At 61.6% G+C, this 228,659-nt stretch carries 205 protein-coding genes and 5 tRNA genes (1 of these 210 running past the window's edge); 112 read left to right on the forward strand and 98 right to left on the reverse strand.

Going from position 1 to position 228,659, the window contains the following annotated elements; translation table 11 throughout:
* A partial coding sequence (locus ACT6QH_RS05455) for an IS3 family transposase (RefSeq protein WP_444972855.1) occupies positions 1-108 on the forward strand: 108 nt, incomplete at its 5' end.
* Here ACT6QH_RS05455 and ACT6QH_RS05460 read toward each other — a convergent pair.
* On the reverse strand, positions 68-676 hold the full coding sequence (locus ACT6QH_RS05460) for a hypothetical protein (RefSeq protein ID WP_444973802.1): 609 nt from the start codon (positions 674-676) through the stop codon (positions 68-70). The two genes, ACT6QH_RS05455 and ACT6QH_RS05460, sit on opposite strands and share 41 nt — an antisense overlap.
* 161 nt (positions 677-837) lie before the next feature.
* Between ACT6QH_RS05460 and ACT6QH_RS05465 the strand changes: the two genes are divergently transcribed.
* The 8 genes from ACT6QH_RS05465 to ACT6QH_RS05500 all read left to right on the forward strand — a co-directional run bounded on the left by ACT6QH_RS05465 (position 838) and on the right by ACT6QH_RS05500 (position 7,658).
* Positions 838-1,158: a helix-turn-helix domain-containing protein gene (locus ACT6QH_RS05465; protein ID WP_164612609.1), complete on the forward strand. Its 321-nt coding sequence runs from the start codon at positions 838-840 to the stop codon at positions 1,156-1,158.
* Positions 1,155-2,075, forward strand: a complete 921-nt coding sequence (locus tag ACT6QH_RS05470; protein ID WP_444973803.1) for an ImmA/IrrE family metallo-endopeptidase — start codon at positions 1,155-1,157, stop codon at positions 2,073-2,075. Before ACT6QH_RS05465 ends, ACT6QH_RS05470 begins: the two co-directional genes overlap by 4 nt.
* A gap of 397 nt (positions 2,076-2,472) precedes the next feature.
* Positions 2,473-2,970 (forward strand): DUF2924 domain-containing protein, encoded by a 498-nt coding sequence (locus tag ACT6QH_RS05475; RefSeq protein ID WP_444973804.1) that lies wholly within the window; start codon positions 2,473-2,475, stop codon positions 2,968-2,970.
* A gap of 2 nt (positions 2,971-2,972) precedes the next feature.
* Positions 2,973-4,304 (forward strand): recombinase family protein, encoded by a 1,332-nt coding sequence (locus ACT6QH_RS05480; protein WP_444973805.1) that lies wholly within the window; start codon positions 2,973-2,975, stop codon positions 4,302-4,304.
* The gene (locus ACT6QH_RS05485) at positions 4,301-4,699 is read left to right on the forward strand and encodes a ParB/RepB/Spo0J family partition protein (protein WP_444973806.1); all 399 of its coding nucleotides are present in this window, start codon (positions 4,301-4,303) and stop codon (positions 4,697-4,699) included. Before ACT6QH_RS05480 ends, ACT6QH_RS05485 begins: the two co-directional genes overlap by 4 nt.
* A gap of 249 nt (positions 4,700-4,948) precedes the next feature.
* Positions 4,949-5,692 (forward strand): HNH endonuclease, encoded by a 744-nt coding sequence (locus tag ACT6QH_RS05490; protein WP_444973807.1) that lies wholly within the window; start codon positions 4,949-4,951, stop codon positions 5,690-5,692.
* Positions 5,689-5,916 (forward strand): ABC-three component system middle component 6, encoded by a 228-nt coding sequence (locus tag ACT6QH_RS05495; protein ID WP_444973808.1) that lies wholly within the window; start codon positions 5,689-5,691, stop codon positions 5,914-5,916. The genes ACT6QH_RS05490 and ACT6QH_RS05495 overlap by 4 nt, the downstream gene beginning before the upstream one ends.
* On the forward strand, positions 5,913-7,658 hold the full coding sequence (locus tag ACT6QH_RS05500) for a DUF2326 domain-containing protein (protein ID WP_444973809.1): 1,746 nt from the start codon (positions 5,913-5,915) through the stop codon (positions 7,656-7,658). The genes ACT6QH_RS05495 and ACT6QH_RS05500 overlap by 4 nt, the downstream gene beginning before the upstream one ends.
* Positions 7,659-7,715: 57 nt before the next feature.
* On the opposite strand, the gene ACT6QH_RS05505 is transcribed toward ACT6QH_RS05500, so the two are convergent.
* From ACT6QH_RS05505 to ACT6QH_RS05535, 7 genes are all read right to left on the reverse strand, one after another.
* The gene (locus tag ACT6QH_RS05505; RefSeq protein WP_444973810.1) at positions 7,716-8,492 is read right to left on the reverse strand and encodes a protein NO VEIN domain-containing protein; all 777 of its coding nucleotides are present in this window, start codon (positions 8,490-8,492) and stop codon (positions 7,716-7,718) included.
* A 409-nt stretch (positions 8,493-8,901) separates the two neighbouring features.
* A tRNA-Ser gene (locus ACT6QH_RS05510) sits at positions 8,902-8,991 on the reverse strand.
* A 253-nt stretch (positions 8,992-9,244) separates the two neighbouring features.
* Positions 9,245-10,651 (reverse strand): glutamate decarboxylase, encoded by a 1,407-nt coding sequence (gene gad, locus ACT6QH_RS05515; RefSeq protein ID WP_444973811.1) that lies wholly within the window; start codon positions 10,649-10,651, stop codon positions 9,245-9,247.
* A 151-nt stretch (positions 10,652-10,802) separates the two neighbouring features.
* A complete protein-coding gene (locus ACT6QH_RS05520; protein WP_444973812.1) occupies positions 10,803-11,873 on the reverse strand; it encodes an esterase-like activity of phytase family protein in 1,071 nt (356 codons plus the stop codon).
* Positions 11,873-13,762, reverse strand: a complete 1,890-nt coding sequence (gene cobT / locus ACT6QH_RS05525; RefSeq protein ID WP_444973813.1) for a cobaltochelatase subunit CobT — start codon at positions 13,760-13,762, stop codon at positions 11,873-11,875. Before cobT (ACT6QH_RS05525) ends, ACT6QH_RS05520 begins: the two co-directional genes overlap by 1 nt.
* A gap of 134 nt (positions 13,763-13,896) precedes the next feature.
* Positions 13,897-14,880, reverse strand: coding sequence for a cobaltochelatase subunit CobS (gene cobS / locus ACT6QH_RS05530; RefSeq protein WP_444973814.1), 984 nt, complete (start codon positions 14,878-14,880; stop codon positions 13,897-13,899).
* A 106-nt stretch (positions 14,881-14,986) separates the two neighbouring features.
* A complete protein-coding gene (locus ACT6QH_RS05535; protein ID WP_444973815.1) occupies positions 14,987-15,622 on the reverse strand; it encodes a J domain-containing protein in 636 nt (211 codons plus the stop codon).
* A 262-nt stretch (positions 15,623-15,884) separates the two neighbouring features.
* Here ACT6QH_RS05535 and ACT6QH_RS05540 point away from each other — a divergent pair, with 262 nt between their 5' ends.
* The 4 genes from ACT6QH_RS05540 to ACT6QH_RS05555 are packed head-to-tail and all read left to right on the forward strand — an operon-like array spanning position 15,885 to position 18,144.
* Positions 15,885-16,202, forward strand: a complete 318-nt coding sequence (locus tag ACT6QH_RS05540; RefSeq protein WP_444973816.1) for a BolA family protein — start codon at positions 15,885-15,887, stop codon at positions 16,200-16,202.
* Positions 16,203-16,255: 53 nt separating this feature from the next.
* Entirely contained in the window at positions 16,256-16,993 is a 738-nt protein-coding gene (gene queC, locus ACT6QH_RS05545; RefSeq protein ID WP_444974014.1) for a 7-cyano-7-deazaguanine synthase QueC, read from the forward strand.
* Positions 16,993-17,385, forward strand: coding sequence for a lysozyme inhibitor LprI family protein (locus ACT6QH_RS05550; RefSeq protein WP_444973817.1), 393 nt, complete (start codon positions 16,993-16,995; stop codon positions 17,383-17,385). The genes queC and ACT6QH_RS05550 overlap by 1 nt, the downstream gene beginning before the upstream one ends.
* Positions 17,386-17,445: 60 nt before the next feature.
* Positions 17,446-18,144, forward strand: a complete 699-nt coding sequence (locus ACT6QH_RS05555) for a pyrimidine 5'-nucleotidase (RefSeq protein ID WP_444973818.1) — start codon at positions 17,446-17,448, stop codon at positions 18,142-18,144.
* A 350-nt stretch (positions 18,145-18,494) separates the two neighbouring features.
* Here the strand turns inward: ACT6QH_RS05555 and ACT6QH_RS05560 are convergent, their stop codons facing one another.
* The 7 genes from ACT6QH_RS05560 to ACT6QH_RS05590 all read right to left on the reverse strand — a co-directional run bounded on the left by ACT6QH_RS05560 (position 18,495) and on the right by ACT6QH_RS05590 (position 26,622).
* Positions 18,495-19,199 carry a Crp/Fnr family transcriptional regulator gene (locus ACT6QH_RS05560; protein ID WP_444973819.1) on the reverse strand — a complete coding sequence of 235 codons (705 nt, stop codon included), beginning with the start codon at positions 19,197-19,199 and terminating at the stop codon, positions 18,495-18,497.
* Positions 19,196-20,926 carry a thiol reductant ABC exporter subunit CydC gene (gene cydC, locus ACT6QH_RS05565; RefSeq protein ID WP_444973820.1) on the reverse strand — a complete coding sequence of 577 codons (1,731 nt, stop codon included), beginning with the start codon at positions 20,924-20,926 and terminating at the stop codon, positions 19,196-19,198. The genes ACT6QH_RS05560 and cydC overlap by 4 nt, the downstream gene beginning before the upstream one ends.
* Positions 20,923-22,659 (reverse strand): thiol reductant ABC exporter subunit CydD, encoded by a 1,737-nt coding sequence (gene cydD / locus ACT6QH_RS05570; RefSeq protein WP_444973821.1) that lies wholly within the window; start codon positions 22,657-22,659, stop codon positions 20,923-20,925. Before cydD ends, cydC begins: the two co-directional genes overlap by 4 nt.
* 74 nt (positions 22,660-22,733) lie before the next feature.
* The gene (gene cydX, locus ACT6QH_RS05575; protein ID WP_444973822.1) at positions 22,734-22,856 is read right to left on the reverse strand and encodes a cytochrome bd-I oxidase subunit CydX; all 123 of its coding nucleotides are present in this window, start codon (positions 22,854-22,856) and stop codon (positions 22,734-22,736) included.
* Between the two features lie 151 nt (positions 22,857-23,007).
* Positions 23,008-24,159, reverse strand: coding sequence for a cytochrome d ubiquinol oxidase subunit II (cydB, locus tag ACT6QH_RS05580; protein WP_444973823.1), 1,152 nt, complete (start codon positions 24,157-24,159; stop codon positions 23,008-23,010).
* A gap of 26 nt (positions 24,160-24,185) precedes the next feature.
* Positions 24,186-25,763 (reverse strand): cytochrome ubiquinol oxidase subunit I, encoded by a 1,578-nt coding sequence (locus ACT6QH_RS05585; protein ID WP_444973824.1) that lies wholly within the window; start codon positions 25,761-25,763, stop codon positions 24,186-24,188.
* A gap of 571 nt (positions 25,764-26,334) precedes the next feature.
* Complete coding sequence (locus ACT6QH_RS05590; RefSeq protein ID WP_444973825.1) at positions 26,335-26,622, reverse strand: YARHG domain-containing protein; 288 nt, start codon at positions 26,620-26,622, stop codon at positions 26,335-26,337.
* Between the two features lie 292 nt (positions 26,623-26,914).
* Between ACT6QH_RS05590 and ACT6QH_RS05595 the strand changes: the two genes are divergently transcribed.
* Positions 26,915-28,621, forward strand: coding sequence for a formate--tetrahydrofolate ligase (locus tag ACT6QH_RS05595; RefSeq protein ID WP_444973826.1), 1,707 nt, complete (start codon positions 26,915-26,917; stop codon positions 28,619-28,621).
* 41 nt (positions 28,622-28,662) lie between these two features.
* Here the strand turns inward: ACT6QH_RS05595 and ACT6QH_RS05600 are convergent, their stop codons facing one another.
* Positions 28,663-29,034, reverse strand: coding sequence for a gamma-butyrobetaine hydroxylase family protein (locus tag ACT6QH_RS05600; protein WP_444973827.1), 372 nt, complete (start codon positions 29,032-29,034; stop codon positions 28,663-28,665).
* Positions 29,035-29,270: 236 nt separating this feature from the next.
* Here ACT6QH_RS05600 and moaA point away from each other — a divergent pair, with 236 nt between their 5' ends.
* From moaA to cobT (ACT6QH_RS05615), 3 genes are all read left to right on the forward strand, one after another.
* The gene (gene moaA / locus ACT6QH_RS05605) at positions 29,271-30,284 is read left to right on the forward strand and encodes a GTP 3',8-cyclase MoaA (RefSeq protein WP_444974015.1); all 1,014 of its coding nucleotides are present in this window, start codon (positions 29,271-29,273) and stop codon (positions 30,282-30,284) included.
* A gap of 530 nt (positions 30,285-30,814) precedes the next feature.
* Positions 30,815-31,846 carry a DMT family transporter gene (locus tag ACT6QH_RS05610; RefSeq protein WP_444973828.1) on the forward strand — a complete coding sequence of 344 codons (1,032 nt, stop codon included), beginning with the start codon at positions 30,815-30,817 and terminating at the stop codon, positions 31,844-31,846.
* Between the two features lie 208 nt (positions 31,847-32,054).
* Positions 32,055-33,080, forward strand: coding sequence for a nicotinate-nucleotide--dimethylbenzimidazole phosphoribosyltransferase (gene cobT, locus ACT6QH_RS05615; protein WP_444973829.1), 1,026 nt, complete (start codon positions 32,055-32,057; stop codon positions 33,078-33,080).
* Positions 33,081-33,128: 48 nt separating this feature from the next.
* Here the strand turns inward: cobT (ACT6QH_RS05615) and ACT6QH_RS05620 are convergent, their stop codons facing one another.
* The 14 genes from ACT6QH_RS05620 to ACT6QH_RS05685 all read right to left on the reverse strand — a co-directional run bounded on the left by ACT6QH_RS05620 (position 33,129) and on the right by ACT6QH_RS05685 (position 48,110).
* Positions 33,129-34,274, reverse strand: a complete 1,146-nt coding sequence (locus ACT6QH_RS05620; RefSeq protein ID WP_444973830.1) for a sensor histidine kinase — start codon at positions 34,272-34,274, stop codon at positions 33,129-33,131.
* A 261-nt stretch (positions 34,275-34,535) separates the two neighbouring features.
* Positions 34,536-35,975 (reverse strand): pyruvate kinase, encoded by a 1,440-nt coding sequence (gene pyk / locus ACT6QH_RS05625; protein WP_444973831.1) that lies wholly within the window; start codon positions 35,973-35,975, stop codon positions 34,536-34,538.
* A 123-nt stretch (positions 35,976-36,098) separates the two neighbouring features.
* Positions 36,099-36,749 carry a phosphoglycolate phosphatase gene (gene gph, locus ACT6QH_RS05630; RefSeq protein WP_444973832.1) on the reverse strand — a complete coding sequence of 217 codons (651 nt, stop codon included), beginning with the start codon at positions 36,747-36,749 and terminating at the stop codon, positions 36,099-36,101.
* Positions 36,746-37,429 carry an HAD-IA family hydrolase gene (locus ACT6QH_RS05635; protein ID WP_444973833.1) on the reverse strand — a complete coding sequence of 228 codons (684 nt, stop codon included), beginning with the start codon at positions 37,427-37,429 and terminating at the stop codon, positions 36,746-36,748. Before ACT6QH_RS05635 ends, gph begins: the two co-directional genes overlap by 4 nt.
* The gene (gene rpe, locus ACT6QH_RS05640) at positions 37,426-38,121 is read right to left on the reverse strand and encodes a ribulose-phosphate 3-epimerase (protein ID WP_444973834.1); all 696 of its coding nucleotides are present in this window, start codon (positions 38,119-38,121) and stop codon (positions 37,426-37,428) included. The genes ACT6QH_RS05635 and rpe overlap by 4 nt, the downstream gene beginning before the upstream one ends.
* Positions 38,118-39,020, reverse strand: coding sequence for a CbbX protein (cbbX, locus tag ACT6QH_RS05645; protein ID WP_444973835.1), 903 nt, complete (start codon positions 39,018-39,020; stop codon positions 38,118-38,120). Before cbbX ends, rpe begins: the two co-directional genes overlap by 4 nt.
* Before the next feature lie 70 nt (positions 39,021-39,090).
* On the reverse strand, positions 39,091-39,480 hold the full coding sequence (locus ACT6QH_RS05650) for a ribulose bisphosphate carboxylase small subunit (RefSeq protein WP_444973836.1): 390 nt from the start codon (positions 39,478-39,480) through the stop codon (positions 39,091-39,093).
* A gap of 11 nt (positions 39,481-39,491) precedes the next feature.
* Positions 39,492-40,946 carry a form I ribulose bisphosphate carboxylase large subunit gene (locus ACT6QH_RS05655; protein ID WP_444973837.1) on the reverse strand — a complete coding sequence of 485 codons (1,455 nt, stop codon included), beginning with the start codon at positions 40,944-40,946 and terminating at the stop codon, positions 39,492-39,494.
* Between the two features lie 14 nt (positions 40,947-40,960).
* Complete coding sequence (gene fba / locus ACT6QH_RS05660) at positions 40,961-42,040, reverse strand: class II fructose-bisphosphate aldolase (RefSeq protein WP_444973838.1); 1,080 nt, start codon at positions 42,038-42,040, stop codon at positions 40,961-40,963.
* 1 nt (position 42,041) lies between these two features.
* Positions 42,042-43,235, reverse strand: a complete 1,194-nt coding sequence (locus ACT6QH_RS05665; RefSeq protein WP_444973839.1) for a phosphoglycerate kinase — start codon at positions 43,233-43,235, stop codon at positions 42,042-42,044.
* Positions 43,232-44,233, reverse strand: a complete 1,002-nt coding sequence (gene gap, locus ACT6QH_RS05670; RefSeq protein WP_444973840.1) for a type I glyceraldehyde-3-phosphate dehydrogenase — start codon at positions 44,231-44,233, stop codon at positions 43,232-43,234. Before gap ends, ACT6QH_RS05665 begins: the two co-directional genes overlap by 4 nt.
* Entirely contained in the window at positions 44,230-46,206 is a 1,977-nt protein-coding gene (gene tkt, locus ACT6QH_RS05675; protein WP_444973841.1) for a transketolase, read from the reverse strand. The genes gap and tkt overlap by 4 nt, the downstream gene beginning before the upstream one ends.
* An 11-nt stretch (positions 46,207-46,217) precedes the next feature.
* A complete protein-coding gene (locus tag ACT6QH_RS05680; RefSeq protein ID WP_444973842.1) occupies positions 46,218-47,090 on the reverse strand; it encodes a phosphoribulokinase in 873 nt (290 codons plus the stop codon).
* Positions 47,091-47,099: 9 nt separating this feature from the next.
* Positions 47,100-48,110 carry a class 1 fructose-bisphosphatase gene (locus tag ACT6QH_RS05685; protein ID WP_444973843.1) on the reverse strand — a complete coding sequence of 337 codons (1,011 nt, stop codon included), beginning with the start codon at positions 48,108-48,110 and terminating at the stop codon, positions 47,100-47,102.
* Positions 48,111-48,208: 98 nt separating this feature from the next.
* Here ACT6QH_RS05685 and ACT6QH_RS05690 point away from each other — a divergent pair, with 98 nt between their 5' ends.
* Positions 48,209-49,162, forward strand: a complete 954-nt coding sequence (locus tag ACT6QH_RS05690; RefSeq protein ID WP_444973844.1) for a LysR family transcriptional regulator — start codon at positions 48,209-48,211, stop codon at positions 49,160-49,162.
* Positions 49,163-49,224: 62 nt separating this feature from the next.
* On the opposite strand, the gene ACT6QH_RS05695 is transcribed toward ACT6QH_RS05690, so the two are convergent.
* Genes ACT6QH_RS05695 through ACT6QH_RS05720 form a run of 6 tightly spaced genes read right to left on the reverse strand, consistent with a single transcriptional unit; the run spans position 49,225 to position 56,242 of the window.
* Positions 49,225-50,841 (reverse strand): formylmethanofuran dehydrogenase subunit A, encoded by a 1,617-nt coding sequence (locus ACT6QH_RS05695; protein WP_444973845.1) that lies wholly within the window; start codon positions 50,839-50,841, stop codon positions 49,225-49,227.
* Entirely contained in the window at positions 50,825-51,565 is a 741-nt protein-coding gene (locus tag ACT6QH_RS05700; RefSeq protein WP_444973846.1) for a (5-formylfuran-3-yl)methyl phosphate synthase, read from the reverse strand. The genes ACT6QH_RS05695 and ACT6QH_RS05700 overlap by 17 nt, the downstream gene beginning before the upstream one ends.
* On the reverse strand, positions 51,562-52,152 hold the full coding sequence (locus ACT6QH_RS05705; RefSeq protein WP_444973847.1) for a DUF447 domain-containing protein: 591 nt from the start codon (positions 52,150-52,152) through the stop codon (positions 51,562-51,564). Before ACT6QH_RS05705 ends, ACT6QH_RS05700 begins: the two co-directional genes overlap by 4 nt.
* A complete protein-coding gene (locus tag ACT6QH_RS05710) occupies positions 52,142-53,578 on the reverse strand; it encodes a DUF6513 domain-containing protein (protein ID WP_444973848.1) in 1,437 nt (478 codons plus the stop codon). Before ACT6QH_RS05710 ends, ACT6QH_RS05705 begins: the two co-directional genes overlap by 11 nt.
* Positions 53,557-54,162: a flavoprotein gene (locus ACT6QH_RS05715; RefSeq protein WP_444973849.1), complete on the reverse strand. Its 606-nt coding sequence runs from the start codon at positions 54,160-54,162 to the stop codon at positions 53,557-53,559. Before ACT6QH_RS05715 ends, ACT6QH_RS05710 begins: the two co-directional genes overlap by 22 nt.
* On the reverse strand, positions 54,143-56,242 hold the full coding sequence (locus ACT6QH_RS05720; RefSeq protein ID WP_444973850.1) for a sigma-54-dependent Fis family transcriptional regulator: 2,100 nt from the start codon (positions 56,240-56,242) through the stop codon (positions 54,143-54,145). The genes ACT6QH_RS05715 and ACT6QH_RS05720 overlap by 20 nt, the downstream gene beginning before the upstream one ends.
* A 187-nt stretch (positions 56,243-56,429) precedes the next feature.
* Here ACT6QH_RS05720 and ACT6QH_RS05725 point away from each other — a divergent pair, with 187 nt between their 5' ends.
* The 7 genes from ACT6QH_RS05725 to fae all read left to right on the forward strand — a co-directional run bounded on the left by ACT6QH_RS05725 (position 56,430) and on the right by fae (position 65,787).
* Entirely contained in the window at positions 56,430-56,894 is a 465-nt protein-coding gene (locus ACT6QH_RS05725; protein ID WP_444973851.1) for a dihydroneopterin aldolase, read from the forward strand.
* A gap of 615 nt (positions 56,895-57,509) precedes the next feature.
* On the forward strand, positions 57,510-59,696 hold the full coding sequence (locus ACT6QH_RS05730) for an oxidoreductase (RefSeq protein ID WP_444973852.1): 2,187 nt from the start codon (positions 57,510-57,512) through the stop codon (positions 59,694-59,696).
* A gap of 90 nt (positions 59,697-59,786) precedes the next feature.
* Positions 59,787-61,931, forward strand: coding sequence for a heterodisulfide reductase-related iron-sulfur binding cluster (locus tag ACT6QH_RS05735; RefSeq protein WP_444973853.1), 2,145 nt, complete (start codon positions 59,787-59,789; stop codon positions 61,929-61,931).
* A 6-nt stretch (positions 61,932-61,937) separates the two neighbouring features.
* A complete protein-coding gene (locus tag ACT6QH_RS05740) occupies positions 61,938-63,299 on the forward strand; it encodes a hypothetical protein (protein WP_444973854.1) in 1,362 nt (453 codons plus the stop codon).
* 71 nt (positions 63,300-63,370) lie between these two features.
* A complete protein-coding gene (locus ACT6QH_RS05745; protein ID WP_444973855.1) occupies positions 63,371-64,165 on the forward strand; it encodes an electron transfer flavoprotein subunit beta/FixA family protein in 795 nt (264 codons plus the stop codon).
* Positions 64,166-64,168: 3 nt separating this feature from the next.
* Positions 64,169-65,131 (forward strand): electron transfer flavoprotein subunit alpha/FixB family protein, encoded by a 963-nt coding sequence (locus ACT6QH_RS05750; protein WP_444973856.1) that lies wholly within the window; start codon positions 64,169-64,171, stop codon positions 65,129-65,131.
* A gap of 116 nt (positions 65,132-65,247) precedes the next feature.
* Positions 65,248-65,787 carry a formaldehyde-activating enzyme gene (gene fae / locus ACT6QH_RS05755; RefSeq protein WP_444973857.1) on the forward strand — a complete coding sequence of 180 codons (540 nt, stop codon included), beginning with the start codon at positions 65,248-65,250 and terminating at the stop codon, positions 65,785-65,787.
* A 222-nt stretch (positions 65,788-66,009) separates the two neighbouring features.
* Here fae and ACT6QH_RS05760 read toward each other — a convergent pair whose 3' ends face one another.
* On the reverse strand, positions 66,010-67,407 hold the full coding sequence (locus tag ACT6QH_RS05760; protein WP_444973858.1) for an ammonium transporter family protein: 1,398 nt from the start codon (positions 67,405-67,407) through the stop codon (positions 66,010-66,012).
* A gap of 560 nt (positions 67,408-67,967) precedes the next feature.
* On the reverse strand, positions 67,968-70,178 hold the full coding sequence (locus ACT6QH_RS05765) for an oxidoreductase (RefSeq protein ID WP_444973859.1): 2,211 nt from the start codon (positions 70,176-70,178) through the stop codon (positions 67,968-67,970).
* 573 nt (positions 70,179-70,751) lie between these two features.
* Between ACT6QH_RS05765 and ACT6QH_RS05770 the strand changes: the two genes are divergently transcribed.
* From ACT6QH_RS05770 to ACT6QH_RS05780, 3 genes are read left to right on the forward strand one after another with little or no spacing between them, the layout of a single operon-like run.
* Positions 70,752-72,608 carry a histidine kinase gene (locus tag ACT6QH_RS05770; protein ID WP_444973860.1) on the forward strand — a complete coding sequence of 619 codons (1,857 nt, stop codon included), beginning with the start codon at positions 70,752-70,754 and terminating at the stop codon, positions 72,606-72,608.
* Positions 72,609-72,627: 19 nt separating this feature from the next.
* Complete coding sequence (gene narL, locus ACT6QH_RS05775; protein WP_444973861.1) at positions 72,628-73,347, forward strand: two-component system response regulator NarL; 720 nt, start codon at positions 72,628-72,630, stop codon at positions 73,345-73,347.
* Between the two features lie 27 nt (positions 73,348-73,374).
* On the forward strand, positions 73,375-74,841 hold the full coding sequence (locus ACT6QH_RS05780) for a PAS domain-containing protein (protein WP_444973862.1): 1,467 nt from the start codon (positions 73,375-73,377) through the stop codon (positions 74,839-74,841).
* A gap of 34 nt (positions 74,842-74,875) precedes the next feature.
* Here the strand turns inward: ACT6QH_RS05780 and folK are convergent, their stop codons facing one another.
* From folK to ACT6QH_RS05800, 4 genes are read right to left on the reverse strand one after another with little or no spacing between them, the layout of a single operon-like run.
* Positions 74,876-75,514, reverse strand: coding sequence for a 2-amino-4-hydroxy-6-hydroxymethyldihydropteridine diphosphokinase (gene folK / locus ACT6QH_RS05785; RefSeq protein ID WP_444973863.1), 639 nt, complete (start codon positions 75,512-75,514; stop codon positions 74,876-74,878).
* A gap of 5 nt (positions 75,515-75,519) precedes the next feature.
* Complete coding sequence (locus ACT6QH_RS05790; RefSeq protein WP_444973864.1) at positions 75,520-76,215, reverse strand: amino acid kinase family protein; 696 nt, start codon at positions 76,213-76,215, stop codon at positions 75,520-75,522.
* Positions 76,185-77,303 carry a hydantoinase/oxoprolinase family protein gene (locus tag ACT6QH_RS05795; RefSeq protein ID WP_444973865.1) on the reverse strand — a complete coding sequence of 373 codons (1,119 nt, stop codon included), beginning with the start codon at positions 77,301-77,303 and terminating at the stop codon, positions 76,185-76,187. The genes ACT6QH_RS05790 and ACT6QH_RS05795 overlap by 31 nt, the downstream gene beginning before the upstream one ends.
* Positions 77,296-78,318 carry an ATP-grasp domain-containing protein gene (locus ACT6QH_RS05800; protein WP_444973866.1) on the reverse strand — a complete coding sequence of 341 codons (1,023 nt, stop codon included), beginning with the start codon at positions 78,316-78,318 and terminating at the stop codon, positions 77,296-77,298. The genes ACT6QH_RS05795 and ACT6QH_RS05800 overlap by 8 nt, the downstream gene beginning before the upstream one ends.
* On the opposite strand from ACT6QH_RS05800, the gene ACT6QH_RS05805 reads away from it, so the two are divergent.
* The 10 genes from ACT6QH_RS05805 to ACT6QH_RS05850 all read left to right on the forward strand — a co-directional run bounded on the left by ACT6QH_RS05805 (position 78,317) and on the right by ACT6QH_RS05850 (position 88,556).
* Positions 78,317-79,045, forward strand: coding sequence for a HisA/HisF-related TIM barrel protein (locus tag ACT6QH_RS05805; RefSeq protein WP_444973867.1), 729 nt, complete (start codon positions 78,317-78,319; stop codon positions 79,043-79,045). The two genes, ACT6QH_RS05800 and ACT6QH_RS05805, sit on opposite strands and share 2 nt — an antisense overlap.
* Before the next feature lie 394 nt (positions 79,046-79,439).
* A complete protein-coding gene (locus ACT6QH_RS05810; RefSeq protein ID WP_444973868.1) occupies positions 79,440-80,735 on the forward strand; it encodes a hypothetical protein in 1,296 nt (431 codons plus the stop codon).
* Between the two features lie 11 nt (positions 80,736-80,746).
* Positions 80,747-81,694 carry a formylmethanofuran--tetrahydromethanopterin N-formyltransferase gene (fhcD, locus tag ACT6QH_RS05815; protein ID WP_444973869.1) on the forward strand — a complete coding sequence of 316 codons (948 nt, stop codon included), beginning with the start codon at positions 80,747-80,749 and terminating at the stop codon, positions 81,692-81,694.
* A 5-nt stretch (positions 81,695-81,699) separates the two neighbouring features.
* Positions 81,700-82,551 carry a formylmethanofuran dehydrogenase subunit C gene (locus tag ACT6QH_RS05820; protein WP_444973870.1) on the forward strand — a complete coding sequence of 284 codons (852 nt, stop codon included), beginning with the start codon at positions 81,700-81,702 and terminating at the stop codon, positions 82,549-82,551.
* A gap of 7 nt (positions 82,552-82,558) precedes the next feature.
* The gene (locus ACT6QH_RS05825; protein ID WP_444973871.1) at positions 82,559-83,623 is read left to right on the forward strand and encodes a beta-ribofuranosylaminobenzene 5'-phosphate synthase family protein; all 1,065 of its coding nucleotides are present in this window, start codon (positions 82,559-82,561) and stop codon (positions 83,621-83,623) included.
* A 24-nt stretch (positions 83,624-83,647) separates the two neighbouring features.
* Positions 83,648-84,565: an NAD(P)-dependent methylenetetrahydromethanopterin dehydrogenase gene (locus tag ACT6QH_RS05830; RefSeq protein ID WP_444973872.1), complete on the forward strand. Its 918-nt coding sequence runs from the start codon at positions 83,648-83,650 to the stop codon at positions 84,563-84,565.
* On the forward strand, positions 84,562-85,689 hold the full coding sequence (locus ACT6QH_RS05835; RefSeq protein WP_444973873.1) for an ATP-grasp domain-containing protein: 1,128 nt from the start codon (positions 84,562-84,564) through the stop codon (positions 85,687-85,689). Before ACT6QH_RS05830 ends, ACT6QH_RS05835 begins: the two co-directional genes overlap by 4 nt.
* Positions 85,686-86,693 (forward strand): methenyltetrahydromethanopterin cyclohydrolase, encoded by a 1,008-nt coding sequence (gene mch, locus ACT6QH_RS05840; RefSeq protein WP_444973874.1) that lies wholly within the window; start codon positions 85,686-85,688, stop codon positions 86,691-86,693. Before ACT6QH_RS05835 ends, mch begins: the two co-directional genes overlap by 4 nt.
* The gene (locus ACT6QH_RS05845) at positions 86,690-87,634 is read left to right on the forward strand and encodes an ATP-grasp domain-containing protein (RefSeq protein WP_444973875.1); all 945 of its coding nucleotides are present in this window, start codon (positions 86,690-86,692) and stop codon (positions 87,632-87,634) included. Before mch ends, ACT6QH_RS05845 begins: the two co-directional genes overlap by 4 nt.
* A gap of 10 nt (positions 87,635-87,644) precedes the next feature.
* A complete protein-coding gene (locus ACT6QH_RS05850; protein WP_444973876.1) occupies positions 87,645-88,556 on the forward strand; it encodes a triphosphoribosyl-dephospho-CoA synthase in 912 nt (303 codons plus the stop codon).
* A gap of 76 nt (positions 88,557-88,632) precedes the next feature.
* Here ACT6QH_RS05850 and ACT6QH_RS05855 read toward each other — a convergent pair whose 3' ends face one another.
* Together ACT6QH_RS05855 and ACT6QH_RS05860 are read right to left on the reverse strand one after the other, a co-directional pair.
* Positions 88,633-89,187: a TetR/AcrR family transcriptional regulator gene (locus ACT6QH_RS05855; RefSeq protein ID WP_444973877.1), complete on the reverse strand. Its 555-nt coding sequence runs from the start codon at positions 89,185-89,187 to the stop codon at positions 88,633-88,635.
* Between the two features lie 436 nt (positions 89,188-89,623).
* A complete protein-coding gene (locus tag ACT6QH_RS05860) occupies positions 89,624-90,034 on the reverse strand; it encodes a rhodanese-like domain-containing protein (protein ID WP_444973878.1) in 411 nt (136 codons plus the stop codon).
* A 345-nt stretch (positions 90,035-90,379) separates the two neighbouring features.
* Here ACT6QH_RS05860 and ACT6QH_RS05865 point away from each other — a divergent pair, with 345 nt between their 5' ends.
* The 7 genes from ACT6QH_RS05865 (at position 90,380) to glyS (ending at position 98,656) form a co-directional block, all read left to right on the forward strand.
* Positions 90,380-90,973 carry a flavin reductase family protein gene (locus ACT6QH_RS05865; RefSeq protein WP_444973879.1) on the forward strand — a complete coding sequence of 198 codons (594 nt, stop codon included), beginning with the start codon at positions 90,380-90,382 and terminating at the stop codon, positions 90,971-90,973.
* 99 nt (positions 90,974-91,072) lie between these two features.
* Positions 91,073-91,684 carry a glutathione S-transferase family protein gene (locus tag ACT6QH_RS05870; RefSeq protein ID WP_444973880.1) on the forward strand — a complete coding sequence of 204 codons (612 nt, stop codon included), beginning with the start codon at positions 91,073-91,075 and terminating at the stop codon, positions 91,682-91,684.
* Positions 91,685-91,833: 149 nt separating this feature from the next.
* The gene (locus tag ACT6QH_RS05875; RefSeq protein WP_444974016.1) at positions 91,834-92,460 is read left to right on the forward strand and encodes a uracil-DNA glycosylase family protein; all 627 of its coding nucleotides are present in this window, start codon (positions 91,834-91,836) and stop codon (positions 92,458-92,460) included.
* Between the two features lie 344 nt (positions 92,461-92,804).
* On the forward strand, positions 92,805-93,947 hold the full coding sequence (locus ACT6QH_RS05880) for an Mrp/NBP35 family ATP-binding protein (RefSeq protein WP_444974017.1): 1,143 nt from the start codon (positions 92,805-92,807) through the stop codon (positions 93,945-93,947).
* Between the two features lie 249 nt (positions 93,948-94,196).
* Positions 94,197-95,288: a TRAP transporter substrate-binding protein gene (locus ACT6QH_RS05885; RefSeq protein WP_444973881.1), complete on the forward strand. Its 1,092-nt coding sequence runs from the start codon at positions 94,197-94,199 to the stop codon at positions 95,286-95,288.
* Between the two features lie 287 nt (positions 95,289-95,575).
* Positions 95,576-96,484, forward strand: a complete 909-nt coding sequence (locus ACT6QH_RS05890; protein ID WP_444974018.1) for a glycine--tRNA ligase subunit alpha — start codon at positions 95,576-95,578, stop codon at positions 96,482-96,484.
* Between the two features lie 84 nt (positions 96,485-96,568).
* On the forward strand, positions 96,569-98,656 hold the full coding sequence (glyS, locus tag ACT6QH_RS05895) for a glycine--tRNA ligase subunit beta (protein WP_444973882.1): 2,088 nt from the start codon (positions 96,569-96,571) through the stop codon (positions 98,654-98,656).
* 117 nt (positions 98,657-98,773) lie between these two features.
* Here the strand turns inward: glyS and ACT6QH_RS05900 are convergent, their stop codons facing one another.
* Both ACT6QH_RS05900 and ACT6QH_RS05905 read right to left on the reverse strand, forming a co-directional pair.
* On the reverse strand, positions 98,774-99,523 hold the full coding sequence (locus tag ACT6QH_RS05900; protein ID WP_444973883.1) for a M48 family metallopeptidase: 750 nt from the start codon (positions 99,521-99,523) through the stop codon (positions 98,774-98,776).
* A 123-nt stretch (positions 99,524-99,646) separates the two neighbouring features.
* On the reverse strand, positions 99,647-101,071 hold the full coding sequence (locus ACT6QH_RS05905) for a polyhydroxyalkanoate depolymerase (RefSeq protein ID WP_444973884.1): 1,425 nt from the start codon (positions 101,069-101,071) through the stop codon (positions 99,647-99,649).
* A 172-nt stretch (positions 101,072-101,243) separates the two neighbouring features.
* Here ACT6QH_RS05905 and ACT6QH_RS05910 point away from each other — a divergent pair, with 172 nt between their 5' ends.
* Both ACT6QH_RS05910 and ACT6QH_RS05915 read left to right on the forward strand, forming a co-directional pair.
* Positions 101,244-102,599 (forward strand): ActS/PrrB/RegB family redox-sensitive histidine kinase, encoded by a 1,356-nt coding sequence (locus ACT6QH_RS05910; protein WP_444973885.1) that lies wholly within the window; start codon positions 101,244-101,246, stop codon positions 102,597-102,599.
* A gap of 61 nt (positions 102,600-102,660) precedes the next feature.
* On the forward strand, positions 102,661-103,215 hold the full coding sequence (locus ACT6QH_RS05915) for an ActR/PrrA/RegA family redox response regulator transcription factor (protein WP_444973886.1): 555 nt from the start codon (positions 102,661-102,663) through the stop codon (positions 103,213-103,215).
* Positions 103,216-103,233: 18 nt separating this feature from the next.
* On the opposite strand, the gene ACT6QH_RS05920 is transcribed toward ACT6QH_RS05915, so the two are convergent.
* Both ACT6QH_RS05920 and ACT6QH_RS05925 read right to left on the reverse strand, forming a co-directional pair.
* Positions 103,234-104,343: an AbrB family transcriptional regulator gene (locus tag ACT6QH_RS05920; RefSeq protein ID WP_444973887.1), complete on the reverse strand. Its 1,110-nt coding sequence runs from the start codon at positions 104,341-104,343 to the stop codon at positions 103,234-103,236.
* A gap of 12 nt (positions 104,344-104,355) precedes the next feature.
* The gene (locus ACT6QH_RS05925) at positions 104,356-105,585 is read right to left on the reverse strand and encodes a pyridoxal phosphate-dependent aminotransferase (protein ID WP_444974019.1); all 1,230 of its coding nucleotides are present in this window, start codon (positions 105,583-105,585) and stop codon (positions 104,356-104,358) included.
* A 223-nt stretch (positions 105,586-105,808) separates the two neighbouring features.
* Here ACT6QH_RS05925 and ACT6QH_RS05930 point away from each other — a divergent pair, with 223 nt between their 5' ends.
* A complete protein-coding gene (locus ACT6QH_RS05930) occupies positions 105,809-106,399 on the forward strand; it encodes a malonic semialdehyde reductase (protein ID WP_444973888.1) in 591 nt (196 codons plus the stop codon).
* Positions 106,400-106,461: 62 nt separating this feature from the next.
* Here ACT6QH_RS05930 and ACT6QH_RS05935 read toward each other — a convergent pair whose 3' ends face one another.
* Positions 106,462-106,899 carry a GlcG/HbpS family heme-binding protein gene (locus ACT6QH_RS05935; RefSeq protein WP_444974020.1) on the reverse strand — a complete coding sequence of 146 codons (438 nt, stop codon included), beginning with the start codon at positions 106,897-106,899 and terminating at the stop codon, positions 106,462-106,464.
* A 235-nt stretch (positions 106,900-107,134) separates the two neighbouring features.
* Here ACT6QH_RS05935 and ACT6QH_RS05940 point away from each other — a divergent pair, with 235 nt between their 5' ends.
* Both ACT6QH_RS05940 and ACT6QH_RS05945 read left to right on the forward strand, forming a co-directional pair.
* The gene (locus tag ACT6QH_RS05940; RefSeq protein WP_444973889.1) at positions 107,135-107,632 is read left to right on the forward strand and encodes a universal stress protein; all 498 of its coding nucleotides are present in this window, start codon (positions 107,135-107,137) and stop codon (positions 107,630-107,632) included.
* A 60-nt stretch (positions 107,633-107,692) separates the two neighbouring features.
* Positions 107,693-108,673 (forward strand): glucokinase, encoded by a 981-nt coding sequence (locus tag ACT6QH_RS05945; protein WP_444973890.1) that lies wholly within the window; start codon positions 107,693-107,695, stop codon positions 108,671-108,673.
* Between the two features lie 33 nt (positions 108,674-108,706).
* On the opposite strand, the gene ACT6QH_RS05950 is transcribed toward ACT6QH_RS05945, so the two are convergent.
* Complete coding sequence (locus tag ACT6QH_RS05950; protein ID WP_444973891.1) at positions 108,707-109,591, reverse strand: hypothetical protein; 885 nt, start codon at positions 109,589-109,591, stop codon at positions 108,707-108,709.
* A 225-nt stretch (positions 109,592-109,816) separates the two neighbouring features.
* On the opposite strand from ACT6QH_RS05950, the gene ACT6QH_RS05955 reads away from it, so the two are divergent.
* Positions 109,817-110,605: a Bax inhibitor-1/YccA family protein gene (locus ACT6QH_RS05955; RefSeq protein ID WP_444973892.1), complete on the forward strand. Its 789-nt coding sequence runs from the start codon at positions 109,817-109,819 to the stop codon at positions 110,603-110,605.
* 151 nt (positions 110,606-110,756) lie between these two features.
* On the forward strand, positions 110,757-111,350 hold the full coding sequence (locus tag ACT6QH_RS05960) for a GNAT family N-acetyltransferase (protein ID WP_444974021.1): 594 nt from the start codon (positions 110,757-110,759) through the stop codon (positions 111,348-111,350).
* Between the two features lie 153 nt (positions 111,351-111,503).
* Here the strand turns inward: ACT6QH_RS05960 and argB are convergent, their stop codons facing one another.
* Both argB and ACT6QH_RS05970 read right to left on the reverse strand, forming a co-directional pair.
* Complete coding sequence (argB, locus tag ACT6QH_RS05965; protein WP_444973893.1) at positions 111,504-112,409, reverse strand: acetylglutamate kinase; 906 nt, start codon at positions 112,407-112,409, stop codon at positions 111,504-111,506.
* A 191-nt stretch (positions 112,410-112,600) separates the two neighbouring features.
* Positions 112,601-113,689 carry a DUF2125 domain-containing protein gene (locus ACT6QH_RS05970; RefSeq protein ID WP_444973894.1) on the reverse strand — a complete coding sequence of 363 codons (1,089 nt, stop codon included), beginning with the start codon at positions 113,687-113,689 and terminating at the stop codon, positions 112,601-112,603.
* Between the two features lie 162 nt (positions 113,690-113,851).
* Between ACT6QH_RS05970 and ACT6QH_RS05975 the strand changes: the two genes are divergently transcribed.
* Complete coding sequence (locus ACT6QH_RS05975; RefSeq protein WP_444973895.1) at positions 113,852-114,445, forward strand: gamma-glutamylcyclotransferase; 594 nt, start codon at positions 113,852-113,854, stop codon at positions 114,443-114,445.
* 9 nt (positions 114,446-114,454) lie between these two features.
* Here the strand turns inward: ACT6QH_RS05975 and ACT6QH_RS05980 are convergent, their stop codons facing one another.
* The 5 genes from ACT6QH_RS05980 to ftsE form a co-directional block, all read right to left on the reverse strand.
* On the reverse strand, positions 114,455-114,949 hold the full coding sequence (locus tag ACT6QH_RS05980) for a hypothetical protein (RefSeq protein WP_444973896.1): 495 nt from the start codon (positions 114,947-114,949) through the stop codon (positions 114,455-114,457).
* Positions 114,950-115,030: 81 nt separating this feature from the next.
* The gene (locus ACT6QH_RS05985; RefSeq protein WP_444973897.1) at positions 115,031-115,804 is read right to left on the reverse strand and encodes a lysophospholipid acyltransferase family protein; all 774 of its coding nucleotides are present in this window, start codon (positions 115,802-115,804) and stop codon (positions 115,031-115,033) included.
* A gap of 97 nt (positions 115,805-115,901) precedes the next feature.
* Entirely contained in the window at positions 115,902-116,696 is a 795-nt protein-coding gene (locus tag ACT6QH_RS05990) for a YdcF family protein (protein WP_444973898.1), read from the reverse strand.
* A gap of 64 nt (positions 116,697-116,760) precedes the next feature.
* Positions 116,761-117,993, reverse strand: a complete 1,233-nt coding sequence (locus ACT6QH_RS05995; protein ID WP_444973899.1) for a cell division protein FtsX — start codon at positions 117,991-117,993, stop codon at positions 116,761-116,763.
* Between the two features lies 1 nt (position 117,994).
* Positions 117,995-118,654 carry a cell division ATP-binding protein FtsE gene (gene ftsE / locus ACT6QH_RS06000; RefSeq protein WP_444973900.1) on the reverse strand — a complete coding sequence of 220 codons (660 nt, stop codon included), beginning with the start codon at positions 118,652-118,654 and terminating at the stop codon, positions 117,995-117,997.
* Positions 118,655-119,188: 534 nt separating this feature from the next.
* Here ftsE and ACT6QH_RS06005 point away from each other — a divergent pair.
* The 3 genes from ACT6QH_RS06005 to ACT6QH_RS06015 all read left to right on the forward strand — a co-directional run bounded on the left by ACT6QH_RS06005 (position 119,189) and on the right by ACT6QH_RS06015 (position 122,168).
* Positions 119,189-119,935 carry a Tim44/TimA family putative adaptor protein gene (locus ACT6QH_RS06005; protein WP_444973901.1) on the forward strand — a complete coding sequence of 249 codons (747 nt, stop codon included), beginning with the start codon at positions 119,189-119,191 and terminating at the stop codon, positions 119,933-119,935.
* Positions 119,936-120,417: 482 nt separating this feature from the next.
* Entirely contained in the window at positions 120,418-121,563 is a 1,146-nt protein-coding gene (mltA, locus tag ACT6QH_RS06010) for a murein transglycosylase A (protein WP_444973902.1), read from the forward strand.
* The gene (locus ACT6QH_RS06015) at positions 121,560-122,168 is read left to right on the forward strand and encodes a Smr/MutS family protein (protein ID WP_444973903.1); all 609 of its coding nucleotides are present in this window, start codon (positions 121,560-121,562) and stop codon (positions 122,166-122,168) included. The genes mltA and ACT6QH_RS06015 overlap by 4 nt, the downstream gene beginning before the upstream one ends.
* Positions 122,169-122,195: 27 nt before the next feature.
* Here ACT6QH_RS06015 and pdeM read toward each other — a convergent pair whose 3' ends face one another.
* Complete coding sequence (gene pdeM / locus ACT6QH_RS06020) at positions 122,196-122,927, reverse strand: ligase-associated DNA damage response endonuclease PdeM (protein ID WP_444973904.1); 732 nt, start codon at positions 122,925-122,927, stop codon at positions 122,196-122,198.
* Positions 122,928-123,194: 267 nt separating this feature from the next.
* Between pdeM and ACT6QH_RS06025 the strand changes: the two genes are divergently transcribed.
* The gene (locus ACT6QH_RS06025; protein ID WP_444973905.1) at positions 123,195-123,947 is read left to right on the forward strand and encodes a YebC/PmpR family DNA-binding transcriptional regulator; all 753 of its coding nucleotides are present in this window, start codon (positions 123,195-123,197) and stop codon (positions 123,945-123,947) included.
* Positions 123,948-124,058: 111 nt separating this feature from the next.
* Here ACT6QH_RS06025 and ACT6QH_RS06030 read toward each other — a convergent pair whose 3' ends face one another.
* The gene (locus ACT6QH_RS06030) at positions 124,059-124,454 is read right to left on the reverse strand and encodes a MerR family transcriptional regulator (RefSeq protein ID WP_444973906.1); all 396 of its coding nucleotides are present in this window, start codon (positions 124,452-124,454) and stop codon (positions 124,059-124,061) included.
* Positions 124,455-125,250: 796 nt separating this feature from the next.
* Between ACT6QH_RS06030 and ACT6QH_RS06035 the strand changes: the two genes are divergently transcribed.
* The 14 genes from ACT6QH_RS06035 (at position 125,251) to cobD (ending at position 141,946) form a co-directional block, all read left to right on the forward strand.
* Positions 125,251-127,974 carry a tetratricopeptide repeat protein gene (locus ACT6QH_RS06035; RefSeq protein WP_444973907.1) on the forward strand — a complete coding sequence of 908 codons (2,724 nt, stop codon included), beginning with the start codon at positions 125,251-125,253 and terminating at the stop codon, positions 127,972-127,974.
* Positions 127,975-128,035: 61 nt separating this feature from the next.
* The gene (ruvC, locus tag ACT6QH_RS06040) at positions 128,036-128,545 is read left to right on the forward strand and encodes a crossover junction endodeoxyribonuclease RuvC (protein ID WP_444973908.1); all 510 of its coding nucleotides are present in this window, start codon (positions 128,036-128,038) and stop codon (positions 128,543-128,545) included.
* A gap of 84 nt (positions 128,546-128,629) precedes the next feature.
* Positions 128,630-129,250, forward strand: a complete 621-nt coding sequence (gene ruvA / locus ACT6QH_RS06045; protein ID WP_444973909.1) for a Holliday junction branch migration protein RuvA — start codon at positions 128,630-128,632, stop codon at positions 129,248-129,250.
* Between the two features lie 147 nt (positions 129,251-129,397).
* Positions 129,398-130,444: a Holliday junction branch migration DNA helicase RuvB gene (gene ruvB / locus ACT6QH_RS06050; RefSeq protein WP_444973910.1), complete on the forward strand. Its 1,047-nt coding sequence runs from the start codon at positions 129,398-129,400 to the stop codon at positions 130,442-130,444.
* Between the two features lie 75 nt (positions 130,445-130,519).
* On the forward strand, positions 130,520-131,047 hold the full coding sequence (ybgC, locus tag ACT6QH_RS06055; protein WP_444973911.1) for a tol-pal system-associated acyl-CoA thioesterase: 528 nt from the start codon (positions 130,520-130,522) through the stop codon (positions 131,045-131,047).
* A 374-nt stretch (positions 131,048-131,421) separates the two neighbouring features.
* Complete coding sequence (tolQ, locus tag ACT6QH_RS06060; RefSeq protein ID WP_444974022.1) at positions 131,422-132,195, forward strand: protein TolQ; 774 nt, start codon at positions 131,422-131,424, stop codon at positions 132,193-132,195.
* A 3-nt stretch (positions 132,196-132,198) separates the two neighbouring features.
* Positions 132,199-132,660: a protein TolR gene (tolR, locus tag ACT6QH_RS06065; protein ID WP_444973912.1), complete on the forward strand. Its 462-nt coding sequence runs from the start codon at positions 132,199-132,201 to the stop codon at positions 132,658-132,660.
* A gap of 7 nt (positions 132,661-132,667) precedes the next feature.
* The gene (tolA, locus tag ACT6QH_RS06070; protein ID WP_444973913.1) at positions 132,668-133,660 is read left to right on the forward strand and encodes a cell envelope integrity protein TolA; all 993 of its coding nucleotides are present in this window, start codon (positions 132,668-132,670) and stop codon (positions 133,658-133,660) included.
* A 178-nt stretch (positions 133,661-133,838) separates the two neighbouring features.
* Positions 133,839-135,173: a Tol-Pal system beta propeller repeat protein TolB gene (tolB, locus tag ACT6QH_RS06075; protein WP_444974023.1), complete on the forward strand. Its 1,335-nt coding sequence runs from the start codon at positions 133,839-133,841 to the stop codon at positions 135,171-135,173.
* 498 nt (positions 135,174-135,671) lie between these two features.
* On the forward strand, positions 135,672-136,163 hold the full coding sequence (pal, locus tag ACT6QH_RS06080; protein ID WP_444973914.1) for a peptidoglycan-associated lipoprotein Pal: 492 nt from the start codon (positions 135,672-135,674) through the stop codon (positions 136,161-136,163).
* Positions 136,164-136,449: 286 nt separating this feature from the next.
* Complete coding sequence (gene ybgF, locus ACT6QH_RS06085; RefSeq protein WP_444973915.1) at positions 136,450-137,397, forward strand: tol-pal system protein YbgF; 948 nt, start codon at positions 136,450-136,452, stop codon at positions 137,395-137,397.
* A gap of 54 nt (positions 137,398-137,451) precedes the next feature.
* Positions 137,452-138,621: a tRNA lysidine(34) synthetase TilS gene (tilS, locus tag ACT6QH_RS06090; RefSeq protein ID WP_444973916.1), complete on the forward strand. Its 1,170-nt coding sequence runs from the start codon at positions 137,452-137,454 to the stop codon at positions 138,619-138,621.
* Between the two features lie 189 nt (positions 138,622-138,810).
* Positions 138,811-140,733, forward strand: a complete 1,923-nt coding sequence (ftsH, locus tag ACT6QH_RS06095; protein WP_444973917.1) for an ATP-dependent zinc metalloprotease FtsH — start codon at positions 138,811-138,813, stop codon at positions 140,731-140,733.
* Between the two features lie 199 nt (positions 140,734-140,932).
* The gene (cobD, locus tag ACT6QH_RS06100) at positions 140,933-141,946 is read left to right on the forward strand and encodes a threonine-phosphate decarboxylase CobD (RefSeq protein ID WP_444973918.1); all 1,014 of its coding nucleotides are present in this window, start codon (positions 140,933-140,935) and stop codon (positions 141,944-141,946) included.
* A gap of 91 nt (positions 141,947-142,037) precedes the next feature.
* Here cobD and ACT6QH_RS06105 read toward each other — a convergent pair whose 3' ends face one another.
* From ACT6QH_RS06105 to ACT6QH_RS06150, 10 genes are all read right to left on the reverse strand, one after another.
* Complete coding sequence (locus ACT6QH_RS06105; RefSeq protein ID WP_444973919.1) at positions 142,038-142,226, reverse strand: hypothetical protein; 189 nt, start codon at positions 142,224-142,226, stop codon at positions 142,038-142,040.
* Between the two features lie 150 nt (positions 142,227-142,376).
* On the reverse strand, positions 142,377-143,429 hold the full coding sequence (locus ACT6QH_RS06110) for a sulfate/molybdate ABC transporter ATP-binding protein (protein ID WP_444973920.1): 1,053 nt from the start codon (positions 143,427-143,429) through the stop codon (positions 142,377-142,379).
* On the reverse strand, positions 143,429-144,331 hold the full coding sequence (gene cysW, locus ACT6QH_RS06115) for a sulfate ABC transporter permease subunit CysW (RefSeq protein WP_444973921.1): 903 nt from the start codon (positions 144,329-144,331) through the stop codon (positions 143,429-143,431). The genes ACT6QH_RS06110 and cysW overlap by 1 nt, the downstream gene beginning before the upstream one ends.
* A gap of 1 nt (position 144,332) precedes the next feature.
* Positions 144,333-145,181, reverse strand: coding sequence for a sulfate ABC transporter permease subunit CysT (gene cysT, locus ACT6QH_RS06120; RefSeq protein ID WP_444973922.1), 849 nt, complete (start codon positions 145,179-145,181; stop codon positions 144,333-144,335).
* A 187-nt stretch (positions 145,182-145,368) separates the two neighbouring features.
* Positions 145,369-146,430 carry a sulfate ABC transporter substrate-binding protein gene (locus ACT6QH_RS06125; protein ID WP_444973923.1) on the reverse strand — a complete coding sequence of 354 codons (1,062 nt, stop codon included), beginning with the start codon at positions 146,428-146,430 and terminating at the stop codon, positions 145,369-145,371.
* 118 nt (positions 146,431-146,548) lie between these two features.
* Positions 146,549-147,298, reverse strand: a complete 750-nt coding sequence (locus ACT6QH_RS06130) for a phosphoadenylyl-sulfate reductase (RefSeq protein WP_444973924.1) — start codon at positions 147,296-147,298, stop codon at positions 146,549-146,551.
* Positions 147,295-147,804 carry a DUF934 domain-containing protein gene (locus ACT6QH_RS06135; protein WP_444973925.1) on the reverse strand — a complete coding sequence of 170 codons (510 nt, stop codon included), beginning with the start codon at positions 147,802-147,804 and terminating at the stop codon, positions 147,295-147,297. The genes ACT6QH_RS06130 and ACT6QH_RS06135 overlap by 4 nt, the downstream gene beginning before the upstream one ends.
* A complete protein-coding gene (locus tag ACT6QH_RS06140) occupies positions 147,791-149,440 on the reverse strand; it encodes a nitrite/sulfite reductase (RefSeq protein ID WP_444973926.1) in 1,650 nt (549 codons plus the stop codon). Before ACT6QH_RS06140 ends, ACT6QH_RS06135 begins: the two co-directional genes overlap by 14 nt.
* A 95-nt stretch (positions 149,441-149,535) precedes the next feature.
* The gene (locus ACT6QH_RS06145) at positions 149,536-149,880 is read right to left on the reverse strand and encodes a DUF2849 domain-containing protein (RefSeq protein ID WP_444973927.1); all 345 of its coding nucleotides are present in this window, start codon (positions 149,878-149,880) and stop codon (positions 149,536-149,538) included.
* Between the two features lie 462 nt (positions 149,881-150,342).
* Positions 150,343-150,987 carry a protease inhibitor Inh/omp19 family protein gene (locus ACT6QH_RS06150; RefSeq protein WP_444973928.1) on the reverse strand — a complete coding sequence of 215 codons (645 nt, stop codon included), beginning with the start codon at positions 150,985-150,987 and terminating at the stop codon, positions 150,343-150,345.
* 370 nt (positions 150,988-151,357) lie between these two features.
* Here ACT6QH_RS06150 and ACT6QH_RS06155 point away from each other — a divergent pair, with 370 nt between their 5' ends.
* From ACT6QH_RS06155 to serA, 14 genes are all read left to right on the forward strand, one after another.
* On the forward strand, positions 151,358-152,146 hold the full coding sequence (locus tag ACT6QH_RS06155; RefSeq protein ID WP_444974024.1) for an SDR family NAD(P)-dependent oxidoreductase: 789 nt from the start codon (positions 151,358-151,360) through the stop codon (positions 152,144-152,146).
* 314 nt (positions 152,147-152,460) lie between these two features.
* Positions 152,461-153,030 carry a CDP-alcohol phosphatidyltransferase family protein gene (locus ACT6QH_RS06160; RefSeq protein WP_444973929.1) on the forward strand — a complete coding sequence of 190 codons (570 nt, stop codon included), beginning with the start codon at positions 152,461-152,463 and terminating at the stop codon, positions 153,028-153,030.
* Between the two features lie 104 nt (positions 153,031-153,134).
* Positions 153,135-154,238 carry an AI-2E family transporter gene (locus ACT6QH_RS06165; protein ID WP_444973930.1) on the forward strand — a complete coding sequence of 368 codons (1,104 nt, stop codon included), beginning with the start codon at positions 153,135-153,137 and terminating at the stop codon, positions 154,236-154,238.
* A gap of 9 nt (positions 154,239-154,247) precedes the next feature.
* Positions 154,248-154,997 carry a P-loop NTPase family protein gene (locus ACT6QH_RS06170; RefSeq protein WP_444973931.1) on the forward strand — a complete coding sequence of 250 codons (750 nt, stop codon included), beginning with the start codon at positions 154,248-154,250 and terminating at the stop codon, positions 154,995-154,997.
* A gap of 165 nt (positions 154,998-155,162) precedes the next feature.
* Entirely contained in the window at positions 155,163-157,409 is a 2,247-nt protein-coding gene (locus ACT6QH_RS06175) for an RNA degradosome polyphosphate kinase (protein WP_444973932.1), read from the forward strand.
* Positions 157,396-158,934 carry an exopolyphosphatase gene (gene ppx, locus ACT6QH_RS06180; protein WP_444973933.1) on the forward strand — a complete coding sequence of 513 codons (1,539 nt, stop codon included), beginning with the start codon at positions 157,396-157,398 and terminating at the stop codon, positions 158,932-158,934. Before ACT6QH_RS06175 ends, ppx begins: the two co-directional genes overlap by 14 nt.
* A 190-nt stretch (positions 158,935-159,124) precedes the next feature.
* Positions 159,125-159,730, forward strand: a complete 606-nt coding sequence (leuD, locus tag ACT6QH_RS06185) for a 3-isopropylmalate dehydratase small subunit (RefSeq protein ID WP_444973934.1) — start codon at positions 159,125-159,127, stop codon at positions 159,728-159,730.
* A gap of 284 nt (positions 159,731-160,014) precedes the next feature.
* Positions 160,015-161,880 carry a YbaL family putative K(+) efflux transporter gene (ybaL, locus tag ACT6QH_RS06190; RefSeq protein ID WP_444973935.1) on the forward strand — a complete coding sequence of 622 codons (1,866 nt, stop codon included), beginning with the start codon at positions 160,015-160,017 and terminating at the stop codon, positions 161,878-161,880.
* Positions 161,881-162,001: 121 nt separating this feature from the next.
* A complete protein-coding gene (locus ACT6QH_RS06195) occupies positions 162,002-162,970 on the forward strand; it encodes a metal ABC transporter substrate-binding protein (RefSeq protein WP_444974025.1) in 969 nt (322 codons plus the stop codon).
* The gene (locus ACT6QH_RS06200; protein ID WP_444973936.1) at positions 162,967-163,881 is read left to right on the forward strand and encodes a manganese/iron ABC transporter ATP-binding protein; all 915 of its coding nucleotides are present in this window, start codon (positions 162,967-162,969) and stop codon (positions 163,879-163,881) included. The genes ACT6QH_RS06195 and ACT6QH_RS06200 overlap by 4 nt, the downstream gene beginning before the upstream one ends.
* A gap of 32 nt (positions 163,882-163,913) precedes the next feature.
* Complete coding sequence (locus tag ACT6QH_RS06205) at positions 163,914-164,750, forward strand: metal ABC transporter permease (RefSeq protein WP_444974026.1); 837 nt, start codon at positions 163,914-163,916, stop codon at positions 164,748-164,750.
* A complete protein-coding gene (locus ACT6QH_RS06210; RefSeq protein WP_444973937.1) occupies positions 164,747-165,604 on the forward strand; it encodes a metal ABC transporter permease in 858 nt (285 codons plus the stop codon). Before ACT6QH_RS06205 ends, ACT6QH_RS06210 begins: the two co-directional genes overlap by 4 nt.
* A gap of 79 nt (positions 165,605-165,683) precedes the next feature.
* Positions 165,684-166,853 (forward strand): phosphoserine transaminase, encoded by a 1,170-nt coding sequence (locus tag ACT6QH_RS06215; protein ID WP_444973938.1) that lies wholly within the window; start codon positions 165,684-165,686, stop codon positions 166,851-166,853.
* 210 nt (positions 166,854-167,063) lie between these two features.
* Positions 167,064-168,653, forward strand: a complete 1,590-nt coding sequence (gene serA, locus ACT6QH_RS06220) for a phosphoglycerate dehydrogenase (RefSeq protein WP_444974027.1) — start codon at positions 167,064-167,066, stop codon at positions 168,651-168,653.
* A 124-nt stretch (positions 168,654-168,777) separates the two neighbouring features.
* Here serA and ACT6QH_RS06225 read toward each other — a convergent pair whose 3' ends face one another.
* From ACT6QH_RS06225 to ACT6QH_RS06235, 3 genes are all read right to left on the reverse strand, one after another.
* Complete coding sequence (locus ACT6QH_RS06225) at positions 168,778-169,719, reverse strand: DMT family transporter (protein WP_444973939.1); 942 nt, start codon at positions 169,717-169,719, stop codon at positions 168,778-168,780.
* A 339-nt stretch (positions 169,720-170,058) separates the two neighbouring features.
* Positions 170,059-172,032, reverse strand: coding sequence for a methylmalonyl-CoA mutase family protein (locus ACT6QH_RS06230; RefSeq protein ID WP_444973940.1), 1,974 nt, complete (start codon positions 172,030-172,032; stop codon positions 170,059-170,061).
* Between the two features lie 238 nt (positions 172,033-172,270).
* Positions 172,271-172,513: a GlsB/YeaQ/YmgE family stress response membrane protein gene (locus tag ACT6QH_RS06235; protein WP_444973941.1), complete on the reverse strand. Its 243-nt coding sequence runs from the start codon at positions 172,511-172,513 to the stop codon at positions 172,271-172,273.
* A gap of 219 nt (positions 172,514-172,732) precedes the next feature.
* On the opposite strand from ACT6QH_RS06235, the gene ccrA reads away from it, so the two are divergent.
* Positions 172,733-174,010 carry a crotonyl-CoA carboxylase/reductase gene (gene ccrA, locus ACT6QH_RS06240; protein WP_444973942.1) on the forward strand — a complete coding sequence of 426 codons (1,278 nt, stop codon included), beginning with the start codon at positions 172,733-172,735 and terminating at the stop codon, positions 174,008-174,010.
* Positions 174,011-174,250: 240 nt separating this feature from the next.
* On the opposite strand, the gene ribB is transcribed toward ccrA, so the two are convergent.
* The gene (ribB, locus tag ACT6QH_RS06245) at positions 174,251-175,564 is read right to left on the reverse strand and encodes a 3,4-dihydroxy-2-butanone-4-phosphate synthase (protein WP_444973943.1); all 1,314 of its coding nucleotides are present in this window, start codon (positions 175,562-175,564) and stop codon (positions 174,251-174,253) included.
* A gap of 77 nt (positions 175,565-175,641) precedes the next feature.
* Positions 175,642-176,754 (reverse strand): chorismate synthase, encoded by a 1,113-nt coding sequence (gene aroC, locus ACT6QH_RS06250; protein WP_444973944.1) that lies wholly within the window; start codon positions 176,752-176,754, stop codon positions 175,642-175,644.
* Between the two features lie 174 nt (positions 176,755-176,928).
* On the opposite strand from aroC, the gene ACT6QH_RS06255 reads away from it, so the two are divergent.
* On the forward strand, positions 176,929-178,242 hold the full coding sequence (locus ACT6QH_RS06255) for a hemolysin family protein (RefSeq protein ID WP_444973945.1): 1,314 nt from the start codon (positions 176,929-176,931) through the stop codon (positions 178,240-178,242).
* A 56-nt stretch (positions 178,243-178,298) separates the two neighbouring features.
* Here ACT6QH_RS06255 and ACT6QH_RS06260 read toward each other — a convergent pair whose 3' ends face one another.
* A complete protein-coding gene (locus ACT6QH_RS06260; protein WP_444973946.1) occupies positions 178,299-178,703 on the reverse strand; it encodes a DUF2794 domain-containing protein in 405 nt (134 codons plus the stop codon).
* A 327-nt stretch (positions 178,704-179,030) separates the two neighbouring features.
* On the opposite strand from ACT6QH_RS06260, the gene ACT6QH_RS06265 reads away from it, so the two are divergent.
* Positions 179,031-179,162 (forward strand): hypothetical protein, encoded by a 132-nt coding sequence (locus ACT6QH_RS06265; RefSeq protein WP_444973947.1) that lies wholly within the window; start codon positions 179,031-179,033, stop codon positions 179,160-179,162.
* Positions 179,163-179,167: 5 nt separating this feature from the next.
* Here the strand turns inward: ACT6QH_RS06265 and ACT6QH_RS06270 are convergent, their stop codons facing one another.
* Entirely contained in the window at positions 179,168-180,067 is a 900-nt protein-coding gene (locus tag ACT6QH_RS06270) for a DUF1223 domain-containing protein (RefSeq protein WP_444973948.1), read from the reverse strand.
* Positions 180,068-180,416: 349 nt separating this feature from the next.
* Entirely contained in the window at positions 180,417-183,113 is a 2,697-nt protein-coding gene (gene acnA / locus ACT6QH_RS06275; RefSeq protein ID WP_444973949.1) for an aconitate hydratase AcnA, read from the reverse strand.
* A gap of 166 nt (positions 183,114-183,279) precedes the next feature.
* On the opposite strand from acnA, the gene ccmA reads away from it, so the two are divergent.
* The 8 genes from ccmA (at position 183,280) to ACT6QH_RS06315 (ending at position 188,623) form a co-directional block, all read left to right on the forward strand.
* Entirely contained in the window at positions 183,280-183,903 is a 624-nt protein-coding gene (ccmA, locus tag ACT6QH_RS06280; protein WP_444973950.1) for a heme ABC exporter ATP-binding protein CcmA, read from the forward strand.
* Positions 183,903-184,571 (forward strand): heme exporter protein CcmB, encoded by a 669-nt coding sequence (gene ccmB / locus ACT6QH_RS06285; RefSeq protein ID WP_444974028.1) that lies wholly within the window; start codon positions 183,903-183,905, stop codon positions 184,569-184,571. Before ccmA ends, ccmB begins: the two co-directional genes overlap by 1 nt.
* A gap of 137 nt (positions 184,572-184,708) precedes the next feature.
* Positions 184,709-185,440, forward strand: a complete 732-nt coding sequence (locus ACT6QH_RS06290) for a heme ABC transporter permease (RefSeq protein WP_444973951.1) — start codon at positions 184,709-184,711, stop codon at positions 185,438-185,440.
* A gap of 69 nt (positions 185,441-185,509) precedes the next feature.
* The gene (gene ccmD / locus ACT6QH_RS06295) at positions 185,510-185,716 is read left to right on the forward strand and encodes a heme exporter protein CcmD (RefSeq protein ID WP_444973952.1); all 207 of its coding nucleotides are present in this window, start codon (positions 185,510-185,512) and stop codon (positions 185,714-185,716) included.
* 43 nt (positions 185,717-185,759) lie between these two features.
* A complete protein-coding gene (locus tag ACT6QH_RS06300) occupies positions 185,760-186,389 on the forward strand; it encodes a DsbE family thiol:disulfide interchange protein (RefSeq protein ID WP_444974029.1) in 630 nt (209 codons plus the stop codon).
* 57 nt (positions 186,390-186,446) lie between these two features.
* Positions 186,447-187,259 carry a HesA/MoeB/ThiF family protein gene (locus ACT6QH_RS06305; protein WP_444973953.1) on the forward strand — a complete coding sequence of 271 codons (813 nt, stop codon included), beginning with the start codon at positions 186,447-186,449 and terminating at the stop codon, positions 187,257-187,259.
* A gap of 118 nt (positions 187,260-187,377) precedes the next feature.
* On the forward strand, positions 187,378-187,893 hold the full coding sequence (locus ACT6QH_RS06310; RefSeq protein WP_444973954.1) for a tellurite resistance TerB family protein: 516 nt from the start codon (positions 187,378-187,380) through the stop codon (positions 187,891-187,893).
* Complete coding sequence (locus ACT6QH_RS06315) at positions 187,874-188,623, forward strand: glutamine amidotransferase (protein ID WP_444974030.1); 750 nt, start codon at positions 187,874-187,876, stop codon at positions 188,621-188,623. Before ACT6QH_RS06310 ends, ACT6QH_RS06315 begins: the two co-directional genes overlap by 20 nt.
* 261 nt (positions 188,624-188,884) lie before the next feature.
* Here the strand turns inward: ACT6QH_RS06315 and ACT6QH_RS06320 are convergent, their stop codons facing one another.
* Complete coding sequence (locus tag ACT6QH_RS06320; RefSeq protein ID WP_444973955.1) at positions 188,885-191,263, reverse strand: mechanosensitive ion channel family protein; 2,379 nt, start codon at positions 191,261-191,263, stop codon at positions 188,885-188,887.
* Positions 191,264-191,646: 383 nt separating this feature from the next.
* On the opposite strand from ACT6QH_RS06320, the gene ACT6QH_RS06325 reads away from it, so the two are divergent.
* A complete protein-coding gene (locus ACT6QH_RS06325) occupies positions 191,647-192,075 on the forward strand; it encodes an Hsp20 family protein (protein ID WP_444973956.1) in 429 nt (142 codons plus the stop codon).
* A gap of 46 nt (positions 192,076-192,121) precedes the next feature.
* Positions 192,122-192,379, forward strand: a complete 258-nt coding sequence (locus tag ACT6QH_RS06330; RefSeq protein WP_444973957.1) for a BQ00720 family protein — start codon at positions 192,122-192,124, stop codon at positions 192,377-192,379.
* A gap of 215 nt (positions 192,380-192,594) precedes the next feature.
* Here the strand turns inward: ACT6QH_RS06330 and ptsN are convergent, their stop codons facing one another.
* The 8 genes from ptsN to ACT6QH_RS06370 form a co-directional block, all read right to left on the reverse strand.
* Positions 192,595-193,059 carry a PTS IIA-like nitrogen regulatory protein PtsN gene (ptsN, locus tag ACT6QH_RS06335; protein ID WP_444973958.1) on the reverse strand — a complete coding sequence of 155 codons (465 nt, stop codon included), beginning with the start codon at positions 193,057-193,059 and terminating at the stop codon, positions 192,595-192,597.
* A gap of 84 nt (positions 193,060-193,143) precedes the next feature.
* Entirely contained in the window at positions 193,144-193,722 is a 579-nt protein-coding gene (gene hpf / locus ACT6QH_RS06340; RefSeq protein ID WP_444973959.1) for a ribosome hibernation-promoting factor, HPF/YfiA family, read from the reverse strand.
* An 844-nt stretch (positions 193,723-194,566) separates the two neighbouring features.
* A complete protein-coding gene (gene ggpS, locus ACT6QH_RS06345; protein WP_444973960.1) occupies positions 194,567-196,090 on the reverse strand; it encodes a glucosylglycerol-phosphate synthase in 1,524 nt (507 codons plus the stop codon).
* Entirely contained in the window at positions 196,087-196,911 is an 825-nt protein-coding gene (locus tag ACT6QH_RS06350) for an HAD family hydrolase (protein WP_444973961.1), read from the reverse strand. The genes ggpS and ACT6QH_RS06350 overlap by 4 nt, the downstream gene beginning before the upstream one ends.
* Positions 196,908-198,080, reverse strand: a complete 1,173-nt coding sequence (locus ACT6QH_RS06355; protein WP_444973962.1) for an NAD(P)H-dependent glycerol-3-phosphate dehydrogenase — start codon at positions 198,078-198,080, stop codon at positions 196,908-196,910. The genes ACT6QH_RS06350 and ACT6QH_RS06355 overlap by 4 nt, the downstream gene beginning before the upstream one ends.
* 581 nt (positions 198,081-198,661) lie before the next feature.
* Positions 198,662-199,093 (reverse strand): DUF3775 domain-containing protein, encoded by a 432-nt coding sequence (locus tag ACT6QH_RS06360; protein ID WP_444973963.1) that lies wholly within the window; start codon positions 199,091-199,093, stop codon positions 198,662-198,664.
* Positions 199,094-199,267: 174 nt separating this feature from the next.
* Entirely contained in the window at positions 199,268-202,735 is a 3,468-nt protein-coding gene (locus ACT6QH_RS06365; RefSeq protein WP_444973964.1) for an ATP-binding protein, read from the reverse strand.
* Complete coding sequence (locus ACT6QH_RS06370; protein WP_444973965.1) at positions 202,732-204,042, reverse strand: metallophosphoesterase family protein; 1,311 nt, start codon at positions 204,040-204,042, stop codon at positions 202,732-202,734. Before ACT6QH_RS06370 ends, ACT6QH_RS06365 begins: the two co-directional genes overlap by 4 nt.
* Before the next feature lie 227 nt (positions 204,043-204,269).
* Here ACT6QH_RS06370 and ACT6QH_RS06375 point away from each other — a divergent pair, with 227 nt between their 5' ends.
* Positions 204,270-205,553: a GGDEF domain-containing protein gene (locus tag ACT6QH_RS06375; RefSeq protein WP_444973966.1), complete on the forward strand. Its 1,284-nt coding sequence runs from the start codon at positions 204,270-204,272 to the stop codon at positions 205,551-205,553.
* Between the two features lie 136 nt (positions 205,554-205,689).
* A complete protein-coding gene (locus ACT6QH_RS06380) occupies positions 205,690-206,379 on the forward strand; it encodes a TetR/AcrR family transcriptional regulator (protein ID WP_444973967.1) in 690 nt (229 codons plus the stop codon).
* A 105-nt stretch (positions 206,380-206,484) separates the two neighbouring features.
* On the opposite strand, the gene cmk is transcribed toward ACT6QH_RS06380, so the two are convergent.
* Complete coding sequence (gene cmk / locus ACT6QH_RS06385) at positions 206,485-207,135, reverse strand: (d)CMP kinase (protein WP_444973968.1); 651 nt, start codon at positions 207,133-207,135, stop codon at positions 206,485-206,487.
* Positions 207,132-208,478, reverse strand: a complete 1,347-nt coding sequence (gene aroA, locus ACT6QH_RS06390) for a 3-phosphoshikimate 1-carboxyvinyltransferase (RefSeq protein ID WP_444974031.1) — start codon at positions 208,476-208,478, stop codon at positions 207,132-207,134. Before aroA ends, cmk begins: the two co-directional genes overlap by 4 nt.
* 189 nt (positions 208,479-208,667) lie before the next feature.
* On the opposite strand from aroA, the gene ACT6QH_RS06395 reads away from it, so the two are divergent.
* The 6 genes from ACT6QH_RS06395 (at position 208,668) to ACT6QH_RS06420 (ending at position 213,034) form a co-directional block, all read left to right on the forward strand.
* Positions 208,668-209,066: a TIGR02300 family protein gene (locus tag ACT6QH_RS06395; protein WP_444973969.1), complete on the forward strand. Its 399-nt coding sequence runs from the start codon at positions 208,668-208,670 to the stop codon at positions 209,064-209,066.
* Positions 209,067-209,211: 145 nt separating this feature from the next.
* Positions 209,212-209,287, forward strand: a tRNA-Ala gene (locus ACT6QH_RS06400).
* A 304-nt stretch (positions 209,288-209,591) separates the two neighbouring features.
* Positions 209,592-209,667, forward strand: a tRNA-Ala gene (locus ACT6QH_RS06405).
* A gap of 185 nt (positions 209,668-209,852) precedes the next feature.
* Entirely contained in the window at positions 209,853-210,143 is a 291-nt protein-coding gene (locus ACT6QH_RS06410; RefSeq protein WP_444973970.1) for a metal/formaldehyde-sensitive transcriptional repressor, read from the forward strand.
* Between the two features lie 88 nt (positions 210,144-210,231).
* Complete coding sequence (gene dmeF / locus ACT6QH_RS06415; RefSeq protein ID WP_444973971.1) at positions 210,232-211,263, forward strand: CDF family Co(II)/Ni(II) efflux transporter DmeF; 1,032 nt, start codon at positions 210,232-210,234, stop codon at positions 211,261-211,263.
* Positions 211,264-211,690: 427 nt separating this feature from the next.
* Entirely contained in the window at positions 211,691-213,034 is a 1,344-nt protein-coding gene (locus ACT6QH_RS06420) for a GGDEF domain-containing protein (protein ID WP_444973972.1), read from the forward strand.
* Positions 213,035-213,125: 91 nt separating this feature from the next.
* On the opposite strand, the gene ettA is transcribed toward ACT6QH_RS06420, so the two are convergent.
* Complete coding sequence (gene ettA / locus ACT6QH_RS06425; RefSeq protein WP_444973973.1) at positions 213,126-214,781, reverse strand: energy-dependent translational throttle protein EttA; 1,656 nt, start codon at positions 214,779-214,781, stop codon at positions 213,126-213,128.
* Positions 214,782-215,046: 265 nt separating this feature from the next.
* Here ettA and ACT6QH_RS06430 point away from each other — a divergent pair.
* Both ACT6QH_RS06430 and ACT6QH_RS06435 read left to right on the forward strand, forming a co-directional pair.
* Positions 215,047-215,121 (forward strand) — tRNA-Gly (locus ACT6QH_RS06430).
* Between the two features lie 136 nt (positions 215,122-215,257).
* Positions 215,258-215,332 (forward strand) — tRNA-Gly (locus ACT6QH_RS06435).
* Between the two features lie 394 nt (positions 215,333-215,726).
* Here the strand turns inward: ACT6QH_RS06435 and ACT6QH_RS06440 are convergent.
* Genes ACT6QH_RS06440 through ACT6QH_RS06455 form a run of 4 tightly spaced genes read right to left on the reverse strand, consistent with a single transcriptional unit; the run spans position 215,727 to position 219,554 of the window.
* Positions 215,727-216,497: a FadR/GntR family transcriptional regulator gene (locus ACT6QH_RS06440; RefSeq protein WP_444973974.1), complete on the reverse strand. Its 771-nt coding sequence runs from the start codon at positions 216,495-216,497 to the stop codon at positions 215,727-215,729.
* Positions 216,498-216,555: 58 nt separating this feature from the next.
* Complete coding sequence (locus ACT6QH_RS06445) at positions 216,556-217,581, reverse strand: phosphotransferase family protein (RefSeq protein ID WP_444973975.1); 1,026 nt, start codon at positions 217,579-217,581, stop codon at positions 216,556-216,558.
* The gene (locus ACT6QH_RS06450; protein ID WP_444973976.1) at positions 217,578-218,807 is read right to left on the reverse strand and encodes an acyl-CoA dehydrogenase family protein; all 1,230 of its coding nucleotides are present in this window, start codon (positions 218,805-218,807) and stop codon (positions 217,578-217,580) included. Before ACT6QH_RS06450 ends, ACT6QH_RS06445 begins: the two co-directional genes overlap by 4 nt.
* Before the next feature lie 9 nt (positions 218,808-218,816).
* Positions 218,817-219,554: an SDR family NAD(P)-dependent oxidoreductase gene (locus ACT6QH_RS06455; protein WP_444973977.1), complete on the reverse strand. Its 738-nt coding sequence runs from the start codon at positions 219,552-219,554 to the stop codon at positions 218,817-218,819.
* Positions 219,555-219,820: 266 nt separating this feature from the next.
* Here ACT6QH_RS06455 and ACT6QH_RS06460 point away from each other — a divergent pair, with 266 nt between their 5' ends.
* From ACT6QH_RS06460 to ACT6QH_RS06470, 3 genes are all read left to right on the forward strand, one after another.
* The gene (locus ACT6QH_RS06460; protein WP_444973978.1) at positions 219,821-220,516 is read left to right on the forward strand and encodes a CoA transferase subunit A; all 696 of its coding nucleotides are present in this window, start codon (positions 219,821-219,823) and stop codon (positions 220,514-220,516) included.
* Positions 220,517-220,539: 23 nt separating this feature from the next.
* The gene (locus tag ACT6QH_RS06465; protein ID WP_444973979.1) at positions 220,540-221,169 is read left to right on the forward strand and encodes a 3-oxoacid CoA-transferase subunit B; all 630 of its coding nucleotides are present in this window, start codon (positions 220,540-220,542) and stop codon (positions 221,167-221,169) included.
* A gap of 88 nt (positions 221,170-221,257) precedes the next feature.
* Positions 221,258-222,625, forward strand: a complete 1,368-nt coding sequence (locus tag ACT6QH_RS06470; RefSeq protein ID WP_444973980.1) for a short-chain fatty acid transporter — start codon at positions 221,258-221,260, stop codon at positions 222,623-222,625.
* A gap of 134 nt (positions 222,626-222,759) precedes the next feature.
* Here ACT6QH_RS06470 and ACT6QH_RS06475 read toward each other — a convergent pair whose 3' ends face one another.
* Positions 222,760-223,131, reverse strand: coding sequence for a DsrE family protein (locus ACT6QH_RS06475; protein WP_444973981.1), 372 nt, complete (start codon positions 223,129-223,131; stop codon positions 222,760-222,762).
* Positions 223,132-223,400: 269 nt separating this feature from the next.
* On the opposite strand from ACT6QH_RS06475, the gene blaOXA reads away from it, so the two are divergent.
* A complete protein-coding gene (gene blaOXA, locus ACT6QH_RS06480) occupies positions 223,401-224,228 on the forward strand; it encodes a class D beta-lactamase (RefSeq protein ID WP_444973982.1) in 828 nt (275 codons plus the stop codon).
* Between the two features lie 183 nt (positions 224,229-224,411).
* Here the strand turns inward: blaOXA and prpB are convergent, their stop codons facing one another.
* From prpB to ACT6QH_RS06500, 4 genes are all read right to left on the reverse strand, one after another.
* Positions 224,412-225,329 carry a methylisocitrate lyase gene (gene prpB, locus ACT6QH_RS06485; RefSeq protein WP_444973983.1) on the reverse strand — a complete coding sequence of 306 codons (918 nt, stop codon included), beginning with the start codon at positions 225,327-225,329 and terminating at the stop codon, positions 224,412-224,414.
* 227 nt (positions 225,330-225,556) lie between these two features.
* Positions 225,557-226,765: a bifunctional 2-methylcitrate synthase/citrate synthase gene (gene prpC / locus ACT6QH_RS06490; RefSeq protein ID WP_444973984.1), complete on the reverse strand. Its 1,209-nt coding sequence runs from the start codon at positions 226,763-226,765 to the stop codon at positions 225,557-225,559.
* 112 nt (positions 226,766-226,877) lie between these two features.
* Positions 226,878-228,404, reverse strand: coding sequence for an MmgE/PrpD family protein (locus ACT6QH_RS06495; RefSeq protein WP_444973985.1), 1,527 nt, complete (start codon positions 228,402-228,404; stop codon positions 226,878-226,880).
* A protein-coding gene (locus ACT6QH_RS06500; protein ID WP_444974032.1) for an acyl-CoA thioesterase crosses the window boundary here: on the reverse strand, positions 228,401-228,659 show its 3' portion. It continues 191 nt past the right edge of the window; the window shows 259 of its 450 coding nt (coding positions 192-450); its start codon lies off the right edge, out of view — the gene reads right to left on this strand; its stop codon occupies positions 228,401-228,403. Before ACT6QH_RS06500 ends, ACT6QH_RS06495 begins: the two co-directional genes overlap by 4 nt.

A 228,659-nucleotide genomic window follows, 5' to 3' on the forward strand; every position in this document is an offset into this window, starting at 1 on the left:
TCTGATGTGTTTGATTATATAGAGCGCTTTTACAATCCCCATCGCAGACACTCGAAACTGGGCTATATCAGCCCAATGGAGTTCGAAGAACGCGACAAGCAGGCTTAACCAACTGTCCACCAAACCGGCAGCAGCTCAGGGCGCATTCTTCACCCTTAAGGATCACCCGGTGGCGGTCGAAGATGTCGACATGGACGTTGGGCGTTTCGAACCGTTCGCGGATCGCGGCCGTGAATGCTGCGAGCGAGACCGGGTCTTTCTTCACCGCGAGATCGGGATCGACGCCGAACCCGCTCCACGACCGCCCCCGGCGGCGCTCATCATTGTAGCGCACCTCTTCGGCCAGGCGGAACCGGTCGTTCTCGTTGAGGAAAACCCAGAGTGAGCGGTTGTTGGCCCCCTCGAGCGTATCGAAGACCGCGCGGTTCACGACGACGTTCTGCAACGCGTTCTGGCCGGGCTCATCCGCCAGCGCCGCCACGCGGGCCGCATCGAGGACGACGCGCTGCTTTTCGTCATCGGACATGGCGTCGACGGCCTTGATCAGCGACTCTACCACCTCGGGCTCGGGCTTCGGCCAGTCGATGGGCGCAAGCGAGGTAAACCCGCCAGCAGTGAAGTAATCCTGCAGACGGATCACGGGGGTCTTGCGGAGGAACGCGGCGATGGCGGTCATGAGAGCCCTTTCTTTGGTCGGGGAGGAGGACGGAATCGCGAAAATGCGATACGATGTTGTTCGATATATACCGAACAAATCGCCACGTCTACTTGCGCGGCACAATTTTGTTCGGCATAGCGAACAAGCGTCCTGCAACCAAGGAAACCAAGGATGATACGATGACCACGTCCCTCGGCGCGAAGATCAAGCGCCACCGTCAGGAAAAGGGATATTCCCTCGACAAGCTCGCCGAGCTGACCGACTCCAGCAAGAGCTACCTCTGGGAACTCGAAAACCGCGATACGCGAAAACCGTCGGGCGAGAAGCTGACGAAGATCGCAGGAGCGCTGTCGGTCACTACAGATTACTTGCTCGACGACAACACCGAACCCGAAGAAGAGGTCTTCAAGGAGGCGTTCTACCGAAGCTTCAAAAAGCTCGACTTGGATGACCAAGAGAAAATCAAGCAGATGATCGACATGTGGGGAAAGAAGGATTGAGTCTGCCGACGACGCCTCAGAGCTGGGCCAACCGCCTGACGAAAATCCTGTCCGTGCATCAGGCGGTGCACGGGCTGCCGCGTTTCCCTATCGATGTTGCCGCGCTCGCGCAGGACTTCTCGCGTCAGGTCTTTCCGGACGCGCCAATCACGATGGTGCAAGGGCTGAAACTCTCTAAGGGCGTCGAAGGCATGCTGCTACCAAATCCGCATCGCGCGGGCGAGTGGGGCATCGTCTACAACGAGACCATCCGGTCGCCGGGGCGGCGCAACTTCACGCTGGCGCATGAGCTGGGGCACTACCTCCTGCACCGACAGGCCAACCCGGGCGGGCTGGAATGCACCAGCCGCAACATGGCCGACTGGGACGAGGCCCGGAACAGGATCGAGGCGGAGGCGAACACCTTCGCTTCCTACCTGCTGATGCCGCTGGACGATTTCCGCGAGCAGATCAAAGGTCGGATCATCGATATCGACGTGATGACCGAACTCGCGGATCGCTATGCCGTCTCGCTGACGGCCGCGATCCTGAAATGGATGACCATCACCGACAAACGCGCGATGATCGTGGTCGGCAAGGAAGGCTTCATCGATTGGGCCTGGTCCAGCGAACCGCTGTTGAAGTCCGGGGTTTTCTACCGGGCGCGGCAAGAGGTGATCGAATTGCCGCCCGCCTCGCTTGCGGCCCAAGAGGTGGACGGGGATGAAGGGCGCTACGGTTGCCAACATCCGGCCGGTATCTGGCTCGGCTCCGAGCCGGTGCACGAAATGACCGTGTTCTCGCCCAGCAATGACCAGATGACGATCTCGCTTCTGCTTTACCCCGACCGCGCCCCTTCGCGATGGGAGATGGCCGATCTGGAGGAAGAGCCGGTCTTCGACAGCTTCGACAAGTTCATGGACGGCCGGACGGGTTGATTCGGCGCAGCCGCCCGACCGAAAGTTCGGCGCGAGGACATTTCAGCTACGCAGATTTTCGCCACGGCGCGAAGCGACCGCATAAGGCCGTAACAAACTGATTTGCTTGATATTTTTCTGATTTCGCGACACATTTTGCCTATCACAACAGTCGCGAAACCCGCCATGTCCATTCCCCCCGAAGACCCGGTTTCCGGGCCCAATCCTCTTTGCCCTGAACGCATGTCCCCCGATGCCCGGCTTGCCGAGTTGGGCCGCATCCTCGCCGCGGGCGTCGTTCGCCTGAACGCCGGGAAGTCCAGTTCTTTATCGCCCACCGAAGGAGACAGTTCCGTGGACTACCCGCCCCGAAAGAGCGGTGGTCGTCGCAGGAAACGCATCCGCATCGGAGGAATTGATGAAGCATCACAGTAAGATAACGCCGCCCAGACCCGGGCAGGACGCGCGCCTGGACCAAAGCGTCCTGTCGCGCATCGCCGCGCTCAAGACCATGTCGGTGAAAGAGCTGAAGACCGAATGGGAACGGCTCCTCGGCCGCGCCGCACCGAACAACAGCCGCGCCTTTCTCGAGGCCCGCATCGCCTATCGCCTGCAGGAACTGACCTATGGCGGGCCCGACCACGAGACCCGCCGCATGCTGGACCTGCTTGCCGACGAGGTCGAGGGCGTCTCCCGCCGCAAGAACCAGATCGCGGATCCCCGCAATCCGGTGGCAGGCACACGGCTGATCCGGGAATGGAACGGGGTCGAGCACATCATCACCGTGCTGAAGGACGGTTTTGAGTGGCAGGGCCGCAAGTACAAATCGCTCTCCGGCATCGCGCGGGAAATCACCGGCGTGCGTTGGAACGGCTACCGATTCTTCGGGCTGCAGGTCCGATCGCGGGAGGTTTGACCATGGACATGAACACGCGCCCCGGCCGCCGCCTGCGCTGCGCCATCTATACCCGCAAGTCGAGCGAGGAAGGGCTCGACATGGAATTCAACAGCCTCGACGCCCAACGGGAGGCCTGCGAGGCCTATATCGCCAGCCAGAAATCCGAAGGCTGGGTTGCAACCCGCGACCGCTACGACGACGGCGGCTTTTCGGGCGGCAATCTGGACCGGCCGGGGCTTAAGCAGCTGCTGGCCGACATCGACGACGGGCTGATCGACGTGGTGGTGGTCTACAAGATCGACCGGCTCAGCCGCGCCCTGATGGACTTCTCGAAGCTGGTCGAGGTGTTCGACCGCAACGGCGTCACCTTCGTCTCGGTCACGCAGTCGTTCAACACGACCACCTCGATGGGACGGCTGACGCTGAACATCCTGCTCAGCTTCGCCCAGTTCGAACGCGAGGTCATCGGCGAACGCATCCGCGACAAGGTGGCCGCCTCGCGCAAGCGCGGGATCTGGATGGGGGGCTACGTGCCGCTCGGCTACGATGTGCAGGACCGCAAGCTGGTGATCAATGAGGTCGAGGCCGCCTCGGTGCGCCGGATCTTCGACCGGTTCGTCGAGCTCGGCTCGGCCACGATGCTGGCGAAGGAACTGCGACGGGAGGGGTTTCGCAGCAAGCAGGGCACATTGATCGACAAGGGCTATCTCTATCGGGTGCTCCGCAATCGCGTCTATCGCGGCGAGGCCGTCCACAAGGGCAAGGCCTATCCGGGCGAGCACGACGCCATTGTCACCGACAAGGTCTGGGATCAGGTCGACGCCATCCTGCAGGGCAACCGCCACGCCCGGTCCAGCAACAGCCGCATGCAGACGCCTGCGCCGCTGAAGGGCCTGATCTTCACCGATACCGGCGCGGCCATGACCCCGACCGCGACCAAGAAACGCGGCAAGCTCTACCGCTATTACGTGTCGATGGACGTGATCAAGAACCGCACGCCGGAGGACGACAGCGGTAGCGATCAAGCACCGGTCCGCCTGCCTGCGGGCATGGTCGAGGACGCCATCGTCACCGAGGTCCGGCGCATTCTGCAAACGCCCGAGGTGGTCACGCAGGTGCTGGCGGCGCTGAAGCGCGATCAGGTGTCCGAGGCCGAGGCCATCGCGGCGCTGCATGATTTCAACACGCTCTGGGCGCAGCTGTTCCCGCTCGAACAGGCGCGGATCATCCAGCTGCTGGTCCGGCGCGTCACCGTCACCGCCGCCGGGCTCGAGGTCGACATCCGGCGCGAAGGCGTCGCGGGGGTCATCCGCGAGATGATCGCGCCGCGCGACATGGAGGCCGCCGAATGACCCGAAGCAATGACACGATCCGCGTGCTGATCCCCCTGAAGCTGCGCAAGAAGAACGGTCGGCCCAAGATCATGCCGCCCGCCGATTACAGCCCGAGCGAGGATCAGGCGCAGGACCCGCACATCCTGCGCGCCATCGGCCGGGCATGGGGTTGGCGGCGTCGCATGGAGGCAGGTGAGCTCGCCACGATCCAGGAACTGGCCGAGGCCGTCGGTCTCGCCGAGCGCCATGTCAGCCGCCAGCTGCGCCTCGCCTATCTGGCGCCCGAGGTGCTCAAACGCCTGACCTGCGGCCGCGAACCATCAGCGGTCAGCCTCTACGACCTGTGCTTTCTGGCAGGGGAGACATGGCAGGAGCAGGCTGAGCGGGCGTTCGACTATAGCAAGGCGAATTGATCAGCAACGAAACTATGCTCAATGTCTAGCCACCCCAGTCTGACGGCGCCTCGAGCCGGAAACGTTCAGGAGCAGACGGCACGCTTGTTCCAGACTGGAACAGCTGACGGCTTTCCAGTTTGCTTTGCGCGGAGCCCCGCGCTACCAAGGCTGCAAAAAGTGAGGAACCTCCGGGCTGCATCCGAATGCTGACACCACACTGTCTGTGTTCATGAAAGCATTGCTCGCATTCAGTGAACGGACGTCATCATGGGCGCTAGTTACCCAACAAAGATCATATTGGCGTTTCGCAGCGGAGGCGTTTGCGCAATCCCGAAGTGCGGCAAGCATCTGACTTATGATGCAAAATCCGGTGATGATACATATGTTGGCGAAGCTGCTCATATCCGAGGCGAGAAGCCTGGGGCAGCTCGTTATGACGCGTCAATGACGGACGCTGAACGCGATCATGTCGACAACCTCCTTTACCTGTGCACTGACGACCACACGATTATTGACAAGGTACCTGCTGACTGGCCGACACAGACACTGATGGATCTGAAAGCCAGCCACGAAAGGCAAGTCCGTCAGGCAATGGAGGCTGCTTTTGCCGATGTCACTTTTCCTGAGCTTCAGAACGCTGTTTCCTGGGTTGCAAATCAGGCTCCCGTACCAAGCGGATCATTTGACATCACAGCCCCAGAGGAAAAAATCAAAAAGAATGCGCTTTCAAATGGATCACGTCACATAATTGCTGCAGGATTGATGTCGCGTGAGACAGTTGCCGACTATGTCGAAGCAGAAGCTCAGTTAGACCCTGATTTCCCTGAGAGGCTTAAGGCAGGATTCCTCGAGGAATATTTCGGGAAGCGCAAAGAAGGGCACAAAGGCGATGATCTTTTTGAGCTGATGTGTGCATTTGCGCAACGTGGCTTGCGCAAACAGGCCGACAAAACCGCTGGGATTGCTGTTTTGGTATATCTTTTTGAAATCTGTGATGTGTTTGAAAAATGATCCTCCCAACAAAGCACATACCACAACATGAGGCTCTTCTCGGCGTGGGAGCTACAACCCTCGCTCACTTGCGTGAACCTATAACCGTATCAGGCCTTTGGGAACGCCTCCGTTCGGAGCCCAATGTCGGTACTTTCGAACGCTTTGTCCTCGCATTGAACCTCCTGTATTTGATCGGCGCCATCGATATTGAGCACGGCCTGCTCGTGAGGGTCGCAGCATGATTCGCTCCATTAGCGCCAACAAGAAGGGCTTCCACCGGGTCACATTCGAACCTGGCGCAAACCTTATTCTCGCGGATAGGTCTAAATCGGCCGGCAATAAGGACACGACAAACGCGCTTGGCAAATCGACCCTGATTGAGATTATCGACTTTTGCCTTGGAAACAATGCCGCACCAAACAAGGGGCTCCGTGTCGAAGCCCTGGAAGACTGGGCGTTTACGCTTGAATTAACGATTGCAGGCAAGGATGTCTCCGTCACACGATCAACAGGTAGTCCGGGGTTCTTTGCGATAGAGGGAGAAACAGATCATTGGCCAACCCGGCCATTACCGAACAAAGAGGGCATCCCCGGTCTTGACGCCAAAAAGTGGCGCGCAGTTTTAGGTTGGGCGCTCTTTGGCTTTAGTGAACTGCCGTCCGAGGAAGGCTACAAGCCATCCGCACGCGCCTTGCTCTCTTATTTCGTTCGAAATCAATCGGCTGCATATAACACGCCCTTTAAATATTTCGACAATCAGAAAACCTGGGATATTCAGGTGCATAACGCTTTCATGCTCGGTTTGAGCTGGGAGAAAGCTGCTGTTTGGCAACAGCTGAAGGATCAGAAGAACGCGTTGGATGCCCTCAAACAGGCGATCAAAACTGGCGCAGTAGATGGCGAACTCGCTTCGCTTGGTGAGTTGGAAGCAGAGCGACTTCGTCTTTCGAACCAGCTCGAACGTGAACGAGAGGCCCTCTCAAGCTTCCGCGTCTTACCGCAGTATCGCGAGATCGAAGCACAGGCGAATATCCTTACTTCCGCGATCCATGAGATGGTCAATGCCAATATTTTCGACAAGCGTCGAGTTAATAAGTACCGGGAATCTCTTTCCGACGAAGATGCCCCAGCAGATTCCCACCTTGAGGCTCTTTACAAGGAAGCTGGTGTGGCGTTGCCTGGCGCCGTGATAAAGACCCTTTCCGACGCTAGGAATTTCAATGCCAGGATCGTGAGCAATAGGCGCGACTTCATTGCAAGCGAAGTCAACGCATTGGAAACTGCGATCTCGGAACGAGAGGCGCAAGTCGCTGATCTTACGGACAGGCGAGCAGCATATTTAAATACTCTTGCTGGGCAGGGCGCTCTTGACGAGCTTACTCGATTACAAGACCTGCACGCAGCGACAAGGCTCCAGGTCGACGAGCTGACCAACCGCATCAGCCAGTTGCGACAAATGACTTCGAAGGCAGATACCATCAAGGTTGAAACCGTCGAACTGAAGCGATCGACAACACTTGACTACGAGGAGCGCCGAGCGATCTGGTCAAAAGCGCTAAGCCTGTTTTCTGAGTTCTCAGAAAGCCTTTACAGATCGCCAGGCCGACTGGTTATTGATATTGGCGACACCGGATACAAATTCGACGTCGAGATTGCTGGTAGCCCTAGTGAAGGCATCAGCAAGATGAAGATCTTTTGTTATGATCTTACGCTGATCTGTTTTGCACGCGAGCGTGGTTTGGGTATCGACTTCCTGATCCATGACAGCACAATCTTTGACGGGGTGGACCCCCGTCAGCGTGCGCACGCTCTTGAGCTTGCGGCGGCGATGGCAACAAAATATGGATTCCAGTATATTTGCACACTCAACACCGACATGGTTCCGCTCAACGATTTCTCAACTGATTTTGACTTCAATTCACTAGTTCGAATGAGGTTGACGGACACCGATCCCAGCGGAAGCTTGCTTGGCTTCCGCTATTAATACAGCGTTAGCTATCTCCAGATGGAAAATAAGCCCAATTATTCACAAGTCCGGCACTTAATGAAAATTCGCCTGAAAGGACGTCGCAGTCAAAGAGACATGTGCGTCCAGCGGCGGGTGCAGTTCGAACGCCTTCGGTTCGCGCGCGAAGTTCCAGAGCCGGAACAGGGACCATTCCGAACGCCGCTCCTTAGCCACGGCCAGCTCGTTGCGGCTAATGTGGAAGGGGGTGCGTTCCCAGCCATTCGTCGTTTTCACCTCGATCAGGCGCGGGCGGCCGTCCGTCGCGAAGCTGGCGATATCGTAGCCGGCACCATCGCCATCCTCCTCCGACACCCACCTGACCTTGCGCGCAAGATCGTCGCGGCCCGCTGATTTCAGGGCGGCTCGTTCGTGCGCCAGGACGCGCTCCTCACCGGCACGGCCGAGGGCGCGGTTTCGCTCGTCTCTCGCCGCGACATCGAATTTGCGGGCGATGTGCAGCATCTGCTCCAGCTCCTGCGGCGGCGGCTGGTTCGACAGCGTGGGCGGCGGCCCAATCCAGATCGGCCGCGCCTCCGCGAGGCCGGTCGTCACTCTGGTACCTGAATGGCGGCCGAGCCAAGCCGGGTTCAGCGCCAGCCAGCGCGCCACGGCATCCACCAGCGTCATCTGGAAATTGAAGGCGGGCTTGTAGCCCGGGATCCAGTCCTCACCCAGCCCCTTCAGCACGGCGCTGATGTTCTGGTGCTTGAACTCGGCCGATCCCTCGGAGCGACCGTTCAACAGCGGCAGAAGCCCGCGCCGGTGCTCGGCCTTATTGTAGGGGCGACCAGAGACGTCGTCAGCCAGCATCGCGAAATAATCCGCGACGATCAGGTCGTTCTCTTGATCTGTCCAAGGCCCGTTTGACATCGCGCCAGGCTAAGGGCGGAAACTGCGTTTGTCATCAGCGACTTCGCGCAAGACTCCCAAGACATACCAACGACCACGCCGCCCGTGTCGTCGCTCCGTCTCCATCGAAACAAGCCAGAACCAGCGAAACACGGGCGCAACGCGCTCCGGTCAGTTCGTTGAAACATATGGCGATTTTGAACCCGTCTCGCCGAGAGCGAGGGGCGGGTGGAAAGAGACGCTGGGCGCTCGGAGACCGATCTCGCGCGGCTGGGCCGTCTCCGAAGGGCGGATGGTCCCTGCAAGCCCCTTTGGCACATAAAGAAAAAGGCCCCGCGAGGGACCTGTTTTCGGGTTTGCGATGTGCAAGTGGCGGAGAGGGGGGGATTCGAACCCCCGATACGGTTGCCCGTATGCCGCATTTCGAGTGCGGTGCATTCGACCACTCTGCCACCTCTCCTGAAGGGCCATGCTGCACGAGTCAGCTAGTGGTTCTGCGCTTCTAGCGGAGGTGAGGCTCAACGACAAGGCATTGTGTGCCAAAGGCTGCAAACATTTCCGGTTTCGTGGGGGAAAACGCAGTTCTCTTGTCGTCTCGTTCTGGTTGGTCATGAGCCGGGATCAAGCCAACCCATGCCGCGCTTGTTGTCGCTGCTGAAACAGGCGCGGGGCTGATCTGCGCAAGGCAGGGCAGGCCCCGTGCCTGAATGGTGTCAGTTGTGATTGAAGCCGGTGGCTTCAGCTGCGGTCAGCGGCTTGGAAACCGGGTGTTTCTCGAAATAGGCGATGGCGCGTTTCATATCATCCAGAAGCAGGCTGGCCAGATCATGGCTTACACCATGGCGGACCAGAATGCGCTGGATGACCAGATCCTCGCGATGCGCCGGCATGGAATAGGCAGGGACCTGCCAGCCGCGGCTGCGCAGCCGGTCGGCGAGGTCATAAAGCGTGTAGCCGCCAATGGCCTCTTCATCTTTCAGCTTCCACGCCAGGGCGGGAATGCCTGCCTTGCGGTCACCATCAAACAGCATTTCGAACGGGCCGATCCTGGCGATCTCGCGGGCGAGATATTCCGCCGTATCGTAGCAGGCGTTCTGGATCTTGGCGTAGCCTTCGCGGCCAAGGCGGATGAAGTTGTAGTATTGGGTAATGATCTGCCCGCCGGGGCGTGAGAAGTTCAGCGCGAAGGTGGGCATGTTGCCGCCCAGATAGTTCACGTTGAACACCAGTTCTTCCGGCAGATCAGATTTCTCACGCCAGACGACCCAGCCCACGCCCAGCGGGGCAAGGCCGAACTTGTGGCCCGAAGAGTTGATGGACTTCACGCGCGGCAGGCGGAAATCCCATTCCAGCTCGGGTGCGCAGAAGGGGGCGAGGAAGCCGCCAGATGCGCCATCCACATGAATGGGAATATCAAGGCCGGTTTCCTGTTGCAGCTTGTCGAGCGCATCATTCACGGCCTTCACCGGCTCATACTGGCAGGTGAAGGTCACACCGAGGGTCGGCACCACGCCGATGGTGTTTTCATCAACGCGCTTGAGAACCTCTTCGGGGTTCATGATGAGGCGGTCACCCTCAAGTGGGATCTCACGCAGTTCCACATCAAAATAGCGCGCAAACTTGTGCCAGCAGATCTGCACCGGGCCGCAGATAAGGTTCGGCTTGTCGGTGGGCTTGCCAGCCGCCTGCATCTTCTTGCGCCACTGCCATTTCAGCGCGAGGCCACCCAGCATCGCCGCTTCAGATGAGCCGACAGTGGAGCACCCCAGCGTGGTGTGGGGGGAGGGCGAGTTCCACAGATCCGCGAGCATATGCACGCAACGCGCTTCAATCTCTGCGGTCTGGGGGTATTCATCCTTGTCGATCATGTTCTTGTCGATCGACAGATCCATCAGCTGGCGGATCTCGTCTTCAACCCATGTCTGGCAGAAGGTGGCGAGGTTCTGGCGTGAGTTGCCATCCAGCATCAGTTCATCGCGTACAGCCGCGAAGACATGGCGCGCATCACCTTCAGCTGTCGGGAATTTGTATTTGGGCAGGCTTCCGTGCAGCTCGGAGGATGAATACACATCGTCAAGGACTTCATCGTGCAGATTTGTCCGGGAGGAAACTGTGGTCAAAGCATGGCCTCCTTCACAAGCATAAAACTGTTGCACCCCATAACGACATCTGTGCCGCATGCGCGAAACAGATCACGTTTGCAGTCAAATATCCATGGGCTACAGCAATTGTATGCGTTCTGAATTGATTTTGAGGCGGTCTTTGTGGGGTTCAGTTTGAAGAAAAGGCAAAGCGCAAAAGCAAAGTGCGTTGCATCATGCTGAAATTATCGTCGGCAATCAGGGTCAGAAGGGTGTCTCCCGCATCATTCATGGTGACGGAGAGCCCTTCCATATTGTCGATTTCATAGCTGAAATCGAAGCTGCCCAGCACATCCCCCGTCAGCACGGCACCCGGCTTCACATCTGCCAGATCAAACCGGCGGATCTGCATGAGCACGCCAGTCATCAGCGAGAAGTGACGTTCCAGCAGAAACAGTTCGCCCCTGGGAGAAAGGGCCACATCGGTCGCATTGTAATATCCGCTTTTGCGAATGGTGAAACGCCCTGGATGGGCTCCGCCAATGATAAAGCCGGGCAGGTCACCGCCCTTGCGGATGGCATCTTCGCCAATGGCGAGAAGAGCCCCTTCCAGCGGGCCGGAAGGCACATAAAGCAGGCTTTCGAGGCCGCGATTATAGGGCAGGGCCCGAAGCCCCTTCACAGGCACCCGCTTGCCCTTGTGGGCGCGTGTGGCATCAAAAGGCGGGCGGGGGAAGCGCCAGATCTCGTTCTTGCGCTCCAGCCCCACATAAATGGCATGGGGCGCGAGTGCGAGAGATTCCGCATCTCCCCGTTTGTGGTGGGCCATGATGCGGCCCCTGTCATCCTTCAGGGGCGCCGCGCGAACATCGGAGAGGCCGATGGGGCGTTCGCCATCCAGATCCAGCCGTCCATCCAGCCACATGCCGGCATCTGTCAGCGCCAGAAAGCGGTTGTTTCCTTCAAGGTGGAAGGCGGAAATGCCTCCAAAAACCGGGTCTGATGACACAAGCTCCAGCCCGCCCAGAAAAGTGAGCCGGCCAAAGCGGCTTTGGTCAGAGCCGGGATGGAAATGGGTGATGGGGGTGGCATAGACGGCAATGGGAACAGGCCGCGCGGCCTGCACGGCAGGTTTGGCCTGTGCGGACACGACCGGCAGCGGGCCGGAAGGCAGGCCCGCAACCAGGCTCAGGGCAAGCGGCAGGCCCAGCAGCAGGCGGCTGAAACGAGATGTCCGCCGCCCGGATGTCTGGTGGGCCATCAAGAGGCGCGTCGCCCACGACGGGGGGCGGCAGCCTTTTCATCGAAGAGTTCCGCGAGCTTCTCCGTCATCACGCCACCCAGCTCTTCGGCGTCTACAATCGTCACCGCGCGCTTGTAGTAGCGGGTGACATCATGGCCGATGCCAATGGCCATGAGTTCCACAGGCGAGCGGTTCTCGATCTCCGAGATAATGAAGCGCAGATGGCGTTCCAGATAGTTGCCGGGGTTCACCGAGAGGGTGGAATCATCCACCGGCGCACCATCGGAAATCATCATGAGAATGCGCCGGGCCTCGGGCCGCGCCAGAAGGCGCTTGTGCGCCCAATCCAGCGCTTCGCCATCAATATTTTCCTTCAGCAGCCCTTCACGCATCATCAGGCCCAGAGAGCGGCGGGCACGCCGCCATGGGGCATCCGCCGCCTTGTAGATGATGTGGCGCAGATCATTGAGGCGTCCGGGCGCTGGCGGCTTGCCTGCCGCCAGCCATGCCTCGCGTGACTGGCCGCCCTTCCAGGCGCGGGTGGTGAAGCCCAGCACTTCCACCTTCACGCCACAGCGCTCCAGCGTGCGGGCCAGAATATCCGCACAGGTCGCAGCTACCGTAATGGGGCGCCCGCGCATGGAGCCGGAATTGTCGATCAGCAGCGTCACCACCGTATCGCGAAAATCCGTATCCCGCTCGCGCTTGAAGGAGAGGGCGGCGGTCGGGTCTGTCACCACGCGGGAGAGGCGAGCCGGGTCCAGTACACCTTCCTCGAGGTCAAATTCCCAGGCCCGGTTCTGCTGCGCCATCAGGCGGCGTTGCAGGCGATTGGCCAGCCGCGCCACCACGCCCTGAAGGTGGGAAAGCTGCTTGTCGAGATGCGCGCGCAGACGGGTCAGTTCTTCCGTATCGCACAGCTCCTCGGCATGAATCTCTTCATCAAAGGCGGTGGTGAAGGCGTGATATTCCGGCCCGCGATTATCCTGCTGCGCCGGCGGGCGCGGCAGCATGCTCTCACCGGGTTCATCCAGATCAACGGCCTCATCATCATCCGGGGAGAGATCGGAAGGCGCGCTTTCCTGCTCCATCTCGCCTTCGGGCATTTCTTCGTCCGAGGCTTCGCTGTCCACTTCCGTGGAGCTGGACTGATCTTCCTTTTCGTCGGACTGGCTGTCCTGCCCGCCCTGTTCCTCGGCGCCGCCTTCGCTCTCGTCTTCGCCCTCATCCTGCTCGGAGGAACTGCCGGAATCCTCGCCCATGTCGAGAGCGGTGAGAATATCACGGGTGAGCTGGCTGAACGCTTTCTGGTCTTCCAGCCTGGAGGCCAGAAGCTCAAGGCTCTTGCCGGCCTTGGCCTCGATTTCGCCGCGCCACAGATTGACGAAGGCGCGGGCCTCGCGCGGGGGCGCTTCGCCTGTCAGGCGTTCGCGAACCAGAAGGGCGATGGCATCGGCCAGCGGGGCATCGCCCTTCTGGGTGATGTCGGCAAAGCGGGCATTGCGGTAACGCTCCGTCAACATGGCGGCCAGATTGGTGCGGGTGCCGGGCATGCGATTGGCGCCGATGGCCTCGACGCGCGCCTGTTCCACCGCTTCAAAAATACCGCGGGCTGCGTCTCCCGTGGGGGACATGCGGCGATGGGTGGCTGGATCATGACAGGCCAGCCGCAGGGCCAGGGCATCTGATTGCCCCCGCACAATGGCGGCGTCCTGCCGGGTGAAGCGGCGCGGCGGTTCTGTCAGCCGCACACGGCCGGGCGCAAGGCCGGGTTGCTCGGGGCCAAAGCTCACCTCAATCTCGGCCTGGCCCGAAATGGCCTTGAAGCAGCCGGCAAGGGCCTTCTTGAAAGGCTCGGCTGGCGCTTCTGCGGGCGCTTTTCCGGTCGTGCGGTTGCTGGGGGCCATGACGGGTCTCTTGCTGCTGGCGGTGTGTTTGCCGGCGGGGAAAGACCTCGCCGGACTGAGGGGGCGTACAGTGCCCCCGGTTCAGGGCCGGCCTATGGGCCGGGCTCAGTTCATGACCTTCAGGCGCCTGTCCCTCAGGACATGGCGACATTCACGGTGCTTTCGACAAGTTCCTTGCCGAAGCAGCGCTGGAAGAACTCCGCCACCAGCGGGCGTTCCAGCTCGTCGCACTTGTTGAGGAAGGTCACGCGCAGGGCGAAGGCGAGATCCTTGAAGATATCGGCATTCTCGGCCCAGGTGATGACCGTGCGCGGGCTCATCACGGTGGACAGGTCACCATTGATGAAGGCCTGCCGGGTCAGGTCGGCCAGACGCACCATGCGGCTCACCGTGTCGCGGCCCTCTTCGTTCTGGAAGTGCTTGGCCTTCGCCAGAACAATGCCGACTTCATGATCGTGCGGCAGATAGTTCAGCGTGGTGACGATGGACCAGCGGTCCATCTGCGCCTGATTGATCTGCTGGGTACCGTGATACAGGCCTGTCGTGTCCCCAAGGCCGATGGTGTTGGCGGTGGCGAACAGGCGGAAGGCCGGGTGCGGACGCAGCACGCGGCTCTGGTCCAGCAGGGTAAGGCGGCCGGAGGATTCCAGCACGCGCTGGATCACAAACATCACATCCGGGCGGCCGGCGTCATATTCGTCGAACACCAAAGCGATGTTGTTCTGATAGGCCCAGGGCAGAATGCCATCGCGGAATTCTGTCACCTGCATCCCGTCCTTCACCACGATGGCGTCCTTGCCGATCAGGTCGATACGGGAGATGTGGCTGTCGAGGTTCACGCGCACGCACGGCCAGTTGAGGCGCGCGGCCACCTGTTCCACATGGGTGGATTTGCCGGTGCCGTGATAGCCGGTGACCATCACACGCCGATTGCGGGCAAAGCCTGCCAGAATGGCCATGGTGGTGGGGCGATCGAACAGATAATCGGGGTCGAGATCCGGCACATGCTCATTGGGCTCGGAGAAGGCGGGCACGTCCATGTCCAGATCAATGCCGAATGTCTCGCGCACCGAAACGGTCACGTCAGGGGTGGGGGCCAGAATTTCGGTGCCGCTCATACTTCCTCCGCGGGCGCGCCCGGCGCCCTTCTGCTGCTCTGTAACCTGCCTGGGCCCCCCGGTTGCGGGTGCGCCGGAGGCAGGCTGTGATGAATGGAACAGGGGGTCAAACCATGCCCGCCTGTTTCAGTGTGGTGTAAGCCTGAATGACGCTGCGCAGCCGGTCTTCCGAGGAGCGGTCGCCACCATTGGCATCCGGGTGGTGCAGCTTCACCAGTTCCTTGTAACGGGCCTTGATGTCGTCCGACGAGACGGAAATGTCGAGCCCCATGATTTCCAGCGCCTGGCGCTCGGCATTGCGAATGGTGGCGCGGCGGGTATCCGTGCGGCTGTTGTCCTGCCGGAAGGTGCGCCCCATCTCGCTGGCGAAGCCGAAGGGATCATCCATGTCGGCGTCGAAACCTTCCTGCGCGCCAGCGCCGCCGGCGGCGGCCTCCTCACGCGTGCCCTTGCGCGCGCCCATACGCCATGTGGGGCGGTGCCCGGTGAGGGCATCCTTCTGATAGGCGTGCATGGCATCGTCGCTCATGCCTGCGAAATAATTGTAGGACTGGTTGTACTGCTTCACATGCTCGAAGCAGTAGTTCCAGTATTGGCCCTCCCTGTCGCGGCCTTTGGGCGCGCGGTGCGTCGCCGGCGCAGCGCAGCCGGGCCACTGGCAGCAATTCTCCACCGGCCGCTGGGAGCGGTCGTCTTCAGGCTTCACGCGGATGCGGTCGAAAAGTGGAGAGTCCAGTTTCATGGTGCGCGAATTATGTGTCTCACGGTGCGACGCGGTACGGTCGGGCGGGCCGGGCAGGATAGCGAAAATAGCGGATGTGAACAGCAGGAAACGGAGGAAAGCGCCCGCCCGTTTGCTTTCCTTTCTGTTTCCGGCTTTCCCTGCGCCGGAATGGCGGCGCGAGGATGGCACCTTGCGGCGCACTCCATATAATGCCTCTTTCATGTTCCCGCCACGGCGTACGGCCATGATGTCACGCCCTGGTTTCCAGCACAGGTCCGCCATGCCCGAAATTGTTCAGTCCGCCCCCGCTCTTGTCGCTATTCGCCAGCTTCTTCAGGACAAACTCTCCCCGCAACTGCTGGAGCTGGAGGATGAGAGCCACAAGCATGCCGGCCATGCCGGTGTGACGCATGATCTGAAGGGGGCGAAGCGCCGGGCTGATGGAGGCATCACCCATCTGCGCGTGCGGGTGGTGGCCGATGCCTTTACCGGCAAAAGCCGGCTGGAGCGCCATCGCATGGTGAACGCCCTGTTGCAGGGGGAAATCGACGGTGGCCTTCATGCTCTGGCCATTGAGGCGAAGGCGCCGGGCGAATGAGCGTTTATCGCGAGACACAAGGCGGCCGACTCACGAGACGGACGGATTATTCCATGAAGGCTGAAGATGCCGCCGCCGATGACAGCGCCCTTGTGCTGTTCTCCGCCGGGCAGGATTCCACCACCTGTCTGGCTTATGCGCTGGATCGGTTCCACCGGGTGGAGACCCTGGGGTTTGAGTATGGCCAGCGCCACAGCGTGGAGCTGGAATGCCGCCCGCGTGTGCGCGAGGCGATTGCCGCCCTGCGTTCTGGCTGGGCGGCCCGGCTGGGGGAAGATCACATGGTCACGCTGGAGGCGCTGGGCCAGATCTCCGATACCGCACTGACCCGCGCCACCACCATCGAGATGGAAGAAAACGGCCTGCCCAACACCTTCGTGCCGGGGCGCAATCTGGTGTTTCTCACCTTTGCGGCGGCGTTGGCCTATCGGCGGGGCATCCGCCACATCATCGGCGGCATGTGCGAGACGGATTTTTCCGGTTATCCCGATTGCCGGGATGACAGCATCAAGGCCATGCAGGTGGCGCTGAATCTGGGCATGGACAAGCGCTTCGTGCTGCATACTCCGCTGATGTGGCTGGACAAGGCGCAGACTTGGCGGCTGGCACAATCCATAGGCGGGCCACGGCTGGTGGATGTCATCGTGGAAGACACCCACACCTGTTATATGGGCGAGCGCGGCCAGCGGCATGAATGGGGCTATGGCTGCGGCGAATGCCCGGCCTGCAAGCTGCGTGCGGATGGATTCGCGCGTTTTCGTCGTGGAGATGCTCCAGTGGGAGGGGTGTGATGCGTGTGTCTGACATACTGAAAAATTCGCCCCTGCGTTTTGCGCAGCATGCGCCGGCCATGCTGCTGGGCATGGTTCTGCTTGTGCTGGCGAATGGCGGCGCACATGCCGCCAGCTTCAATTGCGCCGCCAATACAGCGCCGGATGAACGCACGATCTGCAATACCCGCGCCCTGAACGATCAGGATGTGAGAATGGCCACCCTCTATGAGGTGCTGACGCATCTGGTGGGTATGGGCCAGCGTGGAGAGTTGCTGGACACGCAGCGCGCCTGGCTGGTGGAGCGGGCCCGGTGCGGCGTGGATGTGGCTTGCCTGAAGGCGGCTTATGCCGGGCGCATCGCTGTGCTGGAAAGGGATCTTCAGGTCATTTACAGCAACGGCCCTTATTGAGGCCGGCGCAAGACAGGGCAAGGCAAGACAGGGCAAGACAAGACAGGATCGGTGATGGACATGAGAGTGTCGCGCGGCTTCGACAAGGTCGAAACCTGGGTGTTCGATCTGGATAATACGCTCTACCCCGCGCGGCATGAGCTGTGGCAGCAGATCGATCGGCGCATGAAGAGCTATATCTCTGGTTTGCTGGGCATTCCGCCGGATGAAGCCTTCACCATCCAGAAAGAGTATTACCGGCGCTACGGTACATCTCTGCGCGGGCTGATGATTGAGCATGGCATTGATGCCGACGCCTTTCTTCATCATGTGCATGATGTGGATCTCTCCGGCCTTGATGAGGAGCCGCGTCTGGCCGCCGCCATTCGTGCCTTGCCGGGGCGCAAGCTGGTTTACACCAACGGTTCAGCCAGCCATGCCCGCAATGTGCTCGCCCGGCTGGGGCTGCAGGCACAGTTTGACGGGGTGCATGATATCGTGGCCGGTGATTTTCACCCCAAGCCGACCGCGCAGGCCTATCAGCTGTTTCTGGAAGCCCATGAGGTCGAGGCTCCACGCGCCGCCATGTTCGAAGATCTGGCGCGCAATCTGGAAGTGCCGCATGAGCTGGGCATGACCACCATTCTGGTCGCGCCGCCGGAAGAATCTCACCATGCGCGGGAAAGCTGGGAGCTGGAAGGGCGCGAAGCTCGTTATGTGGATCATGTCACCGAGGATCTGGCCGCATTTCTGGAGCATCTGCTCTCCGCGACAGCCTGAGTGCGGGCGTGCCTCTCTCCGCAAGGTGCATGCCCTTTGCGCCGCCCAAGGGCATGCGCAAGGCTTGATCCGGTCCACAAAGTGGAGCTCATCATATATGTTGGAGGGAAGGGGCAGGTCAGCCTGACGACCTGCGGGGGAAGATCGTCAGGCTGACACATGGCTGGATAACCAGTTATCCACGCCCCTCTTTTATCTCCCAAAGAGGGGGTGAAGACAACTCTTCCTTTGCCTTAAGTGCTTATTGTTACAAATAAATTATAATATTCGCCGAGGTTTTGGCGGGTGTTTCTGGCTGCCATGTCTGCTGGGTGGTTCGGCTGGTTATTCGGCCTGCGGTCTTTTCCGCTTCACCCCTCCAGCAGATGTTGCAGACGGGGAATGTCGCATTCAAACTGGTTGGTGCGTGTTTCTCGAATGAAATTCTGGCGTTTCAGTTCGGCCATGGTGCGGCTGGCCGTTTCCGTGGTGAGCCCCAGAAGCGCACCCAGATCCTCCCGGCTGAACAGAGTGCAGCGGGCGTGCTCTTCCGGCTCGCACAGCCACAGAAGCAGGCGCACCACCCGATCTCGCGCAGAGCCGGTGGAAAATTCGGTGATCCAGCGGTCGGCGCTGGAGAGGGCCTTGTGCCAGCGGGTCATCAGTTCCTGATACAGTACGCCATTGGTGCGCGAGAGATCCCGCACCACATCCACCGGCAGCCGGCACAGCTCTGTTTCATGCAGGGCAGTGGCGGTGTGGGGATATTCCGGCTGCACCAGGGCATCCAGCCCGAACAGGTCGGTCTTGCGTAGCAGACGCACGATGCGTTGCGTGCCATCAGGCAGATATTGCGTCAGCTTCACCAGCCCGCTGCGCACGGTGAAGAGCGTGCGGGCTTCATCCCCGGCGGCATAGATCTGCATCCCCGGCGTATAGACGAACTGGTCTATGGGCCGGTGCAGGGCGTCGAAATCGCTTTCCTTCAGGCCGGAGAAGAGAACGGCATTGCGGATCGTGCAGTTCTTGCAGTCCGCAACGCCGGTCCAGGCCTCTGTCAGGGGCACATGCTTCACGCGGGGTCCCCTTCAGCCTCAGGGGTGGCGGGGCCCATATGGTGCATCATCTGCGCCGGGGCACCGCGGGCGATGATGTGCCCATTCTCCATCACCACCACTTCATCCATCTGTTCCAGCCCGGCGTGGCGATGGGTGATGAGCAGCACGCTCTTTTCACCCGTATCGGCCAGAAGGGCATCCAGAACGCGGCGCTCCGTATCCGTATCGAGCCCTTCGGTCGGCTCATCCAGAATCAGCAGCGGGGCATCCTTCAGCAGAGTGCGGGCCAGCCCGAGGCGGCGGGCCTCACCACCGGAAACCTTGGCCCCATGCACGCCCACAAAGGTATCCAGCCCCTGGGGCTGGGCCTTGATGAAGGGCAGAATGCCGGCCTTCTCGCAGGCGGCCTCAAGGGCGGCGTCATCCGCCTGCGGAGCGGCAATGCGCAGATTGTCCCGGATGGTGGCGGAGAAGAGATGATCGTGCTGCGAGAGCACGGTCATCCGTTTGCGCAGGGCATCCGGGTCATAGGCATCCACGCTGTTGTCACCGAAGCGGATGTCGCCCTTGTCCGGCGCACGGAAGCGCAGCGCCAGAGACACGATGGACGACTTGCCCGAGCCGGAGGGCCCGATAATGCCGATGCGCTTGCCGGGAGACAGAGTCAGGTCCAGATCGCGCAGGGCCGGAGCCTTCGCACCCGGATAGGTGAGGCCGGCATGGGCGAAGACCAGATCTCCCTGGGTGGGAACCGGCTTCGGGTTGTTTGCGGCAGGCACGGGGGCCGGCCGGTCCACCATGCCGAAGATGCGCCGGGCCGAGGCCAGGGTGCCCGGCAGGGTTTGGAAGGCCAGAGGCAGCGGGGCCACGGCCTCAAACAGGGCCAGGCTCAGCAGGGCCAGCATGGGCAGGTTGGGCCCGGCCATGGTGCCGGCCAGCACATGGGGCGCGCCCATCACCAGCACCAGCAGCAGCGAAAGCTGCGCTGCCAGCCCCACACCGGCGGTGGAAAAGGCGGAAAGGCCGGCAAGTCGCGCATCTTCGCGGATCAGCGTATCGCTGGTTTCATCCACCAGCGCGCGATGGAGGCCCGCCGGATCATAGATATCCAGTTCCGCACGGGCCTGGATATGGTCCACCAGATGGGCGTTCAGCTCGGCTGAACGGGCCGTGACCTGCCGGGCCGCCGGCGCGCCGAGGCGATAGATGAGAAGCGGCAGTCCGGCCCCGGCGGCAAAGGTGGTGATGAGCAGCATGAGGGCGATGGCCCCGTCATGCCCGGCCACGAACAAAAGGCCGACAATCAGCACCAGAAGCCCCGCTACACCCGGAGAGATGATGCGCAGGAAGGCGAATTCCAGCCGGTCAATATCCCCTTTCAGGCGGGTGAGAAGGTCTCCGCTGCGCTGGTCCTCAATGGCGGCGGGGGCCAGCGGGGTGAGGCGCTCGAAGAACCAGGGCCGCAGGCTGGCGACGAATTTCAGCGTCGCTTCATGGCCCACAATGCGTTCCACATAACGCCCGCCGGTGCGGGCCATGGCGAAGCCGCGAATAAGGGCTGCGGGCGTGAAATAATTGATGGTCACGCCCGTGAGGCCCGCCAGCCCCATGGCGGTGATGAACCAGCCGGATGTGGCCATGAGCGCAATATGGGAGAGAGTGGCGAGGGCCGAGACAACAATGGCCAGCACCATCCACCACCCATGGGGGCGCATCAGGCGCAGAAGGCGCATCAGGTCTTTCATTGTGCGACCTCCCATTCCGGTGCCGCGCCGGTATGCACAAGGCGGGCATAGAGCCCGTTGGCGGCCATCAGGCTGTCATGGTCGCCGTTTTCGGCGATCAGCCCTTCATTCAGAACCACAATCTGCCCGGCATGGGTAATGCTGGCCAGACGATGGGCGGCTACAAGCCCGGTGCGGCCCGGCAGAAGTTGAGACAATGCGGCGTGAACCCGCGCTTCGCTCTCATGGTCGAGATGGGCGGTGGGTTCGTCGAGAACGATCATCGGCGCATCGCGGTAGAAGGCGCGGGCCACGGCGAGACGGTGACCTTCGCCACCGGAAAGCCCGGCGCCGGCTTCACCCAGCGCGCCATCCAGCCCGCCGGGCACGCGCGCCACCACATCGGCCAGCCCTGCCTTCGCCACGGCATCTTCCAGCCGGGCGCGGTCGGGCCTTTCTTCGCCAGGGGCGAGATTGGTGGCCAGCGTACCCACAATCAGGCGCGGGCGCTGTGACACATAGCCCATATGAGCGCGCCATGCCTTGATGTCCAGCTCGCTCATGGGCACGCCATTCACCAGAACCCGCCCGGATGTGGGCTTCACGAAGCCCAGAACCAGATTGAGGATGGAAGATTTGCCCGCGCCGGAAGGGCCCACCAGCGCCACGGTCATGCCCGCCGGAACGGTGAGGTTGATGCCGTTCAGCGCGGTGCGGCCATCGGGGAATGTGAGGTGCACATCCTCGAAGCGAATCTCGATCCTGTCCGGTGAGGGCAGGGGGGTGTCGCCGCCTGCTTCGGCATAATGGGGGGCATCCTCCAGCACCACCATGCGCTCGGCCGCGCCAATCGCTTCCATGCGGGCGTGATAGGCCGTGCCCATGGCGCGCAGCGGCGCGTAGAATTCCGGGGCCAGCAGCAGAATGAACAGGCCGTCAAAATAGGTCATCTCCCCCCACATCAGCCGGAAGCCGATGAAGACAGCCACCATGGCGATGGAGACGGTGGCGAAGAATTCCAGCACCAGCGAGGAAAGAAAGGCCACGCGCAGCACGCGCATGGTGTCTCGCCGGTAGCCATCAGCCGCGCGGGCGACGTCCTTCGCCATGCGGTTGGCGGCGTTGAAGGCCTTCAGCGTGGCCAGCCCCTGCACCGCATCCAGAAGATGGCCGGACATGCGGGCCATGCGTCGCCACTGCTTCTGGTTCAGCGCTTCGGCCCCCTTGCCGATGATAATCATGAACAGGGGAATGAGCGGGGCGGTGACAAGGAAGGTGAGGCCGGAAATCCAGTCAAGCGGGAACACCACGATGAGAATGGCGACCGGCAGCACCACAGCCAGAACCGAGGCGGGAATATATTTGGAATAATAGGGCTCTACCGCCCGCACACCATCGGAAAGCGCGGCGACGGTTTCGCCGGTGCGGGTTTCGGCCAGGCCCACGGGGCCGATTTTTTCCACCTGGTCCAGAAGCTGGGCGCGCATGGCGCGCATCACCCGCGTGGCGGCGGAAAAGCCGAAACGGTCTGTTGCCCACACTGAGCCGAAGCGCAGTGCAATCGCGCCGACAAGGCCGGAGAGTTCCAGCGTGAAGGCGGAAAGCGGCTGCTGGTTGAACACCACCCCGTTGAGGATGCGCGCCACCAGCAGCGCCTGGACGATGATGAGAAGCCCGGTGACCATGGAAAAGGTCATGGTCATGCGCAGGTCGCGTTGCGCCGACTTGCGAAACCGGGACAGGAAGGCCGACAAACGCTTGCGATCAGGCCTTGGATCAGGCTCACGGTCGGTTGTGATGGTCTTGCCTCCCCGGGGTCAGAACGGGATCAGGGGGCAGGGCTGCTCCCGTCTTCCGCGTCGAATTCATTCTGGAATTCAAACCACATGACATTGATGATGCCCAGGGAAAGGGCTGCCGCCACACCCAGGACCCATGCGAAATACCACATGTTTCCGTCTCCTTCACTGTGGTCAAGAGCCCGATGCGATAAGCTGTGCGTCATTCGGGCGCGGTGCTGGCCGCCGCACCATGCGGCAGGCCATGTGACGCCCCGCGGGCAAAAGGCGCGCGGGGCCGGGTTTGTACAGGTCAGGCCGGGCTCAGTAAGCCTGATGCTTGCGGCTCTCGATGTCTTCTACCGTCACCTTTCCCCACATCTTGTAGTAGCACCACAGGGTGTAGAGCAGCACGATGGGAAGGAAGATCACCACCGCACCCAGCATCACCTTCAGCGTCAGAGCGCTGGAGGCGGCATCCCAGATGGTGAGGCTGGAATTCAGGCTGGTGGTGGAGGGCATGATGAAGGGGAACATGGAGAGCCCCGCCGTGCCGATGATGCCCACCAGCGTCAGTGCGCTGAACACATAGGCCAGCCCCGGCAGGCGCGCCCGCGTCAGCAGCCACACCACAAGCGGAGCGCCAAGGCCGATGGCCGGCACCAGCATGGAGATGGGCATGGTGCGGTAGATCTCCAGCCATGCGCCCGGCTCGCGCACCACTTCCTTGGCCAGCGGATTGGGCAGCGCGGTCAGCGGTGGCTGGGAGACGATGCGGTAGCCATCAATGCCCATCCACACCCACACGCCGGCCAGCGCGAACAGAAGGGTGAGCAGCGGGGCGAACCAGCTTGTCACCGTGCGGGCGCGGGCGGCAATCTGGCCTTCCGTGCGCAACTGAATCCAGGTCGCACCATGGATCACCAGCATGATGACGCTGATGATGCCGGCCAGCAGCGCGAACGGGTTCAGCAGCCCGATGAGCGCCCAGAAGAAGTTGGCCCCGTAATGCGGCTTCAGGAAGCTGTCGAGATGGAAGGGCACGCCTTGCAGGATGTTGCCGAAGGCCACGCCGAAAATCAGCGCCGGCACAAGGCCACCTGCAAACAGGCCCCAGTCCCACGCATTGCGCCAGCGCGGGTCTTCGATCTTGGAGCGGTAATCGAAGCCCACCGGCCGCAGGAACAGCGCCATCAGCACCACCAGCATGGCCAGATAGAAGCCGGAGAAGGCCGCCGCATACACAGCCGGCCATGCGGCGAAAATGGCGCCGCCGGCGGTGATGAGCCACACCTGGTTGCCATCCCAGTGCGGGCCCACCGTATTGATGATGACCCGCCGCTCGGTGTCATTCTTGCCGAGGAAGGGCAGCAGCGTGCCCACCCCCATATCCATGCCATCGGCGATGGCGAAGCCGATGAGGAGCGTGCCAACCAGCACCCACCACACCAGTCTCAAGGTTTCGTAATCGAGCATGGCTCGGTCCTTTCAGGTGTTCGGGTTCATTCGGCGGGCTGAGAGGCAAGCTGCGCCTGCTTCTCGTGGTGGTAGCGGCCCGTATGCAGAGAGCTGGGCCCCAGACGGGCGAAGCGGAACATGAGGAAGATCTCGATCACCAGCAGAACGGAATAGAAGATGAGATAGCCCGCCATGGAGGTGATGATGGCCTCGCTGGTGAGCGCGGATGTCGCCAGGAAGGTCGGCAGCACTTCACCGATAGCCCAGGGTTGACGGCCGAACTCGGCCACGAACCAGCCCATTTCCGCCGCGATCCAGGGCAGGGGGATGGACCACACCAGAATGCGCAGCAGCCAGCGCTGACGGTCCAGCGTGCCCTTGGCCAGGAAGTAGAAGGAGGCCAGGAAGTAGCCCAGCATCAGGAAGCCAAGGCCGACCATGATGCGGAAGCTCCAGAACAGATAGGGCACCTGCGGAATGGAGTCCTTCGCGGCCAGCACCACCTGTTCGGGCGTGGCGTTGACAGGGTTCTCCACATAGCGCTTCAGCAGCAGGCCATAGCCAAGATCCTTCTTGTGCGCCTCGAAGGTGGCGCGGGTCTCGGGGGAGGCGTCGCCACTGCGAATAGCCTCCAGTGCGCCATAAGCCGTCATGCCGGAGCGAATGCGCACTTCATGTTGCTGAATGAGGTCTTCAAGGCCCGTCACCTGCTTGTCGAGCGAACGAGTGGCGATCAGACCCATGGCCCACGGAATGCGGATGGCATAATCCGTCTCCATATCGTCCTGGTCGGGCATGCCGAACAGGGTGAAGGCGGCGGGGGCGTGCTCGGTCTTCCACTCGGCCTCAATGGCGGCGAGCTTCACCTTCTGCACATCACCCAGTTCATAGCCGCTTTCATCGCCCAGCACGATGACGGCCAGCGCCGCCGCCACGCCAAAGCCGGCAGCCACCGCGAAGGACCGCTTGGCGAAGGCCAGATCCCGCCCCTTCAGGATGTACCAGGAGGAAATGCCGATGACGAACATGGAGGCAGTGACATAACCGGCCGCGGTGGTGTGAATGAATTTCACCTGCGCTACAGGGTTGAACACCACGGCGAAGAAGTCCGTCATCTCCATGCGCATGGTTTCGGCTGAGAATTCAGCACCCACCGGGTTCTGCATCCAGGCATTGGCGACCAGAATCCACAGTGCGGAAAGATTGGTGCCCAAAGCCGTGAGGAAGACAACACCCAGATAGGCTTGCTTGCTCATCCTGTCTCGCCCCAGCAAAAGCAGGCCGACAAAGGTGGATTCAAGGAAGAAGGCCATCAGGCCCTCAATGGCCAGCGGGGCGCCAAACACATCGCCCACATAGTGCGAGTAATAGGCCCAGTTGGTGCCGAACTGGAACTCCATCGTCAGGCCGGTCGTGACGCCCAGCGCAAAGTTGATGGCGAACAGCTTGGTCCAGAACCGCGACATGTCGCGGTAAATCTCCTTGCCGGTCATCACATAGACCGACTCCATGATGAAGAGGATCCAGATCAGGCCAAGTGTCAGTGGCACGAAGATGAAGTGGTACATCGCGACGGCAGCAAACTGCCATCGTGAAAGCTCGACGAAGGTTTCATCGATCATCAAATCTCTCCTTCGATGCCTCGGGGCATCGTGCGTCGGCGCGCGGGCGCGGAAAACCGTCCAGACACACGCAACTCGGTTTGCCTCATGCGCCGCAGATGACGCGGCTTCATTGAAAAGTCGCAATTGGCCGGGAAGGCTGTGGGGCCGGGCGCGCCAACTCTGGCGCAAGGCATAACGCCGGAAGCCCTGCCTATGCTTGGTGACTTTCAGACGCATGTGACAGAATGCGCCACAAATGCTTGGCCTCAGGCTGGATTTACTGCGTCATCCGGGCGCAGTTGCAAGCAGTGGGCTGTACCTGCTTTTGCCTGTGTCAATATGTCTGGTGCGACACTTTGGAAGACATGCAAAAGAGCCGGCACACAACAGTTTGAAGCATCGTTTCGCCCGCCGCCACATGCATAAATCTGGCGGAAGGGAACGATGTGGAGGTGTTTTGATACCGTGATGGGGGTGGCTAAGATGAATGGTCCCGCATGAGCCATGCGGGACCACATGTCGCGGGCAGGTTGGGCTGAGAACTTGCCCTCACGCCCGACTTTTTTAGAATCAGGCCCGCTGCGCGGGGCTATCGGCAGCCTTTGCGGGCTTCCCAATAGCGCACCTGTTCCACATAGCGCTGTTCTTCGCGGGTCAGCTTGCCATAGGGCGGAAAACAGCAGGGGCCAAAGGTGGCGATGGCGTCTGCTGTCTTGAAGCAGTATCCGCGCTGGGCATAGATGGCGTTGCGCTGATACCACAAGGCCCGGCAGGAGAGCTGGCTCAGTTCCTGTGCTTCGGCCGGTTGTGAAAGAGGGCCGGAAAGGGCGAGCAGCCCGCCGGCCAGAGCCACTGCCGCCAGAAGGCCGCGTGGCAATCTTCTCCTGATCAAATGCGAATCGCAGATGCGCATGGTGCATTCCCCCTGTGTCCGCAGACAGATAGGGCCGGAAAGCGCGCGGGGCAGCTCGTGCACTCCAGACCGCAAGGAGAGTTTAATCGCATACGGCCCTCCGGTCATGGCCTGTTTGGCCGGTTCTTTGGTGCGCGTCGTCTGAATTTCGGGCATTTGCCACTTCCAAGGTTTCATCTCTCTGAGGCGGGCACTAAGTCGTGCAGGAACGAATACCAGTGGAACCTCCAGAGGGCCCTCCAGGGGAATGTGCCGCATGAGCCAGAAGACCGCCCGCCCGATTGATCCAAACTCTGACGTGGCCATTGCCGCACGGGTGACGCCCCGGCCCATTGAGGAGGTGGCGGCGCGGCTCTCCATTCCGGCGCAGGCGCTCTATCGGCATGGGCCCTGCAAGGCCAAGCTGGCACTGGAATATGTGAATGCCCTGGCCGGAGCGGCGGACCGCGAGGCGGGCAAGCTGGTTCTGGTCACAGCCATCAGCCCCACGCCGGCGGGCGAGGGCAAGACCACCACCACCATCGGCCTGGGCGATGCGCTGTCGCGGCTGGGCGCGCGCACGGCCATATGCCTGCGTGAGCCTTCCCTCGGCCCGGTGTTCGGTGCAAAGGGCGGGGCGACCGGCGGAGGACATGCGCAGATCATTCCCATGCAGGATATCAACCTGCATTTCACCGGCGATATTCACGCCATCTCCACCGCCCATAACCTGCTCTCGGCGCTGATCGACAATCACATTAACTGGGGCAACAGGCTGGATCTGGATGCGCGGCGCATTGCCTGGCGGCGGGTGATGGATCTGAATGATCGCGCTCTGCGGTCCATCACGGTGGGGCTGGGCGGGCCAGCCAATGGTTTCCCGCGGGAGGACGGGTTCGATATCACGGTGGCCAGCGAGGTCATGGCCATTTTTTGCCTGGCGGAAAATCTGGCTAATCTGGAAGCCCGCCTGTCGCGCATGGTGGTGGGCCTTACCCGCGGCAAGCGCATGGTGCAGGCGCAGGAACTGGAAGCTATCGGCGCGATGGTGGCGCTGCTGCGCGATGCCTTCCAGCCCAATATCGTGCAGACTCTGGAAGGTACGCCGGCTCTGGTGCATGGCGGGCCTTTCGCTAATATCGCCCATGGCTGCAACAGCGTGGTGGCGACGAAAAGCGCTCTCGCCATGGCTGATTATGTGGTGACCGAGGCCGGTTTCGGCGCGGATCTGGGCGCCGAGAAGTTTCTGGATATCAAATGCAGGCAGGCCGGGCTTGCGCCCTCCGCCGCCGTGGTGGTGGCCACTATCCGCGCGCTGAAGATGCACGGCGGGGTGGGCCTGAAGGAACTGGTGGAGGAAGATGTGGCGGCGGTTGTCGCCGGCACGCAGAATCTCAAGCGCCATGTGGAGAATATGGGCAAGTTCGGCCTGCCGGTGGTGGTGGCGCTGAACCGTTTCCTCTCCGATACTGATGATGAGATCGAAGCCGTGCGTGCCGAGATGGCGTCTCTTGGCGTGGATGTGGAATTGTGCACCCATTGGGCCGATGGTGGCGCAGGGGCGGAAGGGCTCGCCCACAAGGTGATGGCGCTGACGCAAAAGCCCTCGGCCTTCCACACCCTCTATGCCGATGAACTGCCCCTGACGCAGAAGATCGAAACCATTGCCCGCGAGATATATCATGCCGGGCAGGTGGATTTTTCCGCCACCGCACTGACAAAGCTGCGCGATTATGAGGCCGAAGGTTTCGGCCATTTGCCGGTCTGCATCGCCAAGACGCAATATTCCTTCTCGGCTGATCCAAAGGTGCGCAACGCGCCCAGCGGCCATGTGCTGCCGGTGCGCGATGTACGGCTTTCCGCCGGTGCAGGCTTCGTGGTGGCGTTGACGGGAAACATCATGACCATGCCGGGCCTGCCTTCCGTGCCCGCCGCGCACAATATTTTCGTGACGGAGGACGGTTTTATCGGCGGGCTGAGCTGAAGGCCCTCCAGCCTTGGTGGAGGGCCTTCAGGTGCGGTCTTTCATTCGCGTGAGAGGCCGCGCTCTTCCAGCGCCTTCAGATAGGCCGCGAATTTCTTATCCTGCTCCAGACCATAGCTGTGCAGCGTGTCCCAGGGGTAGATGCCGGTATTGTGGCCATCATCAAAAACAATGCGCAGGGCGTAATTGCCCACCGGCTCTACGGCGGAAATGCGCACATGGCGCTTGCCGGGCACAATCTTCTTCTCGTGCGGGGCGTGACCCTGCACCTCGGCTGAGGGGCTTTCCACCCGTAGATATTCGGCCGGCAATTCAAACCGTGCGCCATTTTCAAAGCTGATGATGAGTGCGTCGCGGCCTTCCGGCAAACGCACCTCGGTGGGCCACAGATCGGTTGAGGTCTGCTCCGGCATATCTGGCTCCTGTGCGACAGGCGGGCTGGCCTGTTCATGGCTTATAGTCTTAAAGTATAAAGCACAGGGCTTGAAGATCGCGCAGGGCCGCTGGGGCATCAAGCGCGGCGCCGGTACGGAAGGCGAATCTGGGGAAACGCCAGAGGCAAGAGGTGAGCAAGGTGGTGAGGAACATTGTGCCCACTCTGGAAGCTGCGGCTGGCCGCGTGGCGGATCTGGCCGACCGGCCCGGCGCAATGGCTGCCCGTGCGGCAGGCCCGCTGGTGGATGGCTTCATGCGCCATGTCACTTATTTGCGCGTCTCCCTGACGGATCGCTGCGATTTTCGTTGTAGCTATTGCATGTCCGAGCACATGACCTTCCTGCCCCGGCAGGAGTTGCTGACCCTTGAGGAGCTGGACAGGCTATGCAGCGCCTTTGTGCTGCGCGGGGTGCGCAAGCTGCGGCTGACGGGCGGAGAACCGCTGGTGCGCCGCAATGTCATGAGCCTGTTTCGCAATCTCTCCCGGCATCTCGACAGCGGCAAGCTGGAAGAACTGACGCTGACCACCAATGGCTCACGTCTGGCCCTGTTCGCCGATGAGCTGGCCGATTGCGGCGTGCGCCGGGTGAATGTCTCGCTCGATACGCTGGACGCCGACAAGTTCCGTGCGCTCACCCGCAGGGGTGATCTGGAAAAGGTGCTGGAAGGCATCGCGGCGGCGCGTGCGGCAGGCATCCAGGTCAAGATCAACGCCGTCGCCCTGAAGGGGATCAATGAGGATGAGCTGGGCTCCCTCATGGAATGGGCCCATGGCGAAGGGCATGATCTGTGCCTGATTGAGGTGATGCCGCTGGGCGATGTGGAAGAGGAGCGGCTGGATCAGTATTTGCCGCTGTCCCAGGTGCGCGACAGGCTGGCGCAGCGTTACACGCTAAGCCCCAGCAGCCATGTTACGGGTGGGCCGGCGCGCTATATGGATGTGGCCGAAACCGGCGGACGGCTGGGTTTCATCACACCGCTCACCCATAATTTCTGCGAAAGCTGCAACCGTGTGCGCGTCACCTGCACCGGCACGCTCTATCTGTGCCTCGGGCAGGAGGATGCGGTGGACCTGCGCGCGCCGTTGCGGGCCAGCGCGGATGATACCTTGCTGCATCAGGCGCTGGATGAGGGCATGCGCATCAAGCCAAAAGGGCACGATTTCGTCATCAACCGACTGGGGCAGGCCCCGGCGGTGAAGCGGCATATGAGCACCACGGGCGGCTGAGGGATGGCAAGGCAGGGGCCATGCGGGTGGCAAGCATCTGTTCACCATGCCCGCAGGTCCACATTCCCGATTTCGCCATATTGTTTCGCCGCAAAGCCTGATGGCTGCGTGCATTGTGGCGGCATGGTGGCCGGGCTATGCACGCCATGCATTCTTCGCTGACGAGCTCTCCATTTTCCGCGTTCCAGCTTTCTGAAAAGATGGGCTATGAGCAGCGCCGATGCAGCCATCGCGGCTGCCGGCAATATGTGTCTGGGCCAAGGCTCCGGCCGTGCTGCCGGGTCCAATCCCGCGACGCGACATCGAACATCCCTGATCTGTGATGAATGCCCGCTTCTGCGGCGTATTCCTTTTTCACGAGGCTGACGTGACGAGTTCTGCGCGCGGGAGCGCGTTTGCATCCGTTTTGCTGCCTGCAACGGCGCTGCGGCGCCTGTGGGCATGCGGGGCTGAAGGCGCTGCTATGGCTCTTATCCATGAGGCTGGTGTCCGTGTGGCCGGGTTCCGGCAGACATGCGGGGAGGTGTGAGATGATTCCTGTTCTCAACCGCATGTTGGCTTCAATCATGGCGGTGCGTGGCATTGCCGCCATGGTGCTGGCCATGGGCCTGTTCATCACCAATGACACACTGCTGAAGCTGACCGTGCAGGAATTGCCGATTGGCGAGGCGATGGCCATGCGCTCGTTCCTGTCCGCCTTGTTGATTCTGGCGGTGATTGTGCATGCGGGTCATGCCCGTGTGCTGTTCCATGCTTTCCGTCCGCGGGTGTTCTCGCGCTCCATGCTCGATTCCCTCACCAGCGTGAGCTATGTGGCCGCCCTTGCGGTGATGCCCATTGCCGCCACCACAACCATTTATCTGGCGGCTCCTCTCATCACCACGGCGCTGGCGGTGCCGCTTCTGGGCGAGAAGGTGAGTTGGAAGGGCTGGTGCGCCGTTCTGGTGGGGTTCGCCGGGGCGGTGGTGGTGATGCGGCCAGACCCGGCCAGCTTCTCCATCATGGCCCTTCTGCCGCTGTTGGCTGCGGCGCTGGGCTCCATGCGGGATATCACCACCCGTGGCATCGGTATGGAAATTCCCGGCACGGTGGTGACGTTCTCGGCAGCGATTACGCTTACCCTTACGGGCATTGGCATGGGGGCGTGGGAAGAGTGGCAAATGCCTTCGGCCTCGACTCTGGCTTATATTGTGGGGGCGGCTTTTACCTTTGCCAGCGGCACGCTGGCGCTGGTCTATGCTTTCCGCAACGCGCCTGTGGTGGCGGTTTCGCCGTTGCGTTACCTGCTGGTGTTCGGTGCCCTGGTCTCGGGCTTTTTCGTGTTTGGTGAAACGCTGGATCAGTGGACCGCCGTGGGTATGACGCTTGTGGTGAGTTCCGGCCTCTATGCCATTCAGAGTGAACGTCTGCGCAGCCGGGAAGAACGGCGACAAGGTGCGGATGCCCTGGTGGAAGGTGGTGCAGCTGGTGGCGCACTTGGTGGCGCACTTGGTGGCGCACCTGGCGTAACGCTTGGCCATACGCTGACGCAGGCCGCAGTGGCTCAGCCTCCGAAGGACTGATTTTCTTCACTGGCCGGATCTTCTCCGGCTGGCCATTTCGACGGGCGCCGGGCTATGGGTGAACCATGAGGCCGTGGCGCCCGTTCTGTCTTCAGGAGCGCGTTGCGGCTGATGCGGGCTGGAAAGGTTTCACCCCGGCGCTAAAAGGTCTATGCAGCGCAGCATAATCCTGAGCCGGTTGCTCTGCCCGGTTGCCCCGGAGACCCACATGTTCCCTCCTGAAAACAGTGCGCCTTTTGATGATATCCGCCAGCTTGTCGCCACCATGCCCGGCCCCAGCGAGGGGGCGGCAGAGGCCGTGCGGGCGCGACAGGAAAAGCTGGTGAAGCCGCTGGGCGCGCTGGGCCGGCTGGAAACCATAGCCGAGCATCTGGCCGCATGGCAGGGCAATTCCATGCCCACCATCAACCGGCCCATGGTGGCGGTGTTCGCCGGAACCCATGGCGTTGCCGCACGTGGTGTTTCGCCCTATCCGGGCGAGGTGACGCACCAGATGATGGCCACCTTCACCGCTGGCAAGGCCGCCGTAAACCAGATCTGCGCCACCTTCGATGCCGGTTTGCGGGTGTTTGATCTGGCGCTGGATCATCCCACGCCGGATATCACCCAGGAGCCGGCCATGGATGAAAAGGCTTGCGCCGCCACCATGGCCTTCGGCATGGAGGCCATTGCCGGTGGATCGGATCTTTTGTGCCTGGGTGAAATGGGCATTGGCAATACCACCATCGCCGCAGCCATCTGCCATGGACTTTATGGTGGCAAGGCTGAAGACTGGGTGGGGCCGGGTACGGGTTCCACCGGGCCATCGCTGGAGCGCAAGATTGCCGCCGTGCGCGATGCCGTGGCGCTGAATGCCGGCCATCTGGATGATCCGCTGGAGGTGCTGCGCCGGGTGGGTGGGCGCGAACTGGCCGCCATTGCCGGGGCGATTCTGGCTGCGCGCCATGAGAAGGTGCCGGTGGTGCTGGACGGCTATGTGGTGACAGCCGCAGCCGCCGTGCTGCACGCAATGGATTCATCCGCTCTCGACCATTGTCTGGCCGGGCATGTCTCGTCCGAGCCAGCTCATCGCGGCCTGTTGCAGCGGCTGGGGCTGGAGCCGATTCTGGATCTTGGCATGCGTCTGGGTGAAGGTTCTGGTGCGGCGGTGGCCATTGGTGTCATCAAGGCGGCTCTGGCCTGCCATCGCGGCATGGCGACCTTTGCCGAGGCGGGCGTTTCGGAAGAAGGCTGAAAAAGCAGCTACGCAGGGCGGGGGAGCCTCCTTCGCCCTGTTTTGCCGTCAGGCGATGGCTCTGGAGGCCATCATCTGTTTTTCAGAACGGGTGCTGAAAGCTGGAGCCAGCGGCATCACCCGGCTGGCGGGCAGGCGCACGCGCGCCCGTGTGCCGCCGCCCATGCGGCGTAGCAGCGCAAAATCTCCACCATGAAGCTGGGCCAGACCTCGCACAATGGCCAGCCCCAGCCCGGCCCCGCGACCGGTGGTGACATCCAGCCGGCTGTCGCGGTGGTGGGCGGTTTCCAGCGGTAATTCTCCGGTGCTGATGCCCGGCCCGGTATCGGCCACTGCCAGGTGCGGCACGCCATCCGGCCCAATGCCGGCTTCCAGCCGCACTTCACCTCCACTTGGGGTGAATTTCACCGCATTGGCCAGAAGGTTGAGCGCAATCTGTCGCAGGGCGCGCTCATCCCCCCAGATCTGCACCGCTTCCAGCGCCGGCGCGAGGTGAAGCTGGCGACGGCTGGCTTCGGGCTGCATCATGGTCAGGCAATCCTGCCCCAGATGATCCAGCCGCACCGGCGTTTCCAGCAAAATGCGATGGCCGCTTTCGATGCGCGCCAGATCCAGCAGATCGTCTGCCAGTGACAACAAATGACGGCCGGAGGCGTGAATATCCCGCGCATAACCCGCATAGGCCGGCATGCTGTGGGGGCCGAGCACTTCTTGCGCCATCATCTCGGAAAAGCCCATCACCGTGTTGAGCGGGGTGCGCAACTCATGGCTCATCTCCGCCAGAAAACGGGATTTGCTCTGGCTTTCAGCCGTGGCCTGCAAATGTGCGGCCTGTGCGGCGCGGGCCTGTTCTTCCACCTGCTGAAGTGCGCGGGCCAATTGCCGGTTGCGCACCACCAACCCGGCAAGCGTCAGCAGCAGAGCGGTGAACCCGCCTATGGTCGCTGCCGGAAAGAGCGCCATGCCGAACCCTTCCACCAACAGCAGAATGAGCGCAGATGGCGCCAGAACCAGCGGCAACAGGCGGATCAGCCCGGAGGGCGCTGTGCGGGGGGGCTGATCCGGGGCAGGGTTTGAGGGGGCAGGGTTCAGGATGGAGTCCGCCCCCTGTCTGCCACCGCCATGCGGATGGGCAGAGCCGGAGGGGGATGCCACGGCTGTGGGCATCCCGTCTGGGCGGGCGGAAGAGACCATGCGGTCGCATCCTTTGGCGGCGTTCTTCATTTACCTTCCACATGGCCACCGGAAGCGGGAAGGCACAGGCCATGCCAGAGGGCAGGCGCGAATGTGACTCCTCCCGCACCGCAGTTAATGGAAGGTTAACGGGGTAGCGGAAAGTATAGGGTGCATCCCTTTGGCCACACTCCGGCCGGTCATGTCGCTCAGTCCATGGAGCCGGCCCTTGCGCCTGCTCCATGGGGTTCTGTTCCCTGCGCTCATTCCGCCGCAAGCCTGTCAGGCCGGCCGGATCTTGATGACTCTGAGATTGTTGGTGTTCCCGGATGCCCCGAAGGGAATGCCGGAAACTGCCACCACATGATCCCCAACCGTTGCCAGTCCGGTTGTCACAACGGCGGAGCGGGCGGCTGCGATTGCCTGGTCATAACTGCCGGCATCGGGTGAAGGCAGGCTGATGGCCCCCCAGAGCAGGCAGAGTTTGCGGGCGACAAGCTTTGAATGCGTCATGGCGAGGATCGGTACGGGCGGGCGTTTGCGCGCGATACGCGAGGCCGTGGCCCCGCTTGCCGTATAGGCCACGATGGCCGCCGCCCCGATGGAGCAGGCCACATCGGCCGCCGCATTGGCGACAGCATGAGGGGGCGTTTCAACGCTGTCGGGCTCGGTGGCCGCCAGAATGAGGCGATAATGGCTGTGATGCTCGGTTTTTTCGATGATCCTGTCCATCATCTGCACGGCTTCGACGGGATATTGGCCGGCGGCCGATTCCGCCGAAAGCATCACGGCGTCGGCTCCATCATAGATGGCACCGGCAACGTCCGAGGCTTCCGCTCGCGTGGGAGAGGGCGAGCTTATCATCGAATCCAGCATCTGGGTGGCGACAATCACGGGTTTGACAGCCAAACGACAGGCACGGATGATCTCCTTCTGCCGGCCGGGCACATCTTCGGGCGGGATTTCCACGCCCAGATCGCCACGGGCAACCATCACCGCATCCGAGAGGCGGATGATGTCGTGGATATGTTGCAGCGCGGAGGGCTTTTCGATCTTGGCCACAAGCCCGGCATGATCCCCGATCAGGGCACGCGCCTCCAGCATGTCTGCGGGCTTCTGCACGAAGGAGAGGGCGATCCAGTCCACGCCCAGTTCCAGACCGAAGGCAAGATCCTCCCTGTCCTTGGCTGTCAGGGGGGAGATGTTGAGGACAGCGCCGGGCACATTGACGCCCTTGCGGTTGGAGATGACGCCTGCGGTCATCACTTCTGCCTCGATCTCACGGCTGGTGACGGCGCGCACGGTGACGCGCACGCGTCCATCATCAATCAGCAGGTCATCACCGGGAGAGACAGCCGCGAATATTTCCGGGTGGGGCAGGGGAATCCGGTCTTTTCCGGCCCCTGCCTGTCCGGGCTCATCGGGCTGCACGAAGCGGATACGCTCGCCTGTTTCCAGATGAAGGGAGCCTTCTGCAAGAAGGCCAATGCGGATTTTTGGCCCTTGCAGATCCTGCAAAATGCCGATGGGGGCATTCATCTCCTGCTCAAGCGCACGGATGTGACGCACAATTTCGGCGTGGCCCTCATGGGTGCCGTGGCTGAAATTGAGGCGGAATGTATCAACGCCGGCGAGAAACAGCGCTTTCAACATATCCGGCGCGGCGGAGGCGGGGCCGACCGTGGCGACGATCTTCGCCCTGCGATTGCGGTGGATGACCATGGCGTTCTTTCCCAGATGGCCGGGTCGGCACAGATGTTCCGAATATTGGAAGGGGAAAATCCTCTTCTCTGCGTGGCGTTCCGGTGCGGGCACCGGCTGTTCATCCGGCCGGATGTTTGTTTCTCAGGCCGGAAGCCGAGCTTCAACCAGATGGGGAAGCGCGGAAAAATGGTCGAATGCGGCCTGGTGGGGCAGCGCTTCCAGTGGCGACTTGCGGTAGCCTTGGGTGAACAGCAAAAGAGGAATGCCGGCAGCGTGTGCCGCGGCGGCGTCAATTTCACTGTCACCGACGAAAAATACCGGCCCGTCGCCAAGCAGGGATCTGGCGTGGAAAACAGGTTCTGGCGAAGGTTTGCGCTGCGCCAGCGTATCCCCGCCCACCACGCCATCAAACAGCGGCGCAAGCCCGGTTGCGGACAGTATGGCCCGCGCCGGCCGCTCCGGCTTGTTGGTGCAGATGACCATGCGCGCCTGATGGCTTCTCAGGGTTTTCAGCGCATCCATTACACCGGGATAGGGGCTGGTTTCATCCAGCATGACCGCCTCATAATGCCGGATGAAGGACCGGTGCCAGTGTTCCAGCGCATGTTCGTCTGCATTGACGGCGGCGATGACGCGGCGGATCAGCGTTTGTGTGCCCTCGCCGATGAAGCTGCGGACCTGCGGTAATTCCAGCCCTTGATATCCGGCATCCGCCAGCACCATGTTCACGGCCGTGCGAATGTCGCTGGCGCTGTCCACCAGTGTGCCATCAAGATCAAAGATGAGATTCATGCCAGTGCCTCCAGCCGTGATGTCAGGCCGTCCAGTCCGCCAAGCTCGGAGAAGCAGTCTACACAGAGGCTTGCTTCGCCAATGGGTTCCTGGAGCGTATAGAAGCCGCGTGACAGGATGACAGCCAGACCGGCCTCCCGTGCCGACCTGACCCCGTTGGCGGAATCCTCGAAGGCGATGGCCTCATGCGGGGCCAGCCCCAGCAGGTCGAGCGCCAGCATGTAGACATCCGGCGCGGGTTTCTTGGCAGCCACCATGTCGCCGGCTGCAATGACATCAAAGACCTGCGAGGCCGGCAGATTGAAGGCTGCGTGGCAGAGCGCCTCGACATTTTCCGGGCTGGTTGTCGTGGCGGCGGCGAGGCGCAGTCCCGCCGCGCGCGCATCCTGCATCAATGTCCCGATGCCCGGCCGCAGCGTGATGCCCTCATCAATCAGGCGGGTGAACAGGCGGGTTTTCTCCGCATGAAGAGCTGCAACGGGAACCGCGCCTGCGCCTGTCTCATTGGCATGACGAAAGATGCGTTCCTTGCCGCCGGTGGTGGTGAGAAGCGAGCGATAGGTTTCCCTGTCCCAGTGCCAGTTCAGGTCAAAGGCCGGAAAGGCGGCGTTGAAGGCGGCGCGATGCAGCTCTTCGGTTTCAGCCACCGTGCCATCAATATCGAAGATCAGCGCCTTCATGTCATGCACCTCACTCTTTCAAAGGAGGTGCGAATGGCGCGAATATTGTCTCCATATACGGAGGGGTTGGTGATGGAGCCGCCGCGAAACACCGCCGAACCCGCCACCAGAACATCGGCCCCGGCCTCGACGACAAGAGGGGCGGTTTCCGGGGTGACGCCGCCATCGACCTGAATATGCACGGGCCGGTCGCCAATGAAATCCCGCAGATGTCGCACTTTTTCCACCTGCGCATGGATGAATGATTGCCCGCCAAAGCCGGGATTAACCGTCATGATGCAGACGAGATCCACCATATCGAGCAGATACACCACATCATCCAGGCTGGTGCCGGGATTGATGGCGAGCCCGGCCTTGCAGCCTGCGCCGCGAATGGCCTGAAGCGTGCGGTGAATATGCGGGCCGGCTTCCAGATGGGCGGTGATGATATCGGCGCCGGCGCGTGCGAAATCCTCGATATAGGCATCTACCGGGGCGATCATCAGATGGACATCCATCACCCCGGAGATATGCGGGCGGATGGCGGCGCAGGTCGCGGGGCCAAAGGTGATGTTGGGCACATAGTGGCCATCCATCACATCGACATGAATCCAATCCGCACCCTGGGCTTCCACGGCGGCGCACTCTGCGCCCAGCGCGGCAAAATCCGCAGCGAGGATGGAGGGCGCGATCAGGATCTTGCGCTCATTCATGCCGGTTCTCCAATCTTCAGCCCGCCCGAAAAGACGCGGCTTGTTGCAATGTCTTCAGCCTCAATGGTGGACAGCATGTCTGCGTTCACCGGCCCCTTGTGGTTGAACAGGCGGCTGGCCTGCCGCAGGCGTGCACGATCCAGCGCATTGCGGATGGAGCGCGCATTGGCGAAATGGGGCTGGTCACGTCGTGCCTCGATATACTGGCCCATCACCTCTTCTGCCTGGGATGAGAGGTGGTACCCCTGCGTGGACAGCATGGTGCCGGCGATGCGCTGGAGCTCATCATTGGTGTAATCGGGAAAGTCGATGTGGTGCGCAATACGTGAGCGGAAGCCGGGGTTGGACTGGAAGAAACGGTCCATCCGGTCGGCATATCCCGCGAGGATCACGACCAGATCATCGCGCATGTTTTCCATGACCTGTAGCAGAATCTCGATGGCTTCCTGCCCGTAATCGCGCTCATTGTCGGGGCGGTAGAGATAGTAGGCTTCATCAATGAACAGCACGCCGCCCATGGCTTTCTTCAGTACTTCTTTCGTCTTGGGTGCAGTGTGGCCAATATATTGTCCAACCAGGTCATCCCGCGTGACGCTGACAAGATGGCCCTTGCGCACATAGCCCAGCCGGTGCAGCAGACCCGCCATTTTCAGCGCGACAGTGGTTTTGCCTGTTCCCGGATTGCCGGTGAAAGACATGTGCAGGGTTGGTGTGTCCTGTGTCAGGCCCAGCTGACGCCGGGTCCGGTCAACCAGCAGGAAGGCGGCCGTGTCGCGAATACGCGCCTTTACAGGCGCAAGCCCGATCAATTCCCGGTCAAGCTCGTCAAGCACCTCGCGCACACCGGCATTTTCAAATTCGGCGTGCAGGTCAACGGTGGTGGAGATGTCCCCGTCCATGTGCTCATTCCTTCCCTGCGGCAAGGCGCGGTTGCTCCCCGGAGGCGGTGAGGCCTCCGGGGAAGGTTTGTCAGCGCTGGAGTTCGTGGGTGTAGTGCATGGACCGACCCTGAACTTCCGTCCGGATTGTACGGATGTCGGGTTCGACCTCCGGGCGGTTCACGATGAAGCTCATCGTCACGGTCTCGAACCCGCGAATGGAATCGAAGGCGTTGAAGCGGATATAGGCTTGCGGATGCGCCTTGCGGCACTCTTCCAGCTCCATCATCACGCCCTTGGCGTCCTTCAGGTCGAACATGGGGTTGCCCCACATTTCCCAATAGGTGTTGCGAGGGTGCGGGTCATAGGTCCACTCGACGCCCACGGCCCAGTCGCGGCCGAGGCAATATTCAACCTGGGCCCGGATCTGCTCGTCGGTCAGATCCGGGAGGAAGGAGAAGCAACCTTGAGTTATGCGCATGTCGGTCATCCTCAGCTGACGGCGGCCGTCGGCACGAAGTCCGACGTGTCGGTGGAAGTGTAGTTGAAGGTGATGTTGCCCCAGGTATCGAGGGCGGCTTCCAGCGGCTTGCACCACTTTGCCGCGGCCCGCAGAATTTCGGGCCCTTCAGCCTTGATGTCGCGGCCTTCATTGCGGGCCAGAACCATGGCTTCCAGGGCCACGCGGTTTGCCGTGGCGCCGGCCTGGATGCCCATGGGGTGGCCGATGGTGCCGCCGCCGAACTGAAGCACCACGTCATCGCCGAACAGGTCCAGAAGCTGGTGCATCTGCCCGGCATGAATGCCGCCAGAGGCCACGGGCATCACTTTCTTCAGGTCTGCCCAATCCTGTTCGAAGAAGATGCCGCGCGGCAGGTCCACTTCGTTGTGCAGTTCACGGCAGACATTGTAGTAGCCCTGCACGGTCAGCGGGTCGCCCTCAAGCTTGCCCACTGCGGTGCCGGCATGGAGGTGATCGACACCGGCAAGGCGCAGCCACTTGGCGATAACGCGGAAGCTGACGCCATGGTTCTTCTGGCGCGTATAGGTGCCATGGCCGGCGCGGTGCATGTGCAGAAGCATGTCATTGGCGCGGCACCATTCACTGATGGACTGGATCGCGGTCCAGCCGACGATCAGATCCACCATCACGATGACCGAGCCCAGCTCCTTGGCGAATTCTGCGCGCCGGTACATTTCCTCCATCGTGCCGGCGGTGATGTTGAGATAGTGCCCCTTCACCTCGCCGCTTTCGGCGCTGGCCTTGTTCACGGCTTCCATGCAGTAGAGGAAGCGGTCACGCCAGTGCATGAAGGGCTGAGAGTTGATGTTCTCATCGTCCTTCATGAAGTCGAGGCCGCCCTTGAGGCCCTCATACACCACACGCCCATAGTTCTTGCCGGAAAGGCCGAGCTTGGGTTTGGTGGTGGCGCCCAGAAGCGGCCGGCCGAACTTGTCCAGGCGCTCACGTTCCACCACAATACCCGTGGGCGGGCCCTTGAAGGTCTTCACATAGGCCACCGGCATCCGCATGTCTTCCAGACGCGCGGCCTTCAGCGGCTTGAAGCTGAACACATTGCCGATGATGGAGGCGGTGAGGTTCGCGATCGAGCCTTCTTCAAACAAAATGAGGTCATAGGCGACATAGCAGAAATATTCGCCGGGGCGGCCGGGCACCGGGTCCACCCGATAAGCCTTGGCGCGGTACTGGTCACAGGCGGTCAGGCGATCAGTCCACACCACCGTCCAGGTGGCTGTGGAGCTTTCACCCGCCACAGCCGCCGCAGCTTCGATGGGGTCCACCCCATCTTGCGGCGTGATGCGGAACAGGGCGAGCAGGTCCGTATCCTTGGGCACATAATCGCCGTTCCAGTAGCCCATTTCGGCGTATTTCAGCACGCCGGCCTGGTAACGTTCCTTGCCCTTGATTTCCTTGGTCGCAGTCATGGTACTGGCTCCTTTCAGGCGGCCTTTGCGTTGGATGAAGTGGGCCCAAGGGCACCGGATGCGTAGCGCTTCGCCATCTCGTCGAGCGGGATGGGCTTGATTTTCGAGGCGTTTCCGGCCGTGCCAAAGGCTTCGAAGCGTTCGCGGCAGAGCTGCGCCATGGCATCCATCGCGGGCTTGAGGAATTTGCGCGGATCGAATTCGCGCGGGTTGTCCGTCGCCATGCGGCGGAATTCGGCGGTCATGGCCATGCGGCAGTCGGTGTCGATATTCACCTTGCGCACGCCATGGCGAATGCCGCGGACGATTTCCTCGACAGGCACGCCGAAGGTCTGGGGCATTTCGCCACCATGGGCGTTGATGATGTCCTGCAATTCCTGCGGCACGCTGGAAGAGCCGTGCATCACCAGATGCGTGTTCGGGAGCCGGCGGTGGATTTCCTCGATCACCGACATGGCCAGAATTTCGCCATCGGGCTTGCGCGAGAATTTGTAGGCGCCATGGGAGGTGCCGCAGGCAATGGCGAGAGCATCCACACCCGTGCGGGCCACGAAATCCTCAGCCTGGGCGGGGTCGGTCAGAAGCTGCGAGAGTTCCAGCTTGCCTTCCGCGCCGTGGCCGTCTTCGGCCTCGCCTTCGCCGGTTTCCAGCGAGCCGAGTACGCCCAGCTCACCTTCCACGGAAGCGCCAACCCAATGGGCCGCCCGCACCACGCGCTCGGAAATGGCGACATTGTATTCATAAGAGGCCGGGGTCTTCATGTCGGCCTCAAGGGAGCCGTCCATCATGACAGACGTGAACCCGGCCTGGATTGCAGTGAGACAGGTGGCCTCACTGTTCCCATGGTCCTGATGCAGGCAGATGGGAATATCGGGATAGGTCTCGGCCATCGCCTCGACCATGCGCCGCAGCATCAGGTCTCCGGCATAGGCGCGCGCGCCCCTGCTGGCTTGCAGAATGACCGGCGCATCGCAGGCGCTGGCCGCTTTCATGATGGCCAGGCCCTGTTCCATATTGTTGATGTTGAAGGCAGGGACGCCATAACCATACTCTGCCGCATGGTCGAGCAGCTGCCGCAAGGTGATAAGTGCCATGTCAAACCCTTTCACTGTGGCGCTTCAGCGCCGCTATGCCGGGGAGTTCTCGTCCCTCCAGCCATTCCAGAAACGCGCCTCCAGCCGTTGAGACATAGGTGAAATCATCGGTGACGCCGGCCGTGTTCAGGGCCGCGACAGTGTCTCCTCCGCCGGCAACAGCGACGGCATTTCCTGCGCGGACCCGTTCGGCGGCATGTTGGGCAAGCGACACCGTGCCCAGATGGAAGGGCGGGGTCTCAAATGCACCGAGCGGGCCGTTCCAGAGGATCGTTTCTGCCTCATCCAGCACCTGCCGGAAGGCCGCGACAGAATCCGGCCCGGCATCCAGAATCATGGCGTCGGCAGGACATTCCGTGACCGGCAGATTCTGTGTGGGGACATCGGCGCGGAACTCGCGTGCCACGACGATATCCGTGGGCAGGTGAATGGTGCAGCCGGAGACGCGGGCGAGGCGGATAATATCCCGCACGGTTTCGGCCTGATCCTTCTCGTGCAGGGATTTGCCCACCGGCAGCCCCTGTGCGTAGAGGAAGGTGTTGGCCATGCCGCCACCAATGATGAGATGGTCCACCTTGCTCACAAGGTGGCGCAGCACCGCGATCTTGGTGGAGATCTTGGAGCCTCCGACAATGGCGGCCGAGGGGCGCGCCGGTGCATCCAGGGCGGCGCGCAGGGCGGCGATTTCTTCTGCCATCAGCGGGCCGGCCGCTGAGGGCAGAATGCGGGCGAGCGCCTCCGTGGAGGCATGGGCCCGGTGGGCGCATGAGAAGGCATCATTCACATAGATGTCGCCCAGAGCCGCGAGACGATGGGCAAGTTGCAGGCAGTTCGCCTCCTCGCCGGGGTCGAAGCGCAGATTTTCCACCAGCAGGGCGGAACCCGGACGCAAATGTGTGGCCGCCTCTTTCGCGTCTTCCAGGCGCGTGAAGGTCACGGGTACTCCCAGCGCATTCTCAAGCGACTCCCGCAGGGGCGACAGGCTGAAGGCCGTATCGGCCTGCCCGTTCGGGCGCCCGAAATGCGAGAGGATCACCAGAGCCGCACCATTGGCCAGCAAGGCTTTCATGCCGGTGGCGAAACGGTCGATCCGGGTGCTGTCGGAGACCTGCCCATCCTGCATGGGAACGTTCAGATCTGCCCGCACGACCAGTCGGCGGCCCGCGACATCAAGATCACAGACGGAGGGGATCATGTCAGCCTCCCCATCACAACTGCGGTGTCGAGCATCCGGTTGGCGAAGCCCCACTCATTGTCGTACCAGGACATGACCCGGCACAGGCCCCCGTCAATCACCTTGGTCTGGTCCATATGGAAGACCGAGGAATGGGGATCGTGGTTGAAATCGCAGGAGACGTTGGGCCGGTCGGTGAAGCCGAGAACGCCGCGCAACCGGCCTTCCGCTGCCTTGCGGATCGCGCCATTGATCTCCTCTGCGGTGGTGTCTCGGGCGGCTTCAAAAACCAGATCGACAACCGAGACATTGGGGGTGGGCACGCGAATGGCGAAGCCATCGAGCCGGCCTTTCAGCTCCGGCAACACCAGCCCCACCGCCTTGGCCGCGCCGGTGGATGTCGGGATCATCGACAGCGCCGCCGCACGGGCGCGATACAGATCCTTGTGGACCTGATCGAGCGAAGGCTGATCGTTGGTGTAGGAGTGGATCGTCGTCATGATCCCGCGTGTGATGCCAATGGTCTGGTGCAGCACCTGCGCCACCGGGCTGAGGCAATTGGTGGTGCAGGAACCGTTCGAAACCACCATGTCTTCAGCGGTCAGCGTGTCATGGTTGACGCCATAGACCACCGTCTTGTCGGCTCCATTGGCCGGGGCGGAGACCAGCACGCGCCGGGAGCCATTCTGAAGGTGCCGGGCAGCCTTTTCCCGGTCCGTGAACAGGCCGGTGCATTCCAGCGCGATATCCACGTCCGCCCAGGGCAGTTCTTCGGGGTTGCGGATCGCGGTGACCTTGATGCGGCCGCGTCCGGCGTCGATCCAGTCCGGGCCGGTGGTGACCTCATGGGGGAAACGCCCGGCCACAGAATCGAACCGCAGAAGATGCGCGTTGGTTTCCACCGATCCCAGATCGTTGATGGCCACGATCTCCACATCGTCGCGACCAGATTCCACGATGGCGCGCAGCACGTTGCGCCCGATACGACCGAAACCGTTGATGCCAAGTCTGATGGTCATTTTCTTTTCGCTTCCTTTGCCGCGAGGACGATGGCATCCGTGGTGATGCCGAATTTCCGGTAGAGTTCAGGTGCGGGGGCGGAGGCGCCGAAGCCCGTCATGCCGATGAAGGTGTCGTCAGGGCGCAACACCATTTCCCAGCCGATACGCAGCGCGGCCTCGATGCCGATGCGGGGCGCGTGGCCAAGTACGGCTTCCCGATAGTCCGCATCCTGAGCCGCGAAGAGCTCGAAGGAGGGCAGGGAGACAATGGCGGCCATGATGCCTTGTTGCGCCAACTGGTCGGCGGCCATATGGGCCAGCTCCACCTCGGAGCCGGTGGCGATCAGCGTCACGTCGCGCTTGTCGGCGGGCCGCAGGAGATAGCCGCCGCGTGCGGTCTGGTTCTCATCCGCGAATTGCCGCAGGGTGGGCAGGTTCTGCCGCGACAATACCAGCATGACGGGCCGGTCATGCGTCGCCAGTGCAATCTCCCAGGCCTCTGCCGTTTCCACCGCATCACAGGGGCGCAGAACGGTGAGGTTGGGAATGGCGCGCAGGCTGGCCAGATGTTCCACGGGCTGATGGGTGGGGCCATCTTCCCCGAGGCCGATCGAGTCATGGGTCATGACAAGGATTGTGGGCGCGCCCATCAGTGCGGCGAGGCGGATCGAGGGCCGGCAATAATCGGCAAAAGCCAGGAAGGTGCCGCCATAAGGGCGGAACAGGCCGTGCAGCGCGATGCCGTTCATGGCGGCTGTCATGCCATGTTCGCGGATTCCCCAATGGATGTAGCGGCCATTGAAATCATCCGCCGAGACAGCCGTCATGTCGCGGGTGCGGGTCAGGTTCGAGCCCGTCAGGTCCGCCGACCCGCCAATGGTGAAGGGCAGGGCGTCATTCACCACGCCGAGCGCCATTTCACTGGCCTTGCGGGTGGCCACCTTGGGTTTTTCCGCAATGAGCCGGGCCTTGTATTGCGCCATGGGTGCATGCAGGGCCTGCGGATCACAGGCTTGCTGGGCCAGAAAGGCAGCGCGATGCGGCGAACTGGCCAGGCGTTCTTTCCATGCCTTGTGCGCGGCGGCCCCGCGAGAGGCGATGCGTGCGAAGGTGGAATAGATTTCCGACGGTATCTCGAAGGGCGGCGCATCCCAGCCCAGTTGCGCACGGGTCGCGGCGATTTCTTCCGCGCCCAGCGGTGCGCCATGCACCTCAGACCCGCCCTGCCGGTTCGGCGCGCCGAAACCGATAATGGTGCGACATGCAATCAGGGTCGGCCGATCTGATGTCCGGGCCTGAGCGATGGCGCTGGCGATATTGTCCGGGTCGTGTCCATCACAGGACAGGACATCCCAGCCCGATGCCCGGAAGCGCGCCGCCTGATCCACCGAGGTTGAAAGGGCTGTATCGCCATCAATGGTGATGCGGTTGTCATCCCACAGGACAATCATGCGCGACAACCTGAGATGGCCGGCAATGTCGATTGCCTCCTGACTCACGCCTTCCATCAGGCAGCCATCGCCCGCCATCACATAGGTGTAGTGCTCCACCAGATCGGGGAAGCGGGCCGCTCCCATCCGCTCTGCCAGCGCCATGCCGACGGCGGTGGCGATACCCTGACCGAGTGGGCCGGTGGTGACCTCCACACCCAGCGTATGGCCATATTCCGGGTGCCCGGCCGTGCGGCTGCCCCATTGGCGGAAGGCGCGCAGCTGGTCCATGTCCATATCGGCATAACCCAGCAGGTGATGCAGCGCGTAAAGCAGCATCGAGCCATGGCCGGCCGAAAGAATGAAGCGGTCCCGGTCCGCCCAATCCGGGGCGGTGGGATCAAGCTTGATGAAGCGGTTGAACAGAACCGCCGCGACATCCGCCATTCCCATGGGCATGCCGGGGTGGCCGGATTTGGCCTGTTCCACCGCATCCATGGTGAGGACGCGCAAGGCGTGCGCCATCGTCCGCTCGTCGGCGGTTGGCAAAGCATGATTCATGATATTGCCTTTCAGGCCTGCTTCTTGCGCTCGACCAGTCGCATGATGAGAGGGGTAAGGATCAGCTGCATGGCCAGATCCATCTTGTTTCCGGGGATGACGATGGAATTCGCCCGTGTCATCCAGGAGCCCTGAATCATTGTTGTCAGATACGGGAAGTCGATCCCGCGCGGGCTCTTGAAGCGGATAACGACAAGACTTTCATCCGCCGTGGGAATCCATCGGGCGACGAAGGGGTTTGAAGTATCCACCACCGGAACACGCTGGAAGTTGATGTCGGTTTCAGTAAATTGTGGGCAGATACAGTGCACATATGCGTGCATCCGGCGGAGGATCACATCCGTCACGGCTTCGGTGGAATAGCCGCGCATGGCGCGATCACGATGGATCTTCTGGATCCATTCAAGATTGATAACCGGCACGACGCCAATCTTGAGATCAGCCCAGCGGGCAATATTGACCTCGTCATTGGCGACTGCGCCATGCAGACCCTCATAGAACAGCAGGTCTGAATTTTCCTCGAAGGGTGCCCAGTCGGTAAAGGTGCCGGGCTGCGCGCCGTAGCGCTCTGCTTCGGCGTCATCATGAACATAATGGCGGGTGCGGCCGGCACCGGTTTCCCCATATGTGCGGAATGTCTGTTCAAGCTCGGCCAGCTCGTTGGCTTCATAGGAGAAGTGCGAGAAGGTGAGATCACCAGCTTCGGTGCGGCGCGCCAGCTCGCTCTTCATGGCGGCGCGATCAAAGCGATGGAACGCATCGCCTTCAATCGAAACGGCATTAATCCCTTCACGACGGAAGATCTGGTCAAAAGTGTGCTTGACCATGGTTGTGCCGGCGCCTGACGAACCGGTGACCGAGATGATCGGATGACGGGTGCTCATGGGCTGTCCTCACATGCGAAACAGGCTGCGATTGCTGAAGAGCGCGGTCGTTTCCGCCTCAGGCAAATCGTGATAGGCGGCCACGCGCGCCACATTGTCGGCAGAGCCGAAGACGAAGGGGCTGCGTTCGTGCAGGCTCCTGGGGGTGTGGTCGAGTGTGCGGTTCAGGGCGTCCGTCGCCTGTCCACCCGCCTGTTCAATGATGAAAGCGATGGGGGCGCATTCGTAGAGGTAGCGCAGCCGCCCGCGTTCATAGCCACGTCGTGAATCCGCAGGGTAGAGAAACACCCCGCCACGGGTGAGGATGCGGTGGGTTTCGCCAACCAGAGAGGCGAGCCATCGCATGTTGAAGTTTTTCTCGCGCGGCCCTGTCGCCCCCGCCGTGCAATCATCCACCCACACCCGGATGGGCCGGGACCAGTGGCGATAGTTGGAGGCATTTATGGCAAATTCCCAGGATTTGCGCGTAATGCTCAAATTCTGTTCCACAAGGTGGAAGCAACGGGTTTCCGGGTCCAGCAAATATTTCTGAACGCCCTCACCAAATGTCAGAATAAGGAAGCATTGCGGTCCATAAACTGCGTATCCAGCCCCGCACATTTCAAATCCGGGACGTAGAAAGCTGTCCTCCGGGCTCTCTTCGGCCGGATATAGCGCGAAGATTGAGCCGATTGGTGCGTTGACATCAATATTGGATGACCCATCAAGCGGGTCGATGGCGAGCGCAAGGTTGCCTTGCGGGTTCAGTGTCAGCGCCTCTTCCTGCTCTTCTGAAGCCAGGAATTTCACCTGCGAGCCGGCGAGGGCGGCGCAGAAGGCTTCATCCGCGATGACATCCAGCGCTTTTTGCACATCGCCGCCGCCACGGTCGCTGTTGGCGGACTCATGGCGTGGATCTCTGGTATCGTTTTTGGCGATGCGGAGCGAAAGCTCTGCAACGACATCCGCTATTCTGTCGATAACATCCCGATACTGTGGCGGGATTATATTATCCGGCACAGCCAGCCTGCTTTCGCCCACGGCGTACCCTCCCGATATGTTTTTCTTTGATGAAAACTTGCCGTACTTTGAAGTTTTAGGATATTTAAAAAAATCCATTTGCCATTCAGGAAAATCTAATGCCTCGTCCTGATGCCATCACCCTCCGTCAATTGCGGGCCCTTGTTGCTGTGACGCAAACGGGTTCCATCGCTGCTGCTGCGGAAAAAATGGGGCTTACCCCTCCTGCCGTGCATGCCCAGATCCGCGGGCTGGAAACGGCCCTCACCGTGCCGCTTCTCCAGCGGGCGGAACATGGCAATGGCTCTGCCCCCACGGCGGAGGCCGCACCGGTTCTGGAAGCTGCACGGCGTATTGATATTGCGCTTGCGGCCTGCGTGACCCAGGTGAGTGCGCTCAAGGCCGGCCATGCCGGGCATGTCACGCTGGGCATGGTGTCAACGGCGAAATACTTCGTGCCGGGCCTTGTGGCCCAGTTGAAACAATCTCTGCCGGGCATTGAGGTTGCCCTGGTTGAAGCCAATCGAGGGGGCATCATTGCAGACCTCCAACGCCAGGCCATGGATCTTGCCATTATGGGGAGGCCTCCCCGTCAACCGCTGGTTGCATCGACAGTGATCGGTCCTCATCCACATGGCTTCATTGCGCCGCCAGATCACCCGCTGGCAGGGCGAAAGCTGACGGTGGCGGATTTGTTCAATTACCCCCTCGTCACGCGTGAGGAGGGGTCCGGTACGCGCATTCTGATGACGCGTTATCTGGAATCTCAGGCGGAGGGACGCCCCTATGCGCTCACGGTTCTGGGCTCGAACGAAACGATCAAACAGGCCGTGATGGCGGGGCTGGGGCTGGCCTTCCTCTCCTTGCATACGGTGACTGACGAATTGCAATCAGGCCGCCTGGTGGCTCTGGATGTTCCAGGTATGCCATTGATACGTCAGTGGTTTCTTGTTAATCCGGCGGCAGCACGGCTGTCGGCGGCGGCCATCATGGTGCAGGCGCAGATCGAGAAAATGGGCGGCTCTTTTTTGCCCGAACTGCCAGCCGGCATTTTGTTGCGGCCCGGCCGCTGAAGGCCGGGCCGCAACAGCCCTGTCATGTCGCGGATATGACAGGGCTGCCGGGAAGATGCGGTTTACTGGTGTGCCGCAAGGGTGAACTGCCTGGGGGTACCCCGGCTGAGCAGGGCCGGATCAATGGACATATGTCGCAGGGGGATGGGAAGATCCTGCAAATACGTGTCGCAGGCCATGCGCATGCTGCCATCATAATGCGGCTGGGCACGGATTGTGCGGCCGGAAGGCGAGGCGACAACCTCTCCATCGCGCACCACAAGTTGGCCATCCTTGAACACACGGGTGGCGCGGGCAAACATGCGGGCCTTGTTGGCCTGGGGCGTGTAGGTCGCAATATCTGCAATCCGCCCCGGCGCCAGGCTGCCCCGGTCTGAAAGGCCCAGCAGGCGCGCTGCGGCAGAGCGCGTCATGATGGCGATTTCGTAGAGCGTGTATTCGCGCTTGATCTCTGGCAGCAGGGTCAGCTTGAGCGTTTCATCATCGAATGCAGACATGGCCTCGGCCCTGTAATCGGCATCCATGAGCAGGCGGAACAGCTCGGGATAAAGGGTGAAGGGCGCGCCATTGGGATGATCCGTGGTCAGGAACAGCCGTGAGGGATCATGCGCCAGCAGGAACAGTTCCAGCCCGATGGCCCATTGCATCACATTGACAAAGCTGCGCCCGCGATAGGTGAAGGGGACGACGCCACCACCGCCTTCATTCTCGACTTCCGACAATGTCCATTTGCGCGGATTGGCATTGGCACTGTTGCCATATTGCGCAATCAGATCCCCGGAGATGGTTACTGTCGGCCCGAACAGAACCTGGCCGACATCAATGGTGATGTTCTTGTGCTGGTTCCATGCCTCAATAAGTTGCGCCGCCCCGGATGAGAAACCCTTCTTGCCATCCGTGCCATAGCCATAAAACTGGACATGGGCCAGATGCATGGGCAGGCCCTCGGCTGCCTCCATGGTGCGCAAGATGCTGTCAATGCTGCCGGGTACGCCGAGATTGTTGCAGTGCACATGCACGGGGTGAGCCACGCCGATCTGTAGGGTGGCGTGTTGCAGCGTCTGGAGGATGCGCCGGGAGCTGATCCCATATTCAGGCACTTCGTCATCAAGTGCGAAAGTGCGGGCATTGCGCGTGAAGGCCGCGGCGCCGCCAGCATTGATGACCTTGATGCCAAGGCAATGCGTGCTGTTCAGCACCTGCGCGACATAATCGTTGATTTCCGTTTGCGGTGCGTTCCGGTGCAGCATGTTCAGCAGTGGCACGCCATTGCCGAGAACCGCAAGGCCGGCTGTATCCGCGATGGGAATATCAGCCATTTCAAGGTGCGCATGCCAGGCATTGGCTGGCATCACGGCCGGTTCCACCAGCGTGGTGAAGCCCATGAGAGCATAGAGATGGCCGGTTTCCGTGGTGGAGCGTACAGGGGCCGTTCCCCCGGCCACCCTCTCCGGCAGCAGAAGGCGGGCATTATTGACGTTGCCCCCGGCGATATGAGTGTGAATGTCGATCGCGCCGGCCATGACGATCTGGCCTGAAACGTCATGCACTTCATCAATCCGCGCGCCGGGGCCGGGATTTTCGACAATCACCCCGTCACGCATGAAAATATCGCGCACTTCGCCGTCGATCCCCTGATCCGGATCATAGACAGTGCCACTCTTAAGCTGGATCAACATGAAAAACGTTCCCTGTCTGAAGAAGAGCCTGTGAAGGCTGATGGAGGGCCGCCATGTGCAGTTGGCGGATGCGTTCGGGGTCCAGTGGTCCGGCCCGGCCCGCAGGGGAGGGCGCGCATACGGCGGTGCGGAACCCGGCAAAATCAGGGGCGAGGGCGAGAAGATGCGGCAGATCCTCAAGGCGCAATGCGCCAGCCAGCCCCGCCATCGCCCCCGCGTGTCGGACGGTGGTGATGAAGGCGTGCAAGTCGTCATCCGTCACGAAATCAAGCAGCGGCCCTGTCTGCTTGTCCGCGGTGTCAAGCATGATGGCGGGAAAGCCACGCGCCGCAGCGGCGCGGACAAGTTTCATATCTATCCCGTCATCCGCGATCAGAACCGGGATGAGCGGAAGATTGAGCCGGGCGAGCGTGTCAATAAGGCCCGCAGCATGCGGCCCGCGTTCAATGCCGACCTTGACGTGATCCACGCCGCATTCGTGCACGGCCTGAACACGCGACAGAATGGCCTCAACCGCATCCGCCGGAAAATCGCCGATGGTGGCGCTGACGGGGGCATGGAGGCCGGGTCTCTCACGCAGTTGGGCCAGAATGGCGCGGATGGTGCTGAGCGGCAGCCCGCCCAGAGCCCCAGCGGCAGGTTCCTTCAAATCTATGAAATCCGCACCTGCGCTTGCTGCGGCGAGGGCCTCTACGGGAGATCGCACGCTGACGAGCAGTTTCATGTCGATCGCTCCTCCTGTTTGAATGCCGCGATTTTGTCGTTGATCCAGCCCCATGCCTCGCGTTCGCTGTCTCCGGCGGTGCGGTCGATGGCGATCTGGAGATAGGCCATCTCCTGGGTGATCTTTTCGGGGGGCAGAAGATGCAGCCGGCTGGCCAGAACGGCGGCTTCGATCACGGCAGCCTGGGCCCGGTTCAGGCCGGTAAAACGGCCATGGCGGCCTTCATGAATACGGCGGAGCGTCAGCAGGGGGCGCTGTGTGTCCCCGTCATCCTCAATGAGGTTCAGCTCCATATGGTGAAGGGCTGCGGCAAGGCGCACGCCCGGCAGCTTTTCTGCCGGAACCACAGGCCATATGCGCTGCCGCCCAGTGACGCAGCCGGCGAAAATCCGGCTGTCAGTTACCGCGTTGAGCACCGCGTGGCCGCTTGCGCGGATATTGTCCAACGTGCTGGAAGGCGCGAAGGGCCACAAGAAAACATGTTCTTCATCCCCCCCCCGAAAACGCACGCCCATGGGGGCCACATGGGGCGCGCCATCCGGCCCGAGAGTGGTGATGATGACTTCATGGATGGCTTCAGCTGTCACGGCTGGCCTCCCGCTTTTTCTGTAATGTGGTGCCGGGGGCGCAGTATTCGCCGGCGTCTTCCGGCGGGCGTTCATAGGCTGCGCCCCATTTCAGGGGCTGGTCCTGATAGTAACGCTTGCCCAGTTGTGCCGCGATTTCAGCTCTTCCAATCTCCACGCCCATATAGAAAGCATGAGAGCCATCATGTTCGAGCCCCAGATGAGGCCAGAGCTGGAAGGCATCTCGCGTGGGCGCGCGCAGGCCATCGCGATTATAAACATGGATGCCTTGCGTGGAGACCTGAATGCGGAAGCTCGGATCACGCACCAAGGCGGCATTGGCGGCGATTTCTTCCGGTGTATCCGGGAAGGGCTGCTTGTCATGCGTGGTCATGAGCATGTCTGTCATGCCCTTGGGCAGCATCTGATGATGGCGAGCAGCGTGCATCACGCGCCGGGCAATATCGGCCTCGCGAATGGCGCGACGGGCATGCTGGCTGACTTGTGTGGTGAGCACTGCGGCAATATCGAGTTCGGCGCAGATGCCGAACAGCAGGGCATTGATGCCGCTGGTGTCGGCCTCTGTCAGCTCGGTGACATTGCCCACCCCCATCATGATGGGGGCGACAGGGAAGCGCTCCCGCAATCTGTGATAGCGCAGGATGGAGGCGGTGAAGCCGAATGGGATCGGGTCGAGAATGGGGTCGGCCAGATAGGGCAGGCCGCGCCGTTCCATCTCTTCGATCGCCGAGAACAGAGAGGCTTCGTCGCTCGGCTCCCGTGCGATCAGCACAGGGGTGGAGGGCACTTCATCCGCCAGCCACAGCGTGTCGATATTGAGGCTGAGCAGATAATCCGCACCGGCTTTTCCGGCACGCAGCAATTCATCTGTCGCGAGGGAGTCCACGCTGACACTGACGCCATCGGCCTTCAGCGCCTGTACAGCTTCTTCAAGATGGGGAAAAGGTGTGGCGGGCAGGCAGCCAAGGTCGATCACATCGGCACCATCGGCAAGGTGCTGGTGCGCCCGTGCCAGAATGGCCGTCACATCAAGACGCGGGGCATCCACGATTTCAGCGAAGATGGCGACCTGATACTCACTCAGATCTATCGGCTTGGCCTGCCGGTTGAAGAAGCGGGGCAGGTCTTTCAGCTCCTCCGGGCCGCGCTGTACCGGAATGCCATAATGCGTGCTGAGGCTCTCCAGATCACCCCGGCAGCGGCCGGGCACAATCACCCTGTCCGCAATGATGTCGTCGCCTTCTTCGCGGCGCGTGGCCACGGGTGCGGGCACGCGCCTGCGGATGAGGTCTGCTGTCATCAGCGCCGCCACCTGTAGCCCGATGACGCGCACTTCCCAAGTGAAAGCCGGTGGGTCTATGGATGCGAGGACACGCTCCAGCGAGGCGCGGGCCATGCGTCCTGTCAAGAAGACGATGTGTTCCACGTGCGCTCCAGTTCGGCGAGGCGACGATCCAGAAGATCCTTGAGTTCATCAATGGAGCGCGCGACCTGACAATGGTCGATCTGGCTCAGTCGCTCGACATTCTCGAGTTCGATGCGGCGCGGACGGAGGGTGATCCAGTCATGCGGCGAGCGGGTGATGACGACAGGCTCGGTGTCGCAGGCGAAGATGATGGAGGGAATGGCGAGCTTGCCCGCCTGCGCCACCATGTTGGTCGGTAACGTATCGGAGATGCCACAGGCGATCTTGGCAACCGTATTGCTCGTGGCCGGGGCGACGATGACGGTGTGATAAATATCCTCATACAGCCGGCCGACAGGCACGCCGCTCGCGCTTTTATCGCGCATCACGACAAAATCCTGCCGGAGCTGCTCCAGTGGCATGCGATATTGCCCCAGCACCTCTTCTCCCGCAGCAGACAGCATCAGCTCACAGCCGGGCAGGCGACGCGCCAGATCCATGGATTCCACGAGGCCATGGCCTGATCCGGTTACAGCCCATGCAAACCGGCCCTTGCCTTTCCTGCGCTGCTGCGCGGCCTGCCAGTCATCGTGATTTCTGGGCAAGTGGGATGCGCAGTTTGTGGAATCTGCGGTACAGACTGTTGCGGCTGAGGTTGAGGGATCGGGCGACATAACTGACATTCCAGCGGTTCTGCTCCAGCAGCATGAGAATGGCCTGTCTTTCCCCGCGTTCTATGACCGTCAGGCCGTCTTCTTCGGGGCATGGGCCGGTTGCTTCCCCCGCGGGCGCCGGAAGATTGGCAGCCGCGGGCATCTCTTCCTCTGGACGTAGCAAGTTCGATGCCAGCGAAGGCAGATGCCCGATGGTGATCGTTGCGCCATCCGCCAGTGCGGCTGCTGCGCGCAAGACGTGTCGTAACTGGCGCACATTGCCCGGCCAGGGGTGACGCATCAGCAGGCTGGTGGCTTCCGGTGCCACATTGTTCGGGTCATGCTGTTCTTCGAGCAGAATGGATGAGATCAGTTCTCCCAGATCCTGACGCTCAGCCAGGGCGGGCAGGCGCAGTTCAATGCCGTTGAGACGGTAATAAAGATCTTCACGAAAGCGCCCCTGGGCGACCAGGCTGGGCAAATCGCGGTGGGTGGCGGACAGAAGCTGGAATTCAACCGGCACACTTTCCTCGGAGCCCAGGGGCGAGATTCGACGTTCATCCAGAACGCGGAGCAGGCGGGTTTGAAGATCCAGCGCCATGTCTCCGATTTCATCGAGGAACAGCGTGCCGCCGTGAGCCTGAACGATCTTGCCGCGATAGCCGGTGCGGTGGGCCCCCGTGAAGGCTCCGGCGCGATAGCCGAACAGCTCGGATTCAATCAGGCTTTCAGGGATGCTGGCGCAGTTGACCGCAACGAAATTGCGTTGGGCGCAGGGGCTGAGCTGGTGCAGGGTGCGGGCGAAAACCTCCTTGCCGGCGCCGGTGGGGCCGCGCAGCATGATGGGGGTGCCCCGCGCGATGACACGCTGCGCGATTTCAAGATGAGAGGCCAGGGTGGGGTCGGAGAAGCCGCGAATATCCGCTTCTCCCTGCCCGGCGGGTGTCTGGCCGGTTTTTGGGGGCGTCGTTCGGCCGGTTGTCGTGTCTCTTGTCGTTTCTTTCGGGCGTCCGGGCGTGGGGAAGGCTTGTCGTTGCCCGCCGGCGGCAGGCCCGCGAATAACGGAGAAGAAAAAGCGGTGCGTGCCTCCCGCACGATAATTGACGACCGGATGAAAGTGCGCCGCTCGGATGCGCTCTACCAGATCCGGCAGTGATGTTTGGAACACATCCGAGATATTGCCTTCCCGCAAGGTATCCAGTGACTGAGAATCAAGCTGAAACAGCGCACTGCGGTTGGCGCCCAGAATGCGGCCGTCTTCGGCGACGGCCAGCCGTCCCTCGTGCAGGGTGGAGAGAAATTCGGGCCGGCTGTGAAAATTCACCAGATAGGCATTTTGTGAGCGCACATCGAGGAGGCGGTTCTCGATCATCCGTGCTGTCATGCCCAGCAGCACCAGCACATGTTGCTGGGCCTTGCTGGACAGGCTGGTGACATCCAGCACGCCGATCATGCGGTTATCGGGATCATGCAGCGGCACGGCGGAACAGGTGAGTTCCGTCAGATTGGAGAAGAAGTGCTCTTCGCGCTGCACGGAGACAGGCTGGGCCTCGACAAGGCAGGTGCCCATGCCATTGGTGCCGGCCCGTGCCTCACTCCAGGTGCTGCCGATGACAAAGCCGGCCTTTTCCAGCATAGGCTTGAAATCGGGAGCGGTGGTGAGATGCAGAATGACGCCATCCAGATCCGTCAGCACCACGGCGGTGCAGGGTTCTCCCAATTGTTGAAACAGGGTGTTCATCTCTGATCGGGCGCAATCAAGCACATCCTTCATGCGCTCGCGTCGGCGTGACAGGTCTGTGGGAGAGGTGACTGGCGGCAGTTCATGGCGATCCGGGTGCAGTCGGTGGGTCTTCACGCAGCGCGCCCATGAGCGCCGGATGGGGGTATCCCGCTGGCTTCCGTCTTCATCTTGCAGGGCATTCAGAACGCGTGTGGCGTGGGGGATGACGGGCATGTGGGACATGGAGCCGGCATTCATGCCCGCCATGGCGTAATTGGGCGTGTTCTGTGCGGTGTTGAGCTCGGACATGGCGTTTCCCGTTTTTGATTATTGGCGTTTGTTCTTGTTTCCGGTGTCACGGCTCTCTCATGGAGCATTGGTGTGGCCCGGATTTTGCTTTGTGTGCTGGCGTGAAATGGATCAATGGCACGCGCGGCGTGCGCCGAAACGCTGGAGCTGGCCGGGAGCCAGCCATGCCGCATCAGGGGGAGCAAGCATGATGACAAGCCTCGATATGCCTCGGAAGGGCGAGCGCGCTTCTGTGCAGCAGGGCCGCTGGAGCGGGGTGCGCGCGAATCTCGACATGGTGTTTATCGAGGGCTTTGCCGGACAGACTGTCATCGGCATTGACGATGATGAGCAGGATGTGGCGCAACCTGTCATGATTGATCTTTGCATCGGGGTGTCGCGCATTGATGCCTGTGTCAGCGACAGCATTGATGACACCATCAATTACGCCAGCATTCATACCCGCCTGGGGCGCCTCATGGAGGAGCATGGCCTCAAGCTTCTGGAGGGGCTTGCGGGGGAGATTGCGCGCATCATCATTTGCGAGTTCAGGGCCGAATGGGTGCGGGTGCGGGCTGCCAAGCCAGCCAAATTCACCAATGTGGCGCGTGTTGGCGTGGAGATTGAGCGGTGCCGTGACGATTTCAGCGCGCCGGATATGGCTGAGCGTTGAATGACTGAATGCGGGTTTCACGTTTTTTCGATGACCGCAATCAAACTTTTGTCGCACCGCGGGGGCTTTGCGGCGCAGTGCGATGCAAGGGGGCGGAGGGTATGCCTTCTGCGCCGTCCATTCAGGCAATGCATTGATGGTGTTCATCATTTTCTTGAAGCCCGCTCTTGAGGTGGAAAATGCTGAAGGCTGAACTTTTTGTGGCAAGGCACGAAAACAGAAAAATACAGCTCTATTCTTTTGCGGTGCAGCGACGGATGAAGTTTAACTCGGCCTGACTCCTGTTGACATATATTGGTCTAATGACCTAATTTTGAATCCTAATAAAGCACAAAATCGGGAGGAAATCATATGCCACGCGAGTCGCTTTTGTAGGTTTGTTTCTAACCTTCTGAAAAACAGATGATCGCCATAGGTTGCGCCTCTATTGATTCTGGAGGCTGCGATTGCGGGCGCATTTTGCCGCGCAGTGCATGTATTTCATGTGCTGAATGCTGGCGCATTCCCAAAAATACTTCGCTCTTCCCGGCGCTGTCGGGCGGTGTGGGCTGTGTCTGCGCGTGCGGAACAGCGCAATAAAAACTTTATAATAAAGATCAGAACGGAAGAAACGCCATGGACGATAAGTATAGCATTCTGTTCGAGCCTATTCAGATCGGCCCCAAAACCCTGAAGAACCGTTTCTACCAGGTGCCGCATTGTATCGGCGCCGGGAGTGACCGGCCCGGTTTCCAGGCCGCGCATCGTTCCATGAAGGCGCAGGGCGGCTGGGGTGGCCTCAATACCGAATATTGCTCCATTCACCCGGAATCAGACGACACCAACCGTGTTTCCGCGCGCATCTGGGATGAGGGTGACGTTCGCAATCTTCGCGCAATGACGGAAGAGGTGCATAAGTACGACGCGCTTGTGGGTGTTGAGCTGTGGTATGGCGGCCCGCATGCGCCTTGTCTTGAAAGTCGTCAGACGCCGCGTGGTCCGAGCCAGTATGCCTCGGATTTCGAGATCCAGTCCTATTGTAAGGAAATGGACCTTGATGACATCAATATGGTGCAGCAATTCTATGTGGATGCTGCCCTGCGCGCGCGCGATGCCGGCTTTGACATCATCTATGTCTATGGCGCTCATGCCTATTTGCCTTTGCAGTTCCTTTCGCCCTTCTACAACAAGCGGACTGACGGCTACGGTGGCTCGCTTGAGAACCGGGCGCGCTTCTGGCTGGAAACGCTGGAAAAGGTGCGCCGGGCCGTGGGGCAGGACTGTGCAATCGCAACGCGTTTCGCGGTGGATTCCCTGAGTGGTCAGGATGGCGTTCAGGTTGAGGATGACGGCATTCGTTTCGTTGAAATGGCGGACCCCCTGGTTGATGTCTGGGATGTGAATGTCGGCGTGATCGCCGAATGGGGTGAAGATGCCGGCCCCTCCCGTTTCCATCGGCAGGGCCATCAGTTGCCTTGGCAGCGCTTCATCAAGCTGACTTCCAAGAAGCCGGTGCTGGGTGTGGGACGTTTTACAGACCCGGAAAAGATGGTGGAAGTCATTCGTTCCGGCCAGCTCGATATTATTGGCGCGGCGCGTCCATCTATTGCCGATCCTTACTTGCCGACCAAGATCAAGGAAGGTCGTATCGACGATATTCGTACCTGCATCGGCTGTAATGTGTGTATTTCCCGTTGGGAAATTGGTGGGCCGCCCATGGTGTGTACGCAAAATGCGACTGCCGGTGAAGAATATCGTCGCGGCTGGCACCCTGAAAAGTTCGAGAAGAAGGGTTCGGATCAGACCATTCTGGTTGTTGGCGCAGGACCGGCAGGTTCTGAGTGCTCTCGCGTGCTGATGGAGCGTGGATATACTGTCCATCTGGTGGACAAGGCCGACAAGATTGGCGGTTATGTCAATAATGTCGCGACCTTGCCCGGTCTCGGAGAGTGGGGCTATCACCGCGATTATCGCGAAACGCAGCTCAACAAGCTCGTCAAGAAAAACCGGGATTCCCAGATTGCTCTCGGGGCCAAGCCGTTGAGCGCGGACGATGTGCTTGAGTATGGCGCCGACAAGGTGGTGATCGCCACGGGTGCATATTGGAATGTGGATGGCAACAACGCCCTGACGCATGCGCCCATTCCTGGTGTGAGCGCGGATCTGCCTTACATGGTGACACCGGAGCAGGTTTTTGCCGGCACGAAGCCGATCGGCAAGCGTGTGCTCATCCTGAATGCGGATGGCTACTATATGGCTCCGAGCCTGGCGCAGCTGCTGGCTGAGCGGGGGCATGAGGTTAAGGTGGCGACGGGCGTGGATATTGCGCGCTACATGCACTTCACCCTTGAGTATCCCAATATCCGGCGTCTGTTCAACGAGCTGAACATTGAAATCATCAGCGATGTTTGGGCGTCTCGCGCAGAAGAGGGCCGTATTGAGCTCTATGATGTGTGGGGTGACGGGCACAAGATCCAGTATAACGGGATTGGCAACAGCCCGCGCACGGAGAACCGGTCTCACAAATGGCATGAGTACGACACGCTCGTGCTGGTGACGGGGCGTTCTTCCAATGTCTCGCTCTTCCGGGAGTTGAAGGCGCGTCAGGAGGAATGGGCCGGCCATGACATCAAGGGCATCTATCTGATCGGTGATGCGCTTGCGCCAAAGCTGATTGCGGACGCAACCTTTGATGGGCATCGTCTGGCGCGGGAGATTGAGGAAAAGGACCCGCAATATCCTCAGCCCTATCGACGGGAAGTTGCCGTGTGGGGTGTGCCTCACATGCCGGGTGGCTCGCACGAGATCGCCTATCGCGTCTGAGGAAAGCAACTCGCCTTTCTTTTCAAGAGTAACGGATCACGTACCGACGGCACCTCTGGTGTCGTCGGGCGGGATGGGGTGTCATGCGCCATGATCGTGCAAAATCATAACCCTGAAGAGGTCACGCGCACGCTCTTCGAAAGCTTTCCAGGATGGGCTGTCGGCCTGTTCTATGTGGTTGGTTTCAGTGCGATAGCGATTTTTATTTACGGATGCTTCATCCAGTATAGAAAATATTCTCGTGGCCAGCCGCTCAAGAAGACGCTTCCGCTTCTTGCCCAGCGGGTTCGCGAGATGGTGACGGCTGTTGGCACGCATCGCACCTTGCGGCGGCGTGACAAGGCGGCCGGCATTGCTCATGCCTTCATCTTTTTTGGCTTTGCGCTGCTGTTTATCGGCACATCAACCATTACTCTCGAATACGATATTCTTGATCCGATTACCGGAATGAAGTTCTGGTATGGCGATTTCTATCTTGTTTTTTCTTTGATTCTGGATCTTGCCGGTCTGGGGCTCATCGTCGCGCTGCTGTACATGATGGTGCGGCGTGGATGGATCAAGCCGCCCAAGCTTGATTACAAACGCCCTGATCGCGCACCGGATGCGCCAGATGCGGATCGTTCCTTTTACCGCATCGAAGACTGGGCCTTCTTGTGGCTGCTGCTCATCATCGGTGTCACGGGGTTTCTGCTGGAAGCCGCGCGTGAAGTCTGGCTGATGAATGATCCGGTGGTGTGGGACTATCGCTGGTGGTCGCCCATCGGCACGCTTGTGGCGTATGCCTATATCGGCCTGGGCCTGACCCCGGAGGCTGCCGCGACCTTGCGTGCGGGCTTGTGGTGGTTCCACGGCATCCTGTCTCTCAGCTTTGTGGCGCTCGTGCCCTTCACCAAGGCCAAGCATATTTTCACGGCCATGGGCTCTCTGGCGATGCGTGATCCGCAGCCAGTGCAGAAGCTTGCGCCTGTGGACATGGCGGCAGACAGTGTTGGCGCAACGCGCATTACGGATTTCACCTGGAAGCAGTTGCTGCATTTTGATGCGTGCACCAAATGCGGGCGCTGCCATGAGGCCTGTCCGGCCAATGCCAGTGGCGCCCCGCTTTCCCCGCGTGACCTGATCCTCACCCTGCGGGAGCTTTCCGAGGCGACGCTTTCGGGCCTGAAAATGCCGGAACCCGAGCGCCTGATCGCGCAGGGAGATGGACTGTTCCAGGTGCCGACAGAAACCTTGTGGGCCTGCCGGACATGCGCCGCCTGTGTCGAAATCTGCCCGGTTGGCATTGAGCATGTGCCGGTCATTGTCGAGATGCGTCGTGCGCTCGTGGAGCAGGGTGAGATGGACCCGATGGTTCAGAAATCTCTCCAGAACATCCAGAAGCGCGGAAACTCGTTTGGTGAAACCAAGAAGAAGCGCCAAGCCTGGACCAAGCGTCTTGATTTCGAAATCAAGGATGCGCGGGCTGAAGCTGTGGATGTGCTGTGGTTTGTGGGTGACTTTGCCTCCTTTGATCCGCGCTACCAACGTGTTTCGGCAGATTTCGCCCGGATCATGCGCGCCGCCGGCATAGATTTTGGCATTCTCTATGAGGATGAAAGCAATGCGGGCAATGATGTGCGCCGCGTGGGCGAGGAAGGTCTCTACCAGCATCTTGCCGAGAACAATATCGAGGTGCTGTCGGGCTGCGAGTTCAAGCGCATCGTCACAACGGACCCGCATTCCTACAACACGCTCAAGAATGAGTATCCCGAGTTTGGCGGAACGTATGAGGTTGAACATGCGAGCGCGTTCATTGCGCGTCTTCTCAATGAGAACCGCATTCCGCTGAACAAGAAGCTCGATGGTCAGCGCGTGACCTTCCATGATCCGTGCCATCTGGGCCGCTACAACAAGGGGTATGACGGCCCGCGTGAAGCCATCAAGAGCCTGGGTGTGGATCTGGTGGAACTGAAGCGCAGTCGCGACAACTCCTTCTGTTGTGGCGCCGGCGGTGGGCGGATCTGGACGCCGGACCCTGTGGGGCTTGAAAAGCCATCCGAAAACCGGGTGCGTGAAGCGGCCACCATCGAAGGCCTCGAGACCCTCGTCGTGAGCTGTCCGAAGTGCATGAACATGCTGGAGGATGCGCGCAAGACGACAAACAATGAGGACAATTTTGAAATCCGTGAAGTGATTGAACTCGTTGCTGAATGTCTCGACGAAAGCGCGTTCGTCCGCGAGCTGGAAACGGTGTGAGGCGACATGCACCGGGCTTCGGATAGTTTCAGCTCCTGGTGGTCCCGTCATGCGGACAGTTGCGATGCCTATATCGCAGCGGCAGTTCACGGCTGCGTTGACGAGGCCCGCCAGGAGCGTCTGGAGACTATTCTGTTCGCGTCATCGCGAGACAGGATGCGTTGGGCGGGGGCCTCTTTTGCGCCGCCCAGCATTCTGGCTGCACTGGCGCAACGTGGAGACGCCGGTCTCAACCGGCGTCTGGCCCGGCATGAACATACGCCGTCTGCGGCGTTGGAATGCATCCGGCAGGTTGAGCCGGATGTACGGGTCATGACATCGCTGGCGGCACATCTCAATGCTTCTGCCAGCCTGCTGCGCAGCCTTCCTCATGTGGGACAGGTTGGCAGGGGGCTGGCCGGAAATCCGGTGTGTCCTTCCGATCTTCTGGAAGCGCTGCTGCCATCGGCGACAATGGAAGAACGCAAATTGATGGCGGCCAATCCGGCCGCCTCTGGCCGGCTGTTGAGCATATTATGGGAGGGGGGCGCTGATGACATTTATCTGGCTGGCGAAGTCGTCGCCAATGGAGCGTGTCCGCAGGCCCTGCATGCGCAGGCGCTGAAGCATCGCGAACCTATCGTGCGCCGTAAACTTGCGGCGAACCCCACAATCAGGACCGAGGATCTGATCGCCCTGTTGGCAGACCCGGTGGCCGAGGTGCGTGCGGAAGCCGCGCGTCATGCTCCGGCTCAGGCCATCGAGGAGTCTGAGGATGACCCTGCACGGGTTGTGCGCAGAACAACGGCCCGACGGCATGATCTGCCGGCCGCGCTTGTGGCCCAGCTGGCATGTGATGAGGACATATGGGTGCGCTGCTGGATTGCGCGCAATCCGGGGGTGGATGCGCAGACGCTGCATCAGTTGGCGCGCGATGAGGACCACGCCGTGCGGCGGGGTGTGGCGCGTAATCCGAAATGTCCGCGCGCCTTGCTGTTCGCCCTGGCTGGAGACGAGCATCCATGGGTGCGCGCAGGGGTGAGCTTCCGCACGGATCTCGATTCCGGCGTCATCGCCCTGTTCGAGCAGGAGGATGACATTGATGTGCTTAGCGGGCTTGGGCGCAATCGGCTGACGCCCCATGCCTGGCTGGAGCGTATCGCCGCCAGTTCCAATGCGGATCTGCGACGCTCCGTCATTCAGAACCCGTTCGCCCCGCCGGCGCTTCTGCGCCAGCTGGCGGAAGATCCATACGCTTTCAACCGGGCGTGTCTCGTGAAGAACCCGGCGCTTCCGACCGACGTGCTTCTGGAGTTTCTCGCCGACCCCGAGCCTCAGTTGCGGTTCATGTCTGCCGCGCGGCTTGTGGCCGAAAATGGCCTGAATTGAATTGTGATCCGCAAGAAAGGGCGGTCATTTTATTCGTGAGAAAGCAATAAATAACAGGAGGAAACGTGACAATGAAAATCATAGTTCCTGTAAAGCAGGTGGAAGTTCTCGATGAGGATTTCGAGATACGTGAAGATGGTCGGGGTGTTGACCCGGACAACATCGAACATGAGCTGAATGAGTGGGACGATTTCTCCTGGGAAGCCGCCCTCCAGCTGATGGAAAAGCATAGCGGTGAGATTGAGGCCATCCCCATGACCGTGGGGCCGGAGGAGGCTGACGAAGGGCTGCGCAAGTGTCTGGCGAAGGGCGGTGAGCGCGCCATTCAGGTGTGGGACGATGCGGTTGAGGGGTCGGACCCGATTGCCATTGCGCGCATCATTGCGGCTGTGGCGAAGCGTGAGGATGCAAAGCTGGTCTTTGCGGGCACGCAGTCAACCGATCACGCGCATGGTGAGACGGGCATCGCCACGGCCGCCATTCTCGGCTGGCCGCATGTCGCCGTGGTTTCCGGCCTCAGCTACACGCCGGGGGCGGACAAGGCGATTGTGCGTCGTGAGCTGGAAGGGGGCGTTGAGGAAGAAATCGAAGTGTCTCTTCCTGCCGTGCTGACCATCCAGCTGGGCATCAACGAGCCGCGCTACGCCTCGCTGCGTGGCATCAAGCAGGCCAAGACGAAGCCCATCGAAGAAGTGACGCCGGAAGATCTTGGCATCCCCGCAGAGCAGATCGGCGAGGCCGGTTCAGCTTCGCGTGTGCGGCGCATGTATGTGCCCGAGAAGGGCAAGGCCGAACTCATCACCGGCACGCCTGCGGAGCAGGCCAAGCGTCTTGTCGAGATCGTCAACGAACTGAACGGAGCCTGAGAGATGTCTGACATTCTCGTTATCAGCGAGCAGCGTCGCGGCACGCTCAATCCTATTGTCGGTGAGACCGTCACCGTGGCGCGTGAACTGGCCAATGCCAATGGCGGCAAGGTTCTGGTGGCCGTTCTGGCCAGCACGCCTTCGGATTTCACCTCCGAGGTTTCGCTGGCGGGGGTGGATGAGGTCATCGAGGTGGCCCTCTCCATTCCCGAATTCCAGAGCGATGTGTTTGAGGCCGCCGTTCTGGCGCTCATCAATGAGCGCAAGCCTGCCGTGGTTCTCATGCCGCACAGCATTGACAGCCTGGGCTATGCGCCTTCTGTGGCTGTGAAGGGCGAGCATGGTTTCGCCACGGACGTCTTCGGGCTGCGTTATGAGGATGGCGGTCTTGTCGCCGTGCGTCAGGCCTATCAGGAAAAGGCTCATGTGGAGCTGGAATTCCCCGGCAAGTCCACGGTTGTGCTGACGGTCCGCGGCGGCTCTTTCAAGGCGCCTGAGGAGACCTCCTCTCCGGCGGTTACAAGCTTCTCGGCACCTGCCGTCGAAAGCCAGACCCGCCACATCGCCTTCCATGACCCGGAAGCCAGCGATGGTGAGGATATCACTGCGGCGAGCTGCATCCTGTCCATCGGGCGTGGTGTGTCCGATGAGGACAATGTGGCCCAGTTCGAGGAACTGGCCGGCGTGCTGAACTTCACGCTCGGTTGCTCGCGCCCCATCGCGGACAATGGCTGGCTGCCGAAATATCGCCAGGTGGGTCAGTCCGGGAAAACCGTCAGCGCCTGCAAGATCTATATCGCAATGGGCATTTCCGGCTCGGTTCAGCACCTGGCCGGCATGAAGCATGTGCCGAACATCATCGCCATCAACAAGGACCCGGAGGCGTCGATCTTCAGCACGGCGCGCTACGGCATTGTGGGCGACATGTTCGAAATTGCCGAAGAGCTGAAGGCTCAAGTGGGTTGAGGTGGCGCGGGGCGGCCCGGTGCGCGCCCCGCACACCCTTAAGGCTGCGTGGTTCAGCAGGGCGGATGTCCGCCGCACAGAACCGAACCTGGTGAACAGAAAAACGTGAGGAAGACATGTCTGAGATTTGGTTCAGGACTGGCGAAGCAACCGTGTTCGCATCCGAAGGTCAGGCGACTGACGCGATGCCGGAGGTCGTGATCGGCTCGGTCAAGGGGCCGGTGGGCACGGCTTTCGCGTCGATGCTTGGCCAGACGGTGGGGCATACCCGTATGTTCATTCTGCGGGACTGCAACCAGCAGGTTCGTCCGGCGGCGATCATGACCTCCAAGGCCACGATCACCAATTCGGCCTATGTTGGCCTTCTGGGTGGCGTGGTGCAGGCGGCTCTTGCCGACGCCATCGTGGATGCCGTGGCCAATGGCGTGATTCCGAAGGATATCGTCAACGACATCGCGATGATCGTGACGGTCTGGCTGGACCCGCGCACGGCCAAGGATGAGAACCTCGACCAGAAGGAACTCTACAAGAACAATTACGAGGCCATGACCACGGCGCTGACCCGCGCCATGAACCAGGAGCCGACGATCGACGAACTTATTGCCAACCGCAAGACCATTCGTCACTACTCCCTGGAAGGTCTCGATATCGAGTGAGTATATGAACGCAGGTCCGATGTCTCTTGCTTGTGGGGACTGAGGGTTTCGAACATATATTTTGAGCGCGCAGTGGTCGCCAGTCGGATCTGTTCCGGCTGGCGATTTTTTTGCAGGCACGGGCGCTATGCTGGAGGGAGCCGGAAGAGAAAACCGGCCCGCCTCCTGTGATGCAGGTGGCGGGCCGGTTCGGGAACCTACAGGCTGGCGTGCAGTTTGTGGTTACACCACTGCGGGGTCCAGTCGAGCCTGTGTCTCAACCTTCTGGGTTGCATCGACATTGTCGTCGCTGTCGAGGCTCCAGTACAGCTTGTCGAGGCCCTCAGCCTGCTCGCTCTCCGGCACCCGCAAACCAATGGTGGCCTTGAACACCATGGACAGCACCAGCCCTGTGACAAGGCCTGTGCCAAGGCAGAGGATGAGGCCGGAAAGCTGCATCAGGAAGCTGATATGGCCATGCTGATAGGCATAGATCCCTTCCGTAATGCCGAAATACCCCCCGCGCGGCACCCCGGCCTTGACCAGGCCAAGAATAAGCAGGCCATAACTGCCCGCACCAATGAACAGGGGGAACAACTTGTGCTCGTCAATTTCACGACGCAGCGTGAATTCATAAACAGCCCAGCTGGCCAGTGGCGCGCCCAAGGCGATCAGGAACATCTGCCAGGGCATATAGACATCAAAGCCCGGTGCGCCGGACACATAACCTGCGAGTGGACCAAACAGCAGATAGATGTAGTTCTTGGTTCGATACGAGATGATGGCGCCTGTAATCGCACCGCCAGCCCAGGCCAGCCCATAATTGTTGAAGGCGATACCCACACTGGTTTGCGCCATGGTGACAGATATGGCGTAAGCCTCGGGCGCAACAAAGAACAGGCAGGAGAGAATAACCATGGGCAGCCCGGCGAAGATGGTGATAAGTCCGGTTGCCGCGAGGCCAATACTGGGGGCCGTGTAGCTTTGCACCTTGGGGTGCGGCGAGAACATGCCGGGCCGCTTGCCGAGTTGCGGAACCAGCGCCATGGCGATCCCCGTCGGGAATAGATACACGAAGCCGACACCGAAGAAATCATGGAAGCCGGCATTCGTCAGCGGGCCGACAGACCCCCAGACCGCCCAGCTCAATATGGATGAGACTACGGTCGCCACGATGCAGGTGATATAAAAGGCGGATGCCTTCATGCGTTCTGACACTGCAAAATGCAGCAGAACATTGATGATGCCAGCAAAGCAGGCCAGAAAGAAGATGAAGATCTGAAATGTATTCAGCCCTGGAAAGATAGCAGGGTCAAGCGCATGGGCATAGCTGTTGGAGAGCCGGCCAAACAGCCACCAGTCATGCAGGGCATCGGCCATGGTGCCGCCTTCCATGATGGTGTATTGAGCCGCCCAGAAGCCAAAGCCGATGACGAAATAGGTGGCAAAACCAATAAAGAAGCCAACCATTTTTTCAATCGTGGAATTATAGACATTTCCGCGACGTGTGGTGCCGGCATCAATCATGAGCAGGCCGGCAACCACGAAGATGGCTCCGACCGCACCGGATGCATAGACCAGATTTTGTACCAGTGAGTTCAGGCTCACCTGATCTGCAAATATCGTTATGGTTTCCGTCATTGTTTCCTCCCTCTGCGTCATGGGACCGGGCGGCCCCATGACGGTTCTCGTCTCACGCCTCTTCTGCGGGGTGAGGACAAGCTCGTGTTGGCCAACATGCTCTGCCGCTTGGTGAGGGCCGGGAACAAGGCGCTTTCGCCATCGTGTTCCGGCACGGGCGGGGCATATCGGTCTGTGTCTTTACGGCTGGCGGGCAGGGGGCGAAGACGATGAAATCTGGGGGGTCCTCTAGCCACGATGTCGGAAACAAGCCGTTATTCTGGAATGGGCCGCATTGTGCGGCGCCGGACTGTGGGCCCCTGGATCGGCAGGAGCGAACGGCCCGGAACTGAATTCTGTGCATCGGCCGGCCATGACGCGCCGGAGACCCTTTTGTTCTCCGGGGAGGAGGGCCCGATGCGGGTGGAGCGAAGGCGGCATTCGCATGTTCGCCGCCTTCCTCCCATGTTTGCCCCAATGGAAAATGGGGGGTCAGAAGCATTGTCCGCATATCGCCATGCAGGCTGGCGCTGTGGTGGTTTTCACCATTGTGCAGGGCCTGCATGGCGGGTTTCATGGCTTTATACGCGCCATTCCAGACCCGGCTCCTCGCCGGGATTATAGGCCACGCCCCATGCCCGCTGCTCGCGCTTGTAGGGCTTCTGGTGCTGCGGATCTTCGTCCTCGATCTCGCGCGCCAGACGGTGCCCATCGAATGTGACATCCGCGATGATGCGCGGGGCCTCGGCGTCACCGATCACAAAGACATCGGTAATGCCATTGTCTTCCCATTCATCCTTGCGGGCCTTGAGCTGACGGTAGAGCGTATCATCCGATTGGCGGGATGTGACCAGAATGACGGTGTCACACTCATGCCAGGTGTGGGAGTTGTTCTCCTCTCGCGGCAGCTTGCCCGTGCCCTTGTACTCGCGCTTGTAGCCATCTCCCCAGATATTGAAGAGTTGGACCCGCCCTTCTTCCACGCGGGCGCATCCGGTGCTGTGCAGCATATTGATGCCCAGCCCATGGATAAGGCGCTGCATATTGGGCCCTTCCAGGGTGTAATCCATATAAGCGCCAGGGGCCGTGACTGTAGCCAGGGTAACCTCATGGCCGGCGCGGGCGAATTTTTCGGCAAGGCTGGGGGCCATGTAATAGGGGTCGTAATTGACGATCACTACGCGTTTGCCAACCGTCTTCTTGCCTTCAAACACCTGTTCCGGCGTCAGCACGTGGGGCAGCTTCGCATCCGCGCCGGGAATGGGCGCATGGGTCATGTGGTTGATACCGACAGGGCTCCAGTGCGCGCCCGTGGCAATGATGACGCGGGAGGCACCATATTCGAGAATGTCATCCACCGTCAGGGGCTTGCGGCCCAGAACGATCTGACATTGCTTGTTCTTCTTGACCAGCTTTTGCAGTTGCGTTTCACGATAATCCCGATGGAAGCTCCACTCGGCCAGGCCGGGCAGCGTCGCGACATCATTGACATAGCCGCCAATCTTGTCTCGGGCATCGACGAGATGCACGGTGTAGCCACGCTCCATCAGAACACGGGCGCATTCCGAACCGGCGGGGCCAGCGCCCACAATCAGCACATCATGCTCGGATTTGGCCGGCTCGAACTTTTCAGGATGCCAGCCCCGGCGATACTCTTCGCCAGCGGTCGCATTCTGGGTGCAGATGAAGGGCACGCCGCCCATCTCCCAGCGGGAAATGCACACATTGCAGCCGATGCAGGTGCGAATATCCTCAATGCGGCCCTCATCAATCTTGCGGGGCAGCCAGGGGTCAGCGATGGAGGGGCGCGCCGCGCCGATAATATCCACGATCCCGCCGGAAACCACTTGCAGCATCTTTTCCGGGTCATAATAGCGGCCAACGCCGACGACAGGCTTGGTGGTGGCCTGCTTGACGTAGCGGATCCAGTCATTCTCATGCGCGATCTGGTAGAAGCGCGAGGGGCCGGCATCTTCGCCCCATTCGGCGATGTCGCCGATATTCACGTCCCACAGATCAATATAGGGAGAGGCCAGTTCAACGAATTTGAGCCCGTCATCGCCCACTTCAACGCCGGTATTGCCGTAAAGCGTATCAACCGAGCAACGCGTCACCAATGCAATGTCGTCATTCACCGCACGCCGGATCTTTTCCAGAATCTCGATCCAGAAACGCGCCCGGTTCTCAAGGCTGCCGCCATATTCATCGGTTCGGCGGTTGTAATAGGGGTTGAGCCACTGCATTGGGCCATAGGCGTGAGCGCCATAGACATTGACCAGATCGAAGCCGGTATCGCGCGCGCGCAGGGCAGCATCCACATAGTGCTGTTGCAGGCGGCGCAATTCGTCCTTGTCCGCTTCATGGTTATAAGTGAAGCCGGCGCAGCCGGGGATGGTGTGCAGTTCGGAATTATACTGGCTGGGCCCGCGTGAAATGGTGCGCGCTTCCAGGCCGGGCGCGTGGGGGCCGCCATAGAAAAGTTCGCAACCGGCCAGAGAGTCATGGCTGTGAATATGGTCAACCATGGCGCTCAGATTGCGCATGTCGCCTTCGTCCCAGATCCGCGCCGTGATCCGCAAGGTATCATCGCATTCCGGGTGAATGGAGCATTGTTCAGTATTTACAGCACCCCAGCCGCCTTCGGCCTTGATGCCACGGTGCGCCATATTCATGCCGGGGGCGTTGGTGCCGGCCCCGTTGCAGTGAGGAACTTGGTAGAAACGATTCCGGATGGTTTTCGGCCCGATCTTGATGGGGGTAAACAGAATGTCGAACCGGCTATCTCTTGCCATTACATGTTCCTCCCAGAACAATCGCATAAGATCTGTTGTTATTTTTATTGTCATTCAAATCTTACAAGGCGCGAGAAGGCTGTCCATAACCCCGAGCGACTACTCCATTTTAGGTAGGTCGTATGAACAGGGAGCAGGCCCCGCGCGGGGGCTTGGTGTGCAGCTTGAGAAGGATATGAAATATATCAGCTTCATATGCGCGTGAAGTGCCCTGATTGTCACGCTGCTTCTTGTGCAATGCAAGAATATTGTGTGCTTTGCAAGATGTGCAAACAAGATGTGTGGCGAGGTAATATTTTTTCAAGCCGGACGATTGATCTGCATGGCCAGAGTGCCGTCTTCATCCGTTTGAAAATGAAGGTGATTTGGACTTCCCGGCAGGTTGGCTCTGGCCCGTGCCATTCGGCATCTCGCGCCTGAAGCTGGTGGGAAGGGCGTAGCGGCGTTGACAGGGATTAGCGGTGTTGGATAATATTATTACAAGTAAAACATAGTTCAAATTTTGGTCGGTGTGCCAGATCGGCGACTCCTTCGGGGCCGTTCTGAGCATGTGGAGCGAGACCTGGATATGACATGCAGGATGTTTCAAACACGACCAATTCACGCCGCCTCTCTCTGCATTTTTTCGCGCTTCTGGGCCTGTTCAGGCTGCCAGATGTGCGGGTGAGGCTGTTGTCCTGTCTGCTCTGTATTTGTATCTCTATTCTTCTTTTATTTCTTTCTGCCTTGGTGATGCGTGATTATGAGCGGATGAATCAGGCGGCCTCTGACCGTGTTCAGCGGGTTGAATACTATTGGGCAGATCTGATTCATCTGGTGCAGGCTGAGGCTGTTGACCTGACCCGATTGCCGGAGGGGGCGGGTCGTATCCGGCTCAATCCGAATGATCGCGAATGGCTCTGGCTGGTACAGCACGGTTTTACAGATCTGGGTCCAGCCTTTCAGGCGATCGTGCATACGGAGCGGATCTTTCGTGACATCGCGCCGGAGCCCCTTTCTCGCTCAGGCTGGCTATATCATGCACAGAAGATGCTTGCGCATCATGTAGAAATACAAAATATTCTGATGCGTGAACTTAAGAATATTCAGCGCATTGTTCAGATATTCCAGGTATTCATTCTGGCCACTCTGGTCTGTTGTCTTGTAAAGCTTGCTGGGGACATCCAATCTCTGTTTGGGCGGTTGGAGCAGATTCTGTCAGCGCTTCCGGGTGGGATGAAACCGGGGCTCTTGTCTGCATCCGCAGATATAGATGGGGTGACACGGCTGGAACAAGCTGTGCCGGCTCTCGTGGCGCGGTTTGAAAAGCATACGGCGGAAGCAGCCTGGAGTCACAGGGCCCGTCAGCAGATCCGGCATATTGTGGATGCGCAGGTTTTCTTTCTTCGGTTTGTTGAACTCATCAATGAACACCCTCTGAACGAACCGATGCTGCGCAAGATGTTGCACGCCCTGGAAAGTGCACTCAATGTGCAGAATGCAGCCATCATCTATACGCAGGAAAAGCCGCCAACATCTTCAGGTCGTTCCATCTATTCCAGTTATGCACCAGTTGTATTGAGTGACACTTTGTTCAGTGAGCTGCATTTGTCTGGCCATTCACTCCATATTGGCCCGAATGCCGAGGGGCGAGAAACACGGTGTGTCGCGGTGGCTTTTGTGGAGCCTTCTGGTGAAAAAGCCGCGTTGCTGGTGGAGGTGGAGATGCCGCGCCAGCTTGAGCATGGCGATATGCGGGTGCTGGAAATTGCAGCGGGGCTGTTGTCCATCACATCAAAATTTCAGAATCACGATCAGGAAGGCCGCCGCATTGCCATCTTGGAGGAGCGGGCGGCCATTGCGCGTGAATTGCATGATTCAATCGCGCAATCCCTGTCATTCATGAAAATCCAGCTGGCGCGTGTGCAATCCAGCACCAATATCACTGCCGAGAGCAGCCAGATCATGATCCGCGATCTGCGTACGGGGCTGGATGCGGCGTATCGTGAATTGCGGGAGTTGCTCACCACTTTCCGTGTGCATATGGATGGCAGAGGTTTGGCTCATGCCATTGATGCCGCCATACTGGAGTTTTCGCAGCGCTCAAACCTTGAAATCACGTTTGAGAACAGGCTTGAAAACTGCCATCTCACAGTGAATGAAGAGTTCCATATTCTTCAGGTTGTGAGGGAATCTCTATCAAATATTGTGAACCATGCCGCTGCACGGACAGCCTTTATTGAGCTGACGCAGCTGGCCTCCGGTGCGGTTGTGGTCACGATAGACGATGATGGCGTGGGTTGCAGCCCGGTCCGGGAAAGCTACGGGCATCACGGGCAGGCCATCATGAAGGAGCGGGCCGGCAGCCTTGGAGGCACCATAAAAGTCACGCCGAAACGACATGGCGGTACGCGGGTTCGCCTGCTGTTCACGCCTCAATCGGCTCAATAAAAAGACTGGGGTGGAGGAAATGATAAGGGTGCTGTTGATTGAGGATCACGCCCTGTTCCGAAAAGGGGTGAGGGACATGATTTCGGATCATGCAGATTTCGAGGTGGTTGGCGAGGCGTCATCCGGGCAGGAGGGGCTGGAATGCGCAGTTCAGCTCCAGCCGGATATGGTGCTGATCGACCTCAACATGAAAGGCATGAATGGGCTGGAAACCTTGCGCCGCCTTAAAAATGCCGGGCTGAATGCCCGCTGCATCGTGCTGACGGTTTCTGATGCCCGCGAAGACCTGCTGGAAGCGTTGCGGGCGGGGGCTGATGGTTATTTGCTGAAAGATATGGAGCCGGAAGATCTGTGCCCCAGCTTGCTCAAGGCGTTTGCAGGCACCACGGTGCTACAGGAAAGTTTGACCAGCATTTTGAAGGAAGCGGCTCTGGAACCTCTCTCCAGCCCGAGATCCGCAGGTGAGAGCGAACTGACCGATCGTGAAAGGCAGGTGCTTCAGTGTCTGGCCGAGGGGCTGAACAATAAGGCCATCGCGCGGGATCTTGGCATCAGCAGCATGACGGTGAAGGTTCATGTCAAGAATGTCCTGCGCAAGCTGAACCTGACCAGTCGCCTGGAAGCCGCTGTCTGGAAACACAGAAGCGATCAGGAACGCCGGTTTCCAGGGGCAGGCCCTGTGGCGGGGGAGCACGATGCACCGGATTTTGAAAAGGCGCGATACGCCTTGCCGAACTGAAGGCCGCATCTGCCGCAGGATAATGACATGCGTCTTGAATATTTCTGTGTGGCGGTGCTGGGTATTGTCCTGATGATCGTGCTGGGCATGTTCTGGAATGAAAATGCCTTGCTGAATCTGGAGCTTGTGGCCATTCCTCTGGGTCTGGTCTGCCTTGCGGGCCTGGTGCTGCTGGTGGGCAGGGTGTTCCATGCCGGCGGTTCTGTCGCCGGGTGGAGGCATTTTCAGGCCCCGACACACGCCCATACACATGCCCACGCCCACGCCCACGCCGATGAAGCGGAAACCCTTGCGTGGGCGCAGACGCTTCTGGGGCGGCTTTCCACGCCCGCCGCCATTCTTGATCCGCGCGCCCGGCTGCATAGCGCCAACCGCATGTTTCTCGCAGAGCTGGGGATCTACGGAACCGGAGAACAGGTACGCGGGGCCCCCATCTCCAGTTTTGTGCATCCGAACGATCACGGCACTCTGGATGGGCTCATCGCAATGGCGGCCGGGCGGGGGCTGAATGATGCTGAAGTGGCGTTGAACATGGTCTGCGCCGATGGTTCAAGCCTGCCGGTTCACATGTCATTTTCGTCCCTGAAGCCCGGCGGGGGCGTGGGAAGCGGCCTGTTGCAACTCACCGTGCGCCCGGCGCATCAGGATGCTGCGGCAGATGTGGCGGATGAACATGATTTCCATATGCTCATTGAGCGGCTGGCGCAGGTTGTTTTCCAGATCAACCCTGAAGGGGAACTACTTTTTCTCAATTCCTCCTGGGCGGCGCTGCTGGATCATCCGGTGCAGGAGAGTCTGGGCAAGCCGCTGGTTTCATTCATCCACCCCGAGGATCGACCTTTGGTGGAGGCGCATATCAACGTGCTGGCGCGGGGCAAGCGCAATGAGTGCCATCTGGAAGCACGGCTCATCGCCCGCAATGGCACCTCTTACTGGACGGAATTGCGCGCCCGTTCCGTGTCGCTGGTTATGGGTGAACGTACAAACATTATCGGGACACTGACGGATGTGAGCCAGATGAAGCGCACAGAAGCCAGCTTGCGCGCCAATCGCCGTTCCCTGAGCATGTTGCTCGCCAATATTCCGGGCATGGTCTACCGCTGCAAGAATGACCGGCATTGGAGTTTCGAGTTCACCAGCGATGGGTGCGTGGATGTGACGGGGTATGAACCCTACGAAATTGTCGGAGATCCCAATTTTTCCTATGTGGAGATCATGCATCCAGATGATCGGATGTGCGCCTGGCACTCCGTGCGCCAGCAGGTGATGCTGAAACGGGAATTCCAGATCATGTATCGCATCACCAATCGCGCCGGTAATGTTGTGTGGGTATGGGAGAAGGGCAAGGGGGTTTTCTCCAGCACCGGAGAACTGCTGGCGCTGGAGGGCTTTATTGCCGATATCGCCAGTGAAGACGATCACGATCTTGTTCTGGCTTTCCAGCATATTCTGGCGCAGCGCCATGCGGCTGAAGGGGCGCAGCCGCAAGGCTGAATGGCCGGGAGGCTGACCCGGAGAGGGGCGGGTATCAGGCGCGGACGAGCGAGGTATCGGTAATGCGCCCGGCCAGCTCCCCAATATTCCGGCCGCTGATACGCAGCTCTCCTGCGATTTCGGCAAGAGGGAGCAGCACAAAATCCCGCTCCAGCAAGAAGGGGTGGGGCAGGGTCAGTCTGTCTGTATTGATGGATTGGCCTCCATGGTCCAGCAGGTCGATATCAATATTGCGCGGGCCCCATTTGCGCAGGCGGGTTCGGCCCATGGCCTTTTCAGTTGTGAGGCATACTTCCAGCAGGTCGAAGGGGGAGAGCGTGGTGTCGATAGCCACGCAGGCATTGACGAACCAGTCCTGATCCGTGTCGCCCCATGGCGGTGTGTGATAATCGCTGGAACAGGCGATAATCGTAATGCCGGGCGTGGCGTCCAGCCGCCGGATCGCCTGGGCGATCATGGCGCTCTTGTCTCCCATATTGCTGCCAAGCCCAAGATAGGCACGCACCGGCTGCGCCATATCGGCCTGTCTGGCGCAGGGGCGTTGTGAGCGCAGGGGCGCTGTGAGGGTGGGGAAGTGATATTGCAGCCCACGCGCGACATCCCGCTTGCCTGCGGCAAGGGAGGAGGCCAGTGCGGAAGCCTGCGTGGCGGATGAAACCGGGGCTTTTGACACGTTTGTCATTCTCCTTCACCGGCCAGTCGAAACATGCCGTTTGCAGCGGGCTGGTCATTCCAGCCCGTCAGGGGCATGTCCAGCGGGGCGCTTTCCGGCATCCATGCAGGAGGCGCGCAGGGCAGGCCTTGCAGGAATGCGTCCATCTCTTCCAGATCGGTTTTGTTGACGACACGAATATTGAATGGCGCATCCCGCGCGAGTTCGGGAAAGCTCCGGTCCAGAATGCCGTTCGCAGACATGTCGGTGATCGACCAGCCCGGATCAATGGGGCATGACTTGACCACAACCAATTGCTCCGCACACAAGATCCACGCCAGATGTGCGGCAAGGCTGTCGGACGTGACATCCCAGGAGGTGAGCGCGCCGTGCCGCTCTTGCAGCAGATCAAACGGGAGCCAGATGCCGGTTTCTCCGCCGCGCACAATATCCCGCAATTCCCGCCAGTTGGAGGCGGTTTTCAGGGCAGGGCATTGGGCGCGCAGGGCCATGCCTGTCTGCGCCATGGCGAGAACAGCCATATTATGTGCAGAAACATCATCAACACGGCAATGCGCTTGCACGCGGCGCGCTTCATCGGCAAACCCACCCCCACCGGGAACAATGGCCACACGGCCCCGCCCGGCCGTACCCAGCAGCGCGAGCCATTCCGGCAGAAGCGGGTCCAGCGTTAGGCTGCCTCCGATCTTGACGACCCACATGTCACCCTCTTTTCTGCTGAATGCGCCAGAAGAGCCACCGCGACGGCCGGTGCGCAGACCGCCGCCCAGCACGGCTCATCTGCTTGCGGCGTGGCGCTCTTCTCCGGCTCGCCCGTCATCAGTTCCTCGATCCCGATGACAGGCAGGTTGAAGCGCTCCCCCAGTGCTTTTCCAAGAAACGCCCCGCAACCGGCCGCAACCAGCGGCGTGTTCGGGGGCATATGTGTATCCCGCAGGATTTTTGCCAGTTCACCGGCGATCAGATCCATCTGTCGGCTACGCCACATGGCGGCGAATGCGTCCCAGTCTTCGGGTGTGGCATCTTGCATGTCATGCCCGATCATGCGCGCCAGACGCTGCCTTGAGCCTGTCAGGGATTTGGGGCCGTTATCTGCGGCCGGGTGGAGATCGTGCCGTTCGTCGAGTTCTCCTGTCAGGCGATAGACATCGGATGAGGTGGCGAACCACTCATTCATGACATTGAACGCTGCATCCCGGAAGGGAACATGCTGTGCCAGCGCGCAAAGGGGGGTGCGCACCACGCCTTGATAAACCAGCGCGCCCATGGCCAGGCGTGCGGCATCGCCGGCATCATCATGGATGTTCAGGGCGATCTTCCCATCGCGAACAGGGATCAGATCCGTCGTGGTGCTGCCAATATCGACCAGCACCGCCTGTGGCAGGGACTGCGCCAGCCATTGAGCCGTGGCGCGCCAGTTGGCGGATGCGAGATGGCGCCAGTATTCAGCCGCTGTTGCAGGTGTGACCCAGCTGCGGGCACCGGCAAAGATGAGGGTTTCCTCCCCCAATATTGCGGCGATAACACGGGTGATCGCCTCCACGCCCTCCTGTCGATCCGGGAAATGGTCCACCATCTCGCCGGTCATGGTCACGGCATGGCGGGCGGATGCCAGCTCCGGCCAGCGTATGAGCGCGGCCTGAAGGCTTTCCTCCAGATAGGAGGTGCCTTTCCAGAGTGGACAGAGCCATTCGGCGATATCGGTGATCCGCCCGTTGCGCAGCAGGCAGGCTTTGACATGGGCGCCGCCAATATCCCATCCAATTATGGAAGGGGAGGTTTCAGACATGCTGCGTCTCCTGCTGTGTGGATGAAGAGGTGGGTGCAAACAGGGCCAGTATGTCTTGCGCCAGCGGCCGGCCCCGGCGGGCGGCAAACAGCCGGTGCCCCTCATAGGCGCAGGTGGCGCGGGGATTGACCTCTATCAGCACAAGGCCGGCTGTGGGATGTGCGATGACATCAAGACCCGCAAATCCGCGCAGGCCCGGCATGGCGTGCGCCACCTGCCGGGCAAGCCTTTCGCAAGCGGCACGGAGGCGCGCATCACCTTCTGCTGCGCCAACCTGCACGGCACCCTGGGAGATGTTCCCGGAAAGGTCCATCTGCATTTCCAGCCGGTTGATGCTGAGAAGTTCCGCCTGCCCATGGTCGCACAGCAAGGACAGGCTCATGATGTCCCCCTCAATCCAGGGCTCCATGATATGGGTGCGCCCCGCACCCGGCATGTTCTGGCGGGCTGCAATATCAGCTTGTGCCGAGGCGCGGGCTCCATGGCGACGGGTCTCCATGGAGCCCGCGCCGTCATCAGGCTTCACAATCCAGTGCGTGATGGCGGGGTCATCCATGAAGGCGAGAGGGGTTTGTATGCCCAGGGCCGCCAGATAGCGCAGCGTGTGATGCTTGCTCGTGGCCAGACGAATGCTGTCGCTGTTGCAGCCAACCCATTTTTGTGGCCCAAGCGCGACACAAAATGTGGTGAGCAGCCCGTCTGTTTCCGGCAGGATGGCCCAAACAAGATCATGCCGGCCCGCCTCGCGAAGCACGAAATCCTGCGCCGTTTCCCCGGCATGGGGAGATACGAGGCTGAGCGCGTTTGCATGGGCCCGCTCCGCTGCGGAAAGGTCTGGAGGCGGGGCCTGAGGAACGGAGGCGCAGGAGATGTTCACATGCCCGCAAGCCAGAAGATCGCACACAATGGCGTCGCGGATGCGCGCGCCCTCGTGCATCATCAGCGTGTCGGAGCTGCCAGCCCACGATCCGGTATGATACTCGAAAACAAACAGGTTCAGCTTGGCGGGCATCATGGACATCATTCCGGTTATTGATTTGTTGAATGGCGCGGTCGTGCGGGCTGTTCGCGGGGAGCGGAGCAATTATGCGCCCATGGTTTCCGGCCTGTGTTCGGGCCATGACCCTGTCGTGATGGCGCGGGCCCTGCTGGATGCCAGCCGGGATGTGCATCTGCCCCACGCCGGGCAGACGACCGGCGGCAAGCAAAAGCTGTATGTGGCGGATCTGGATTCCATTCTGGGACGACCGGCGCAGCTGGAGACCTTGCGCCGGATGGTGCAGGCGCTGCCCGATATTTCCTTCTGGCTGGATGCCGGTTTTACAGATCGCGCCATGGCGGATGAGTTGCTGCAAGCCGTGGAGGGTGACATTACGCCGGTTTTCGGCAGTGAAACGCTGGCTTCACCCTCAGCCCTCCGCCGGGCCTTCACGGCCCCTGGCATATTGTCCCTCGACAGAAGGGGCGAGCAGGTGCTGGATACGGCAGGTTGCTGGGCCATGCCGGCCCATTGGCCGGACAGGGTGATCGCCATGACGCTGGAGCGTGTTGGCGCGCACCAGGGGCCTGACCTTGAAGTGATTGCCGCATTGCGGGCAGCTGCGCCGCAGGCCCGGATCATCGGGGCCGGTGGGGTGCGGCATGTGGCGGATCTGCTGGCGGCCAGTGCGGCCGGGGCCGCGGCATGGCTTGTCGCCAGCGCCTTGCATGACGGGCGTCTGGAGCGGGGCCGGACGGGTTGAATGAAAGGGGCCATCAAGCAGGAACCATGGATGAGGGGCACTGAAAACCCGAAGGTCAGAACCACCTCTGGCAAGTTTCGCGCCAATTCTGCGCCAGAACTGTTCGCCGGGTGATATTCTCATGATCGGGAGAAGGCGGGCCGGGCTTCAGGCCGGCTCTGTGGTGCGACTTCAGACAGACTGTCCTGTTTCCGTTGCATTGTTGCGAGACAGTGTGGTGCGCATGCGGTGGCCCTGAGCCGGCCTGCGTTTTTTCTGAAGTGTTCTGGCACCATGAATTGTCATGGGGCTGAAGCCATGCGGCGCGTTGTACGCCATCTGCTTTGCGCCGTTTCCCAAGGCGCTGTGTGATGGGCCGGAATTTCGCTGGCATGCCCCTTGCTAGTCATGGGGCATGAGCACGACCCTTTCTTCCGATCCCGGCAAGGCCGAACGGCACGACTTCTGGACAAGCCCGTTCAACAGCCTGTTGCCCACCTCCCGCCTGCCATCGGTGGTCGATGGCGCGTGGGTTTGCGCGTCCGAAGGCGACGCCCGCACTATTGCCGCCCTGCGCCATTTCGGGGTTGAGCCGTCCATGGCTCAGCCTCTTGTCAATGGCGCCGGCGCAGATCTTGAAGAGGCGCTTTCCACGGCGGCTCAGTGGCTGGCGCACAGCGCCGCGCCTCTTGTCGGGAGGGTGGCCACGGATGTTGCCGGGCTGCGCGTCGTTCATGGCCTGGCCCGGCGGGCAGGAGCCATTCTGGACCATGCAGACGGCCGCGCGCATGGCTTGCGCGCCCGGCAGGACAGGGGGCTGGTGAGCGCCTCTCTGAACCAGCTGGAGCGGGCGGATCTTGTCCTGTTCATTGATGCGGACCCGGAACGCGCCGCGCCCGGTTTTATTGAACTGAGCGGTTTGGACAAACCGCATCCGGGCGGGGTTGCACGCCAGTTTATCGCTCTTGGCGCGGCCCCTGAGGCAATGGCACACGAGGGCGCGCCTCTGGCCATCGAGCACGTGCCGGTTGAGCCGGATGGGATGTTTGAGGCGCTGGCCGTGCTTTCCGCCTGTGTTGGCGGGCGTCATGTTCCGGGAGCGGCGTCTGCCCTTGTGGATCTGGCACAGCGCTTGCTGGCCGCCCGCTATGCGGTCCTGATCTGGGATAATGAGCGGTTGCCGGCGCATGGCGCACTTGTCATTGAAATCATCCGTCGGATTATTGAAACCCTGAACCGCAAGACGCGGGCCACGACATTCTCCCTTTCCGCCGCGGATGGAAAGGCGGGGGCCGAGCAGGTGCTGGCCTGGCTTTCCGGCCTGCCGCCGCCTTTGTCTTTCGGCCCTGCCGGCGTGATCCATGATCCTGTGCGGCATGCGACGGGCAAGCTGCTTGAAGAGCAGGCCGTGGATACCCTGTTGTGGATCAGCAGCTTCTCGCCTGAAACGCCGCCGCCATCCTGTGCGGGTGTGAAGCGCATCGTACTGGGGCATCCCGGCCATGCGGAGCTGTTCAGCGGGGCGGGGGGCGAAGACACCATCTTCATTCCCGTATCGACCCCCGGCATCGGTTCCGCCGGCATTCTGTTCCGCTGTGATGGCGTCGCCCTGCCGGTGCGCCCCCTCTACACCGACACGCTGCCGACCGTCGCCGACATGCTGGCTGAGCTGACCGCGCGCCTGCCGGAACTGCCGGGAGAGCGGACATGACAGGAGCATCCATGACAGAGACGTCGATGACGGAAACGTCTGAACCCGGCCGTGTGCTCAATGGCGTTCTCATTGATGAGACTTTCGCTGAAGCCTTTCCCATGCGGGGAACGCGCCTCATCATCACCGCAGCGAACCCCACATGGGTGCGCCATGCCGCGCAGGCGGCCACCGGCTTCGCCACCTCGGTGATCGGCTGCGGGTGCGAGGCCGGGATCGAGCGGGAGCTGGCGGCGGATGAGACACCGGATGGCCGCCCCGGCGCGGCCCTGCTGTTTTTTGCCATGTCCGGCAAGGAACTGGCCAAGCAGATCGAGCGACGTGTAGGCCAGTGTATCCTGACCTCGCCGACAAGTGCGCTCTATGCCGGCATTCGCGAGGGAGAGGCGATCCCCCTGGGCAAGAATCTGCGCTTCTTCGGCGATGGCTGGCAGATGAGCAAGGTGATTGATGGGGTGCGTTACTGGCGCATTCCGGTGATGGAGGGTGAGTTCGTCGCCGAGGAGACGACAGGCGTCACCAAGGAGGCAGTGGGGGGTGGCAATCTGCTGCTTCTGGCCCGTGATGTCGCCTCTGCCCTGGAGGGGGCGGAAGCGGCTGTCGAGGCGATGAAGAAGGTGCCCGGCGTGGTCATGCCCTTCCCCGGTGGGGTGGTGCGATCCGGCTCCAAGGTGGGCAGCAAATACAAGTCGATGTTCGCATCGACCAACGATCTGTTCTGCCCGTCCATCGCCAATCTTGTTCCCCGGACTGAAATGGTCGGAGAGGCACGCGCGACGCTGGAGATCGTCATTGATGGTCTGACAGAACAGGCCGTGGCCGATGCCATGCGCGCCGGCCTTGACGCCATCATTGCGCGCGGCCGTGAGGCCGGCGTGCTGCGGGTTTCCGCTGGCAATTATGGCGGCAAGCTCGGTCCCTTCCATTTCCATTTGCACAAACTGCTGGGCGAGGCGTGAAATATATGACCGCATCATCCCCATTTCAGCCCGCAACCGCTCCGCGCTGGCGTTTGAGCCTGAAGCAGAAGCCCGAGCTGCGGGTTGACCTGCGCGGCCTGCTGCCTGCCACGCTTGCCAATCTGTCTCTCGGGCAGGTGCAGGCGCTGCCCGTTGCTCATGGCCGGCACATGCTGGAGCTTGGCGAGCTTTTTACCATTCACGAGGATTCCTCCGGCGATGCCGGGCACCTGCTTCTGGAAGGAGAGCTAGCGCGGGCGGATCATATTGGCGCAGGGCTGACAGAAGGTCACATCACCATTCATGGCGATGTCGGAGATTATCTGGGTGCGGATCTGGCTGGCGGGTCGATCCTTGTCACAGGTCATGCGCGTGATCTGGTCGCCTGTGAGATGAATGGCGGGCGAATTCAGATTGACGGAAATGTTGGCGATTTCGTCGCCAGCGCCCGGCCGGGCAGCATGGATGGCATGCGCGGCGGCACGCTGGTGATTGGCGGAGCCGCCGGCGCGCGTCTGGGAGACCGGATGCGGCGGGGAACCGTTGCGGTTTCAGGCCCGGTCGGGGATTTCGCCGCATCACGGCTTGTGGCCGGCACGCTGGCTTTCGGCTCGACGGTGGGGCTGCACCCTGCCTATGCCATGCGGCGCGGCAGCCTCATCTTTGCCGGCGAGGCGCCGCGGCTCTCGCCCACTTTCGTACCTTCATATGCAGAGCTGGATGTCGGCTGGGGCTTGCTCGCGCGCAGCCTGGCCCGTCTTGGCGGGCCGTTTTCCGGCCTGGTGGAGGCCCGGCCGTCACGCTTTCTCGGCGATATCGCTGTCGATGGGCAAGGTGAACTCTGGATCGTGACCTGAGAATGCCATGAACAAACCAATGACATATCGCAGCGGTCCATCCTACAGGGCTTTTCATGCGGGCCAGAGGGCCGGCGTGAGCGTGGCGACGGCTGCACGCCTGCATTTCGGGTTTCTGGATCCGGCGGCGACATTGGGGCGCAGTTTTGGCAGCCTTGGCCTCATGATTGATGGCTTCGCCACCCGGCTCAGCCTGCGGCGTGGTACGGGCCCGGCTGGGGCGATTGAGGTCTCCCATGCGCCTCAGGTGCCGGCGGCAGAGGCGCAGCGCGCGCTTGCCCATCTGCGCACCTTGCAGAAGGTCACCCGGATAACCCAGCCTCTGGCCCTGCATATCGGGCAGGCCTTGCCTGTCCATGCCGGGCTTGGGTCTGGCACGCAGCTGGCTCTTGCCTGTGGCCGGGCCTTCGCGGAACTGCATCAGATCGGCGCAGATACGCGAACCCTCGCCTCCTGGCTGGGACGGGGGCGGCGTTCGGCCATCGGCATTGCCGGTTTCGATCAGGGCGGTTTGCTGCTGGATGGTGGCGTGGCCGCTGCATCTGGTGACACGCGCAAAATGGCCAGCGGACCGCTGCTGATGCGCCGCACATTGCCACTGAAATGGAGCATTCTGCTGGCGCTGGACCCCGGCCATGCCGGGCTGACAAGCACGCAGGAAGCCGCGCATATGGCCGCCCTTCCGCCGTTTCCGCGCGAGATGGCCGCCGATATTTGCCACCAGGTGCTGATGCGCGTGCTGATTGGCATCGTTGAAGATGAGTTTGAGGTCTTCGCGGAAGGTCTCACTCATATCCAGCGTTTGCTGGGCCGTCATTTTGCCCCGGCCCAGGGCGGGGTGTTCACAAGCCCGGCGGTTGGTACGCTGATTGAGTGGCTGGGTGAAAAGGCCGGCGCCGGGGTTGGGCAGAGCTCCTGGGGGCCAACGGGTTTTGCGGTCTTTCCCACACAGGGGGCGGCTGTGACCGCGCTTGATGCCGCGCGCAAGGCCGGCATTCTGGCCCCCCATCTCGAAACACGCATCGTGCATCCGTTCAATCATGGCGCTGCCGTGGATGTGACACTGCCCTGAGACGGCAAGAACAGGAGCCCTTCAATGGCCCATTCGCTCATTCTCCACCTGTTCACTTCCAGTCCGAATGCAAGTCCATTCGATGTCAATATGGCGATTGATGCGGGATATCAGCATGTTATCCCTTATACGGGTGTCGAGTCGTCTGCCCTGGCTACGCTGACGCAAGATGCCATTTTCTCCCGCAGCCCCAAGGATGCGGTGCGGACGGGTATCTTCATTGGCGGGCGGGATGCTCTTGAGGCATCGGATTTTATCGAGCTGGTGCGCGGCGCGATGGTGCCGCCCTTTATCGTTTCCGTCATGGCGGACCCGAGTGGCGCTTACACGACGGCGGCGGCCCAGGTTGCGGCTGTCGAACATCATCTGAAGGTGGTGCACGGGCTGGGACTGGCTGGGCGCCGTGTTCTCATTCTCAGCGGCACCGGGCCGGTGGGCCGTATTGCAGCTGTGCTGGCGGCGCAGGCGGGCGCGGATGTCACCATTACCAGTTATCGCGGGCTGGAATCGGCAAAAAAGGCTGCGGAGGAGACGGGCGGGCGTTTCGGCGTCACGCTCAAGGGGGCCTCTGGCAAACGGGCCGAGGATGTGCGCGTTGCGCTTGATGGGGCTGAAATCGTTCTGGCGACAGCCGCCGCCGGCGTGGAGGTGCTGAGCCGTGAGCTTTTGCAGGGCGCGGCGGACCATCTGCTTGTCGCGGCAGACATCAATGCCGTGCCCCCTGCCGGTATCGCTGATGTGGGCGTGTTCGACGACGGTAAACCCATTGAGGGAATGAAGGCAGTGGGCATTGGCGCGCTGGCCATCGGCAATGTCAAATATCAGACCCAGCATCGGTTGCTGGCGCGCATGTGCACGGAAGGGCAGCCGCTGACATTGAGCTTCGCCGAAGCTTTCGCCATGGCGCGGAATGTTCTGGCCGAGAGTGCGGCAAAGCCATGAGAAGCATTGCCGTCGCGGCTCTTTCTGCTCGTCTTCTGGCCGAAGCCGCCCGGCAGGATGGCTTCGGGGTGATTGCGCTTGATCTTTTCGGAGATGTCGATACGCGCAGGGCCGCAGATGACTGGCACGATATTGGAACCGCAGATGGCAGCCTGCGACTGAACCCGCACGCCCTGCTGGATGCGCTGGAAAATGCGCGTCGTGCCGGGGCGGAGGGCTGGGTTGCCGGCGGAGGGTTTGAGGCGCAGCCAGACCTTCTGGCTGAGGCCGCCACTGTGCTGCCGCTGATTGGCGCATCTGTGGAGACTGTTCGTCTGCTTGGGAACCCTCTGGAGTTCGCCCGGAGCCTTCAGAAGCTCAATATGCGCCACCCTGAGACACGCGCGGACCGGCCGGATGATCTGGCTGGCTGGCTGGTGAAGGAGCGGGGCGGAACTGGAGGGCGGCACATCACCATGGCGGCGCATGCCGCGCATGGAAGGGTTGCCTGTTACCAGCGTCGTCTGGTGGGGCGTCCCATGTCTGCCCTTTTCGTTGCGAATGCGGAGCGCGCCCATATCTGGGGGTGGCAGGCGCAGCGTGTGCAGGCCATGGACCATCATCCTTATCTCTATGCTGGCGCTATTGGCCCTCTTGATCTGCCCTTGTCCGTGACAGGGCCCTTGGCTGAGGCGCTGAACCGGCTGGTGCGCCATTTCGGCCTTGTGGGGCTGGGCAGCATGGATTTTCTGCTGGCGGACGAAGCGGGGGAAGCCGTTTGCCACTTGCTTGAAATCAATCCCCGCCCGCCGGCGACGATGGCGCTGTATGGGCCGGGCCTGATCCGTGCCCATATTGAAGCCTGCCTGAAAGGCTGCTTGCCACAGCAGGGTACGGAAAGCATGCCAATGGCGATGCGCGGCCATGGAATTGTCTATGCAAACAATGCCTTTACGTTGAGTTCTGCTGGAGCCGAATGGCTCGCGAACACCTGCTGGGTGCATGACGTGCCCCGGAGCGGAACCCGTTTTGAAAGCGGCCTGCCCATATGCAGCGTAAGCGCGCAGGGCTGTGATGAACCCGGCATTGAGGCCGAGCTGACCCAACAGATCAAAACTCTTTTCCTGCAAGTGGAGACACCATGACGACCGCGCCGGAACTCACCCTTTCTGCTCATGCGATGCCCAGCGTGAACCGCCTTGCGGGCCCTCTTGTGCGGGATATCATCGCGCGTGCTTCCAGCCTGCGCCTGCACATTTCGCAGGATGAGAGTGGCGTGACGCTGGTGGATGCTGGCATTGCCTGCGAAGGCGGTGTTGAGGCTGGCCTGGCCATCGCTGAAATTTGCATGGCGGGTTTGGGGCGCGTGCAGCTTTCCGCCCATCCCAGAGAGGGGTGGCCGCGCTGGGTTGAGGTTTCCTCCTCGCAGCCGGTTCTGGCGTGTCTGGGCAGCCAGTATGCGGGCTGGAGTCTTTCTGCCAGCAAGGAAGAGACGCAGGGGAAATCCTTCTTTGCGCTGGGGTCTGGCCCTGCGCGGGCGCTGGCCGTGAAGGAGGAGTTGTATGGCGAGCTTGGTTATCGCGATACGGCCGGAGAGGGCGTGCTCGTGCTTGAGGCTGATCGTCTTCCGCCGCGCCCGGTGCTGAACAAGGTGCTGAATGATTGTGGCCTGACCGCAAGGAATCTGACGGTCATCGTCACCCCTACACGCAGTTCGGCGGGCACGACGCAGGTTGTTGCGCGCGTGCTGGAAGTGGCCTTGCACAAGGCGCATGAAATCGGCTTTGACCTGCGCTATATCGTTGATGGAAGCGCCTGCGCCCCCTTGCCAGCGCCTGCGGATGATGGGCTGGAGGCCATGGGGCGCACCAATGATGCCATTCTTTATGGCGGGAGCGTGCATCTCTCCGTGCGGGGTTCTGATGAGGAGGCGGAACGCCTCGCGCGTGAGCTGCCATCAGGAACGTCCCGTGATTATGGCAAGTCCTTCAAGGCGCTCTTCGAGGCGGCAGGCTATGATTTCTACAAGCTGGATGGCGCCTTGTTTGCCCCCGCAGAGGTTTGGGTGAGCAATCTCGATACCGGGCGGACATGGCATCGGGGCGCTACGGATCTTGGTTTCCTGCGTGGATTGTGGGTGACGGAATGATGCGTGTCGCCATTATCTCAGATGAAAGCGGCTGGCATGTGCGTCGCTTGCAAGCCGCCCTGCGGGCGCGGGGGGCTGTGGGGCGGGTGCTGGACCTTGCTGATTGCCGGGTGGACACCACGGCTTCCCGGCATGGTCTTGTCTTGCCGGGGTTTGGCCGGGCCTTGCCGGATGCTGCGATTGTGCGGGGCATAGCGGGGGGCAGTTTCGAGCAGGTGACGCGGCGTCTGGGGACGCTGCACATGCTGCGAGATCTGGGCATACCCGTGTATAATGATGCCCGCGCCATTGAGCGCAGCGTGGACAAGGCGATGACAAGCCTGCTCCTTCATGCGGCGGGCATTCCCATGCCGGCCACATGGGCGGTGGAATCTCAGGCGCAGGCACAGCGTATTGTCATGCGCGAGAGCGCAGCGGGCCACGCATTGGTGCTCAAGCCATTATTCGGTTCGCAGGGCAAGGGCTTGCAGCTTGTTGGCCAAGTGGAAGGCCAGCATGTGCCACTGCCTTCACTTGCGAAAGGCTTTGGCGGGCTGGCATATCTCCAGCGCTACATTCCTCCGCGCACGACGCCCGGTTTTGATTGGCGCGTATTGGTGATTGGCGGGCGGGCCGTTGCGGCCATGCGCCGGACAAGTGCGGACTGGGTACATAATGCGGCGTGCGGAGCAGCGTGCGAGAAGGAAGAGCTGAACCCTGCACTCACCAAGCTGGCCGAGGCTGCAGCGCAGGCACTGGATATGGATTATGCCGGTGTTGACCTTCTGCCGACAGGGCCGGGGCAGGATGATATTCAGGTTATTGAAGTAAATGGTGTCGCAGCCTGGCGTTCTCTCCAGAAAACGACCCGGATGGATCTTGCACAGGCCATGGTGGATGATCTTCTGCATCGTAAATGTGCGGGCCTTTTGACGGCCGCGGCCCGGAATATATCGGGTTAGGGAAATGACAATGGCAGCCTTCTGTGTGCACCAGCAGGCGTTTGAAAGCGCCTGCTGGCTGGATATTGCGACGCGCAAGCCGGGGAATGTCAGCCTGCATTCCCATGGCCATAATATGGAGGCGCAACAGTTTCTGGTGAGCGCCAGCGTTTCAGCGCCGGCTTTGTGTGCACTGGGGCGTACGGTTGGTAAAAGAATTGAGGCAGCTGTTTCTGCCACATGGCAGGCTGTTGGATGTAATACCAACTTGGGTATATTGTTGTTGTGTGCCCCTCTTCTGCACGCATGGGGCGCTTTGCCGCGCGGCGCGGGTTTGTGCGAGCTAAGAGAAGGGCTGAATACGACATTGGCAGGACTAACGGTTGCGGACGCCGAGGCAACCTACAGGGCCATCACTATGGCGACGCCTGCCGGGCTAGGTGAGATGGCGGAGCAGGATGTTCATGGCGCATCCCCTACAATCAATTTGAGGGACGCCATGAGGCTGGCTGAAAATCGTGATGAAATTGCACGCCAGTATGTCAATGGTTTTGAACAGGTTCTGTCGTTTGGGCTGCCCGTTTTTCTGGCGCGGCTGGATGAGCTGGAGGGCCACGAAAGGGCTGCTCGTCTGGCCATGCGTCGCACTTTTCTGCATATGCTGGCGCATCTGCCGGATACGCATATCATCCGCAAATACGGGCGGGAGCTCGCTCAAGGTGTGATGATTGAGGCGCGGGCCTGGTTGCAGCGTGATGAGGCGGGTGAAAAGCTGGATGCAGCTGAAGAGTTTCACGCCTGGGATGAGGCTTTGAAAAAACGCGCGATCAACCCTGGTACGACTGCGGATTTCTGCGTTGCCATTGCTTTGGCTGCGCAGATCGCAAGGCCGGGCACAGCGGTTCAGCTTCGTCTTGAACAAGGGGGATTGTCACTCGCCTGATGGAGATGAAGATAAGGGTTCGCCTTTTCTTGGAGTATTTGAGTGTCTTCAGGGTGGAGGCTGTATTTTCTGGCCCCTAATGAGCCAGATATTGAACCAGCTCGACACATTCCTTGTCGATTGCAGACAAATCCTTGTCGCTGGCCTGGTTGATATTGATGTGCACCATGATCCCTTCAATCAGGAAGGCGGCAAGAATAGCCCGGTTTTTACGTTTGGCGGCGGGCATCTCGGGTGAGATGTTGGCGATCAGATCATCGAGCAAGTCGCAATAATTGTCATACATATCGGACAGCATTTCCGAGACATAAGAATTGTGCTGCGAGAGTGTCCAGAGTTCAAAAAAGACCTTGTTGACCGCCTTGTCCCGAATATCTTTCAGAAGATACTCGGTGAGGGCGGTCAGTTTTTCCTCTGGGGTCAGGTTTTTGTCGAGCGAAATCTGATTGTATCTGTGATAGTAGACGGAAAATATGAATGTCAGCAGATCCTCAACAAGGTTATCCTTGCTGGGGTAATAATATTGCAGATTGCTGAGGCGGATGCCTGCGACGCTTGCGATATTGCGCAATGTCAGGCCTGCATATCCTTCGGTTAGCAGAACATTCCGGGCGGATTCGAGAATGTTCAATATGGTTTCCATGCCCTTCTTCGTGGCATTTTTTTGAGACAGATATGTCTGGCAGAAATATTCAAGGTTTGAGCGGCTTGTTATATTTTCATTTAGCATATGTTCTGTCTTCTGCAATCGTCAGAGTTGGGCATTGTCACAGGGGCGGTTTCCGTGAAGGGTCATTCCGTCCGCATAATAATGCATGGCCATGGTGGAAGATGACCTCTCCCCTCCTGCTTTCTTATTGAGCACGATCATGCCACGGCCCGTAGATTGGCAGAAGATTTCATGTCGTGCCATACCACCTGAGGATGAGACGTGCTTGTGCATGTTCCTGCGTGGAAGCTGAAATGGCGCGTCACCATCTGTGAATACGGGTTCGAATACGTCGGCCTGTTGCAGGAGGCATCTTCACAGGGCGGCGTCTGTCATTTTTGGCTTCTGTGCCGGCAGATCATATCAGCCAGGCCAGGGTCAAGCCCGCCGCCAGAGCAATGGCAATTGCAATATAGCGTGTTGATTGTGTGGTTGCTGCGCCGGGGGCGGTGTTGATGGCCAGGCCCGCCGCCTTCCAGCCAGCCATGCCGCCAGCCACGATCACAACCTTGCGAAAGCCGGCCTTCTCAAAATGTGTGGCAGCCATGCCAGAGCGCCCCTGCGTCTGGCACATCAGATACAACGTCTTCTTGCGATTGACGGTGCCAAGCTGTTCAAGCGCTGCCGGGTCGAGCGAGGTGAGCGGTGCGTTGATGGCCTGCGGCACATGGGCGCGCGCAAACTCTCCCGGTGAGCGAACATCAAGCAGGGTGAGCGCACCCTGTTCGAGTTTCCTGTGCAGGTCCTGAGCGGAAATCAGCGTCGCCATCGCAGCCTCGTTGCAACTTTGTGCGGGCGTTGTCCAGACACTGCGGCAAGCCTCATATCAAGCCTTGGCGTGCGGATGCCCGCGCTTGAGCCTTGTGACGATGGGGAAGGGCTGAGGCAACCCCTTTGCACGCGGAAAGAGGATGTGTCGCAGGGCTCGCCTCCAGATATGGAGGTCGCAGGCTGTTTTTCCCACATGAATATCCTCGAAACACAATGAGGAGCCGGAATGTGATTGGATCAAACAAAACTAAATCAATCAAATAAATTGACTGTTGGTTTGTCGCAGATTTATCGTGTCTGCCGGTTTCAGAAATGCCGAGACGTGTTGGTCAGGAGTTCCACTATGAAGGCCCATTCATTCCCCGTTTTCGGCCGGAAGGCCGCGCCTTCACAGGCCGGGGCGGCAGGTGCGGAGCTGACGCCCACGGAACTGACGCCCACGGCGCTGGCTTACCGGATGGCGACGCGCAAGCTGGCCGGTGCTGTCAGCGTGCTGACCTTTGAGCCGGGTGAGGGGCATATGGGTGTGCCGGTTGTTTCGGTTGCCCCTCTGTCTCTTCATCCGCCAATGCTGCTTTGCATTGTGAGGCAATCGGCCCGGCTTTCGGGTTGGGTGGAAACGGGGCAGGCATTTGCCATCAATGTGCTGCGGGCGCATCATCAGGCTCTGGCCACCCAATTGGCGGCAGACCATGGCGCGGAGATCCGGCTTTCTCCTTCCGTCGCCTGGACACGCCTGGATACTGGCGCGCCCGTGCTGGCGGATGCTCTTGTGAGCTTCGATTGCGTTCTGGATGAAGTGATGGCGCGGCGCGATCATCTCATCTTGCTGGGGCGTGTGGTGGCCACCCGTCTCACGGAGGGGGATGGGCCGCTGTTGCAGTGGGGCGGAGGCTATCGCCAGCTTTCGGGTTGCTCCGGCGCGGCCAGTTCATAGCATTTTCGGGCTCTATTCGCGCGCAGAGCCATGCCGGGCGCTTGCGCCTGCTCTCTGGGCGTGTTCTGTGTTGGCATAAAGTCGTAGGAGCCCCGATCCATGAAGCTTTATGATGCCGATTTTGCCCCCAATCCGCGTCGCGTGCGGATCTTTCTGGCCGAGAAGGGCATTTCCATACCGCATGTGCCGGTTGATTTGCGCACATTGGAGCATAAGGGGGAGGCTTTTCGGTCTCTCAATCCGCAATGCCAGGTGCCCGCGCTGGAGCTGGATGATGGCACGGTAATTTGCGAGAGCACGGCTATTTGTCGCTATTTTGAAGCCGTGCAGCCAGAGCCGAACCTGTTTGGACATGATGCGCTGGAACAGGCGCAGGTGGAAATGTGGACCCGGCGGATCGAGTTTGGCCTGTATGCCGCCGTGGCGGCGGTGCTGCGGCATCTGCACCCCGGCATGGCGCAGGTTGAAGTGCCGCAGGTGGGGGAATGGGGCGAGGCCAACAAGCCCAAGGTTCAGGCTGCGCTTGAGTTTCTGGATGCGCAACTGGCGGAACGTGCCTTCATCGCTGGCGCGCGTTTCAGCTATGCCGATATCGTGGCCATCACCACCATTGATTTCATGAAGATGGCGCGGGTGGACATGCCGGACAAGCTGGAACATCTGGCGCGCTGGCGTGCCGTGGTTTCCGCCCGGCCGAGCATGTCAGCCTGAGAATGGCGGGTTTTGAAAGGCAGCGCACCACTTGCGGGCCTGATGTGCAGCTTGGTGGAGCGCCTGAAGAATATGCGGCTCCGCTGGAGCCGGACAGTGCGGTGGCCAGGCTTCTTGCGCGGGTTCGCGCCTGCCGGGTCTGTGTGGAGATGCCATCGGGCACGCCCTTGCCGCATGCACCCCGCCCGGTGTTGCGGGTGGCCTCCACTGCCCGCATCCTGGTGGCCGGTCAGGCACCGGGCACGCGGGTGCATGCCTCGGGCCTGCCTTTCACGGACCCGTCTGGAGACAGGTTGCGCAACTGGATGGGAGTGGACAAGACCACTTTCTATGATGTGCGCCGCATCGCCATTATTCCCATGGGCTTCTGCTTTCCGGGGCTGGATGCCAAAGGGGCGGATTTGCCGCCCCGGCGCGAATGTGTGCGCACATGGCATGATGCGCTGTTCGCCACCCTGCCGCCATTCCGGCTGGTGCTGGCCGTAGGCCGGCCGGCGCAGGCCTATCATCTCAGGCGGCTGGGCCTTGGGGCTTATCTCGGCTCCAGCCTGACGGAGACGGTGCAGAACTGGCGGGCGGTGCGTGCAGCCGGGCTGCGACCGCGTCAAAATGGGGCGATGCAAGAAGTGGTGAAGGGCGGGCCGGTCTGTGTCTATCCCCTGCCGCATCCCTCATGGCGCAACAGTGGCTGGCTGAAGCGCAATCCCTTCTTCGAGACGGAGGTGCTGCCGCAGTTGCAGGCGGATATTCAGGCTCTTCTCGGGCCGGATCTGTGACGGGTAGTGCCGTTTTGAGCGTCTCGATCCAAACGGTCTGCGGGGTGGTGCCATCCCTCTGACGAGAGTTGGCTGACTTCTCTTTGCCGGCAAGGTTGCCGCACAGAGGGGTGAGCCCCATATGAGCGTGATCTGAAGGGCTTGCTCCTGATGCTGGCCCTCGTCATTGCCCCCCTTGCTCCCCGCTTTCTCCGGGTTTGCCGGAGCGGCATATCATGTGAAGCAGAAACATGTTGGACAAGTTCCGGAATGTCACCAGCCGCCTGATGGGACGAAATGGTGAAAAGCCAGACAATGCCTCACACAGCGGGATGGCTGTGCATGAGAAGAAGAAGGATGACGGCATGGCCGAGGTGCGCGAAGATCAGGTGCGGGGCGCTCTCGCAACCGTGAAAACTCCAGAAGGCGTGGTGCTGTCTCTGGCCTCCGCCCTTTCAGGCATCGCGATCAATCATGGCAAGGTTTATCTGTCCATCACGGTGGACCCGGCAAAGGCGCGGGCATGGGATGCCGTGCGGGTAGAAGCCGAGGATGCGGTGAAGGCGCTGCCCGGCGTGGTTTCCGCCCTTGTCACTCTCACGGCAGAGCGCAAGCCCGGCGGGGCGGGGCAGGGACAGCAGGGGGCTGGCCCTTCTGCCGCACCTGCGCGGGGGGCTGGCGCAGGTGGCCCGGCCCAGCGCACCATTTCAGTGCCGGGGGTTAAATCCATCATCGCCGTGGCGTCCGGCAAAGGCGGGGTGGGCAAGTCCACCACCTCCATCAATCTGGCTCTGGGCCTTCGGGATCAGGGGCTGAAGGTGGGGCTGCTGGATGCCGATATTTACGGCCCCTCCGTGCCACGCCTCACGGGTCTTTCGCAAAAGCCGGAAATGGGCGAGGGCAAGACCCTGCTGCCGCTGGATGCGTTCGGCCTCAAGGTCATGTCCATCGGGTTTCTGGTGGAGGAAGACCAGGCCATGATCTGGCGCGGCCCCATGGTGATGTCGGCGTTGACCCAGATGCTGCGCGATGTGAACTGGGGCCCGCTGGATGTGCTGGTGGTGGATATGCCGCCCGGCACCGGCGATGCCCAGCTCACCATGGCCCAGCAGGTGAAGCTGGCCGGCGCTGTCATTGTCTCCACCCCGCAGGATCTGGCGCTGATTGATGCGCGCCGGGGCATTGCCATGTTCGAGAAGGTGAATGTACCCCTGCTCGGCGTGGTGGAGAATATGGCCTATTTTGTCTGTCCGCATTGCGGGGAGCGTTCGGATATTTTCGGCCATGGTGGCGCCCGCGCCGAGGCTGAAAAAGTGGGGGTGCCCTTCCTGGGGGAAATTCCCCTGCATATGAGCATTCGCGAGCTTTCCGATGCGGGCCGCCCGGTGGTGGAGGCCGAGCCGCAGAGCCCGCAGGCGGAAGCCTATCGCCGTGTGGCGGCGGGGGTGAAGGCCGCGCTGGATAAGGCCGAGGGCGGCCGTGCCGCACCGCGCATTGTGGTGGAGTGACATATCTCCGCGCGCCCCGAAACAGGTTGTTTGGGGCGCGCTTTGGGGCCGGTCGCAGGCGCGGAAACCTGAAAGTCTCCGGTGAAGGCGCACGGAAGCGTGATATGGGAGCCATGACAGGGGAGCCATGTGCGCAGCGGTTTGCCGGCCATGCGTCTTCCCCCCTGTGCTTTTGCGCAAAAACTGCATAAAACCGGGGCAGAATGATCGGGCGCGCAGTGCGGGCCTGTCTGCTCAAGGGAGAGTTTCATGAAACGCCGCGACTTTCTCACCGCCGCAGGGGCTGGTGTCGCCGCTTCTGCTTCGGTCGCCATGCCGGCCATCGCCCAGACCCTGCCGCAGGTGAAGTGGCGGTGCGCCACCTCCTTCCAGAAGACGCAGGATACGCTGCACAGTACGGCCGTGAATTTCGCCAGGCGTATGGAGGAAATGAGCGAAGGCCGTTTCCAGATCCAGATCTTCACGGCCGGGGAGATCGTGCCGGCGCTACAGGTGGTGGATGCCACGCAGAACCACACCGTGGAGATGTGTTACACCGCCTCTTATTATTATGTGGGCAAGGATCCGACCTTTGCCTTCGGCAGCACCATTCCCTTTGGCCTGAATACGCGGCAGATGAATGCCTGGCTCTATTATCAGGGCGGTATTGAGCTGCTGAATGATTTCTACAAGGCGTATAATGTTTATATGCTGCCGGGCGGTAATACCGGCGCGCAGATGGGCGGCTGGTTCCGCACGGAAATCAAGTCTCTGGATGATCTGAAGGGGCTGAAAATGCGCATCGCCGGCCTTGGCGGGCAGGTGCTCTCCCGCCTTGGCGTGGTGCCGCAGCAGCTTCCCGGCGGCGACATCTACCCCTCTTTGGAGCGTGGCACCATTGATGCCGCCGAATGGGTGGGCCCCTATGATGATGAGAAGCTCGGCCTCTACAAGGTTGCGCCCTATTATTATTATCCCGGCTGGTGGGAAGGTTGCGCGGGCCTGAACTTCTTCTTCAATCAGGAAGAATGGGCCAAGCTGCCGGACGTTTACAAAACCATGGCGCGCACGGCGGCCGGTGAGGCCAATAACAACCTCATCGCTCATTATGATGCGGTGAACCCCACCGCCATCCAGAACCTTGTGAAGCAGGGTGCGCTTCTGCGTCGTTTCCCCAATGATATGCTGGAGGCCGCCTACAAGGCCGCCAACACCATGTATGAGGAAATTTCCGCAGACAATGCCGAGTTCCGCAAGGTGTGGACGCAGATCAAGGCTTTGCGCAATGCGGACTATCTGTGGTGGCAGGTGGGCGAATTCTCCTATGATGATTTCATGGTGCGCGCCCGCGCCAGAGGCTGAGCGAGGCTGGGCCTTCTGAATATGAAAAAGCCCGTGCAGCAGGGTTGTGCGGGCTTTTTCTTGTTTTTGTCCCCGTGGCAGATGGTTTGTTCGTTGATCTTCTTGATCTCACAGGGGTGAAAAACTACTGTCCGCAAGCCCGTTCCGGGCACTGTCCGTTCTGCCGGCCTGTGGCTGCGGGGGCGCGGGTTTTTGGCCTTCCTGCCGGGAAGGGAAAGCGCGCGACACCGGCCATGGCAGGCTCATCGCCGCGAGTTTCCATGATCGACCCCGCTTTGCCCGCTCACATGCGGCCCGACCGTTCCTTTCAGGCCCTGCTGCTGACCCTTCAGCGTTTCTGGGCCGATCAGGGCTGTGTCATTCTTCAGCCTTACGACATGGAAGTGGGCGCGGGTACATTCCACCCCGCCACCACGCTGCGGGCGCTGGGGCCGAAGCACTGGAAGGCAGCCTATGTGCAGCCTTCACGCCGGCCGAAGGATGGGCGCTATGGCGAGAACCCCAATCGTCTGCAACATTATTATCAGTTCCAGGTCATCCTGAAGCCCTCGCCGGAGAACCTTCAGGAGCTGTATCTCAAGTCTCTGGAAGCCATCGGCGTGGATCTGGCGCTGCATGATGTGCGCTTCGTGGAAGATGACTGGGAAAGCCCGACACTGGGGGCCTGGGGGCTGGGCTGGGAATGCTGGTGCGATGGCATGGAGGTCTCGCAGTTCACCTATTTCCAGCAGGTGGCGGGCTTTGAATGCGCCCCGGTGGCCGGCGAGCTGACCTACGGCCTTGAGCGCCTCGCCATGTATGTGCAGGGCGTGGAAAATGTGTACGACCTGAACTTCAACGGTCGCGAGGGGGCTGAAAAGACCACCTATGGCGATGTATTCCTTCAGGCCGAGCAGGAATATTCCCGCCATAATTTTGAACATGCGGATACGGACATGCTGTTCGAGCAGTTCCGCATGGCCGAGGCAGCCTGCAAGCGCTACATTGAAGCCGGTGATGCTGGCGAGAAGCACCTGATGGTGCTGCCCGCCTACGATCAGTGCATCAAGGCCTCTCATGTCTTCAATCTGCTGGATGCGCGGGGCGTGATCTCCGTCACCGAGCGGCAAAGCTACATTCTGCGCGTGCGCGAACTGGCGAAAGCCTGCGGCGCGGCATGGCTGAAGACGGATGCAGGCGGCGTGAACGTCGCCTGAACGGGTTCCGATGCCCCGCCTTTCCCTTTCTTGCCGGCCTGCTGCCCTTGCAGCTCTGGCCGCCAGCGCCTGAAATAGAAACCGATGCCTGATCTTCTGCTTGAACTCTTCTCCGAGGAAATTCCCGCCCGCATGCAGGCGCAGGCGGCTGAAACCCTGAAGAAGCTGGTGACCGATGCGCTGGTGGAGCGCGGCCTGCTTTATGAGGGGGCGAAAGCCTTCGTCACCCCGCGTCGTCTGGCGCTGGCGGTGCATGGCCTGCCCGGCAAACAGGCCGACCAGCACGAGGAAAAGAAGGGCCCCCGTGTGGGCGCGCCCGACGCCGCGCTGGCCGGCTTTCTGAAAGCGGCCGGCCTCTCCTCCATCGAAGAGGCGAAGGTTCAGTCTGATCCGAAGAAGGGTGATTTCTATGTCGCCCATATCCACCGGGCCGGGCGTTCCACGCCGGAGGTGATTGCGGAGATCATGCCGCAGATCATCCGTCATTTCCCGTGGCCGAAATCCATGCGCTGGGGCACGGGCAGCCTGCGCTGGGTGCGACCGCTGCATTCCATCGTCTGCACCTTCGGGGCCGAGGGCGATGAGCCGGAAGTGGTATCCTTCGAGGTGGAGGGCATCGTCTCCTCCAATGTCACCTATGGCCACCGCTTCATGGCGCCGCAGGCGATCACCGTGAAGCGGCTGGATGACTGGATGGCCCAGCTTGAGGCCGCCCGCGTGGTGGTGGATCGGGATCGTCGCAAGGACATCATCCTGAATGACGCCAAGGATCTGGCGCTGGCCGCCGGTCTGGAGCTGGTGGAGGATGCCGGCCTGCTGGAAGAGGTGGCCGGCCTTGTGGAATGGCCCGTGGTGCTGATGGGGGAATTCGAGGAGCGCTTCCTCGATATTCCCGATGAAGTCATCCGCGCTACCATCCGCGCCAACCAGAAGTGCTTCGTGCTGAACGACCCGAAGACGGGCCGCCTTGCCAACCGCTTCATTCTCATTTCCAATCTGTTGGCGCATGATGGTGGCAAGGCCATTGTGGACGGCAATGGAAGGGTGATCCGCGCGCGCCTTTCCGATGCGAAATTCTTCTGGGATACGGACCGGGCCAATGGGCTTGAGAAGCATCTGCCGAAATTCGCGCACATCACCTTCCACGAGAAGCTGGGTAGCCAGCAGGCGCGGATTGAGCGGATCCGTCAGCTCGCCGTTGCGCTGGCGCCGCAGGTCGGGGCCAGCCCCGCACTGGCGGAAGAGGCAGCGCTGATCTGCAAGGCTGACCTTCTCACCGAAGTGGTGGGTGAGTTCCCTGAATTGCAGGGCCTGATGGGCCGCTATTATGCGGCGGGCGAGGGCATGGCCGCTGAGGTCGCCGCCGCCTGCGAGGAACATTACAAGCCGCAGGGCCCCACCGATATCGTGCCTGCTGCGCCGGTTTCCATCTCCGTGGCGCTGGCCGACAAGATCGACACGCTGGTGGGCTTCTGGGCCATTGATGAAAAGCCCACTGGCTCGAAAGACCCCTACGCCCTGCGCCGCGCTGCGCTGGGTGTCATCCGCATCATTCTGGAAAATGGGCTGCGGGTGCGGCTGGGCGAGGTGATTGCCGCCGCCGCCAAGAGCGAGGCCATTCCGGCTTCTGCGCCAGAAGGCTGGCAGGATGATCTGCTCTCCTTCTTCGCTGATCGCCTGAAGGGCCATCTGCGTGAGCGCGGGGCGCGGCATGATCTGGTGGATGCCGTCTTCGCGCTGGAGGGGCAGGATGATCTGCTGCTCGTGGTGCGCCGGGTGGAAGCGCTGGCGGCGTTCCTGTCGTCGGAAGATGGCAAGAACCTGCTGGCGGGCTATCGCCGCGCGGTGAACATTCTGCGCATCGAGGAAAAGAAGGACGGTAAGCCCTATGCCGGCCCCACCAATGCCACGCTTCTGAAGCTGGCGGAGGAGGAAAAGCTCGCCTCCGCCATCGAGGATGTGAAGGCCCGTGTGGCCCGCGCCGTGGCTGCGGAAGATTTCGCGGCGGCCATGACGGCGCTGGCGGATCTGCGCGCGCCGGTGGACGCCTTCTTCGAGGCGGTGACGGTGAATGCGCCGGAACCGGAACTGCGTGAGAACCGCCTGAAGCTGCTGGATGAAATCCGCGCCGCCACCCGCGGCATTGCCGATTTCGACCGGATCGAAGGCTGAAAATCTGAGGCCGAGGGGGACGGCCGTTCCCCTGCCTTTTCAAATGCAAAACCCTTCAAGCTGAAAGCCGGGTGCTTATCAGCCTGAAGGGTTTTTCGTGCTGGAGGCAAGTGCCGTTCAGCCCCCATAACGGTGCAGGCTGGCGCCGTGCACCCGCAGCCAGGCTTCGGCCTCTTCGCGTGCAGGGAAAATCTGCTCCACCAGCCGCCAGAAATGCGGGCTATGGTTCAGCTCCAGCCGGTGCGCCACCTCATGGGCGGCCAGATAATCCAGCACTGAGGGGGGCGCGAGGATCAGCCGCCAGGAGAAGGAGAGGTCCCCGCGCGAGGAGCAGGAGCCCCAGCGGCTGGCAGTGTCGCGCAAGGTGATGCGGCCAATCTTCACCTCCAGGGCGGCAGCGTGGCGGCCAACCGCCTCGACAAGATCCTGCCGGGCCTCGCGCTTGAGGAAATCTCCTATCCGCCGGGCAATATGCGGCTCTTCCCCCGCCACATGCAGGGTGGGGCCATTCATCTCGCCCCGCCACACTGTGCCGCGTTTGTCCGGCTCATGAATGATGCGGTGCGGCACGCCTCGCAGCGGCACCATGGCCCCGGCAACAAAAGGCACGACATCCGGCAGGCGACTGAGGCGCGTGCGCACCCATTCCCGGTTCCGGTTGGCAAAATCGGTGATGAAGGCCAGGGAGACATGGGGCGGGGCGGTGAGCATCACATCGCGCGTGGCGGCGCGCACCCGCAGGGTGAGCTTGCGCGCCTGCCCATTACGACGGATGCGCACGGGCACATTTTCCCCGCCGAGATCCAGCTCAAGGCTTTCACTCAAACTGGCAGGTTGCGAAGCATCCAGACGTCGGAACAGCGACATGACTCACGCATAAGGCCACATGCAATGGCGGGCAAGTGGCAGCAGGAGGGGCAGGGCGATGATGGACCACACAACGCAAAAGCGCCCCTTCCGGGGCGCTTTCACATTCAGCTCGCTCTGGCCTCAGCCCACATCCGTGCGGGGGTACTGCTCGGAAATGTGCTTGGGCAGGGAGAACACGTCAGGCTCTTCCGCCTCGCGCGTGGGGGCAACCTCATCCACCTTCACCGTTTCGCGGGCGGCCCCTTTGGGCAGCTCTTGAGAGAGGATGAAGTTGGAAATGCGCGGTGCGATTTCTGAGCGGAAGCGGGAGCCGTTGAACACACCATAATGGCCCACACCCGGCTGTTCCCAATGGGCGCGCTTGTCCTCGGGAATGAGGGGGCACAGCTTGTGGGCTGCCTTGGTCTGGCCGATACCGGAGATATCGTCCTTCTCACCTTCCACCGTCATCAGGCCCACCCGCTTCACGGCCTGGGTCTTCACCCGCTTGTCGTGATGCATGATCTCGCCCTTGGGGAGGGAGTGGGTCATGAACACGTTCTCGACGGTCTCAAGGTAGAATTCCGCCGTCAGATCCATCACTGCGAGATATTCGTCATAGAAGTCGCGGTGCTTTTCGGCGGAATCGCCATCGCCATCCACCAGATGGCGGAACAGATCCCAGTGGGCCTGCACATGGCGGTCCAGATTCATGCTCATGAAGCCGTTGAGCTGGAGGAAGCCGGGATAGACCTCCCGCAGCGCACCGGCATGCGGCCACGGCACGCGGGTGATGACATTGCGCTTGAACCAGTCAATGTCATTCTTCTTCGCCATGTCGTTCACGGCGGTGGGGGATTCACGCGTGTCGATCGGCCCACCCATGAGGATCATGGATTTGGGCACGAAGGGATCTTCCTCTTCCTCCATGCGGGAGACAGCCATCAGCACGGGCACGGCCGGCTGGCACACGGCCATGACGTGGCAATCCCCCCCGAGGCGATGGAAGATGGAGATCAGATAGTCCACATAATCGGACAGGTTGAACTGGCCCTGATCGAGCCGCACCATTTTTGCGTCCACCCAATCTGTCACATAGACATCATGGTTGGGCAGCATGGCTTCCACCGTGCCGCGCAGCAGCGTGGCATAGTGGCCGGAAACCGGGGCCACAACGAGCAGTTTGGGCTGGGGCTGCTCCGGCGGGCGCTCGAAGGCGCGCTCGAAATGCAGCAGATTGCAGAAGGGGCGGCTCCACACCGTATTGACATGCACCGGCACGCGCTGGCCGTTGCTCTCGGTATGTGTGATGCCCCATTCCGGCTTGCCATAACGGCGGGTCGTGCGCTCAAAAAGCTCACAGGCCGCAGCCATGGATTTGCCAATAGTGGTATGAGAAACCGGATTGATCGGATTCTTCAGCATCAGGCGGCTGGCATCCGCCATGGCTCTGGAGGGGTTGAGGGCAGCGCTGCCCATCTCATAGAACCAGTAGAGGGGCGAGTTGGTGCCCACGCCAGCCTGAGGCGGAAACTGAGCCGGACCGGTAAATTCTCCAATGGCCATTTTTCGCACCTCGCGCTTTGTTCTGTGCCACAGGGCCGATTGGAGAAGGCACCGTGGCAATTTGTACAAAGGTTAAAAAAGAGACACACGCGCGACAAGATCTTAGTTGTCACATTGTCGCGCTTTTAGGCAGAAGCCTAGCGTCAAGAACCTTGCCTGAAGGTGAATTTTGATGAATCCGGCCCTTTCCACCCCTCTTCATGGCCGTTCTCTGGGCTTGCGGCTCGATACTTTGATTCGCCTGCGCTGGCTGGCCATAGTGGGGCAGCTTGCCGCACTTGTGGTGGTAAATCTGGTGCTGGGCTACGCTTTGCCCATTGTGCCCTGTGTGGTGCTGGTGGCGCTTTCAGCATTGGTGAATGTTGCGCTTCGCCTCAAATACCCGGTGGCGCGCAGGCTGGGAAATGGCCCGGCGGGCACTCTTCTTGCTTATGATGTGCTCCAGCTTACCGCATTGATTTATCTGACGGGCGGGCTGAAGAACCCCTTTGTTTTCCTGTATCTGGCCCCGGTCATGATCTCGGCCACGGGGCTATCCTGGCGCACCACTGTTCTGCTGGGTGTGCTGGCTGCGATGTGCGCGGGGCTTGTGGGGCTGTGGGCGCAGCCCCTGCCTTGGTCCGATGGAGTGCCGCCGGTGTTGCCGGATCTGTATCTGGCGGGGGTTTGGGTCTCCCTTGTCGTCGCCATCGGCTTTATCGGCATGTATTCATGGCGGGTTACCGAAGAGGCACGGGAGCTGGGCGATGCATTGGCAGCGGCTGAGCTGGTTTTAGCCAGAGAGCAACATCTTTCGGCACTGGATGGACTTGCGGCAGCCGCCGCCCATGAACTGGGCACGCCTTTGTCCACAATCGCGCTTGTGGTGAAAGAAATGCAGCGGTCAATGGACGCAGCTGACCCGCATGCGGAGGATGTCGCGCTGCTGCGCGATCAGGTCAATCGTTGCCGGGATATCCTTCAGACGCTCACCTCCTTGCAATCCGGCGATGCTCCATTTGATCGCATGCCGCTGCGTCTGCTGCTGGAAGAGGTGGTGGCGCCGCACCGTAATTTCGGCATTTCCATTGCCATTCATGTCAAGGAAAGCGGCAATACGCCGGTTATAGCCCGCAATCCGGGGTTGCTGTATGGGCTTGGGAACCTTGTTGAAAATGCAGTGGATTTTGCATTATCCGAGGTCGAGATCAGCGCGGAATGGACCCCGAACGCACTGGTGGTTGTGGTGCAGGATGATGGCCCTGGCTTCTCCCCGGAGGTGAGCGGGCGCATTGGCCAGCCCTATGTCACCTCGCGCTCACGCGGGCGTCAGGCTCCCGATGAGGAAAGCGGGCTGGGGCTGGGTTTCTTCATCGCCAAAACCCTGCTGGAGCGCACCGGGGCCAGTCTTGCCATAGAGAACCGTCCGCCGCCATATTCCGGCGCGCGGATCAAGATTACTTGGCCCCGCGCAGCATTGGCCATAGAAATGGCCAATCATACGGAACCGGGTCAGGCGCCCGGCCATTCCATTTCGGGGAAGGCCTAAAATTGTCCGTGCCAGCGGGCGGGGCCGGCCCTGTGGCTTGAGACCTTTGAGGGCGAGGACAATGACAGAAACAATGCCGCTCGAAGTGGGGGAAGATCGTTCGGTTCTGATCGTCGATGATGATCGTTCCTTCCTGCAACGCCTGGCACGGGCGCTGGAAACGCGCGGCTTTGAGGTCACGACGGCTGAAAGCGTGGCCGATGGCCTGACGCGGGTGGAGGAAGCCGCACCGGCCTTCGCCGTGGTGGATATGCGCCTGGGTGACGGCAGTGGCCTGGATGTGATCTCCACCCTCAAGAGAAAGCGCCCCGGCGCGCGGGCCATTATCCTCACCGGCTATGGCAATATCACTACGGCGGTGACAGCGGTGAAGCTGGGCGCAGTGGATTATCTGGCAAAGCCGGCCGATGCCGATGATGTGGTGGCCGCGCTCATGGCCAGCAGCGACCACAAGCCCAGCCCGCCGGAAAACCCGATGTCTGCGGACCGGGTGCGGTGGGAGCATATCCAGCGCGTATATGAGCTGTGCGGCCGCAATGTTTCGGAAACGGCGCGCCGCCTTTCCATGCATCGCCGCACGCTTCAGCGCATTCTGGCCAAACGCGCGCCGCGCTGATGTGAAGGGTCGGTGTGCTCAGCCGGCCCTGTCCGTTTCCGCGCTTTTCTTTTCCATGCTGAACAGCAGGCGCGCAGCCACCGGCAGCAGGACGGAGAGGCTGGCGAAGCGGAAGACATGATGCGCGCTCATGAAAGCCGGGTCATACCCCAGTGCGAAGCCCAGCGCTGTCATCGCCTCCAGTGCGCCGGGGGCGAAGGCAGCCAGCATCTTGCCGAAATCATCTCCCGTCAGCATGCTGGCCAACAGGGCGAAGCCGGCTGAGATGAGGATGGACACCACAAAGGCCGCCATCGCCGTGCGGATGAAGGTGACGATGGTGGATAGCCGGGTGCCGACAAAGCGCACTCCCACATTGATACCCAGAAGGGTAAAGGCGGGCAGCAGCAGGGCCGGTGGCACCGCCACATCAGTCCATTCCCTCAGATGCAGCGCTCCACTGGCCAGAAGCGCCCCCAGAATAAGCCCGCCCGGCACGCGTAGCCGCTCGGCCACAAGCCCCACGACAAGGGCCGCCAAGAGTAGCACGGACAGATCCCGCAGGCCGGACAGGCTGGTGAGGGTGGCCGCATGCAGGCCATCGACCTGAGCCGTCATGGCTGCGGGGTCTGTGGCCTGGGTCAGGTGCAGGGCGCTGAGCAGGCTGGGCAGGGCCGCCACCAGCAGAAACAGCCGCACCGCCTGTGCAAAGGCTACCCGGCGCAGATCCGCCCCGCTGTCCGCCGCCATGGCGATGATGGTGGAGAGTGCTCCGGGGGCGGAGGCGAAGAAGGCGGTGGCCTTGTCCCATCCCGCCACACGGTTGAGAAACAGGATGCTGCCGGCCATGGTGGCGACAATGCTGACGGCCAGCACCACCATGCTGATGGGCCATGCGCTGGCTCGGGCCATCATCTGCGGGGTCAGGACGCTGCCCATGGATGCGCCGAGAATGACGAAGGCGGCCTGACGCAGCACATGCGGCAGATGCAGCCGCACGCCGGCCATGGCCAGCACCATGATGGCGAGCATGGAACCGGAAATCCAGGCCGCCGGCAGGCCCAGCATGGCGAAGAGCAATCCGCCGCCGCCGCCCGCCACCAGTGTGGTGCCGATGGCCCGGAGGCGGGGTGAGTCAGTGGCGTGCATCAGTGGCGTGCATCAGCGGTGTGCATGAGATGTGTGAGGTGTTTCCAGCCAGCGCACCAGCCGGCGGCTGGCTTCTTCAAGCTGCGCGGGGCTGCGGGCGAAACACAGGCGCATAAAGCCTTCCCCGCCGGGGCCGAAGGCGGTGCCGGGAGCGATGCCCACATTGGCTTCATCCACCAGTTGCAGCCCCAGCCGGCGAACATCATCCTGTCCTTCAATGCCGAAGAACATGTAGAAGGCCCCCTGCGGCTTTACCAGCCGCACCCGATCGGTGGCCAGCAGGGCGTTGCCCATTATATCCCGGCCCAGCCGGGCGCGGGCGATCTGCGCGGCGAGGAAATCCTCTCCCTGTTCCAGCGCGGCAATAGCCCCGCGCTGCATGAAGGCGGCCACGCCGGAAGTGGAATACTGGATGAGATTTTCCACCACCTGACCCAGCCACACCGGAGCTTCCAGCCAGCCGATACGCCAGCCTGTCATGGCCCAGTTCTTGGAGAAGGTCTGGACGAAGAGAATGAGATCTTCCGGCTCCATCACATCATGCATGGAAGGCGCGCGGGTGCCTTCGCCATAGTGAAAGCGGCCATAAATCTCGTCAGCGATGATCCACAGGCCATGGCGGCGGGCCAGATCCAGCACGGCGCGCAACTCCTCCAGAGTGGCAACGAAGCCGGTAGGGTTGGCCGGTGTGTTGAGGAAGATGGCCCGCGTGCGCGGTGTCACGGCCTGTTCCATGCGCGCCATATCCAGCCGGAACCCATCCGGCCCGTAGCTGAAGGGCACGAAGACCGGATGCGCGCCAATGCGCTGCGCAGCCGCCGGTGCATTGGGCCAGACAGGCGAGGGCACGAGAATTTCATCCCCCGCGGCCAGCGCAATGGAAAAGGCGGTGGTGATGGCCTGCATGCCTGAGCCGGTAACGAAATAACGCTCCGGCTCTTCATCCACGCCATAGAGCTGGCTCATGTATCGGGCGATGGCGGCGCGCAGTTCTGGCAGGCCGCGTTGCCAGGTGTAGAAGGTTTCGCCCGCCTCAAGGGCGATGGCGGCGGCCTCGCAGATAAAGGCAGGGGTGGGTACATCACCTTCGCCAGCCCACAGCGGAATCATGCCCTCCCGCTGCTGTCCATATTTCATCACTTCCACGATGCCGCTTTCCGGCAGGGCGCGAATATGGGCCTGAACCCGCTCCATCAGGGCGGTTTCGGAGGGGCGGGGCGTGGAGGGCGTGCGCGGGGACATATCGAACTCGCTTGAGCTGGAGCACAGGGCGCAGGTGGGGGCCAGAGCCTGCCGGGCGCTTGGATGTGACGTTGCGGCAGGGCTGGGGCGGATCATGGGCCTGCCTTTGCAGATGCCCCGGCCCTTGCATTCATGCAATAGGGATTTGCATGGGAGGGTATTGAGGTGCCTTCCGTGCTGGGCCTAGACAAGGGCTGTTATTGCCTTTTCCCGGATGGTTTTGATGTCCTACAAGATTGATGCAGCCGCCCTTGATCTGCTGTTTCGCGAAGCACGCTCCCACAATGGCTGGACCAGCACGCCGGTGACGGATGAAGAGCTGCGCGAGGTCTATGATCTGGTGAAGTTTGGCCCTACCTCGGCCAATACGCAGCCGGCCCGCTTCGTGTTTGTGCGCAGTGCGGAGGCGAAGGAGCGTTTGCGCCCGGCGCTCGCCCCCGGCAATCTGAAGGCCATGGATGCGCCGGTCATTGCCATTATCGGTTATGACACCCGTTTTTATGATCGGATTCCCCAGCTCTTCCCGCACAATCCAGGCTTTCGGGATCTGTTCGTGAATGCACCGCAAAGCGTGGAACCACATGCGCTGCGCAATTCCTCGCTACAGGGGGCCTATCTTATTCTGGCTGCCCGTACAGTGGGGCTGGATGTGGGGGCGATGTCCGGTTTCGACGCTGCGAAGGTGGAGGCCGAATTTTTCCCCGGTGGCACGGTCAAGGCCAATTTCCTGGCCGCGCTGGGCCATGGCGATCATTCCAGGGTGTTCGAGCGTCTGCCGCGCCTCGATTTTGAGGATGCGGCACAGATTCTCTGATGGGTCCGTCCATTCAGGGCGCGCAGGGCCGGGCTCCGCGCGCCCATTTCCGGGCGGCCGGCTCAGTCCATGCCCGGATCGGCGACAAGGCCAGCAGCCTGAATGCCCGCCAGAGCACAGGCTTCATCATGGTCTGAGCTGTCGCCGGAAACCCCGATCGCGCCGAGAAGCCGCCCCTCCGCAGAGCGGATGAGCACGCCGCCCGGTGCGGGAATCATCGTGCCGCCAACGGATTGTCCGGCTGCGGTGATGAAATAGGGCTGGTCGCGGATACAGCTCAGCAAGGTGCGAGAGCCCACACCAAAGGCCAGCGCGCCGGTCGCCTTGGCTTCGGCAATCTCACCCCGGCGCAGGCTGGTGCCATCTTCGGCAAGGCCGGCCTTCAGCACGCCGCGCGCATCCAGCACGCGCATGGCCAGCGGGTTGAGATGCTGCGCGCGGGCATGGGCCAGCGCCGCAGAAAGAATGATCTGCGCCATCTCCAGCGTGAGATCTATGATGGGGGAGGGGGAAACGCCCACGCCATTCTCCTTGTCGCACCGGAATGCGCCGCCGGGGCGCGATCCGTGAGGGGGCAGATTGAAACAGCTTCTGGGCCATATCCAGTCCATCCGGCCGGATAATGGCGGGGCAAATGCCGTAGGGTGCATTTTTCTCTCCCCCCATCCGGCTCCGGCATGTCACCATGTCGCCAATCAATCCATGAATCGGCGCAGGCAGGGGCAGCAGGCACCCATGACTTCGACGCGACAAAGCTACGAACCCGGCCACCGCCGGAAATTTCTGGTGGTGGTGGATGAAACACCGGAATGTGACCGGGCGGTCTATTATGCCGGCCGGCGGGCGGCGCGCACACAGGGCGGGCTGGTGCTGCTGGGTGTGCTGAAGCTGGAGGAGGCCAACCAGCAATGGCTGGGCGTGGCGGATCTGATGCGCGCCGAGGCGGAGGATGAAACCCGCGCCCGGCTGGAGAAGTATGCCGTGCGGGCGCGTCAGGTGGCGAATGTTTCGGCCGAATGTGTGGTGCGCGAAGGCAGCACCGCCGACGCCATCGCACAACTGATTGCTGAAGATCTCGATATTGCCATTCTGGTGCTGGCTGCCGGCACCGGAAAGGAAGGGCCAGGGCCGCTGGTATCTTCACTGGCGGGGCCGCATTCGGGCGGTTTTCCCGTGCCCATCACCATTGTGCCCGGTGCGCTGAGTGATAAGGAACTGGACGCGGTCGCCTGAGGGCGAGCCGATCTTGCCCTCACCCTTCCCGTGATTGCCCCCTGCCATATGGTGCAGAACATGGCCTCCAGGCTTTCCTTTCCATCGCGTGCATCCGGCGCGCAAACTGTTTTGCTGGCCGATATTGGCGGCACTACCACACGTGTGGCGCGGGCCGGGCGGGATGGTGCGCTTTTTGATATTCGCCTGGAATCCAATGATTCCTATGGCCATCTTTCAGAATTGCTTCTGGATTATCTGGCCCAGACCGGGGGTGAGAGGCCGCGCATGGCCGTGCTGGCGGTGGCCGCTCCGGTGGATGGTGAGGAGGTGCGCCTCGTCAACCGGGCCTGGAGTTTTTCCCGCGGGCAACTGGCGGAAGAGCTGGGGCTGGACAGGCTGGATGTGGAGAATGATTTCGTGGCGCTGGGCCATGGCATTCCCTGTCTGAAACGGGAGGATCTGCTGTCTCTGGGCGCATGGCGCACGCCAGTGCAGGGTGTGCGGCTTGTTTGTGGGCCGGGCACCGGGCTGGGCGCGGCGCTTCTGGCGCCTCGGGGCGATGGATATGAAGTGCTGGCCAGCGAGGCCGGCCATATGCGCTTTGGTGCTGTCACCACGGATGAGGCGCGGTTGTTGGCGCATATGGTGCGTGATCTGGGCCCGGTGGCGGTGGAGCATGTGCTCTCCGGGCCGGGGCTGGAGCGGTTGCACCGCATTCTTTCCGGCGAGGAACTGTCCTCGCGCGCCATCATCAAGGCGGCGGTCAGCGGGCAGACCAGCGAACGGGAAAGCTGCCATGTGTTTCTGCGAGTGCTGGGGCGAGTGCTGGGAGATCTGGCGCTGGCCTTCGAGGCGCGCGGCGGAGTGTATGTGGCCGGTGGCATCGGTCGGGCGCTGGCTCCGCTGATGATGGAAAGCCCGCTGCGAGAGGCATTCGAGGATCACCCCCCCTTCAATGAGCGGCTGGCGCAGGTGCCATTGCATATTATCACCCATGCCACCCCCGGCCTGCTGGGCGTGGGTGAAATCGGCCGGCGCCTGTTGTTGGCGCAGGCATGAGGCGCGGGTAAAAAACTGCTGCGCCGCAGCGTTTCAGAACTGATAGGCCGCGCTTAGCACCAGACCGTTTTCCTGCGGGGCGTTGCGGGCATAGGCGGTGCCCACCATGGCGGCTTGCAGGGTCAGGTTCGGCCGCCACTGCCAGGCCAGGCCGAACTGCAATTTGTAATATTCATGGGAGACGCCGTACCAGGGGCCCTTGCCCGCGCCTTCAGAAACCACATTGAAGGATTGGATCAGCATTTGCCAGCGCGGCGCGGTACGAATGCCCAGCGTTATATCCAGATGCACTTCATCTGGCGGATCATCAAAGCGGAAGCGCTGGGCCAGCTGCACATCCAGAAATGAGGGGCGCCCCCACAGGCTGAAGGAGAGGCCCCCCAGAAGGCGCAGGTCGATTTCCGTATTCTCATAACCTGCGGCGGCCGCGCTGCTGGCATTTCCGGTGCCGGAAAGGCGCAATATGCCCTGTGCGGAAACCACCCGGTTTTCATCCTGCCATAGCCGGGTGCGGACACCGGCATCCACATAGCCAAGGCCGGTATAGCTGGCGGAATCCGGCGCGCCCAATTTGACATGGATGAATTGCGGCGCGGCGATGAGAGTGAGCCAGTCTCGCGCCCCATATTCAAACAACAGGCTGATTTCTGTCTTGTCGAAGGGGCGGCTGGAATAGAGGCGGGAATCCGGGCCGTATTCCTGATTGGAATGGAGAAGGCTGGTCTGGAGAATGGCTTGCCCGGCGCCTTCCTTCAGGGTCCAGGCTCCGGCATGGGCGTGGTGCGGTGCGGCAAGAATGGGGCTGAGGCCCAAAATGGACGCAAGCAGAAAAAGGGGTCGGCCAAGCGCAAAACCCGCCAGCCCTGACGCATAAGGGGGGCGCTTCCAGCTTGGCCTGCGCGCAACCAATGCGCGCATTTTTGGAAATTTCCCCTTGTGATTCAATCGCTTTCCCCAGTGTCGGCAGTCTCCATATCTTAGCGCCAGATCTGTTGGAATGGGCTGCCCTACCGTTACCTTGCGTAAATTTCATGTGGGATTGTCTTGTGGCGCTGCACGTTACCCACCATATTGCGGTGTGAACCAGCAGGCCCGGTGCGGGCCTCGCCGACGGTTCGTTTGAGTTCTGAAAAGGGAACGACGATGTCCGATTATGATCGCCACGTCGCCGGCCGCTGGAATCCGTCGGTGGCGCGCTCGCAGGCCGAGATCGACCAGGGTCTGCGCTCCTACATGCTGAGTGTGTACAATTACATGGCGCTTGGCTTGGCCATTACCGGCCTGTTCGCGCTGGGTGTGTACATGCTCTCCGTCACCAGCGATCCGTCGCAGGCTGTGGCGCGTGTCTCCGGCGGCATCATGCTGACGCAGGTGGGGTACACGCTGTTCATCAGCCCGCTGAAATGGGTGGTGATGCTGGCCCCGCTGGCTGCCGTATTTTTTCTCAGCTTCCGCGTGGAGCGCATGAGCGTTTCCGCCGCGCAGCTGACCTTCTGGGTTTATGCAGGTCTGGTGGGCATTTCGCTTTCCACGATCTTCCTCGTCTACACCCATGAAAGCATTGTGCGGGTGTTCTTCATCACCGCAGCCTCGTTTGGCGCGCTGAGCCTCTATGGTTACACCACCCAGCGGGATCTTTCCGGCATGGGCTCTTTCCTGATGATGGGCCTGTTCGGCATCATCATTGCCTCGCTGGTGAATATTTTCCTCGGCTCCTCGCTGCTGCAATTTGTGGTGTCCGTGGTGGGCGTTCTGGTGTTCGCGGGCCTCACCGCCTACGATACCCAGCGCATCAAGGAAATGTATTTCGTGGGCGACGATGCGGCTGTGATGGGCAAGAAGGCCATCATGGGGGCGTTGACCCTGTATCTGGACTTCATCAACCTGTTCATGATGCTGCTCCAGCTTTTCGGTGGTCGCTCCAACGACTGATGGAAGGGCTTGACCTTCTGCGGAATGATCGAAGCCCCGGCCATGCGCCGGGGCTTTTTGTTTGGCCGGGCATGGTGTTGAAGGCTGGGCCGGCGGGTGTAATGGCTGTTCGGCCATAGGGTGGGCCGGCTCTGAAGAGGACGTGACGCGGATGGCAGGCCAGTTGGACAAGGGCTATCGCGATGCCGGCATTGTGAAGATCCGCCCTGCCGTGATGGCGGATATGCCGGCGATTGCGGCCATCTATGATGAGGCTGTGCGTACAGGGACTGGCAGCTTTGAGGTTGATCCGCCCGGCGTGGAGAATATGGCGCGCCGGCAAAACGCCCTTCTTGTGGCGGGCTTTCCCTGCCTTGTGGCGGAAAGGGCCGTGCTGGAAGGGGGCGGGCATGGCGGCAAGATGGAGATTCTCGGCTATGCCTATGCCAGTAGCCTGCGCCCGCGCGCGGCCTTTGGCTTTACGGTGGAAGATTCCATTTATGTGAATGCGCCGGCTCGTGGAATGGGCGTGGGACGGCAGCTTCTGGAGGCGCTGGTCGAGGCGTGTACGGCCCGCGGCTTTCGTCAGATGGTGGCGTTGATCGGCGACAGCGCCAATCTGGGCTCCATCGCGCTTCACCGGGCCTGTGGCTTTCAGCATCAGGGTGTGTTGCCGGCCTGTGGCTTCAAATTCGGCCGCTGGCTGGATGTGGTGTTGATGCAGCGGCCTCTGGGCGAAGGGGCGCAAACCCTGCCGCCGGAATGAGAGTGAGAGCGGTAGGCTGCCGATGCGCAGCTTGCGCCACCTTTTAAGAAAGGGGCCTGCCGCCGTTCTGAACCGTTGCATCAGGGACGTTGGCTGGCCGGCATAAAAAGAGGCCCTTGCGGGCCTCTTTCATCAGGTTTCGGGCTGGCTTTCTCAGCGGGTTATCAGTGTGCCGGCGCCATGGTCTGTCAGCAACTCCAGAAGAACGGCGTGGGGCACCTTGCCATCCACGATCACCACACCTTCCACGCCCTTTTCCAGCGCATAGATGCAGGTTTCCACCTTGGGGATCATGCCGCCGGAAATGGTGCCATCGGCGATAAGCGCATGGGCTTCGGAGATGGTGAGGCGGGGGATAAGCTGCTTGTTCTTGTCCAGCACGCCGGGCACATCGGTCAGCAGCAGCAGGCGCTTGGCCTTCAGCGCCCCGGCAATGGCCCCGGCGAAGGTATCGGCATTCACATTATAGGTGCCGCCATCACGGGCCGACGCCACGGGCGCAAGCACGGGGACGATCTCCCGACGCAGGATCTGGTCGAGAACCGTGGTGTCGACCTCTTCCGGCTCACCCACAAAGCCGAGATCCACCACCTGCTCGATCTTGCTGTCCGGGTCCACCAGGGTGCGGCTGGCCTTGCGGGCGCGCACCATGTTGCCATCCTTGCCGCACAGGCCCACCGCCTTGCCGCCGGCCTCATTGATGAAGCCCACAATCTGCTTGTTGATGGCCCCGGCCAGAACCATCTCCACGATTTCCACCGTGGCCTTGTCCGTCACGCGCAAACCTGCGGCGAACTGGGATTTGATGCCCAGCTTTTCCAGCATGGCACCAATCTGCGGGCCACCGCCATGCACCACCACGGGGTTGACGCCGGCCTGTTCCAGCAACACCACATCACGCGCAAAGTGGCGGGCGACATCCTCATTGCCCATGGCGTGCCCGCCATATTTCACCACGACGATGGCGTCGTCATAGCGCTGCATGTGCGGCAGGGCGCGGGCCAGAACATGGGCCTGCAACTGCGCTTCTTCGGTGGGGGTGATGGAGGATGTGCTCATGACAGGCTCATTGGAAAAAGGCGACCCAAAGGGGGCGTGTGGCGGCAACTCGGGGCCCGGCGGGTCCGGTCCTCACGGAGGAGGGCAGCGCCTGCGGGCCGCGTGATATGCTCTAGCCCGTTCGCAGGCAGGAAGAAAGGGCCGCGCAAGGCCGGAAGGCATATTGCTCCTGATTTGCGCGGCCCTGTGCTTCAGAAGGCTGCGGGCACCCGGCCCACGGGCAGGCCGCTGAGGCGCAGGCTGCCATCCTTGAAACTGAGTGGGAAGGTGACGGCCTTGCGGCCTTCAATCTGTGTGGGCCGGCCAACCATTGTTATCGCGCCCACAATGGGGGCGAGCTGGGGCGGAATGACACCAGCCTGCCCCAGTTGCTGCATCAGTTTTTGCACGCCGGCGAAGGAGAGGTCCACCGCGCCATTGAGCTGGCCCTGGGGGTTGAGCGAGACAACGCCTGTCGCTGCCGCGAGAATATCGGGCGAGATGATAGTGAGCTGCTCAAGCCGCAGCAGGCCTTTCGCCTCTGCCCAGGCGCGCAGGCGCTGTTCCAGCGGCATGGGGCGCAGATTGGCGGCTGCGGTGACAACCCCCTTCATCGAGGCGTCAATCGGCCCGGTATTGCCAAACTGCGCGAGCAGGGGAATCTGAGCGCCGGAAAGGGTGAGAGCATAGGCCACATCCTCCAGTGCGCCGGAGGCGTTCGGCCCGGCTCCGGGCTGGGTGTTGGCGCTGACCATGAGAGAGGCGGCGGAGAAGAGGGCGGACGGCGTGGCCCCTTCGTCCTGCGCCGGATCTTCAAGCAAGGTCAGCTCTGGCTTGTCCGCCATGATGGAGAAGCTCTCCGGGCGGCCGGATGTCATGCCCGCGCCCATCACTTGCAGATGCTGCCAGGTGAGGCCCAGAACTTCGCCGGTTTCCTTGTTTTCGATACGGGCGGGCTGCTGGATTTCCGTGATGATCTGGTTGGGAGACCACACCTGTGAAATGGCGCGGGCGGAGGTGGCGGTCATACGCAGGGGTTCGCCGGATTTCATATCGAGCGAGGGGGTGGCGCAGTTCAGCTCCAGCCGGAAGGGGAAGCCGGAAAGGCCACGTTCTGCACAATTCCAGATACGGCCGGCCTTGGCTTCGCGGGTTATCCAGGCGTCCAGTTCCTTTTCCACCCGGTTGGCGGCATAGATCCACGCCCCCGCCCAGCCAAGACACACCAGCACCACAAGCGCGATGACGGTGAGAACCGCCCAGTTGCGGCTGCGCGATGAAGAGGTTTCGGTCGTGCTCATGCGGTTCCTCTACGGCTCATCAGGGGCCGAAAGACAGGGATCTGGCTGGGCGCTGCGAGCTTTGCGGGGCTTGAGCCGCGGGACAAGCTTGCAGCGAAAGGTAACGCCTGTTAGGCGACAGGGTAGCTTAACTGTCAATGCAACACATCAACCAGATTGACCATGCCCGATCAGACCACGCCGCGCCATGATTCGCCCGAGGCGAATGCCACCAAGGCAGATGCAACGGAACAGAAAGAGGGCCACTGGGTGTTCGCCTATGGCTCGTTGATCTGGAACCCCGGCTTTGCTTTTGTGGAACGGTGTGAGGCCCGGCTGATTGGGGCGCATCGTGCGCTGTGCGTCTATTCCTACCATCATCGCGGCACACCGGAAGCGCCGGGCCTGGTGCTGGGGCTGGAGCAGGGCGGCTCATGCCATGGCGTCGCCTATCGCGTGGCGGCGGAGAACTGGACAGAGATTTACGCCTATCTCACGGAGCGGGAGCAGATCTCCGGCGTGTATGTGGAGAACAGTCTGGAAGTGGAGCTTCTGGACGGTTCACAGCGCCAGGCACCGGCGCTGGCCTATCTCGCCAACCGGACACATGAGCAATATGCCGGCAGTCTCACCCGCGCTGAGCAATTGCATCTGGTGCGACGGTCTCACGGCCGGGCCGGGCCCAATGCGGATTATGTGAGCTCCACCGTCGAGGCCCTGCACAAGCTGGGCATTGATGATGACGATTTGAACTGGATTGTGCGCAATCTGGGCTGAAAAGACGCGTCAGGCCGCGCGACGGCCCTGATAGGGAGGCACACACGCATAGCCGGGCACAGGCAGGTTGTGATGGGAGGCGATCACGGCCGGTAGGGCGGCTGTGTGTTCTGCCTTCAGATGCTCCGCTGCCGGGGCTTCGCTCTTCACCTGCGTGGCCTTTTGCAGAAGACGGCGCAGGGCCGGGGCCGGACGGGCCCCGAAAACATGGATGTGGATTTCATCCCCTTCGAGCCGCCGCGCCGCATGTTGCGCATCTTCTCCCGGCTGTCCGGCCCACATGGCGATGGAGCCTGCCGGAGTGCGCCGGGTGACGATGGCGATGGCCTCGGGATAATCGGGCGCGGCATCGGCCGGATAGACGGAGAACACATGGCGTTGACCGTCTTCATCCCGCCAGAAGCGGTAACGGGCACCCAGTGTCTCGGCAAAGCTGTCAACCTGCCGACCATTGAGGCATCCGGCATCCGACAGGGGGATCAGAAGCGAATCAAGTGTGTTCATGCGAACGAAACTAGAACACTTGTTCTCCCCAGGCAATAGTTTTCCACAGTGGTGGAAAATGGGAATACACCCAATATCCGGCTACCGTTCCACGTTGGCGGCAGGGTCGGCAGCAGGCGGGGTTTCCCCCAATTCCTTGAGGCCGATCTGTAACAGGCGGTTGCTGGCGCTTTCGATATCGTTTTCCAGCCTTGTGGAAAACGCGGTGCGTGACAGGCCGGGTGGAATTGCCGGCAGCACATCCACACGGATGGTGCCAGGCCGCCGCCTGAGCGCCCGGCGTGGCCAGTAGAGGCCGGAATTGAGCGCGATGGGCAGGCAGGGGGCTTTCAGGCTGGCATAAAGATAGGCCGCCCCCGGCTTGTAATCCGGCGGCGCGCCGGGCGGGCGTCGAGTACCCTCGGGAAAGATGAAGATCTGCCGGCCTTCCTCAGCGGCCGCACGGGCGCGTTTCGCCATATCCCGAAGGGCGGAGGGCCCGGCGCTGCGATCCACCGGGATCATGCCCATCTTCTTGAGATACCAGCCGAAGATCGGAATTTGCATCAGTTCCCGCTTAAGGATGAAGGCCGGGTCGCTGAACAGTTTCAGCAGGGCGATGGTTTCCCAGGCTGATTGATGCTTGGAGGCGATCAGCAGCGGCCCTTCGGGCATGTTTTCCAGCCCGCTAATCTCCTCGCGCACGCCGCACAGCACCCGCAGCAGAAAGGCCGTGGTGTTCAGCCACAGCCGCACTCCGCTGCGATGTAGCGCCTGCCGCGAGAGGAAGGGCAGAAGCGGCAGAAACAGCAGCATGTAAAAGAGGGTCGCCAGATAAAAGGCGATCTGGAAAAGCAGCGAACGCAGGACCGTCACCAGGAGGTTCCCTTCCGGGGGGGTGGCATTGAGACAGACGGTCTGGCCCATGCGCGCCGGCAGGGCAAGGTTCTTGTGCGGTTTCACAAGGCCGGAATTATTCGGAGACCATGGCCGGAAGCGCGCTTTCGCCCCGCATGCGGACTGTGGCCGGCTGGGTACTATAGTGTGGGGGCGGAATATCCTCGGCCTTGGCGACGGCTTGCGCCGGGCGGATCTTCACCCGCGCCATCACATATTTCAGATATTCCTTGAACAGAAGCTGGAGAATGGCCGGGTCCCGCCACCAGCGCTGTGCATCCATCCGCGAGGTGACAACGGGATAGGCGATCAGCTCCACATCCGGCAGAGAGCGGTTCAGCTCCACCAGCGCGCGGGGCATGTGCCATGTGGAGGTGACAACCACAAGAGAATGAAAGTTCTTCGCCCGTGTCCATTCCGCGGCCTCAATGGCGTTGCCACGGGTGTTGAGCGCCTTGTGGCCCAGATCAATGCAGCAGGCCAGAAGCCTTTCGCCATCCGGCCAGTCATCTTCGGAGAGGGCGCGGCGCAGTTCGCCGGGCGAGGTGGTCGGGTTCACCCCGGTAATGAGCAGGCGCTGGCCATAGCCCCTGGCCAGAAGCGAGACGGCATCAATCACGCGCCCCTCGCCGCCGGTGAGCACCACAATGGCGTCCACCGATTTCAACAGCTTGGGCTCGCGCGTGGCGATCTGCGTGGTGAAGGCGAGAAAGCCGGCCATAACAGCAACCGCGCTGAAGCCCATGGCCAGGACCAGCCCAAGCAGAAACCTGCGCCACAGGCTGTGTCGCCGGGGCTTGCGGGTGGAATCGGATGGGCCGCCTCCCGTCTCCTGCGGGGGGGCGTCATTGCTGGGCGCGTTTTGCGTCATGGGCGGAAGAATGTCGTGGGAATGCGGCAGTGTCGAGGACGAGGCCAGCCGTTTGCGCGGGGGCTCATTGAATGTTTCTCAGCGTGCGATAAACCGTGAAACGGGACGTGAGCGCCGTGGCGCAGGCCACCAGAACCACAACAAGGGCGATGCCGATAAAGCCGGCAAGTCCCGGATCTAGCCATGTCAGCAGGCTGGCATCTTCCGGGTTGCCGGAAAGGCCAAAGCGGGGCAGCAGCACCAGAAGGCCAAAAAGGGCCACCGCCGCCAGCCCTCCCAACAGCCCGCCCTGCGCGCCGATCTTCAGAAAGTGGCGCTGAAACTGGGCGGCGATAAAGCCATCACGCGCACCCACAAAATGCAGAACCTCCACCACCGTGCGGTTGGTAGCCACTGCGGCGCGAGTGGCGAACACCACGCTGAGCACGGTGGCGATGCCCACCAGAACCAGAAGGCCAAGGCCGGCCAGGGTAACGCCTTCCGCCGTGGCACTGAGCCGACGGGACCATGTGCGGTGGTCATCCAGAGAGGCCGTGGGGATGCGGTCCCCCAATGTGCGCCGCAGAGCGGGGATATCGGCCTGGCCTGAATTGTCCAGCCGCACCACCACCACCCGTGGCACGGGCAGGTCATCCAGTTCCAGCCCCGCGCCCAGCCAAGGCTCCAGCAGGCCGGCTGTTTCCGCCGCGCTGAGCACATGAACGTCGGCGACGCCGGGGGCCTTGCTGGCGATTTCGGTGGCCAGCTTCACTTCTGCATTGGTGGTGGCCGGTTCGCCGGCGCGGATCTGGATGGTGATTTCACGCGTGACATCGCTGCGCCACTGGCTGGCGGTTGCGCGCACGCCAAAGGCCGCGCCCACGGTGAGGCTGGCCAGAAAGGTCATGATGGCGACCACAGCCACCAGAGCCCGGCCGGAAATGGTGGAGCGGGGCACGATGGAGGCTTGCGGCCGCTCTTTCGCGGTGGGGCGGGCGGCAGGGGTAATGTCACCCTGTGCCCCGGCGCCGGCCTTGTCGTTTGGCCCATCCTGTCCTGCATGCGCAGCTTCATCTTCGCTTTTGAGGCGGCCGGACGAAGCCTTGTGCTCGGAAGCGGGAAGAGGGGTTTCCTCCTGGCTGGCAGGCAGAGGGCGCGGCGTGGCCTGGGTGCGGAAAACACCGGCACGCGAGGGTGTCGCATTTGGCAAGTGTTGAGACTGACCATGCGGGCGCACATCATGGCCCGGCGCCGCCATGCCAGGGGCTCGTCCATCGTGGCTTTCGCCATTGGGGTTTTTGGCGTCGGTTCCGGCCATGTCAGTCATAAATATAGAGGCGTCCGTCGGCGATCACGAGCCGGCGGGCGTCATATTGATCCATCAGGGCGATATCATGGGTGGCCAGCAGCACCGAGGTGCCGGTGCGGTTCAGCTCTATGAACAGGCGCAACAGGCGGCGGGCCAGGGTGGGGTCCACATTGCCGGTGGGCTCATCGGCCAGCAGAAATTCCGGCCGGCTGATGAGCGCGCGGGCAATGGCGACACGCTGCTTCTCGCCGCCCGAGAGCACCGGGGGCAGCACATCCTTGCGCTCACCCAGGCCAACCCAGTGCAGGAGCTCTGTCACCTCGGCGCGATAGCTGGCTTCCTCCTTGCCCAGCACCCGCAGCGGCAACGCCACATTCTCATAAGTGGTGAGATGGTCGAGCAGGCGAAAATCCTGAAACACGAAGCCAATGCGCCGGCGCATGGCGGCCACTTCATCCGGCGTGAGGGAGGAGACATCCCGCCCGAACAGGGTGATGAGCCCGCGCGTGGGGCGCAGGGAGAGAAACAGCAGGCGCAGCAATGTGGTCTTCCCCGCGCCCGAGGGCCCGGTGAGGAACTGGAACGAGCGGGGCTCAATGCCGAAGGTCACATCCTTCAGCACTTCCTGCCCCATTCCATATCTCAGGCCGACATTCTCGAACCGGACCAATGGCACCCCCGTTGCCGAATCACATCATGCGCGCAGCATGCGAGCATAAACCAGGCCAGCCTTGCCCGACCACGCCAGACATCCGCAACGCAGATTTTGCGTGCGGTTACCAGGTTTGAACAGCCTTCATGCCCCCGGCCTGCGGGTATCCGGCACTTGTCCCGGATATTCTGCATGAGGCGCCATGACGGGTTAACGCACCTTTTCAGCACAACCGTTTTTGTGTTGGCCGTGCTTTTCTCGTGCCGCAGCGTCCGGGCAAAAACACGGCATGGTGCAGATTTTCCAGCCTTTTGTTGCTGATTTTGGCAGAGGCCAGGGCGTTCCGCCACTTTGGACGAGGTGGTTTTGTTGCTTCCCCTGACGTAAGCTGGTGCAGAAAATTATGCATTCCTTTCCCGGCCAGCACTGGCAGACAGACGGGGACGGCGTACATAAGAGGCAAGGGAGGCCCCGCCTGCGCAAGCCGACGACAGGTCTCCAACCCATATAACTGGCGCGCGGCCTGCCGCGGGCCCAAGGCATGGCGAAGCAGTGTTCGATCTTACCACGATCATCTTTCTGGCTCTTGCGGTGTTCATCTTCATCCGTCTGCGCAGCGTGCTTGGCCAGCGCACGGGTCGCGAGCGGCCGCCTTTTGATCCCTTCTCGGGCGACAAGGCGAACAAGCCCAATGGCAACGGCCCCAAGGATGACAATGTGGTGCAGTTGCCCAACCGTGGGCCGACTCCGCCGCCCGTCCAGCCTCAGCCGGCCTCTGCGGCGGAAGATGAGGAAGAGGCCCGGCCGGCCGTCTGGCGCTGGGAGGGCATCGCCCCTGAAGGCAGCGCGAATGCCGCCGCTCTGGATGCAATCGCCCGCGCCGAGCCGGATTTCAACGGCCCCTATTTCCTTGAAGGCGCGAAAGCTGCCTATGAGATGATCGTCACCGCCTATGCCAATGGTGACCGGAGCATGTTGAAGGATATGCTGGCGAAAGATGTCTATGACAATTTCGTTGCTGCCATCAAGGACCGCGAAGGGCGGGGCGAGACGATGGAAACCCGCTTCGTCGCCATTGAAAAGGCGGATGTGGAGGAGGTGGCCGTGGAGGGACGCAAGGCGCGCATCACGGTGCGTTTCCTCTCCCAGCTCATTTCCGTCACCCGCAGCAAGGATGGTGCGGTGGTGGATGGCAGCGCCGATACGGTGGGTGATGTGGTGGATGTATGGACCTTCGCCCGCGAACTGGGCGCGCGCGATCCGAACTGGAAACTGGTGGCGACCGAAGCCGGCCAGTGAGCCACCCTTCCGGGAACAGCTTTTCAAAGGGCGTGGAAGCTACCTTCCACGCCCTTTGTGCTGTGAAAGGCTCGACAAGCGCGCGGGAAGCTTCCACAAAAGGGCGGAGTCCGCCGGCCTGCATTTCCGGCAGACATGATGACAAGCCCCGAGAAGATCAGGTGTTTCACACGCATGTTTCCCGTCTGCCCCGGTGGCCCGTGCACGGCTTCGCCCGGCGCTTGCCGGCGGATGCCCGGTCGGCTGAGCCGCGCCTTCTGGCCCATGTCTGTGGGGTGGAGCGGCCGTGGCTGGCGGCAGAACGGGTGAAAGAGGCATGCGTGCGTGGGGCCTTTCGGATGCGTTGGGGAACCGCAGAACCACGCATGCAGAGCTCTCCTGTTTCTGGATCAGGGGGACATGGCCGCTTCGGACTTTTTGTGAGCCTTGTAATGGCCGGGCTCATGCTTTTGGCCGGTGCGGAGAGGTCGGGAGCGCGGGCCATGCCTGTCACAGCGGTGGCCGCAGCAGAGGCTTTGGGTGGTTTGTCACCACTTCCCGGTGCGCAGCTTGTGCCTCTGCCTTATGAGGCGCTCGCGGGCTGGCGTGCTGATGACCACGCCGCAGCTTTCCAGACATTCCGGGCCAGTTGCGCCCATATCCAGCCTCCCGTCTGTGGAGAGGGCAATGCGCGCCAATATGCGCTTCAGGCCGGGTTGGCGAGGGCCTGCAAGGCGGCGCGCGCTCTGGGGTGGGTGCCGAATGCCCGGCTGGCGCGCCTGTTCTTCGAGGCGCATTTCGAGCCGGTGCGCATCGTGGCGTCGGATACAGGCCGGGGCGGGTTTTTCACGGGCTATTATGAGCCGGAAGTAGCTGGCGCGCTCACGCAGGATGAGACCTATAACGTGCCGGTTCTCGCCCGGCCCACCGATCTGGTGGAAACGCCGGAAGGCGTCCGCCGGCAAGTGGCGGATGCAGCGCTGCCTGCCTATTTCACCCGTGCCGAAATCGAGGATGGGGCTCTGGCCGGGCGCGGGCTGGAAATTGCCTATCTGAAAGATCCGGTGGATCTGTTCTTCATGCAGATTCAGGGGTCGGCGCGTTTGCGCCTGCCGGATGGCCGGGTGATGCGCCTGAATTATGCCGGCAAGAATGGTCATCCTTATGTGGCGGTTGGCCGGGAACTGATCGCGAAGGGGCTGGTGCCACGCGAGGAGATGTCCATGGCGCGCATCCGCGCCTATATGACGGCGCATCCCCAGGCCGGGCGCGCTCTGCGGCGGCTCAACCCGTCTTATGTGTTCTTTCAGGCGGTGGACCTCAAGCCGGGTGAAGGGCCCATGGGGGCGCAGGGTGTGCCGCTAACGGCGGGGCGTTCTCTGGCGGTGGACCGGCGCCTGCATGTTTATGGCAGCCCGGTTTATGTGGATGCGGAACTACCCCTGTCTGCGCCGGGTAAAAGCTCACCTTTCCAGCGGCTGATGATTGCGCAGGATACCGGCTCGGCCATCATTGGCCCGGCGCGGGGCGATATCTATTTCGGGGCCGGCCCGAAAGCCGCCACACAGGCCGGGCGCATGCGCCATGGCGGAAATTTCACGCTGCTCGTACCCCGTTTTCTCCCGGCTGAAGGGGAGTGCCAGCCATGAGCCGGCGGAGCCGTAAACGGGAACTGAAAGCCGAAGAGCGAGCCTTGTGGGCGCATGTGGTGCAGCACATCACACCTCTGCATCCCCGGACAGAGACAGCGCCCGCCTCTCCACCGGCTCCCCCTCCCGCAGAACAGCCCTCGACGCCGGAGCCACCAGCCTCTCAAAAAGCCGGCCCCTCATCTGCCTCACGGAAACGCCCTCCCGCACCGCCTGCGCCACCCCCACTCACGACGCTGGAGCCGAAGGCGCGCCGGCGTCTGGGCCGGGGTGCGGAGGTGGATGCCCGCCTTGATTTGCATGGGCTGACACAGACAGCCGCGCATTACCGCCTGCGCATGTTTCTGATGGACGCGCAGGCCAGCGGCCATTCCGTGGTGCTCGTCATCACCGGAAAGGGCGGGGGAGATCGGCTCGCGCAGGAGCGTGAAAGCGCCCGCCAGATGGCGGCGGTGTTTGGAGAAGAGCGTGGCGTGTTGCGCCGTGCCGTGCCGCACTGGCTGGCCGCGCCGGATTTGCGCGGTGTGGTGCTGGGTTTTGAATCGGCCGGGCGTCGCCATGGCGGGGAGGGGGCGCTTTATGTGCGCATCCGTCGCCGCCGCTGACCTGTTCCGGGAAGAGGTCAGCGGATTTCAGCCGGAACGCAGAGGCGGGCCCGGCAGACGATAGGTGCGGCCTGCCCCCAGCAGATGCAATTCATGAGGGCGCAGCGGAAACAGGCCCGCTATGGCCGGGTCGCTCACATCCAGCCCTCCGGTGAAGGCCCCGAAGGCGGGCAGCACCATGCGCATGCCATCCGTAACGAAACAGCGGCGGCGCACGCTGCGTCCGCGTGTCGCCACACGCGCAACCGGGTGCAAATGGCCGCACAGCTCTCCAGCGGGCTCTCCCCCAGTTGGGGGGCTTCCAGTTGGCATGCTTCCAGTTGGTTCATGGCGAAAGGTGAGAGGGCCGTGCTTCAGTTCTGCCAGCCCTTCTCCGCCAAATCCATGGGGCAGGGGGTCATGATTGCCGGCGATCCAGATGAAGTTGAGGCCTTGCTGGAGTGCGAGAAGGCTGTCACGCGCCTGTTGCGGTAGACGCTCTTCGGCCCAGCGATCATGCAGGCTGTCACCCAGTGCAATGACTGTGCGGGGCTGATGTCGACGGATTTGGAGAGCGAGGCGGTTCAGCGTCTCCTGCGTATCATAAGGGGGCAGCATCTGGCCGCGCCGGGCAAAGGATGAGCCCTTTTCCAGATGCATGTCGGCCACCAGAAGGGCGCGCTCCTCCACCCAGAACACCGCGCCGGAGGGGTCGAGCAACAGTTCCGCGCCATTCAGATCCAGAAGGGTGAGGGCTGCTGTGGTGTTCGATTCGGGCATGAGAGGAGAGGCGGGTGGCATGGCGTGATTGCGCCTTACCTCTGGCGGGGCACAAGCGGAATGCGCAAACCAACAAGGCCAGGCTGACGCAGGGGCATGGTGAAAAGGGCTCCCATTTTGACGCTGTGGCGCATTTTCCGCCAGTGCTTTTCTTGCCCTTTGCGTTGCTGGCCCCCTATAAGTCGCGTGAAGTCAAACAGCATCGGCCCGTGCAGCGCCGTTTCCAGCGGGGCGCGGGGCCGATCCTCAGAACATGGTGACGCCGTCATGGCCGGACATTCACAATTCAAGAACATCATGCACCGCAAGGGGCGGCAGGATGCGATGCGCTCCAAGCTGTTCTCCAAGCTGGCGCGCGAAATTACCGTTTCGGCCAAGCTGGGCATGCCCGATCCGAACATGAACCCGCGCCTGCGCGCAGCCATTCTGGCCGCCCGCGCCGAAAACATGCCGAAGGATAATATCGAGCGCGCCATCAAGAAGGCCGCCGGTGGCGATGGCGATAATTATGATGAGATTCGCTATGAGGGCTACGGTCCCGGTGGCGTGGCTGTCATCGTTGAGGCGCTGACCGATAACCGCAACCGCACGGCCTCGGAAGTGCGCTCCTATTTCACCAAATCCGGCGGTAATCTGGCCGAAACGGGCGCGGTGTCCTTCATGTTCGATCGCGTGGGTGCGATCGAGTTCGAGGCCGGGAAGGCCGATGGCGACGCCATGATGGAAGCCGCCATTGAAGCTGGTGCGGAAGATGTGTCTTCCGATGAAGATGGCCATGAGGTCATCTGTGCGGCTGAAAATCTGGCCGAAGTGCAGCGGGCTCTGGAAGCCCGGTTTGGCGAGCCGCGCAAGGCCGGGCTGATCTGGCGTCCGCAGAACACGGTCGCCGTGGATGATGAAACGGCTGAAAAGCTGCTGCGCCTCGTGGAAAATCTCGAAGACAATGACGACGTGCAGAATGTGACCGGCAATTTTGAATTGTCGGATACCATGATGGCCAAGCTGAGCGGCGAGGACTGAGCAGCTTCGGAAATATGGGTTCGCCTTCTGCCCGCAGGTTCCTGGTGGAAGGCGCAATCAAAAATGGCGGGCACCGGGCCCGCCATTTTCATATGTGTATATGTGAACCGCTCAGGCCGGAAGGCTCTCGGCGATGGCCTGCAATTCGAGAATGGCGGAATCAATTTCGCTGCGCTGCTGTTCCAGCTGCGCCAGCTGCTTCAGGCAGCGCTCACGGGTCAGGGCCAGGCCGGTTTCATTCTTGTGTTCCGCGCTTTCCGGCAGGGCCTGTTCCGGCAGGCGGGCGGCGACGAGTGCGCGGATTTCGGCAAGGGTAAAGCCCAGATGCTTGCCCTTGAGGATGACGGCGAGGCGCTCGCGGTCTGCTGCCGTATAAAGGCGGGTCATGCCATCGCGCCGCGGGTTCAGCAGGCCCTTATCTTCATAAAAGCGCAGGGCGCGAAGGGTGGTGCCGAATTCGCGGGCCAGTTCCCCAATGGTGAAAAGCTCTTCGCTCTCCGGTGCCATGGAAGGCTGCGGAACGGCAGTGTGGGGCCGGGCACTTAGGGGAAAGGCGTTCGCGTTCATCACTCATTATCTCCGGGACACATGGGTGCGACGTGTCGTTTCAGGGGTGCAGCTTGCTGCGCAGGGCGCGGCTTCCTCAGCGCGCATACCCCAAGGCGATCAAGCCTGCTGCGCGCTGAATGTCCGGCGAGCCATCTTGAAGCACCACATTTCTTCTGATGGCGGATGAGAACCGGCCACCGGAAAGAAGGGCAAAACCCGGCGCAGCACCTGCCTGATGCCGCGCTGCGGGGCGGCCCATCATGCGTTTTTGCGCTGCGGAAAAACGCGAAACGGAGTGGGGCCTAAAGCATCGCCTGCTGCATCATTCCTAGCCCGGCGGTGGTGCGGCTGGCAGGTTCAGCCGGGTGCCCCAAGGGAAAGTAACTGTTACATGTGGATGATAACATACTGAAAAACAATATATTAACACTGCGTTTACCATATGTGGCAAATGCTGGGGGAGACGAATCACCGCAACGCCGCGCGGTTCGGCCCTCCACCTTCCGGGGGGCTCGCGACTGGCACGAAGGTGGGGATGGAGCGGATGGAGCGGTTTCAGCCAGCCAGACAAGAGGGCGACGCACAACTTGCAGAGCTCTGCGGCAAGACATCCGGGCGTGATGCGCCTGGCCGGAAACTGCCGCCTCCTGTTTTTCCGGCATTCACCGGCCACACTTCACAGCAGACGCCCGGTGCGGGGCGCATGCAGGCGGGCCACGAGCATCAGCCCCCACAGCAGGAGGAGGCCGAGGGCATGGCCATGCAGCGGATGAAGGAAGAGCTGGCCCGGTTACAGGCGCAGTTGAGCCAGGCTGCCCCCCGCCGCGTGGTGGCGGAGTTGGACCATGCCATGACATTGCTGAGCCGTCGTCTGGATGATCTGCACAGGGCGCAGAAGCAGGCAAGCGCCTCTTCTGGTGAACAGGCCGGTCCGGGGCAGGCTGAGATGGGCCTGCTGGCCAGCGAACTGGCAGTGCTGCGCGAGACTTTGGAAGACATGCGCGCGCCGGAGCGTTTCCAGGCCCTGAGCTCGGGGGTGGAGATGCTCTCCCGCAAGCTACAGATGATGGATGCCAAGGCCGTAAGCCCGGTGGAGGTCGCCCGCCTTCAGGCGCGGGTCACAGAGCTTTCCAGCCTGGTGCAGCGTGTGCTTTCCGGTTCGGGCCTTCAGGAGCTGGCGGGCCGTTTGGAAACATGCGCCGCGCAGGTGGCGCGCGCCGGAAATGAGGCCGCCCGGCAGATGGCGACCGCGACGCGTAGTTTTGAGGATCATGCCCAGGCGCTGCTGAACCGTGTGGAACATACAGGCCGCGAGGTGCGTGAGGCGCAGGCGGCATCCACGCAGGCTATGCGGCAAGGGGTGAAGGAAGAGGTTTCGGGCCTGTATGCCCGGCTGGATGCTGTCGCAGCGCGGATCGAGACGCTTGCCCCCGGCGCGGCCTCTTCCGCTGTGAGCGCAGAACTGGAAGAACGGCTCTCCGTGCTTGTCGATCGGCTGGGGCAGCTTGAGCAGGAGCAGAATGCCCCCTCGGCCGCTCTGGTTCCTGTGGTTGAACGCCATCTCGTGACGTTGACCCAGCGTTTCCAGGAAACACAGGCGCATTTTGGCCGCCTGAATGATCTGGAGCTGGCTCTGGAGCGGGTCATTGGTGAGTTGCAACAGGTGCGTGAGGCTTCGGCCGAAGCGACGGCCGAGGCGGTGCAATCCGTGGCGCTCAAGGTTTCGGATGCGGAAGGCGGCCCGGCCGTGCTGGGCCTGAAGCGCGGGCTGGCTGCGCTGGAGGCGCGGCAGGATGAAGTGGAGCGGCAGGCCAGCGCATGGCTGGGCGAGCCCTTTCATGAAACCTCCCTCATTCTGGATCGCACCGAAGATGGCGTGTGGGCCCCGCAAATGGCGGAGGGGCAACCCGGCGAACAAGGTGAGGCCGCCGGGGCTCCGGTTCCGCCCCGCATGTCGGCATATGATCGGGATGGGGCGCCTGTCTTTGCAGATGAGCATGATGAATTTTTTGCCCGGCGGGCGCGCCCTGTCCCGGAGCAGACTGATGCAGGGCACGAGGGGGATGCCTCTTGCGATCTGACGGATCAGTCGGTTCCAGACGAGGGCGGGACTGAGGAGCCTCAATCTTTTTCTCCTCATATTGATTCCGCTTCTCCAACCCAGGGCGGAGCAAGGGTTTCCAGTGATCTGCGCGCCCGGCTGGAGCCGGATTTCGGGCGCATGGGGCCGGATATGGCCTCCGCACAGCAGAGCGCTTCTCATATGGATAGCTCTGCGGCTGAAGCGCAGGTTATTGCACAGACGGATATGGCCTCTTCTGTCCGGCCTCCGCGCAAGGTGGATTGGAGCGGGCGCAAGAAGCTTGAGCAGCCTCAGGCCAAGCGTGGCGGGTTGCTGAATGGCGTTCTGGGGGGCTGGGCCGTGCGCCGTGCGAGCCGGCAGGCCCTGATGGGTCGCCGGCGCGGCGGGGCTGTGCGCTGGGGCGGTGTTGCTGCTTCCGTACTGGTGGTGGCGCTGGCCTCAACCGCGAGCTTCGCCTGGCTGCATCGTGATGCGCTTCAGGCGCGGATGCAGGCCGTGGCAAGCGGGGCTGCAAATGGTGGCGCAAGTGGTCGCGCAAGTGATGGCGCAAGTGAGGTTGCGGCGCTGGCTGGCCAGGACAAGAAGACCAGCCTGATACAGCAGGCTTCCGCCATCCCACTTGAAGCTCTGCCGGCGCCTCTTGGCTCTGCGGTCCTGCGGGCGGATGCGCGCGACGGTGACCTTGCCGCCGCCTATGAGGTGGGTGTGCGTTATGCCGATGGCGTGGGCGTGAAGGCCGATGCGGAAGCGGCCACCCATTGGTTGCGCTATGCGGCAGAGCGTGGGCTGGTGCCAGCGGCTTATCGTCTGGGTACGGTTTATGAAAAGAGCTTTGGCAATGAGAAAGAGGCTGCCCGTTTCTACAAATGGGCGGCGGAGCGTGGCAATGTGCAGGCCATGCACAGCCTTGCGGTGCTGATGACGCAGGGGCTCTCCGGCAATGGGCCGGATTGGGCTCAGGCTATCCAGTGGTTCCGCGGCGCGGCCGAGCATGGCGTGCAGAATGCTCAATATAATCTGGGTATCATTTTCGCACGCGGTCTTTCCGGGCACAGTGATTTGCAACATGCGCTGATGTGGTTCGCCATTGCGGCCAATCAGGGCGATGAGGACAGTGCCGACAAGCGTGATCTGCTGGCCCGGCAGGCGGAGCCCCAGGTGCGGGAGGCCGCCTTGCAGCTTGCCGATGCCTTCCAGCCCCGCCCGCTGAATGAAACCGCGAATGTGGTGCAGCAGAAATCGGAATGGAATGCGCCCGAGCCTGCGAAGGGCCGCCTCGCCAGCACGGCGCACAGCATCCGCGATGAGGGGGAGCTCTTCTTCGCGCAGGACATTCCCTCGGGGGCATTCTCCAGCCAGCCTTTCACGACACATCTGGTGGCCAGCCGCCAGTGAGCCTGAACGGGGCCGGTGGCCACATCTTTCTTCAGGCGCAGGAATGGAGCACCTTGCCGGGATGAGTGGATGTTCGATTCGCATTATCGGTCTGGATCCGGGCCTGCGGCGCACGGGTTGGGGCGTGATCGAGCAGGCCGGAACGCGCCTGTCCTATGTGGCCAGCGGTACGGTTCTGCCGCCTGAAAAAGCGCCGATGGGTGCGCGTCTGGCCGCTTTGCATCAGATGCTGGCGGATGTGCTGGCCCGCTATGTGCCGGATGAGGCTGCGGTTGAGGAAACCTTCGTCAACATGAATCCGGCCTCCACCCTCAAGCTGGGGCAGGCGCGCGGCGTGGTGTTGCTGGCCCCGGCGCAACTGGGCCTGAGCGTGGCCGAATATGCGCCTCTTCTGGTGAAGAAAAGTGTGGTGGGCGCGGGCCGTGCTGAAAAGGCGCAGGTGCGCATGATGGTAAGCGTGCTGCTGCCCCGTGCCGCGCCTGAAAGTGAGGATGCGGCCGATGCTCTGGCCGTCGCTATCACCCATGCCCACCATCGGGGCACGGCGGCCCGTCTGGCCGGGCAGGGTTAGGGTCTCCCTCACTCTCGCGAGACAGCATGATGGCGCACCGCCCCGCGCCCCGTTATCAGGGCGCGGCAGGCAGGAAAGATTGAGATGATCGGCAAGCTGAAGGGCGTGGTGGATCTGGTCCGTGAGGATCATCTGATCCTGGATGTGCAGGGCGTGGGCTATCTGGTGCATTGCTCGGCGCGCACGCTGGAGAGCTTGCCGCGCGGCGGGGAGAAGGTGGCGCTGTTCATCGAAACCCATGTGCGTGAAGACATGATCCGCCTGTATGGCTTTGCCTCCGAGGCCGAGCAGGAATGGTTTCGCCTGTTGCAGGGCGTGCAGGGCGTGGGGGCGAAGACCGCGCTGGCCGTGCTCTCTACCCTGCGTCCGGCGGATCTGTCTCAGGCGGTGGCGCTGGGCGACAAGGCGGCCATTGCCCGTGCGCCGGGCATAGGCCCGCGCAGCGCCACGCGCATCATCACCGAGCTGAAGGATAAGGCCCCGGCTGCGGCCATGGGCTCTTTCGCGCCGGCTGCAATTTCCTCTGGCGTAGGCGCTGGTGCGGGGGAAAGCGGGGCGATCGCCGACGCCATTTCTGCTCTCACCAATCTGGGGTACGGGTTGGCGCAGGCCCATGCGGCCGTCGCTGTCGCCTCGCGTGAGGCAGGAGAGGAGGCCAAGGCCGAAACCCTCATTCGGCTAGGCCTGAAGGAACTGGCAAAATAGGCGCGCCCCACTGGTTTTTGGGGGCAGCCTCTGCGATGTTCCGCTTTCGTACACTTTTGCGCGGCATGTTCGGCGTGCTTTGCGAAACATATTTGAAGCGGGGCGGGGCCATGGGCCCTCTTCGTGCAGGACAGGCAGCTTGATTCGATGAATACCCGTCTCATCTCGGGCGAGAAGCGCGGCGAGGATGAAGCCGATTCCACCCTGCGCCCCCAGCTTCTGGGGGAGTTTGTGGGGCAGGCGCAGGCGCGCGCCAATCTGGAAGTATTCATCAAGGCCGCCCGTGCGCGGGGCGAGGCGCTGGACCATGTGCTGTTTGTCGGCCCGCCGGGCCTTGGCAAAACCACGCTGGCGCAGATCATGGCGCGTGAGATGGGAGTGGGTTTCCGCTCCACCTCCGGCCCGGTCATCGCCAAGGCGGGGGATCTGGCGGCTATTCTCACCAATCTGGAAGAGCGCGATGTGCTCTTCATTGACGAAATTCACCGGCTTTCCCCGGCAGTGGAGGAAATTCTCTACCCCGCCATGGAGGATTATGAGCTGGATCTGATGATTGGCGAGGGGCCGGCCGCGCGCTCGGTGAAAATCTCTTTGCCAAAATTCACGCTGGTGGGGGCCACCACCCGTTCCGGCCTGCTCACCACGCCACTGCGTGATCGTTTCGGCATTCCGGTGCGCCTTCAGTTCTACACGGTGGAAGAGTTGGAAAAGATCGTGACCCGCGGCGCGCGGGTCATGGGCGTGGGCATTGCGCCGGATGGTGCGACGGAGATTGCCCGTCGCGCCCGTGGTACGCCGCGCATTGCAGGCCGTCTCTTGCGCCGGGTGCGGGATTTCGCGCTGGTAGCCGGGGCTGAGGCGATTGACCGCGCCATTGCCGACAGGGCCTTGCGGGCGCTGGAGGTGGATTCGCTGGGGCTGGATGCCATGGACCGGCGGTATCTCACCGTGATCGCGGAATTCTACAATGGCGGCCCGGTAGGTGTGGATACCATCGCCGCCGCCCTTTCCGAGCCGCGTGACGCCATTGAGGAAATCGTGGAGCCCTATCTGGTGCAGCAGGGCTTCATCCAGCGCACCCCGCGCGGGCGCATGCTCACCGCGCTGGCTTTTCGCCATATGGGCCTGCCCGAGCCGAAACGTGATGGCCCTGTTGCAGGCATGGCCTTGCCATTGTTCGATGATGAAGGCTAGTTGTGCGCCTGAAACGAAGCCCTGCGTGCAGCACAGCGCGTCACGGTACATCAACAGGACACACGGGGTCTCGGCATGAATTTGGATGTGGCAGGCGAACGGGCCGTGGCGCAGGGTGAGCTGGAGGCTTATCCCAATCTGGCCGGACGACTGGTGCCGGGCGGGCATTGCCTGGCGCTGCGGGTCTATTATGAAGACACCGATTTTTCAGGTATCGTCTATCACGCCAACTATTTGAAATTCATGGAGCGCGGCCGCTCGGATTACATGCGGCTGCTGGGCGTGGTGCAGGGCGAATTGTTCGCACAGGCGGCGGAGGAGGCCCCCGGTTTCCATTTCGTCGTGCGCGGCATGCAGATTGATTTTCTGCGCCCGGCCCGCATTGATGATGTGCTGGAGGTCTACACTCTCTCGCGCGAGGTGGCCGGGGCCTCCATCACCCTGTTGCAGCAGGTGCGCCGGGGCGATGAGCTGCTGGTGAGCGCGACGGTGCGGGTGGCTTTCGTCTCTCAGGGCAAGGCCAAGCGCATTCCTGATGCGCTGCGGCAGGTGACCGCCGAACATGCCCGCGAAACCGAGCAGCTGAACATTCCCCGTCGTTGAGCCGGATGGGCTTCAATCTCTGCATCTGGTGTGAAGCTGCTGTTATTTTTATGCATGTCGGCCTTTATTCATCCGCCATTAAGCCTGTTTATGCCTAGATTTGCATGAAGTTGCGGTATTGTGCTGCGCCGCAACGCAAAGCAGAGCCTCCGTCAAAGTTTGGACAGACTCCCCGGTGAAACACACGGGCTATCTGGACAGAAGCGGTGGGGGCTGTCCTGCGCGGCCCCTATGCCGCGCCAGCGGAGCCGGGAATGGACTTTTTCACTGGAAATACTGGCAAGCAACCGGCGCGCATGGCCGGGCAGCCAAGCTCATCTGATGCCGGCCTTGCGGCCAGCCCTGCGCGTCAGTCCCGCCTGAAGGGTGCTGCCATGGGGGCGGGTGCGCTGGCGTTGCTGGGCACATTGCTCGTGGCCGGTGCCAGCCCGGCCCTGGCCCAGGGCGTGGAGGCTGTCGGCGCGGCGCCGGCGCCAGCGGCGGATATTTCCTTTCTTGGCCTCTTCCTTCAGGCTCACTTCGTGGTGAAGTTGGTGATGATCGGCCTGATCGTCGCCTCCATCTGGGTGTGGGCCATCATCATCGACAAGACTCTCCTCTATGGCCGCAACAAGCGCGAGATGGATCAGTTCGAGCAGGTGTTCTGGTCTGGCCAGAGCCTTGAGGAGCTATATCGTTCGCTTTCCGGTCGCAACAATCACGGCATGGCCGCCATTTTCATTGCCGCCATGCGGGAGTGGAAGCGCACCTATGAGGGCGGCGCGCGTTCGCTGACGGGTCTGAATCAGCGGTTGGACAAGGTGATGAATGTCACCATCACCCGTGAGGTGGAGCGGCTGGAGAGCCGCCTTCTGGTGCTGGCCACCGTGGGTTCCGCGGGCCCCTTTATCGGCCTGTTCGGCACGGTGTGGGGAATCATGACCTCGTTCCAGTCCATCGCAGCCTCCAAGAATACCTCTCTTGCCGTTGTGGCGCCGGGTATTGCAGAAGCCCTGTTCGCGACTGCAATGGGCCTTATTGCCGCCATTCCCGCGACGATTTTCTATAACAAGTTCATCTCCCAGGTGGGGCGTCAGGCCCAGCGCCTTGAGGGTTTTGCGGATGAGTTCTCCGCCATTCTCTCCCGGCAGATCGACGAGCGGGGCTGAGATATGGGCATGTCCGCAGGAGGGGGAGGAGGCTGGCAGAGCCGTCGCTCGCGCCGGCGTGGCGCGCCCGTCATGTCCGAAATCAATGTGACGCCCATGGTGGACGTCATGCTGGTGCTGCTCATCATCTTCATGGTGGCCGCGCCCATGCTCTCGGTGGGTGTGCCCATCGACCTGCCGCAAACGCAGGCTTCGGGCGTGAACCAGGACAATGACAAAGAGCCGATTACCCTCACGGTGAATGATAAGGGCCAGATTTTCGTGGGCGAAAGCGAGATGTCCTATGAGGAGCTCGTGCCCAAGCTGGAGGCCATCACCAAGGCGCGCGGCGGCATGGAAGAACGCATCTTCGTGCGCGGCGACAAGAAGGTGGATTACGGCACAGTGATGCGCGTGATGGGCAAGCTCTCCGGGGCTGGCTTCAAGCGTGTGGCGCTGGTGACCGAAGTGGAACAGGGAGAGTGATGCGGCCATGAAGGTTGGCCTGACGGCATCAACCGCTATTCATGCGGCGGTTCTCGTTGTTGCCCTGGTGTCTTTCACCGGGGCGGAGCCGTTTGAGCCTGTGCCCGAATCCATGCCGGTGGATGTGATCTCGGCTTCCGATTTCACCAAGCTGTCCATGGGCTCCAAAACCTCGCCCAAGGCGGACAAGCCCAAGCAGATCGCGGAAAAGGTGGGAGAGCCGACGCCGGTGGAAGACGCGCGCCTGAAGGTGAGCGAAAAAGCGCCGGTGGAGGCCACAGCCCCGCCTCCGCCCCCTCCGCCTGCGCCGAAGGTGGAGGCCAAGCCCGATCCCAAGCCTGAGGCAAAACCGGCCAAGCCCAAGCCTGCACCGAAGGCGGCTGAACCAGCGCCGGCTCCGCCCAAACCGGCAGAGCAGCAGGCGGCTGAAGCGCTGAAGAGCGAGCCCAAAAAGCCTGAGCCCCCCAAGCCTGAGCAGGCTCAGCAGCAGGCCGCGGCCCAGCCCATGCCCATGCCGCCCAAGCGCCCGCACGTGCCCCGCACTCCGCCGCGCCCGGTGGAGAGCGAAGCGCCATCCCGCGATTTCAATACGGATGAGATCAAGGAGCTGATCGACAAGCGTATTCCCACGCGGCAGATGGCCAGCGGCAGCGAGTTGTCCTCCGAATCCTCTCTCGGTTCGCCGCGCGGGGAAGGGGCGACACTCAGCATGAGCGAGATCGACGCTTTCCGTGCCCGCATGCGCCAGTGCTGGAACACCACCGGAATCCCGAATGACCAGCCGGTGTTCGTGGATATCCGGGTTGATCTGAAGCCCGATGGCAGCTTGCAGGGTGAACCGCAGGTGACGCGGGGCACAGCCCCACCCTATGGGCCGGTGCTGGCCCGCACGGCCATTGCCGCCCTGGTGCGGTGTCAACCTTTCACCATGTTCCGTCGGGAAACCTATAATCAGTGGAAAAGCATGGACCTGACCTTCCGCCCGCAGGAATTTGACTGAGCCGGATGCTTCGGCCACAGATCCATTCTGCAAGAAAGATGCGGCCTGCCTGAGGTTCGGCCGATGTTGGACACGTCTTTTCCTTAGAATCGTCATCCTGCTGGTCTGTATGGGGCCGCAGAAGATGCGCTGCGCACATGATCTGTCGCAGCATTTGGCCAGGGGGCTTTGAACCGTGATGCAGCTTTCCAACCGCTCGGGACTTGTGTTGAGCCGCCGCCATCTTCTGGCCGCTGGCGGCGCGCTGGCCGCCGGTGCGGCGCTGCACGCTTCGCCAGCCGCCGCCGCGCTGAAGCTGGACATTACATCCGGGACGCCGCAGCCGATTCCGATCGCCATCACCGATATGGTGGGCGACAGCGAGCAGGGCCGCGCGATGTCCGAGGTGATCTCGGCAGATCTGAAGCGTTCCGGCCTGTTCGCGCCCATCGACCCGCAGGCTTTTGTCGAGAAGATCTCCAATCCTGATACACCGCGCTTTCAGGATTGGCGCATCATCAATGCTCAGGCGCTGATGACAGGCCGCGTGGAGCGGCAGGCCGATGGTCGCTTCCAGGTGATGTTCCGCCTGTGGGATGTGTTTGCGGGCCAACAGTTGACCGGCCAGCAGTTTGTGGCCCAACCCGATAACTGGCGGCGCATCGCCCATATCATTGCCGATGCCATTTATGAGCGGCTGACAGGCGAGAAGGGCTATTTCGATACACGTATCGTGTTCGTGGATGAGAGCGGGCCCAAGCAGCAGCGCGTCAAGCGGCTCGCCATCATGGATCAGGACGGGTTCAATGTGGGTTATCTGACCCGTGGCGACTCGCTGGTGATGACCCCGCGCTTCTCGCCCACGAGCCAGGAAATCACCTACATGTCCTATTCGGGCAATGAACCACGGGTGTATCTGCTCAATATCGAAACCGGCCAGCGCGAGGTTGTGGGCAACTTCCCCGGCATGAGCTTCGCCCCGCGTTTTGCGCCCGATGGCCAGCGCATCATCATGAGCCTGGAGCAGAACGGTAATGCCAATCTGTTCGTCATGGATCTGCGTTCCAAGGCCACCACGCGCCTGACGGATACGCCGGCCATTGATACCGCGCCGTGCTATTCGCCGGACGGGCGGCAGATCTGCTTTGAAAGCGATCGCGGCGGGTCTTCACAGATTTATGTGATGAATGCGGATGGCAGCAACCAGAACCGCATCTCCTTCGGTAATGCGCGCTATTCCACGCCGGTGTGGTCACCTCGCGGGGACTGGATCTCCTTCACCCGTCAAGCGGAAGGGCGCTTTGCCATTGGCGTGATGCGGCCGGATGGCTCGGGCGAGCGCGTGCTCACAGAGGGCTACCATAATGAAGGGCCGACCTTCGCGCCGAATGGCCGTGCGCTGATGTTCTTCCGTGATCCGGGCGGTGGGTCTGGCCCGGCGCTCTATACGGTGAATGTTACGGGCTATAATGAGCAGCGCGTGCCCACGCCAAGCTATGCTTCAGACCCGGCCTGGTCGCCCCTGCGCTCATGAGCCTGACGCGATAACCAGCCTGAGAAAGTATGACGAGAGGGCGTCCCGACGGGGCGCCTTTTTCGTCTTACTGAAGGCAATCTACGTTACAGGATGTGCATTGCCGGGTGTGTCTTGGCTGCAATAACTGTTGCATAAAAAGCGCATTCATCATGCGTATCAGGGTGTGGCCTTCTCTGCCTTGCTGCCTGCACAGGCTTGCCATGATGCCGCCATGTGACCGCGCGAGTGAAGACCTCACGCAAGACAGGGCACTATGCAAGGTTCCATTCTGCTGGGGCAGGTTGCGAGCAAGCATTGGCGGGATGAGGCCCCAACCGAGCCCCGCCTGTGACCTGTCTTCAGAATGAGTTTGAAACCGCTTGGAAACCATGTCTTGCGCTTTCGGGTCTGCAAGCCACAGTTTTCGTTTCGGGCGGGAATGCGGAACGAACGTTTAACCAGCGTCTTGCTAATGCGAGACAGATCCGGTCTGCATAGATGATGGGAGACTCCGGAATGGGTTTCAATGGGCAAGCTCGCGGCTTCCGTTTCGCGGCGCTCCTCGGCATGGCTCTGGCTTTGGGAGCCTGCGCCAATACACAGAACAAGGGTGATGGTTTCGGCACGGCCGGTGGCCCCCCCGGCTCGCCGCAGCAATTCGTTGTGGCTGTGGGTGATCGCGTCTTCTTCGACAGCGACAGCACGGACCTGAACCCGCAGGCTCAGGAAACACTGAACCGGCAGGCTCAGTGGTTGCAGCAGTATAATCGCTACACCTTCACCATTGAAGGCCATGCGGATGAGCGCGGCACGCGTGAATACAATATTGCTCTCGGCGCCAAGCGCGCCCAGTCGGTGCGGAACTATCTGGTGGCGCGCGGTATCAACCCGCAGCGCATGCGCACCATCTCCTATGGCAAGGAACGGCCTGTGGCGGTGTGCAATGATATTTCCTGCTGGTCGCAGAACCGTCGCGCTGTGACGGTGCTGAACGCTGGCGGTTCCTGATTTTATCAGGCCGGATGGAATGCAAAAGCCGGTGCCTGCTGGGCATCGGCTTTTTGCGTTTGGCTCCACGCCTGGAGGCGCAGCATATCGCAGTGCAGTGCAAATGCGGCGGAGGGCCTTACTTTGGTCGTCTTCCATTCGCTATTCTGGCTCACCTCAGGCAGGCTTCGGCAGGCCATTCGTCTCCGGCCCTGTCGCCACTGGCGGGCAGGGCTGCATAGGCGGAAGGTGTGCGGCCTGTGTTTTCCATGCTGGCCCTTCAGTTCATTTGAGCATCAAGCCAACGATGATGAAGCTCCATTTGTCGCCTGCCGGCGCTCTGGCACCGGTTCTGGCCCTTTCCGTCGCATTGAGCCTGCCGGCCACGCCTGCTTTCGCCCAGCAGGATGGAGGGCTGTTTGGCAATCTGTTCAAGCCGCCGGGGTCTGTTCCCGCCGCCCAGCAGCAGGAGGCGGATGAAAGCGCGGGCCTCGTGGTGCGGCTGGAGCAGATGGAAAATGCCCTGCGTCGCCTGACCGGGCAGGTGGAAGAGTTGCAGTATCGCAATGCCCAGCTTGAGGCGCAGTTGCGCATGGTGCAGGAGAAGCTGGGGCTCAAGCCCGCCACGCCTTCCGCTTCCGGCATGGTGGGGGGCGAGGCCGTTGTGCCGGCGGCGTCTGCCGCAGGGGGAGGCAACACCGGGGCCGCAGCCCGGCGTTCGGATGCGTTTGATCCGCAGGGCAGCCGGGTGGCGCCCGGAGCGCCGCACCCTCTGGGCTCTCCCGCAAGCAGTTCCGAAGGGCTGGCCGCGCCTGGCGCCCATGCGGAAGTGGGAGCTGTACCGGCAGACGGGCGAAATGTCGCCGGTGCCGGTTCAGCCCGCGAGCTTTACGATGCCGGCGTCAAGGCGCTTCAGGATGGCCGGCTGGAGGAGGCGGAGGCGCTCTTCAGGCAAATCCTCACCAGCAATGCCGATGACCGGTTGGTGCCGGATGCGCTTTTCATGGTGGGAGAAAGCCTGTTCCTGCGGAAGCATTATTCCGATGCGGCGGCGTCTTTCCTTGATGTCTCCACCAAATATCCCAATTCCACCCGTGCGCCAGAGGCGTTGTTGCGATTAGGTCAGTCTCTTGCGGGCATGGGCGAAAAAGAAACAGCCTGCGCGACCTTTCAGGAAGTGGGGCGTAAATATCCACGCGCTCCGTCTTCCGTGCGGCAGGCGGTGGAGCGTGAGCAAAAGCGCGTAGGGTGCTAGGTTTCACCATGCGGGCAGGCCGGGGCCGGGCCGTTGTGGTGTGGGGTGAGAATCATGAACCGCCAATCTGCCGAACCTGACGGGTCGGCTGAGGACGCAGCGCCATTGGGGGTGCAGGAGCGTGATGCGCTTCTGGCCCCTTTGGTGGCCTATAAAAAAGTGTTGATCGGTATTTCCGGCGGGCCGGATTCCACGGCTCTGGCCTGGCTGGCTATGGGCTGGCGGCAAGCTGTGGGGGGCGGTGCCGGGGCGTCCTTGTGCGCGGCCACGGTCGATCATGGCCTCAGGGCGGATTCTCGTGCCGAGGCGGAAGAGGTCTCCCGTTTTTGTGCCGGGCTGGGCCTGCCACATCATGTGCTGACATGGCGCGGTGAAAAGCCGGTGCGAGGCATTCAGGCCGCAGCGCGCACAGCCCGCTATGGCTTGCTGCTGGATCTGGCGCGGCAGATCGGGGCGGATGCGCTTGCTGTGGCCCATACGGCGGACGATCAGGCCGAGACAGTCCTGTTTCGTCTCTCCCGCGGGTCCGGCCTTGCCGGGCTGGGGGCCATGCGCCCGAAGGCCGAGCGGCAGGGCGTGGCATTGCTGCGCCCGCTTCTGAGTGTGCCCAAGGCCCGGCTGGTGGCGACCTTGCAAGCAGGGCAGATCGGCTTTGTGCAGGACCCGGCCAATTCCAATCCACGTTTTACCCGCGCCCGGCTGCGGGCTCTGGCTCCGGCTCTGGCGGAGGAGGGGCTGGATGCACGGCGTCTTGGCCAGTTCGCCCGGCGCATGGCGCGGGCGGATGCGGCTCTGGAAGCGGCCGTGGATGTTGCTGAAGCCCATTTGTCGCAACCTGTCACGCGGGAGAGGAGCGGGGCGGAAAGGGCGGGTTTTCGTCTGCCGGCCGTTGCCTTCGCTGCCCTGCCGGATGAGATTGGCCTGCGCCTTCTAGGGCGCATCATCGACAGGGCCGGGCATGAGGGGCCGGTGGAGCTGGGCAAGTTGGAATCGCTTGTGGCAGCGCTGCACGCCCGGTTGCGCCTCCGGGGCCAGGCTGATGAAAAAACGGGTGCAGATCATCACCCGGCGTCTTTCCGTCGCACGCTTGCAGGCGCCTTTCTGGAGATAAAAGGGGAAGATATGTGGATTTTTCCCGCTCCTGCACGACGTAACGGCACGATGCCGCCGGATTCTGCGCGCATATTGGGGGATGTCCTTGGCAATGCCGGGGTGGATACCTAGATTATGTGGCAGATGGTAGAGGCGCATGACCGAGAGGGGTCGCGTGCGGAAGTTGCGCTTCCGTATGGGAAGACGAACGGGAAGAGCGTTGCTAGCTGCCCTGAATTTTGAGTGTGCCGCAAGGTGGGCTCATGAATGTGACAACGCCAGTAGGATCGTGCCCGACATGATCGCGCCCACGAGGGTTTTATGAACGCCAATTTACGAAATTTCGCCCTGTGGGTGATCATCGTTCTGCTGCTTCTGGCGCTGTTCTCCCTGTTCCAGAGTCCGGGGCAGCGTACCAGCGCGAACGATATCTCCTTCTCCCAGCTGCTGGCAGATGTGGATACAGGCCGCGTGCGCGACGTGGTGATTGAGGGGCCGAATATCTCCGGTACCTTCACCGATGGTCGCCAGTTCCAGACCTATGCCCCCAATGATCCGTCTCTGGTGGAGCGCCTGTATGGCAAGGGCGTGCAGATCACCGCGCGTCCGCCTTCGGACAATATGCCGTGGTTTGTAAGCCTGCTGCTCTCCTGGCTGCCCTTCATCGTGCTGATCGGCGTGTGGATTTTCCTCTCGCGCCAGATGCAGGGGGCCGGTGGCAAGGCTATGGGCTTTGGCAAGAGCCGCGCCAAGATGCTGACGGAAGCGCATGGCCGCGTGACCTTCGAGGATGTGGCCGGCATTGACGAAGCCAAGAGCGACCTGACCGAGATTGTCGACTTCCTGCGGGACCCGCAGAAGTTTCAGCGCCTTGGTGGCCGCATCCCGCGCGGCGTGCTGCTCGTTGGCCCGCCCGGTACGGGTAAAACCCTGCTGGCCCGCGCTATTGCGGGTGAGGCGAATGTGCCCTTCTTCACCATCTCCGGTTCGGATTTCGTGGAGATGTTCGTGGGCGTGGGTGCAAGCCGCGTGCGCGACATGTTCGAGCAGGCCAAGAAGAATGCGCCCTGCATCATCTTTATCGACGAGATCGACGCGGTGGGTCGCCATCGTGGTGCCGGCCTCGGCGGCGGCAATGATGAGCGCGAGCAGACCCTGAACCAGCTTCTGGTGGAGATGGATGGCTTCGAGGCCAATGAGGGTATTATCCTTATCGCCGCCACCAACCGCCCGGATGTTCTGGACCCGGCGCTGCTGCGTCCCGGCCGCTTTGACCGTCAGGTCATCGTGCCGAACCCGGATGTGGTGGGCCGTGAGCAGATCCTGAAGGTGCATGCCCGCAAGATCCCGGTGGCCCCCGACGTGAACCTGAAGGTGATCGCCCGTGGCACGCCCGGCTTCTCCGGTGCGGATCTCGCGAACCTGTGCAACGAGGCGGCGCTGATGGCGGCCCGGCGCAACAAGCGCATGGTGACCATGAGCGATTTCGAGGATGCCAAGGACAAGGTGATGATGGGGGCGGAACGTCGCTCGCTCGTCATGACCGAGGACGAGAAGGCCCTCACCGCCTATCATGAGGGTGGCCATGCCCTGGTGGCGCTGAATGTGCCGGCTACCGACCCGGTGCACAAGGCCACCATCATTCCGCGTGGCCGGGCCCTCGGCATGGTGATGCAACTGCCGGAGCGCGACAAGCTCTCCATGAGCTATGAGCAGATGACCTCCCGCCTCGCCATCATGATGGGTGGGCGTGTGGCTGAAGAATTGATCTTCGGCGATGACAAGGTCACCTCCGGTGCGGCCTCCGATATCGAGCAGGCCACCCGTCTGGCCCGCATGATGGTGACGCGCTGGGGCTTCTCGCCCAAGCTGGGTGCCGTGGCCTATGGCGAGAACCAGGACGAGGTGTTCCTTGGCATGTCCATGGGCCGCCAGCAGAATGTTTCTGAAGCGACCGCTCAGACCATCGACAGCGAAGTGCGCCGTCTGGTGGAAGAGGGTTATGCCGAAGCCAAGCGCATTCTGACGGAGAAGCACGATTCCCTCGAAATTCTCGCCAGGGGCCTCATCGAATATGAGACGCTGAGCGGTGAGGAGATTGTGGATCTTCTGAATGGCAAGGCACCGAACCGTGAGAGCACGGTAGAGCCCACCAATCCGCGTGGTTCCGCCATTCCCACCTCGCGCAACCGTCCGAGTGCGGATGGTGCGGGTGGCTCTGTGGAGCCCCAGCCGCAGGCTTGAGGCTGAGGCCATCCGGCCCTGAATCTTGAAAAAGGCGTCAGCTTCGCGGCTGACGCCTTTTTTGTTGTCTCGATAGACAAGTGGAAATGCGGGGCGCGTGTGCAGGCCCTTTGAAGTGGGGCGGGCAAATCTGTTAATCAGCGGCAGAGGATATGGCCCGCAGCCATGTCCGGGATGCAGGGGCCAGAGAGTAGGCGCAATGGAAACAGGGGAAACAGTTGCTCCGATTTGGCATGGGGGCGATATCGGGACAGCGCGCAGGCTCTTTCCACAGGCTCCCACGCCGTGGGTGGATTTGTCCACGGGTATCAACCCCGTGCCCTATCCGGTGGGGCCCTTGCCAAGTGCCGCCTTCCGCCAACTGCCCGACCCGGAAGATGTGCTGGCGCTGGAGGAAACCGCCGCGCGGGCCTATGGCGCGGCGGACCCTTCTCAGGTGGTCGCGGCACCCGGCACACAGGTGCTTATCAGCCTGCTGCCCTATCTGTTTCCCGCAGGCCGGGTTGCCGTGCTGGGGCCGACCTATGCCGAACATGCTTTGTGCTGGGGCCATGCCGGGCATGAGGTCACGGTTGTGCAACAGCCGGAAAAGCTGCTCGGAGCGGATGTCGCCCTTGTGGTGAATCCCAATAATCCGGATGGCCGAAGGCTGAAACCAGAGGTGCTTCAAGCCATGGCGAAGGCATTGGCAGCGCACCAGGGCTGGCTGGTGGTGGATGAAGCCTTTGTGGATTTCGAGCCGGAACTCAGCCTTGTTCCGCACCTGCCGGAAAATGCCGTGGTGTTGCGCTCTTTCGGCAAGACATATGGGTTGGCCGGAGTGCGGCTGGGCTTTGCTGTCACCCATGGAGCGGCGCTGGCTCATCGCATCCGCACACGCCTTGGGCCATGGGCCATTTCAGGGCCGGCTCTGGCTGTGGGGCAACTGGCCTTGGCGGACCTGCCTTGGCGAACCCATGCCGCCGGGGCCCGCATGGAAGAGGCTCTGCGTCTGGATGCGCTGATGGTCCCTCTGCTGGGCGCGCCTGTGGGTGGCACGGCCTTGTTCCGCACCTTCTCATCACCACGGGCGGCGGAGGTCTTCAACCTTCTGGGGGAGGCTGGAATTTTTGTGCGCCGCTTTGCGGATGATCCGCTCATGCTGCGGCTGGGGCTACCGGGAACCGAGCAGAAATGGGGCCGGCTGGAGGAAGCGGTGCGGGCGGCAGGCTGACAGCAGCTTCATGCCTGATGAGGGGGAAGAGGAAGCGGGAGCCTCAGGGGGCTGTCCCGCTTCGCAGGGCAGGGAGAGGAGGTCTGGAGCTTTAGTTTGAGCCCGGTCGGTATTCCCCGGTTTTCGGGTCGCGCACGAGGGGCACGGTTTTGATCTCCCCTGCATCAGCCGCGCGCTGACGCTTCAGCGATTCATTGATGCGCCGGCTTTCCGAGGCGAGCATTTTCACAAGGGCGGCAGCGCCAACGGCGCCGAGAGCCGCAATGACGATCGGGCGCAACGGAACCTCCTTCATTGTCCGCATAACCCGGCATATCGATATGCGCGAGCCATGCCACGGTACAATCCCATTGAGCATGAAGCCATGGCGAAAAATAGTCCGCCATGGCATTTACGTGTGATGCCAGAAGGGCCAGCCCCGGAAAGGCGGTTAGGCCTTGGCTGCGGAAAAGACCTTGTAGCGGCGCGGCAGAAGGCCCACCTGCTCGCCCACCTGCAAGGTGCGGTCTAGCGGAACGGCGGCTTCAACCACGATATTTCCGTTTTCTCCGGCAATTTCCACATCTGCCCGCCGGGTGGGGCCGAAGGTGCGCACAGCCAGCACCTTGCCATGGAAGGGCGTTTCATCTGGTGCGCGCAGCTCCACATCATGCGGGCGGGCCAGAATGTGGGCCGGGCCATCGGAAAGGCCCTGTGCATCCAGTTCCAGCGCACGATCTTTCTGATACAGGCCGCCATTGCGCACCTCACCCGGAAGGGTGATGGTTTCACCAATGAAATCATGCACAAAGGCTGTGGCGGGGTTGTCATACACCTCACCGGGCGTGCCCACCTGCTCGATGCGGCCGCGGCCCATCACCACCACGCGGTCCGCCAGTTCCAGCGCCTCTTCCTGATCGTGCGTGACGAGCACGGAAGTGACGGGCAGTTCCTCATGAAGCTGGCGCAGCCAGCGGCGCAGTTCCTTGCGCACCTTGGCATCCAGCGCGCCAAAGGGCTCATCCAGCAGCAGAACCTGCGGCGAGATGGCGAGCGCGCGCGCCAGGGCCACACGCTGGCGCTGGCCGCCGGAAAGCTGGGCGGGGTAACGATCCGCCAGCCAGTCAATCTGCACCAGGGTGAGCAGTTCCTTCACCTTGGCCTGAATGGTGGCTTCCGGCACCTTGTTCCTGCCCTTCCGCACGCGCAGGCCGAAGGCCACATTCTCGAACACCGTCATGTGGCGGAACAGGGCATAATGCTGGAATACGAAGCCCACATTGCGCTCCCGCACGGAACGTGAGAGCGCATCCTCGCCATTGAAGTGCACTTCACCACTGTCGGGCCATTCGAGCCCGGCGATAATGCGCAGAAGCGTGGTCTTGCCCGAGCCGGAAGGGCCCAGCAGCGCAATCAGCTCACCGCTATTGATGGTGAGGCTCACATTGTCGAGCGCGGTGAAATTCTTGAAGCGCTTGGTAACGCCGATGACCTCGATACTCATCAGTCTTCCTCTGCGAGGCGGTGTTCCAGAATGGTCTTGGCGATCAGTGTCACAAGGGCGAGCAGCGCCAGAAGCGAAGCCACCGCGAAGGAGGCGACGAACTGATATTCATTGTACAGAATCTCGATATGCAGCGGCATGGTATTGGTGAGGCCGCGAATATGGCCGGAGACGACCGAAACCGCGCCAAACTCCCCCATGGCCCGCGCATTGCACAGCAGTACGCCATAGAGCAGCGCCCATTTGATATTGGGCAGGGTGACGCGCAAAAAGGTGGAAAAGCCCCCCGCGCCCAGTGAGATGGCTGCCTCTTCCTCCGCCGTGCCCTGCTGCTGCATCAGCGGAATCAGCTCGCGCGCGACAAAGGGGAAGGTCACGAAAATGGTGGCCAGCACAATGCCCGGCAGGGCAAAGATGATTTGCAGGTTCCAGGCATCCATCTGCGCGGCGAAAAGCCCCTGCGCGCCAAACAGCAGCACGAACACCAGGCCCGCCACCACGGGCGAAACCGAGAAGGGCAGGTCAATCAGGGTGATAAGCAGGCTGCGACCGGGAAATTCAAATTTGGCGATCGCCCATGCCGCCACCAGCCCGAACAGCAGATTGGCCACCACTGAAATGGCCGCCACGATCAGGGTGAGGCGAATGGCCTCCAGTGCATCCGGGTCCAGCAGGGCGGCAAAATAGGCATCCCAGCCGCGCTTGAGCGCTTCCACGAAGACCACGATCAGCGGGAGACCGATGAACAGGGTGAGAAAGCCCAGCGCAAGCAGGGTCAGCAGCACCCGCACGGTCACAGGTTCTGTGCGTACGGGGCGCGGGGCGCGCTCATAGGTGCGGGCTTCCGTCACACCGGTGGGCAGCCCTTCAGTGGCGGGCGCATGTTCGGCCTTCAGGCTCATGTCAGCGCGCTCCCCGGCTTTCGGCCCAGTGTTGCAGCCGGTTGATGATAAAAAGCATGATGAAGGCGGCCACCAGCATCACTGCGGCAATGGCTGTGGCATCCGCATAGCGGAACTCCTCCAGCCGGATCACGATGAGCAAGGGGGCAATTTCGGAAATGCCGGGCAAATTGCCGGCAATGAAGATGACCGAGCCATATTCGCCCACGGCCCGCGCAAAGGCGAGGGCGAAGCCGGTGAGCAGGGCCGGCCACACCGCAGGCAGAATGACCCGGCGAATGGTTTGCCAGCGATCCGCCCCCAGGCTGGCGGCGGCATCTTCCAGTTCCTTGTCGAGATCGGCCAGAACCGGCTGTACGGTGCGCACCACGAAAGGCACGCCGATAAACACCAGCGCCACCAATATGCCCAGCGGGGTGAAGGCCACTTTGATGCCCAGCGGCGCGAGCAGGCTGCCAATCCACCCATTCTCGGCATAAAGCGCTGTAAGCGCGATGCCAGCCACCGCCGTGGGCAAGGCGAAGGGAATGTCGATCAGTGCATCCACCGCCCGTTTCAGCGGAAAATCATAGCGCACCAGCACCCACACCACGAGTGCGCCGAACACCATGTTGATTACCGCTGCCACCAGCGACAGGCCGAACGAGATTTGCAACGCATGCAGGGTGCGTTCGCTGGTGACGATATCCACGAAACGCGCAAAGCTGATTTCGCTGGTCTTGATGAAGAGCGCCGAGAGCGGCAGCAGGACGATCAGCGACAGCCATGTGAGGGTGAGCCCCAGCGTGAGGCCAAAGCCGGGCATTATGGTGCGGCGCTGCGGAAACAGGCGATTGGCGAGTGTGCTCATGAGAAAAGTATAGCGCCCTGAACCGCTGTTTCTGAACCCGCAACTGGCGGTGATGAACGGGAAAAAAGATGCAATGCACCATCCGGGCCCGCCTTGTCCGCAGGCCGGGGCAGGGCGAAGAGCCGGCAGGGTGGCCCCGCCGGCTCTTCAGGTGTCATGCCGACAGCAGGTATGCGCCAGTGGCGGATCAGTCGCTGTAGATCTGGTCGAATACGCCACCATCGGCGAAATGGTCTTTCTGGGCCTTGCGCCAGCCACCAAAAATCTCATCCACGGTGAAGGTGCTCACCGGGGTGAAGGTGTCCTTGTAACGGGCCGCCACTTCGGCATTGCGCGGGCGGTAATAATGTTTGGCGGCCAGATCCTGCCCTTGCGGCGTGTAGAGGAAGTTGAGATAGGCCTCCGCCACTTCACGGGTGCCCTTGCGGTCCACCACCTTGTCCACCACTGAAACCGGCGGTTCCGCCAGAATCGAAACGGAAGGGGTGACGATATCGAACTTGTCCGGCCCAAGCTCGTTTACGGCCAGATAGGCTTCGTTTTCCCAAGCGATCAGCACATCGCCGATGCCCCGCTCCACAAAGGTAACGGTGGAGCCGCGCGCGCCGGTATCCAGCACAGGGGTGTTCTTGTAGAGGGCCGTGACAAATGCGCGGGCCTTGGCTTCATCCCCGCCGGTGGCCTTGAGCGCCTGTCCCCATGCTGCCAGATAATTCCAGCGTGCGCCACCGGAGGTCTTGGGATTGGGCGTCACCACCTGAATGCCGGGACGGATGAGATCATCCCAGTTCCGGATGTTCTTGGGGTTTCCCTTGCGTACCAGAAACACGATGGTGGATGTGTAGGGGGTGGCGTTATCCGGCAAGCGCTTTTGCCAATCCGGGCTGATGAGGCCACGATCGGAAATGGCGTCAATGTCATAGGCCAGCGCCAGCGTCACCACATCGGCAGGCAGGCCATCCATCACCGAACGCGCCTGCTTGCCGGAGCCGCCATGGGACTGGCGCACCGTGACCTTTTCTCCCGGATGGCTCTTGGCCCATTCAGCGCTGAAGGCCTTGTTCACATCCGTATAAAGCTCACGGGTGGGGTCATAGGAGGCATTCAGCAGGGTGGTGCTGGCGGCCAGGCTGGCACCGGTGGAGAGCAGCAGCGCCAGCAGGGCACCGCCGATACGTGTGGAGACACGACGTGTAGCCGCGGGCTGGGTTGAGCGGAGGAGGGGCTGAAGCATGACATTCTGGCGCATGGGTGGACCTTCCGGTGAGAGGAGGCCCGCATGGCGCGCCTCACCTGTCATGAGAGGATGGTGACACTGCCCGCGTCAGGGGTCAAGACTTAAATCAACCAAATCTATAGAAATAAGGTTAGATACCTTCGCCGCAATGAATGCCGCATTCTGTCTTGGCGCGGCCGCGCCAGCGCCCGGCGCGAGGGTCTTCGCCCGGCTTCACGCGGCTGGTGCAGGGCATGCAGCCAATGGAGGCGAAGCCGTGTCTTTCCAGTGGGTGCCGGGGCAGGTCGTGGGCGTCCATATAGGCCAGAAGATCTTCCCGCCCCATATCGGCCAGCGGGTTGAACTTCACACGGTTGCCATCCTTCTCCACGAACGGAATTTCGGCCCGCGTGGCGGCCTGATAGCGCTTGCGCCCATTGATCCAGGCATGGAAGGGGTGCAGGGCGCTGGCCAGCGGCTGCACCTTGCGGACATTACAGCAGGCGTCCGGGTCCAGGGACCACAGGTCGGTTTCCGGGTCGCGCGCGGCCAGAGCGGCGCTGTCCGGGTGGAAGGTGCGCACATCCTTCAGCCCCAGCCGGGCGGTGAGTTCATCGCGATAGGCCAGCGTCTCGGGAAAGAGATGGCCGGTATCCAGAAACAGCACGGGGGTTGTTGGGGCGACCTGCGCCAGAACATGCAGCAGCACCACGGATTCCGTCCCGAAGGAGGACACCGCCGCAATATGTCCGGGAAAGGCGGCCAGCCCTGCGGCGATAATCTCCTGAGGGGCGGCGTGGCGCAGGCTGTTATTCAGGCGGGCGATATCCGGCGGACTGTTGTCCTGCGCTGCGGAGAGGGGGGAAGAGACCTCTCCGGCCACGCTTGTGCTGGCAGTCATGAGAGCTTCTCCTGTAAGGCTCGGGCCGCACGCAGATCACGCACAGTGCTCCGGCCTTCTCCAGTGGGCTGGTAGAACAGCGAATATGTCTGCAAGGCTTCGTTGAAGGTCGCAGCATCCGCCTCCTTCTCAATATCGAAGGCGTCGAACCCGGCGCGCACCATCATCAGAAGCTGATCGCGCAGCACATTTCCGCAGGCGCGCAACTGGCCCTTGAAGCCAAGGCGCTCGCGCAGAAGGCGGGCCTGGCTGAAAGCCCGGCCATCGCGGAATTTCGGAAAGTCCAGCGCCACCAGCGTGAGGCGGGAGAGATGGGGGGCAAGTTCCGCCACATCCCTGTCATTCGGCCAGGCGACGCCAAGGTCGCCATTACGGGCGCGCAGGCTTTCACCTTCGGCCAGAAGTCGTTCCGCCGAAACAATCACCGCGCCTTCCGGCAGTGCCTCGTCATCAGCAACACGGATATAGGCGGCGGGAGAGGGGAGGCCGGTTTCAACGAGGGGCATAGACGCTCTCCTTGAAGGGTTCTGTACCAAGGCGCTCCACCGTGGCGATGAAGCTTTCTTCGGGTGAGGTGCGCAGGGTGAGATAGGACTCCACCATGCGTTCCACGGCATCCACCACTTCGGTTTCCGTCATGGCCGGGCCCAGCAACGTGCCGATGCGCGCATGGGAGTTGCCCTTGCCGCCCAACGTGATCTGGAAGAACTCCTCATCCTTCTTGTCCACGCCCAGAATGCCGATATGCCCCACATGGTGGTGGCCGCAGGCATTGATGCAGCCCGAAATGTTGAGATGCAGCAGGCCCACCTGCTTCTGGCGGTCCAGATCGGCGAAGCGTTGGGAAATGCGCTGCGCCACCGGGATGGAGCGGGTATTGGCCAGCGCGCAATAATCCAGCCCCGGGCAGGCGATGATGTCCGTCACCAGCCCCACATTGGGGGTGGCGAGGCCTGCGGCCTTGAGGATCTTCCAGATGGTGGGCAGATCCTTCTGGCGCACATGTGGCAGGGTCAGATTCTGCTCATGGGCCACCCGCACCTCGCCATAGCCGAAGCGCTCGGAAATATCGGCCACCACCTCCATCTGTTCGGCCGTGGCATCCCCCGGCGGCTTGCCGATAGGCTTGAGCGACACGGTGAGAATGGCGTGGCCCGGCACCTTGTGTGGTGCGATGGAATTGGCACGCCAGCGCAGGAATTCAGGGTTCTGCTCGGCCAGAAGTTCGGGCGGATTATCGGCGAGGGTCTCGAAATCTGGCGTGCGAAAGCGTGAGCGGATATCGGCTATGAGCGTCTCGTCAAGATGAAGCGCGCCATCGCGGGTGGCCTCCCACTCCTCCTCCACCCGGCGGGCGAGTTCCTCAGTGCCCATCTCATGCACCATAATCTTGATGCGGGCCTTGTAGATATTGTCGCGTCGGCCATTGAGATTGTAGGTGCGAAGGATCGCCTCCAGATAGGAGAGCAGATGCTCCGCCGGCAGGAAGTCGCGAAGGGTCTTGCCCACATAGGGGGTGCGGCCCAGCCCGCCGCCCACAATCACCTCAAAGCCGCGCTGGCCATCGCGCTCATGCAGGCGCAGGCCGATATCGTGCACGCGGATGGCGGCGCGATCCTTCTTTGCGGCGGTGATCGCGATTTTGAATTTGCGCGGGAGATAGGTGAATTCCGGGTGGTTGGTGGACCACTGGCGGATGATTTCCGCATACAGGCGCGGGTCTTCCAGCTCTTCCGGCGTGGCGCCCGCCCACGGATCTGTCGTGGTGTTGCGAATGCAGTTTCCGGAGGTCTGAAGGCCGTGCAGGCCCACCTTCGCCATCTCTTCCATGGCGTCGGGCAGTTCGGAGAGCTTGATCCAGTTGAACTGGATGTTCTGCCGGGTGGTGAAATGGCCGTAGCCGCGGTCATAACGCCGGGCGACATGGGCCAGCGTGCGCAGTTGCCGGGCCGAAAGCGTGCCATAGGGAATGCACACCCGCAGCATATAGGCGTGAAGCTGGAGATAGACGCCGTTCATCAGCCGCAGGGGCTTGAACTCTTCTTCTGTCAGCGCGCCATCCACGCGGCGCTGGACCTGATCGCGAAATTCGGCGACGCGCTCCTGTAGGAAGGTCCGGTCGAACTCGTCATAGATATACATGGTCAAACCCTTGGGTAATGCCGTCTCAAGCGCGCCGCCGGGGCGCGAAAGGGGCCGCAGGGCCGGGAGGATGCTGCGGCAGGGCTCACAGATGTTCAGCGTGCGGCTGCGATATCCTGCGGGGCGTGGTCGCCCAGCACGGGGCCAGCCGTGGGGCCCTTCAGACGGATGCGCTCACGCAATGTGCCGGGCTGGGGGCAGCCCTTCTCATCCAGTGTGACACGGGCGGAATAGGCCCCCACCGCGACGCTTTCATCGCCATTGGCCAGATCCAGAAGATCCAGCACAGCTTCGGCGGTGTCGCGCACCACGGCGTCGGCCAGTTTCTCACTCCAGCTGCCATTTGCCGTCAGCCACACCACGGCACCATCTGTCAGCCGGTTGGCCGTCACCACGGTGGGGCCGGAGATTTTCAGCTTGCGTTGCAGGGGAGAGGCCATGGGTGCTTCCGACTGTTCTGCTTTGCCCGCATTCCACGAGAGGGGAATGTTAATGGGCGTGAATTGAATGCATAAAATGTAAAATAACGAATAAAAATGCGCAATAAGAAAATATGAACGTATAAATAGTGTAAAATATGTGCGCTGCCTCTGCCTGCCGCTGTCCGGCGGGCATATGGGCATTGATTATACGCATAAAATTTGTTGTATAAATAATTATCCATTCAATCCATAATGACCATGGATAATGTGGAGTTATAGATATGACGACTCAGCGCAGCCGCTTCGTGCGGGACAGTCTGCTCTTTGCGCTCTCTTATGGCGTGATTGTCGCCGCCGTGCTGTTTGGGTGATGGCGGCTTCTGGAGCCACAACCCGTCAGGTCGCATCCATCTTCATGGTGCGGCTGTCTGATCGGCAGGGCTGGGGTGTTTCTGGATGAGGGCTCTCAGGTGAAGGCGCTCAGCGCGCCAGAACGATCTTCTGCCCGGAATCCGTCATCTCGCCGATGAAGCGGTTTGCGCCATCCGGGCTGAGGCGGGCGGTAACCTTGCCCTGATGGTTCTGTAGAACGAGATCCGGCCCCATCATGCTCCAGCCTTTGGTCATGAAGATTTCGCCGGGGCAGGAAATATCGGCCTGCGCGGCAAGGCCGCTCAGCCCACGATCCGTTGAAAGTTTCAGCGGGCAGCTGTTTTTTCCATCATCCCAATTGAAGGTCCATGCGCCGGCAAGCTGGTCTTGCGCTGTGGAGGGGGCATAGGCCGTTGCGCCGGGATTTGCAGCGGGAGGGGTCAGCGGCACATTGTTTGCGGTGCTGCGTGGAGTGATGGCCCCTGTGGCGCCGTCATTCACATTGGCGACATTGCCGGATGTGCGGCCGGGCAGGGTGGTTGTCTGGCTTGTGTTCTGGCTGGCCGCAGCGGGGGGCGGAGGGGGCAGGGCTGCTGTTTCCACCACACCTGTTGGGGCGCTGAACACCTGATTGGATTCGATGGCCGAAGAGCGGGTGCCGAAGCCGTTCAGTTCCGTGCTGCAAGCTGTCAGACCAAGCCCCGTCAGGGTGAGGGCCAGGGGGAGAACTGCGGAACGGAAGGCCACCTGCATCAAGTCTCTCCACATGCCGCTTTGCCATCCACGCATCGCGGCCATTCAACAAGAGCTTCAGACCCATCTGGAAGGGGTGATTCCGTACCGTTCTGATGCTTCATTCATATTATCCGCCAGAGGGGTTGCGCCGCAAGCACACGCATGGTCGCAAAAGCCCCCTGCCGAACCGGCAGGATTTGAGCAGAAGATGGCAGCAGAATGGCTGTTCGCAATATGTTTGCCGGTGGAGGGGCTTGGCGCGTGGTCATCTGCCGGTATTGGAGGATATGCTGTTCAACAGGTGGCCTCTTAATGCCGCCATTTCATAATCTTCTGGAGGTCGCCCATGTCGTCGCCCATGTCGTCGTCGCCCCATCCGCAAAACACAATGTCGGACGCTGCCGCCCCCATGCTGAACCCGGAAACCCTGACGGTACTGATAACCGGGGCATCCTCCGGCATTGGTGCGGCTGTTGCCCGCCGTTTTGCACAGGCTGGCGCGAAGGTCATCGCCACGGCCCGCCGGGAAGATCGGCTTCAGGCGCTGAAGGATGAGTTTGGCGCGCGCATTCATATTGCGGCGCTGGATGTGCGGGATTTTGCGGCCATGAAGGCGCTGGTGGCCGATTTGCCCGAGCCTTTCCGCAATTACAATGTGGTGTTCGCCAATGCCGGCCTCGCTTGTGGGCTGGACCCGGCCTATGAGGCGAAGGTGGAGGACTGGGACGCCATGGTTTCCACCAATGTCAGCGGCCTGATGTATACGGTGCTGGCCACCTTGCCCGGCATGGTGGCACGGGGCGAGGGGCACGTTTTGCTCACCGGTTCCATCGCGGGGGATTATCCTTATCCCGGAGGCCATGTGTATGGGGCCACCAAGGCTTTCGCCAAGCAGTTCTCGCTGGGTCTGTGGGCCGATCTTGCCGGAACCGGCGTGCGGGTCACCAATCTCGAGCCGGGTATGGTGGAGACCGAGTTTTCCGTGGTGCGCTTCCGTGGAGACAAGGGCAGGGCCGATGCGGTTTATAGCGATATGGAGCCGATGACGGCGGTGGATATCGCCGAGCAGATCTTCTTTTGCTGTACCCGTCCGCGACATGTGAATATCAACCGGTTGCAGGTCATGGCTTCACAACAGAGCTTTGCGCCTTATGCGGTGAAGCGTCGCCCGCGCTGAGAGATGCCGGCCTGAACCCCTGCGCGCCCGGTGCGCCGGCACCTGTCGTGTCTGGCATATATGGTCGGCCCGGTGTCGGGCTGGCCAGCAGGGCCGAGAAGGGTTACCCATCAGGGCGATTAGGGGGCAAGGTGCAGCTGTGTTGGGGCAGGAGGTGAAGATCGTGGTCGTGGACAGGCGTGGAACATGGGGACATCCCCTCCTGTTTCGCGGATGGGAACAGGAGGTTCTGATGCGGGAAAAGACGGGCGGTGCTCAACGGTCCGGGCGTCCTGACGCATCTTTTTCAGCCTCCGTCTTTCAGGTCAGACCCCATGAATGAGCTGAGCCCGCCTTCCGGGTCCGGCTCGGGGGTGAACGTGCCCAATCTCATCACCCTGTTTCGCATCGTGCTGGTGCCGGCCATCGTGTGGGCTATCGCTGCGCATGAGGTGGAACTGGCCTTCGGGCTGTTCGTGGTGGCCGGTGTTTCCGATGCGCTGGATGGCTTCATCGCCAAGCGTTTCAACATGCAGACGGAGTTGGGGGCCTATCTCGACCCCGTGGCTGACAAGGCGCTTCTGGTCTCCATTTATGTGGCGCTGGCCGTGGCTGAGCTGATCCCGCGATGGGTGGCGATTGTGGTCGTTTCCCGCGATGTGATGATTGTGGGGGCGGTGGTGCTGGCGCTGGTCATGGCGCGTCCGGTGCGAATTCGTCCGTTGCTGGTCTCGAAGATCAACACTGCTGTGCAGATCGCCTTTGCCGCCTTTGTGCTGGCAGTTTCCGGCTTCGGGCTGGATTTGCCGGGCGCTCTGGGGATCGGGCTGGTTCTTGTGGGGGGCTTGACGGGACTTTCCGCCGCTGCCTATCTCGCGGAATGGATACGCCACATGGCGAACTGAAAGGCCGGGCGCACCGGCCCCCCGTGCGGCGGGGCAGAAAGCCGCCATCACCGGCCGTACTGCGGGCGGCTGTTTTTGATTCCCGACGCAATGGAGCGCAGCCCATGCGCATTGAGTGGCGCTTCTGGGTCGGTGCACTGGTCGTGGTGGCGCTCGGTCTATGGTTGCTGAGCGGCATCCTGCTGCCCTTCGTCATGGGCATTGTTCTGGCCTATTTCCTCAACCCTGTCGTGGTGCGGATGGAGCGCATCGGCATCCGGCGCATGCTGGCCGCCCTTGTGGTGGTCATCATCATGCTGCTGGTTGTGGTGCTGGTTCTGCTGGTTCTGCTGCCGCTTCTGGCCAGCCAGCTTCTGGAATTCATGAACAGGCTGCCCTCCTATGTGGTGCGCCTGCAAGGGCTGTTTACGGAAGAAAACCGCGAATGGCTGAGCCATATTGTGGGCGATCGCCTGCCGGACATGCAGCGCACGATTTCCGAGCTGATGACGCAGGGCGTCTCCTATTTGCTGGGCCTGCTCTCCTCGGTGTGGACAGGCGGCCGGGCGCTGGTTTCGGTCTTTTCGCTCATCGTGGTGACCCCGGTCGTGATGTTCTACATCCTGTGTGACTGGGACAATATGGTGAAGTTCGTGGACCGTCTGGTTCCGCTGCCGCATCGCCCGGTGGTGCGTGGCCTTGCTGTCGCGATGGATGGGGCGGTGGCCGGTTTCGTGCGTGGCCAGGCCATGGTGTGCCTGTTGCTGGGCAGCTTCTATGCGGTCTCGCTCACCCTCTCGGGGCTGAATTTTGCTCTCTTGATCGGTCTTATCACCGGGGCCATCACCTTCATTCCCTATGTGGGCACGCTCACCGGCTTTGTGCTGGCCATGGGGGTGGCGATTGTGCAGTTCTTCCCGGACTGGTCGATGATCGGCCTGATCTTCGGGATTTTTGTGATCGGGCAGGTTCTGGAAAGCTATGTGCTTTATCCCAAGCTGGTGGGCAACAGCATTGGTGTGCATCCGGTATGGCTGATGTTCGCCCTGTTTGCCTTCGGCTATCTGTTTGGTTTTGTGGGCCTGCTGCTGGCGGTGCCCTTGACGGCCATAGCCGGCGTGCTGGTGAGTTTCGCCATTACCCGTTACCGTGCCTCTATTCTGTATACCGGCCATACGGATCAGGCGAAATCGCCATCCGAGCCGGAGCAGTGCCAGGAAGGGCGCTGAAAGGTTCTCATGGCTGCTGCCCGCGCTCCCTCCCGCCAGCTTGCGCTGCATCTGCCAGCCACGCCCGCCCTGCGGCGCGAGGATTTTCTCGCGGCCCCCGGCAATATGGCGGCGCTGGCGCTGATTGATGCCTTTCCGCAATGGCCGGCTCGTGTGGTCTGCATTGCCGGGCCGGAAGGGGCGGGCAAGAGCCATCTGGCGAGCATCTTTACCGAGGAGGCCGATGCGTTGGTGCTGCCCGCGTGCGAACTGACGCGGGAGAATGTGCCCGCCGCACTGGAGACGGGTGCTCTGGTGCTGGAGGATCTGGCCGCAGGAGGGTTTGATGAAGCCGCCCTGTTTCATCTGCTGAACCTGGCGCGTGAGCAGCAGGCTTATGTTCTGCTGACATCACGCACGCCGCCATCCGGTTTCACGCTGGCTACAGCGGATCTGGCCTCGCGGCTGCGGGCGGTGCCTCTGTTCACTATTGCCCCGGCGGATGACGCTCTGCTGGGAGCCCTGCTGGTGAAGCTTTTCGCGGACAGGCAACTGGCTGTGGATGAAGCCACGGTAAATTATATTTTGTTGCGCATGCAACGTTCTGTGGCCGGGGCGCGACGCATTGTGGAGGCGGTGGATCAGGCCGCCCTTGCCGCCCGTCGTCCTGTTACCCGTACCCTTGCCGCACAGGTGCTGCGCGAGCAGCCCGCCCTTGCCGTTCATGAAGATGAGGGCGAAGATGATGAGCCCGCACGGGAATATGACCAGGAAATATGACATGGCGGCAAAGTTTTTTGCGCCCATGTTCTTCCGTTGCGGTATTTCATGTTGCGACATGTGGGCTATGCTGCGGGATAACCCCTTTCGTCATAGAGTGGTCATCTAACAAGGTCATGGTCGCGCCCGCTGAAGCGGGGGCCGGTTGATGAACCGTGCCGCGACATGATCGATGGAAGCGAGGCGAATGTGAGCACGGCGGATCTGGGCAGGAACGAGCTTGCACTGCGCGAGTTCGGTACGGGAGAGGCAGCCGGTTTCGTGAATGACGAGACCCGCTCGGCTCTTGAACTGGCGCGTTCTCCAGAACGCTTCATCAACCGGGAAATTTCCTGGCTGCACTTCAACCGGCGGGTGTTGGAAGAGGCTTCCAACAGAAACCACCCGCTGCTGGAGCAGCTGCGCTTTCTCTCCATCTCGGCCAATAATCTGGACGAGTTCTTCATGGTGCGCGTGGCGGGCCTGAAGGAGCAGGTGCGCGAAGGCGTGCAGACGCGCAGCCCTGATGGGTTGACCCCTTCCGACCAGCTTTCCACCATTTTGTCCAGCGCGGCGCAGCTTATTTCCGATCAGCAGGAACGCTGGCGCGAACTGCGTCATGATCTGGCCGAAGCCGGCGTGGTTCTGGTCTCCGGGGCGGATGCCACCGAAGATGACCGCGAAGCGCTGGAAACCTATTTCCTCAATCGGGTGTTCCCGGTTCTGACGCCTCTGGCGATTGATCCGGCCCATCCCTTCCCCTTCATTCCCAATCTGGGTTTCTCGCTGGCATTGCAGCTTGTGCGTGAGGGCGACGGGCGCGGCATGAATGCGCTGATCCGCATTCCCGCCAAGGTTGACCGCTTCATCCGCCTGCCGGACCGGGCCGAGCAGCCGGGACAGCGTTTCATCGCTCTGGAGCAGATGATCGGCCTGTTCATCGCTTCGCTCTTCCCCGGTTACGAGGTGAAGGGCCAGGGCGTCTTCCGCGTGATCCGTGATAGTGATCTGGAGATCGAGGAAGAGGCGGAAGATCTCGTCCGTCTGTTCGAAACCGCCCTGAAGCAGCGACGCTATGGTGAGGTGATCCGCATGGAGGCGGATGCCGCCATGCCGGAAGAGCTGCGCAATTTCGTCGCCCGTGAACTGGGTGTGGAAGATGACGAGAATTTCGTCGTCAATGGCGTGCTGGCGCTGAACGAGTTTTCGCAGCTGGTGGGCGTGGATCGGCCGGACCTGAAGTTCCGAGCCTATAATGCCCGATTTCCCGAGCGTATCCGGGACCACGGAGGAGACTGCTTTCTCGCAATTCGCGAAAAAGACATTCTTGTTCACCACCCTTATGAATCCTTTGATGTGGTGGTTCAGTTCCTTCGGCAGGCCGCCCGCGACCCCAATGTTGTTGCCATCAAGCAAACCCTCTACCGAACCTCCTCCGACAGCCCGATCGTGAAGGCGCTGGCCGAGGCGGCTGAGGCGGGTAAATCCGTCACTGCTCTGGTGGAGCTGAAGGCGCGCTTCGATGAAGAGGCGAATATTCGCTGGGCGCGTGATCTGGAGCGGGCCGGCGTGCAGGTGGTGTTCGGCTTCATCGAGCTGAAGACCCACGCCAAGCTGTCTCTGGTGGTGCGGCGCGAGGGGAGTGCGCTGGCCAGCTATGTGCATGTGGGCACCGGCAATTATCACCCCATCACGGCGCGTATCTATACCGACCTCAGCTATTTCACGGCTGATCCGGTGGTGGCGCAGGATGTGGCGCGCATCTTCAACTTCATCACCGGTTATGCCGAGCCGGGTGAGCTGGAAGAGATGGCGGTTTCCCCCACCACTCTCAAGCCGCGCCTGTTGCAGAATATCCGCGAGGAAATCGAGCATGCCCGCGCCGGGCGGCCCGCAGCCATCTGGCTCAAGTGCAACTCTCTGGTCCACCCCGAGATCATTGATGCGCTCTATGAGGCCAGCCAGGCCGGTGTGCAGGTGGATTGTGTGATCCGCGGCATCTGCTGTCTGCGCCCGGGCATCCCCGGCCTTTCCGAGAATATTCGGGTCAAGTCCATTGTTGGGCGTTTCCTCGAACATTCCCGTATCTACTGTTTTGGTGCAGGTCATGGGTTGCCGAGTGCGGAGGCGCTGGTTTATATCTCCTCCGCCGATCTGATGCAGCGCAATCTTGACCGGCGCGTGGAGACTCTCTGCCCCATCACCAATCCCACGGTGCATGAGCAGGTGCTGGACCAGATCATGGTGGCGAACCTGATCGACAATCAGCAGAGTTGGAACGTGCTGCCTGATGGCTCATCAGAACGCATCGTTCCGGCGTTGGGTGAAGAGCCCTTCAACGCCCATCAATATTTCATGACCAATCCGAGCTTGTCTGGACGTGGAAAGTCTCTCAAAGATTCTTCGCCGCGCAGCCTTCTTGTCCGGCGCTGAGGCGGGGGACGATCTGCGCAAGGCACCGGCCCGTTTAGGGGCCGGTGCTCCGGTTGCTGTTATTGATATCGGGTCCAATTCGGTCCGGCTCGTCGTGTATGAGGGGCTGGAGCGGGTGCTGACGCCCCTGTTCAATGAGAAGGCCCTGTGCGGCCTGGGGCGTGAGGTGGTTTCCACCGGGCGCTTGCAGGAGGATGCCGTCGAGCGGGCCTTTTCGGCTCTGCGTCGCTTTCGTGCGCTTTGTGATGCCATGCAGGTGGGGTCCATCCGCGCATTGGCGACCGCAGCCGCACGCGATGCCGAGAATGGCCCGGCCTTCATCACGGAATGTGAGGCCATTTGCGGCACCAAAGTCGAAATTCTGTCTGGCAAACGCGAGGCGGAGCTGGCGGCCTGCGGTATTCTCTCCGGTGTTCATGAGCCGGATGGCGTGGTCGGTGATCTCGGCGGCAGCTCTCTGGAGCTGGTGGATGTGAAAGGGTGCAAGCTCGGAACCGGCATTACCTTGCCGCTGGGCGGGCTGGCCTTGCAGGATCGCTCTTCCCGCTCGCCGCGCAAAGCTGAAAAGATCATCAAAGAGCAGATGTCCGATGCCGGGGTGTTGGATGGGCTGAACGGACGCACCTTTTATGCAGTGGGTGGTACATGGCGGGCGCTGGCGCGACTGCACATGTTCCAGAAAGGTTACCCGCTGCATGTGATGCATGCTTACACCATTCCGGCGCGTGAAGCCCTCGAGTTCGCTCGCGTGGTGCATCGCTCGGAGCCGGAAACGCTGGCGCATATTGATGCGGTTTCTTCGGCACGTCGCCAGCTTCTGGCCTATGGTGCGCTGGTGCTGGAGCAAGTGGTGCGGCAGGGCAAAGCCTCGCAAGTGGTGATTTCCGCCCTCGGCGTGCGGGAGGGCCTGCTCTATTCCCTGCTGAATGAAGAGCAGCAGGAAGAAGATCCATTGTTGCTTGCGGCTGTGGAAGCCAATCAGTTGCGTTCGCGCTCGCCGCGCCATGGTGCGGAGCTGGTGGCGTGGACTGACGCTTTCTTCGGCTCCTCCACGGTGCTTGAAGAATCCGCCGCCGGCTTGCGTCTGCGCCGTGCGGCCTGCCTGTTGTCGGATGTGGGGTGGCGTTCGCACCCCGATTATCGCGGCGAGCAGAGCCTCAACATGATTTCCCGCGCGGCCTTTGTCGGAGTGGATCATGCGGATCGGGCCTTCCTCGCGCTGGCGGTGTATTTCCGTTATGAGGGGCTGAATGCCGAAGATCAGACCAGTCGCATTCTGGAACTGATCTCCACGGGTATGCTGGATCGGGCGCGTATTCTGGGGGGTGCCATGCGGGTGGCTTATGTGCTGTCTGCCGCCATGCCGGGCATATTGCCGCGCGCTCCGTTGGAGGTGGAAGGCGATAAGCTGGTGCTGCGCCTGCCGCGGGATCTGGCACCTCTGGTAAATGACAGGGTGCGTACACGCGTGCGCCAGTTGGCCCGCCTCATCGGTCGCCAGCCTGTCGTGAAGGTGCAGGATTGAGTTTCTGCCCGGATCTGTCTGGAATGAAACCAATCAGTTTGGCTTGGGTGCTGGGCAACTCGCCCTGCGCCTGTTAAGAAATTGCCATCCGGGCGTCCGTCGAGGGCGGTGCCGCAGCGGCCACAGGCTGCGCAGCGCTGCCCCAGATGTGTGCGCCTTCTCCGCAGCAGGAAGGCTTGAGAGTTCTGTAATGGACAAGTTCTCGGTTCTCGAAGGGGTTGCCGCCCCCCTGAAGCTGGTCAATGTCGACACCGACATGATCATCCCCAAGCAGTATCTGAAAACCATCAAGCGCACGGGCCTCGGCAAGGGCCTTTTCTCCGAGATGCGCTACAATGAGGACGGCTCCGAGAACCCGGAATTCGTGCTGAACCAGCCGGCCTATCGCAACGCGAAGGTATTGGTGGCCGGCGATAATTTCGGTTGCGGGTCCTCGCGCGAACATGCCCCTTGGGCGTTGCTGGATTTCGGCATTCGCTGCGTGATCTCCACCTCTTTCGCCGATATCTTCTATAATAACTGCTTCAAGAACGGCATCCTGCCGATCATCGTGACGCAGGAAGAGCTGGATAAGCTGTTTGAAGATGCTGAGCGCGGTGCCAACGCCACGCTGACGGTGGATCTTCCGACGCAGGAAATTCGCGGCCCGGATGGTGGCAAGATCCATTTCGAGATCGACCCCTTCCGCAAGCGCTGCCTGCTGGAAGGGCTGGATGATATTGGGCTGACCCTCCAGAAGGTGGCGTCCATCAACAGCTATGAAACGGCCAAGGCCACCGAGCGCTCCTGGCTGTGAGTGCCGGGGCGGTTGCGCCTTTGCCCGCCTGAGCCTTCTGCATGGCTTAATGGTGATTTTCAGAAGCGCCCTTCAGGGGCGCTTTTGTTTTTTGGGCGGCATTTTCTGTGGTCAGGCTGCCATGGCACTATCTTTGCCTTAGTCTTGTAATGACTCGTCTGTCTCATGGCCGTGAAGATGTAAGTGCATGTGATTGCGGCGTGTGTGATGGCGGCGGGGCTGCCGTCTGATGTGGGAAGTCGTTCTGTCTGTGGTGCGGCTGTGTTTTTGAAGGAGTTCTGAACGTGCCTCATGACACACCGTTAATCGCGACGCTTGTTGGCGCTTTCGTGCTGGCATTTGTGTTCGGAGCCATCGCGCAGCGCCTGCGACTTTCTCCGCTTGTGGGTTATCTGCTGGCCGGGGTCATGGCGGGGCCGTTTACACCGGGTTTCGTGGCGGATCAGCATCTGGCGGGAGAGCTGGCGGAGTTGGGCGTCATCCTGCTCATGTTCGGGGTGGGGCTGCATTTTTCCCTGAAGGATCTGCTGTCGGTGAAGGCCATTGCAGTGCCGGGGGCCGTGCTGCAAATCTCGGTGGCCACACTTTTGGGGATGGGGCTTGCCTATTTCATGGGCTGGAGTGTCGGCTCGGGGCTGGTTTTCGGGCTCTCCCTTTCAACCGCCAGTACTGTGGTGCTGTTGCGCGCCATGCAGGAGCGCCGGCTGATCGAGAGCGAACAGGGGCGTATCGCGGTGGGCTGGCTCATCGTGGAAGATCTGGCCATGGTGCTAGCGCTGGTGCTGCTGCCCGCCTTCGCCTCTGCACTGGGCAGCACGAGCCAGCCTATGAATGCCGCTTCCGCCTGGTTCGGGCCCATGGATGTCTGGACCACGCTGGGCGTAACCCTGGCCAAGGTTCTGGGCTTCGTGCTGGTGATGCTGGTGGTTGGACGGCGGCTTATTCCGTGGATCATGAACTGGGTTGCGCTGCTCGGCTCGCGTGAGCTGTTTCGTCTTGCGGTTCTGGCCATTGCGCTGGGGGTGGCCTATGGAGCGGCGGTTCTGTTCGGAGTGTCCTTCGCGCTGGGGGCCTTCTTTGCCGGCATGGTGCTGAGCGAATCGCCGCTTGCGCATCGTGCGGCTGAAGAGAGCCTGCCCCTGCGCGATGCCTTCGCTGTGCTGTTCTTCGTTTCCGTCGGCATGATGGTGGACCCGGCGAACCTGTTGAACAATCCGCTGGCACTGCTGGCCACGGTGGCGATTGTGCTGGTGGGCAAATCCCTTGCCGCGCTGGCTCTGGTGCGTCTGTTCGGCTACGGCCTGCTCACTGCCCTCACCATTTCGGTCTCGCTGGCGCAGATTGGCGAATTTTCCTTCATTCTCATGGCGCTGGGGCTGAGCCTGGGGCTGTTTCCAGAGGAGGCGCAGGACCTTATTCTGGCGACAGCCATCTTCAGCATCATGATTAACCCCTTCCTGTTTCTCGCGCTGGATCGGTTCCGTGCGAAGCTGGCCGATCCGGTGGCGGATGAGCCCGTGCCGGAGACAGTGCTGGTGCCGACCATGAAGAGCCATCACACCATTCTGGTGGGTTATGGGCAGATCGGCATTCTGGTGGGGGAGGGGCTGAAAGCCGCCGGTTTGCCCGTGGTGGTGATCGAGGATCAGGAGGACAGGGTGGCGGAGGCCCGTGCTGGCGGGCTGGAGGTGCTGGATGCCAATGCTGCCATACCGGAAACAATTGAGGCGGCGAATGTGGCCGGGGCTGAGCGTATCATCATTGCCATTCCGCATAATTTTGATGCTGGCGGCATCATCCGCAAGACGCGTGCCTTGAACCGAAATATCGAGATCATCGCTCGCACGCATAGCGAGAGCGAGGTGGAGGCTCTGCGTGAAAGCGGCGCCGATTTCGTGATTGTGGGTGAGCGGGAGGTGGCGCGCGGCATGTTGAGTCATGCATTGGCTGCGCGCTCTGTGGCTGGAAGGGGAGCGGGCCAGGAAAATGGCCCCATGCCTGAAGGCGGGTTGCCGGTGCCGGTGGTTCAGCGCAAAAGCTCTGCGCCTCAGCCTGGCCCGGAGGACAGAGCAGAGAAGGCCGCGCCGCAGACGGAGGCTATGGAACCTCAGGAAGCGCAAAGGCTTGAGGGTAATTTGGGAGCAGCCTGATGGTTCGCATCTTAAATGCAAATAATTTGCAGAAGCGAAAATGGATGGCTATCCTCACGCCTATCGAATCACGGAGGTCCAGATGCTGGGTGAAGAACCATGTCGTGCGGTTTCCAAATTCATGGGCTCGCTGGTGGCTGTGCGCCGTAAGCGCCTCTCCAGCCTTGCAAGACTGGCCCGGTATCTGACGACAGGCGCGCTGCTTGCCAGCCTCACTCTGGCCACGGGCGCTGCGGCCGCTGAAGACAGGGCGGAGAAGTTCAAGGCTGTCACCACATTTACGGTGATTGCGGACATGGCGCGCAATGTGGCGGGGGATGCCGCCATTGTGGAATCCATCACCCGGCCCGGCGCGGAAATCCATAACTATCAGCCCACGCCCGGTGATCTTATCAAGGCGCGCGATGCGCAGCTTGTGTTGTGGAATGGCCTGAATCTGGAGCTCTGGTTCGAAAAATTCTTCAAGCGCCTCAAGGGTGTGCCCAGCGTGGTGGTGAGCGAGGGTGTGACGCCCCTGAGCATTGGCTCCGGCCCTTATGAGGGCAAGCCCAACCCCCATGCGTGGATGTCACACGAGGCGGCGCTGATCTATGTGGACAATATCCGCGATGCCTTTGTAAAATATGATCCGCAGAATGCCGGGATCTACACGGCCAATGCTGAAGCCTACAAGGCGAAGATCAACGCGGCGCTGGAGCCCGTGCGCGCTGAACTGGAGAGCCTGCCGGAAAACCAGCGCTGGCTGGTGACGAGCGAGGGCGCTTTCAGTTATCTGGCGCGCGATTACGGCCTGAAGGAACTCTATCTGTGGCCGATCAATGCAGATCAGCAGGGCTCGCCCCAGCAGGTGCGCCGGGTGATTGATGAGGTGAAGGCCAACGCTATCCCGGTTGTCTTCTCGGAAAGCACCATTTCCGACAAGCCCGCAAAACAGGTCGCCCGTGAAACCGGCGCGCGATATGGCGGAGTTCTTTATGTGGATTCGCTGAGCACGGAAGATGGCCCGGTGCCCACCTATATCGACCTGATGCGCGTGACTGGCGAAACCATCGCCAATGGGCTGGCTCCGAAAAAGACGGAGGCGCAATGAGTGCGCAGAATGTGAGTGGGGGCGAGGGTGCAGGTGGGGGCGCAAGTGGGGGCGCTGGAGCGGTGGCTGGTATCAGCGTGCAGCACCTCACCGTGACGTATCGTAATGGGCATACGGCTCTTCGCGATGCCAGCTTTGAAATTCCCGCCGGCTGCATCGCTGCGCTGGTAGGGGTGAATGGCGCGGGAAAATCCACTCTTTTCAAAGCCATAATGGGGTTCCAGCAGGCTGCACGCGGGCAGATTTCGGTTCTTGGTCTCAGCGTGCGGCAGGCGCTGCGGCGCAATCTGGTGGCCTATGTGCCGCAGGCCGAGGAAGTGGACTGGACGTTCCCTGTTCTGGTGGAAGATGTGGTGATGATGGGCCGCTATGGCCACATGAACATGCTGCGCATGCCCCGCGTTCAGGATAGGGCCATGGTAGAAGCGGCCCTGGCGCGCGTGAACATGCTGGATTTCCGCAAACGGCAGATTGGTGAGCTTTCCGGCGGGCAGAAGAAGCGGGTGTTTCTGGCCCGCGCCCTGGCGCAGGATGCGCAGGTCATCTTGCTGGATGAGCCCTTCACAGGCGTGGATGTGAAGACGGAAGACGCCATCATCGCCCTGCTGAAAGCCCTGCGCAATGAGGGGCGGGTGATGCTGGTCTCCACCCACAATCTGGGCAGTGTGCCGGAATTTTGTGATCGCACCATTCTCGTGAAGAATACTGTTCTGGCCTATGGTCCGACAGATGAGATTTTCACCCAGTCCAATCTGGAGAAGGCTTTTGGCGGCGTGTTGCGTCACTTCATGCTGGATGAAAGCCATGGCTCGCGACCCGGAATGGTGGGCGTGCTGACGGATGATGAACGCCCCCTTGTACTGGTGAAGGATCGCCCCGCCGCAACAGCCCGCCCGGAGGAAAAGCCGTGAGCGTGCTGCTGGAGCCCTTCGCCTATGGCTATATGACCAACGCCATGTGGGTGAGTGCGCTGGTGGGAGCGGTGTGCGCTTTTCTTTCCGCCTTTCTCATGCTCAAGGGCTGGTCGCTCATTGGGGATGCGTTGTCCCACTCCATCGTGCCCGGCGTGGCTGGGGCCTTCATGCTGGGGCTGCCCTTTTCCATCGGGGCCTTCTTTTCCGGGGCTCTGGCGGCGGCGGCCATTCTGTTCTTGCAGGAGCGTACAAGGCTGAAGGAAGATGCGGTGATCGGGCTGATCTTCACCTCCTTTTTCGGTCTGGGCCTGTTCATGATCTCGCTGTCGCCCATGGCGGTGGATGTGAAGACCATCGTGCTTGGCAATATTCTGGCCATTTCGCCGGAAGACACATTGCAACTGGCTATTATTGGCTGTGTCTCCCTGGCCATATTGCTGGTGATCTGGAAAGATCTTGTCGTTATCTTCTTCGATGAAACCCATGCGCGCAGTGTGGGGCTGCGGCCGCGGCTGATGAAGGTTCTCTTCTTCAGCATTCTGGCGGCCTGCACCGTGGCGGCCATGCAGACGGTGGGGGCGTTTCTTGTCATCGCCATGGTGGTGACGCCGGGCGCCACGGCCTATCTGCTGACAGACCGCTTCCCGCGCCTGATCGCGATTGCCGTATTGCTGGGGGCGGGCACCAGCTTTGTAGGGGCCTACGCTTCCTTCTTTCTGGATGGCGCGACGGGTGGTATCATCGTGGTGTTGCAGACGCTGATCTTTCTGGCGGCCTTTATCTTTGCGCCAACCCATGGGGTGCTGGCGGCCCGTCGCCGCGCTGCCGCCGCACTGGCCGAAACAGCGGGGGAGGCGGGCTCATGAGCAGTCTTGTGGAGACCCTGCTGCTGCCGTTCGAGTTTGATTTCATCATCTATGCTCTGGTCATTTCCGCGCTGATGGCATTGCCGATGGCGCTGCTCTCCTGCTTTCTGGTGCTGCGGGGGTGGTCGCTGATGGGCGATGCCGTTTCCCATGCCGTGCTGCCGGGCGTGGTGCTGGCCTATATGGCTGGCCTGCCGCTGGCGCTGGGGGCGTTTTGCGCCGGCATGGTGTGCGCGCTGGGCACAGGCTATCTCAAGGCCAACAGCCGTGTGAAGGAAGACACGGTGATGGGGGTGGTGTTCTCCGGCATGTTCGGCCTTGGCATTGTGCTTTTCACAGCCATCCAATCCGATGTGCATCTGGATCACATCCTGTTTGGCGATGTGCTGGGTGTTGGGCTGGACGATATTGCCGAAAGCGCCCTGATTACCGTGCTGGTGACGGGGCTGATCGCCGTGAAATGGCGAGATCTTCTGCTCTTTTCCTTTGATCCGGCCCAGGCGCGGGTGGTGGGGCTGCCGGTTCGGCTGCTGCATTATGGCTTTCTGGTGCTGCTCTCGCTCACCATTGTGGGGGCGCTGAAGGCGGTGGGAATCATCCTCGCCGTGGCTTTGCTGATCGCGCCGGGCGCAATCGCCTTCCTGCTCACGCGGCGCTTTGGCACCATGCTTCTGGTGGCCGTTCTGGTGGGGGTGGGCTGCGCGATGCTGGGTGTTTATGCCTCTTTCTTCATCGACAGTGCGCCTGCGCCAACCATTGTGCTGTTGATGACCGGGTTGTTTCTTGCCGTTTTCATTGGCACCCGCCTGCGTGCGCGGCACATTATGAGCCGCCATGCGCAAGGTGATGCTTGACGCGGGCCTCGCCGAAGCGTATCTGCGGCGGCGGGACACCTCCCCCCAACGGGAGGCGCTCATCTGCAAGGATGGTCACATGACTGCGAATACTGCCCCGGCAATCCGCCCGGAGAACCCCAATTTTTCTTCGGGCCCGTGCGCCAAGCGTCCCGGCTGGACGCTCGAAGCGCTTGCCGATGCGCCCCTCGGCCGCTCGCACCGTGCCAAAGTTGGCAAGGCGAAGCTGAAAGAGGCGATTGATCTCACCCGCGAAGTTCTGGAAGTGCCTGCCGATTATCGCATCGGCATTGTGCCGGCGTCTGATACCGGTGCGGTGGAAATGGCCCTGTGGTCGCTGCTCGGTGCGCGCCCGGTGGACATGCTGGCCTGGGAAAGCTTCGGCGAAGGCTGGGTCACCGATGTCGTCAAGCAGCTCAAGCTGGCTGATGCCCGCGTTCTGAAGGCCGCCTATGGCGACCTGCCGGATCTGACCCAGATCGATTTCACGCATGACGTGGTCTTCACCTGGAATGGCACCACTTCCGGCGTGATGGTGCCGGACGCCAACTGGATTCCGGCTGATCGTGAGGGCCTGACCATTTGCGATGCCACCTCTGCGGCCTTTGCCCAGCCGGTGGACTTCTCCAAGCTCGATGTGGTCACCTTCTCCTGGCAGAAGGTGCTGGGCGGTGAAGGCGCGCACGGCATCCTCATCCTCTCGCCCCGCGCTGTGGAGCGGCTGGAAACCTACAAGCCCGCATGGCCGCTGCCGAAGATCTTCCGCCTCACCAAGAACGGCAAGATCAATGAAGGCATCTTCAAGGGCGAAACCATCAACACCCCGTCCATGCTTTGCGTCGAGGATTATCTCGATGCCCTGAAGTGGGCGAAGGAAATTGGTGGTCTGAAGGCGCTTCAGGAACGTTCCAACCGCAATTTCGAGGCCATTGCCCAGTGGGTGGCCCGCACGGATTGGGTGGATTTCCTGGCGAATGATCCCGTCACCCGCTCCAATAGCTCGGTGTGCCTGAAGGTGGTGGACCCGGAAGTCACCGCACTTCCTGAAGATGCGCAGGCGGCCTTCGCCAAGGCGATTCCGGCCGGCCTCGAAAAGGGCGGTGTGGCTTATGACATCGGCGCCTATCGCGATGCCCCTCCCGGCCTGCGCATCTGGTGCGGTGCGACGGTTGAGCGTTCCGACGTGGAAGCGCTGACCCTGTGGCTGGACTGGGCCTTCAACGAGGCCAAGGCTGCGCTCAAGGCCTGATACAAGGCCGATGAACGGGGATGGGCGCGCCCTTTTGGTGCGCGCCTTCCTTCACGGTGCTGTCGCGTTGCGGTCATCCCGCACGCATAAAAGCGCCTGACGGCTCGACTTATCTCTTTCAATTCGCAGCCAGTTCGTTTTCGGGCTGGCTCTCACACCGGCCCGTGCCGTGTGGCATGCCGGTTGCGATCCTCACATCTGATGGAGCCCATCATGGCACCTCGCGTTCTCATTTCCGACAAGCTGTCCCCCGCCGCTGTGCAGATCTTCAAAGATCGCGGCATTGATGTCGATTTCCAGCCGGACCTCGGCAAGGACAAGGACAAGCTGGCCGAAGTCATCGGCAATTATGATGGTCTGGCCATTCGCTCGGCCACCAAGGTCACTCCGAAGATTCTCGAAAATGCTGCCCGTCTGAAGGTGGTGGGTCGCGCCGGTATCGGCGTGGATAATGTGGATCTGCCCGCCGCTACGGCCAAGGGCGTGATCGTGATGAACACGCCGTTCGGCAACTCCATCACCACGGCTGAGCACGCCATTGCGATGATGTTCGCCCTGGCCCGTGAAATCCCCGCAGCGGACGCCTCCACCCAGGCCGGCAAGTGGGAGAAGAACCGCTTCATGGGCGTGGAGCTGACGGGCAAGACCCTCGGCATCATCGGTTGCGGTAATATCGGCTCCATCGTGGCGGACCGCGCCGTGGGCCTGCGCATGAAGGTGATTGCGTTCGACCCCTTCCTTTCGCCCGAGCGTGCGGTGGATCTGGGCGTTGAAAAGGTGGAGCTGGAAGACCTGCTCGCCCGTGCTGATTTCATCACCCTGCACACCCCGTTGACCGAGAAGACCAAGAACATTCTCTCGGCCGAAAACCTCGCCAAGACCAAGAAGGGCGTTCGCATCATCAACTGCGCCCGTGGCGGTCTGGTGGATGAGGTGGCTCTGCGCGCGGCGCTGGATTCCAAGCATGTGGCGGGTGCGGCGTTTGACGTGTTCACCGTCGAGCCGGCTGAAAGCAACCCGCTGTTCGGTCATCCGAATGTGGTCTGCACCCCGCATCTGGGCGCTGCTACCACCGAGGCTCAGGAGAATGTGGCCCTTCAGGTGGCCGAGCAGATGAGCGATTATCTGCTGGATGGTGCCATCACCAACGCCATCAACTTCCCCTCCATCACCGCCGAGGAAGCGCCGAAGCTGACGCCCTTCGTGGAACTGGCGGAGAAGCTGGGTTCCTTCGCTGGCCAGCTCACTGATACCGACATCAAGACCGTGCGCATCACCTATGAGGGCCCGGTTGCGGAACTGAAGGTGAAGGCGCTGACCTCTGCCGCAGTCGCCGGCCTGCTGCGCCCGGCGCTTCAGGACGTGAATGTGGTTTCGGCCCCGTCCGTCGCCAAGGAGCGCGGCATTGCGGTGGAAGAAACCACCCGCGCCACTTCCGGCGATTATGAGAGCCTCATCACCGTAACGGTGGTGACCGACAAGTATGAGCGTTCTGTCACCGGCACTGTGTTTGCTGATGGCCAGCCGCGCATGGTCAACATCAAGGGCATCAAGATGGACGCGGAGTTCGCGCCCTTCATGATCTATGTGACCAATGAGGACAAGCCGGGCTTCATCGGTGCTTTCGCGGGCCTGCTGGGCGAAGCTGGCATCAATATTGCCACGTTCGCGCTGGGTCGTCATGCGGAAGGTGGCGAAGCCATCGCGCTGGTGTCTATTGATGGCGCGGTGCCGGAAGCGCTTCTGGCCACGATCCAGGCTCTGCCGCATGTGAAGCAGGCCAAGCTGGTTCAGTTCTGAGCTGGGCTGTTCTTCCTTGAGGTGGCTGGCTGAGGCCGGCCACCGGCATACAAAATAAAACCCGCATATCCGAATGCCGGATATGCGGGTTTTTCTTTAAAGCGTTGGCAGGGCTTCAGTTGCCTCAGGTGGGAGGCTGGAGCTTGGCGGGTTTCTGGCCAGCGCGTGTCGCCAGAAAAATACCGCAAATCACCAGCGCATATCCCATGAGGTGGAACCAAGCCAGCGCCTCTCCCAGAAACACGATGGCCAGCGCAGTACCGAACACCGGCATGAGATGCAGGAAGGGTGCGGCCCGGTTGGCGCCCACCAGTTCCACCGCCCGGTTGAAAAACAGATAGGCGACAAGCGAAGGGCCAATCATTACATAGCCCAGCGTCAGTACGGTTTTGATATCAAGGTGCAGGCTCTGGCCTGCGACCAGTTCCCGCGCGGAGAATGGCACCAGCAAAATGGAGCCCAAGGCCATGATGACAGCCAGAAAGGACAGCGCGCCCATGGGTGGGCGATTGCGCAATATGGCCGTGTAGAAGGCGTAGATCAGCAGCGCGATCACCATCCACATATCCCCGACATTGGGTGTGAGATGGAGCAGCGTATCCATATCGCCCCGACTGATAATCAGCACCACGCCACAAAGAGAGGTGCAGATGCCGGCAATCTGGCCCAGAGAGAGCTTGTCCCGGAACAGGAAGAAGCTCCACAGCCCCACCAGCAGCGGGGCCATGGACTGGAGCAGCAGCGCATTCACCGCCTGCGTATATTGCAGGGCGTGATAGCTCATGGCGTTGAAGCAGGCGATGCCCGTGGCCGCCAGCAGGAGCAGCAGCCAGAAGAAGCGGCGGATAAGCGGCAGATCGCGCTTCAGTTGCGGCCATGCGAAGGGCAGGATGATGGCTGTCGCCCCCACCCAGCGCAGCAAGGCAAGCGTAACAGGCGGCACATGACCGGCGACATAGCGGCCGAGAACCAGATTGCCAGCCCACAGCAAGGCTGTGAGAGACAGTAACAGATAGGGCGCATCAAACAGCCCGCGCAGGGAGCGGGGCGCCGGGGAGGGGGACATGGTTTCTCCTGTGGCCGCATCCTGACTGATCTTGCAGCACGCTTTTGCGCTGGTCTGAGCGCAATTGAAATGCGAATCAAGCACAGTCCAAGGCTGCGTGACCTTCCGGGAAAGAGTGGATTCGGGGATAGACAGATCCTGCACCCTGAAAGGTGTAGGGGTACGGGTTAAGACGATGGAGCCGGGTTGGCAACTCTCTTCAAGCCTGACCTAACGTCGGATCTGAAGGTGGCGAGTCCATATACAAAAGAAAATGGCCGCACGGGGCGGCCATTCTGAGAAATGAAACCGGCAGCATGGAAACGGTGTCCCCTGCCGGTTGATACCTGATGCGTGGTATCAGGCCGCCTTGCTGGTGCGTTCATCCACGATGGAGACGACATCTGCCATGATGCGGTTCAGCTCGAAATTCTTGGGCGTATAGACAGCCGCCACGCCAAAGCCGAGAAGCTGGGCTTCATCTTCCGGCGGAATAATGCCGCCGACAACGACCGGCACATCATCCAGCCCTTCGGCACGCATCCGTTCCATCACATCACGCACCAGCGGTACATGCGAGCCGGAAAGGATGGAAAGCCCCACCACATGCACGCTCTCTTCAAGGGCGGCATTCACGATCTCGGCCGGGGTGAGGCGGATGCCTTCATACACCACTTCCATACCGCAATCGCGGGCGCGTACGGCAATCTGTTCCGCGCCATTGGAATGGCCATCCAGCCCCGGCTTGCCGACAAGGAACTTGATGCGACGGCCGAGACGGTCCGAAACGGCATCTACATCCTTGCGCACCTCTTCCAGGCCCTGTGTATCGGCACGGGCAGCACGGCCCACGCCGGTGGGGGCGCGATACTCGCCAAACACTTCACGCAGGCAGGTCCCCCATTCACCTGTGGTGATACCCGCCTTGGCGCAGGCAATGGAGGGCTCCATGATATTGCGGCCTTCCTGCGCCGCGCTCTTCAATTCGGCCAGCGCCTTTTCCGCTGCCTTGGCATCGCGCGCCTCGCGCCAGGCCTGAAGACGGGAGATCTGCTCGGCTTCAACACCTTCTGGCACGGTGAGAATGGCGCCTTCACCCGTGGTGAGCGGAGAGGGCTCAGTCTCGGTCCAGCGGTTCACGCCTACAACCACCTGATCGCCCCGCTCAATGGCTTCCAGACGGCGGGTGTTGGATTCCACCAGCGCCTGCTTAAGGTAGGAGTTTTCAATGGCCGCAACAGCGCCGCCCATGGCCTCGATACGGGCGAGTTCCGAACGCGCCTCTTCCTTCAGCTCTTCCACCTTCTTGTTGATTTCGGTGGAGCCATCGAAAATATCGGCATATTCCAGCAGGTCGGTTTCATAGGCCAGCACCTGCTGCATACGCAGCGACCATTGCTGATCGAACGACCGCGGCAGACCCAGAGCCTCGTTCCACGCCGGAAGCTGCACGGCACGGGCGCGGGCCCGCTTGGAGAGGGTGACCGCCAGCGCCTCGATGAGAATGCGATAGACATTGTTCTCGGGCTGCTGCTCGGTCAGCCCGAGAGAGTTCACCTGTACGCCATAGCGGAACAGCTTCTGCTTCGGGTCTGTCACGCCATAACGATTGACGCAGATCTCGTCCCACAGATCCACGAAGGCGCGCATCTTGCACATCTCGGTGATGAAGCGCATGCCCGCATTCACGAAGAAGGAAATGCGGCCCACGACTTCACCGAAGATGGGGCCTTCGGCCTCGCCGGAATTCTTCACCGTATCGAGCACGGCGATGGCGTCGGCCAGCGCGAAGGCCAGCTCCTGCACGGGCGTCGCGCCGGCTTCCTGAAGGTGGTAGGAGCACACATTCATCGGGTTCCACTTCGGCAGATTCTGCGTGGTGAAAAGAATGGTGTCCTTGGTCAGCCGCATGGAAGGTGCGGGCGGGAACACATAGGTGCCGCGCGAGAGATATTCCTTGATGATATCGTTCTGCGTGGTGCCTTTCAGCTTGGCGCGGTCGGCGCCCTGCTCATCGGCCACCGCGATATAAAGCGAGAGCAGCCAGGCCGCGCAGGCATTGATGGTCATCGAGGTGTTCATCTCGGCCAGCGGAATGCCGTCAAACAGGGTCCGCATGTCGCCGAGATGGGAAATCGGCACGCCCACCTTGCCCACTTCGCCGCGGGCGAGGGGGTGGTCGCTGTCATATCCGGTCTGGGTCGGCAGGTCGAAGGCGACTGATAGGCCGGTCTGCCCCTTGGCCAGATTCGAGCGGTAGAGCTTGTTGGATTCCGATGCCGTGGAATGGCCGGCATATGTGCGGAAGAGCCAAGGTTTGTCGCGGACCACCATCCGAATTACCCCGTTATTCGACCGAAATGTTTAGCCTTCACCCTGGTTTGAATGGGGCGAAGTCCTCCCGCCTGATTCCTGTGAAGCAAGCCGGCTTATTGTGCGACGCAGCGCGCGGCGCGTCGATGGAAAAGTTCCAGACCTTACGTCCGACATGATTTCATGCCTGACGTAAGGTGCAACTGTCTACCGCAAGTGGCAAGTGCATTTCCAGCCATGCGGCTGTGTTCACTGCTTTTCAGCGTCTCTGGATCAGGGACATGACGAACAGCAGGATGACGGCCCCGATGGTGGCGCTGATAATGCGCCCCACAAGGCCGCCAACCAGAAACACATTGCCAAACAGAAAGCCGCCAATGAGCGCGCCAACCACGCCCACGGCCATGTTTCCGACCAGCCCGAAGCCGTAGCCGCGAAAAATCTGCCCGGCCAGAAAGCCGGCGATCAGGCCGACAATCAGGGTCATCACAAGGGCTGCCATGGGGTGTGTCCTTCCGAGTTCAGGCTGTGTCCGGCCAGTCTAGTGCGATGGGGCCCGCGCGTGAACAGGGAAAGGCGAGGCGGATCATTCGCCTAAAGAGGGGGGGATGCGCCGCTCAGGAAAGCAGTTGCTGCGAAAATCTTCTCTGCTACGCTGCATTGCGATAATGATCTAAAAATGGAACCTGAGGTTCTTGAGAGGAAGAGAGGACGGAACGCTATGGGCCAGAACGCTGAAACGGGTAGCACGGCGCTGAAGGATCTCTATGAGATGGGCGAGATTCCGCCCCTCGGTCATGTGCCTTCGAAAATGTATGCCTGGGCTATCCGGCGTGAGCGCCATGGGCCGCCAGAACAGTCATTCCAGCTTGAGGTGGTGCCCACCTGGGAGCTGGGCGAGCATGATGTGCTCGTGTTCGTGATGGCTGCCGGCGTGAACTACAACGGAATCTGGGCTGGCCTCGGCGAACCCATCTCCGTCTTCGATGTGCACAAGCAGCCTTACCATATCGCCGGTTCCGATGCCGCGGGCATCGTGTGGGCCGTGGGCGCCAAGGTGAAGCGCTGGAAGGTGGGCGACGAGGTTGTCGTGCACTGTAACCAGGATGATGGCGACGATGAGGAGTGCAACGGCGGCGACCCGATGTTCTCTCCCTCGCAGCGCATCTGGGGCTATGAGACGCCGGATGGCTCCTTCGCCCAGTTCTGTCGCGTGCAGGCGCGTCAGCTCATGCCGCGTCCCAAGCATCTCACCTGGGAAGAGAGCGCCTGCTACACCCTGACCCTGGCCACCGCCTATCGCATGCTGTTCGGCCATGCGCCGCACACGGTGAAGCCGGGTGATTATGTGCTGGTGTGGGGCGCTTCCGGTGGTCTCGGCGTGTTTGGCGTGCAGTTGGCTGCCGCTTCCGGCGCGCATGTGATCGGCGTCATCTCGGATGAATCCAAGCGCGATTATGTTCTTGGCCTTGGCGCCAAGGGCGTTATCAACCGCAAGGATTTCAAGTGCTGGGGACAGCTGCCCAAGGTGAACTCGCCCGAATATGGCGACTGGCTGAAGGAAGCCCGCAAGTTCGGTAAGGCCATCTGGGAAATCACCGGCAAGAAAGATGTGGATATCGTGTTCGAGCATCCGGGCGAGAACACCTTCCCGGTGTCGACCCTGGTGGGCAAGCGCGGTGGCATGATCGTGTTCTGCGCCGGCACCACCGGCTTCAACATCACCTTTGACGCCCGCTATGTGTGGATGCGCCAGAAGCGTATTCAGGGTTCTCACTTTGCCCATCTCAAGCAGGCATCTGCGGCCAATGACTTCATCATTGACCGTCGCGTGGACCCTTGCATGTCGGAAGTGTTTACCTGGGATCATATCCCGGCGGCGCATGGCAAGATGCTGGCCAACAAGCACGCGCCCGGCAATATGGCGGTGCTGGTGAATGCGCCGCGTCCCGGCCTGCGGACCTTTGATGATGTCGTCGAAGCGTGCGGCGGCAAGTGAGGCGGCAAGTGCGGCTGCAAGTGCGGCTGCAAGTGTGTCTGTGAGCTGAATATTCCATGATGAAAAAGCCCCCTCCCGGATCAGGAGGGGGCTTTTTCATGGGCGCACCGCTGATCGGCCCGGCCTGAAGCATGCCGGGGCGGGCGAGAATGAGCAGACACGAAAAAACCTCCCCGACCATGGATCGGGAAGGTGTGTTGTTTTTATGCAGGCAGCCTTCAGGGGCTGTGATGAGGTGCGTCAGCTCTCGATCGGTTCCACACCGGAAATGGCGATGCCGAAGCCGTTGAGCCCCACATAGGTGCGCGAGGTGGAGGACAGCAGCCGGATGGAGGAAATGCCCAGATCACGCAGTATCTGCGCACCAAGGCCCACCTCGTGCCACTGGCGGTCCCGCTCGGCTTCGCTGCTGGTCTGTTCGGTCGGGCCCAGCGCATTGGTGGGGACGCCAGCCGTACCATCGCGCAGATAGATCAGCACGCCGCGGCCTTCCGAATCAATACGCTCCAGGGATTTGAGCAGGGTCTGGCCGCCTGCAAACAGATCGGCGATCGGGTCGGCGCGGTGCAGGCGCACCAGCACATTTTCCCCGTCGCCAATGCGCCCCTTCACCAGTGCGAGATGGTTCGCCGTATCAAAAGGCGTGGTGTAGGAGAAGCCCTGCAATTCGCCGATGGCGGTGGGCACCGGGAATTCGGCGCAGCGCGTCACCAGCTTTTCGCGAGCCTGACGGTAGGCGATGAGATCGGCCACGGAGATGCGCAGCAGGTTATGCTGTTCTGCAAACTCCGATACTTGCGGGCCGCGCTTCACGGTGCCGTCATCATTCACCAGTTCGGAGATCACGCCTACGGGCGGCACACCGGCAAGGCGGCACAGATCCACCGCTGCCTCAGTATGGCCCGAGCGCATCAGCACCCCGCCTTCGCGTGCGATGAGGGGGAAAACATGGCCGGGGCGCACAAAATCTGCCGTGCCCATATTGGGATTGGCCAGCGCCCGCACCGTATTGGTGCGCTCTTCTGCCGAAATGCCAGTGGTGGTGCCGTGGCGCACATCAATGGAGATGGTGAAGGCCGTGCTCAGGGGCGCATCATTGGTGGAAACCATCGGGTCCAGCCGCAGGCGGCGCGCCTCGGAGGCGGGCAGGGGCGCGCAGACGATGCCGGAGGTGTTGCGGATGATGAAGGCCATCTTCTCAGGTGTGGCCATGGAGGCGGCGAGAATCAGATCGCCTTCATTCTCGCGGTCATCATCATCGGTCACGACGACCATTTCACCACGGGCGAAGGCTTCGATAGCGGCCTGAACACGGGCCTGAATGCTGTTTTCTGTCACGAGCACACTCCGGGCGGGAGGGGTGGAGAGGCCGAGGAAATCGTTGGGGGTCACCGCATTTTCGGTGGCCTGCGCAATCCTCTCGGCGCTTTCGCGGGAGATCCAGGCACGATCGTCATTGCACAAAGCCGTAATGCTGGCGGGGGAAAGCCCCACCAGCCGGGCAAAGGCGCTACGTGTCGTGCCAGTGGCTTCCAGCCATTCCGCAAGTTTCATGCCCGTAGCTTAGCACTCCTGTTTTCAGTCGCAATGAAAAACAGGAAAATTTCAGTCTGGCTGAAATTCGGCAGATTTCAGTTCTCAAAGGGCCAGACAGGGGTAGCGCCGACCTGTCCGCGATGACGCAGCAGATGATCGGCGAGCACACACCACATCATGGCCTCGCCCACAGGCACAGCGCGGATGCCGACGCAGGGGTCATGCCGGCCCTTGGTAAAGAGGTCTGTCTCTTCGCCGGTGCGGTCCACCGTCTTGCGGGGGGTGAGAATGGAGGAGGTGGGTTTCACCGCAAAGCGCGCCACAATAGGTGCTCCGGTGGAAATGCCACCCAGGATGCCCCCGGCATGGTTGGCCAGAAACTGCGGACGCCCCTCATTGCCACGCCGCATTTCATCGGCATTGGCCTCGCCTGTCAGGCGGGCGGCGTTGAAGCCTTCGCCAATCTCCACGCCCTTCACGGCATTGATGCCCATGAGCGCACCCGCCAGATCCGCATCCAGCTTGCCATAAAGCGGTGCGCCAAGGCCGGCCGGCGCACCTTCCGCCACCAGCTCGATCACTGCACCAACGGAGGAGCCGGCCTTGCGGATGCCATCGAGATATTCGGTCCACACCGGCACGGTTTCGGGGTCGGGGCAGAAGAAGGGGTTGTTGTCGATTTCATCCCAGTTCCAGCGGGAACGGTCGATTTCAATATCGCCAATCTGCACCAGAGCTCCGCGCACGGTGACGCCCGGCAGCACCTTGGCGGCAATGGCCCCGGCGGCCACACGGGTTGCAGTTTCCCGCGCGGAAGAGCGCCCGCCGCCACGATGGTCGCGGATGCCATATTTGATGTCATAGGTGAAATCAGCATGGCCCGGCCGGTAGGCGCCGGCAATGGCGGCATAATCCTTGGAGCGCTGGTCTACATTCTCGATCAGCAGGGCAATGGGGGTGCCGGTGGTGACAAGCCCGCCTTCGGGGTGGTCCATCACGCCGGAGAGCACCTTGACCTGATCCGGCTCGCGTCGCTGAGTGGTGAAGCGCGACTGGCCGGGGCGGCGACGATCCAGCGCGGCCTGCACCTCATCCAGCGTGAAACGCAGCTGTGGGGGGCACCCGTCCACCACGCAGCCAATAGCCGTTCCGTGGCTTTCGCCAAAGGTGGTGACGCGGAAAAGATGGCCGAAACTGTTGAATGACATATCTGGACCCTGCTTTGCTCCTCTGCTGCATAGACCAGCTTGGCGATTATGCAAATCTTCAGCACGTATTTCGCCTGACGGATGCGATTTGCCCTGACTTGCCGTTAGGTGATGGTCGCCCCTGTGCGCTGCATCATGCTATGCAGTTGCGGAAATTCAGGGATGATGGGCGTCATGCCTTTTCTGGACATTCTTATCGTTTTGGGTCTGGTTCTGCTGAACGCCGTGCTGGCGGCGGCTGAGCTGTCTATTGTGTCGTCGCGTCCGGCACGGTTGCGGTCCATGGCCGCGCAAGGGCAGCGGGGCGCGCAGGCAGCCTTCAATCTGGCGGCGGAACCCGGACGTTTCCTTTCTACCGTGCAGGCCGGCATTACGCTCATTGGCATTCTGGCCGGGGCTTTTTCCGGGGCCAGCCTCGGGGCGCAGCTTTCTGATGTGTTGCGGGCGGCGGATGTGCCAGCCAGCGTGGCCGGCCCGCTGGGTTATATCGCGGTGGTGGCGGCCATCACTTATGTTTCGCTGGTGATTGGTGAGCTGATTCCCAAGCGTCTGGCTTTGCAGAATCCCGAATCTCTGGCCTGCGTTCTGGCTCCGATGATGGTGGGGCTCTCCAGGGCGGCAGCCCCGGCGGTATGGTTGCTGGATGCCTCATCGCGTCTGGTTCTGCGTTTGCTTGGCGCAGGTCAGGGCAGTTCCAGCGCGGTGACGGATGAGGAAATCCGAGCGCTCATCACCGAGGCGGAAAGCGCCGGCGTGATCGACCCGGCCGAGCGGCGCATGATTTCAGGCGTGATGCGTCTGGCGGATCGCCCTGTCACCGCCATCATGACCCCGCGCACAGATGTGGAATGGGTGGATGTTTCAGCTGATCTGGATGAGGTGCGCGCCGCCCTGCTGGCCACACCCCACTCCCGCTTGCCCGCCTGTGATGGGACACCGGAAGAAACAGTGGGGGTGATTCAGGCCAAGCGCCTGCTGGATGCCTATTTGCGCGAAGAACAGCCGGACCCGCGGGCTTTCGTGCAGACGGTTCCCTTCATTGTGGAAAGTGTCGGGGCGCTGGAGGCCATGCGTATTCTGCGCGGGGCGCAGGTGCCCATGGGCATTGTGGTGGATGAATATGGAGATATGGCCGGTGTGGTCACGGGCTATGATCTTCTGGTGGCGATTACCGGCCTGACGACAGGCGGCGCTGAAGGGGTGCCGAACACGGCGTCCAATGTGGTGGTGCGGCAGGATGGTAGCTATCTGGTGGATGGCGACACTCCCATGGATGAGCTGCGGGAGCTGCTGCATGTCGATTTCCCGGAAGATGAGGATTTCAACACGGTTGCTGGCTTCGCCTTGTCCTGCCTGAAAGAGCTGCCCGCTGAAGGGGATGTTTTCGAAGATTCTGGCTGGCGTTTCGAGATTGTCGATATGGATGGCCGGCGGATCGACAAGCTGCTGGTCTCACGCACCCATTTGCTGCGTCGCCAGCCGGTGTAATGTGTCGGGTGGCGGACCCTTCGGCGGTTTCTTTGCGGGTCCGGCCACAGGCTGTGTCACACGCTGCGTAATGGTTTTTCCAGCACAGCGAGAACGCGGGGCAGTTCGTGCCCGCGTTTCAGGATGAGCCCGGTTTGTGACACGACGCTATAGGCCCCCTGCTTCCGGGCCAGGCGCGGATCTTTCTCGATACGATAAACCGGCACATCAGACGCCCTGCGGAATATGGAAAAGATGGCTTTGTCGCGTGTGAAATCAATGGCGTAATCCCGCCACTCACCTAGCGCCACCATGCGCCCATACAGCCCCAGAATACGGTCCAGCTCCCGGCGATCGAATGTCACGCGGGGTGGGGGCGGTGGTGTATGGGGGACGGCGGGCGTGGATGAACGGGCTGCGCGAGATTGGCGCACGGGCACCACGATCCCTGTGGCGGCGCATATGGGACTTTCATCTTCCATGAAGCCTCCCGAAGAGTTTCCTGCGTGATGAAAACACTGAGGTGCCGGCTCATGATTGCCGCACTGCGTCCAGCTTGCAAGGTCGGCTTTGTTTTGCAGGCCACAGCCTGATGAGGTGGAGAGCGATCACGGCGATGTTAGCAGGCACCACAGTGTCGCCGGAATTTGGTCAAGACGTCGCCTGTCCGCTCGCAGAAAGTACATCCCATAGCAGGGTCGGTTCGTGAGGCGCTTCGGTCTATCCCAGCCCCCCCAAGCCCCCCCGAGGTGCTTCCGAACCGGCCACTGCTTACCCCGTTTGAGCCCGCAGGCCGATGTGAAGCTGACATGCTTCATAGGAAGATGGCCGATTTTCGTCATTTCTCCGAAGTGTTCGGACAGGTAGCGCATGATGGCGCCCAGCGTGCCAAGAGGCCCATCTGCTGCGTGGAGCAGGGCGAGGCCGTAGAGGGGCTTTGAATTTCCTATCTTTCTGAACCGGCAGGCAGGGCCACAGGGCTCGCGGAAGGCGAGGGCGTTCTTGTGCGCTCAGGAGTCATGTAGCTGCGCTCGGTCTTTCGCAGGCTGTTGCCGATGCGAGAAATATTGGCGGGCTCTTCTTCCGGGACTGGAGTGAGGGGAATCATCGCTGCTCCGAGAATGGAGCCAGGCGATTTGGATGCGCGAGGCTGCACCAAAACAGCAAGCGAATCGGCCCCCTTCAAACTAAGGGCGGCAAGCGGAACGCGCTCTTGCATCGCGGCTCCATTCCAGTCTGCCAGCTTGACCCAGCCCCTTACAACATTCGTATAGGTGAGGGTCCGGCCTTCATTTTCTCCGGCAGTGATATCCACGGTTACAGATGTTGTGACCGGGCAGACCCAGATTTCCGCGCCCGCTTCACCCAGATGGGCATGGGGGAGGTTCACCTCAATATCATGGCCCTCCTGCCGCACCGTAACGGGGATCAGGGGCGCGGTGTTGTGGACCTCGCTTTCCTGAAGAATGCGTCGAAGCGACCGGCGATCATGCCCTTCCACCACCAGAGAGCCATTGATGACAGCCTGTGGGGTGAGGATGCGGTGATCGCCTCGCATTTCGGCATAGGCGCGTTGCCGGCGGGAATTTGCGTTCAGGGCCAGTGTGTCATGCCAGCCGGTATAATCCCAGTAATCCACCGGCAGGGTCAGTGCGATAACGGAGGGGTCATCAGCCAGTTTGGTGACGCAATCATCCATGCGCGGGCAGGCGGAGCAAGCCTGGCTGGTGAACAGTTCAACCACCGCCCTGGGTTGTGCCAGAGCACCCCCTGCCGGCCCCATACTGGTGACCAGCATGGGCAATAGCGCCAAGGCAAGCGTGGGAACAATGTTGCGAAAAATCATGCTCGCAAAGCCGCTTTATCTGGATCTCCCGCAAACTATATCTGCCCGGCATACCGGCGAGTAAAGGATTGGATCGCTCACAATGGAGTGTTCAGAGTCACATTCCGGTGTGCTGCGGGGCATGAAAACTGATGGTTGACGCATAAGTCTTTATGTCGTCGTCCATTTCTCAATGAGTTGCATAAGAAGCGGGGCAGCTCGTCATCTGGGGCATAAGCGCGGGCCGGGCGGGGACTGGCGCAGAAGAAGGCACTCGATCTGCCCATGATGGGCCCATGATTGCACCGGACATGACAACGCCGGCCCGAGAGCCGGGCCGGCGTGTCTTTCTTCAGATTGTGCGCTGGGATCAGGAAGCCAGCGAACGCAGCACGTAAGGCAGGATGCCGCCATTGCGGAAGTAATCCAGCTCATCGAGCGTATCGATGCGGCAGATCAGATCCACATTCTTCTCAGAACCGTCCGCGAACTTGATCTCGGCGGTCAGGGTCTGGCGGGGCTTCAGATCACCCTCAATGCCCTTGATGGTGACCTGTTCGTCACCCTTCAGGCCCAGCGTCTGCCAGCTTTCGCCTTCCTTGAAGACCAGCGGCACGATGCCCATGCCCACCAGGTTCGAGCGATGGATACGCTCGAAGGACTGGGCCACGACAGCGCGCACGCCAAGCAGGTTGGTGCCCTTGGCCGCCCAGTCACGCGAGGAGCCGGTGCCATATTCCTTGCCGGCGAAGACCACCAGCGGCACACCCTCGGCCTTGTAGGCCATGGATGCGTCGTAGATGAACTCCTGCTTGCCTTCCGGATAGTGGATGGTCACGCCACCTTCAACGCCCGGCACCATCTGGTTCTTGATGCGGATATTGGCGAAGGTGCCGCGCATCATCACCTCGTGGTTGCCACGACGGGTGCCATACTGGTTGAAGTTCACCGGATCGACGCCATTGTCGATCAGATACTGGCCAGCCGGGGAGTCCTTCTTGATGGAGCCGGCAGGCGAGATGTGATCGGTGGTGATGGAGTCGAGGAACAGGCCGAGAATGCGGGCATTCTCGATGTCCTTCACCGGAGCCGGGGTCTTGCCCATGCCCACAAAGTAGGGCGGGTTGCGGACATAGGTGGAATTGTCATCCCACGCATAGGTCTGGCCCGACGGCACGGTGATGGCCTGCCAGTGGGCGTCGCCCTTGAAGACGTCGGAATATTTTTCCTGGAACATCTTCTTGGTGACGTTCTCGCGGATGAACTGCGCCACTTCCTTGTTGGAGGGCCAGATATCCTTGAGATAGACCGGCTTGCCTTCGGTGTCGGTGCCGAGCGGCTCGGTGGTCAGGTCGATTTGCAGCGAACCGGCAATGGCGTAGGCGACGACCAGCGGCGGGGAGGCGAGATAGTTCGCCTTCACGTCGGGGTTCACGCGGCCTTCGAAGTTGCGGTTGCCGGAGATGACGGCACCGGCCACGAGGTCATTCTTGTTGATGGCCTCGGAGATGGCTTCCGGCAGCGGGCCGGAATTGCCGATGCAGGTGGTGCAGCCGAAGCCGACCAGATTGAAGCCGAGCTTATCGAGATCGGTCTGGAGGCCGGAGGCGTTGAGATAGCCTTCCACCACCTGGGAGCCGGGCGCCAGCGAGGTTTTCACCCACGGCTTCGTGGTCAGGCCCTTCGCGGCGGCATTGCGCGCCAGCAGGCCGGCGGCGATGAGCACGGAGGGGTTGGAGGTGTTGGTGCAGGAGGTGATGGCGGCGATCACCACATCACCATGGCTGAGCGTGTAATCGGCACCGGAGACCGGCACAGCCTTGTCGACTTCGCCAGCCTTCTTGAATTCGCCTTCCAGAGCGGCGCGGAAGCCGGTCTTGGTTTCTGCGAGCAGAACGCGATCCTGCGGGCGCTTGGGGCCGGCGAGCGAGGGCTGCACCGAGCCGATATCCAGCTCCAGCGTATCGGTGAACACCGGGTCCGGCGTGTCCTTGGTACGCCACATGCCCTGAGCCTTGGAATAGGCTTCCACGAGCTTCACGCGGGCATCGTTGCGGCCGGTCTCGTCGAGATAGGCGATGGTTTCGCCATCGACGGGGAAGAAGCCGCAGGTTGCGCCATATTCCGGGGCCATGTTGGCAATGGTCGCACGGTCGGCGAGGGAGAGGCTCTCAAGGCCGGGGCCGTAGAATTCCACGAACTTGCCGACCACGCCCTTCTGACGCAGCATCTGGGTGATGGTGAGCACCAGATCGGTGGCGGTGATGCCTTCCTGCAACTCGCCATTGAGCTTGAAGCCGATGACTTCGGGAATCAGCATGGAGATGGGCTGGCCCAGCATGGCCGCCTCAGCCTCAATGCCACCCACGCCCCAGCCCAGCACGCCCAGGCCGTTGACCATGGTGGTGTGCGAGTCGGTGCCGACGAGGGTATCAGGATAGGCGACCTCAACGGTCTTGCCATCCAGCTCTTCCTTGCGGGTCCACACCGTCTGGGCGAGATATTCGAGGTTCACCTGGTGGCAGATGCCGGTATCCGGCGGCACCACGCGGAAATTGTCGAACGCGCTCTGGCCCCACTTCAGGAAGCGGTAACGTTCCTGATTCTGCTTGTACTCTTCTTCCACGTTCTTCTTGAAGGCGGAATCGGAGCCGAAGAAGTTCACGATCACGGAGTGGTCGATCACGAGGTCAACGGGCACCAGCGGGTTGATCTTGGCGGGTTCGCCACCCAGCGCCACCATGGCGTCACGCATGGCGGCCAGATCCACAACGGCGGGCACGCCGGTGAAGTCCTGCATCAGCACGCGGGCGGGACGGTAGGCGATTTCCTGCCCGGCCTTGCCCTTGTCGTTCAGCCAGGCAGCGACGGCCTGGACGTCTTCCTTGGTGACGGAGCGACCATCTTCATAGCGCAGCAGGTTTTCCAGCAGCACCTTCATGGAGAAGGGCAGGCGGGAAACGCCTTCAAGGCCATTTCGCTCCGCAGCTTCAAGGTTATAGTAGACGTATTCCTGATCATCCACCTTGAGGGTGGTTCGGCACTTGAAGCTGTCGAGGGAAGTCACGGCGTTCTCTCCGGTTTCAGTGGACGACTGTCGCCAGGGCCGCAGGTGCGGGAGAAAACTCCCGCCACCCTTGGTCGGTGCGGTTGGCGCGCTTTATAGAGCCATTTCAAGTCGCGGTCATGCGATAATGAAGTGGAAAGATGCAAATGCAACGAAAGCAGCACGGATGAGTTCCACGCCCATTCAGGCCCTGAAGGCTGAAGGATTAAGCTGTCGCAGGGGTTTCAGGCTGTTATTTGAAGGGCTTGATGTGCAGGCGCGGGCCGGCCGGGCCCTGGTGATTGTGGGGCCAAATGGTGTTGGAAAGTCATCCCTGTTGCGGATTCTGTCAGGTTTTCTGGCTCCGGCGACAGGGCGTGTCTGGCTGGAGGGGGGCGCGCAGGAGACCCCTTTGCGGGAGCAGATGCACTATCTTGGCCATGATGATGCACTGAAGGGCGCGCTGAGCGTGGCCGAGAATCTGGAATTCTGGCGGAATGTGCTGGGCGGGGATGGGGTGGCTGTGGACGACGCTCTGGAAGATGTGGGGCTTGGTGGGCTGGGGCGGCTGCGCGCTGCTGTGCTCTCCGCAGGGCAGAAGCGCCGGCTGGCCATTGCCCGGCTGCTGGTATCCCGGCGGCCGGTCTGGATTTTGGATGAGCCGACCACGGCGCTGGATGTAAAGGCGCAGGCGCGTTTTGCAGCCTTCAGCCGGGCGCATCTGGCGGCGGGTGGCGTGCTGGTGGCCGCGACACATGCGCCGCTGGATCTGGGAGAGAGTGATGAATTGCGGCTGGGGAAGCTGGCATGATGAAAGCCTTCTGGGCCGTGGTGCGGCGGGATCTTCTGCTCTCTCTCGGGTCGGGCGGAGGGGCCGGGCTGGGGGTGGTGTTCTTCCTGTGCGTCATCACCGTGGTGCCTTTTGCCGTGGGGCCGGATCTTGTCTTGCTGGCGCGCATTGGCCCGGCTGTGTTGTGGATTGGTGCGCTGCTGGCCAGCCTGATCGGCCTTGAGCGCCTCTTCGCCGCAGATGTCGAAGATGGCTCGCTGGATGCGCTGACGCTTTCGGCCTTGCCGCTGGAACTGGTGGCCGCAGCCAAGGGGCTGGCACACTGGCTGGCCACCGGCCTGCCGCTGGTGGTGGCCGCGCCTGCGCTGGCGCTGATGCTGAACCTGGAGCCGGCGGCCATTGGGGCAGTGGTGCTGACGCTGCTGGTGGGAACGCCGGCCGTGACCTTTCTGGGGCTGGTGGGGGCGGCTTTCGCCGGGGCCTTCCGCCGGGGTGGTTTGCTGATTGCCGTACTGGTGATTCCCCTCACCATTCCAGTGCTGATCTTTGCTGTTTCCGCCACCACTTCTGCGGTCTCCGGCCCGGTGCCCTTTGATATGCCGTTCCGGGTGTTGTTGGGGCTGGCGTTGTTCGCCCTGATTCTGGGGCCGGTGGCGGCGGCTGCCGCATTGCGGGCGGCGCGCAGTTGATGGGAAGGCCCAAGAGAATGCCGGGCGCTTGTGTCGCACCTTTCTGCCGGCTTTCATCCCCTGAAAGTGAGGGGGAAGAGGCGTTCTGCGACGTCTGGCATCTTCCCTCTGCGCACGGGGCGCACTAGAACCGCTCCATGGCTCTGCTCGATCTTGCCAATCCTGTCCGTTTCATGGGCCTGTCCGCCCGTCTGCTGCCTGCGTTTGCGGTTGCGACGGTAGTGGCGCTGGCCGTGGGCTTCTATCTCGCCTTCGGCGCACCTGCGGATTACCAGCAGGGCGAGACGGTGAAGATCATGTATATCCATGTGCCTTTCGCCTGGCTGGCCATGGGGGGCTATACGCTGATGGCGCTTTCCGCCATCGGCCTTCTGGTGTGGCGACACCCGCTGGCCGATGTGGCACACAAGGCGACTGCGCCCGTGGGGGCCACCTTCGCCGCTCTGTGTCTGGTGACAGGCTCACTGTGGGGGCGGCCCATGTGGGGAACCTACTGGGTGTGGGATGCCCGCCTCACCTCCATGCTGGTGCTGTTGCTGCTCTATCTGGGCCTGATGGCGCTGCGGGCTGCCATTGATGATCCAAATCGCGCCGGACGTGCGGCGGCGGTGCTTACACTGGTGGGCTTCATCAATGTGCCGATTGTGAAATTCTCGGTTGATTGGTGGAACACGCTGCACCAGCCGGCATCGGTTTTCCGCATGGATGGACCAACCATTGATCCCAGCCTGTTGTGGCCGCTTTTGATGTGCGCACTGGGGTTTGGGTTGCTGTTCATCACCTTGCAGATGTTGGGTATGCGCACGGAAATTCTGCGTCGCCGCGTGCAGGCGCTGGAAGCGCGGGCCGCTGCCGAGGCCGGGGCCTGAGATGATGGGACTGCACATCTCCATGCCCGTTTCCATGTTGGCCTGCGCTCTTTCGGGGGGTGAAAACGTATGACCCATTTCACCTTCATCGCCACGGCCTATGGCGTTTCTCTTCTTGGTCTTGCCGTGCTCGCCCTCTGGCTGGTGCTGGATTATCGCGGCCAGAAACACCTGCTGGACGAGATGGAAGCCCGCCGCAAGCGCCGCCGGCGTGAGGCTGCCGAGCGCCAGCTTGAAGCCCGCAGGGCCGAGGCGGAAAAGCCCCGCACAGCGTAACCATGGGGCGGACCAACAGGCCATGGAACAGGGACGAACGGATATGAATGGCGAGATGCAGCCCACGCCGCGGCGTCGCCGGCTCTGGTTGCTGGTGGTGCCGCTGGTGCTGTTTCTGGGGCTGGCCTTCCTGTTTCTGGAGCGGCTGGAAAGCGGGAGCGACCCATCGCGTCTGCCATCCGCTCTTGTGGGGCGCCCGGCGCCGCAAATGGTGCTGCCGCCGCTTGAGGGCCAGCGTGATGCCCATGGCCAGCCCTTGCGTCCGCTGGAGGTGAAGGCTCTGAAGGGTAAGCCGGCGCTGGTGAATATCTGGGCCTCTTGGTGTGTGCCCTGTCGGCAGGAACACCCTGTGCTGATGGAGCTGTCGCGGGATCCGCGCATCCGCGTGGTGGGGCTGAACTACAAGGATGCCCCGGAAAACGCCCGTCGCTTCCTCGGTCAGTTCGGCCTGCCTTACGAGAGAGTGGGGGTGGACCCGAAGGGCCGCGCAGCTATTGAATGGGGCGTTTATGGGGTGCCGGAAACTTTCGTGCTCGATAGTGACGGGCGCATCGTCCACAAATTTGTCGGCCCGCTGACGCCGGAGACGGTTCAGAGCACGCTGATGCCGCTGATCGACAATCTGGTGGCGGCCCAGACCGGGGACGAGCCGAAAGGCGCGGGAGCGCAGTAGCAGGGTTGTGAGGTCGCCTTTACACGGGGCAGCTTCAGGCAGGGAGCATTCGGCGGCATGGCATTTTCTGCGGAAGAGGTGGAACGTTACGCCCGCCATATCGTGCTGCATGATGTGGGCGGGCCGGGCCAGCAGAAGCTGAAGGCGGCGCGCATTCTGGTCATTGGCGCAGGGGGGCTGGGCGCACCGGCGCTGTTATATCTGGCGGCGGCGGGCGTGGGGCAACTGGTGCTGGTGGATGACGATGCTGTCTCTCTCTCCAATCTCCAGCGCCAGATCATCCATCGCACGACGGATATTGGCCGCCCCAAGACAGACAGCGCCCGCGCGGCGATAGACGCTCTGAACCCCCATGTGGAGGTGGTGACCCATCACACCCGGATCACGGCCGACAACGCCATGGAGCTGATTGGCGGTGTGGATGTGGTGCTGGATGGATCTGACAATTTCTCCACCCGCTTTCTGGTATCGGATGCTTGCGTTCTGGCGGGCCGGCCGCTGGTGGCTGCGGCGTTGGGCACATTTGACGCCAGCGTCACCACCATCCGCGCCCATGAGCGGGGTGCGGATGGTGTTTTGAACCCCACATATCGCTGTTTGTTTCCCGAGCCGCCACCGCCCGGCACTGTGCCCACCTGTGCGGAGGCCGGCATTCTGGGCGCGCTGGCAGGCATTGCCGGTTCCATTGCCGCCATGGAGGCCCTGCGTGCCATCGTGGGATTTGGCGAGGGGCTGGTGGGGCGCTTTCTGATGATTGATGCGCGCACCATGCGTTTTGAAACGCTGAGCTATGGCTGGGACCCGGATAATCCGCTGACCGGGGAAAAACCGACCATTCGTGATCTGTCGATCCATCGCGGGGCTCATTAAGGGCGTATTGTTTTTCAACCTGTTGCGCGGGAGACATTGCGGCTTTTTCGTGTTTCTGTATCCTGCGACGGGCATGGCGAAATTTTTAGCAGCCGATGCCAGCGAAGGAGCCAGACGCATGTTTCACACGCTCTCCGACTTCATCGCCGAGATTTCGGGCGGGCGTCGCGATGCGCAGGCTTTCGGTGAAAATGATTATCGCCTCGCCACTGCCGCACTGCTGGTCCATGTGGTTTCCATCGACGGTGCGGTGACAGATGCCGAACGTGAGCGGCTGAAGGCTATTCTGGCCAGCCGTTTCGATCTTGATGCAAAAATGAGCAGCGCTCTGATGGCGCAGGCTGTTGTCAAGGATGCCGAAGCCGTCGATCTTTATGCCTTCACCAGTGTGCTGAACCGTGCGCTGGACGGGGAGGGGCGGCGTCGCATCGTGGAGATGCTGTTTGAGGCCGCCTTTGCGGATGGCGGGCTCACGGAGTTCGAGGACAATCTCGTCGCGCGGGTGGCGGAATTGCTGAATATCGAAGACCGTGATCGTGTCGCGATCCGCCAGGAAATCAGGGAAGAGGCGGAAGCGGGTGTTGAACAGCAAGACAGCAGCGCAGGGCACGGCGATGAGGGGCGCAGCGCCTGAAACAAAGGATGTTCTGGTTATCGTTCATCAGGCCTGTTCTTCAGCCGGGCGTGTGGGTGAACGGCTGGAACAGCGCGGCTACAGGCTGGATATGCGCCGCCCCGCGCTTGGGGAGCCCTTGCCGGATACGCTGGAGAATCACGCCGCAGTGGTGGTGTTTGGCGGGCCGATGAGCGCGAATGACGATCTGCCATTCCTGCGCACCGAAATGGATTTTATTGACAAGACGCTGGCGCAGGGTGCGCCCTTGCTGGGCATTTGCCTTGGGGCGCAGCTTATGGCGCGGGTTCTGGGCGCGCAGGTGCAGCCGCACCATGAAGGCGCATGCGAGATTGGCTATTATCCGATTTCAGCCACTGAACAGGCGGCCTCCATGTTGCCCTGGCCGGATCATGTCTATCATTGGCATTCGGAAGGCTTCGAGCTGCCGCCGGGGGCCGAGCTTCTGGCGACAGGGCCGACCTTTCCCAACCAGGCCTATCGTTATGGCTCCAACGCCTATGGCATCCAGTTTCACCCTGAGGTGACACGGGACATGATGTGCATGTGGACCCGTCGCGGGGCCGAACATCTGAACCGACGTGGGGCGCAGGACAGGCCGGCGCATCTGGATGGGTGGGAGCAGCATGATCCGGCTGTTTGCCGCTGGCTGACGGCTTTTCTGGAAACGTGGCTCAACGCCTCAAATGAAAAGGCCTCGCTGGCCGGACGGGTGCTTGATCCGGCCTGATTTTCCGGTTTCGCAAAATGGATGCTGCGACGGCTGAGATTCGCAAATTGCAAAAATAAATTTGCGTCTTGCAAATAAAAAATGATGCGCGGCATATATGTGGTACCGCTTGCATTGTATCAGCCTATATGTAGGGCGCATGCAGATGGCGCGCCTTTTGCTGCTATATGGGTGCCGGTTGTCAGGTTTATGCGTCGCCGGCCTTCAGAGCGCCCGCCTTGTGCGGGCGCTCTCTATTTGGGCTCTCTTTTCGCCCTTCTCTCATCGTTCCTTGTCTGCTTTAGCTTCTGGAGCAGTCTGCTGCTCTGCGGTGCCCGCCGGGGCATCCTTGGGCCGTTTCGTCGTGGGCTCTTCCGGTGCAGGGCGAGAGGACGTGTCCTCATTCACGACATGCAACGGCTGGACATGGCCGCTTTTATCCACGCCGAAATACAGGGTCTGATGCGGGAAGGGCACCTGAATGCCCCTGGCATCGAAGGCTGCCTTGATGCGGCGATAATATTCACGCCTCACCTGCCACTGGCTCAGCGGCATGGTGCGAAAACGGCCGCGCAGCCACACGGCGGAATCACGCAGCGCTTCGACACCAAACATTTCGAAGGGGGCGGTGATGAGCGGCGCAAATGTTCTGTCCCGCGCCAGTTCCGCCGCCACCTCTTCCATCACCGCCATGGCCTCATCAGCATTCTCCCGGTAGGAGATGGCGACATCCACCACGGCATGGGCGAAGTGCTTCGACATGTTCTGAACGACCTGCACCTCGCCAAAGGGCAGGGAGTGCACATTGCCGTCGAAATCGCGAAGATGCACCGTGCGAATAGAGATTTTTTCCACTGTGCCGGCATGGCTGCCCAGTTGCACGAAATCACCCACGGAAAGCGTATCTTCCATCAGAATGAAAATGCCGGTGATGACATCCTTCACCAGTGTTTGCGCGCCGAAGCCGATGGCCAGGCCCAGCACGCCGGCGCCCGCCAGAAGCGGGGCAATATCCACGCCCAGTTCCGAAAGCACGATGAGCGAGGAGATGGTGATGAGTATCACGCGGAAGGCATTTTGCAGGAAGGGCAGAAGCGTCATCATGCGGGTGGAGCTTTGATGACGCTCATACATGCGCGCCGCGAACATCATGCCGATTTCCCAGACAATGAGCGCAAGCGTGGCCACGAGCAGAATGGAGATGACCCGGCCCATCAGGGCCTGTCCATCGGTTGAGGCCAGCCACTCAAACGGCCCTATGCCCCAGATCTCCAGCAGGATGAGCAGGGTGATAAAGGAGATAAAGATACTGACACCCTGCTTCAGCACAGGCACATAGCGGTTGGCGCGGGCCTCAAGGGCGGGAAACTCGGCGCGCAACTCATCATTCAGGCGGAACACGCGGCGGAATACGCGGAATAGCCCAAGCGCCATCAGCCGGGCGACGAGCAGCGCCAGAAGAGAAAGCAATGTCGCCTGAATGATGAAAGCCGTGCCGCCTTCAATATGCAGCACCCAGATGATGAACACCGCGATGATATAGACAATCGCCAGCAGGTGCCAGAAATTGGCCACACGGTTGCGGATGGCCTCCATGCGCCCGGAGAGCCTTCCCATGTTGCGCAGCCGCCGCGCCACGGGCTTTTGCACCTGAAGCACGAAGACAATCATCATGCCGGCCAGAATGAAGGCCAGCAGATCCAGCATCATGCTGAAGGCTGGCGTGGAAAGCCCCAGCAGCCAGGCGGCCCGCAGCAGGAAATAACCATAGATGAAGGTATGAGCGAAACGCCGCGCCCACAAAAAGCAATAGGCGGCGCTTTCATCCCCTATCGGGATCAGCCTCAGCCGGGGCATTTCCGGGGCCAGAAGAGCACGGGATGCAGCAATGGTGATGCGATCAAGCAGGCTGGCATTGATGATGGTGAGGGTCGCCAGGCGTATGGCGAAAGGCAGGTCCGTAAAGGTGAGCACGCCGAAAGCCACAACGGCAAAGGCCACGATCGGCAGCACATCCAGCACGGTATAAAGAGCGAGCAGAAGGATGCGCCGGATCAGGCTGTGCCCCTCCCATGTCTCGATGGAATGACGGGGCCGGCGCAGCAGGAAGGTGATGATGCGTTCGGCGCTAAGAGCCGCGGCCAGAACCACCAGCACCATGAGACCCGCCCAGGTGATGTTCTCCGTGATGGTCGGGTCTGAAAGGCTCACAAACAGGTGCCAGATTCTCTGTGGCAGGGTGTGGATCTCGCTTACCAATTCGAGAATCAAGGTGGAGAAGCTGCCAAGCGCATGAGTTGCCTCGCCCAGCCAGTCGCCCTTGTATTCAGTGTGATCCACGGGCTTGGTGACGGTAACCAGCGTTTCCAGATTGCGCAGAAAATCGGTGCGCGTTTTTTCATCCTTCAGGGTCTGAAGCAGGGCTTCGATATTGCGTCTCTGCTCCTCACTCAGGGGCGCTTCCGGTTTGACAACAGTGGCAGCGGGCGCTGAGGCGCTTCCATTGCCTGATGTTGCGCTGGAAACCGCGCTCAGGGGCGCTGCCATCTGAGCCTGCGCAGGCGACATGGTGGCCGTGGCCATCACAAGTGCGGCGACAATCAGCAACAGGCAGTGCCGGAAAAAGGAAAGCGCATCATGGGGGCGCATGTGCAGCGACATTGCAGATGTCTCCCGGCAGGGCGGAGGGGATCATGGGGGCGAAGGGGCATTGAAACTTGGGGCATTGAGCGTGACGTCGCAGCCTAAGCTGTGCTCCATCGCACATTGTGCCTGGATTTGCCTGATACTTGACCTGGCAAGCGTGTCAAATTTTCATTGCAGGGCAACATTGTCCAGCCCGGAATCTGGTGGGAAGACTGCGGGGACGAAAGTCTGTGGGGCGGTGTGTTCTTTCGGCCTGTGGCGTGTGCGCATGCTGGCTGCCTTGCGTAGTGCCCGGCGGCTTACCATATCCAGAAAGCGGGGCGCCCATTGGGCCCTGCGGGTGTGGACGGGATGTGCACACCCGGCAATGCAAAGTCGCTTGATGAGGGCTTTGAGGTATGTCGCGAGTTTCTTCATTGTCGAGCCCGTTTCTTCTGGGCTTTGACGAGGTCGAGCGGGCTCTCGATCGGGTGACCAAAGGTGCCGATGGCTATCCGCCCTATAATGTGGAGCGGCTGGATGTCGGGCCGGGTGAGCCGCCCCGTTTGCGGATTACGCTGGCTGTGGCCGGTTTTTCCGCAGAACAGCTTGAGGTTACGCTTGAGGAAATGGAGCTGACCATTCGCGGCCGGCAGGCTGATGAGGTGGAAAGCCGCACCTTCCTGCATCGCGGGATAGCGGCGCGCCAGTTCCAGCGCACCTTTGTTCTGGCAGAGGGCATGTCTGTGCTCGGTGCCGAACTGCGCAACGGCCTTCTCTCGGTGGATCTTGTTCGCCCGGAGCCTGTGCGCAGCGTCAAGCGGATAGATATCGTGTCACGACCCTGAGGGTGTGCGCGCTGTCGGCAGAGCCAGCAGACAGGAGACCATCAACATGATCCAGACCACTACACCGCAACACATCAGCCCTGAGGCTCTTGCCGGTATGGGCGGCGGGCAGATCGCCTATGTGCGCACCATCCGCTCGGAAGATGTGCGGGACCTTTACCCGCAGGCGCCGGAAATTGCGCCGGGTATGACCCTGTTCACCCTGCATGCCGCAGATGGGACGCCCATTCTGCTGACAGACAGCCGGGAGGCGGCTCTGGCCAATGCGGCCGAGCATGAACTCGTGACCATGAGCGTGCATTGATTCATGAGCGCAAGGGCCTCCGGCGCAGAAGCCTGCGGCCGGGTATTCATGAATATGCCCCACATCGGAATGCAACATGCGTGAGCGCGCGTTGAGGAATGCGCGCTCTTGTCTTATTTAGAGCCGGATGTCCCGGTCCGGGTATATCGCGCTGAAGTTCTTGCGTGATGCGTGGGGGGTGTTGTGCAGATTTGAGACGCCCGAGAGGCCGGACTTCAGGCCGCGTTGGAAGCTGCTGCCTGAGTCAGCAGGTTGAACATGGCGTCTGCATCCCGCGTGGCACGCAGCTTTTCCACCATTTCGGAATCCCGCAACAGGCGGGCTACGCGCGCCAGCGCCTTGAGATGATCCGCCCCCGCAGCTTCCGGCGCGAGAAGCAGGAAGACCAGATCCACAGGCTGGCCATCAAGCGCATCAAAATCTATCGGTTTTTCAAGGCGGGCAAACATGCCCAGCAGCTTGTCGAGCTTTTTGAGCTTGCCGTGGGGAATGGCAATACCATTTCCCACGCCGGTCGAGCCCAGACGTTCACGTTCGAGCAGGGTCTCGAAAATTTCTCTCTGGTCCCTGTTTATCAGGCCCGCAGCATTTTGAGCCAGTTCCTGTAGAAGCTGCTTCTTGCTGCTCGCCCGCAACATGGGAAAAACCGCGTTGGGCACGAGTAGATCGGCAAGGGGCATTTCTCGGATCCTGAGACTGATGGAGGCCCGGCTCGGGTAGCGTGGCTTGAAGCGCCGGACGCTAATCCCGAGCCGGGCTCCGGGTCAATGGGCTTGGTCAGATGGTTCGATCCAGCCAACATTGCCATCAGCGCGGCGATAGACCACGCCGAGGCGTCCATGGCTGGCATGACGGAACACCACGACAGGCGTACCGGTGATCTCAAGTTCCACAACCGCATCGGCGACAGAAAGCGTGCGCAGATGGGTGGGCGCCTCGGCCACCACAGTGGGGCTCCAGCTGTCAGGCACATCATCCGTTTCCGATTCGGGCGCGGATGAGAGCACATAAGCCTGGGCGGCGATGCTGGCTGTGGTGGGCGTGCGCTCCTTGATGCGCAGCTTGCGCTCCTTGTAGCGCCGCAGCCGCCGCTCGATCCGATCCACAGCAGCATCGGCGCTGGCATGGGGGTCGGTATCGGTTCCCTGAGCCTGAAGGTTCACCCCGGTATCGAGATGAAGGATGCATTCGGAGCGATATCCCGAACCTTCGCGGGAAACGGTGACATGCCCCGACCACCCGCCGTCGAAATGTTTCGAGATGACGTCGGAAACACGAGACGTAAGACGCTCACGCAGAGCATCGCCGATATCGATGTTTTTTCCGGACACGCGTAGGGCCATGCGATTTGATCCCCTTTAAGCAGGCGCTTCAACGGCGCAAACTGCATTTTTTACAAACCGGCCGGTAACATAAGAGGTAGGGTTGCTTTGCCGGCCTGTCAACGGAGGGGAGGCAGATCGCTTCTTTTCAGGACGATTCCAGGTGATGGAAAGCCATTCTTGGTGCGGCTTCCGGGAGAATTGGGGATATTCTGGCGCAGGCGGTGTCATGAGGCTGAAAGCGTCAGGGGCGGGTGTAAAATAGGCGCGTTATGCCTGCGGGAAGAGGTGATTTGCTCTCTTGAGGGTGTGCGACATGAGGGGCAGCCGGCGCAACAATGTGCCGTGCAAGGCGCAGGCACCTCAAGGCACAGGGCCCATTGGCGAACCATCTAGCGAGCCGACCATTAACCACTTGAAATATAAGGCCTTTGGTGTCCCCGGCGTGACTCGAACACGCGACACCAGGTTTCATCCCACTTCGGCTTTCGCCGCCGCCGGGCCCTATGCCTGGCGTTCGTGGTCTGGACTATCCCTTCGCCATAGCCGTACTTATTCCGTGAGGGAATAATTACAGTGCCTTAGGCGCCGCCCGTCTAGTCTCTACACCTTCCCGATGGCTTGCACCGTCAGGCTTGGCTCGGGATTGGCATGACCATACGGCCGAAGCTTTCCCCGACTTTGAGCGGATTCACGCCGGAGTTTCCAGCCGGCGTGCCCAAATTTAGGAAACCTGTGCTCTATCCTGCTGAGCTACGGGGACCTGCCGGCCTGTATAGCGGCACCGTGGCGCATATGCCAGCCCCTTCAACGGGCCGGCATGTTTCTGCCCACAGAATGGGGCGCTGCGGGCTGCCGGGAATGTTCAGCCGTGCGCGAAGGCCGGGTGCGGAATGGGAGGCGCTGGCCGACGCAGGGCCTCGAAACTCTCCAGCGTATCTTCCGTCCACTTTTCAAGCGTGTAGCGCTGGGCGGATGTGCGCAACTGGCCCATGCGGCCGCGCGCCTCGGCCTCTCCCATGGCCAGCGCCTGATCCAGCGCCTTGTCCATATGGGCGTAGGAGAAGGGGTTGACCGGAATGGCCCCTTCCAGCAGTACGGACGCCCCTGCAAACTCGGAAAGCACAAGCGCCCCGCGCCCTTCCGGCCCTTGTGCGGCACAAAATTCGCTGGCCACCAGATTGAGCCCATCCGCCAGCGGGGTGATGGAGGCAACATCTGCCGCCCGGTAATATGCCACCAGCTCGGCGAGCGGAATGGCGGTGGAAATCAGAGAAACAGGTTGCCATTCAAAGCTGCCGAATGCGCCATTGATGCGCCCGGTGAGTTCCTCAATACGTTGCTGAATATCGCCGTAAACAGAGGACATGCCGCGAGTAGCGCCCACGGAAACCATCATGAAGCGCACCTTGCCCCGCAACTCCGGCCGCCGCTGCAACAGGCGCTCGAAGGTTTCAAGCTGCTGGATGACGCCCTTGGTGTAATCCGTGCGCGAGACGGAAAGAACAAGCTGGCAGCCATGCAGTTCGGCGCGGATGGCGTCCATCTTTTCCGTCACGGCCGGGGCGAAGGCGAGTTGTTCGATATAATCGAAATTGACCCCGACAGGGTTGGTGTCGAGCTTGATGATGCGCCCGTCGGCTTCCATTTCCAGCGGGGTGAAAAACTCGCTCAACGCGGTGCCTTCACGGTCCATGTCGGGGTTGGTTTCTGTGTCGGAAATCACGCGGGCATGGGTGAGGGAGTGCGCAACCGAGGCGAAATTCTGCGCATAGCGCGGAATGTGAAAGCCGATGGAATCACACTGCAACAGGCTCTGGATGATTTCCTTGCGCCAGGGCAGCACATTGAACATGTCCGCCGCAGGGAAGGGGGTGTGGTGGAAGAAGGCGATGCGCACATCCGGCCGCAACTGGCGCAGATAGCCGGGCACAAGCCACAGATTGTAGTCATGCACCCAAACCACGGCGCCGGGGGCGGCTTCCTCGGCGGCAGCTTCGGCGAAGGCCCAGTTCACGGCACGGAAGGTTGGCCAGTCTACCGGATCGTAATTGTAGCGCTCCTTGAAGCCGTGGAGGATGGGCCAGAAGGCTTCCTTGGAGGTGATGTGATAGAAGCTCGTCACCTGCTCCGGGGTCAGCGGCAGGCGGCTGACATTATAGGTGCCGAAACTGTCACTGATTTCGATCACGCGTTCGAAATCAGGATTGCTGGGCGTATCGGTTTCCTTCCACGCTACCCATGATGCGCGCTCGATGCGGCCCAGAAGCGCCTTGAGCGTGGGCACGATGCCATTGGGGCTGGCATGTTCGCGCAGCACGATCTGTCCATCCTCCTCCACTTCCTGATAGGGGGCGCGGTGATAGACAATGACGAGTTCGGATTTCATCGGGAGGTCTCCGGAGGTTCCGGGTGAAGCTGAAGGGCGGCAATGGCTTCGGCGATGCCGCCGGCACCGGCCATCTGGCACTGGCGGGCATGGGGCAGGTTGCGGGTTGCAGCCAGAAGGCCGCTCTCCGCACCGCCCACCACGGCCCCGTGCAGGCCGGTCTGAAACATGGAAAGGTCGTTAAGCGTATCGCCAGCCACCAGCACCTTGCCATGGGCAATGCCCAGATGGTTCAGCAGGCGCAGCAGGGTGGAACCCTTGTTCACGCCGCCGGGCAGCACATCCAGAAAACAACCGTGGGAGACCAGAATATCCAGCCCCTCACGCTCCAGTGGAGCAGTGAAGGCCGGGTCATGCTGCTCCGGGTCACAATGATAGGAGACGCGGTGGCGGAAGGGTGTCTCCTGTTCCTTCAGGCCGGGCGCACGGGCCAGTGTGCGGCGCACCAGATCGGCGCGGGCGCCCCAGGCTTCCGCAATGGGGGCCTCCAGCGTGTGCAGAATATGCAGAACAGGGCGGGCGCCTTCACCGGGTGGCGGTTGATCCATGCGGGCCAGCGTGGTGCCAACATCGGCCACCACATAATCGGGTGTGGGTATGGTTTCACCATCACTGGCGCGGCGGGCGCACAGATCCACGATGAAATCCGGGTCGCGCCCGGTCACGAAGATCAACCCTACGTCGTGGCGGCGCTGCGCAATCCAGCGGTAAAGGCTGGCGCGCATGGCCTCCGTGCCGCCCAGAAAGGTGCCATCCAGATCTGTTGCCAGCACGAAGCGCCATGCGGGGGTGGGCGGCTGTTGGGAGAAGACGGGGCTCATGGCATCACCTCGTCGAAGCGGCGCGCCACGGCGGCAACGGCGGGATGTGGAATCTCGATTTCCAGCGCCCGCAGTTCGCCCTCCAGCGGTGCGCCCCAATAGGCCGCGAAGGCTTCACTGATGGCGCTCTCCCCGGTGACGATGGTGCGCACCATCTCGCAAATGGGCATGTCCAGCCCCAGCTGTCGGGCGAGATCCGTCACGGTCACCGCATTGTGGCGGCCTTCCACCAGTACGGGCTTGCCGCCAAACACCTGATCTTCGCGCAGGCCCTGCCCACGCTCATGACCATAGCGGAAATTGCGGGATTTGGTGCTGGAGCAGGTGAGCATCAGATCACCCATGCCGGAGAGGCCGGTGACGGTTTCGCGGCGTCCGCCGAGGCGGGCTGCCAGTTCCTTCATCTCGTCAAGGCCGCGGGTGATGAGGGCCGCCCGCATATTCTCGCCCAGCCCTGCGCCCGCCAGCATGCCGCAGGCAATGGCGATAACATTCTTCACCGCGCCGCCCACCTCAACGCCAGCCATGTCATCGGAGACATAGGGGCGAAAACTGTCTGTGGTGAGAGCAACGGCCATGCGGGCCGCCGCGCGGCTGGCCGGTGGCGTCTGTTCGGGCGAATTGCAGGCGATGGTGACGGCTGTGGGCAGGCCGGCTGCGGTTTCCTGCGCGAAGGTGGGGCCGGTGACAACGCCAATGATATGGCCCGGTGCGGCCTCTGCCACCACTTCGGACATCATGAGCCCGCTGCCGGCCTCGATGCCCTTGGCGCAGACGAAGATGGGCGTCTTCGGCGTGGTCAGGGCGTGGATGCGCCCGGCCATTTCACGCACGGTGGTGGAGGGGGTGACGAGCAGGACAGCCTGTGCGCCCCTGAGGGCTGCAATGAGGTCGGTGGTGGGCGTAATATTTTCAGGAAGGGGCGTATCACCCAGATAGCGCGGGTTGCGCCGGTGGCGCGCAATTTGTGCTGCGGTTTCCGCATCGCGCAGCCACAGCCGAACCTGTCGCCCGGCTTTTGCCGCCACTGTCGCAAGGGCTGTACCCCATGCGCCGCCGCCCATCACGGCAATATTATCAAAGGCGGGAGACCGGGGTGGACGAGGAGGGCCGGCCTCGGACAGGAGAATGCGCGTATGCGCCGGTTCGGGTGTGTTGAATCTGGTCATGTATCCGCGGGTTTGCGGAAGAAGATTTCACCGCATTTCAGCGCAAAATCTCCTCCCTCGCGCCTCTCGCATATGAGGGCTGAGAAGAGCGCGGAATGAATTTGTGTAGAGGCATTATATATCAACTTATTGATTCAGGTCAACGCGCGAATGACTGTCTGATTTTGCACAAAATATGACAACTATTCAAAATAATATTTGGATGTATTGAGAGTGTTATCATTTGAATTGGGCGCGGCAATAGTTCGAAGTCAAATGCTTCTCGCATCTGCGAAATAAATGGGCGCTGCGGTATGGGGCTTTGTCTTGAGGGTGGCCATGGCCTTGCCGGCTATATGAGGCCATGCAAGAGCCGTGCACCAGCCCCCCGTATTTTGCCAGATCTGATTGAAAATATGTGCAAAAAGTGGCGCGGCAGAGGGCCCGTCTGGCTGCGGCATGGCGCGGCCGGGGGAAGACGGGCTCCTGCGAAGAAGAAAGGGGGGCTTGTCTGCGGCAGGGGGATGCGTTCACGCGTCTGTAAAAAGCACGCCCCGCATCCGCAAGGACGCAGGGCAGCCGGAAACAGGAGGAGGCAGGCGTCAGTCTGCGCCGGGGTCCATATCCTCGCAGGAGAGGCCGAACTGGTTCATGGTCTCTTCCAGATAATCGGCCAGCAGGGGCATGCCGAGCAGATAGCGCGCCGTGTGCTTGTTATGGGCATCGCTGGCGGCGGCGCGGGCATCGTCCCAGTTCTCGAAATCATTATCGCTGCGGCCCAGCCAGACCATGGCGACAAGGTCGATCTGCTCATCCTCATTCATGGCATTGATGAAGCTGGCGATTTCCGCCACCACGGGATCATCGCGATGATCCTCCAGCACCGAAAGCATGGCGTCATCCGTGCTGTTGGAGCCGGGATCGGAGACGCTCACCGCATCCTTCACGTCAAATTCGCGGAACTTGGCCACGAGAAAGCAGAGCTGCTCAAGCGTGATCGAGAGATCCGGAAGCGGGGGCAGGGGCTTGGTCATGATGTGCATCTCCTCCTGAGGCCGGGACGGGCCCCCTCTGGCTTGTGCCGGGTGCGCGGCGCATCCGGCCACTGCCGAAGCTGATATGGCAGGAGAGCACGCGCATTGCCCTGTATCAAGGCTGGCTCCGTATCAGGCCGGAAAGCCGGAGCTGTTCTCCATTTCAGCGTTGTTTCACAGCGGGATAACGCAAACCTGCCCCGGCAGAGCCTGTTGTGCACAGGCCGTGACATGGCGGTGGTGGGTGAAGATGATGACCTGAGTCTGTTTTCCCAGCTCCGCCAGCAGGCGCAGGCCGGCCATGGTGCGCTTTTCATCAAAGCTGACGAACAGATCATCCGCCAGGAAAGGCAGAGGAGTGGCGCGGCGGGCATGTTCCTCAATGGCGGCGACCCGCAGGGCGAGGAAAAGCTGGTCTGCCGTGCCTTCGGAAAGTGCATCAAAGCCCAGAAGCTGCCCTTCACGCCGGGCGGCGAGGCGGGGAACAGGGGCGTCATAATCCACCCCGATCCCGTCCCACCGCCCACAGGTGAGGCTATGAAAGGCCGCGCTGGCACGGGTAAGGATGGGGCTTTGATGCGCCTCGCGGTAGCGCTCCACGGCGAGGGTCATAAGGCGGGCGGCGATATGGTCGCGGATGAAGCGTTCCGCAGCCTCTGTGAGTTCCGCCTCGGCATCCTGCGCCATCTGGGCGGCGGTGGCGGCGCCTTCGCGCTGGTCCAGCGCTTCCAGTGCAATGTGGGCCTGACTGTCGCGTTCCACGGCCCGCAGGAAGGTGGTGCGGGCTTCCTCATGGGCCGCCGCAGCATTGGCCATGTCTCGCGCCAGCGCCTCATCATCCTTCCCGCCAATGGCGGTGCGCAGAGTATCCAGCGTGCGATCCCCGCGGCTCTCATCCAGTCGCTCCAGCGCTTCGGCGCGCTGGTGGCGCAGCTCCATGGCCTGCTCCATCCGTTCCAGCCATGAGGGCAGTGCCGCAGGCTGCGCCACGGAACTGGCGGTCAGATGAGGCTCCAGCGCCGCCAGCGCCTGTTGCTGACGAGCCTGCGCCTGAGCGTGGATCTGGGTGCGGGCTTCAAGGGCGGTGTCGGCGTCGCGGGCGCGGCTGCGGGCCTCGCGCGCGGTGAACAGGCGTTCCCGCAAATGACGGATGGCGGCGGAGGCATCACCCTCGAAATCGCCGAGGCCGGCCTGTTGCAGCAACTGTTCCACATGGGTGGCGAAGCTTTCGGCATCGCGCTCAATGCCGGCAATACGGCGTTCGGCAATACTCAGCTTGTCATGTTCGCTGAGGGCTTCCTGCCACAGATTGATAGCTGCGCGAGCTTCATCAACACTCGCGCCGGGGCGGATGGAAAGGGCGGGGAAGACCTCTGTCATCTCCGCCTCAAGCGTGGCGCGCTCCGGGGCCAGTTCGCCTTCGCGCCGGGCCAGATCCGCACCTTGCCGCTCCAGCCCCTGAAGATCCCGCTGCGTGTCGCGCACGGTGCGGAAAGCGTCTTCGCGGGCGCGGATGGCTGCGCGCAGTTCCGCCATGCGCAGGGGCGCATCGCCGAGGGGGGCAAGGCCGAGGGCCGTGCGCAGGGTATCTGCCTCGGCCCTGTCCTGCTGGCGGGCTTCGGCCAGGGTTTGCGCCTGCACCTCGTTCTGGCGCAGGGTTTCACGTTCGCGCCGCGCCGCTTCCACATCGCGCAACATGGTCAGAGCTTGCGGCTCTCCGGCAGGATCAAGCCCCGCCGGAGCCCACAGGGCGTGCCATACAGCAAGAGCCTCGGCCTGCTGGCGGGCGGCGCGGTTCAGTGTCTCATGGCCGGTGGTGATGCGGGCTTCAATATCGGCCAGATCGGATGTGGCACGGGCCAGATCGCTTAGCCGCCGGGTTTCTGTCTGGCGATCATCCGCCAGACGGTCTGCGATGATGAGGGCACTGTCGAATGCCTGCGCCTGTGCCGCATCTTCGGGCCGGGCCGGGCGTGTGCCTGTGGCCAGCGGGCGCAGATCCGCCCATAGCGTATCGCGGGTGGTACGCGCCTCTGTGATGGCGGAGGGGGTGGGGGCGGGGCCGCCGGCATTCAGCGCCTCCAGATGTGCGATCAGACGCGCCTTCTCGGCGGCGAGTTCATGAAGTTGCGCCTGCGCTCTTGCCTGCGCTTCGTCCGCATCCTGAAGAGCCTTCAGGCGGGCTTCCGTGCTGGCCATGTCCGGCAGGGGCATGGCGTCCAGTGCTGCAAGATCGCGTGGGCCGAAGGGCAGGCGGGCGAGACGGGCGGCAAGGCTCTCGCGAGCCGCGCGCAAATGGTGGGCCAGTTCGCGCAGACTGGTTTCGCGCGCTTCCGCCCCATCCAGTTGTTCCAGACGATGGGAGAGAGGTGTCGGATCGGCAACATCCCCCTTCTCGCGCCGGGCCGCTTCCAGTTGATGGCGCAGATGTTCCAGCTCTGCGCGATCTTTCGCCAGCGCCTGCCGAAGCGTAGCGTGGCGGCTCAGGCGGTCCGCCAATTGGGTGGCGCGCACCAGTTGTGGTCGTGCCGGCAGTTTTTCACGCAACTTTTCCAGTGTGGCAAGGCCAAGGCCGGCGGCGATACGGGCCAGCGCCGCCCGTGCGGTTTCCACCTCTCTGCGCCGGTTGGGCAGGGCATTGTGCTTGTCGCGCATGGCGGCATCTTCTTCCGCACAGCGCTCAATCGTATCTTCCAGGGCGAGAATGGCGTCATCCACGCAGATGGTGGCGCGCAGGGCGCGCGCCTGCTCATGCTCATGGGCCGCATGGCGGGCTTCTTCCTGCGCCTCCTGCCAACCGGCCAGCAGGGTGCGGGCCTGTTGCACGCTGTCGTGCCCCAGCGCGGGAAGCGGGCCAAGTTGCGCCAACGCCTGTTCCTTCGCTGTGACAAGTCGCAGCTCCCGCGCAGCGCGGCGCAGCATGTCGGCGCGCTCTACCGCAATGCGGGCGTCGATCTCGGCGGCCACGGCTTCTCCCCGCGCGGCGTGGGCCTCTTGCGCCTCCGTGCGCAGCTTTTTCACCTCATCGGCCCGCAACTCCTGCGCCTTGATGAGATCAAGCGCCTCCTTGCGGCGGTTCAGGGCCTGATAGAAAAGATGGTTGGAACTGCGCCGGGCCGGGCTGAACACCGCGCCGGCGCTGGCGCTCATCTGGTCACGCAGTTCGGCCACCGGGGCCAGGCCGGGGGCCGCCGCCAGCAGGGTTTCGGCCAGATCCCCGCCACCGGCGAGCAATTCCTTGCCGCCGGCACGCAGGCGATACTGGTCCAGCCCGAAAATATCCAGAAAGGCTTTGCGGTCATGGGCACCCAGAAAGGGGGCGAGCGCATCATCCGGCAGCGGAGTGTCATCCTCCGGCTGCACCAGCGTGTTGTGACGGCGTTTCAGCCGGGCGAAGGAGAGGGTGCGTCCGGCACCGTCACTTATGGTGGCGGACAGGCGCATGGATTTGTAGTCATGCAGGAAATTGAAGGGCGATTGCCCGCCAATGCCGAACAGCAGATCGGTGACGGCAGCTAGTGCGGTGGTCTTTCCGGCCTCATTGGCCCCTTCAATCACCACCAGCCGGGCGGTGGGGTCGAGTTCGATCTGCCGGTCGGTGAAGCGGCCATAGCGCTCAAGGCCGATGCGATGGAACTTCATGACCGTGCCTCCGCTGTGTTTTCGTCCTGATCGTCTGCGGGAAGGTCCGCGGCTGGGGCATCGTCGCCGAGATGGGCGAGAATAGCATCGCGCGCCGCCATGATGGCCCGCCGCGCCAGCCCATCCATGCCATCCGGCCCAAGCTCGTCAAAGGGTGGCAGATGAGGCGGGGACTTCTGGCGCAGCGTGTCCAGCGTGCCGGAAATCTCGGCGAGAAAATCCGGGTCCGCCGCGACTTCATCAAGAAAAGCGTCAAAGCCGGTGACGGACAGGCTGACATGGGGCTGTGGATCAGATGTGTGCAGACGCACCTTCTCCACCATCACATCCGTACCGGCCTCAGCAGCCAGCGCCATCATCTCCTCGAAGATCTGCCCCGGATGGGCGAGCAGATGGGCATGCAGCGGTGTTTCCCCTTTCAACACCAGCCGTGCAGCCAGTGGGCGGCCTTCCGCCCCTTCCACCGCCGCCAGAAGGGCGGTGCGGGCCAACTGATGCAGGCTTCCCATATTCGTGACGCCGGAAAGATCAATCTCCAGCCGCTCAAAGCGCGCCGCATCCAGAGTGAGTGCGGTGAGCGCGGTGATGTTGCCGCCCTGAACCTCCACCAGCGTGGCACCCTTGGGGCCGGTCTCCCGCGCATGACGGCCCTGAAGGTTGCCCGGATAGACAATGGCCGGGCGCTCATTCTTCACCACTTCGCGCTGATGCACATGGCCCAGCGCCCAGTAATCATAACCCGACCGTTCCAGATCGGGGATGGAGCAGGGCGCGTAGACCTCATGCCCCTCGCGCCCGGTGAGAGAGGTGTGCAGCACGCCGATATTGAAATGGCCGGGCCGGGCAGCTGGATAATCCAGAGCAATATTGCGCGGCACATGGCGGGTGGCGAAGCCGTGGCCATGCAGGGCGACATTCAGCTCCGGCATGGTCACGGTCTCTGCGGCATCCTCGCTGAAGATGTGCACATTGCGTGGAATGGGCAGATCCTTGGTGATGACGGAGGCGGCATCATGGTTGCCCCGCAGGGTGAACACCCGGATATCGGCCTGCGCCAGCCGCCCCATCTGGCGAATGAAGAACTGGCCGGTGGAGAAGTCTTTCCAGTCTCCGTCAAAGATGTCGCCGGCGATGACGACAAAAGCCACCTGATGGTGGATGGCCGCTTCCACCAGATTTTCCAGCGCCCGGCGGGAGGCTTCCAGAAAAGCGCCGGCCATTTCGCCCCGGCGGGCCAGGCCCCGCAAGGGGCTGTCGAGATGCAGATCCGCAGCATGCAGAAAGCGGAAAGAATCAGGAGAGGGCATAGTCCGGCAAGGGCTCCGGCAGGAGGGCGGATGAGGAAGAGATGTGCAGGGCGGTGCGGGTTCAGTTAAGTGACTGTGCTTGCACAGTATGCCATATCCGGTCGCATCTTATGGTTTTCTTCGGTGTTGATGTCGTCGCGTTTTGAGTGAACCCTTAGCCTTCTGTCTGCTTGACCGCCTGCATTCATGCGGGGTCTATACCTGAAAACGAGACGTATGGCCGGGGCATGCTCGATTTTCTCACCCTCTACATCATCATATTGCTGAACTCGCTGCTGTTTGTGGTGGTCTGGGCCGGTTTTGTGGTGACTTATCGGCAAATTCCCGGTGCGCGCCTGTGGCTGGCGGCCAGTTGCAGCACCATGGTGGGTGGGTTGTTGTTTGCCGGCGATGGCGGGGCATGGGGCCGGGCCTTCAGCATTGCCGGAAACATGATGGTGGTGCTGGGTTTCTGCCTGATGTGGAGCGGAGTGCGCAAATTTTATGGCGCAGCCCCCAAATGGCGCACCTGCGGAGGGCTGGTGGCGCTCAGCGTGGTGCTGGGGCTGGTGGCGGGGCCGGAGAGGCCGGGCCAGAATATTGCCTATGCCGTGGCCCAGATGCTGCCTATCGCGCTGGCTTTCCTGGATTTGCGACGGCTGGGAGGCGGCAGTTTCGGGGCCCGAATCGCGATGCTCGCCGTGTTCATTTCCTTTCTCGGGCAGGGCACAGAGGCAACATTGAATATGTTGCGTATTGTCGGCCTGCTTTCGACAGAAGCCTATTATTCGGTGGCTGCGCTGCTTCTGATTGCAGTGATTTGCGGGGCAGGATTGTGGAATTTCGGCTATTTGCTCATGGCTATTGATCGGCTGAGCGAAAAACTGGCTGCACTGGCTCGCTGCGATGATCTCACCCGTCTGCCCAATCGCCGCGCCTTTTTCGAGCGGGCCGAACGGGACATGCGTCTGGTGAGGCGCCGGGTGAAGACAGGAAGGGCGGAGCGCATGTCCCTGTTTCTGCTTGATCTGGACCATTTCAAGCAGATCAATGACAGCAGTGGCCATGCGGTGGGAGATGCCTGCCTGTGTCACTTTGCGCAGGTGGCCTCGGATATCTGCCTTCAGCATCTGGGAGAGGATGGCGGATTGGCGCGGCTGGGGGGGGATGAGTTCGGGCTGGTGGCGCGCGGGCTCTCCCCTCAGGATGAGGCGGCTCTGGCGCGGGCGATCTTGCAGGCCCTGGCCGAGACGCCCCTGGTGTGGCGAGAGTGGCCCATCTATCTGTCATCCAGCATTGGCATTGCCGCCTGGCCCGTGCCGGGTGAAGGGGAAAAGGTGCCGGCCAATGTGGCCCGTCTGGTGGAGCGGGCGGACATGGCTCTCTATGAGGTCAAGCGTCGGGGCCGCAACAATTATGCGCGGGCCGAAACCTTGCCGGACACGCCAGAGCCGGAAGATCAGGCCGGGGGTGTGCCTGAAAGAGGCGGGCTGGAAACGGAAGTGCCCGTGGCGGCTTCTCCTCCGCGATGAGGCTTTTCTCGCAGCTTCCGTGGGGCTGGATTGCGCCAAATCATGAACAAGCCATCATGTTGGGCTCACCCTTGCTATGATGCGCAGCGGCTTCATGAAAAGCCGCTGCGGCACAGGGTTCGGCAAGGAGGACACCATGACCGCCCAAGCCATGACAGATGCCTGCCTTCACAGCTTTCTGGTTCTGCTGGCCCGGCAGTCCCCAGATCGAATCACTCTTTCAGAAGTCGCCGCAGGGGCCGGACGGCCTCTCTCCGAGTTGCGCGCCGCTTTCTCATCCGTGGATGACATGCTGGCGGCCTTCTTCCGTGCCACCGACAGGCGGGTTCTGGCGGAGGGGGAGGCTGATCGTGATGATCTTGCGGAAGAAAGCCCGCAAGAGCGTTTGTTTGAAGTGCTGATGCGGCGCATTGATGCGCTGGAACCGCACAAGGAGGCGGTGCGCTCCCTTATGCGTGCGGCCCACCGGGATCCGCTTCTGGCGCTGCGTCTGGCGCGTCTGTCGGAAAGATCGCAGCGCTGGATGCTGGCTGCGGCCGGCATTGATTGCACCGGGCTCGCAGGTGAAGCGCGTGCCAAGGGGCTGGCGGTGATGTTTGCGCGAGTGGTTGATGTCTGGCTGAAGGATGATGATCCCGGCCTCTCCCGCACCATGGCCGCGCTGGACCAGGAGCTGGCCAATGGCGCGAAGATGCTGGGCATGCTGGATGATCTGCTCTTCATTCTGATGCCCTGGCGCAGCCGGAGACAACCGGCTGATCGCAGCAGGCCAGACACACATGGCAGCGTGGAAGATGATTCGGGCGCGATGCAGGGTCATGCCTGAGCATTCACTGTCTGGACCCGTGCCCTGCGGATGCGCTGAACCAGCCTATCCGCAGGGGCTCTGATGGAGTGCGGGGTGTCGCCTGCTGCTGCCACCCCGAAACGGTCAGGCGCGAAGGGCCTGCTCCACCAGTGAGAGCGCGGCGGCGAAAGCCGCTTCAATGCCAAGATTCGACGTATCCAGAAGAGCAGCATCTTCCGCCATGGCGAGTGGGGCATCGCTACGTCCCGAATCGCGAGCATCACGCTTGCGAATATCAGCCAGCACCGTCTCGAGGCTGGTGATTTCGCCACGGCCTTCCAGCTCGCTGAAACGGCGTTGGGCGCGGACTTCCGGGGTGGCGGTGACGAAAAGCTTGGCCGGTGCATCCGGGCAAATCACGGTGCCAATATCGCGCCCGTCCAGCACCGCGCCGCCGGGCTGCGCGGCAAAATGCCGCTGAAGCTCCAGCAGGGCCGTGCGCACGCCGGGGCGGGCCGCAACCACGGAGGCCGCTTCGCCAATACCGGCAGAGCGCAGCGCTTCCGGGTTCAGATGGGAAATATCCAGCGCGCGGGCGATTTCGACAGAAGCGGCCTCATCCTCCAGCGCGCCCCGCTCCAGACATTGCGCCCCAACGGCGCGATAGAGCAGGCCCGTATCCAGATGTGGCAGGCTGAAATGCAGAGCCAGCCGCCGCGCCAGAGTGCCCTTGCCGGATGCGGCAGGGCCATCAATCGCGATTCGTTTGGGATGGATAAGCAGGGGGCTGTTCATGAGATCACCGCGCCGAGATCCCGCATCATGGGCAGGAAGCTGGGGAAAGATGTGGCGATGAAAGCGACATCATCCACGCTCACACCCTTCTGGCTTGCCAGCCCCAGCACAAGAAAAGACATGGCGATGCGGTGGTCCATATGGGTGGTGACCGGGCCGCCGCCCACCACCGGCCCGCCGGTGACAAACAGATCATCCCCCTCCACACGGTGAGGCACACCACAGGCGGCCAGACCATCAGCCACGGCAGCCAGACGATCACTTTCCTTCACGCGCAGTTCAGCGAGACCGCGCATCACCGTTTCGCCTTCCGCGCAGGCGGCGGCCACGGCGAGAATGGGATATTCGTCAATCATCGCAGGGGCCCGCTCGGCCGGCACCTCCACGCCCTTCAGGCGTGAATGGCGCACGCGCAGATCGGCGACGCTTTCCCCGCCTTCAAGGCGTTCATTCTCAATGGTGATATCGGCGCCCATCTCCAGCAATGTGGTGAAAAGCCCGGTGCGCAGCGGGTTCATCATCACATCCGTCAGCAGCACATCAGAGCCGGGCACCAGAAGCGCGGCCACCAGAGGGAAGGCGGCGGAGGAGGGGTCTGCCGGCACATCCACCGGAGCGCCTTTCAGGTGCGGATGCCCCTGAAGAGTGATTCGCCGGCCATGGGGGCCGTGCGGTTCCGTGCGGATTTGCGCGCCGAAATGGGTGAGCATCCGCTCGGTATGGTCACGGGTGGCTTCGCGTTCCACAACAATTGTTTCACCCGGTGCGCCCAGGCCGGCCAGCAGCACGGCGGATTTGACCTGCGCGGAGGGCACGGGCGTTTCGTAGCTGGTGGCCTTCAGGGCGGCGCTGCCATGAAGGCGCAAGGGCAGACGCTGGCCTTCGGCGGCCTCTGCCACCTCCACGCCCATCGCCACCAGCGGATCAAGCACACGCTTCATGGGGCGGCGACGCAGGCTGGCGTCACCATCCAGGCTCACCTCGACGGGCTGGCCGGCCACAACGCCCATCATCAGGCGCACGCCGGTGCCGGAATTGCCGAAATCAAGAGGCGTGGATGGCGTGGAAAGCCCTGTTGTTCCAACGCCTTCGACGCGCCACTCACCCTCTCCCAGCCGTTCCACCTTCGCACCCAGCGCGGCGCAGGCCCGGGCCGTATTGAGCACATCCTCGCCTTCCAGAAGGCCGGTGATGCGGGTTTCTCCATCTGCCAGAAGGCCGAAAAGCAAGGCGCGATGCGAGACGGATTTGTCGCCCGGAACCCGCACGCGGCCCTTCAGCGGACCGGAGCGCAAACCCGTGGCGGGCGTGCCGGAATGGCCTTCGGAATGGGCGGAAGACATCATCTCACCTCGGATAGAGCCTGCGACGGAATGGCCGGAAAGTTCGGCCAGAAATTGCGGCTCGTCTAACACAGCTCGCGACAAGCTGCCATGTGCAAGCCCCTGAAAGGGTGATTGTGCCTTGACACAGCCCATGCAACGCTTCAATGGAGCACGCCCTTTCCACAGACTTAACCGAGGATCTTTGCCGTGGCGAAGCCTGAACTCGGCGCCAAGCGTACCTGTCCGGTGACTGGTCGCAAATTTTACGACCTGAACAAGGACCCCATCATCTCGCCCTTCACGGGTGAGAGTTATCCGCGCTCCTATTTTGAGCCGGCAGCCCGCTCGCCGTCCCGCCCAGAGGGTGAGACCACCGAGGAGGCTGAAACCGAGGAAGAGACCAGCGCCGAGGTGATCAGCCTCGAGGAAGCGGATGCTGAGGCATCCGGCACCGCCAAGTCTTCTGCAAAGTCCGACATCGATGTGGATGTGGACGATGACCTCGATGATGGTGACGATGACGCCTTCCTCGAAGAGGATGACGACGACAATGACGATGTCTCCGATCTGATCGGTGATGGTCGCGAAGAAGACGAAGAGGGTTGACACCCGATTCAGGCCGTGCTTTAAGGCCGGCCTCGCTCGAGAGAACACCACTCCCGAGCACCCCGCCGCGGGACTCCCGGCGCTGAATGGTCAGTAAAATTCTGGAGTTATCCAGATGGCCAGAATGCGCAGCCCGCGGCCCGGTGGGGCCATAGCTCAGTTGGGAGAGCGCTTGAATGGCATTCAAGAGGTCGACGGTTCGATTCCGCCTGGCTCCACCAAATTTCTACTCCATATAATTTGAAACTGAAAATCAGCCCGCAAGGGCGGCCGGTTACCTTGCAGCCGGGCCACCTTGCGCCTGCGCGGGCGTAATGTGGCATATGCCTCTTCTTGTTCCCCTGAACAGTCTGCCTTGTCTGTCACGCGATCACATATGTGTTGCGCGGGCGGTGGATTGCGCCTGACGAGGTGGATTTCTCAGCCGGCGCATCAAGCTGTGGATTGTTGCCTCTCCGGGAGTGGAAAATGAAATCCGGCTCTTGATCTCGTCGGCTCGGGCCAGTACTACACTCACACACCTGAGGGGCCATAGCTCAGTTGGGAGAGCGCTTGAATGGCATTCAAGAGGTCGGCGGTTCGATTCCGCCTGGCTCCACCAGTTCTCTCAGGTGCCCGCCGCGGGTAGCGGTTTTCCAGAAAATAAAAACAGATTGACCTGTATATGGCTGAGATAAGTCGCGGCATATGGGTGGTTTGTGCTTGGCGTTATGGGCGCTTTCCCTTCCCATGCCCGGTATCAGGGATTGTTGTTTCCATGCTTCATATAGGGTAGACCCCTATCCTATGGCACATATCAGCAAGCCAAATTACAATGATGCCTTGCGTATGCGGGTGAAGCGTATTGCCGGGCAAGTCGAGGCCATCGACAAGGCGTTGGCCGATCAAGCGACCTGCGGGGATCTGCTGCATCAGGTTGCGGGGGTGCGCGGGGCGGTCAATGGCCTGATGGATGAGATTTTTGAAGCCCATCTGCGGGAGCATGTGGCCCGGCCCGGCCTTTCCGATGCCGAGCGCGCAGAAGGCGCGGATGAGCTGGCCGCTGTGATTCGTCGTTACGCCAAATCGGGGCGCTGAAATTAAATTGGCCGTGCTGTGCTGGTGGTGCGTCCATCACAGGGGTGGCTCAGCCCATTTTCGCAGGGTGAAGGCAGGAGGAAAGAGCATGGCCGGGGATATGATGACTTCCCAACCTGCCGGAGCGGAGGAGGCGCGTTCTGCTGCCGGTCATCGGCATGCCCCTTCTGAGCATGTCCCCTCTCAACATGGTGCGCATCATCATATCTTCCTGGGCGAGAATCATGGCGAGCATGCCCGGCGCACCCTGTGGGTGGTGCTGCTGACAGCAGGCATGATGGGGGTTGAAATCGTCGCGGGTCTGATGACCGGCTCCATGGCCTTGCTGGCAGATGGTTTCCACATGGCCACGCATGCCGGCGCGCTGGGGCTGGCGGCTGGCGCATATATTTATGCCAGTCGCCATGCTGAAGACCCCCGCTTTTCATTCGGTACGGGTAAGGTGGGGGATTTGATGGCCTTTGCCTCAGCGCTTTTGCTGGGGCTCGTGGCGCTGGGGCTGGCGGTGGAATCCACCATGCGGCTGTTCGAGCCGGCGGAGGTGGCTTTCACAGACGCTGCGATTGTGGCGGCCGTGGGCCTTGGGGTGAACCTGCTCAGTGCGCTTTTGTTGTCTGGCGGGCACCACCACCATCATCATGGTCATACCCGCGCCCATATCCACGCCCACGCGCATGAGGAAGCCCATGGGCACCACAAACAGGCCATGGCGGAAGATCATAATTTGCGCTCAGCTTATTTTCATGTGCTGGCCGATGCGCTGACATCCATTCTGGCCATCGTGGCGCTGCTGGCGGGGCGCTATCTGGGGTGGGCGTGGTGTGACCCGCTCATGGGCATTGTGGGTGGCGTGGTGATTGCGCGCTGGTCCTGGCAACTCATGCGCGATGCGTCTTCCGTGTTGCTGGATGTTACAGATGCGGATGTGGCCTCACAGGTGCGCAGAGCGGTGGAGGGGCCGGGTGATGCCCGCATTGTCGATCTGCATGTGTGGCGCGTGGGTCCGCAGGCGCGGGCGGCTATTGTCAGTGTGCGAGGGTCGGGATTGTCTGCTGATGTGATTCGCAGTCGTTTGGCCGGGATAGGCCATGTTGCTCATCTCACTGTGGAGTGTCAGTGAGAAAATTGCCCGCCTTTTGTCATTACGGACACTGAATTTGAAACGCGCGGCGATAAAATAAAGTACAGAAATCTTCTTTTGAGGTTCTATGGCACCGTGCGTCGCGCTGAAGACGTGCGATTATATTGCGCTCCACAATTTTAGCGTGCATTGGCCTTGATCTGAACATATCTGTGGTCAAGCGTGTCTTGAAGCATGGGGCCCCGCAGGCACATGCGTGGTTGTCGTGCGTCGGTGCCTGAAAAGGGCAGCACCGACGACGCGGGGGAGCTCCGGGTACGCCCGGATGAGAAGGGGAGGATGAGCCGTAATATGATTTTGCGCATGTCGCGTGTTCGCATCAGAACGCAAAATCCGCTGTGGCCATACTCTTTTCGGAGCATGAAGTTCATTGATTGACGGGAAGCCATCTGTCTCTGAGAGCGCATTGCATCTCGCGGATGGGCACCGCGAAGAGAGTGCTGCCTGTCTGGAGGCTGTTATAGAAGCCTGTGGCGTCTGGGCATGGCAGATGGATGCCGTGGGTGATCTGACCTTTTCCTCGGATGCCTGCCGCAGTCTGTTCGGGCTGACGGCGGAGGAGATGCGCGGGCGTTCCTATTTCTCCCTGCTTTCAGCGGAAGGGGCGGATAATGGGGAAGAGCGGCTGCGTGCTGCTCTGGCCTCTGGCCAACCGATTTCCCGCTTGCTGCATCAGGTAAGGGGGGGCGCAGGGCAGGGCAGGCCGCTGGAAATGGATGGCATGCCTTTGCGTGGCCCGGATGGACAATTGCGGGGCTATAGCGGCTTGTGCCGAACGCCAGGCGCGGACATTCGGATGGATCGTCGCCAGCCTGAGTTTGTTCAGCCTGTGCAGGGCTTTCATGAATTTGAATCTATCTATGACAGCGCGCCTGTGGCGTTGTGTCTGGCAGATCGTCATGGGCGCTATGTGCAGTTCAACCGGGAGTTTTGCCGCGCTCTGGGTATCTCGGCCTCTGCGATAGAGGGGCGCTATATTTCGGATTTCAGCCTGGAGGGGGCGCATAACTTTCAGCGCGATATTGAGGTGTTTGATCGGGGCGGCAATGTGCCGGATCATGAACTCAATTTGCGGGGCCGTTTCTATCAGGTGCAGGTTCGCCCGGTGCGTGATGGCCAGGGGCGCGTGGTGGGGGCGACAGTCGCCATGACGGATATCAGCGTCTACAAGCGCGCCGAGCGTGTGCTGGCGGCGGCCAATGAGCGTTTGCAGGCCACGGCTGAGCGGGATTTTCTGACAGGCTTGCTGAACCGTCGGCAGTTTGAGGAAATCTACCGGGTGGAGGTGAGTGCTGCCCGTCGTGAACAGGCGCCTGTCTCGCTGTTGATTGCGGATGTGGACCATTTCAAGCGCTTTAATGATCGCTATGGCCACCCGGCGGGGGATATCTGCCTGCGCAAGGTGGCGCAGGCGCTGGCCAATGCGCTTTCCCGCCCGCGGGATGTGGTGTGCCGGTACGGCGGTGAGGAATTCATCGCCATTCTGCCCAATACCGAGCCGGAAGGGGCGCTGGTGGTGGCGGAGAGGGCGCGTCAGGCCGTGTGGGATCTGGATATAGAGCACGCCACCAGCAAGCTGGGGCGTATCAGCGTGAGCATGGGGGGCGCGACCTTGATGCGTATCAACCCTGCCGTGGATATGGCGCACCGTCGCCGGCTTATGGTGGATGCGGCTGATGCTGCGCTTTATGAGGCCAAGCGGGCCGGGCGCAACCGGGTGCGGGCTGCGCATATGCCGATTGACGGGTGAAGCCACGGCTTTTGATTTCATTCTGGATATGAAAAAACCCCGCCCTGTTGAACAGGGCGGGGTTTTTCGTTTTCAAAGAGCCACGCAAATCTCAGCGCGTGAACTTCTTGTACTGAAGGCGCTTGGGAATGGTGGAATCCACACCCAGGCGGCGCTTCTTGTCTTCCTCATAATCGGCGAAGTTGCCCTCAAACCATTCCACATGGCTGTCGCCCTCAAAGGCGAGCATGTGGGTGGCGATGCGGTCCAGGAAGAAGCGATCATGCGAGATGACGACGGCGCAGCCGGCGTAATCTTCCAGTGCTTCTTCCAGTGCGCGCAGGGTTTCGACGTCAAGATCGTTGGTGGGTTCGTCAAGCAGCAGCACATTGCCGCCGGTTTGCAGCACCTTGGCCAGATGCACGCGGTTGCGCTCACCACCGGAGAGCATGCCGACCTTCTTCTGCTGGTCACCGCCCTTGAAGTTGAAGGCCGCGCAGTAGGCGCGCGAAGGAATTTCCTTCTTGCCGACATAGATGACGTCATTGCCGCCGGAAATTTCTTCCCACACGGTCTTCTTGTCATCGAGCGCATCGCGGCTCTGGTCGACATAGGAGAGCTTCACCGATTCACCGATGGTGATGGTGCCGCCATCCGGCTTTTCCTGCCCGGTAATCATGCGGAACAGGGTCGACTTACCTGCACCATTGGGGCCGATGACGCCGACAATGCCACCGGGCGGCAGCTTGAAGGTGAGGTCATCAATCAGCAGCTTGTCGCCGAAGCCCTTGGAGAGATTTTCAAAATCCACCACATTATTGCCGAGGCGTTCGGCCACGGGGATGATGATCTGCGCCGTCTGCGGGGCCTTTTCGGAGGCCTTCTTGACGAGATCATCATAGCGCTGGATACGCGCCTTGTTCTTGGCCTGGCGGGCCTTGGGGGAGGCGCTGATCCATTCCTGCTCGCGGGCGAGGGCGCGCTGGCGGGCCTCGTCCTCACGGCCTTCCTGCTGCAAGCGCTTCTGCTTCTGCGCCAGCCAGGAGGAATAGTTGCCCTCATAGGGAATGCCGCGACCGCGATCGAGCTCGAGAATCCAGCCGGTCACATTATCGAGGAAGTAGCGGTCATGGGTGACGATCAGAATCGCGCCCGGATAGGTCCGCAAATGGCCTTCCAGCCAGTTCACCGTCTCTGCATCGAGATGGTTGGTGGGTTCGTCAAGCAGCAGGATTTCGGGCTGCTCCAGAAGCAGACGGCACAGCGCCACGCGGCGACGCTCACCACCGGAAAGCCTGCTCACGTCCCAGTCATCCGGCGGGCAGCCCAGGGCTTCCATGGCCTGCTCGACCTTGGAATCGAGATCCCACAGGCCCTGCGCCTCGATCTCGTCCTGAAGGCGGGTCATTTCATCCGCCGTCTCGTCCGAGTAGTTCATGGCGAGTTCGTTGTAGCGGTCAAGAATGGCCTTCTTTTCGGCCACGCCATCCATCACATTGTCGCGCACATTCTTTTCGGGGTCGAGGTGGGGTTCCTGCGGCAGGTAGCCCACACGCACGCCATCGGCGGCCCAGGCCTCACCGGCATAATCCTTGTCGATCCCGGCCATGATGCGCAGCAGCGTGGATTTACCCGCACCATTGACGCCCAGCACGCCGATTTTCGCATCCGGGTAGAAAGACAGGTGCACATTGTCGAGCACCTTCTTGCCGCCCGCATAGGTCTTGGTCAGACCACTCATATGGTAAGCAAACTGATAGGGGGCCATGCGCCGCCGGCTCCATCCAGAAGAGGGATTGAGGGAAGTTGCAGCTCTTCTAGCCCCCCCTTGCCAAAGCGGCAAGCGGGGCTCATGCGCCAGCGTGTCATGAGAGCAGGCTGGGGCTGCTTTTCGTGAGGTGCGCTCCGATATTGAGGGCTCCAGTTGAGCAAGCTGTGGAAAATTGGTCGGGCAGCTATTGCCAAATTTCCCGCATCTCTCTAAAAGCACCTCCACCGCAGCGGCGCCGGCCGCAGCGGCGATGAAACAGGATGCGGGTGTAGCTCAGGGGTAGAGCACAACCTTGCCAAGGTTGGGGTCGTGGGTTCGAATCCCATCGCCCGCTCCAGTTTCTTCAAGGGTCAAAGGCTCGCGGCTGCGGGTCTTTTTCTTTCTACGGCGCTTGATAAAGGGTTGCATCTTTTTGGTCGGCTCTTTAAAAGCAAACCTCTCGCACAGTTCTTCTGTGTGAAGTTGAAACGGATGCGGGTGTAGCTCAGGGGTAGAGCACAACCTTGCCAAGGTTGGGGTCGTGGGTTCGAATCCCATCGCCCGCTCCAGTTTCGATATGAGGCAAACTTCAGCTCACCCAAGCAAAATGAAGACATTGCGTCCTTCAGCGCAAGGCGTCTTGAGCCTATTGCTTGTCAGGCCTCACCACTTCAAACGCATCATGTGTTGGAGCATGGCGGGCGCGCAACTATATGCCAATCTGCCCATATCTTTCCGAGCGTCTCTTTTTCTGTACTTTCATGCTTCCATGGCTTCGCGAGTCAACGGGCAGGGGCCTGTATTCAGCCTGATCGTGGCACAGGTGGGGGCGTATTATGCCCCCACCTGCTTGCGTTTTCCGAAGAAAACGACCAGCAGGGCCCCCGCAACTGCGTGTGCGTGTCGCGTCCACCTGCCAGTTCAGATGACGTGTCGTGAAGCGAGATCTGATGCGGCCTTGTTCTAGCTGCGCAGGCGAATGGCGGCGTTCATGTCGAAGCCGGCAACTTCATATCCGCGGCGGAAATCATTGATATGGCGCTTCATCCAGCATTCCGCCTCATCCGCATTCCCGGATAAAACGGCGTTCAGAACGGCTTCATGGGCCTGAAGCAGGCGATGGCGCGCTTGCGGCACCTGATTGTACAAATCCGTGGTGGCGTTCAGCACCAGTGTGCGCGTCGGGGCGGAAGCCAGTTCCAGGGCCGTATTCTGAGAGGCTGCGGCAATGAGGCCGTGAAACTCGATATCGAGAAGAATCACGCGCTCATCATCCTGAAGGTGCTCCCGCAGGGCCGCGACATTCTTTTTAAGGGCGTCCTTCAGCTCGGGCGTTATGCGCAAGGCCGCCAGCCGGGCCGCGAACGGCTCCAGCTTCATCTGTATTTCCCACAATTCGACGAAGGAGACCTTCATCATGCTCATCGCGCGAGCGTTTACCCGCTCAATGGCGGCGGCGGGTGGGGCGCAGACCATGAGTTTCTTGCCGCCGGCCCGGCGCACCAGAGCTGCACTCTCCAGTGCGCGAATGCCTTCGCGCACTGTGGAGCGGTGCACGCCCAGTTGTTCGGCGAGATCGGCTTCTGCGGGCAGGAATTCTCCCACCTTGAGGCGGCCGGATGTGATTTCCGCCTCGATGGCCTTCGCCACGCGCTTGTAACCGGGGTCCCGGTCGATCTGCTGCAACAGGGGATGATCGCGATTTTCGCCAGTCAGGTGCTTTCCAGCAGCCACTTGCCCCGCCTCCATTCCATGCAACACCGTATGGGGTTGCGCCCATACGGTGTCAATCTCATGCCGTGTAGGGCTCGCCCAATGCTTCCCATGCCCGATGCGCGAAGCGCTCGGCCAGCGGGGCATAACGGGCCGCTTCCGGGTCCGAAGCATTGCCGGCCGCCGCACGGTCCGCAATACCCACAAAGATGACCGCAAAGCGGAACAGGGCGAAGGCCACATGGAAGGGCTCCAGCGGAGGCACATGGCTCATGATGGAACGATAGCGTTCCACAAATGCCGCCTGTGTGGGAATGCCCGGCAGTTCTGCCCCGAGTATGCCGCCATATTCATCCGGTGCGGTGTGCCAGGGCATACAGCAGAAGCCCAGATCCGCCAGCGGATGGCCAAGGGTGGAGAGCTCCCAGTCCAGCACCGCCACCACGCGGGGCTCGGTGGGGTGGAACAGCATGTTGCCCAACCGGAAATCGCCATGGGCGATGGAGACAAGCCCATCGTCGGCGGGCATGTCGGCGGCAATGCGCGTCGCCAGATCCTTGAGGACAGGACGTGGCTTGCCGGGGGAGGCATCCAGCTGGGTGGTCCAGCGATGCACCTGGCGGGCAAAATAATTGCCCGGTCGGCCATGGTTTTCCAGGCCGATTTCATCCGGCCGCAGGCGGTGCATGCGGGCCATGGTCTCGGCCATGGAAAAATAGATGGCCTCGCGCTCTACCGGCGACAGTTCCGGCAGGCGGCAATCGGTGAAGACGCGCCCCTCAATGAAGCCCATCAGATAAAATGGCGTGCCCAGCAGGGCGGCATTCTCATGGTAGAGAATGGGCTCCGGCACGGGCACATCCGTGCCATACAGGGCCTTGAGCACGCGGTATTCGCGATCAATGGCATGGGCCCCGCGCAGAATCTCGCCATTGGGCTGCTTGCGCAGCACCATGCGCCGCGCACCCCAGTTGACGATATAGGTGGGGTTGGACTGTCCTCCGCCAATGCGAGTGATGTCCAGTTCTCCCGGCCCGAAGGTTTCACCGAGAAAACCGTGCAGTGCCTCGGGGTTGAAATCGACAGTTTCGGCAATCGCGTTCATGCGGCACCTTCCGTCGTCTTCTGGCCGGCGACATCCCACTTCCAGAAGTCGCGTTCTTCCTTGTTGAGGTGGCGGGTCAAAACCATGCGGTGCACTTCATCGGCGCCGTCCACCAGACGCGCCTGACGGGCATAGCGATAGATCCATTCCAGCACGGTATCCTTGGAATAGCCGCGTGCGCCATTGAGCTGGATGCCGGTATCGGCTGCCCGGTGCAGCAGGTTGGCGACATGCACCTTGGCCATGGAAACCTCCTTCTGGGCGAAGCCGCCCCGATCCAGTTCCCATGCGGCCTTCATCACCAGCAGACGGCCGATCTCGATATCGGCGCACAATGTGCCGAGCATGATCTGCACGCTTTCCCGGTCTGCCAGGCGAATGCCGAAGCCTTCGCGACGCCCGGCATATTCCATGCCAATTTCCACGCAACGCTTGGCCAGCCCCAGCCAGCGCATGCAGTGGGTGAGGCGCGCCACGCCAAGGCGGGTCTGCACAACCTTCAGGCCGCGCCCTTCCTCCAGCAGAATGTTGCGGGCGGGAATGCGCAGGCCGTCAAACTCCATCTCGCAATGGCCGCCATGCTCTTCCGGGCCCATGATGGGAATGCGCCGCACAATGCGCCAGCCCGGATCATCCTTGTGGAACAGGAAGCAGCTATGGCCCCGGCGGGCGTCATCGGATGTGCGGGCGACCAGAATGAAATGGTCGGATTCTCCCGCGCCGGTGATGAACCATTTGCGGCCGTGGACGACATAATCATCACCGTCACGGGTGGCGCGGGTCTGCATCATGCCGGGGTCGGAACCGCCGCCGGGATGGGGCTCTGTCATGGCGAAGGCAGAGCGCACGCGGCCTTCCACCACGGGTTTCAGCCACCAGTCCTTCTGCTCTGGCGTGCCCAGAGCTTCCACCACCATCATGTTGCCGTCGTCGGGGGCGGCGGAGTTGAACACGGCGGGGCCGAAGATGGAGCGGTTCATTTCCTCGTAGCACACCGCCATGCCCACGCGTCCGGCGCCGCGCCCGCCATTTTCAGGCGAGAGCTGGAGGCACCACAGCCCCCGCGCCCGCGCCTTGGCCCGCATCTGGGCGAGCAGGTCGAGGCGGATGTTTTCATGTTCATCATAAGAGGCAGGGTTGGCTTCCAGCGGCAGCAGCTCGGTGGCGACGAAATCCGCAATGCCTGCACGCAGGGCTTCGATTTCGGGAGAAATGGTGAAATCCATGGCTTTATCTCACAGGCTGGAGACGAGATGCCCGCCATCGACGGCGAGGATGGAGCCGGTCATGTAAGCGGCGTCGTCGGAGCACAGCAGGCGTAGCGGCGCATTGAGGTCTTCAAGCTTGCCGAGGCGGCGCTGGGGAATGCGACAGATCAGGGCCTTTCCGGCCTCTGTTGCGAAAAACTCTGCATTCAGAGGTGTTTCGATATAGCCGGGGCACAGGGCATTCACGCGGATGCCATAGCGTGCCCACTCCAGCGCCAGCGCCTTGGTGAGCTGCACGATGGCGGCCTTGGAGGCTGTATAGGCTGCCACATTGCCGGCGACGCGCAGGCCGAGAATGGAGGCAATATTGACGATCGCGCCGCCACCATTCTGCTGCATGCGCAGGGCGGCTTCGCGGGCCACATGGAAGGCCCCCTTCAGATTGGTGTCGATCACGGCGTCGAAATCTGCGGCCGTGGTTTTCAGGGCGGGGCCTCCACCACTGATTCCGGCATTATTGACCAGAATATCAATGGGCCCGCTGATGCTGGCGAAGGCTGCGGCGACGGAGGCGGCATCCACCACATCCATCTCGACGCATTCCGCCGCCCCGCCATTGGCTGTGATCTGCGCGGCGATGTCTTCCATCTTGTTGCGGCGGCGGGCGGTGAGAATCACCTTCATGCCGTCCTGCGCCAAAAGCTGGGCAAAATGCGCGCCAAGGCCGCTGGAAGCGCCTGTAATCAGGGCCGTTTTTTGAGCCACTGCGTTTCCTCCCCCTCACTTCAAAACCGGGTTGCGCCGGTGAAGTTTGCTGTTTCAGGCCGGCTCTGTCGGGCTCTTCTGGCCCATCCTGTCCGGCGCATTCCCTGTCGTGGTCCTTCAGCATGGCGGCCTGGTCATTACAAAATCACATGCCGGCCTTGCATCGAGGGCTTGACTGATGTCCTGTTGTCCGACAATCCTATTTACAGATATTCCTGTCAAGGGATGCAGCCGGTCGCAGAACCGGGCCGGAAGGGGAGGTTGGATTGAGCAAGGTGTATGCGTCCGCGCAGCAGGCGCTGGATGGCTTGTTGCGTGATGACATGCTGGTTGCCGCAGGCGGTTTCGGCCTGTGTGGCATTCCTGAAAACCTGATTGCGGCGATCCGCGATTCCGGGGTGAGGGATCTGGTCTTCGCGTCCAACAATGCCGGCGTGGATGATTTTGGCCTGGGTCTGCTGCTGCAAACCCGGCAGATCCGCAAGATGATCGCCTCTTATGTGGGCGAGAATGCCGAGTTCATGCGCCAGTATCTGAGCGGTGAGCTGGAGGTGGAATTCAGCCCCCAAGGCACGCTGGCCGAGCGCATGCGCGCCGGCGGGGCGGGCATTCCCGGCTTCTATACCAAAACCGGCGTGGGCACCCGTGTGGCCGAAGGCAAGGAGCACAAGGATTTCGACGGCGAAACCTACATTCTGGAACGGGGCATCGTCGCGGATCTGTCCATCATCAAGGCCTGGCAGGCCGATGAAACCGGTAATCTCACCTTTCGCAAGACAGCGCGCAATTTCAACCCGCCAGCAGCCAAGTGCGGGCGCATCTGCATCGCCGAGGTTGAGGAAATCGTGCCCGTCGGCAGCCTCGATCCCGACCGGATAGACCTGCCCGGCATCTATGTGCACCGTCTGGTGCAGGGTGCGCATGAAAAACGCATCGAACAGCGCACCGTGCGCGCGGCGTGAACGGCACAGGCGGAGGACAGAACATGGCCTGGGATCGCAACCAGATGGTGAAACGCGCCGCACAGGAGCTTGAGGACGGGATGTATGTCAATCTTGGCATCGGCATTCCCACTCTTGTCTCGAACCATATCCCGGAAGGCATGCGCGTCACCTTCCATTCCGAGAACGGCATGCTGGGCGCGGGGCCTTACCCGCTTGAGAGCGAGGTGGACGCCGATCTCATCAATGCCGGCAAGCAGACAGTGACATCCCTGCCGCACGCCGCCTTCTTCGATAGCGCGGAAAGCTTCGGCATGATCCGCGGAGGCAAGATCGCCATGGCCATTCTGGGTGCCATGGAAGTTTCCGAAGAGGGAGATCTGGCGAACTGGATGATCCCCGGAAAGCTCGTGAAGGGCATGGGCGGGGCCATGGATCTGGTGGCCGGCGTCAAGCGTGTGGTGGTGGTGATGGACCACACCAACAAGAAGGGCGAGCCCAAGCTTCTGCGCACATGCACCTTGCCGCTCACGGGCCAGCGTGTCGTCAACCGCATCATCACCAATCTGGGTGTGTTCGATGTGGTGCTGGGCGGGCTGGCGCTGGTGGAGCTGGCGGATGGCGTGACCCGCGCCGAGGTGGAAGCCGCCACTGAAGCCACGCTGGTGGCCTGAGCCAAACAAAAACAGGCCCGCCAGAATGGCCTGACAGACAGAAACCGAGACGACCCCTGAATAAAAGGGGCATGGGAGGATTCAACATATGACAACTGCGCGCGCAGATCAGCCGGGAGGGGAGCGCGGAAGTGTGCTGAACGCTTTCGCCAATCCGTTTGTAAAGCTGATGGAACGGTGGATGCCCGATGCGTTCATCTTCGCCATTCTTCTGACGATCCTGACCTTTGTGCTGGCTATTACCGTGGCGGGTCAGTCTCCCCAGGCTGCTGTTATTGGCTGGGGCGATGGGGTGTGGAAGCTGCTGACCTTTACGGCGCAGATTTCCATGACACTGGTGACCGGATATGCGCTGGCCAATACGCCCTTGATGCAGCGCGGCATCAATGCTGCCGCCAGCTCCATCCATTCCGCCGGTGCGGCCTATACGCTGGTAACCTTCGTTGCCACGGCCGCATCTCTGGTGTCCTGGGGCATGGGGCTTATCGTGGGCGCGGTGGTGGCCCGTGAGGTGGCCAATGTGTGCCGCAAGCGCAATGTGAAGGTGCATTATCCGCTGTTGGTGGCCTCCGGTTATGCCGGCTTCGTGCTGTGGCATCAGGGCCTTTCCAGCTCGGTGGCGCTGAAGGTGGCCGAGGAGGGGCACTTTCTCAGCAACATCACCGGCACCATTCCGCTGAGCGATACACTGCTGAGCTCCACCAATATCATCATCGTGCTGGTGGTGTTCCTGACCCTGCCATTCGTGATGCGCCTGATGCGCCCGGCGGACAAGGATTGCATCGAGTTCGATCCCGGCCATGTGGAGCCGCAGCAGGGTGAGCACCATGCCAACCCCACCCCGGCCGAGCGCATCAGCGAAAGCCGCTGGCTGAACTGGATCGTGGGTCTGGCCGGTGTGTTCTACCTTGTCAGCAAGGTGATGAATGGCGGCACGATTGATCTGAACTTCGTGAATTTCGGCTTCCTTATCGCCGGTATTTTGCTCACCAATTCACCGATCCACTATGTGCGGCTGATCACCGATGGCGGGCGCACGCTGGGCCCCATCATCCTGCAATATCCATTCTATGCCGGCATCATGGGCATCATGATGAGCTCTGGCCTGGCGCAGATCATGTCCGAAGCGCTGGCGGTGGCCGCCACGGCCGATACGCTGCCCTTCTGGGCGATGATTTCCGGTGGTGTGGTGAACATGTTTGTGCCCTCCGGCGGTGGCCAGTGGGCGGTTCAGGGCCCGGTGATGATGGAAGCTGCAACCCAGCTGGGCGCCGATCAGGCCAAGGTGGCGCTGGGCGTGGCCATTGGTGACCAGTGGACCAACATGCTCCAGCCTTTCTGGACCATTCCGGCGCTGGCCATTGCAGGGCTGAGGGTGCGCGATGTGATGGGCTATTGCGTCATCGCCTTCATCTGGACCGGCATCATCTTCAGTCTGGGGCTGCTGTATCTGTGAGCCTCGCCTCAACAGGCGGCCAGAACAGACGGGAGCGGGCCTTGCCGGCGCGCTCCCGTCTGAAAACCGATCTTTGGCTCCTGCTTCCTGGAGCATCCTTGGCAGCCCCTTCGCAGAATGGGGCTGCTTTTTTATCAGGTGATCTGCAAGGACCCCTTGGATGCCATCAGCAGATCCACGACGTCAGATGCGGTGATGATCTCATAGCCGGGCACCATTTCTTCCGCGGTGAGGCCATTATGAATCATGCAGGAACCGCACACGGCGATACGCCCGCCTCCAGCCAGAAACTTTTCCAGCATCTCGGAAACCGGCGCGAAGGGCTTGCCAATATCCATGCCATCCGTCGCGCCCGGCTTGCCAAGCTCCACGGCTTCCACCATCAGCAGAATGATGGCGCTGTGGCCCTTGTTCAGCGCATTCAGCGCCATGGTGAAGGCCACGGTGACCTTGTTGGGGTTGGACTTGCCGTCAAAAATGGTAGCGACGAAATCTGCGGTCTGCATTTCTCTCTCCCTCTGGCCGCCGACTCTGCCGGGCGGCCATGTGTTGACAGGCAAACATTCCGATCACGGCACGACAATGACAAACATCACTTCCATGGCTTTGCACCAGTGCGGGGAAAATGGGGATGAGGCCGTGAGCCGTGACGGAGAGACAGAAATATCCTGCAAGGCCCATATGGGGTGATGCAGAATGCGGCCTCCACGCCATGCCGAGGGGCACCTATATGAGACACCACCTGCCAGTATGCGGAAATTCCCCTTGGGGGCCTGTGCGGACCTTCACCCTGGCGGTGTTCGGCGCGGGCATGCTGATGGTTTCCGCTGCCCATGCGGAGGATGGGGCGGGGAAGATGCGGGTGGTGTGCACGCTCATCATGGCCGAGCCCGCGCACAAGCCAGTGGTGGAAGAGGGCGATTGCACGGGCCGGATGCCACCGGCCTCCACCTTCAAGCTGGCGCTGAGCCTGATGGGGTTTGACGCTGGTATTCTCACCTCGCCCACCACGCCGGAATGGCCTTTCCGCGAGGGATATGTGGATTGGCGTGAGGAATGGAAGCAGCCGGCCAACCCCACCACATGGATGCGCGATTCCGTGGTGTGGTATTCCCAGCAGCTCACGCAGCGTCTGGGTGAGGTACGTTTTGCGGCCTATGTGCGCGGCTTTGATTACGGCAATATGGATGTGAGCGGCGACCCCGGAAAGAAAAATGGCCTGAGCCGGGCCTGGCTGAGTTCATCCTTGCAGATTTCGCCGCGCGGGCAGGTGGGTTTTCTCCACCATATGCTGAGCGGCGCATTGCCGGTGAGCGCCGACGCCGTGAAAAACACCGTTGCCATTTCAGATTATGGCACCCGTCCGGGCGGCTGGCATCTTCATGGCAAGACGGGTGCGGGCTTTCCGCGTGATGAGCATGGGCAACTCGATGAAAACCGGGCCTTTGGCTGGTTTGTGGGCTGGGCCGAGCGGGATGGGCAACGTTTCACTTTCGCCCGTTTGGTGCAGGATGAGGCGCGCCATGAGGTGCCTGCCGGTTTCCGCGCGCGGGATGGGCTGCTGGAGCGCTATTTCGGAATGGACAGCCCGTTGCCGCGTTAGAGTGGACATATTGCGCCCGCCGGTTTTCCGGCTCTTTCCAGCGGGAATATGCGGCCGGCCCGCTGGGCGTAACCTCTTGCGTTGCGAGGGGATGGAGCGGGTGAAAGCGCGGGGGGGCATGATGCTTTCCCGCGCGCTTGTTCCGATGAGCAGTCCGTTCAAACGTGGGGGCGGGCTTCGGCCTTATTCGGCCGCCTGCTCCGGCACCACGGTGGCGACAATCGAGGCATCCAGCGCCTCGAAATCCTTCAGGCCAATCGTGTCGTAAAGCTCGGCGCGGGTTTGCATCTCCTCCACCATGGCTTTTGTGGAGTCGTCACGGGCGAGAGTGGCATAAAGCTTTTCCTGCGCCTTGTTGGCCACCCGCAGAGAGGAAACCGGCCAGATCACCATGCGATAGCCCATCTCTTCAAACTCGGTGGCGGTGAAGAAAGGCGTGCGGCCAAACTCCGTCATATTGGCGAGCAACGGCACGCCGGGCATGCGGCGGGCGAATTCGCGGAACATCTCGGCGGTGTTCAGCGCCTCGGGGAAGATGGCGTCCGCTCCGGCTTCCATATAGAGCCGGGCACGGGCCACCGCGCCATCCAGCCCCTCGCTGGCGGCGGCATCGGTGCGGGCGATGAGATAAAGATGGCGGCGGGCCTTCGCGGCGGCGGCGACCTTGGCAGCCATGTCGTGCGCATCAGCCAGCTTCTTGTCGTTCAGATGGCCGCACTTCTTGGGCAAAAGCTGGTCCTCGATATGCACCGCGCCTGCGCCCGCATCCTCGAAGGTGCGCACCATGTGCATCACATTCAGCGCCTCGCCATAGCCGGTATCGCCATCCACCAGCAGTGGCAGGCCACTTGAGCGCGCAATCTGGCGGATGAAAAAGGCGGCCTCATCCACGGTGATGATGCCCAGATCCGGCAGGCCCATGGAGGCGGTCATTGCCGCGCCGGAAAGATAGAGGCCCTGGAAGCCGGCGGCGCGGGCCTGAAGTGCAGCCTGGCCATTATGAGCGCCGGGCAGACGGGCGATGCCGCCCTGTTCCACAAGGGTTCGGAAGCGGATGCCGGCGGGTTCGGCGGGCAGATCATTGGCGACGAGATAAGGCATGGTCTTCTCCTTGGGCCATGCTTGCGGCGCTCAATGGGCGTGGGCGCGCATGGCCTGTGGAATGGGAAAGTCTGGCATGAAGGCGCAGCCGGGAAAAGGCTGGCGGCGAACCGGGGGCAGGTGCTTCCGGGGAACTGAAGGAAAGGCGCACCCTGCCTCTCAGGGGCATGGCTTGGCAGGATGATGCGGCCGGAGCGCCGGGCCTTTCCTTCAGTCTCCGGTGGGCCTCAGATGGCGTGTTGGTGAAGGGTCACGCCATTGAGGCCGGCCTGTCCGCGCGCTTCCAGCGGCACGAACACCTGGTTCTCCGGCCCCACATAATTGGCCGAGGGGCGGATGATCTTGTTGTCCAGCCGCTGTTCAATGATGTGCGCGCTCCAGCCGGAGGTGCGGGCAATGACGAAAAGCGGGGTGAACATGGCGGTGGGCACACCCATCATGTGGTAGGAAACCGCGCTGAACCAGTCGAGATTGGGGAACATGCTCTTGGCATCCCACATCACGCTCTCGATGCGCTCGGCAATGTCATACATGCGGGTGGAGCTGGCCTCCTGGGAGAGCAGGCGCGCCACCTTCTTGATGACCACATTGCGCGGGTCCGCCACCGTATAGACGGGATGGCCGAACCCGATGACCACTTCCTTGGCGGCCACGCGGCGGCGGATATCGGCTTCCGCCTCGTTCGGATCGGCGTAGCGCTTCTGGATTTCAAAGGCCACCTCGTTCGCCCCGCCATGCTTGGGGCCGCGCAGCGCGCCGATGGCCCCGGTGATGGCGGAATAGAAATCCGCGCCCGTGCCGGCGATGGAGCGTGCGGTGAAGGTGGAGGCGTTGAACTCATGCTCGGCATAGAGAATGAGCGAGGTGTGCATGGCCCGCACATGGCTTTCCAGCGGGGCCTTGCCATGCAGCAGATGCAGGAAATGGCCGCCCACGCTGTCATCATCGGTTTCCACCTCGATGCGCCGGCCGTTCTGGGTGTAGTGATACCAGTAAAGCAGCATGGAGCCGAGAGAGGCGATAAGCCTGTCGGCAATATCGCGTGCGCCGGGGGTGTTGTGGTCGGCGGCTTCCGGCAGCACGCAGCCCAGAGCGGAGACACCGGAGCGCATCACATCCATGGGGTGGGCGGCGGCGGGCAGTTCCTCCAGCGTGCGCCGCACAGCGGCGGGCAGGCCGCGCATGGTCTTCAGCTTGGCGCTGTAGGCGGCAAGCTCCGCCGGGGTTGGCAGGCTGCCATGAATGAGGAGATAGGCGATTTCCTCGAAGGTGCAGCTTTCCGCCATATCAAGAATATCGTACCCGCGATAATGCAGATCATTGCCGGTGCGTCCCACCGTGCACAGGGCCGTATTGCCCGCCACGACGCCGGACAGGGCGACGGACTTCTTCGGCTTCTTCACGGTTGCAGCCGGGCTGGTGCTGGTCTGGGTCATGTGAACCTCCCTGAGCCGGGGCCGACCTGTGTGGCGAGGCCCGCGTGATGGAGTGATGAGGGCCACGGGCATGGGGCTGCTGTTCTGTCCCACGCCCGTGGATGAGGGGGCCTCAGGATGCTGTCGCGCCGCGCCAGTCGAAGATGCCGGTGGCATGCGGTGCGCCCAGAAGGGCCGGGTCCACCGTGAAGGTGAGGCCGTTGAGATCATCGGCCTTCAGCCGGGGCAGGCGCTCCACCGTGGCAAGGAAGCGATCCTGCTCGGAAGGAGCAATGACGCCTTCCGCCAGAGTACGGAACTTGTTGATATATTGCGGCCGCCCAAAGGGGCGCGCACCCAGCGGGTTGGCGTCTGCGATGGCGAGTTCATCCTTGATGACCTGACCATTCTTCAGCTTCACCACCACGTGGCCGCCAAAGGCCTTTTCCTGCGGATTACGGCTGTGGTAGCGGCGCGTCCATTCCGGGTCTTCCACGGTGGAGATCTTGTGCCAGAGGGCGACCGTTCCGGGCCGGCCGGCGCGCTCGGGCGCATAGGAGCGCACATGGTGCCAGCCACCATCTTCCAGCGCGACGGCGAAGATATACATGATGGAATGGTCGAGCGTTTCACGGCTCGCCTTCGGGTCCATCTTCTGCGGGTCGTTCGCGCCGGTGCCGATCACATAATGGGTATGATGGGAGGTGTGGATGACGATGCTTTCCACTTGCGACAGATCCCCGATCTTCGGCCCCATGCGGCGGGCCAGATCAATCAGGGCCTGGCTCTGATATTCCGCCGAATGTTCCTTGGTGTAGGTGTCCAGAATGGCGCGCTTGGCTTCGCCCTTCTCGGGCAGGGGCACGATATATTCCGCTTTCGGGCCACCCAGCAGCCAGGCGATGAAGCCGTCCTCGCCTTCCCATGCCGGGGAGGGGGCGCCTTCGCCGCGCATCACCCGGTCCACCGCTTCCACCGCCATCTTGCCGGCAAAGGCGGGAGCATAGGCTTTCCAGCTGGAAATCTCGCCCTTGCGGGATTGGCGCGTGGTGGTGGTGACATGCAGCGCCTGCTGCACCGCCTGATAGACCGTCTCGGTCGAGAGACCCAGCGCCGTGCCGATGCCCGCCGCCGCCGAGGGGCCGAGATGGGCGATATGGTCGATCTTGTGCTCGTGCAGGCACATGCCCTTCACCAGATCCACCTGAATTTCATAGGCTGTGGCCAGCCCGCGAATGAGGGCCTGCCCATCCAGCCCGCAATGCTGCGCTACAGCCAGAACCGGGGGAATATTGTCGCCGGGGTGGGAATATTCCGCAGCCAGGAAGGTGTCGTGGAAATCCAGCTCCCGCACGGCCACGCCATTGGCCCATGCCGCCCATTCGGGAGAAAAACGGCGGTGCTGCGACAGGCCGAACACGGTTGCGCCGGGCTGATAGGGGTGCGCCAGTGCCTGTAGGCGCGCACTCGCCACCGGGCGACGGGTGAGGGATGCGGCCGCAACCGAGGCATTGTCGATGATGCGGTTTCCGATCATCTCCACCACATCATCATCCACCGCAACCGGGTCCGTCGCGACTTCCGCAATCTTCCATGCGAGTTGCTCGGTGCGGGGCAGATGTTCGGCGGATTTGTAGGTGCGAACGCTATGCTGCTTCACTGGGCTGCTTCCTTGGATGTGTTTTCAGGGTGAAGAGAGGTGTCCGGTACGGGGACCGGACGGCCGGTGGAATCCACCGCCACCATTTCAAAGGAACCGCGTACGGCCAGCCGACGCGCACCGGAGAGCAGGGTCTCGGCTGTCACGTCCACTTCCACGGTCATGGAAGTGCGGCCCACGCGGGTGACATGGGCATCCAGTTCCACGATCTCGCCCACGCGCACCGGCACATGAAAGGCGGTCTTTTCGGAGCGG

The sequence above is a fragment of the Haloleucobacter albus genome (genome assembly GCF_052492075.1).

Coding starts and splice junctions, on each gene's coding strand:
- cobD (WP_444973918.1), top strand. CDS start 140,933: ATGGAAACAGGGGAAACAGTTGCTCCGATTTGGCATGGGGGCGATATC.
- ACT6QH_RS06270 (WP_444973948.1), bottom strand. CDS start 180,067: ATGATTTTTCGCAACATTGTTCCCACGCTTGCCTTGGCGCTATTGCCC.
- aroA (WP_444974031.1), bottom strand. CDS start 208,478: ATGTCTTCCGCCCATTCCGAAGGCCATTCCGGCACGCCCGCCACGGGT.
- ACT6QH_RS05865 (WP_444973879.1), top strand. CDS start 90,380: ATGAAGGCCCATTCATTCCCCGTTTTCGGCCGGAAGGCCGCGCCTTCA.
- ACT6QH_RS06315 (WP_444974030.1), top strand. CDS start 187,874: ATGAGGGGCGCAGCGCCTGAAACAAAGGATGTTCTGGTTATCGTTCAT.
- ACT6QH_RS06470 (WP_444973980.1), top strand. CDS start 221,258: ATGACAACTGCGCGCGCAGATCAGCCGGGAGGGGAGCGCGGAAGTGTG.
- ACT6QH_RS05830 (WP_444973872.1), top strand. CDS start 83,648: ATGGCCCATTCGCTCATTCTCCACCTGTTCACTTCCAGTCCGAATGCA.
- ftsH (WP_444973917.1), top strand. CDS start 138,811: ATGAACGCCAATTTACGAAATTTCGCCCTGTGGGTGATCATCGTTCTG.
- ACT6QH_RS06225 (WP_444973939.1), bottom strand. CDS start 169,719: ATGTCCCCCTCCCCGGCGCCCCGCTCCCTGCGCGGGCTGTTTGATGCG.
- ACT6QH_RS06145 (WP_444973927.1), bottom strand. CDS start 149,880: ATGGCCTCTCCCCTGCAACGCAAGCTGAAAATCTCCGGCCCCACCGTG.
- ccmA (WP_444973950.1), top strand. CDS start 183,280: ATGAGTTCCACGCCCATTCAGGCCCTGAAGGCTGAAGGATTAAGCTGT.
- ribB (WP_444973943.1), bottom strand. CDS start 175,564: ATGAAACTTGCGGAATGGCTGGAAGCCACTGGCACGACACGTAGCGCC.
- ACT6QH_RS06230 (WP_444973940.1), bottom strand. CDS start 172,032: ATGGTGGTCCGCGACAAACCTTGGCTCTTCCGCACATATGCCGGCCAT.
- ACT6QH_RS06175 (WP_444973932.1), top strand. CDS start 155,163: ATGATCGATGGAAGCGAGGCGAATGTGAGCACGGCGGATCTGGGCAGG.
- prpB (WP_444973983.1), bottom strand. CDS start 225,329: ATGCCTTATCTCGTCGCCAATGATCTGCCCGCCGAACCCGCCGGCATC.
- ACT6QH_RS05960 (WP_444974021.1), top strand. CDS start 110,757: ATGGCAGGCCAGTTGGACAAGGGCTATCGCGATGCCGGCATTGTGAAG.
- prpC (WP_444973984.1), bottom strand. CDS start 226,765: ATGACCCAGACCAGCACCAGCCCGGCTGCAACCGTGAAGAAGCCGAAG.
- ACT6QH_RS05930 (WP_444973888.1), top strand. CDS start 105,809: ATGTCCTACAAGATTGATGCAGCCGCCCTTGATCTGCTGTTTCGCGAA.
- ACT6QH_RS06110 (WP_444973920.1), bottom strand. CDS start 143,429: ATGAGTATCGAGGTCATCGGCGTTACCAAGCGCTTCAAGAATTTCACC.
- ACT6QH_RS05480 (WP_444973805.1), top strand. CDS start 2,973: ATGGACATGAACACGCGCCCCGGCCGCCGCCTGCGCTGCGCCATCTAT.
- ACT6QH_RS05945 (WP_444973890.1), top strand. CDS start 107,693: ATGGCCTCCAGGCTTTCCTTTCCATCGCGTGCATCCGGCGCGCAAACT.
- cydC (WP_444973820.1), bottom strand. CDS start 20,926: ATGAAAGACCTGATGCGCCTTCTGCGCCTGATGCGCCCCCATGGGTGG.
- ACT6QH_RS05485 (WP_444973806.1), top strand. CDS start 4,301: ATGACCCGAAGCAATGACACGATCCGCGTGCTGATCCCCCTGAAGCTG.
- ACT6QH_RS05595 (WP_444973826.1), top strand. CDS start 26,915: ATGAGCCAGAAGACCGCCCGCCCGATTGATCCAAACTCTGACGTGGCC.
- tkt (WP_444973841.1), bottom strand. CDS start 46,206: ATGAATCATGCTTTGCCAACCGCCGACGAGCGGACGATGGCGCACGCC.
- gap (WP_444973840.1), bottom strand. CDS start 44,233: ATGACCATCAGACTTGGCATCAACGGTTTCGGTCGTATCGGGCGCAAC.
- ACT6QH_RS06235 (WP_444973941.1), bottom strand. CDS start 172,513: ATGGCAGCCCTTGTGATGACCCTGATTGTCGGCCTGATCGCCGGCTTT.
- ACT6QH_RS06170 (WP_444973931.1), top strand. CDS start 154,248: ATGGCTGCTGCCCGCGCTCCCTCCCGCCAGCTTGCGCTGCATCTGCCA.
- ACT6QH_RS05800 (WP_444973866.1), bottom strand. CDS start 78,318: ATGATGCCCGCCAAGCTGAACCTGTTTGTTTTCGAGTATCATACCGGA.
- aroC (WP_444973944.1), bottom strand. CDS start 176,754: ATGTCATTCAACAGTTTCGGCCATCTTTTCCGCGTCACCACCTTTGGC.
- ACT6QH_RS05905 (WP_444973884.1), bottom strand. CDS start 101,071: ATGGCCATTGGAGAATTTACCGGTCCGGCTCAGTTTCCGCCTCAGGCT.
- ACT6QH_RS05915 (WP_444973886.1), top strand. CDS start 102,661: ATGACAGAAACAATGCCGCTCGAAGTGGGGGAAGATCGTTCGGTTCTG.
- queC (WP_444974014.1), top strand. CDS start 16,256: ATGAAGGCTGAAGATGCCGCCGCCGATGACAGCGCCCTTGTGCTGTTC.
- ACT6QH_RS06445 (WP_444973975.1), bottom strand. CDS start 217,581: ATGAACGCGATTGCCGAAACTGTCGATTTCAACCCCGAGGCACTGCAC.
- ACT6QH_RS06320 (WP_444973955.1), bottom strand. CDS start 191,263: ATGTCGCTGCACATGCGCCCCCATGATGCGCTTTCCTTTTTCCGGCAC.
- ACT6QH_RS06140 (WP_444973926.1), bottom strand. CDS start 149,440: ATGTATATCTATGACGAGTTCGACCGGACCTTCCTACAGGAGCGCGTC.
- ACT6QH_RS05950 (WP_444973891.1), bottom strand. CDS start 109,591: ATGCGCGCATTGGTTGCGCGCAGGCCAAGCTGGAAGCGCCCCCCTTAT.
- rpe (WP_444973834.1), bottom strand. CDS start 38,121: ATGAATGAGCGCAAGATCCTGATCGCGCCCTCCATCCTCGCTGCGGAT.
- ACT6QH_RS06150 (WP_444973928.1), bottom strand. CDS start 150,987: ATGCAGGTGGCCTTCCGTTCCGCAGTTCTCCCCCTGGCCCTCACCCTG.
- argB (WP_444973893.1), bottom strand. CDS start 112,409: ATGAGCACATCCTCCATCACCCCCACCGAAGAAGCGCAGTTGCAGGCC.
- ACT6QH_RS06355 (WP_444973962.1), bottom strand. CDS start 198,080: ATGACCAGATTCAACACACCCGAACCGGCGCATACGCGCATTCTCCTG.
- ACT6QH_RS05610 (WP_444973828.1), top strand. CDS start 30,815: ATGATTCCTGTTCTCAACCGCATGTTGGCTTCAATCATGGCGGTGCGT.
- fhcD (WP_444973869.1), top strand. CDS start 80,747: ATGACAGAGACGTCGATGACGGAAACGTCTGAACCCGGCCGTGTGCTC.
- ccrA (WP_444973942.1), top strand. CDS start 172,733: ATGGGCCAGAACGCTGAAACGGGTAGCACGGCGCTGAAGGATCTCTAT.
- ACT6QH_RS06330 (WP_444973957.1), top strand. CDS start 192,122: ATGATCCAGACCACTACACCGCAACACATCAGCCCTGAGGCTCTTGCC.
- ACT6QH_RS05655 (WP_444973837.1), bottom strand. CDS start 40,946: ATGACTGCGACCAAGGAAATCAAGGGCAAGGAACGTTACCAGGCCGGC.
- ACT6QH_RS05955 (WP_444973892.1), top strand. CDS start 109,817: ATGTCCGATTATGATCGCCACGTCGCCGGCCGCTGGAATCCGTCGGTG.
- ACT6QH_RS05490 (WP_444973807.1), top strand. CDS start 4,949: ATGGGCGCTAGTTACCCAACAAAGATCATATTGGCGTTTCGCAGCGGA.
- gph (WP_444973832.1), bottom strand. CDS start 36,749: ATGAATCTCATCTTTGATCTTGATGGCACACTGGTGGACAGCGCCAGC.
- cbbX (WP_444973835.1), bottom strand. CDS start 39,020: ATGGACGGGGACATCTCCACCACCGTTGACCTGCACGCCGAATTTGAA.
- ettA (WP_444973973.1), bottom strand. CDS start 214,781: ATGGCCCCCTATCAGTTTGCTTACCATATGAGTGGTCTGACCAAGACC.
- ACT6QH_RS06195 (WP_444974025.1), top strand. CDS start 162,002: ATGGGCTCGCTGGTGGCTGTGCGCCGTAAGCGCCTCTCCAGCCTTGCA.
- ACT6QH_RS05585 (WP_444973824.1), bottom strand. CDS start 25,763: ATGATCGATGAAACCTTCGTCGAGCTTTCACGATGGCAGTTTGCTGCC.
- hpf (WP_444973959.1), bottom strand. CDS start 193,722: ATGGCCCTACGCGTGTCCGGAAAAAACATCGATATCGGCGATGCTCTG.
- cmk (WP_444973968.1), bottom strand. CDS start 207,135: ATGAACAGCCCCCTGCTTATCCATCCCAAACGAATCGCGATTGATGGC.
- ACT6QH_RS05870 (WP_444973880.1), top strand. CDS start 91,073: ATGAAGCTTTATGATGCCGATTTTGCCCCCAATCCGCGTCGCGTGCGG.
- ACT6QH_RS05990 (WP_444973898.1), bottom strand. CDS start 116,696: ATGACGCAAAACGCGCCCAGCAATGACGCCCCCCCGCAGGAGACGGGA.
- ACT6QH_RS06305 (WP_444973953.1), top strand. CDS start 186,447: ATGGCATTTTCTGCGGAAGAGGTGGAACGTTACGCCCGCCATATCGTG.
- tolB (WP_444974023.1), top strand. CDS start 133,839: ATGCAGCTTTCCAACCGCTCGGGACTTGTGTTGAGCCGCCGCCATCTT.
- ACT6QH_RS06015 (WP_444973903.1), top strand. CDS start 121,560: ATGAGCCGGCGGAGCCGTAAACGGGAACTGAAAGCCGAAGAGCGAGCC.
- ACT6QH_RS05700 (WP_444973846.1), bottom strand. CDS start 51,565: ATGAAACTGCTCGTCAGCGTGCGATCTCCCGTAGAGGCCCTCGCCGCA.
- cysT (WP_444973922.1), bottom strand. CDS start 145,181: ATGAGCACACTCGCCAATCGCCTGTTTCCGCAGCGCCGCACCATAATG.
- ACT6QH_RS06165 (WP_444973930.1), top strand. CDS start 153,135: ATGCGCATTGAGTGGCGCTTCTGGGTCGGTGCACTGGTCGTGGTGGCG.
- tolA (WP_444973913.1), top strand. CDS start 132,668: ATGAAGGTTGGCCTGACGGCATCAACCGCTATTCATGCGGCGGTTCTC.
- ccmD (WP_444973952.1), top strand. CDS start 185,510: ATGACCCATTTCACCTTCATCGCCACGGCCTATGGCGTTTCTCTTCTT.
- ACT6QH_RS05505 (WP_444973810.1), bottom strand. CDS start 8,492: ATGCTGGCTGACGACGTCTCTGGTCGCCCCTACAATAAGGCCGAGCAC.
- ACT6QH_RS05805 (WP_444973867.1), top strand. CDS start 78,317: ATGGACATCATTCCGGTTATTGATTTGTTGAATGGCGCGGTCGTGCGG.
- ACT6QH_RS05825 (WP_444973871.1), top strand. CDS start 82,559: ATGAACAAACCAATGACATATCGCAGCGGTCCATCCTACAGGGCTTTT.
- ACT6QH_RS05745 (WP_444973855.1), top strand. CDS start 63,371: ATGAAAATCATAGTTCCTGTAAAGCAGGTGGAAGTTCTCGATGAGGAT.
- cydB (WP_444973823.1), bottom strand. CDS start 24,159: ATGCTCGATTACGAAACCTTGAGACTGGTGTGGTGGGTGCTGGTTGGC.
- ACT6QH_RS05600 (WP_444973827.1), bottom strand. CDS start 29,034: ATGCCGGAGCAGACCTCAACCGATCTGTGGCCCACCGAGGTGCGTTTG.
- ACT6QH_RS05820 (WP_444973870.1), top strand. CDS start 81,700: ATGACCGCATCATCCCCATTTCAGCCCGCAACCGCTCCGCGCTGGCGT.
- ACT6QH_RS05520 (WP_444973812.1), bottom strand. CDS start 11,873: ATGGCCCACCAGACATCCGGGCGGCGGACATCTCGTTTCAGCCGCCTG.
- moaA (WP_444974015.1), top strand. CDS start 29,271: ATGGCTGCCCGTGCGGCAGGCCCGCTGGTGGATGGCTTCATGCGCCAT.
- cobT (WP_444973829.1), top strand. CDS start 32,055: ATGTTCCCTCCTGAAAACAGTGCGCCTTTTGATGATATCCGCCAGCTT.
- ACT6QH_RS06025 (WP_444973905.1), top strand. CDS start 123,195: ATGGCCGGACATTCACAATTCAAGAACATCATGCACCGCAAGGGGCGG.
- ACT6QH_RS05680 (WP_444973842.1), bottom strand. CDS start 47,090: ATGAGCACCCGTCATCCGATCATCTCGGTCACCGGTTCGTCAGGCGCC.
- cysW (WP_444973921.1), bottom strand. CDS start 144,331: ATGAGCCTGAAGGCCGAACATGCGCCCGCCACTGAAGGGCTGCCCACC.
- ACT6QH_RS06160 (WP_444973929.1), top strand. CDS start 152,461: ATGAATGAGCTGAGCCCGCCTTCCGGGTCCGGCTCGGGGGTGAACGTG.
- ACT6QH_RS05695 (WP_444973845.1), bottom strand. CDS start 50,841: ATGTTGATCCAGCTTAAGAGTGGCACTGTCTATGATCCGGATCAGGGG.
- pyk (WP_444973831.1), bottom strand. CDS start 35,975: ATGGTCATCCACCGCAATCGCAGGGCGAAGATCGTCGCCACGGTCGGC.
- ACT6QH_RS06125 (WP_444973923.1), bottom strand. CDS start 146,430: ATGCGCCAGAATGTCATGCTTCAGCCCCTCCTCCGCTCAACCCAGCCC.
- tolR (WP_444973912.1), top strand. CDS start 132,199: ATGGGCATGTCCGCAGGAGGGGGAGGAGGCTGGCAGAGCCGTCGCTCG.
- ACT6QH_RS06350 (WP_444973961.1), bottom strand. CDS start 196,911: ATGAGCCCCGTCTTCTCCCAACAGCCGCCCACCCCCGCATGGCGCTTC.
- ACT6QH_RS05860 (WP_444973878.1), bottom strand. CDS start 90,034: ATGGCGACGCTGATTTCCGCTCAGGACCTGCACAGGAAACTCGAACAG.
- ACT6QH_RS05760 (WP_444973858.1), bottom strand. CDS start 67,407: ATGACGGAAACCATAACGATATTTGCAGATCAGGTGAGCCTGAACTCA.
- ruvC (WP_444973908.1), top strand. CDS start 128,036: ATGAGTGGATGTTCGATTCGCATTATCGGTCTGGATCCGGGCCTGCGG.
- ACT6QH_RS06410 (WP_444973970.1), top strand. CDS start 209,853: ATGGCACATATCAGCAAGCCAAATTACAATGATGCCTTGCGTATGCGG.
- ACT6QH_RS05500 (WP_444973809.1), top strand. CDS start 5,913: ATGATTCGCTCCATTAGCGCCAACAAGAAGGGCTTCCACCGGGTCACA.
- ACT6QH_RS05690 (WP_444973844.1), top strand. CDS start 48,209: ATGCCTCGTCCTGATGCCATCACCCTCCGTCAATTGCGGGCCCTTGTT.
- mltA (WP_444973902.1), top strand. CDS start 120,418: ATGCCTGTCACAGCGGTGGCCGCAGCAGAGGCTTTGGGTGGTTTGTCA.
- ACT6QH_RS05810 (WP_444973868.1), top strand. CDS start 79,440: ATGAGCACGACCCTTTCTTCCGATCCCGGCAAGGCCGAACGGCACGAC.
- ACT6QH_RS05885 (WP_444973881.1), top strand. CDS start 94,197: ATGAAACGCCGCGACTTTCTCACCGCCGCAGGGGCTGGTGTCGCCGCT.
- mch (WP_444973874.1), top strand. CDS start 85,686: ATGACGACCGCGCCGGAACTCACCCTTTCTGCTCATGCGATGCCCAGC.
- ACT6QH_RS06260 (WP_444973946.1), bottom strand. CDS start 178,703: ATGGAAGATGAAAGTCCCATATGCGCCGCCACAGGGATCGTGGTGCCC.
- ACT6QH_RS05975 (WP_444973895.1), top strand. CDS start 113,852: ATGCCCGATCAGACCACGCCGCGCCATGATTCGCCCGAGGCGAATGCC.
- ACT6QH_RS05635 (WP_444973833.1), bottom strand. CDS start 37,429: ATGAAGGCGCTGATCTTCGATATTGATGGCACGGTGGCTGAAACCGAA.
- ACT6QH_RS05850 (WP_444973876.1), top strand. CDS start 87,645: ATGGCAGCCTTCTGTGTGCACCAGCAGGCGTTTGAAAGCGCCTGCTGG.
- ACT6QH_RS06255 (WP_444973945.1), top strand. CDS start 176,929: ATGCCTTTTCTGGACATTCTTATCGTTTTGGGTCTGGTTCTGCTGAAC.
- ACT6QH_RS06465 (WP_444973979.1), top strand. CDS start 220,540: ATGGCCTGGGATCGCAACCAGATGGTGAAACGCGCCGCACAGGAGCTT.
- ACT6QH_RS05835 (WP_444973873.1), top strand. CDS start 84,562: ATGAGAAGCATTGCCGTCGCGGCTCTTTCTGCTCGTCTTCTGGCCGAA.
- ACT6QH_RS05750 (WP_444973856.1), top strand. CDS start 64,169: ATGTCTGACATTCTCGTTATCAGCGAGCAGCGTCGCGGCACGCTCAAT.
- ACT6QH_RS05765 (WP_444973859.1), bottom strand. CDS start 70,178: ATGGCAAGAGATAGCCGGTTCGACATTCTGTTTACCCCCATCAAGATC.
- ruvA (WP_444973909.1), top strand. CDS start 128,630: ATGATCGGCAAGCTGAAGGGCGTGGTGGATCTGGTCCGTGAGGATCAT.
- ACT6QH_RS06215 (WP_444973938.1), top strand. CDS start 165,684: ATGACTGCGAATACTGCCCCGGCAATCCGCCCGGAGAACCCCAATTTT.
- ccmB (WP_444974028.1), top strand. CDS start 183,903: ATGAAAGCCTTCTGGGCCGTGGTGCGGCGGGATCTTCTGCTCTCTCTC.
- tolQ (WP_444974022.1), top strand. CDS start 131,422: ATGGGGGCGGGTGCGCTGGCGTTGCTGGGCACATTGCTCGTGGCCGGT.
- ACT6QH_RS05980 (WP_444973896.1), bottom strand. CDS start 114,949: ATGAACACACTTGATTCGCTTCTGATCCCCCTGTCGGATGCCGGATGC.
- ACT6QH_RS05845 (WP_444973875.1), top strand. CDS start 86,690: ATGATGCGTGTCGCCATTATCTCAGATGAAAGCGGCTGGCATGTGCGT.
- ACT6QH_RS05475 (WP_444973804.1), top strand. CDS start 2,473: ATGAAGCATCACAGTAAGATAACGCCGCCCAGACCCGGGCAGGACGCG.
- cydX (WP_444973822.1), bottom strand. CDS start 22,856: ATGTGGTATTTCGCATGGGTCCTGGGTGTGGCGGCAGCCCTTTCCCTG.
- pal (WP_444973914.1), top strand. CDS start 135,672: ATGGGTTTCAATGGGCAAGCTCGCGGCTTCCGTTTCGCGGCGCTCCTC.
- ACT6QH_RS05725 (WP_444973851.1), top strand. CDS start 56,430: ATGATGACAAGCCTCGATATGCCTCGGAAGGGCGAGCGCGCTTCTGTG.
- ACT6QH_RS05730 (WP_444973852.1), top strand. CDS start 57,510: ATGGACGATAAGTATAGCATTCTGTTCGAGCCTATTCAGATCGGCCCC.
- ACT6QH_RS06200 (WP_444973936.1), top strand. CDS start 162,967: ATGAGTGCGCAGAATGTGAGTGGGGGCGAGGGTGCAGGTGGGGGCGCA.
- ACT6QH_RS05880 (WP_444974017.1), top strand. CDS start 92,805: ATGGCCGAGGTGCGCGAAGATCAGGTGCGGGGCGCTCTCGCAACCGTG.
- ACT6QH_RS05925 (WP_444974019.1), bottom strand. CDS start 105,585: ATGTCCCCGCGCACGCCCTCCACGCCCCGCCCCTCCGAAACCGCCCTG.
- ACT6QH_RS06370 (WP_444973965.1), bottom strand. CDS start 204,042: ATGCCCTCTCCTGATTCTTTCCGCTTTCTGCATGCTGCGGATCTGCAT.
- ACT6QH_RS06475 (WP_444973981.1), bottom strand. CDS start 223,131: ATGCAGACCGCAGATTTCGTCGCTACCATTTTTGACGGCAAGTCCAAC.
- ACT6QH_RS05665 (WP_444973839.1), bottom strand. CDS start 43,235: ATGATCCCCTCCGTCTGTGATCTTGATGTCGCGGGCCGCCGACTGGTC.
- ACT6QH_RS06360 (WP_444973963.1), bottom strand. CDS start 199,093: ATGACCAAGCCCCTGCCCCCGCTTCCGGATCTCTCGATCACGCTTGAG.
- ACT6QH_RS05495 (WP_444973808.1), top strand. CDS start 5,689: ATGATCCTCCCAACAAAGCACATACCACAACATGAGGCTCTTCTCGGC.
- ACT6QH_RS06375 (WP_444973966.1), top strand. CDS start 204,270: ATGCTCGATTTTCTCACCCTCTACATCATCATATTGCTGAACTCGCTG.
- ACT6QH_RS05890 (WP_444974018.1), top strand. CDS start 95,576: ATGCGGCCCGACCGTTCCTTTCAGGCCCTGCTGCTGACCCTTCAGCGT.
- ACT6QH_RS06380 (WP_444973967.1), top strand. CDS start 205,690: ATGACCGCCCAAGCCATGACAGATGCCTGCCTTCACAGCTTTCTGGTT.
- ACT6QH_RS05550 (WP_444973817.1), top strand. CDS start 16,993: ATGCGTGTGTCTGACATACTGAAAAATTCGCCCCTGCGTTTTGCGCAG.
- ACT6QH_RS05555 (WP_444973818.1), top strand. CDS start 17,446: ATGAGAGTGTCGCGCGGCTTCGACAAGGTCGAAACCTGGGTGTTCGAT.
- ACT6QH_RS06155 (WP_444974024.1), top strand. CDS start 151,358: ATGTCGGACGCTGCCGCCCCCATGCTGAACCCGGAAACCCTGACGGTA.
- leuD (WP_444973934.1), top strand. CDS start 159,125: ATGGACAAGTTCTCGGTTCTCGAAGGGGTTGCCGCCCCCCTGAAGCTG.
- dmeF (WP_444973971.1), top strand. CDS start 210,232: ATGGCCGGGGATATGATGACTTCCCAACCTGCCGGAGCGGAGGAGGCG.
- ACT6QH_RS05900 (WP_444973883.1), bottom strand. CDS start 99,523: ATGTCGCTGTTCCGACGTCTGGATGCTTCGCAACCTGCCAGTTTGAGT.
- ybgC (WP_444973911.1), top strand. CDS start 130,520: ATGAATTTGGATGTGGCAGGCGAACGGGCCGTGGCGCAGGGTGAGCTG.
- ACT6QH_RS05740 (WP_444973854.1), top strand. CDS start 61,938: ATGCACCGGGCTTCGGATAGTTTCAGCTCCTGGTGGTCCCGTCATGCG.
- ACT6QH_RS05460 (WP_444973802.1), bottom strand. CDS start 676: ATGACCGCCATCGCCGCGTTCCTCCGCAAGACCCCCGTGATCCGTCTG.
- ACT6QH_RS06450 (WP_444973976.1), bottom strand. CDS start 218,807: ATGGATTTCACCATTTCTCCCGAAATCGAAGCCCTGCGTGCAGGCATT.
- fba (WP_444973838.1), bottom strand. CDS start 42,040: ATGGCACTTATCACCTTGCGGCAGCTGCTCGACCATGCGGCAGAGTAT.
- ptsN (WP_444973958.1), bottom strand. CDS start 193,059: ATGCCCCTTGCCGATCTACTCGTGCCCAACGCGGTTTTTCCCATGTTG.
- ACT6QH_RS05620 (WP_444973830.1), bottom strand. CDS start 34,274: ATGGTCTCTTCCGCCCGCCCAGACGGGATGCCCACAGCCGTGGCATCC.
- fae (WP_444973857.1), top strand. CDS start 65,248: ATGTCTGAGATTTGGTTCAGGACTGGCGAAGCAACCGTGTTCGCATCC.
- narL (WP_444973861.1), top strand. CDS start 72,628: ATGATAAGGGTGCTGTTGATTGAGGATCACGCCCTGTTCCGAAAAGGG.
- ACT6QH_RS06210 (WP_444973937.1), top strand. CDS start 164,747: ATGAGCAGTCTTGTGGAGACCCTGCTGCTGCCGTTCGAGTTTGATTTC.
- ACT6QH_RS05780 (WP_444973862.1), top strand. CDS start 73,375: ATGCGTCTTGAATATTTCTGTGTGGCGGTGCTGGGTATTGTCCTGATG.
- ACT6QH_RS06310 (WP_444973954.1), top strand. CDS start 187,378: ATGTTTCACACGCTCTCCGACTTCATCGCCGAGATTTCGGGCGGGCGT.
- ACT6QH_RS05970 (WP_444973894.1), bottom strand. CDS start 113,689: ATGAGCACGACCGAAACCTCTTCATCGCGCAGCCGCAACTGGGCGGTT.
- ACT6QH_RS06265 (WP_444973947.1), top strand. CDS start 179,031: ATGCTTCATAGGAAGATGGCCGATTTTCGTCATTTCTCCGAAGTGTTC.
- ACT6QH_RS06135 (WP_444973925.1), bottom strand. CDS start 147,804: ATGCCCCTCGTTGAAACCGGCCTCCCCTCTCCCGCCGCCTATATCCGT.
- ACT6QH_RS06290 (WP_444973951.1), top strand. CDS start 184,709: ATGGCTCTGCTCGATCTTGCCAATCCTGTCCGTTTCATGGGCCTGTCC.
- ACT6QH_RS06130 (WP_444973924.1), bottom strand. CDS start 147,298: ATGACTGCCAGCACAAGCGTGGCCGGAGAGGTCTCTTCCCCCCTCTCC.
- ACT6QH_RS05770 (WP_444973860.1), top strand. CDS start 70,752: ATGCAGGATGTTTCAAACACGACCAATTCACGCCGCCTCTCTCTGCAT.
- ACT6QH_RS05735 (WP_444973853.1), top strand. CDS start 59,787: ATGATCGTGCAAAATCATAACCCTGAAGAGGTCACGCGCACGCTCTTC.
- ACT6QH_RS05795 (WP_444973865.1), bottom strand. CDS start 77,303: ATGTCTGAAACCTCCCCTTCCATAATTGGATGGGATATTGGCGGCGCC.
- ACT6QH_RS05650 (WP_444973836.1), bottom strand. CDS start 39,480: ATGCGCATAACTCAAGGTTGCTTCTCCTTCCTCCCGGATCTGACCGAC.
- ACT6QH_RS05875 (WP_444974016.1), top strand. CDS start 91,834: ATGCCATCGGGCACGCCCTTGCCGCATGCACCCCGCCCGGTGTTGCGG.
- ACT6QH_RS05540 (WP_444973816.1), top strand. CDS start 15,885: ATGCCCGAAATTGTTCAGTCCGCCCCCGCTCTTGTCGCTATTCGCCAG.
- ACT6QH_RS05790 (WP_444973864.1), bottom strand. CDS start 76,215: ATGTGGGTCGTCAAGATCGGAGGCAGCCTAACGCTGGACCCGCTTCTG.
- ACT6QH_RS06035 (WP_444973907.1), top strand. CDS start 125,251: ATGGCCATGCAGCGGATGAAGGAAGAGCTGGCCCGGTTACAGGCGCAG.
- cobS (WP_444973814.1), bottom strand. CDS start 14,880: ATGAGCGGCACCGAAATTCTGGCCCCCACCCCTGACGTGACCGTTTCG.
- ACT6QH_RS05940 (WP_444973889.1), top strand. CDS start 107,135: ATGACTTCGACGCGACAAAGCTACGAACCCGGCCACCGCCGGAAATTT.
- ACT6QH_RS05995 (WP_444973899.1), bottom strand. CDS start 117,993: ATGGCCGGAACCGACGCCAAAAACCCCAATGGCGAAAGCCACGATGGA.
- ACT6QH_RS06325 (WP_444973956.1), top strand. CDS start 191,647: ATGTCGCGAGTTTCTTCATTGTCGAGCCCGTTTCTTCTGGGCTTTGAC.
- ACT6QH_RS06205 (WP_444974026.1), top strand. CDS start 163,914: ATGACCAACGCCATGTGGGTGAGTGCGCTGGTGGGAGCGGTGTGCGCT.
- ACT6QH_RS06365 (WP_444973964.1), bottom strand. CDS start 202,735: ATGAAGTTCCATCGCATCGGCCTTGAGCGCTATGGCCGCTTCACCGAC.
- ACT6QH_RS06030 (WP_444973906.1), bottom strand. CDS start 124,454: ATGGCACCGGAGAGCGAAGAGCTTTTCACCATTGGGGAACTGGCCCGC.
- ACT6QH_RS05465 (WP_164612609.1), top strand. CDS start 838: ATGACCACGTCCCTCGGCGCGAAGATCAAGCGCCACCGTCAGGAAAAG.
- ruvB (WP_444973910.1), top strand. CDS start 129,398: ATGAATACCCGTCTCATCTCGGGCGAGAAGCGCGGCGAGGATGAAGCC.
- tilS (WP_444973916.1), top strand. CDS start 137,452: ATGAACCGCCAATCTGCCGAACCTGACGGGTCGGCTGAGGACGCAGCG.
- ybgF (WP_444973915.1), top strand. CDS start 136,450: ATGATGAAGCTCCATTTGTCGCCTGCCGGCGCTCTGGCACCGGTTCTG.
- ACT6QH_RS05720 (WP_444973850.1), bottom strand. CDS start 56,242: ATGTCCGAGCTCAACACCGCACAGAACACGCCCAATTACGCCATGGCG.
- ACT6QH_RS06300 (WP_444974029.1), top strand. CDS start 185,760: ATGAATGGCGAGATGCAGCCCACGCCGCGGCGTCGCCGGCTCTGGTTG.
- ACT6QH_RS05920 (WP_444973887.1), bottom strand. CDS start 104,343: ATGCACGCCACTGACTCACCCCGCCTCCGGGCCATCGGCACCACACTG.
- ggpS (WP_444973960.1), bottom strand. CDS start 196,090: ATGAAATCCGAACTCGTCATTGTCTATCACCGCGCCCCCTATCAGGAA.
- ACT6QH_RS05535 (WP_444973815.1), bottom strand. CDS start 15,622: ATGAAACTGGACTCTCCACTTTTCGACCGCATCCGCGTGAAGCCTGAA.
- cobT (WP_444973813.1), bottom strand. CDS start 13,762: ATGGCCCCCAGCAACCGCACGACCGGAAAAGCGCCCGCAGAAGCGCCA.
- glyS (WP_444973882.1), top strand. CDS start 96,569: ATGCCTGATCTTCTGCTTGAACTCTTCTCCGAGGAAATTCCCGCCCGC.
- pdeM (WP_444973904.1), bottom strand. CDS start 122,927: ATGCCCGAATCGAACACCACAGCAGCCCTCACCCTTCTGGATCTGAAT.
- ACT6QH_RS05910 (WP_444973885.1), top strand. CDS start 101,244: ATGAATCCGGCCCTTTCCACCCCTCTTCATGGCCGTTCTCTGGGCTTG.